The sequence below is a fragment of the Kibdelosporangium philippinense genome, from assembly GCF_021390435.2.
GTDB lineage: Bacteria > Actinomycetota > Actinomycetes > Mycobacteriales > Pseudonocardiaceae > Kibdelosporangium > Kibdelosporangium philippinense.
Map to the genome: position 1 here is coordinate 2,349,608 of NZ_JAJVCN010000001.1, position 230,686 is coordinate 2,580,293.

The 230,686-nt window shown below is 65.6% G+C and carries 214 protein-coding genes and 2 pseudogenes (1 of these 216 only partly in view); 121 read left to right on the forward strand and 95 right to left on the reverse strand.

Going from position 1 to position 230,686, the window contains the following annotated elements; genetic code table 11:
• Positions 1-18 precede the first annotated feature (18 nt).
• The 4 genes from LWC34_RS10780 to LWC34_RS10795 form a co-directional block, all read right to left on the reverse strand.
• A complete protein-coding gene (locus LWC34_RS10780; protein ID WP_233722595.1) occupies positions 19-870 on the reverse strand; it encodes an IS5 family transposase in 852 nt (283 codons plus the stop codon).
• A gap of 67 nt (positions 871-937) precedes the next feature.
• Positions 938-1,591, reverse strand: a complete 654-nt coding sequence (locus LWC34_RS10785) for a response regulator (RefSeq protein ID WP_233724849.1) — start codon at positions 1,589-1,591, stop codon at positions 938-940.
• Entirely contained in the window at positions 1,588-4,089 is a 2,502-nt protein-coding gene (locus tag LWC34_RS10790; protein WP_233724850.1) for a histidine kinase, read from the reverse strand. The genes LWC34_RS10785 and LWC34_RS10790 overlap by 4 nt, the downstream gene beginning before the upstream one ends.
• A gap of 4 nt (positions 4,090-4,093) precedes the next feature.
• Positions 4,094-4,321 (reverse strand): hypothetical protein, encoded by a 228-nt coding sequence (locus LWC34_RS10795; protein WP_233724851.1) that lies wholly within the window; start codon positions 4,319-4,321, stop codon positions 4,094-4,096.
• Positions 4,322-4,476: 155 nt separating this feature from the next.
• Between LWC34_RS10795 and LWC34_RS10800 the strand changes: the two genes are divergently transcribed.
• The 3 genes from LWC34_RS10800 to LWC34_RS10810 are packed head-to-tail and all read left to right on the forward strand — an operon-like array spanning position 4,477 to position 7,848.
• Entirely contained in the window at positions 4,477-5,802 is a 1,326-nt protein-coding gene (locus LWC34_RS10800; protein ID WP_233724852.1) for a cytochrome P450, read from the forward strand.
• A gap of 47 nt (positions 5,803-5,849) precedes the next feature.
• Positions 5,850-6,791: a polyprenyl synthetase family protein gene (locus LWC34_RS10805; protein ID WP_233726404.1), complete on the forward strand. Its 942-nt coding sequence runs from the start codon at positions 5,850-5,852 to the stop codon at positions 6,789-6,791.
• A gap of 10 nt (positions 6,792-6,801) precedes the next feature.
• On the forward strand, positions 6,802-7,848 hold the full coding sequence (locus tag LWC34_RS10810) for a terpene synthase family protein (protein WP_233724853.1): 1,047 nt from the start codon (positions 6,802-6,804) through the stop codon (positions 7,846-7,848).
• A gap of 53 nt (positions 7,849-7,901) precedes the next feature.
• On the opposite strand, the gene LWC34_RS10815 is transcribed toward LWC34_RS10810, so the two are convergent.
• The gene (locus LWC34_RS10815; RefSeq protein WP_233724854.1) at positions 7,902-8,501 is read right to left on the reverse strand and encodes a TetR/AcrR family transcriptional regulator; all 600 of its coding nucleotides are present in this window, start codon (positions 8,499-8,501) and stop codon (positions 7,902-7,904) included.
• A gap of 199 nt (positions 8,502-8,700) precedes the next feature.
• Between LWC34_RS10815 and LWC34_RS10820 the strand changes: the two genes are divergently transcribed.
• Positions 8,701-11,634 (forward strand): PQQ-dependent sugar dehydrogenase, encoded by a 2,934-nt coding sequence (locus LWC34_RS10820; RefSeq protein ID WP_250109440.1) that lies wholly within the window; start codon positions 8,701-8,703, stop codon positions 11,632-11,634.
• Between the two features lie 115 nt (positions 11,635-11,749).
• Here the strand turns inward: LWC34_RS10820 and LWC34_RS10825 are convergent, their stop codons facing one another.
• On the reverse strand, positions 11,750-12,322 hold the full coding sequence (locus LWC34_RS10825) for a TetR/AcrR family transcriptional regulator (protein ID WP_233724855.1): 573 nt from the start codon (positions 12,320-12,322) through the stop codon (positions 11,750-11,752).
• Positions 12,323-12,398: 76 nt separating this feature from the next.
• Between LWC34_RS10825 and LWC34_RS10830 the strand changes: the two genes are divergently transcribed.
• On the forward strand, positions 12,399-13,313 hold the full coding sequence (locus tag LWC34_RS10830; RefSeq protein ID WP_233724856.1) for an SDR family oxidoreductase: 915 nt from the start codon (positions 12,399-12,401) through the stop codon (positions 13,311-13,313).
• Here LWC34_RS10830 and LWC34_RS10835 read toward each other — a convergent pair.
• Complete coding sequence (locus LWC34_RS10835) at positions 13,304-14,260, reverse strand: helix-turn-helix transcriptional regulator (protein WP_233724857.1); 957 nt, start codon at positions 14,258-14,260, stop codon at positions 13,304-13,306. The two genes, LWC34_RS10830 and LWC34_RS10835, sit on opposite strands and share 10 nt — an antisense overlap.
• A gap of 49 nt (positions 14,261-14,309) precedes the next feature.
• On the opposite strand from LWC34_RS10835, the gene LWC34_RS10840 reads away from it, so the two are divergent.
• A complete protein-coding gene (locus LWC34_RS10840) occupies positions 14,310-14,528 on the forward strand; it encodes a hypothetical protein (protein WP_233724858.1) in 219 nt (72 codons plus the stop codon).
• A gap of 318 nt (positions 14,529-14,846) precedes the next feature.
• On the opposite strand, the gene LWC34_RS10845 is transcribed toward LWC34_RS10840, so the two are convergent.
• Positions 14,847-16,424: an IS1182 family transposase gene (locus tag LWC34_RS10845; RefSeq protein ID WP_233724859.1), complete on the reverse strand. Its 1,578-nt coding sequence runs from the start codon at positions 16,422-16,424 to the stop codon at positions 14,847-14,849.
• Positions 16,425-16,651: 227 nt separating this feature from the next.
• Here LWC34_RS10845 and LWC34_RS56780 point away from each other — a divergent pair, with 227 nt between their 5' ends.
• From LWC34_RS56780 to LWC34_RS10875, 6 genes are all read left to right on the forward strand, one after another.
• Complete coding sequence (locus LWC34_RS56780) at positions 16,652-16,996, forward strand: FAD-dependent monooxygenase (RefSeq protein ID WP_284051432.1); 345 nt, start codon at positions 16,652-16,654, stop codon at positions 16,994-16,996.
• A 99-nt stretch (positions 16,997-17,095) separates the two neighbouring features.
• On the forward strand, positions 17,096-18,325 hold the full coding sequence (locus tag LWC34_RS10855; protein ID WP_372496460.1) for a glutamate-cysteine ligase family protein: 1,230 nt from the start codon (positions 17,096-17,098) through the stop codon (positions 18,323-18,325).
• Positions 18,322-19,653 (forward strand): ergothioneine biosynthesis protein EgtB, encoded by a 1,332-nt coding sequence (gene egtB, locus LWC34_RS10860; RefSeq protein ID WP_372496461.1) that lies wholly within the window; start codon positions 18,322-18,324, stop codon positions 19,651-19,653. The genes LWC34_RS10855 and egtB overlap by 4 nt, the downstream gene beginning before the upstream one ends.
• Before the next feature lies 1 nt (position 19,654).
• Positions 19,655-20,443 carry an ergothioneine biosynthesis protein EgtC gene (gene egtC / locus LWC34_RS10865; RefSeq protein ID WP_233726407.1) on the forward strand — a complete coding sequence of 263 codons (789 nt, stop codon included), beginning with the start codon at positions 19,655-19,657 and terminating at the stop codon, positions 20,441-20,443.
• Positions 20,436-21,407: an L-histidine N(alpha)-methyltransferase gene (egtD, locus tag LWC34_RS10870; RefSeq protein WP_233724860.1), complete on the forward strand. Its 972-nt coding sequence runs from the start codon at positions 20,436-20,438 to the stop codon at positions 21,405-21,407. Before egtC ends, egtD begins: the two co-directional genes overlap by 8 nt.
• A gap of 55 nt (positions 21,408-21,462) precedes the next feature.
• A complete protein-coding gene (locus LWC34_RS10875) occupies positions 21,463-22,011 on the forward strand; it encodes a DUF3710 domain-containing protein (RefSeq protein ID WP_233724861.1) in 549 nt (182 codons plus the stop codon).
• Positions 22,012-22,049: 38 nt separating this feature from the next.
• Here the strand turns inward: LWC34_RS10875 and LWC34_RS10880 are convergent, their stop codons facing one another.
• Positions 22,050-22,979, reverse strand: coding sequence for a hypothetical protein (locus tag LWC34_RS10880; protein WP_233724862.1), 930 nt, complete (start codon positions 22,977-22,979; stop codon positions 22,050-22,052).
• 120 nt (positions 22,980-23,099) lie between these two features.
• On the opposite strand from LWC34_RS10880, the gene LWC34_RS10885 reads away from it, so the two are divergent.
• The 5 genes from LWC34_RS10885 (at position 23,100) to LWC34_RS10905 (ending at position 26,122) form a co-directional block, all read left to right on the forward strand.
• The gene (locus tag LWC34_RS10885) at positions 23,100-23,609 is read left to right on the forward strand and encodes an Lrp/AsnC family transcriptional regulator (RefSeq protein ID WP_233724863.1); all 510 of its coding nucleotides are present in this window, start codon (positions 23,100-23,102) and stop codon (positions 23,607-23,609) included.
• A 263-nt stretch (positions 23,610-23,872) separates the two neighbouring features.
• The gene (locus tag LWC34_RS10890; RefSeq protein ID WP_233724864.1) at positions 23,873-24,193 is read left to right on the forward strand and encodes an alpha/beta fold hydrolase; all 321 of its coding nucleotides are present in this window, start codon (positions 23,873-23,875) and stop codon (positions 24,191-24,193) included.
• Between the two features lie 54 nt (positions 24,194-24,247).
• A complete protein-coding gene (locus tag LWC34_RS10895; RefSeq protein ID WP_233724865.1) occupies positions 24,248-24,493 on the forward strand; it encodes an alpha/beta hydrolase in 246 nt (81 codons plus the stop codon).
• 69 nt (positions 24,494-24,562) lie between these two features.
• A complete protein-coding gene (locus tag LWC34_RS10900; protein ID WP_233724866.1) occupies positions 24,563-25,144 on the forward strand; it encodes a TetR/AcrR family transcriptional regulator in 582 nt (193 codons plus the stop codon).
• A gap of 66 nt (positions 25,145-25,210) precedes the next feature.
• Positions 25,211-26,122, forward strand: coding sequence for a DNA-3-methyladenine glycosylase family protein (locus LWC34_RS10905; protein ID WP_233724867.1), 912 nt, complete (start codon positions 25,211-25,213; stop codon positions 26,120-26,122).
• Between the two features lie 24 nt (positions 26,123-26,146).
• Here the strand turns inward: LWC34_RS10905 and LWC34_RS10910 are convergent, their stop codons facing one another.
• Together LWC34_RS10910 and LWC34_RS10915 are read right to left on the reverse strand one after the other, a co-directional pair.
• The gene (locus tag LWC34_RS10910; protein WP_233724868.1) at positions 26,147-26,608 is read right to left on the reverse strand and encodes a hypothetical protein; all 462 of its coding nucleotides are present in this window, start codon (positions 26,606-26,608) and stop codon (positions 26,147-26,149) included.
• Entirely contained in the window at positions 26,605-27,195 is a 591-nt protein-coding gene (locus LWC34_RS10915; RefSeq protein ID WP_233724869.1) for a TetR/AcrR family transcriptional regulator, read from the reverse strand. The genes LWC34_RS10910 and LWC34_RS10915 overlap by 4 nt, the downstream gene beginning before the upstream one ends.
• Before the next feature lie 49 nt (positions 27,196-27,244).
• Here LWC34_RS10915 and LWC34_RS10920 point away from each other — a divergent pair, with 49 nt between their 5' ends.
• Positions 27,245-27,865 carry an O-methyltransferase gene (locus LWC34_RS10920; protein WP_233724870.1) on the forward strand — a complete coding sequence of 207 codons (621 nt, stop codon included), beginning with the start codon at positions 27,245-27,247 and terminating at the stop codon, positions 27,863-27,865.
• Between the two features lie 142 nt (positions 27,866-28,007).
• On the opposite strand, the gene LWC34_RS10925 is transcribed toward LWC34_RS10920, so the two are convergent.
• Positions 28,008-30,824 carry an aconitate hydratase gene (locus LWC34_RS10925; protein ID WP_233724871.1) on the reverse strand — a complete coding sequence of 939 codons (2,817 nt, stop codon included), beginning with the start codon at positions 30,822-30,824 and terminating at the stop codon, positions 28,008-28,010.
• Positions 30,825-31,548: 724 nt separating this feature from the next.
• Positions 31,549-31,944, reverse strand: a complete 396-nt coding sequence (locus LWC34_RS10930; protein WP_233724872.1) for an LLM class oxidoreductase — start codon at positions 31,942-31,944, stop codon at positions 31,549-31,551.
• A 221-nt stretch (positions 31,945-32,165) separates the two neighbouring features.
• Between LWC34_RS10930 and LWC34_RS10935 the strand changes: the two genes are divergently transcribed.
• A complete protein-coding gene (locus tag LWC34_RS10935) occupies positions 32,166-33,434 on the forward strand; it encodes an IS110 family RNA-guided transposase (RefSeq protein WP_233723845.1) in 1,269 nt (422 codons plus the stop codon).
• 8 nt (positions 33,435-33,442) lie between these two features.
• On the opposite strand, the gene LWC34_RS10940 is transcribed toward LWC34_RS10935, so the two are convergent.
• The 3 genes from LWC34_RS10940 to LWC34_RS10950 form a co-directional block, all read right to left on the reverse strand.
• A complete protein-coding gene (locus LWC34_RS10940; protein WP_233724873.1) occupies positions 33,443-33,946 on the reverse strand; it encodes an LLM class flavin-dependent oxidoreductase in 504 nt (167 codons plus the stop codon).
• 74 nt (positions 33,947-34,020) lie between these two features.
• Positions 34,021-35,688 (reverse strand): flagellar basal body protein FliL, encoded by a 1,668-nt coding sequence (locus LWC34_RS10945; protein ID WP_233724874.1) that lies wholly within the window; start codon positions 35,686-35,688, stop codon positions 34,021-34,023.
• A 17-nt stretch (positions 35,689-35,705) separates the two neighbouring features.
• Complete coding sequence (locus LWC34_RS10950) at positions 35,706-36,158, reverse strand: hypothetical protein (RefSeq protein WP_233724875.1); 453 nt, start codon at positions 36,156-36,158, stop codon at positions 35,706-35,708.
• 195 nt (positions 36,159-36,353) lie between these two features.
• Here LWC34_RS10950 and LWC34_RS10955 point away from each other — a divergent pair, with 195 nt between their 5' ends.
• Both LWC34_RS10955 and LWC34_RS10960 read left to right on the forward strand, forming a co-directional pair.
• Positions 36,354-37,631, forward strand: a complete 1,278-nt coding sequence (locus tag LWC34_RS10955; protein WP_233726408.1) for an NlpC/P60 family protein — start codon at positions 36,354-36,356, stop codon at positions 37,629-37,631.
• Between the two features lie 78 nt (positions 37,632-37,709).
• The gene (locus LWC34_RS10960; protein ID WP_233724876.1) at positions 37,710-38,633 is read left to right on the forward strand and encodes a helix-turn-helix domain-containing protein; all 924 of its coding nucleotides are present in this window, start codon (positions 37,710-37,712) and stop codon (positions 38,631-38,633) included.
• Here the strand turns inward: LWC34_RS10960 and LWC34_RS10965 are convergent.
• Positions 38,623-39,063 (reverse strand): hypothetical protein, encoded by a 441-nt coding sequence (locus tag LWC34_RS10965; RefSeq protein ID WP_233724877.1) that lies wholly within the window; start codon positions 39,061-39,063, stop codon positions 38,623-38,625. The genes LWC34_RS10960 and LWC34_RS10965 overlap by 11 nt on opposite strands.
• A gap of 138 nt (positions 39,064-39,201) precedes the next feature.
• On the opposite strand from LWC34_RS10965, the gene LWC34_RS10970 reads away from it, so the two are divergent.
• On the forward strand, positions 39,202-39,996 hold the full coding sequence (locus tag LWC34_RS10970; RefSeq protein ID WP_233724878.1) for a hypothetical protein: 795 nt from the start codon (positions 39,202-39,204) through the stop codon (positions 39,994-39,996).
• Here LWC34_RS10970 and LWC34_RS10975 read toward each other — a convergent pair.
• The 3 genes from LWC34_RS10975 to LWC34_RS10985 all read right to left on the reverse strand — a co-directional run bounded on the left by LWC34_RS10975 (position 39,977) and on the right by LWC34_RS10985 (position 42,344).
• A complete protein-coding gene (locus LWC34_RS10975; protein WP_233724879.1) occupies positions 39,977-40,456 on the reverse strand; it encodes a hypothetical protein in 480 nt (159 codons plus the stop codon). The genes LWC34_RS10970 and LWC34_RS10975 overlap by 20 nt on opposite strands.
• On the reverse strand, positions 40,453-41,874 hold the full coding sequence (locus tag LWC34_RS10980; RefSeq protein WP_233724880.1) for a hypothetical protein: 1,422 nt from the start codon (positions 41,872-41,874) through the stop codon (positions 40,453-40,455). Before LWC34_RS10980 ends, LWC34_RS10975 begins: the two co-directional genes overlap by 4 nt.
• 254 nt (positions 41,875-42,128) lie before the next feature.
• Complete coding sequence (locus tag LWC34_RS10985) at positions 42,129-42,344, reverse strand: hypothetical protein (RefSeq protein WP_233724881.1); 216 nt, start codon at positions 42,342-42,344, stop codon at positions 42,129-42,131.
• Between the two features lie 309 nt (positions 42,345-42,653).
• On the opposite strand from LWC34_RS10985, the gene LWC34_RS10990 reads away from it, so the two are divergent.
• From LWC34_RS10990 to LWC34_RS11005, 4 genes are read left to right on the forward strand one after another with little or no spacing between them, the layout of a single operon-like run.
• On the forward strand, positions 42,654-43,712 hold the full coding sequence (locus LWC34_RS10990) for an AAA family ATPase (RefSeq protein ID WP_233724882.1): 1,059 nt from the start codon (positions 42,654-42,656) through the stop codon (positions 43,710-43,712).
• Positions 43,713-43,771: 59 nt separating this feature from the next.
• On the forward strand, positions 43,772-44,656 hold the full coding sequence (locus LWC34_RS10995) for a DUF58 domain-containing protein (RefSeq protein WP_235729267.1): 885 nt from the start codon (positions 43,772-43,774) through the stop codon (positions 44,654-44,656).
• Positions 44,656-45,648 (forward strand): VWA domain-containing protein, encoded by a 993-nt coding sequence (locus LWC34_RS11000; protein WP_372496462.1) that lies wholly within the window; start codon positions 44,656-44,658, stop codon positions 45,646-45,648. The genes LWC34_RS10995 and LWC34_RS11000 overlap by 1 nt, the downstream gene beginning before the upstream one ends.
• A 27-nt stretch (positions 45,649-45,675) precedes the next feature.
• Complete coding sequence (locus tag LWC34_RS11005) at positions 45,676-46,272, forward strand: DUF5655 domain-containing protein (protein ID WP_233724884.1); 597 nt, start codon at positions 45,676-45,678, stop codon at positions 46,270-46,272.
• A gap of 65 nt (positions 46,273-46,337) precedes the next feature.
• Here LWC34_RS11005 and LWC34_RS11010 read toward each other — a convergent pair whose 3' ends face one another.
• The 6 genes from LWC34_RS11010 to LWC34_RS11035 all read right to left on the reverse strand — a co-directional run bounded on the left by LWC34_RS11010 (position 46,338) and on the right by LWC34_RS11035 (position 52,072).
• Positions 46,338-46,613: a GlsB/YeaQ/YmgE family stress response membrane protein gene (locus LWC34_RS11010; RefSeq protein WP_233724885.1), complete on the reverse strand. Its 276-nt coding sequence runs from the start codon at positions 46,611-46,613 to the stop codon at positions 46,338-46,340.
• Between the two features lie 88 nt (positions 46,614-46,701).
• A complete protein-coding gene (locus LWC34_RS11015; protein WP_233724886.1) occupies positions 46,702-47,640 on the reverse strand; it encodes a TAXI family TRAP transporter solute-binding subunit in 939 nt (312 codons plus the stop codon).
• On the reverse strand, positions 47,637-48,992 hold the full coding sequence (locus tag LWC34_RS11020; protein WP_233724887.1) for a sensor histidine kinase: 1,356 nt from the start codon (positions 48,990-48,992) through the stop codon (positions 47,637-47,639). The genes LWC34_RS11015 and LWC34_RS11020 overlap by 4 nt, the downstream gene beginning before the upstream one ends.
• A gap of 1 nt (position 48,993) precedes the next feature.
• Positions 48,994-49,659 carry a response regulator transcription factor gene (locus tag LWC34_RS11025; protein ID WP_233724888.1) on the reverse strand — a complete coding sequence of 222 codons (666 nt, stop codon included), beginning with the start codon at positions 49,657-49,659 and terminating at the stop codon, positions 48,994-48,996.
• Positions 49,660-49,670: 11 nt separating this feature from the next.
• Positions 49,671-50,975: an MFS transporter gene (locus tag LWC34_RS11030; RefSeq protein WP_233724889.1), complete on the reverse strand. Its 1,305-nt coding sequence runs from the start codon at positions 50,973-50,975 to the stop codon at positions 49,671-49,673.
• An 86-nt stretch (positions 50,976-51,061) separates the two neighbouring features.
• Positions 51,062-52,072 carry a YncE family protein gene (locus LWC34_RS11035; protein WP_233724890.1) on the reverse strand — a complete coding sequence of 337 codons (1,011 nt, stop codon included), beginning with the start codon at positions 52,070-52,072 and terminating at the stop codon, positions 51,062-51,064.
• Positions 52,073-52,261: 189 nt separating this feature from the next.
• On the opposite strand from LWC34_RS11035, the gene LWC34_RS11040 reads away from it, so the two are divergent.
• Positions 52,262-52,600 (forward strand): ArsR/SmtB family transcription factor, encoded by a 339-nt coding sequence (locus LWC34_RS11040; protein ID WP_372496463.1) that lies wholly within the window; start codon positions 52,262-52,264, stop codon positions 52,598-52,600.
• 1 nt (position 52,601) lies between these two features.
• On the opposite strand, the gene LWC34_RS11045 is transcribed toward LWC34_RS11040, so the two are convergent.
• Positions 52,602-55,037 carry an FtsX-like permease family protein gene (locus tag LWC34_RS11045; RefSeq protein WP_233724891.1) on the reverse strand — a complete coding sequence of 812 codons (2,436 nt, stop codon included), beginning with the start codon at positions 55,035-55,037 and terminating at the stop codon, positions 52,602-52,604.
• A 201-nt stretch (positions 55,038-55,238) separates the two neighbouring features.
• Between LWC34_RS11045 and fabG the strand changes: the two genes are divergently transcribed.
• The 10 genes from fabG (at position 55,239) to LWC34_RS11095 (ending at position 66,512) form a co-directional block, all read left to right on the forward strand.
• Complete coding sequence (fabG, locus tag LWC34_RS11050) at positions 55,239-55,943, forward strand: 3-oxoacyl-[acyl-carrier-protein] reductase (protein ID WP_233724892.1); 705 nt, start codon at positions 55,239-55,241, stop codon at positions 55,941-55,943.
• Between the two features lie 103 nt (positions 55,944-56,046).
• Entirely contained in the window at positions 56,047-56,814 is a 768-nt protein-coding gene (gene fabI / locus LWC34_RS11055) for an enoyl-ACP reductase FabI (protein ID WP_233724893.1), read from the forward strand.
• Between the two features lie 21 nt (positions 56,815-56,835).
• Positions 56,836-58,407 (forward strand): Na+/H+ antiporter, encoded by a 1,572-nt coding sequence (locus LWC34_RS11060; RefSeq protein ID WP_233724894.1) that lies wholly within the window; start codon positions 56,836-56,838, stop codon positions 58,405-58,407.
• Between the two features lie 19 nt (positions 58,408-58,426).
• Positions 58,427-59,464 carry a ferrochelatase gene (locus tag LWC34_RS11065; protein WP_233724895.1) on the forward strand — a complete coding sequence of 346 codons (1,038 nt, stop codon included), beginning with the start codon at positions 58,427-58,429 and terminating at the stop codon, positions 59,462-59,464.
• A 183-nt stretch (positions 59,465-59,647) separates the two neighbouring features.
• Positions 59,648-60,910: an ROK family transcriptional regulator gene (locus LWC34_RS11070; RefSeq protein ID WP_233724896.1), complete on the forward strand. Its 1,263-nt coding sequence runs from the start codon at positions 59,648-59,650 to the stop codon at positions 60,908-60,910.
• A gap of 16 nt (positions 60,911-60,926) precedes the next feature.
• Positions 60,927-62,267 carry an extracellular solute-binding protein gene (locus LWC34_RS11075; protein WP_233724897.1) on the forward strand — a complete coding sequence of 447 codons (1,341 nt, stop codon included), beginning with the start codon at positions 60,927-60,929 and terminating at the stop codon, positions 62,265-62,267.
• Between the two features lie 7 nt (positions 62,268-62,274).
• A complete protein-coding gene (locus LWC34_RS11080) occupies positions 62,275-63,264 on the forward strand; it encodes a carbohydrate ABC transporter permease (protein ID WP_233724898.1) in 990 nt (329 codons plus the stop codon).
• Positions 63,261-64,148 (forward strand): carbohydrate ABC transporter permease, encoded by an 888-nt coding sequence (locus LWC34_RS11085; RefSeq protein ID WP_233724899.1) that lies wholly within the window; start codon positions 63,261-63,263, stop codon positions 64,146-64,148. The genes LWC34_RS11080 and LWC34_RS11085 overlap by 4 nt, the downstream gene beginning before the upstream one ends.
• Positions 64,149-64,152: 4 nt before the next feature.
• Positions 64,153-65,430 carry a 6-phospho-beta-glucosidase gene (locus LWC34_RS11090; RefSeq protein ID WP_233724900.1) on the forward strand — a complete coding sequence of 426 codons (1,278 nt, stop codon included), beginning with the start codon at positions 64,153-64,155 and terminating at the stop codon, positions 65,428-65,430.
• Positions 65,427-66,512 carry an N-acetylglucosamine kinase gene (locus LWC34_RS11095; protein WP_233724901.1) on the forward strand — a complete coding sequence of 362 codons (1,086 nt, stop codon included), beginning with the start codon at positions 65,427-65,429 and terminating at the stop codon, positions 66,510-66,512. The genes LWC34_RS11090 and LWC34_RS11095 overlap by 4 nt, the downstream gene beginning before the upstream one ends.
• Here LWC34_RS11095 and LWC34_RS11100 read toward each other — a convergent pair.
• Positions 66,402-67,196 (reverse strand): Rv1486c family protein, encoded by a 795-nt coding sequence (locus LWC34_RS11100; RefSeq protein ID WP_233724902.1) that lies wholly within the window; start codon positions 67,194-67,196, stop codon positions 66,402-66,404. The two genes, LWC34_RS11095 and LWC34_RS11100, sit on opposite strands and share 111 nt — an antisense overlap.
• A gap of 73 nt (positions 67,197-67,269) precedes the next feature.
• On the opposite strand from LWC34_RS11100, the gene LWC34_RS11105 reads away from it, so the two are divergent.
• Genes LWC34_RS11105 through LWC34_RS11115 form a run of 3 tightly spaced genes read left to right on the forward strand, consistent with a single transcriptional unit; the run spans position 67,270 to position 71,238 of the window.
• Positions 67,270-67,890 carry a TetR/AcrR family transcriptional regulator gene (locus tag LWC34_RS11105; protein WP_233724903.1) on the forward strand — a complete coding sequence of 207 codons (621 nt, stop codon included), beginning with the start codon at positions 67,270-67,272 and terminating at the stop codon, positions 67,888-67,890.
• A 10-nt stretch (positions 67,891-67,900) separates the two neighbouring features.
• Entirely contained in the window at positions 67,901-69,298 is a 1,398-nt protein-coding gene (locus tag LWC34_RS11110; protein WP_233724904.1) for a sigma 54-interacting transcriptional regulator, read from the forward strand.
• On the forward strand, positions 69,295-71,238 hold the full coding sequence (locus tag LWC34_RS11115) for a vWA domain-containing protein (protein WP_233724905.1): 1,944 nt from the start codon (positions 69,295-69,297) through the stop codon (positions 71,236-71,238). Before LWC34_RS11110 ends, LWC34_RS11115 begins: the two co-directional genes overlap by 4 nt.
• A 35-nt stretch (positions 71,239-71,273) precedes the next feature.
• On the opposite strand, the gene LWC34_RS11120 is transcribed toward LWC34_RS11115, so the two are convergent.
• Positions 71,274-71,522: a DUF2283 domain-containing protein gene (locus LWC34_RS11120; RefSeq protein ID WP_233724906.1), complete on the reverse strand. Its 249-nt coding sequence runs from the start codon at positions 71,520-71,522 to the stop codon at positions 71,274-71,276.
• A gap of 268 nt (positions 71,523-71,790) precedes the next feature.
• Between LWC34_RS11120 and LWC34_RS11125 the strand changes: the two genes are divergently transcribed.
• The 4 genes from LWC34_RS11125 to LWC34_RS11140 all read left to right on the forward strand — a co-directional run bounded on the left by LWC34_RS11125 (position 71,791) and on the right by LWC34_RS11140 (position 77,807).
• On the forward strand, positions 71,791-72,807 hold the full coding sequence (locus LWC34_RS11125) for an ABC transporter substrate-binding protein (RefSeq protein ID WP_233724907.1): 1,017 nt from the start codon (positions 71,791-71,793) through the stop codon (positions 72,805-72,807).
• On the forward strand, positions 72,808-74,337 hold the full coding sequence (locus LWC34_RS11130) for an ABC transporter permease (RefSeq protein ID WP_233724908.1): 1,530 nt from the start codon (positions 72,808-72,810) through the stop codon (positions 74,335-74,337).
• Between the two features lie 130 nt (positions 74,338-74,467).
• Positions 74,468-76,276: a Xaa-Pro dipeptidyl-peptidase gene (locus LWC34_RS11135; RefSeq protein WP_233724909.1), complete on the forward strand. Its 1,809-nt coding sequence runs from the start codon at positions 74,468-74,470 to the stop codon at positions 76,274-76,276.
• A gap of 262 nt (positions 76,277-76,538) precedes the next feature.
• A complete protein-coding gene (locus LWC34_RS11140; RefSeq protein WP_233724910.1) occupies positions 76,539-77,807 on the forward strand; it encodes a M20 metallopeptidase family protein in 1,269 nt (422 codons plus the stop codon).
• A 196-nt stretch (positions 77,808-78,003) separates the two neighbouring features.
• Here the strand turns inward: LWC34_RS11140 and LWC34_RS11145 are convergent, their stop codons facing one another.
• A complete protein-coding gene (locus LWC34_RS11145; RefSeq protein ID WP_233724911.1) occupies positions 78,004-78,474 on the reverse strand; it encodes a hypothetical protein in 471 nt (156 codons plus the stop codon).
• Between the two features lie 188 nt (positions 78,475-78,662).
• Positions 78,663-79,097, reverse strand: coding sequence for a nitroreductase family deazaflavin-dependent oxidoreductase (locus tag LWC34_RS11150; RefSeq protein ID WP_233724912.1), 435 nt, complete (start codon positions 79,095-79,097; stop codon positions 78,663-78,665).
• A 111-nt stretch (positions 79,098-79,208) separates the two neighbouring features.
• Between LWC34_RS11150 and LWC34_RS11155 the strand changes: the two genes are divergently transcribed.
• Together LWC34_RS11155 and LWC34_RS11160 are read left to right on the forward strand one after the other, a co-directional pair.
• Positions 79,209-79,880, forward strand: coding sequence for a TetR/AcrR family transcriptional regulator (locus LWC34_RS11155; RefSeq protein ID WP_233724913.1), 672 nt, complete (start codon positions 79,209-79,211; stop codon positions 79,878-79,880).
• 74 nt (positions 79,881-79,954) lie between these two features.
• A complete protein-coding gene (locus tag LWC34_RS11160; RefSeq protein WP_233724914.1) occupies positions 79,955-81,145 on the forward strand; it encodes a cytochrome P450 in 1,191 nt (396 codons plus the stop codon).
• Between the two features lie 215 nt (positions 81,146-81,360).
• Here LWC34_RS11160 and LWC34_RS11165 read toward each other — a convergent pair whose 3' ends face one another.
• A complete protein-coding gene (locus LWC34_RS11165; RefSeq protein ID WP_233724915.1) occupies positions 81,361-82,512 on the reverse strand; it encodes an LGFP repeat-containing protein in 1,152 nt (383 codons plus the stop codon).
• A 110-nt stretch (positions 82,513-82,622) separates the two neighbouring features.
• Between LWC34_RS11165 and LWC34_RS11170 the strand changes: the two genes are divergently transcribed.
• From LWC34_RS11170 to mshC, 4 genes are all read left to right on the forward strand, one after another.
• The gene (locus LWC34_RS11170) at positions 82,623-83,708 is read left to right on the forward strand and encodes a sensor histidine kinase (RefSeq protein WP_233724916.1); all 1,086 of its coding nucleotides are present in this window, start codon (positions 82,623-82,625) and stop codon (positions 83,706-83,708) included.
• A 53-nt stretch (positions 83,709-83,761) separates the two neighbouring features.
• Positions 83,762-84,358 (forward strand): response regulator transcription factor, encoded by a 597-nt coding sequence (locus tag LWC34_RS11175; RefSeq protein ID WP_233724917.1) that lies wholly within the window; start codon positions 83,762-83,764, stop codon positions 84,356-84,358.
• 112 nt (positions 84,359-84,470) lie between these two features.
• On the forward strand, positions 84,471-85,415 hold the full coding sequence (locus tag LWC34_RS11180) for a hypothetical protein (RefSeq protein ID WP_233724918.1): 945 nt from the start codon (positions 84,471-84,473) through the stop codon (positions 85,413-85,415).
• Positions 85,416-85,519: 104 nt separating this feature from the next.
• Positions 85,520-86,758, forward strand: coding sequence for a cysteine--1-D-myo-inosityl 2-amino-2-deoxy-alpha-D-glucopyranoside ligase (gene mshC, locus LWC34_RS11185; protein WP_233724919.1), 1,239 nt, complete (start codon positions 85,520-85,522; stop codon positions 86,756-86,758).
• Here the strand turns inward: mshC and LWC34_RS11190 are convergent.
• On the reverse strand, positions 86,702-87,577 hold the full coding sequence (locus LWC34_RS11190; protein WP_233724920.1) for a helix-turn-helix domain-containing protein: 876 nt from the start codon (positions 87,575-87,577) through the stop codon (positions 86,702-86,704). The two genes, mshC and LWC34_RS11190, sit on opposite strands and share 57 nt — an antisense overlap.
• 86 nt (positions 87,578-87,663) lie before the next feature.
• Here LWC34_RS11190 and LWC34_RS11195 point away from each other — a divergent pair, with 86 nt between their 5' ends.
• Together LWC34_RS11195 and LWC34_RS11200 are read left to right on the forward strand one after the other, a co-directional pair.
• Positions 87,664-88,683, forward strand: a complete 1,020-nt coding sequence (locus LWC34_RS11195; protein WP_233724921.1) for an aldo/keto reductase — start codon at positions 87,664-87,666, stop codon at positions 88,681-88,683.
• The gene (locus LWC34_RS11200; RefSeq protein WP_233724922.1) at positions 88,680-89,417 is read left to right on the forward strand and encodes an aldo/keto reductase; all 738 of its coding nucleotides are present in this window, start codon (positions 88,680-88,682) and stop codon (positions 89,415-89,417) included. The genes LWC34_RS11195 and LWC34_RS11200 overlap by 4 nt, the downstream gene beginning before the upstream one ends.
• Positions 89,418-89,458: 41 nt before the next feature.
• Here the strand turns inward: LWC34_RS11200 and hisG are convergent, their stop codons facing one another.
• The 3 genes from hisG to LWC34_RS11215 are packed head-to-tail and all read right to left on the reverse strand — an operon-like array spanning position 89,459 to position 91,298.
• Positions 89,459-90,304 carry an ATP phosphoribosyltransferase gene (gene hisG, locus LWC34_RS11205; protein WP_233724923.1) on the reverse strand — a complete coding sequence of 282 codons (846 nt, stop codon included), beginning with the start codon at positions 90,302-90,304 and terminating at the stop codon, positions 89,459-89,461.
• A 12-nt stretch (positions 90,305-90,316) separates the two neighbouring features.
• The gene (locus LWC34_RS11210) at positions 90,317-90,580 is read right to left on the reverse strand and encodes a phosphoribosyl-ATP diphosphatase (protein WP_233724924.1); all 264 of its coding nucleotides are present in this window, start codon (positions 90,578-90,580) and stop codon (positions 90,317-90,319) included.
• Between the two features lie 13 nt (positions 90,581-90,593).
• A complete protein-coding gene (locus tag LWC34_RS11215; protein ID WP_308200010.1) occupies positions 90,594-91,298 on the reverse strand; it encodes an HAD family hydrolase in 705 nt (234 codons plus the stop codon).
• Between the two features lie 205 nt (positions 91,299-91,503).
• Between LWC34_RS11215 and LWC34_RS11220 the strand changes: the two genes are divergently transcribed.
• Entirely contained in the window at positions 91,504-92,349 is an 846-nt protein-coding gene (locus LWC34_RS11220) for a PAC2 family protein (RefSeq protein WP_233726412.1), read from the forward strand.
• Here LWC34_RS11220 and LWC34_RS11225 read toward each other — a convergent pair.
• Genes LWC34_RS11225 through LWC34_RS11235 form a run of 3 tightly spaced genes read right to left on the reverse strand, consistent with a single transcriptional unit; the run spans position 92,346 to position 94,070 of the window.
• Positions 92,346-92,858 carry an alpha/beta fold hydrolase gene (locus LWC34_RS11225; protein WP_233724925.1) on the reverse strand — a complete coding sequence of 171 codons (513 nt, stop codon included), beginning with the start codon at positions 92,856-92,858 and terminating at the stop codon, positions 92,346-92,348. The two genes, LWC34_RS11220 and LWC34_RS11225, sit on opposite strands and share 4 nt — an antisense overlap.
• Positions 92,755-93,198 carry an alpha/beta fold hydrolase gene (locus LWC34_RS11230; RefSeq protein WP_233724926.1) on the reverse strand — a complete coding sequence of 148 codons (444 nt, stop codon included), beginning with the start codon at positions 93,196-93,198 and terminating at the stop codon, positions 92,755-92,757. The genes LWC34_RS11225 and LWC34_RS11230 overlap by 104 nt, the downstream gene beginning before the upstream one ends.
• 2 nt (positions 93,199-93,200) lie before the next feature.
• Positions 93,201-94,070: an alpha/beta fold hydrolase gene (locus LWC34_RS11235; RefSeq protein ID WP_233724927.1), complete on the reverse strand. Its 870-nt coding sequence runs from the start codon at positions 94,068-94,070 to the stop codon at positions 93,201-93,203.
• Between the two features lie 320 nt (positions 94,071-94,390).
• On the opposite strand from LWC34_RS11235, the gene LWC34_RS11240 reads away from it, so the two are divergent.
• The 4 genes from LWC34_RS11240 to LWC34_RS11255 all read left to right on the forward strand — a co-directional run bounded on the left by LWC34_RS11240 (position 94,391) and on the right by LWC34_RS11255 (position 98,028).
• A complete protein-coding gene (locus tag LWC34_RS11240; RefSeq protein ID WP_235728804.1) occupies positions 94,391-95,281 on the forward strand; it encodes a RecB family exonuclease in 891 nt (296 codons plus the stop codon).
• 116 nt (positions 95,282-95,397) lie between these two features.
• Positions 95,398-95,961: a TIGR03086 family metal-binding protein gene (locus LWC34_RS11245; protein WP_233724929.1), complete on the forward strand. Its 564-nt coding sequence runs from the start codon at positions 95,398-95,400 to the stop codon at positions 95,959-95,961.
• 45 nt (positions 95,962-96,006) lie between these two features.
• The gene (locus tag LWC34_RS11250; RefSeq protein WP_233724930.1) at positions 96,007-97,137 is read left to right on the forward strand and encodes a site-2 protease family protein; all 1,131 of its coding nucleotides are present in this window, start codon (positions 96,007-96,009) and stop codon (positions 97,135-97,137) included.
• Between the two features lie 63 nt (positions 97,138-97,200).
• A complete protein-coding gene (locus tag LWC34_RS11255) occupies positions 97,201-98,028 on the forward strand; it encodes a tRNA (adenine-N1)-methyltransferase (protein ID WP_233726413.1) in 828 nt (275 codons plus the stop codon).
• A gap of 58 nt (positions 98,029-98,086) precedes the next feature.
• On the opposite strand, the gene LWC34_RS11260 is transcribed toward LWC34_RS11255, so the two are convergent.
• The 4 genes from LWC34_RS11260 to LWC34_RS11275 form a co-directional block, all read right to left on the reverse strand.
• A complete protein-coding gene (locus LWC34_RS11260; RefSeq protein ID WP_233724931.1) occupies positions 98,087-98,578 on the reverse strand; it encodes an Rv0361 family membrane protein in 492 nt (163 codons plus the stop codon).
• A complete protein-coding gene (locus LWC34_RS11265; RefSeq protein ID WP_233724932.1) occupies positions 98,575-99,216 on the reverse strand; it encodes a flagellar basal body-associated FliL family protein in 642 nt (213 codons plus the stop codon). Before LWC34_RS11265 ends, LWC34_RS11260 begins: the two co-directional genes overlap by 4 nt.
• A gap of 34 nt (positions 99,217-99,250) precedes the next feature.
• A complete protein-coding gene (locus LWC34_RS11270; protein ID WP_233724933.1) occupies positions 99,251-99,733 on the reverse strand; it encodes a hypothetical protein in 483 nt (160 codons plus the stop codon).
• A 92-nt stretch (positions 99,734-99,825) separates the two neighbouring features.
• A complete protein-coding gene (locus tag LWC34_RS11275) occupies positions 99,826-100,572 on the reverse strand; it encodes a hypothetical protein (protein ID WP_233724934.1) in 747 nt (248 codons plus the stop codon).
• A 249-nt stretch (positions 100,573-100,821) separates the two neighbouring features.
• Here LWC34_RS11275 and arc point away from each other — a divergent pair, with 249 nt between their 5' ends.
• The 11 genes from arc (at position 100,822) to LWC34_RS56790 (ending at position 113,628) form a co-directional block, all read left to right on the forward strand.
• A complete protein-coding gene (gene arc, locus LWC34_RS11280) occupies positions 100,822-102,627 on the forward strand; it encodes a proteasome ATPase (protein WP_233724935.1) in 1,806 nt (601 codons plus the stop codon).
• A gap of 63 nt (positions 102,628-102,690) precedes the next feature.
• Positions 102,691-103,596, forward strand: a complete 906-nt coding sequence (locus tag LWC34_RS11285; protein WP_233724936.1) for an aldo/keto reductase — start codon at positions 102,691-102,693, stop codon at positions 103,594-103,596.
• A 107-nt stretch (positions 103,597-103,703) separates the two neighbouring features.
• Positions 103,704-104,594, forward strand: coding sequence for a hypothetical protein (locus LWC34_RS11290; protein ID WP_233724937.1), 891 nt, complete (start codon positions 103,704-103,706; stop codon positions 104,592-104,594).
• A 135-nt stretch (positions 104,595-104,729) separates the two neighbouring features.
• On the forward strand, positions 104,730-106,118 hold the full coding sequence (locus LWC34_RS11295; protein WP_233722400.1) for an IS1380 family transposase: 1,389 nt from the start codon (positions 104,730-104,732) through the stop codon (positions 106,116-106,118).
• A gap of 222 nt (positions 106,119-106,340) precedes the next feature.
• Positions 106,341-107,000 (forward strand): hypothetical protein, encoded by a 660-nt coding sequence (locus LWC34_RS11300; RefSeq protein WP_233724938.1) that lies wholly within the window; start codon positions 106,341-106,343, stop codon positions 106,998-107,000.
• A gap of 9 nt (positions 107,001-107,009) precedes the next feature.
• Entirely contained in the window at positions 107,010-108,518 is a 1,509-nt protein-coding gene (gene dop / locus LWC34_RS11305) for a depupylase/deamidase Dop (RefSeq protein WP_233724939.1), read from the forward strand.
• Positions 108,519-108,612: 94 nt separating this feature from the next.
• Positions 108,613-108,807, forward strand: coding sequence for a ubiquitin-like protein Pup (locus LWC34_RS11310; protein WP_033393337.1), 195 nt, complete (start codon positions 108,613-108,615; stop codon positions 108,805-108,807).
• Between the two features lie 54 nt (positions 108,808-108,861).
• Positions 108,862-109,716, forward strand: a complete 855-nt coding sequence (gene prcB, locus LWC34_RS11315) for a proteasome subunit beta (protein ID WP_233724940.1) — start codon at positions 108,862-108,864, stop codon at positions 109,714-109,716.
• A 36-nt stretch (positions 109,717-109,752) separates the two neighbouring features.
• Positions 109,753-110,508 carry a proteasome subunit alpha gene (prcA, locus tag LWC34_RS11320; protein ID WP_233724947.1) on the forward strand — a complete coding sequence of 252 codons (756 nt, stop codon included), beginning with the start codon at positions 109,753-109,755 and terminating at the stop codon, positions 110,506-110,508.
• 76 nt (positions 110,509-110,584) lie between these two features.
• Positions 110,585-112,735 (forward strand): FtsK/SpoIIIE domain-containing protein, encoded by a 2,151-nt coding sequence (locus tag LWC34_RS56785; protein WP_308200012.1) that lies wholly within the window; start codon positions 110,585-110,587, stop codon positions 112,733-112,735.
• Positions 112,699-113,628 (forward strand): FtsK/SpoIIIE domain-containing protein, encoded by a 930-nt coding sequence (locus LWC34_RS56790; RefSeq protein WP_284051433.1) that lies wholly within the window; start codon positions 112,699-112,701, stop codon positions 113,626-113,628. Before LWC34_RS56785 ends, LWC34_RS56790 begins: the two co-directional genes overlap by 37 nt.
• Here LWC34_RS56790 and LWC34_RS11330 read toward each other — a convergent pair.
• A complete protein-coding gene (locus tag LWC34_RS11330; protein ID WP_233724957.1) occupies positions 113,619-115,046 on the reverse strand; it encodes a bifunctional phosphatase PAP2/diacylglycerol kinase family protein in 1,428 nt (475 codons plus the stop codon). The genes LWC34_RS56790 and LWC34_RS11330 overlap by 10 nt on opposite strands.
• A 163-nt stretch (positions 115,047-115,209) precedes the next feature.
• Here LWC34_RS11330 and pafA point away from each other — a divergent pair, with 163 nt between their 5' ends.
• Together pafA and LWC34_RS11340 are read left to right on the forward strand one after the other, a co-directional pair.
• Positions 115,210-116,568, forward strand: a complete 1,359-nt coding sequence (pafA, locus tag LWC34_RS11335) for a Pup--protein ligase (RefSeq protein ID WP_233724966.1) — start codon at positions 115,210-115,212, stop codon at positions 116,566-116,568.
• Positions 116,569-116,742: 174 nt separating this feature from the next.
• The gene (locus LWC34_RS11340; protein ID WP_233724674.1) at positions 116,743-117,507 is read left to right on the forward strand and encodes a transposase family protein; all 765 of its coding nucleotides are present in this window, start codon (positions 116,743-116,745) and stop codon (positions 117,505-117,507) included.
• Positions 117,508-117,994: 487 nt separating this feature from the next.
• Here the strand turns inward: LWC34_RS11340 and LWC34_RS11345 are convergent, their stop codons facing one another.
• Complete coding sequence (locus tag LWC34_RS11345) at positions 117,995-118,195, reverse strand: hypothetical protein (RefSeq protein ID WP_233724967.1); 201 nt, start codon at positions 118,193-118,195, stop codon at positions 117,995-117,997.
• A gap of 143 nt (positions 118,196-118,338) precedes the next feature.
• On the opposite strand from LWC34_RS11345, the gene LWC34_RS11350 reads away from it, so the two are divergent.
• From LWC34_RS11350 to LWC34_RS11405, 12 genes are all read left to right on the forward strand, one after another.
• Positions 118,339-119,304 (forward strand): helix-turn-helix transcriptional regulator, encoded by a 966-nt coding sequence (locus tag LWC34_RS11350; RefSeq protein ID WP_233724973.1) that lies wholly within the window; start codon positions 118,339-118,341, stop codon positions 119,302-119,304.
• The gene (locus tag LWC34_RS11355; protein ID WP_233724975.1) at positions 119,301-120,260 is read left to right on the forward strand and encodes a helix-turn-helix transcriptional regulator; all 960 of its coding nucleotides are present in this window, start codon (positions 119,301-119,303) and stop codon (positions 120,258-120,260) included. Before LWC34_RS11350 ends, LWC34_RS11355 begins: the two co-directional genes overlap by 4 nt.
• An 18-nt stretch (positions 120,261-120,278) precedes the next feature.
• A complete protein-coding gene (locus LWC34_RS11360; RefSeq protein WP_233724977.1) occupies positions 120,279-120,506 on the forward strand; it encodes a bacteriophage holin in 228 nt (75 codons plus the stop codon).
• A 48-nt stretch (positions 120,507-120,554) separates the two neighbouring features.
• Entirely contained in the window at positions 120,555-120,917 is a 363-nt protein-coding gene (tatA, locus tag LWC34_RS11365) for a Sec-independent protein translocase subunit TatA (RefSeq protein ID WP_233724979.1), read from the forward strand.
• A gap of 94 nt (positions 120,918-121,011) precedes the next feature.
• Positions 121,012-121,914, forward strand: coding sequence for a twin-arginine translocase subunit TatC (gene tatC / locus LWC34_RS11370; RefSeq protein ID WP_235729280.1), 903 nt, complete (start codon positions 121,012-121,014; stop codon positions 121,912-121,914).
• On the forward strand, positions 121,915-122,808 hold the full coding sequence (locus LWC34_RS11375) for a diacylglycerol/lipid kinase family protein (RefSeq protein ID WP_233724993.1): 894 nt from the start codon (positions 121,915-121,917) through the stop codon (positions 122,806-122,808).
• Positions 122,809-122,853: 45 nt separating this feature from the next.
• Positions 122,854-125,604, forward strand: coding sequence for a DEAD/DEAH box helicase (locus tag LWC34_RS11380; protein WP_233725002.1), 2,751 nt, complete (start codon positions 122,854-122,856; stop codon positions 125,602-125,604).
• A 108-nt stretch (positions 125,605-125,712) separates the two neighbouring features.
• Positions 125,713-126,402, forward strand: coding sequence for a DUF4333 domain-containing protein (locus LWC34_RS11385; RefSeq protein WP_233725003.1), 690 nt, complete (start codon positions 125,713-125,715; stop codon positions 126,400-126,402).
• A gap of 45 nt (positions 126,403-126,447) precedes the next feature.
• The gene (locus LWC34_RS11390) at positions 126,448-127,662 is read left to right on the forward strand and encodes a GNAT family N-acetyltransferase (protein WP_233725005.1); all 1,215 of its coding nucleotides are present in this window, start codon (positions 126,448-126,450) and stop codon (positions 127,660-127,662) included.
• A gap of 142 nt (positions 127,663-127,804) precedes the next feature.
• Positions 127,805-128,599 carry an SAM-dependent methyltransferase gene (locus LWC34_RS11395; RefSeq protein WP_235729282.1) on the forward strand — a complete coding sequence of 265 codons (795 nt, stop codon included), beginning with the start codon at positions 127,805-127,807 and terminating at the stop codon, positions 128,597-128,599.
• Positions 128,600-128,662: 63 nt separating this feature from the next.
• Positions 128,663-129,268 (forward strand): RNA polymerase sigma factor, encoded by a 606-nt coding sequence (locus tag LWC34_RS11400; RefSeq protein ID WP_233725009.1) that lies wholly within the window; start codon positions 128,663-128,665, stop codon positions 129,266-129,268.
• Positions 129,268-129,705 carry a carboxypeptidase regulatory-like domain-containing protein gene (locus tag LWC34_RS11405; protein ID WP_233725011.1) on the forward strand — a complete coding sequence of 146 codons (438 nt, stop codon included), beginning with the start codon at positions 129,268-129,270 and terminating at the stop codon, positions 129,703-129,705. The genes LWC34_RS11400 and LWC34_RS11405 overlap by 1 nt, the downstream gene beginning before the upstream one ends.
• Before the next feature lie 158 nt (positions 129,706-129,863).
• Here the strand turns inward: LWC34_RS11405 and LWC34_RS11410 are convergent, their stop codons facing one another.
• The 4 genes from LWC34_RS11410 to LWC34_RS11425 are packed head-to-tail and all read right to left on the reverse strand — an operon-like array spanning position 129,864 to position 134,057.
• A complete protein-coding gene (locus tag LWC34_RS11410) occupies positions 129,864-131,420 on the reverse strand; it encodes a phytoene desaturase family protein (RefSeq protein WP_233725013.1) in 1,557 nt (518 codons plus the stop codon).
• A 47-nt stretch (positions 131,421-131,467) separates the two neighbouring features.
• Entirely contained in the window at positions 131,468-132,076 is a 609-nt protein-coding gene (locus tag LWC34_RS11415; protein WP_233725015.1) for a helix-turn-helix domain-containing protein, read from the reverse strand.
• A gap of 58 nt (positions 132,077-132,134) precedes the next feature.
• Positions 132,135-133,064, reverse strand: a complete 930-nt coding sequence (locus tag LWC34_RS11420) for a 5'-3' exonuclease (RefSeq protein ID WP_233725017.1) — start codon at positions 133,062-133,064, stop codon at positions 132,135-132,137.
• 9 nt (positions 133,065-133,073) lie between these two features.
• Positions 133,074-134,057 (reverse strand): LacI family DNA-binding transcriptional regulator, encoded by a 984-nt coding sequence (locus LWC34_RS11425; RefSeq protein ID WP_233725019.1) that lies wholly within the window; start codon positions 134,055-134,057, stop codon positions 133,074-133,076.
• Positions 134,058-134,327: 270 nt separating this feature from the next.
• On the opposite strand from LWC34_RS11425, the gene LWC34_RS11430 reads away from it, so the two are divergent.
• A complete protein-coding gene (locus LWC34_RS11430; protein WP_233725021.1) occupies positions 134,328-134,948 on the forward strand; it encodes a dihydrodipicolinate synthase family protein in 621 nt (206 codons plus the stop codon).
• Entirely contained in the window at positions 134,936-135,127 is a 192-nt protein-coding gene (locus LWC34_RS11435) for a hypothetical protein (RefSeq protein WP_233725023.1), read from the forward strand. Before LWC34_RS11430 ends, LWC34_RS11435 begins: the two co-directional genes overlap by 13 nt.
• A gap of 184 nt (positions 135,128-135,311) precedes the next feature.
• Here LWC34_RS11435 and araD read toward each other — a convergent pair whose 3' ends face one another.
• Positions 135,312-137,024 carry an L-arabinonate dehydratase gene (gene araD, locus LWC34_RS11440; RefSeq protein WP_233725025.1) on the reverse strand — a complete coding sequence of 571 codons (1,713 nt, stop codon included), beginning with the start codon at positions 137,022-137,024 and terminating at the stop codon, positions 135,312-135,314.
• Between the two features lie 124 nt (positions 137,025-137,148).
• Between araD and LWC34_RS11445 the strand changes: the two genes are divergently transcribed.
• From LWC34_RS11445 to LWC34_RS11460, 4 genes are all read left to right on the forward strand, one after another.
• Positions 137,149-138,387, forward strand: a complete 1,239-nt coding sequence (locus LWC34_RS11445) for an MFS transporter (RefSeq protein WP_233725027.1) — start codon at positions 137,149-137,151, stop codon at positions 138,385-138,387.
• 175 nt (positions 138,388-138,562) lie between these two features.
• The gene (locus tag LWC34_RS11450) at positions 138,563-139,699 is read left to right on the forward strand and encodes a M24 family metallopeptidase (RefSeq protein WP_233725029.1); all 1,137 of its coding nucleotides are present in this window, start codon (positions 138,563-138,565) and stop codon (positions 139,697-139,699) included.
• Positions 139,696-140,154 (forward strand): Lrp/AsnC family transcriptional regulator, encoded by a 459-nt coding sequence (locus tag LWC34_RS11455; protein WP_233725031.1) that lies wholly within the window; start codon positions 139,696-139,698, stop codon positions 140,152-140,154. Before LWC34_RS11450 ends, LWC34_RS11455 begins: the two co-directional genes overlap by 4 nt.
• 74 nt (positions 140,155-140,228) lie before the next feature.
• Positions 140,229-141,551: a nucleobase:cation symporter-2 family protein gene (locus LWC34_RS11460; RefSeq protein WP_233725032.1), complete on the forward strand. Its 1,323-nt coding sequence runs from the start codon at positions 140,229-140,231 to the stop codon at positions 141,549-141,551.
• 32 nt (positions 141,552-141,583) lie between these two features.
• On the opposite strand, the gene LWC34_RS11465 is transcribed toward LWC34_RS11460, so the two are convergent.
• Positions 141,584-142,651: a GDSL-type esterase/lipase family protein gene (locus LWC34_RS11465; protein ID WP_233725033.1), complete on the reverse strand. Its 1,068-nt coding sequence runs from the start codon at positions 142,649-142,651 to the stop codon at positions 141,584-141,586.
• Between the two features lie 56 nt (positions 142,652-142,707).
• Here LWC34_RS11465 and LWC34_RS11470 point away from each other — a divergent pair, with 56 nt between their 5' ends.
• Entirely contained in the window at positions 142,708-143,223 is a 516-nt protein-coding gene (locus LWC34_RS11470) for a GNAT family N-acetyltransferase (protein WP_233725034.1), read from the forward strand.
• Here the strand turns inward: LWC34_RS11470 and LWC34_RS11475 are convergent.
• Positions 143,195-144,337, reverse strand: a complete 1,143-nt coding sequence (locus LWC34_RS11475; protein WP_233725035.1) for a glycosyltransferase family A protein — start codon at positions 144,335-144,337, stop codon at positions 143,195-143,197. The genes LWC34_RS11470 and LWC34_RS11475 overlap by 29 nt on opposite strands.
• Positions 144,334-145,443, reverse strand: coding sequence for a helix-turn-helix domain-containing protein (locus tag LWC34_RS11480; protein ID WP_233725036.1), 1,110 nt, complete (start codon positions 145,441-145,443; stop codon positions 144,334-144,336). The genes LWC34_RS11475 and LWC34_RS11480 overlap by 4 nt, the downstream gene beginning before the upstream one ends.
• 269 nt (positions 145,444-145,712) lie before the next feature.
• Here LWC34_RS11480 and LWC34_RS11485 point away from each other — a divergent pair, with 269 nt between their 5' ends.
• On the forward strand, positions 145,713-146,339 hold the full coding sequence (locus LWC34_RS11485; protein WP_233725037.1) for a hypothetical protein: 627 nt from the start codon (positions 145,713-145,715) through the stop codon (positions 146,337-146,339).
• On the opposite strand, the gene LWC34_RS11490 is transcribed toward LWC34_RS11485, so the two are convergent.
• The 3 genes from LWC34_RS11490 to LWC34_RS11500 all read right to left on the reverse strand — a co-directional run bounded on the left by LWC34_RS11490 (position 146,318) and on the right by LWC34_RS11500 (position 149,182).
• The gene (locus LWC34_RS11490; RefSeq protein ID WP_233725038.1) at positions 146,318-147,085 is read right to left on the reverse strand and encodes a thioesterase II family protein; all 768 of its coding nucleotides are present in this window, start codon (positions 147,083-147,085) and stop codon (positions 146,318-146,320) included. The genes LWC34_RS11485 and LWC34_RS11490 overlap by 22 nt on opposite strands.
• Positions 147,082-147,801: a TetR/AcrR family transcriptional regulator gene (locus LWC34_RS11495; RefSeq protein ID WP_233725039.1), complete on the reverse strand. Its 720-nt coding sequence runs from the start codon at positions 147,799-147,801 to the stop codon at positions 147,082-147,084. The genes LWC34_RS11490 and LWC34_RS11495 overlap by 4 nt, the downstream gene beginning before the upstream one ends.
• Positions 147,802-147,865: 64 nt before the next feature.
• Positions 147,866-149,182: a peptide ABC transporter substrate-binding protein gene (locus LWC34_RS11500; RefSeq protein ID WP_233725040.1), complete on the reverse strand. Its 1,317-nt coding sequence runs from the start codon at positions 149,180-149,182 to the stop codon at positions 147,866-147,868.
• Between the two features lie 116 nt (positions 149,183-149,298).
• Between LWC34_RS11500 and LWC34_RS11505 the strand changes: the two genes are divergently transcribed.
• The 3 genes from LWC34_RS11505 to LWC34_RS11515 all read left to right on the forward strand — a co-directional run bounded on the left by LWC34_RS11505 (position 149,299) and on the right by LWC34_RS11515 (position 153,566).
• Positions 149,299-150,633, forward strand: a complete 1,335-nt coding sequence (locus tag LWC34_RS11505) for an LVIVD repeat-containing protein (RefSeq protein WP_233725041.1) — start codon at positions 149,299-149,301, stop codon at positions 150,631-150,633.
• A 712-nt stretch (positions 150,634-151,345) separates the two neighbouring features.
• Positions 151,346-153,199 carry a SpoIIE family protein phosphatase gene (locus tag LWC34_RS11510; RefSeq protein WP_233725042.1) on the forward strand — a complete coding sequence of 618 codons (1,854 nt, stop codon included), beginning with the start codon at positions 151,346-151,348 and terminating at the stop codon, positions 153,197-153,199.
• Between the two features lie 67 nt (positions 153,200-153,266).
• Positions 153,267-153,566, forward strand: coding sequence for an iron-sulfur cluster biosynthesis protein (locus LWC34_RS11515; RefSeq protein ID WP_233725044.1), 300 nt, complete (start codon positions 153,267-153,269; stop codon positions 153,564-153,566).
• A gap of 157 nt (positions 153,567-153,723) precedes the next feature.
• On the opposite strand, the gene LWC34_RS11520 is transcribed toward LWC34_RS11515, so the two are convergent.
• Complete coding sequence (locus LWC34_RS11520) at positions 153,724-154,725, reverse strand: acyltransferase family protein (protein ID WP_233725045.1); 1,002 nt, start codon at positions 154,723-154,725, stop codon at positions 153,724-153,726.
• A 49-nt stretch (positions 154,726-154,774) separates the two neighbouring features.
• Here LWC34_RS11520 and LWC34_RS11525 point away from each other — a divergent pair, with 49 nt between their 5' ends.
• The 3 genes from LWC34_RS11525 (at position 154,775) to LWC34_RS11535 (ending at position 158,014) form a co-directional block, all read left to right on the forward strand.
• Positions 154,775-155,221, forward strand: a complete 447-nt coding sequence (locus tag LWC34_RS11525) for a DUF1707 SHOCT-like domain-containing protein (RefSeq protein WP_233725046.1) — start codon at positions 154,775-154,777, stop codon at positions 155,219-155,221.
• A gap of 24 nt (positions 155,222-155,245) precedes the next feature.
• Positions 155,246-156,562, forward strand: coding sequence for a toll/interleukin-1 receptor domain-containing protein (locus LWC34_RS11530; protein ID WP_233725047.1), 1,317 nt, complete (start codon positions 155,246-155,248; stop codon positions 156,560-156,562).
• Positions 156,563-156,829: 267 nt separating this feature from the next.
• On the forward strand, positions 156,830-158,014 hold the full coding sequence (locus tag LWC34_RS11535) for an ISAs1 family transposase (protein ID WP_233722717.1): 1,185 nt from the start codon (positions 156,830-156,832) through the stop codon (positions 158,012-158,014).
• 122 nt (positions 158,015-158,136) lie between these two features.
• Here LWC34_RS11535 and LWC34_RS58765 read toward each other — a convergent pair.
• From LWC34_RS58765 to LWC34_RS11580, 10 genes and pseudogenes are all read right to left on the reverse strand, one after another.
• Positions 158,137-158,562, reverse strand: a pseudogene (locus tag LWC34_RS58765) (NosD domain-containing protein); the annotation flags it as partial.
• A gap of 5 nt (positions 158,563-158,567) precedes the next feature.
• Positions 158,568-159,224, reverse strand: a complete 657-nt coding sequence (locus LWC34_RS11540) for a transposase family protein (RefSeq protein WP_233725048.1) — start codon at positions 159,222-159,224, stop codon at positions 158,568-158,570.
• A complete protein-coding gene (locus LWC34_RS11545; RefSeq protein ID WP_233725049.1) occupies positions 159,200-161,710 on the reverse strand; it encodes a PKD domain-containing protein in 2,511 nt (836 codons plus the stop codon). Before LWC34_RS11545 ends, LWC34_RS11540 begins: the two co-directional genes overlap by 25 nt.
• 16 nt (positions 161,711-161,726) lie before the next feature.
• On the reverse strand, positions 161,727-164,381 hold the full coding sequence (locus tag LWC34_RS11550) for a PKD domain-containing protein (protein WP_233725050.1): 2,655 nt from the start codon (positions 164,379-164,381) through the stop codon (positions 161,727-161,729).
• 36 nt (positions 164,382-164,417) lie between these two features.
• A protein-coding gene (locus tag LWC34_RS11555; RefSeq protein ID WP_233723324.1) for an IS5 family transposase occupies positions 164,418-165,295 on the reverse strand; the annotation gives its coding sequence in 2 pieces (ribosomal slippage) (positions 164,418-164,954 and positions 164,957-165,295; 876 coding nt in all).
• 284 nt (positions 165,296-165,579) lie between these two features.
• A complete protein-coding gene (locus LWC34_RS11560; protein ID WP_233725051.1) occupies positions 165,580-167,712 on the reverse strand; it encodes a transglutaminase TgpA family protein in 2,133 nt (710 codons plus the stop codon).
• Positions 167,709-168,833: a DUF58 domain-containing protein gene (locus tag LWC34_RS57980; protein WP_233725052.1), complete on the reverse strand. Its 1,125-nt coding sequence runs from the start codon at positions 168,831-168,833 to the stop codon at positions 167,709-167,711. Before LWC34_RS57980 ends, LWC34_RS11560 begins: the two co-directional genes overlap by 4 nt.
• A gap of 6 nt (positions 168,834-168,839) precedes the next feature.
• Entirely contained in the window at positions 168,840-169,805 is a 966-nt protein-coding gene (locus LWC34_RS11570) for an AAA family ATPase (RefSeq protein WP_233725053.1), read from the reverse strand.
• A gap of 20 nt (positions 169,806-169,825) precedes the next feature.
• A complete protein-coding gene (locus tag LWC34_RS11575) occupies positions 169,826-171,121 on the reverse strand; it encodes a helix-turn-helix domain-containing protein (RefSeq protein ID WP_233725054.1) in 1,296 nt (431 codons plus the stop codon).
• 335 nt (positions 171,122-171,456) lie between these two features.
• Positions 171,457-171,987, reverse strand: coding sequence for a DUF4240 domain-containing protein (locus LWC34_RS11580; protein WP_233725055.1), 531 nt, complete (start codon positions 171,985-171,987; stop codon positions 171,457-171,459).
• 126 nt (positions 171,988-172,113) lie between these two features.
• Between LWC34_RS11580 and LWC34_RS11585 the strand changes: the two genes are divergently transcribed.
• The 3 genes from LWC34_RS11585 to LWC34_RS11595 are packed head-to-tail and all read left to right on the forward strand — an operon-like array spanning position 172,114 to position 173,798.
• The gene (locus tag LWC34_RS11585) at positions 172,114-172,908 is read left to right on the forward strand and encodes a helix-turn-helix domain-containing protein (RefSeq protein ID WP_233725056.1); all 795 of its coding nucleotides are present in this window, start codon (positions 172,114-172,116) and stop codon (positions 172,906-172,908) included.
• Complete coding sequence (locus LWC34_RS11590; RefSeq protein WP_233725057.1) at positions 172,905-173,258, forward strand: VOC family protein; 354 nt, start codon at positions 172,905-172,907, stop codon at positions 173,256-173,258. Before LWC34_RS11585 ends, LWC34_RS11590 begins: the two co-directional genes overlap by 4 nt.
• 12 nt (positions 173,259-173,270) lie before the next feature.
• Positions 173,271-173,798 (forward strand): methylated-DNA--[protein]-cysteine S-methyltransferase, encoded by a 528-nt coding sequence (locus LWC34_RS11595; protein ID WP_233725058.1) that lies wholly within the window; start codon positions 173,271-173,273, stop codon positions 173,796-173,798.
• Here LWC34_RS11595 and LWC34_RS11600 read toward each other — a convergent pair.
• Positions 173,740-174,987 carry a GGDEF domain-containing protein gene (locus tag LWC34_RS11600; protein ID WP_233725059.1) on the reverse strand — a complete coding sequence of 416 codons (1,248 nt, stop codon included), beginning with the start codon at positions 174,985-174,987 and terminating at the stop codon, positions 173,740-173,742. The genes LWC34_RS11595 and LWC34_RS11600 overlap by 59 nt on opposite strands.
• A 397-nt stretch (positions 174,988-175,384) precedes the next feature.
• Here LWC34_RS11600 and LWC34_RS11605 point away from each other — a divergent pair, with 397 nt between their 5' ends.
• Positions 175,385-178,165, forward strand: coding sequence for a carbohydrate-binding protein (locus LWC34_RS11605; RefSeq protein ID WP_233725060.1), 2,781 nt, complete (start codon positions 175,385-175,387; stop codon positions 178,163-178,165).
• A gap of 58 nt (positions 178,166-178,223) precedes the next feature.
• Positions 178,224-179,330, forward strand: a complete 1,107-nt coding sequence (locus LWC34_RS57985; protein WP_308200014.1) for a ThuA domain-containing protein — start codon at positions 178,224-178,226, stop codon at positions 179,328-179,330.
• Here the strand turns inward: LWC34_RS57985 and LWC34_RS11620 are convergent.
• Positions 179,294-181,369: an ATP-binding protein gene (locus LWC34_RS11620; protein WP_233725061.1), complete on the reverse strand. Its 2,076-nt coding sequence runs from the start codon at positions 181,367-181,369 to the stop codon at positions 179,294-179,296. The genes LWC34_RS57985 and LWC34_RS11620 overlap by 37 nt on opposite strands.
• A 107-nt stretch (positions 181,370-181,476) precedes the next feature.
• Between LWC34_RS11620 and LWC34_RS11625 the strand changes: the two genes are divergently transcribed.
• Entirely contained in the window at positions 181,477-182,622 is a 1,146-nt protein-coding gene (locus tag LWC34_RS11625; RefSeq protein ID WP_233725062.1) for a cytochrome P450, read from the forward strand.
• Positions 182,623-182,671: 49 nt separating this feature from the next.
• Here LWC34_RS11625 and LWC34_RS11630 read toward each other — a convergent pair whose 3' ends face one another.
• From LWC34_RS11630 to LWC34_RS11640, 3 genes are all read right to left on the reverse strand, one after another.
• A complete protein-coding gene (locus tag LWC34_RS11630; RefSeq protein ID WP_233725063.1) occupies positions 182,672-183,595 on the reverse strand; it encodes a trypsin-like serine peptidase in 924 nt (307 codons plus the stop codon).
• Positions 183,596-183,941: 346 nt separating this feature from the next.
• Positions 183,942-184,616: a FadR/GntR family transcriptional regulator gene (locus LWC34_RS11635; RefSeq protein ID WP_233725064.1), complete on the reverse strand. Its 675-nt coding sequence runs from the start codon at positions 184,614-184,616 to the stop codon at positions 183,942-183,944.
• A gap of 81 nt (positions 184,617-184,697) precedes the next feature.
• Positions 184,698-185,123 carry a hypothetical protein gene (locus tag LWC34_RS11640; protein ID WP_233725065.1) on the reverse strand — a complete coding sequence of 142 codons (426 nt, stop codon included), beginning with the start codon at positions 185,121-185,123 and terminating at the stop codon, positions 184,698-184,700.
• 77 nt (positions 185,124-185,200) lie between these two features.
• Between LWC34_RS11640 and LWC34_RS11645 the strand changes: the two genes are divergently transcribed.
• Together LWC34_RS11645 and LWC34_RS11650 are read left to right on the forward strand one after the other, a co-directional pair.
• On the forward strand, positions 185,201-186,169 hold the full coding sequence (locus tag LWC34_RS11645) for an LLM class flavin-dependent oxidoreductase (RefSeq protein ID WP_233725066.1): 969 nt from the start codon (positions 185,201-185,203) through the stop codon (positions 186,167-186,169).
• Positions 186,170-186,246: 77 nt separating this feature from the next.
• Positions 186,247-186,894, forward strand: coding sequence for a TetR/AcrR family transcriptional regulator (locus LWC34_RS11650; RefSeq protein ID WP_233725067.1), 648 nt, complete (start codon positions 186,247-186,249; stop codon positions 186,892-186,894).
• Here the strand turns inward: LWC34_RS11650 and LWC34_RS11655 are convergent.
• A pseudogene (locus LWC34_RS11655) lies at positions 186,869-188,507 on the reverse strand (ABC1 kinase family protein). The gene LWC34_RS11650 and the pseudogene LWC34_RS11655 overlap by 26 nt on opposite strands.
• A gap of 559 nt (positions 188,508-189,066) precedes the next feature.
• Here LWC34_RS11655 and LWC34_RS11660 point away from each other — a divergent pair.
• Positions 189,067-190,308 (forward strand): sensor histidine kinase, encoded by a 1,242-nt coding sequence (locus tag LWC34_RS11660; protein WP_233725068.1) that lies wholly within the window; start codon positions 189,067-189,069, stop codon positions 190,306-190,308.
• Positions 190,305-190,958, forward strand: a complete 654-nt coding sequence (locus tag LWC34_RS11665; RefSeq protein ID WP_233725069.1) for a response regulator transcription factor — start codon at positions 190,305-190,307, stop codon at positions 190,956-190,958. Before LWC34_RS11660 ends, LWC34_RS11665 begins: the two co-directional genes overlap by 4 nt.
• Here LWC34_RS11665 and LWC34_RS11670 read toward each other — a convergent pair.
• From LWC34_RS11670 to LWC34_RS11680, 3 genes are all read right to left on the reverse strand, one after another.
• Complete coding sequence (locus LWC34_RS11670; protein ID WP_233725070.1) at positions 190,955-192,394, reverse strand: aminotransferase-like domain-containing protein; 1,440 nt, start codon at positions 192,392-192,394, stop codon at positions 190,955-190,957. The two genes, LWC34_RS11665 and LWC34_RS11670, sit on opposite strands and share 4 nt — an antisense overlap.
• A 173-nt stretch (positions 192,395-192,567) precedes the next feature.
• Positions 192,568-194,250 carry an EAL domain-containing protein gene (locus LWC34_RS11675; RefSeq protein WP_233725071.1) on the reverse strand — a complete coding sequence of 561 codons (1,683 nt, stop codon included), beginning with the start codon at positions 194,248-194,250 and terminating at the stop codon, positions 192,568-192,570.
• A gap of 33 nt (positions 194,251-194,283) precedes the next feature.
• Complete coding sequence (locus LWC34_RS11680) at positions 194,284-195,378, reverse strand: lycopene cyclase family protein (RefSeq protein WP_233725072.1); 1,095 nt, start codon at positions 195,376-195,378, stop codon at positions 194,284-194,286.
• A gap of 63 nt (positions 195,379-195,441) precedes the next feature.
• On the opposite strand from LWC34_RS11680, the gene LWC34_RS11685 reads away from it, so the two are divergent.
• Positions 195,442-196,989 (forward strand): deoxyguanosinetriphosphate triphosphohydrolase family protein, encoded by a 1,548-nt coding sequence (locus LWC34_RS11685; protein WP_233725073.1) that lies wholly within the window; start codon positions 195,442-195,444, stop codon positions 196,987-196,989.
• On the opposite strand, the gene LWC34_RS11690 is transcribed toward LWC34_RS11685, so the two are convergent.
• On the reverse strand, positions 196,959-197,948 hold the full coding sequence (locus LWC34_RS11690; RefSeq protein WP_233725074.1) for an SMP-30/gluconolactonase/LRE family protein: 990 nt from the start codon (positions 197,946-197,948) through the stop codon (positions 196,959-196,961). The two genes, LWC34_RS11685 and LWC34_RS11690, sit on opposite strands and share 31 nt — an antisense overlap.
• Positions 197,949-198,202: 254 nt before the next feature.
• Here LWC34_RS11690 and LWC34_RS11695 point away from each other — a divergent pair, with 254 nt between their 5' ends.
• A complete protein-coding gene (locus LWC34_RS11695; RefSeq protein ID WP_372496465.1) occupies positions 198,203-200,959 on the forward strand; it encodes a S8 family serine peptidase in 2,757 nt (918 codons plus the stop codon).
• 44 nt (positions 200,960-201,003) lie between these two features.
• Here LWC34_RS11695 and LWC34_RS11700 read toward each other — a convergent pair whose 3' ends face one another.
• Positions 201,004-202,218, reverse strand: coding sequence for a low temperature requirement protein A (locus tag LWC34_RS11700; protein ID WP_233725075.1), 1,215 nt, complete (start codon positions 202,216-202,218; stop codon positions 201,004-201,006).
• 171 nt (positions 202,219-202,389) lie between these two features.
• On the opposite strand from LWC34_RS11700, the gene LWC34_RS11705 reads away from it, so the two are divergent.
• Together LWC34_RS11705 and LWC34_RS11710 are read left to right on the forward strand one after the other, a co-directional pair.
• On the forward strand, positions 202,390-204,018 hold the full coding sequence (locus LWC34_RS11705; protein WP_233725076.1) for an ABC-F family ATP-binding cassette domain-containing protein: 1,629 nt from the start codon (positions 202,390-202,392) through the stop codon (positions 204,016-204,018).
• Between the two features lie 172 nt (positions 204,019-204,190).
• Entirely contained in the window at positions 204,191-204,400 is a 210-nt protein-coding gene (locus LWC34_RS11710) for a helix-turn-helix domain-containing protein (protein ID WP_033391619.1), read from the forward strand.
• Between the two features lie 35 nt (positions 204,401-204,435).
• On the opposite strand, the gene LWC34_RS11715 is transcribed toward LWC34_RS11710, so the two are convergent.
• Positions 204,436-205,692, reverse strand: coding sequence for a hypothetical protein (locus tag LWC34_RS11715; RefSeq protein ID WP_233725077.1), 1,257 nt, complete (start codon positions 205,690-205,692; stop codon positions 204,436-204,438).
• A 73-nt stretch (positions 205,693-205,765) separates the two neighbouring features.
• On the opposite strand from LWC34_RS11715, the gene LWC34_RS11720 reads away from it, so the two are divergent.
• Positions 205,766-207,628, forward strand: coding sequence for an ABC transporter ATP-binding protein (locus LWC34_RS11720; protein ID WP_372496466.1), 1,863 nt, complete (start codon positions 205,766-205,768; stop codon positions 207,626-207,628).
• On the opposite strand, the gene LWC34_RS11725 is transcribed toward LWC34_RS11720, so the two are convergent.
• The 3 genes from LWC34_RS11725 to LWC34_RS11735 form a co-directional block, all read right to left on the reverse strand.
• Positions 207,593-208,309 carry a sugar isomerase domain-containing protein gene (locus LWC34_RS11725; RefSeq protein WP_233725078.1) on the reverse strand — a complete coding sequence of 239 codons (717 nt, stop codon included), beginning with the start codon at positions 208,307-208,309 and terminating at the stop codon, positions 207,593-207,595. The two genes, LWC34_RS11720 and LWC34_RS11725, sit on opposite strands and share 36 nt — an antisense overlap.
• A gap of 115 nt (positions 208,310-208,424) precedes the next feature.
• Positions 208,425-208,991 (reverse strand): nucleotidyltransferase family protein, encoded by a 567-nt coding sequence (locus LWC34_RS11730; RefSeq protein WP_233725079.1) that lies wholly within the window; start codon positions 208,989-208,991, stop codon positions 208,425-208,427.
• Positions 208,984-209,820: an alpha/beta fold hydrolase gene (locus LWC34_RS11735; RefSeq protein WP_233725080.1), complete on the reverse strand. Its 837-nt coding sequence runs from the start codon at positions 209,818-209,820 to the stop codon at positions 208,984-208,986. The genes LWC34_RS11730 and LWC34_RS11735 overlap by 8 nt, the downstream gene beginning before the upstream one ends.
• 18 nt (positions 209,821-209,838) lie before the next feature.
• On the opposite strand from LWC34_RS11735, the gene LWC34_RS11740 reads away from it, so the two are divergent.
• The 3 genes from LWC34_RS11740 to LWC34_RS11750 all read left to right on the forward strand — a co-directional run bounded on the left by LWC34_RS11740 (position 209,839) and on the right by LWC34_RS11750 (position 212,060).
• Positions 209,839-210,459: an alpha/beta hydrolase gene (locus LWC34_RS11740; protein WP_233725081.1), complete on the forward strand. Its 621-nt coding sequence runs from the start codon at positions 209,839-209,841 to the stop codon at positions 210,457-210,459.
• A gap of 100 nt (positions 210,460-210,559) precedes the next feature.
• Positions 210,560-211,738: an LCP family protein gene (locus tag LWC34_RS11745; RefSeq protein ID WP_233725082.1), complete on the forward strand. Its 1,179-nt coding sequence runs from the start codon at positions 210,560-210,562 to the stop codon at positions 211,736-211,738.
• A 1-nt stretch (position 211,739) separates the two neighbouring features.
• Positions 211,740-212,060, forward strand: coding sequence for a GNAT family N-acetyltransferase (locus LWC34_RS11750; protein WP_233725083.1), 321 nt, complete (start codon positions 211,740-211,742; stop codon positions 212,058-212,060).
• Positions 212,061-212,072: 12 nt separating this feature from the next.
• Here LWC34_RS11750 and LWC34_RS11755 read toward each other — a convergent pair whose 3' ends face one another.
• Both LWC34_RS11755 and LWC34_RS11760 read right to left on the reverse strand, forming a co-directional pair.
• Positions 212,073-212,429, reverse strand: coding sequence for an STAS domain-containing protein (locus tag LWC34_RS11755; protein ID WP_233725084.1), 357 nt, complete (start codon positions 212,427-212,429; stop codon positions 212,073-212,075).
• A 9-nt stretch (positions 212,430-212,438) separates the two neighbouring features.
• On the reverse strand, positions 212,439-212,975 hold the full coding sequence (locus LWC34_RS11760) for an ATP-binding protein (RefSeq protein ID WP_233725085.1): 537 nt from the start codon (positions 212,973-212,975) through the stop codon (positions 212,439-212,441).
• 93 nt (positions 212,976-213,068) lie between these two features.
• On the opposite strand from LWC34_RS11760, the gene LWC34_RS11765 reads away from it, so the two are divergent.
• Complete coding sequence (locus tag LWC34_RS11765; protein WP_233725086.1) at positions 213,069-213,938, forward strand: NAD(+)/NADH kinase; 870 nt, start codon at positions 213,069-213,071, stop codon at positions 213,936-213,938.
• A gap of 217 nt (positions 213,939-214,155) precedes the next feature.
• Positions 214,156-216,330 carry a pectate lyase-like domain-containing protein gene (locus LWC34_RS11770; protein WP_233725087.1) on the forward strand — a complete coding sequence of 725 codons (2,175 nt, stop codon included), beginning with the start codon at positions 214,156-214,158 and terminating at the stop codon, positions 216,328-216,330.
• Positions 216,331-216,382: 52 nt separating this feature from the next.
• Here LWC34_RS11770 and LWC34_RS11775 read toward each other — a convergent pair whose 3' ends face one another.
• The 5 genes from LWC34_RS11775 to LWC34_RS11795 are packed head-to-tail and all read right to left on the reverse strand — an operon-like array spanning position 216,383 to position 221,200.
• Positions 216,383-216,781, reverse strand: coding sequence for a ChaB family protein (locus LWC34_RS11775; protein WP_233725088.1), 399 nt, complete (start codon positions 216,779-216,781; stop codon positions 216,383-216,385).
• A gap of 2 nt (positions 216,782-216,783) precedes the next feature.
• Entirely contained in the window at positions 216,784-217,254 is a 471-nt protein-coding gene (locus tag LWC34_RS11780; RefSeq protein WP_233725089.1) for an SRPBCC family protein, read from the reverse strand.
• Between the two features lie 30 nt (positions 217,255-217,284).
• Positions 217,285-218,409: an acetate/propionate family kinase gene (locus tag LWC34_RS11785; RefSeq protein ID WP_233725090.1), complete on the reverse strand. Its 1,125-nt coding sequence runs from the start codon at positions 218,407-218,409 to the stop codon at positions 217,285-217,287.
• The gene (locus LWC34_RS11790) at positions 218,391-220,640 is read right to left on the reverse strand and encodes a phosphoketolase family protein (protein WP_233725091.1); all 2,250 of its coding nucleotides are present in this window, start codon (positions 220,638-220,640) and stop codon (positions 218,391-218,393) included. Before LWC34_RS11790 ends, LWC34_RS11785 begins: the two co-directional genes overlap by 19 nt.
• Positions 220,637-221,200 carry a type 1 glutamine amidotransferase domain-containing protein gene (locus LWC34_RS11795; protein ID WP_233725092.1) on the reverse strand — a complete coding sequence of 188 codons (564 nt, stop codon included), beginning with the start codon at positions 221,198-221,200 and terminating at the stop codon, positions 220,637-220,639. The genes LWC34_RS11790 and LWC34_RS11795 overlap by 4 nt, the downstream gene beginning before the upstream one ends.
• 80 nt (positions 221,201-221,280) lie before the next feature.
• Between LWC34_RS11795 and LWC34_RS11800 the strand changes: the two genes are divergently transcribed.
• Positions 221,281-221,598: a DUF6292 family protein gene (locus LWC34_RS11800; RefSeq protein WP_233725093.1), complete on the forward strand. Its 318-nt coding sequence runs from the start codon at positions 221,281-221,283 to the stop codon at positions 221,596-221,598.
• A 12-nt stretch (positions 221,599-221,610) separates the two neighbouring features.
• Entirely contained in the window at positions 221,611-222,111 is a 501-nt protein-coding gene (locus LWC34_RS11805) for a hypothetical protein (RefSeq protein ID WP_233725094.1), read from the forward strand.
• Here LWC34_RS11805 and LWC34_RS11810 read toward each other — a convergent pair.
• Positions 222,108-222,500, reverse strand: a complete 393-nt coding sequence (locus LWC34_RS11810) for an STAS domain-containing protein (RefSeq protein WP_233725095.1) — start codon at positions 222,498-222,500, stop codon at positions 222,108-222,110. The genes LWC34_RS11805 and LWC34_RS11810 overlap by 4 nt on opposite strands.
• Positions 222,501-222,708: 208 nt before the next feature.
• Between LWC34_RS11810 and LWC34_RS11815 the strand changes: the two genes are divergently transcribed.
• A complete protein-coding gene (locus tag LWC34_RS11815) occupies positions 222,709-223,182 on the forward strand; it encodes a DUF6328 family protein (protein WP_233725096.1) in 474 nt (157 codons plus the stop codon).
• Here the strand turns inward: LWC34_RS11815 and LWC34_RS11820 are convergent.
• A complete protein-coding gene (locus tag LWC34_RS11820) occupies positions 223,168-223,908 on the reverse strand; it encodes a GAF and ANTAR domain-containing protein (RefSeq protein WP_233725097.1) in 741 nt (246 codons plus the stop codon). The two genes, LWC34_RS11815 and LWC34_RS11820, sit on opposite strands and share 15 nt — an antisense overlap.
• A 66-nt stretch (positions 223,909-223,974) precedes the next feature.
• On the opposite strand from LWC34_RS11820, the gene LWC34_RS11825 reads away from it, so the two are divergent.
• Complete coding sequence (locus LWC34_RS11825) at positions 223,975-224,502, forward strand: hypothetical protein (protein WP_233725098.1); 528 nt, start codon at positions 223,975-223,977, stop codon at positions 224,500-224,502.
• On the opposite strand, the gene LWC34_RS11830 is transcribed toward LWC34_RS11825, so the two are convergent.
• Genes LWC34_RS11830 through LWC34_RS11840 form a run of 3 tightly spaced genes read right to left on the reverse strand, consistent with a single transcriptional unit; the run spans position 224,490 to position 228,568 of the window.
• Entirely contained in the window at positions 224,490-225,182 is a 693-nt protein-coding gene (locus LWC34_RS11830; RefSeq protein ID WP_233725099.1) for a DUF2306 domain-containing protein, read from the reverse strand. The two genes, LWC34_RS11825 and LWC34_RS11830, sit on opposite strands and share 13 nt — an antisense overlap.
• Before the next feature lie 45 nt (positions 225,183-225,227).
• Positions 225,228-228,227 (reverse strand): AfsR/SARP family transcriptional regulator, encoded by a 3,000-nt coding sequence (locus tag LWC34_RS11835; protein ID WP_233725100.1) that lies wholly within the window; start codon positions 228,225-228,227, stop codon positions 225,228-225,230.
• Positions 228,227-228,568 (reverse strand): winged helix-turn-helix transcriptional regulator, encoded by a 342-nt coding sequence (locus tag LWC34_RS11840; protein WP_308200016.1) that lies wholly within the window; start codon positions 228,566-228,568, stop codon positions 228,227-228,229. The genes LWC34_RS11835 and LWC34_RS11840 overlap by 1 nt, the downstream gene beginning before the upstream one ends.
• Positions 228,569-228,651: 83 nt before the next feature.
• On the opposite strand from LWC34_RS11840, the gene LWC34_RS11845 reads away from it, so the two are divergent.
• The gene (locus LWC34_RS11845) at positions 228,652-228,927 is read left to right on the forward strand and encodes an NAD(P)-binding domain-containing protein (RefSeq protein ID WP_233725101.1); all 276 of its coding nucleotides are present in this window, start codon (positions 228,652-228,654) and stop codon (positions 228,925-228,927) included.
• 727 nt (positions 228,928-229,654) lie between these two features.
• Here the strand turns inward: LWC34_RS11845 and LWC34_RS11855 are convergent.
• A protein-coding gene (locus LWC34_RS11855; RefSeq protein ID WP_233726418.1) for an IS701 family transposase crosses the window boundary here: on the reverse strand, positions 229,655-230,686 show its 3' portion. The gene runs 90 nt beyond the window's last position; 1,032 of the gene's 1,122 nt are visible here — the last part of the coding sequence; its start codon lies off the right edge, out of view; the stop codon is at positions 229,655-229,657.

Consider the following 230,686-nt stretch of genomic DNA (forward strand, 5'->3'; position numbering starts at 1 on the left):
ATACCGAAAGGTCTTTAGTTAGGCAAGAATGTCTGCTTTGGGTGGATCGTTTCGCCAGGTTTGGGTGGATTCCCCGGTCAGGGTGCGGCTCATTATGTTAGTCATCGCCCAGTGGACCATCGTGCGCGACCGCTGGGGCAGGGCTTCGTAGTCGCGCGCGAGTCGGCGGTGTTGCATCAGCCAGCCCAGACTGCGCTCCACTACCCACCGCCGGGGCAACACGTGGAATCCCTTGGCAGAAGGGCGTTTGACGACCTCAACCCGGATACCCCGCTGGGCTCCATGACGGATGACTGTGTTGTTGTAGCCACCGTCCACCCATGCCGCCGACACGGTCGGATGCGCAGCGGCGAGATGATCGAGAACCTGTTGCCCGCCAGCGGAATCCTGCACCGACGCCGCGGTCACGATTACCGCCAGCAGCAGGCCGAGCACATCGGTGGCGATGTGCCGTTTGCGGCCCTTGATCTTCTTGCCCGCGTCGATACCCTGACTGGATTCGCTGACATTGCAGGAGGTTTTCACGCTCTGCGAGTCGATGATCGCCGCCGTCGGGGCAGCAGCGCGGCCTTTCGCGACGCGGACTTGGTCACGCAACAGGTCATGCAGCGTTTCCGTTGTGCCATCGGCTTCCCACTTGGCGTAGTAGTCATAAACCGTCTTGCAGGGCGGGAAGTCGTGCGGCAGATACTCCCAGGCGATCCCGGTCCGGCACACGTACAGGATCGCGTTCACGATCTCCCGCAAGTCATGCACGCGCATCACGGTTCCCGGCCCACGCCGGGCAGCACGCCACGCCGTCAGCGTTGGCTCGATCAACGCCCAGCGAGCATCGGACAAGTCGCTGCGGTACGCACGCCGGGACCCCACAAGTTGATCAAGGTATCAGCCGTCACCCGACACAGACATATCGCCCCAACCAAGATCAGATGCCCTCTTAGGGTCCTGTGACCAGTCCCTCACGAACGGCCCACAACGCGGCCTGGGTACGGGACGTCAAGCCCAGTTTGGACAGTACGTTCGACACGTGCGTCCGCGCGGTTCGCTCGCTGATCATCAACGCGTCCGCGATGTCCCTATTGGACTGTCCTTTTGCGACAAGAATGAGAATTTCCCGCTCTCGTGGGGTAAGCGCGGTCGCTGTGCGGTGCGGCGAGACCAGAGACCGGGTGAGCGTCCTGGCGACGGCAGGATCGAGATGGACCTGGCCGCGCTTGGCGGCACGAACCGCCGCACCCACCTGGTCGGCCTCAGCGTCCTTCAGCAAGTAACCCGCCGCGCCGGCCTCCAAGGCCACGTGGACACGTTCGGCTTCGCTGAAGCTGGTCAACGCGACGACCTCGACCCCGGGATACCGCTGCTTGATCGCCTTGGTGGCCGCGATGCCGTCCAGACGCGGCATGAGCAGGTCCATCAGCACGACGTCCGGCAGATCGCCAGCGGCCGCGCAGATGGCGAGCTGGTCCAGAGCGGCTTGACCGTCGGCGGCTTCGCCTTGCACCTCGATGTCGTCGAGCATCTCGAAGAACGCGCGCATGCCACGCCGGACCACCGCGTGGTCGTCGACAAGGAAGACCCGGATCGGGCTCATCGTGCGCGCTCCTCCAGCTCAGCGTCGTCAGTCTTGGCAGCGTCCGGTACCACGAGCCGGACGGTGGTCGATCCCGTTGGACAGCTGTCGATCATCAACTGGCCGCCGATCCGGCGCATCCGTTCACGCATCCCGGTCAGCCCAAGCCCGGCGATGTGCGGCGCGGCCGGGTCGAAGCCCGTCCCGTCGTCGGCCACCTCGATCACCAGGTCGCCGTCGAGCGTCAGCCGGACCTCGATCCGGCTCGGGCTGGCGTGCTTCACGCAGTTGTGCATCGCTTCCTGCACCACGCGGAACAGCTCTTCTTCCCGGAAAGCACTGAGCGGCAGCCGTTCCTGCGGCGCGATGACCTCGACCCGCAGGTTCTCACGTACCGCGATCGCCGACGCGCCCTTGCGGATCGCGGACACCAGCCCTTCTTCGTGCAATGTGTCCGGACGCAGCTGGAACAACGCGCCGCGCATCTCGGCCAGCGCGCCTTGGGTGAGGTTTCGCAACTCGGCCAGGCCGCGCGTAACGGGACCGTTGGGGTCCGCGCCTTCCTTCTGCGCGGCCAGTTCGACCGCGCGGGTGTAGAGCGTCATCGAGAACAGTGCCTGGGAGACCGAGTCGTGCAGTTCACGGGCCAGCCGGTGGCGCTCCTCAAGCGTCGCGACCTGTGAGGCCTCGTCGATCATCTCCATCACCTCCTCGACGCCAAGCTGTTCCTCGCCAGCCACCGACGCGATCATGATCCGTGCCGAGGCGATGCCGATCGATCCGGCCAGTTCGGTCTCGGCCTGCCGGATCTGCTCGGGGTCCGCCTTGGCATTCGACGGTCCGTCGATTGTCCGGCCAAACCGCGCCAACAGGGAACGCAACTCGCCGATGGTCACCCCGGCGTACCAAGCCCGAGTCTCCACCGGATCGGCCAGCGCGTTGACGAACTGCACCGCTTGGGCGCGTTCGGCGACGTTCGGCCGCTGTATCAACGAAATGCAAACGTACGCACCGATGTTGACGAGCATGCTCCAGAACATGGCGTGGCTGACGCTGTCCATCCCGCTGATGCCGAACAACTGCTGCGGCCGCAGCGCGGAAATCCCGAACGGACCGTCACGCAGGAAGGCGCCAGGCAGCCACGACGGCAGCAGCAATGTGTACGCCCACACCATGAATCCGCCGACCAGCCCGACGAGCGCGCCGTCGCGTGTCCCGCCTTTCCAGAACAGCCCGCCGAGCACCGCAGGCGCGAACTGGGCCATCGCGGCGAACGAAACGAGGCCGATCGACACCAGCGCCGAACCCTCGCCTGCGAACCGGAAGGACGCGTACCCGAGCAGCATCACCAGCACGATGGTCGCCCGGCGCGCGAGCAAGATCAGTTTGCCGAGGTCGCGGCGCTGCACGAACTTCGGCGCGCCCCGCAGCAACGTGGGCATCACCAGCGAGTTCGAGACCATTGTGCTCAACGCGACCATCTCGACGATGATCATCCCGGTGGCCGCACTGAGCCCGCCGATGAACACCAACAGCGTCAACGCACCCTGCCCGGCGTCCATCGGCAGCGTCAGGACGTAGGTGTCCGGGTTCGCCGAAGGCCCAAGGCGTAGCAACCCGCCCGCCGCGATCGGCAGCACGAAAATGTTGATGACCAACAGGTACAACGGGAACAGCCACATCGCCCGCTTCAGGTGCCGCTCGTCGACGTTCTCCACCACGCCGACCTGCCACTGCCTCGGCAACAGCACGCTCGCCAACGCGGCCAGCACAATCAGCCACGCCCACGTCCCAGTCTCGGTACCCAGAGTGAACAATGTGGACAGATTTGCCTGCGCGGCTTGGCTGAACAGGTCGCCGAAGCCGCCGTAGAGGCCGAAAGTGACGAAGATGCCCGCTGCGACGAACGCGACCAGTTTGACCACCGACTCGAAGGCGATCGCCGCGACCATGCCCTCATGCCGCTCGGTGGCGTCCAGATGCCTTGTGCCGAACAGGATCGTGAATCCGGCCAGCAGCAGGGCCACGTACAGCGCGGTGTCCTGGAACATCGGCACGTGCCCGGTCGTCGGCTGGCCGCGGATGATCTCGAACGTCGCCGAGACCGCTTTGAGCTGCAGCGCGATGTACGGCACGATCCCGATCGCGGCGATCACCGTCACCAGGCCGCCGAGCACGCTGCTTTTGCCGTAGCGCGCGGAGATGAAGTCGGCCATCGAGGTGATCCGGTTGCGTTTGCTGATCCGGATGATCCGCCGCAACACCAGCCAGCCCAACGCCATCATCAGCGTCGGGCCGAGATACGTGGTCAGGAAGCCGAGTCCGTCGGTCGCCGCACGGCCGACACTGCCGTAATACGTCCACGAGGTGGCGAAAACCGCAAGGGATAACGCATACGTTGTGCCGGAGTTGATCACGCTGCGGCCCGCGTCGGCGCGCCGGTCACCGTAGAACGCCACCGCGAACAGAATGCCGAGGTAGGCGATCGAGGCCGTGACCACGACCCAGGTCTGCAACACCACGTCATCCTGACTTTCCGACAAGGACGGCGATCACGCCGATGATCACCGCCCACACCACGAACAGATACACCCAGATCACCGGAAGGCCGAAAATCTGCCCGCCGGTGTTGAAAGCGGAGAGCAACGGCGGCATCAACAGAACGAAACCGAATACCGCGACAACGGCCAGTCCGGTGGCCAGCCGCCCGCCGGTCACCGGGCGGGAAGGTCGCTTCTTGTCGCGTCGCATCTCCACCACCCAGTAATGGGAGAAAAGTCGCGAGCCGAGCCTAGAGCTCGGATGTCCACTTTGCGAGTGGATGTTGACACTTCTTGTGCGCGGGTTGTTCCGCGCGGCAGAACGACACATGGACCGGTTCATTCTCGCTGCCCACACTCGGTGCCATGACGGCCACAATGACCAGCCCATTCACGTTCGCCGAGGCAAAAGGCGCGCTTCCGGTCCTCGGGCACGTCGGCAAACTGCTGCGCGACCCCCGTAAGTTCCTGATGTCCTTGCCCGCACAGGGAGATCTCGTCCGGATCCGGCTTGGCACCAGCAAGGCCTACCTGGTCTGCAATGCCGAGCTGACCCATCAGGTCCTGGTCAACGACCGGGTCTTCGACAAGGGCGGGCCGTTCGTGGACCGGTTGCGCGAGTTCATCGGGGAAAGCGTGTCGACGTGTCCGCGTCACGAACACCGGCGCCAGCGGCGGTTGATGCAGCCCGCATTTCACCCGAATAGGCTCACCCACTACGCGGAGTTGATGAAAACGGAAACCGTCGTTGTCACCAATTCATGGCAACACGGTGAAGTACTCGATGTGTATGCCGCGATGCAGGCGATCACCACGAAGATCGCCGCCAGGACGATGTTCGCCGCGCCCGCGTCGGCCGCGTTGATCGAGGACGCTTATGACGCGCTGAACGAAATCATGACCGGCGCGGGCAAACGCATGCTCATCCCACCTCCGCTTGACAAGCTGCCAACCCGATCGAAACGCCGATACGACCGCGCGAGAAAACGGATCAGGGAGATCACCGACCAATTGATCACCGACTACCGCTCGGCCGGCGTCGATCACCAGGACCTGATGTCGATGCTGCTGGCGCTGGACGAGGATGGCGGCGCGCTGTCGGAGGAGGAGATCTCCAACCAGGTCGTCACCCTTTTCCTTGGTGGCGTGGAAACGGTGGCCTCCACATTGGGCTGGGCCTTGTGCGTGCTGGCGTTGCAGCCGGAGATCCAGGACAGGCTGCACGCGGAGGTCGACGCCATCGGGCCGTCGCCATCACTCGAGGATCTCGAGAACATGCCGTACGCCAAGGGAATCATCAGCGAGTCGCTGCGGATGTACCCGCCAGGCTGGCTGCTGACCCGGGAGACCACGAAGGACAGCACGCTCGGCGGCGTGGACATCCCGGCGGGCAGCACGATCATTTACAGCCCGTTCGTGCTGGGCAACCGTTCGGACCTGTTCGAGGATCCCGAGCGGTTCGACCCGGACCGGCACGCGAAACGACCGGCCAAGGGCTCGTTCGTGCCGTTCGGCGAGGGTCCGCGCAAGTGCATCGGCGACACGTTCACGATGGTCGAGGCGCCTTTGGTGCTCGCGATGATCGCGGCGAAGTGGCGAATCGAGCCGGTCGGCACGCAGATCAAGCCGCTTGAGCGGATGTCGCTGCTGCTCACGCCCCGCAACCTCAAGATCCGGCTGGTGGCGCGGTGACGACACAACTGTCCTCGGCCGCGGAAGTCCTGGCGTGGAGCCGGGAAATGACCGACCCGGCGTTGCGTGACTGCGTTTCGAAACTGCCGTCGTCCATGCGCCGGATCGCCGGATACCACTTCGGCTGGTGGGACTCCACCGGCGCGATCACTCCCGGCAATGGTGCCGGTAAGGCCGTTCGCCCAGCGCTGGCACTCCTCGCGGCGCAGGCGTCCGGCGGAGACCCCGCCGCGGCTGTGCCCGCCGCGGTGGGGGTCGAACTCGTGCACAACTTCTCGTTGCTGCACGACGATGTGATGGATCACGACCCGGTCCGGCGGCACCGGCCGACCGCGTGGACCGTGTTCGGCGTCGCGGACGCGATCCTGGCCGGTGACGCGATGCTGGCGTTGGCGATGTTGCACGTGTCGCACAACGCGGCCGCTGTTGAAGTGCTGAGCCGGTGCGTGATCGAGCTGTGTCAGGGCCAGTCCTGGGACGTGGAATTCGAGCAGCGCGACCGGGTTTCGCTGGCCGAGTGCTGCAAGATGGTGTCGTTCAAGACCGGGTCGCTGCTCGCGTCCGCGTGCACGCTCGGCGGGCTGCTTGGTGGCGGGGACAGCAGGCGGATCCGGCGGTTGCAGTCGTTTGGGCGTCACCTGGGTATGGCGTTCCAGCTCGTTGACGATCTGCTCGGGATCTGGGGCGATCCGGCGGTTACCGGGAAGCCTGTGCACGCGGATCTCGTGCGGCACAAGAAGTCCTTGCCGGTCGTCTTCGCATTGAATTCTGGAACGGCGGCAGGGGAGGAGCTTTTCGCGCTGTACCAAGGGGACTTCGATCCAGCCCATGCCGCTCGTCTGATTGAAGAGGCAGGCGGACGCGAGTGGGCGCGGGCGAAAGCCGATGAGGAAATGGACGCTGCGCTGAGCAACCTTCCTGGCTGCCAACAGGATGCCGCCGTCGCGCTGCACGAATTGGCCCGCATGATCACGTCCCGCGACCACTGAAGGGTTCACAATGGACATCGCTGAGACGACTGTGCTGTGGTGCCCGATGCCGCCAGGAATCCACCCTTCCTGGCGCCAGTGGGAACGCGACACCGTGGCGTGGATGGAAAGCTTCGACCTGGACGGCGAGCAGCGCGAAACGGGCAGGCTGCACAGTATTATCGCGGGCGAACTAGCCGGACGGACGATCCTGACCTCGGACGACCCACCCGGCGCGCAGTTCTCGACCGACAGCCTGATGTGGCTCTTCGCCTTCGACGACGCCTACTGTGACGAAGGCCGCTACAGCCACAGTCCGTCCACAATGGCCATGCTCGTCGCCGAGATGATCCGAATCGCCGAAACCGGCCGGACGACGTCGTCGAGCCCGCTCGCCCGTGCCCTGGCTGACCTGCGGCAACGTCTCGACACATTGACCGGCCCCGCGCCGACGGCCCGCTGGGTGCAGTCGATGAAGGGCTATTTGGGTTACCAGGTCTGGGAAGCCGCGTATCGCAGCACGAATACGATGCCGACCATTGACCAGTACGCGGTGGCGCGAATTCGCAACGGCAGTATGGAAGTCTGCGCGATGACCCTCGACATCGCGGAAGGAGATGAAGTCCCAGCCGACGAAATCGACCGGATGGACGTGCGAGCATTGATGGAAATGGCGTGCTCGCTGGTCGGCTGGGACAACGACATCGCTTCGTATTACAAGGAACACAAGCGCAGCGGCGACAAACTCAACCTTGTCGACGTCATCGCGCATCAGCGAGGTGTCAGCCCGAGTGAGGCTTTGCCTGAGGCTGTCGCATTCCGGGACGCTGTGCTGGATTTGTACTTGCGGCTGCGTGACCAGGTTGTTGCCGGGCCGGAGACAATGCGGTACATCAGCGGGCTTTCCGCGTGGATACGGGGAAATCTCGACTGGTCCGTGCACACTGCCCGATACCGCCGCCCGGATCGCCCGACCATCTCGGTCACGGACGACCCGGACTACGTCGTCGGCCCGTTCACGCCTCCACCGGGAATCGCCTGGTGGTGGGACCAACTGCGCACTTCCGTCGCAGCTTGAGCCTCGTGAGTGGTTATGCGCGTTAGAACGCGCATAACCACTCACGAGGTCCTTCAGTCGCTGATCTCCACGCTGCGGCGATGTCTGCGGACGCTTTCCTCGACCAGGTCGAGGACCGGTTCGAGGTCGTCAGCGGGCAAACCCATGGCCAGGTGGGAGACGAGGCCTTCGAGTACGAGCTCCAAGAATGCCGTCAGCACCTTCACGTCGACGTCGTCACGCAGGTTCCCGGCCTCACGCTGCCGCTGCAGACGCTGGCGGGTCGCCTCGGTCAACGCCTCCGAGCGCTCGGCCCAGCGGCCGCGGAACTCCGGGTCGGTCCGTAGCCTGCGGGATACCTCCAACCGGGTGCCCAGCCAGTCGCCGGGGTTCTCCGCTCCGGCTGGCGCGGCCAGCAGGTTACGCATCACCTGAACGAGACCTTGCTCGGCGACCACGTCGGCCATCCGGCGCGCTTCGTCCTCGGCCAACGCGAGGAACAGGGATTCTTTGTCCCTGAAGTGGTGGAAGATCGCGCCCCTTGACAGGCCGGTGGCTTCCTCGAGCCTGCGTACGGTGGCGCCTTCGTAGCCGAAACGCGCGAAACATGTCCTGGCGCCATCCAGAATCTGGCGGCGGCGGGCGTCGAGATGGTCCTGGCTGACCCGTGGCATCGAACAATCGTCCCACGTGATGGGCATTTATTGCAATCCGTACGTACGGATTGAGACCCCCTTGGCTATACAAAGAGTAACAGGGATTGACAGAGGGTCCGCCAAGGGTGTCTGATCCCCTCATAGATAGGAAAGTTTCTTATCTAATTCAGGAACTCCGCCGCAGTACCTCCGTTCGTCAACCCTGTAGGAGGCTTCAGTGGCACCCCGTTCCCGATGGCGTGGGACCTTGTCCTGTGTCGCGGCCGGCGTCACGGTGCTTGCGTTAGCGCCTGCCGCCAGCTCAGAAAGCTCTGCTGTCACCAAATACGAGGCCGAGAACGCGACAATCGCCCAAGGAGTCGTGGAATCCAACCACGCCGGGCATTCCGGCACCGGCTTTGTCAACTACGACAACGTCGCAGGCAGCAGTGTCGAGTTCACCGCTCAGGCAGCCACGGCTGGCAGCGCGACCCTGAAGTTCCGCTTCGCCAACGGAACCACGATCAACCGGCCCTTGGACATCGCCGTCAACGGCACGGTTGTCGCGGCTGGGGTGGCGTTCAACGGCACCGGCGCGTGGACCACGTGGCAGGACGTGACAGTCACCGCGCAGCTGGCAGCGGGCACCAACACGATCAAAGCGACGGCGACCACCGCAAACGGTGGCCCCAACCTGGACTACCTCGAAACAGACATTGCGACGCAGCAGCCTGGCAATGACTTCGAGGCCGAAGACGCGGCCATCGCCCAAGGCATCGTGGAGTCCAACCACGCCGGGTTCAGCGGCCGCGGCTTCGTCAACTACGACAACGTGACGGGCAGTCACGTCGAGTGGACAGTGAACGGCCCAGGCGCGGTCGACCTGATCTTCCGTTACGCCAACGGAACCACGATCAATCGGCCGATGGACATCGCGGTCAACGGGACGGTCGTCTCGGCAGGACTGGCGTTCAACGGCACCGGCGCGTGGACGACCTGGCAGACCGTAACCGTGAAGGCGACCCTGGCCGCAGGCGCGAACAAGATCCGCGCGTCGGCGACCACGGCGAACGGCGGACCCAATACGGACAAACTGACGGTCCAGAGCACGGACAACGAGGCTCCGACCGCGCCGCCGAACCTGCGCTCCACTGGCAAGACGGCCAAGACAACCTCGCTCGCCTGGGACGCGGCCACGGACAACGTGGGCGTCGCGGGCTATGACGTGTACCAGCATGGTCAGCTCATGAAGACCGTGGCGGGCAACGTCCTGGCGACCACGGTCGAGGGCCTGCAACCCGACACCGAGTACGACTGGACGGTCTTCGCCAAGGACGTCGCCGGAAACGTCTCGCAGGCAAGCAACAACGTGATCGTGCGGACCGACCCGGCCCCGCCGGACAACGAACCGCCGACAGTGCCCGGCAACCTGACCTCGCCACGTAAGACAGCGACCACTGTGGACTTGGCGTGGACCGCGTCCACCGACAACGAGAAAGTCACCGGTTACGACATTTTCACCGATGGCGCGCAGTCAGGTTCGGCAGACGGCACAGCGACCACGACAACCGTTGCTGGCCTGATCGCGGGCAAGGAGTACAAGTTCAAGATCCGGGCCCGTGACCTGGCAGGCAACGTCTCCGGGTTCAGCAACGAGATCGCGGTGACGCCGACGACCGGCGGCCCAACGGGCGTTCCGAACCCAGGCGCGGTCACGACCATCGCCAGCGGCGTGGATGTCGTGTGGGGCGTGGCATTCCTGCCGGACGGCTCGGCATTGTTCAGCGAGCGCAACACGTTCAACATCTACCGGATCGCCGAAGGCGGCACGAAGCAACTGGCGGGCAAGATCAGCCAGGCCGCTGGGACGGGCGGCGAAGGCGGCCTGCTCGGGCTGGAGATCTCGCCGACCTTCACCACCGATCACTGGGTGTACGTGTACCACACGGCAGCCAACGACAACCGGATCATCCGGATCAAGTACGAGAACGGCACGCTCGTGCAGAGCTCCTACCAGGTGCTCTTCTCCGGGATTGCCCGCAACAGGTTCCACAATGGTGGCAGGCTGAGGTTCGGTCCTGACGGCAAGCTCTACGCCTCGGTCGGTGACGCGCAGAACGGCAACAACGCGCAGAACAACAACTCGCCCAACGGAAAGATCCTGCGGCTCAACGCGGACGGCAGCATCCCGTCGGACAACCCGTTCGGCAACGCGGTGTGGAGCAAGGGGCATCGCAACCCGCAAGGCCTTGATTTCGACGCGCAAGGCAGGCTGTGGGCGGCCGAATTCGGTAACAGCAGCCAGGACGAGGTCAACCTGATCACCCGTGGCGGGAACTACGGCTGGCCCTCGTGCGAAGGCACTTCGGGAAGCTGCGGCGGTTTCATCCCGCCGAAGAAGACGTGGTCGACCAGTCAGGCGTCCCCAAGCGGCCTGACGATCATCAACGACCACGTGTTCGTCGCCACTACGGTCGGTCAGCGCGTCTACCGGATGCGCATCGACAGCAGCAGCAACCTCGTCGAGCAGCAAACGTACTTCCAGGGCACGTACAACCGCCTGCGGACCGTGGAAGTCGACCACGACGGCGACATCTGGCTGACCACGTCGACCGACAAGGACGGCACGGCGAACAACGACCGGATCCTGCACGTGGACATCCAGTATTCGGGCGGCGGCGGTGAGTTCGCGTTGACCAGTTCGGCCTTCGCCGACAACGCCATGATGCCCGCGAAGTACACCTGTGCGGGTGACGGAACGGCTGGCCAGGACCCTTCGCCACCGTTGGCGTGGTCAGCGGACGGGAGTGCGAAGAGCTACGCGATCGTGTTCTCGGACAGAGTGAACAACGGAAACAAACGGCACTGGATCATCTGGGACATCCCGACGAGCGCGCTTTCCCTGCCGGAGAATCTAGGCGCCGGATTCAACGTGCCAAATCAGGGTGGTGCCAAGCAAAAGGCCATGGGCAGTGGCGCGAACGCGCAGAAGTACTTCGGTCCATGTCCCGGCGGCAGCACGAATCCTTACACGTTCACGCTGTACGCGGTGAATGTGGCGACGCTTCCTGGCGTCACTTCGGCCAGTGGGCTTGATGTGATCCAGAACGCGATCGTCGCCAACAGCGGGGCCAACACTGTCCTTCGTGGACGGTCGAACGCCTCGACCTGAGACGCTCGGGTGGCCGGACCTTGGCGGCGATCCGGTCACCCGAGCACCCAGTTTTCGCCAGGCCCGGTCTCCGCGCGTCGCAGGGACCCATGCGAGCCGGGCCTGGCGAGTCCATTTAGGAGATTTCTCGTTCGTCCAGCAGTCCGTCCACAATGATCCTGGTGGCCCGTTGAATGTCCAACGCGGGCAACGGACGCGTCAACACCTCGGTGATCAGACCGTCCAAACAGGCCAGCAGAATCCGGGCGTGCCCTTCTGGGTCCGGCGATCCCAGCCGGTCAAGCCAACGCCCGCCAAGCTGCCAGTACCGCACCGACCAGCCAAGGATCTGGTCGGCGATCTCCGGGCGCCAGGCGGCCTCAAGGAAAATCGCCCGCCGGGCCAGCGTCAGCTCACGGGCCTGGTCGGTCATGTACAGCACCATGTCGGTCAGCCTGCGGGCGAAGGCCTCACGGTCGACCACGCCTTCGACCTTGCCGAGCAGGTCGGCCAGCAGGGACTGCTCGGTCTTCACCAGATGCCCGAGCACGCCCTGGATCAGCGCGTCGCGGGTGCGGAAGTGGTTGGACGTACTGCCTTTGGGCAGCTCGGCCGCGGTGTCGACGGACAGGTGGGTGAGCGCCCGTGGCCCGCCCCTCGCCAGCACGGACACGGCCCCGATCAGGATCTCGTTACGGCGCGTAGGCACCCGTGAATAGTACTGCATTTGTAGTTTTCGTAAACCATGTCAGCGGCTGTCAGGGTTCGTGTCCATCTTTGATCCCATGACGGATTTGAGTGGCAAGGTGGCACTGGTCGCGGGCGGGACCCGCGGTGCGAGCAGGGCGATCGCGGTGGAACTCGGCCGTGCGGGCGCTTTTGTGTACGTCACCGGCCGCAGCTCGGGCACGCAACGCTCCGAAGTGGACCGAGTGGAGACGATTGAGCAGACCGTCGAGCTGATCGAGCAGGCAGGCGGCAAGGGTGTGGCGATCAGGATCGACCATCTTGAGCGGGATCAGGTCGACGGGCTGGCCCACCGGATCGACCGCGAGCAGGGCAGGCTGGACATCCTGGTCGACGGCATCTGGGGCGGTGACGCGTACCTCGGCTGGGGCAAGTCGATCTGGGAGCAGCCGCTCAACGAGACCCTGCGGATGATCCGGCTGAGCATCGACGCGCATCTGATCACGAGCCACTACCTGTTCCCGTTGATCATCCGTAACCCGGGCGGTCTGGTCGTGGAGATGACGGACGGCACGGAGGAGTACAACGCGAACTACCGCGCGTACGGCTCGCTCGGTTTCTATCTGGCGAAGGCGACCTCGCACCCGTTGGTGAAGGGCGAAGCAGCCCAGACCAAGGAGTACGGCACGACGGTCGTAGCCGTCACGCCGGGTTGGATGCGGTCTGAGGCGATGCTCGACGCGTACGGCGTGACCGAGGACAACTGGCGTGACGCGACGAAGAAGGTGCCGTACTTCATCATCTCGGAGACGCCGACGTTCACCGGTCGCACGGTCGCGGCGCTGGCGGCGGATCCGGACAAGACACGGTTCTCTGGCCAGACCCTCAGCAGCGGACAGCTGGCGAAGATCTACGAGGTCGACGACATCGACGGCAGCAGGCCGGACTGCTGGCGATACATCGATGAGGTACAGGACCTCGGCAAGGACCCGGACCCGACCGGCTACCGGTGACGTTCCCACATCTGCCGTGCGGCGTCCGCGAACGCGGCCCGCACGGCGGCTGGCTCAAGGATTTCCACCTCTATACCTAGCGGCATCAGCTGTACCGCGGCGATGTCCGGGCGTTCAAGGCCGAGCACGACCTCGGTCCAGCCGTCCGGGCCTGGCTGTGTTCCGGCCAGCGCCTCGGCGGCTATGTCGGCGTCGAGGATCGTGGGCAGGCTGCGGACACCGGCTGGGCTGAGCCGGACGCGTACATCGGTCTCGTGCAGCGATCGTTCGAACTGGGCCGATGAATGCTGCCACCAGCTGGCCAGGTCGAAGTCGGTCGGCCGGTCGAAGCGCTCGTCGAGTTCCTCGACCGCCGCGATCCGGCTGACTCGGTACGTCCGGATGCTGCTGTCGACGCGCGCGACCAGGTACCAGACGCCCGCTTTGAGTACGAGCCCGAGCGGGTCGAGCACGCGTACGACCTTGCGTTCGCCGTAGGTGACGCGTACCTGGTGCTGCTCCCATACCGCGCGCGCGACGTCCGCGAGGTGCTCGGCTTCGTCCTCGCGCTTGAACCAACCCGGGGCGTCGAGGTGGAAACGTTGCGCGACGTGCTGCGCTTGGTCGCGTAGCGGGGCTGGCAGCGTTGCGGACACTTTGGCGTGTGCGGCGGATACGGCCGTGCCGAGGCCGAGTTCCGCGAGGGCGCGTGGCACGCCCATGGCGAAGATCGCCACGGCTTCCCGGGATGTCAGGCCGTCCAGTCTGGTGCGCCAGCCGTCGACCAGCCGCACGCCGCCATTGCGGCCAGCTTCCGTCCAGATTGGTACGCCGGTTGCCTGCAGCGCGGCGACGTCGCGGTGCATGGTCCGCTCCGACACCGCCAGTGCGTCGGCCAGTTCGGCGATGGTCGCGCTGCGCTTGCTCTGCAGGGTGAACAGCAGGGCAACCAGGCGTTCGGCTCGCATAGCCCAGATCATACTACGAGCCGAACTATGGGTGTAGTAGCCTCGGTTCATGGACATTGCCGTGTGCCGGCGACCGAACGGCGTTCGGCTTGCCCGGATTCGGCCACGGAACAGCGTTGTTCTGATTTCCCGCGGCGCGCTCACCAAGCTGTTGCACGATGCGCTATCGGACGGTGTGGTCGAGACCGGTGTTGAAGTGTCTGATGTAGACAATCTGACCGCGGTCCTGGTGGCGAAATTCTCGGCCGTGGTGCCAAGTTCGGTGTGACGGGGTGGAGGGCGGTCGGACGCGCCGGTCTGGTTGTCAGCTGGTTTGCGCTCTGCCGACGGGAATTTGCCGGACCTTCACCGGATATTCGGCGACTAGTGGTCACGATCGGAAGCCTGTCGGGGGTCTCGACGGCCCAGCTTCCCGCTAGGAGGCCGCTGAATTAGGGTGGTTTGCGGGTTGGTTGTCACCGAGTGATGGCAGGCGAGGACCTGGGCCTTGCTGATTCATGGGTGATGCTGGGCGTTCAGGGAGCCCAGGGCGGTTGCTCGACGAGGTTCACAATCCCCAAGACTGGGGGTTGGGCCGTGGTTTCCCTCAGGTAGCCAGGGTCCAAGCGCCCGCCGTATGGGTCAGGCCGCGACCGATGAGGTTGCGGAGGTTCAAGGCTGCGGTGCGGCGTTTGAGCCAGGCGTTGTTCTTGCCGGTGCCTAGATATCGGAGTTTGAGACGTCGGCCACCGCGGCTGGCGATCTGGGAGATGACCCGTTCCACGTTGGGGCGGAACGTCCTGTAGCTCTCGCGCAGTTCGGGCTTGTCCGCCCAGTCGCGTCGGGCTTGGCGCAGCAGGTCATCTCGTGGGTGCAGAACGATTTTACGGCCGGTCTTGGACGTGGTGCACTGTGCACGCAGTGAGCAGGCACGACAGAGAGCGCCAAAGGTGGCGACCCGGGTCCGGCTGATCGGGCGGGTGATGTCGTTGGGGCAGGTGACCGTGCCCGCTTGCTCGTCCACGGTGAAGTCGTCCACGGTGAAGTCGTCCACGGTGAATCCGCCCTCGACCGGAGCCCGCAGCGGCTTGGGCTTGATCACCGCCTCATGCCCGGCATCGTCGATCCCACCGCGTAGATCCCCTGTGCCATAGGCGGAATCGCCGTACCACGCGCGCTTGCCGTCCTCGGCGTCGAGGAACTCCTCGGCCACAGCGGGGTCGGAGTTCTCCGTGCCGGCGGCCGTGGTCACCTTCTCGTCGGTGACGATCCCGGTCTCGGGCTCGGCCGCCACGTGCGCCCGATACCCGTCCCGCCGGTTCTCCGGGGACTTGCGGGTATGCCGCGCATCCGGATCCACTGTGGACACCACCCGGTCCGGGGCGACCTTGCGGGCGATCCGCCACCGCCCATCAGTGCCGTCACTGCCCTCGGCGGGCTCGACATCCTGACCGGCGACCAACGCCAGCAACGCCAACGCGAACTCCGCGTCGCCTTCCAGTTCGGTATCGGCCAGCGCCGCCACCAGCGCGTTCGCATCGTTGACCAGCGCGGAGACCAGCGCGTCCCTGGCGGCCGGGTCGTCCCAGTCGATCCTCGGCTTGTCCGGCCGACTGTAGTCATGGCCGGTACACACCTTCGCGATCTGCCCCGCCGCGCCGGGCACCTGCCGATCCACCCGCCGGATCGCCGAGATCAGCTGGGTGATGGTGTCCTGGGTGGCGACCGCGTCGGCCAGGATCGTGGAATCCACCGCCCGCTTGCGGCGGCCACGCAGGATCCCGGTCTCCTCGACGACCGTGCGCACCGCGTCGTTGATCCGATGCGGCCGCCCCGAGGTGGCCAGTCGTTTGCGCCAGTACACCAGCGTCGAGGGGTCGAATCCCTTGTCGTCCAATGCCATCCCGGTCGCGACCTTCCACCGCAGGTCACACCGGGCCGCCTCAGCGGTCTCCCGATCCGAGAGATCATGCAGGGTCTGCAACACCAGGATGGAGGCCATCACCGACGCCGGGATCGAGGGCCGTCCCTTGCCCGAGGGGAACAGATCCTCGAACTCTCCATCGGGGAACAGATTCCGGCGATGCCCGGCCAGGAACGCGAACATGCTCCCCGCCGGGACCAGATGACCGACCAGCGCCTCCGCGTCCAGCAGCTCCCGATCACCACGCTCCACACCCTGCATGAAACGATTCTCCCAGCTCAAACCCACATCCTGGGGCGACACGCCGATTATTCAGCGGCCTCCTAGCCAGATTTTCCTCTGGGCAGCACCGACCAAAGGCGCCGGTACAACACCGGTACCGGCCCCTTCGTCCGGCACACTCAGCGAAAACCTGGATCCGCCGAATACCCCAACGACCTTCCGATCGCAACCACTAGTGTGATCCGGTTCCGCAAATCCTTGCGGCCATGGACGAATCGGACATCATCTGGCCCGACCTCTGTTGCGTGGCGCCACGTTTGCGCTCGTGCGTGCGGGATCGTGTTGCCCTGGTGGGTGATGCCGCTCACGCGATGACGCCCGACCTCGGTCAGGGCGCGTGTCAGGCGCTGGAGGACGGCGCCGTGCTCGGCCGTTGCCTTGCGACAATGACCGACACCGGCGAGGCGCTGCGACGCCACGATTCCTTGCGCCGCAAGGATTTCCAGCGAATTGCGGCCACCGTGCGGCGGGTCGGCCAGCTGACCATGCGGCCACGGCTGGTCTTTCCGCGTGACACGTTGCTCCGTACCGCCGATCTCGTGATGCGCTAAGTAATCGCGCCTGGTCCGCTGCCCGTCGTAAGTTCTTCGCAATGCTTTTGTCGTACCCCAGGGGTAGCGTCGTAGGCGATCCGATGAAGGAGCGCAAACGTGACCATACTGCGAGACACGCCCATCGATGGGCCGGAGTTTCGCCCGCTGCGAGAGCGGGTGGAAGCCGAGGCCTATGTCGCTTCCGTCTGTTTCAAGCACGGTCCACCGAGACTGACCGGCGTCGAGCTCGAATGGACAGTCCACTACGCCGATGATCCCCAACGCCAACTGAATGCCGAAGTGCTTCGCCAGGCACTAGGCGACCACGCGCCACGCACGTTGCGTTCCGACAGTCCCCAGATTTCTTTGCCAGGTGGCTCACCGCTCACCGCCGAGCCCGGCGGTCAGGTCGAGATCTCGGCTCAGCCGGAGGATTCCCTGACCACCCTGTACGCCACCGTCACGGCAGACACCGGATATTTGACCGGCCTGCTCGCGGCCCATGGCCTCGTTCTGGGCACGTCCGCGATCGATCCATATCGGACACCGCAGCGAATCCTCACCGTCCCGCGTTACGCGGCGATGGAGAAGGCGTTCGCTCCGCTGGGTACCGACGGCATCACGATGATGTGCAGCACCGCCGGATTCCAAGTGTGCGTGGATGCGGGAGAACGGCAGGATCATGCCGCGCGATGGACCGCCGCGCATGTGCTTGGCCCGCCGTTGAGCGCGCTGTTCGCCAATTCACCCCAGGTGCTCGGCCGAAGAACCGGCTGGGTGTCCAACAGATTGCGGGCTGTGCTGGGCACTGACCCGGTCCGGACGTATCCGAGCGATATCAACGGCGACCCGGCGACCAACTGGGCGCGTCGCGTACTGGAGACGCCGTTGTTATGCGTCCGTCGCGACGATGGCTGTTGGGACGCGCCGCCCGGTGTCACGTTCGCCGACTGGGTCATCGGACGAGCCGACCTCGGCCGTCCGGCGACTATCGCGGACCTGGAGTACCACATCTCCACCCTGTTCCCGCCTGTCCGGGCGCATGGCTATCTGGAGATCCGGTACATCGACGCGCAGGAAGGCGATCGATGGCTTGCTCCTGCCGCGTTGCTCGTCGCCCTGCTCAGCAAGGCCAACGAGGTCATCGACATCTGCATGCCGGTTGCGGACCGCTGGCTGACGGCGGCGCGTGACGGGCTGCGTGATCCTGCGCTCGCTCGTATCGCCGCGCGGGTCGCCGAGCTGGGAATCGGCGAGCTCGGCAGTACCGGGCTGACGCCTGACCTGGCGCAGCGGGTGACCAGCGATATCGAACGCAGGCTGCAGGACTGGAGGGACGAGGCATGACCGCGTTCACCGAGCTAGAGACGGAAAAGATGCGCGATCGGGTCGCGCGGCAGCTGGCCCGGTCGCGCGCCCGCAGTACCGCGCTCACCGACGCGGTGGACGAGCACGACCTGGTCCGTCAGCACTCGAAACTGATGTCCCCGCTGGTATGGGACTTCGCGCACATCGGCAACCAGGAGGAGCTGTGGCTCGTCCGGGACGTCGGCGGGCGTGAACCGGTCCGGCAAGACATCGATGACATGTACGACGCCTTCCAGAACGCGCGCGCCGACCGTCCCTCGCTGCCGTTGCTCTCGCCGACCGGGACCCGGTCGTACGTGCAGGAGGTCCGCGACAAGGTGATGGACGTGCTGGCCAGCACGCCGTTGGAAGGCCGCAAGCTGGTCGAGAACGCGTTCGCGTTCGGCATGATCGTGCAGCACGAGCAGCAGCACAACGAGACCATGCTGGCCACGCACCAGCTGCGAACCGGCGATCCGGTGCTGCACGCGCCGTTACCGCCCGCACCGGCAGGCCCGGTGATCAACCAGGAGATCCTGGTGCCAGCAGGCCCTTTCACCATGGGCACTTCCGTCGAGCCATGGGCGCTGGACAACGAGCGCCCGGCGCATCAGGTGCATGTGGACGCGTTCGTGATCGACAAGTACCCGGTCACCAACGGGATGTACCTGGAATTCATCACGTCTGGCGGTTATGACCAGCTGCGGTGGTGGAGTGAGGAAGGCTGGGCCTACCGGCAGAAAGCCAACCTGACCGCCCCACGGTTCTGGGTGCGGGACGGGGACCGCTGGCTACGTAACGGTTTCGGTGCGGTTGAGCCGATCGTGCTCGACGAACCCGTTGTGCACGTGTGCTTCTACGAAGCCGAGGCGTTCGCCGCGTGGGCAGGCAAGCGGTTGCCCACCGAGACGGAGTGGGAGAAGGCCGCGCGGTTCGACCCGGCGACCGGACGATCCCGCAGATACCCGTGGGGCGACGAGGATCCCGGTCCCGAGCACGCCAACCTCGGCCAGACGCACCTGCGTCCGGCCCGGATCGGTGCGTATCCGCAGGGCGAGTCGGCGTACGGGGTCGCGCAGATGATCGGTGACGTGTGGGAGTGGACGAGCAGCGATTTCCACGCCTACCCGGGGTTTGTGGCGTTCCCGTACCGCGAGTACTCCGAGGTGTTCTTCGGCCCGGACTACAAGATGCTGCGCGGTGGCTCGTTCGGCGCGGACGCGGCGGCCTGCCGTGGCACGTTCCGCAACTGGGACTACCCGATCCGCAGACAGATCTTCAGTGGCTTCCGGCTCGCACGAGATCCCCGGCCTGACGAAACGCGCTGACGTGTGCCGCCATCTGGGTTACCTCGGCCCCGCCGTGTCCGTGGCGAGCCTGGTCCTCGAGCCGCAGCACTCGTTGCTGCGGCAGAGCTGGGCGCCCGTGGACATGCGTGGCGGCGGCACCATCAACGCCGACGGTTTCGGTGTCGGGTGGTTCGTTGACGCCCATACCAGTGATGACCGTGCCACCGTGTATCGCCGTGCCAGTCCGATGTGGACCGACACTGCGTTGCCAGGGCTACTGGGGCCGGTGCAGGCCACCGGAGTGCTTGCGGCCGCGCGCTCAGCGACCGTTGGCATGCCGGTCATCGAGACCGCGGCCGCGCCCTTCACCGACGGCGAGTGGTTGTTCAGCCACAACGGAGTCGTGCGGGGCTGGCCGTCGTCGATCGCGTCATTGGCGGCGGGCTTGCCCGTCACAGATCTGATGACGCTCGACGCGCCGACTGACGCCGCTGTGCTGTGGGCGCTTGTCCGTGCCCGGTTGCGGGACGGACAGGATCCCGGCAAAGCCATCGCGGAAACTGTGATCGAGGTCGAGGAACTGGCGCCGGACTCCCGTCTCAACCTGATGCTCACCGACGGGCGGACGCTGGTCGCGACCGCCTGGTACCACTCGCTTTCGACGCTGGTCACCGACGACGCCGTCGTGATCGCGTCCGAACCGTGGGACAACGATCCACGGTGGACACCCGTCCCGGATCACCACATCGTCACGGCCACGGCAATCCCGTGGCCGCCTTCACTCGCCGTGCAGCCGCTCGGCGCCCGACCAAAGGGAAACCATGACTGAACCGGTGGTCGACGTCCATCTGGAAGCGGACCACGCCGCCCGCGCGCTCGCCTCCGACGCGCGGACCGGCCTGGCCGCTTCGCCGAAAACCCTGCCACCCAAATGGTTCTACGACGCCAGGGGCAGTGACCTGTTCGAGCAGATCACCCGCTTGCCCGAGTACTACCCGACCCGCGCGGAACGGGAGATCCTGGGCGACCGCGCCAGCGAGATCGCCGCGACCAGCAAGGCGCACACCCTCGTCGAACTCGGCTCAGGCTCGTCGGAGAAAACCCGCCTGCTGCTGGATGCCTTGCGCTCAGCCGGAACCCTGCGCCAGTTCGTGCCATTGGACGTGTCCCGCACAGCCTTGACGGACGCGGCAGCGGCGTGTGCCGTCGACTACCCAAGCCTGAAGGTGCATGGTGTGGTCGGTGACTTCACCGAGCATTTGGCTTTGCTGCCAGGCGAAGCGCCCCGAATGGTCGCCTTTCTCGGTGGCACGATCGGAAACCTGCTGCCCGAGGAACGAGCCAAGTTCCTCGGCTCCCTGCGTGACGTCCTCGAACCAGGGGAGTGGCTGCTACTGGGCACCGACCTGGTGAAGGACGCCGAAACCGTCCGTGTCGCCTACGACGACGCCGCCGGGGTCACGGCCGAGTTCAACCGCAACGTCCTGCACGTGCTCAACCGTGAACTCGGCGCCGACTTCGATGTCGACGCCTTCTCTCACATAGCGCTGTGGGATCCGGTGAACGAATGGATCGAGATGCGCCTGCGTGCCGAGAAAGCCATGCAGGTCACCGTGCCCGCGCTCGGCATGACGGTGTCCTTCGACGAAGGCGAGGAACTGCACACAGAGATCTCGGCCAAATTCCGCCGCGAAGGCATAGCGGCTGAGTTGGCCGACACCGGCTTCGAGCTAACCCGCTGGTGGACGGACACCGCAGGCCGATTCGGCCTGTCCCTGTCCCAAGCCGTCTGATTCGCCCGGGTGGATTGCGGGACAGCTCCCGCAATCCACCAGTAGGGTCAGCTGGGTGAAATGGTTCCGCCGTCGTGACCAGCGCAATCCGTCCGGGCCTTACGACGCCAGCGTCGCGCCGGACGACGGACTCCATCGAATTGACCTGGGATCCGTGCGCGTCCCGGTCGCCGACGGTGTCCAAATCCAACTCGAGATGAGCCCTGACCGCACGGAAGTCCGGGCCGTACACCTCCTGACCGACCTCGGCCAGTTCACAATCAGCGCTTTCGCCGCCCCACCTGCCAGCGGCTTGTGGCCGGAGATCAGCGCCGAACTCGTCAACGACATGCCACCGATGCACTCAGTCCGCACCGAACCCGGCGAATGGGGCCAAGAAGTCGTCGGCGAGATGGACGAGGCCGTCTTTCGAATCGTCGGCATCGACGGCCCAGGCTGGCTGCTACGCGGCGTTTCCGCAGCTCCACCCCGTTCGTCCGGCAAGGCCGCTGCCGCCCTCCGAGACACCCTACGCAGGACCATTGTCGTTCGTGGCCACGAGAACCTGCCGGTCCGCACCCCGCTTCCGATCACGCTCCCGGACGAAATAGCCCGAAACCTCTAGTGTCGTGTGATCCTGTTCCCTTTCGCCTTGCTGGGAGATCACATTGTTCCTGGTGGTGACGCCGGGACGTCGGAATACTGGTTGTCTTTCGGCGTTCCGGCCGGTGCCGCCAGGGACGATTTGAGCCCCAGCAAGGCCAAGGGAACAGGGTCACGCGGCACTAGCCGCCGCACAGCCCCCAAACACCGAATGACGGGGTCAGCGGCAGCCATCGCACCGAGCCCCAACGCAAACGCCACCCACGGCCCAGCCGGAACAAGCATCACGGACAAGACGATCACAAAGACGATGGTCCCGCTAGCCGACGCCAAAGTGCCCTGCATGAGCGCGGCAGCCGCATGACCTCCGTTGGCACGATGCACGGAAGGCGCCATAACAACCAGAAGCACCGGCAACGCCGACAAAGCACCCGCAAGAACAGGCCCAACCAGCGGCGCGATCGTCGCAAGGGTCAGCACCACCGTGCCTGATACAGCCATCCGGACCGGCAGATCCCATCGCGACACCCGTGGAGGCGGCGGCTGATCAGCGGAAGCCGCAGCCACCGACTTGGAGGCCATCGGCACCGAGGCATTGAACCCCTGTGACTTCAATACTGTTGCGCCGACCGCGGTTCCAATCGCGACCCCACTGAGCCACAAACTCTGCGTGACGGCGACAAGCATCTCCGCCGCGGCTCCACAGAGGACAGCAATCGCCACCGTCGACACCGGCCGCATTTTCCTTGCCAGGCAAGCATAAACAAGACAGAACGTAACAACCGTCAGTTGCCCCAACGCGGCACCATGGGCCGCGTCAGCGGCGACGAGCGGCCCATGTTCCAAGTAGAGCACCACCAGAAAAGGCGCTGTGGTCAAAGGAAGCCCGAGCAGACGGCCGCCGAACCGAGGGCCGAGCCGCTGCGCGGCGATCGAGGTGAGCAGGATCAACAAAGGAGCGAGGGTCGCTCTGAGCAGGAGAACCTCCATACCTTCGACTCAAACACCGATCACGCCGACATTGGCTCGGGATCAGCGGGACAAAACACCCACACGCCGAGATAATCTCGCCCAAACACACGTTTGGCCGAGATTTCCTAGAATGAGATCATGGACCGGATAGATCGGCATTTGCTGGCCGCATTGGTGAACGACGGCCGGGCCACCTACCAAGAGCTAGGTCGGCTGGTGCGACTCTCGGCCAACACCGTCGCCGACCGCGTGCGCAGGCTGCGCAAGGACGGCGTCATCCGCGGCTACCGCGCCGAACTCGATCTGGCCGTCCTCGGCCGCGGTCTGCAAATCCTCACCGACATCCGCCTGCGCGAGACGGTCGACCGGGCCGGATTCGAGCGCGGCCTGGTCAACGTGCCGCAGGTGATCGCCGCGATGCGGATGACCGGCGACTACGACTACCTGCTGCACGTGGTGTGCGCCAACGCCCTCGAACTTGAGCACATCGTCCATCGTCGACCGGCTCAAAGCCGAACTGGGCGTCCGCGAAGCACGCAGCCGCCTGCTGCTGCACGAGGTCCCGCTCGGCCAAGACCGAATCCTGGACGCCTGAACTGGCAGTTTGTCGCCTGTCGAGGAGGTACCGAGCAGCGGCGCCGACTGTGAGTCTGGCTGTCTCATGATCAAGGAGGGATGACGTTGGCCATCCGCTTCGCGTTTCTCGCGGGCATCATGGCCGCTGGTTCTGTCCTCGTGGCACCGGTGGCACCGGCGGCATCGGCACAACAACCGGCTGTTCAGTGGAGTACGTGCCCGGACGGGGCGCTCGACGACGTTCCAGATGAAGAAAAGCCCCTGTTCAGCTGCGCCACATACGCGGTGCCCCTTGATCACGACAGGCCACGCGGGAAACCATCTCGCTCGCGCTGATGCGTCGCGTGGCGGGAAACCAGGCCAAGCGCATCGGTTCGCTGTTCTTCAACCCGGGCGGCCCGGGCGGCAGCGGGTGGGACATGCCGACCGCGGGCAAATACGCGTTGCAGCCCGAGGTGCTCGAACGGTTCGACCTCCTCGGGTTCGACCCGCGTGGTGTCGGCCGAAGCACCCCGTTGCGCTGCTTCGAGACCGCCGAAGAGGCGAACGAGGTCTTGGGCCGCAGGTTTCGTGTCCCGGTGACCAAGCAGCAGATCGCTGGCCGACGCGTGGGAGCGCGAGTCGCCGACCTTCGCCAGGTTCCGGGCCTTCGATGAGCCGATGTTCTGTGCGACGTGGCCGGTCAAGCAGGCCGACCCGTACCGAGGGCTGTGCAACCGCGAGACCAAGAACCCGGTGCTGGTGATCGGCAACTACTACGACCGCTCACCCACTACGAGTTCTCCCAGCGAATGGCGCGCCAGCTCGGCAACGCCGTCCTGCTCAGCGTGGACGCGTTCGGCCACTGCATCCTCGGGCAGTCCCAGTGCGTCGACAAAGCCGCGGCGAGGTACTTGACCACGCTGGAAGTCCCGCAACCGGGGCAGGTCTGCCAACCGAACCTGCAACCGTTCTGATCAAACGGCCGGCACGTCTTTGGCGTGCCGGCCGCTGATCGTTACGCTGCTGGGTGCGGAGGTGGACCCGTGGTCGAGACAGTCAAACCACGCAGGCGCCAGGCTCGCGGCGAGCGGCGGATGGCGCAGTTGCTGAACGCGGCTGAGGAAGTCTTCGCAGCCGACGGATTCAACGCTGCGACAACCAATGCGATCGCGGCGGCGGCAGGCGTCTCACCAGGAACCCTGTACCAGTTCTTCCCGAACAAGGGCTCGATGGCGGCGGCGCTGGCCGATCGTTACGTCGACGTGCTCGCCGAAGTGCATGACCCGGAGGCGAAGGTCGTCGGTGTGCCGCTGGACGACGTGATCAACCGGATGGTCGATCCAGCGATCGAGATCGCCGAGCAGCACCGCGCGTTCGAGGCGATGTTCTGGGCGCAGCCGTGCGACAAGTTACGGGACTCGGTGACCGAGAACGTCGACCGTACGATCGCGACCCGGGTGCCGGAACTGGATCCGTCGCGGCGAAGACTGATCGCCACGGTCACGGTGAAGATCTTCGGAGCACTGCTGCCGTCGATCCTGGCCGCGTCGGGCCGGGAGCGCGCCGAGATGACCGGCGAGCTGAAAAGGGTGCTCCGAGCCTACCTGCTGGACGTCTCAGACTAGCCCTGACCAGGAAAAACCCCAAACTGTCGTACCCCTCTGGCACAGTGTCCGAGGAGGGGATGAGACATGGAAACAGACTGGCTGGACCTACCTTTCACCGGCCCGTTCGACCTGGCGGCGTCCGCACGGTTCATCGAAGGCTTCACCCCAAGCCAGTCCTTTGTGGACCAAGAAGGCCGACTGAGACTGGCCTTCCCGGCGTCGCCATCGTGGGAACCGGTAGCGGCACTGGTCAGACAGGCCGCGCCGAACGGCCCAGTGCAAGTCCGGCTGAACGCGGCCCCGGAGGACGTGCCCGCGGTGCTCTCGCACGTCCAGCGCATCCTGTCGCTGGACGTCGACGGCTCAGGTTTCGCCGATCTCGCATCACACGATCCAGTGATCCGCGAGGTGCAAGCACTGGCACCAGGTCTGCGACCAGTGCTGTTCCACTCGCCGTACGAGGCTGCGTGCTGGTCCATCATCAGCCAAAGGGTGCGGACAACCCAGGCGGCCGCGCTCAAGAACCAGATCGCGCGTAGGGTCGGTACCAAGGTCGCCGTGCCGGCCGGGCGAAACGAACTGCCGGGGATACAGCTCGACACGTTCCCGGCCCCACGGCGACTCCTGTCACTGGACAGAATCCCGCTCCTGCCCGAAGTCAAAAGCACCCGCCTGCGGGCAACAGCGGAAGCAGCCCTAGCAGGGGACCTCGACGCGGCCAAACTCCGAGCCATGCCCGCAGACGAAGCACTCCGCCACTTGGCAACCCTGCCAGGCATCGGCCCCTTCTCAGCGCAGCTGATCCTGTTACGTGGCGCGGGCCATCCAGACGTCTTCGCCACCGCGGAACCGCGGTTACACCAAGCGATCACCGCCGCCTATGGGCTGCGACGTCCGTCTGTCAACGATCTTGCCCAGGTGGCAGACGGCTGGCGGCCATATCGGACGTGGGTATCAGTGCTGTTCCGTGCCCAAGGTGATCTCGCCCGGTTGTAGGCGCGTACCGCCGGGCTTCGGCGGTCAGATGTGCGCGCGGATCTGGCGGACCGGGTGGCCGAGAGCAGCGGCGAACTCGGCCATTTCCTCTGTGGTGAACTCCTCGCGTTCGGACCCGCCGATCATGCACTCGATCTGGAACCGGGCGTAGCCACAAGGCCAGTCGTAGTGCAGGGCGTCCAACGTTGTCGCCATGCCGCAGCAAGGCACGGTCACGGCCAGCGTGTCGAACCCTGCGTGCTTGCGTTCGAGCAGATCGTTGTACCACCAGAAGTCGATGTCGCCATCACAGGAAGGGCAGGTGATGCGAACGAGGTTCTCACCAGAGGTGATGGCCATGATCGGCGAGTACCAGCACGCCTCGATCTCGGCCCTGTCATCGTCCGCGAAGAATCGCTCAGCGAGCGCGATGGCGCGTTCAGCCGCGGGCTTGTCCGGCTGCCACCGTGGTTCGGTGGGGATCACCGACAGGATGTTGGCGCTCATCGGCGCATCATGGCGAGGAAGTCTCGGATGAGGCTGTCGGTGAACTCGCGCGTGATGGGTTCGCCGGTGACCAGCACGCGGTAGTAAATCGGGCCGACGAGCTGGTCGATCGCTGAGTCGAGGTCAAGCTCGGCGGGCAGTTCGCTGCGGGCGATGGCACGTTCGAGCAAGCTGCGGTCCCTGGCGCGCAAGGGAAGTACGCACTCGTCGCGGAATCGCGTGGCCATTGCTGGATCGTGCTGGGCTTGGCCAGCCAGCGCGCGCAAGACGGCGCCTTGGTCGGTCTCGGTGAGGAAGGTGGCGAGCATCGGCAGGTAAGCGGCTAGGTCGTCGGTGAGTGAGCCGAGGTCGGGTGGGGTCAGTTCTTCGTTCATGTCGGCTACGAAGGCGTCGAGCAGGATGTCGATCTTCGATGGCCACCAGCGGTAGATCGTCTGCTTCGCCACGCCTGCCCGCGCGGCGATGCCTTCGACTGTCACCCCGGCGAAGCCGCGCTCCACCAGGATGTCGTCCGCGGCTTCCAGTACGGCCTGGCGGGCTTGTTCGCTTCGGCCATGGCGGTTGCCGTGGTGCCGCGTGTTCGTCACACGCGCAACACTACTAGCCTAGACGAGACGTTGCGTCTAGGCTGGCCAAATGACTCTGGCGAAGGTTCAACCGATACTCGATCGGCTCTTCGCGGCCGCCACCAAAGATGCGTGGCCGCAGTCGTACCCCGCCGATCCGCAGGGGCACGCCGACGCGCTCGCGGATATCTACATGCCCATCTCGGCTGATGGTGGCAAGCTGCTGTATTCGCTGATACGCGCCGCGCGGCCGGAAACCGTTGTGGAATTTGGGACTTCATTCGGGATATCCACCATTTACCTGGCTGCCGCGGTCGCCGACAACGGCACTGGGCACGTGTACGGCAGCGAGATGAATGCCTCGAAGCTCGCCGCCGCCCAAGCGAATCTCAACGAGGCCGGGCTGGCTGACCACGTCACGATCCTGCCGGGAGACGCACGCGAATCACTCGCCGGGATCGCCGGGCCGATTGGTGTTGTGCTGCTGGACGGATGGAAGGACCTCTGCCTGCCTGTCCTGAAGCTGCTTGAGCCCAAACTCTCGCCAGGCGCGCTCGTGGTCGGCGACGACGTGAGCTTTGCGACGATGGCCACCTATCTCGACTATGTCCGTGACCCGGCCAATGGCTATGTCAGCGTGGAATTCCCGGTCGAGGACGGGATGGAAATCAGCTGCTACACCGGCGTCTGATCAAACTGGGCACCGCCGAGCGGGGACTCGACGGTGCGCACCAAGTCTCCGCGAGGGGCGCAAGGCGAGCGCAACAACCGGCCGCTGAATGCCAAACACCGCCGGGCCGACCAAGCGCCCCGGCGGTGTTAGCGCAGAACAATCAGGAACGGACCATCTTGCGCAGCACGTACTGCATGATGCCGCCGTTGCGGTAGTAGTCCGCCTCGCCCGGCGTGTCGATGCGCACGACCGCGTCGAACTCGACCTTCGAGCCGTCCGCCTTGGTTGCTGTGACCTTCACCGTGCGCGGGGTTTCGCCGTCGTTCAGCTTGGTGACGCCGCTGAAGTCGAACGTCTCCGTGCCGTCAAGGCCCAGCGACGACACCGACTCGCCATCCGGGAACTGCAGCGGCAGCACGCCCATACCGATCAGGTTCGACCGGTGGATGCGCTCGAACGACTCCGCGATGACCGCGCGCACACCAAGCAGCGACGTACCCTTCGCAGCCCAGTCACGCGACGAACCCGAGCCGTATTCCTTGCCCGCCAACACAACCAGCGGCACGCCAGCTTCGGCGTACGCGACCGACGCGTCGTAGATCGTGGTCTGCGGGGCGCCGTCGGCGAGGAAGTTGCGGGTGAAGCCGCCCTGCACGTCGTCCAGCAGCAGGTTGCGCAGCCGGATGTTCGCGAAGGTGCCGCGGATCATCACCTCGTGGTTGCCGCGACGGGAACCGTAGGAGTTGAAGTCCTTACGCTCCACGCCGTGCTCGGTGAGGTACTTGCCCGCAGGCGAGTCCGTCTTGATCGCACCGGCAGGCGAGATGTGGTCGGTGGTGACCGAGTCACCCAGCAACGCGAGCACGCGCGCGCCGTCGATGTCGGTGACCGGCGACGGGTCGTTCTTCATGCCCTCGAAGTACGGAGGCTTGCGCACGTACGTCGAGTCCTCGGCCCACTCGAAGGTGTTGCCGGTCGGCGTCGGCAGCGAACGCCAGCGCTCGTCGCCCGCGAACACGTCGGCGTAGTCGTTGGTGAACATCTCCGATGAGATCGAGGACGCGACCACGTCCTGGACCTCCTGCGGCGACGGCCAGATGTCCGCGAGGTACACCGGCTTGCCGTCCGAGCCGGTGCCGATCGGCTCGTTCACGATGTCCAGGTCCATCGACCCGGCCAGTGCGTACGCGACCACCAGCGGCGGGCTGGCCAGGTAGTTCATCTTGATGTCCGGGTTGATCCGGCCCTCGAAGTTCCGGTTTCCGGACAGCACCGACACCAGCGCGAGGTCGGCGTCCTGCGCCGCCTGGGAGATTTCCTCCTGCAGCGGGCCGGAGTTGCCGATGCACGTGGTGCAGCCGTAACCGACCAGGTGGAAGCCCAGCTTCTCCAGGTACGGCAGCAGACCCGCGCGCTCGTAGTAGTCCATGACCACCTTCGAGCCCGGCGCCAGAGTCGTCTTCACCCACGGCTTGCGCTCGAGGCCCTTCTCGACGGCCTTCTTCGCCAGCAGCGCGGCGCCGATCATGACCGACGGGTTCGAGGTGTTGGTGCAGGACGTGATCGCGGCGATCGCGACGGCGCCGTGGTCGAGCTCGAAGGTGTTGCCGTCCACGGTGACCGTGGTCGGCGTCGACGGACGGCCCTCGCTGCCCTCAGCGGCGGAGTGCGCGACGCGCGGCTTGCCGTCGCCGTTCTCGCCTTCGTGCACCGCGATCGGGTCGCTGGCCGGGAAGGTCTCGTCGATCGCCTCGTCCACAGTGGAGCTTGAGGTCTCCTCGGTGTGCGAGACGTAGTTGCCAAGCGCGCCACGGAAAGCGGGCTTCGCCTCGGCCAGCACGATCCGGTCCTGCGGGCGCTTCGGGCCGGCGATCGACGGGACCACAGTGGACAGATCGAGCTCGAGCGTCTCGGAGTAGTTGGCCTCGACCGACGGGTCGTGCCACATGCCCTGCTCTTTGGCGTACGCCTCGACCAGCGCGAGCTGCTGCTCGGACCGGCCGGTCAGCCGCAGGTAGTCGACGGTCTCCGCGTCGATCGGGAAGATCGCGCAGGTCGAGCCGAACTCCGGGCTCATGTTGCCGATCGTGGCACGGTTGGCCAGCGGCACAGCGCCGACGCCGGTGCCGTAGAACTCGACGAACTTGCCGACCACACCGTGCTTGCGCAGCATCTCGGTGATGGTCAGCACCAGGTCGGTCGCGGTGGCGCCGGCGGGCAGCTCACCGTGCAGCTTGAAGCCGACGACGCGCGGGATCAGCATCGACACGGGCTGGCCGAGCATGGCCGCCTCGGCCTCGATGCCGCCGACGCCCCAGCCGAGCACGCCGATGCCGTTGACCATCGTGGTGTGGCTGTCGGTGCCGACCAGCGTGTCCGGGTAGGCCTGGCCGCCGCGGGTCATCACGACGCGCGCCAGGTGCTCGATGTTGACCTGGTGCACGATGCCGGTGCCCGGCGGGACGACCTTGAACTCGGAGAACGCGGTCTGACCCCAGCGCAGGAACTGGTAACGCTCCTTGTTGCGCTCGTACTCGAGGTCGACGTTCTTCTCGAACGCGTCGGGGCGGCCGAAGATGTCGGCGATCACCGAGTGGTCGATCACCAGCTCGGCCGGGGCCAGCGGGTTGACCTTGTCCGGGTCGCCGCCGAGCTGGGTCACCGCCTCGCGCATGGTCGCCAGGTCGACGATGCAGGGCACGCCGGTGAAGTCCTGCATGACCACGCGGGCAGGGGTGAACTGGATCTCGGTGGCGGGCTCGGCGCTCGGGTCCCATCCAGCGAGGGCACGGACGTGGTCAGCGGTGATGTTCGCGCCGTCCTCGGTCCTCAGCAGGTTTTCCAGCAGGATTTTCAAGCTGTACGGCAGGCGCTCGGCGCCGTCGACCGCGTTCAGCCGGAACACCTCGTAAGAGGCGTCACCGACCGTCAACGTGCCGCGGGCACCGAAGCTGTCCTTGCTCGTAGGTGCAGTCACGTCCAACTCCATCTCGCGCGCCGGTGTGCGGGTGGCAGCAAAAGTCAGTTCGGGTTAGGCCGAGTCTCGCGCATCCCAGCTGGACTCGCAGACCCCGGGCCCATCCTTGCGCTTAACAGTACGCTTGTCCTGTATTCGACGGCAAGGCGGGGTGGAGAGACATGATTCACCATGTCCAGGTGGCGTGTCCGGCAGGGAGTGAAGATCGACTCCAGGCGTTCTATCACGGCGTGCTCGGCTGGACCGGACTGGAGAAGCCTCCGCTGCTCGCGGCGCGCGGCGGATGCTGGTTCGCGGTCCCTGGCGGGGGAGAGCTGCACGTAGGCGTCGAAGCGGACTTCCGCCCAGCTCGCAAAGCCCAACCGCCGTGTCCACCTTTCCAGCACACCGTGTCGCACGTTCCAGAACACCGTGTCCACCTTTCCAGCACACCGTGTCCACCGTTGCGGAACACCGTGTCCACCGTTGCGGAACACCGTGTCCACCGTTGCGGCATGCCGTGTTGACCATTCCGGCACTGTGAAATCGCGGGGAGGCCGCTGTGCGCTGGGCGACGCGATAGCGGTGAGGTCGGGATTTCATGGCGCGGGAATTTGGTATGTCGACCTGGAAATTCCGGCCGAATGCGGCATCGCGGGTGCCGAAGTGGGTATTTCGGTGTGTCGGAAAGGTGGACACACACTTCAGCAACGGTGGACACGGTGTGCTGGAACGGTGGACACGGCTAGGGGATGGCGTCGGCTAGGAGTTCGCATTGTTTGAGCCAGTCGCCGCCCGAGATGCCGAAGACCATGTGCTGGGCGCCTGCGGCTTCGTAGGCGGCGAGACGCTCGGCGACGCGTTCGCGGCAGCCGGTGATGGGGATGGTCGTGGCGCGTTCTATGGGCATGCCGTACGCCTGACTGATGCTCATGGCGATCTCGGTGCGGGTGTCGTCGGTGCCGAGGCGTCCGGTGGCGCCGATTGCGACGGTGCGGCCGGACAGTTGCTTCGCGCCTTTGGCGACCTCCTCTGACGTGATGAGCGAAGGGAACCAACCGTCGCCGTAGCGGACGGTTCGTTCGATGGCAGCTGGCGAGGCGTTGCCGATCCAAAACGGCGGCCGGGTTACTGCGGGCATTAGTCAGTCTGTCCTCTGGTGAAGACGCCCGTTGAGGGGTGAAAATCGGTGTTGGCTGCCCGCTGACGTCGTTGTCTCTATGGTCTGTGAAGGCCGTGCGTTAGTCGGACGCTGGGAGCCCTTGGTGGGCCCTTGATTGTTGCTTCGAGCACGCGGATCAGATTCGTTGTTGCCTGGGCTCCCGCGGGTAGCCGCCCCGCCGGACGCTCGGGGAGAGGCCGATGTTGGAGCAGACACAGGACAACGAGGAGATCATCGCGCGGGTGGCCGCGTTGGATATCGGTAAGGCCGAGGTGATGTGTTGTGTCCGGGTGCCCGATGAGGCGCGTCCGGGTAAGCGGCTGCAGGAGGTCCGGCCGTACTCGACGATGACCCGGTCGTTGCTGGTGCTGGCTGATCGGCTGGCCGGGCTGGGCGTGACCCGGGTGGTCATGGAGTCCACATCGGACTATTGGAAGCCGGTGTTCTACCTGTTGGAGGCGCACGGGTTCGAGACCTGGCTGGTCAACGCCCGCGATGTCAAGCATCTGCCCGGCCGGCCGAAGACGGATCGATTGGACGCGGTGTGGTTGTGCAAGGTCGCCGAACGGCAGATGATCCGGCCCAGTTTTGTCCCGCCGTCACCGATCCGCCGGCTACGGGATCTGACCCGGTATCGGCGTGACCTGGTCGAGGTCTGCACCGCGGAGAAGCAGCGGGTGGAAAAGCTCCTGGAAGATGCCCAGATCAAGCTCTCGGTGGTGGTCTCGGACATCTTCGGGGTGTCCGGCCGGGCCATGCTGGCCGCGCTGGTCGCCGGGCAGCGGGACCCGAAGGTACTCGCGCAGCTGGCCCGCACCTCGATGCGGCGCAAGATCGGCAGGCTGGAAGAGGCGTTCACCGGGTTTTTCACCGATCATCACGCGTTCCTGTTGTCGACCATGCTGGCCCGGGTGGATGCCGGGATCGCTGACGTCGCCCGAGTGGATGCCGCGATCGAGGAGTTGATCGCCCCTTTCGCCACAGCGGTCGACCAGCTTGATGAGATCACCGGCGTCGGGCGCACCGCCGCCCAGGTAGCCATCGCCGAGATCGGGCTGGACATGGCACGCTTCCCAACTCCGGGCCACCTGTGTTCCTGGGCCAAGTTCGCTCCCGGGGTGTCGGAGTCGGCCGGCAAGAAGAAAGGCAAAGCTGCCACCGGGCACGGCAACCCTTACCTGGCCCGAATCCTGGGCGAGGCCGCAGTGTCCGCCAGCAGGACCAACACTTTTCTCGGCGAACGCTACCGGCGCATCGCTCGCCGCAGTGGCGCCAAGAAGGCCATCGTCGCGGTCGGCCGTTCCATTCTCGTGATCATGTGGCACCTGTTATCCGACCCCAACGCCCGGTTCCGTGACCTCGGCGCCGACTACTTCGTCCAGCACACCAACACTCAACGCAAGGTCCGCAACCACATCAGCCAACTGGCCGCTCTGGGCTATCGCGTCACCCTCGAACCCGCGGCCTGACAACCCAACTACCAACCCGGCTCCGCTGCGCTACGCCGGGTGCCTTCGGCCTGCCCACTCACCATCGATTTTCGGATCAGTTCGACACCGAGTTCGCGTTCGCCTGCGAGGAGGCGGGGAAGTAGGCGTAAGGCGGTGTCTGTGCGCTGACCTCGCTGTGCGAACGGCACTCCTGCGGCCGCCCATTGTTTTGCGCCGCCGCCTGATCCGATGCCCAGGATCAGGCGGCCTTGGGACACGTACTGCAGGCTGGCGATCTGCTTCGCGGCCCATGCCAGTGGCCGGATCGCGGGTACGAACACGCTCGCGCCGACCTTGATACGGCGCGTTGAGGTCGCGGCGACGGTCAGGGCGACGGTGCAGTCGAGAGTTGGCGCGCCGACGGCCAAGTGGTCGCCGTGCCACACGCTCGCGAGGCCGACGTCCTCCGCGTGCCGGGCCGCGGCGGCGAGGTCCAGGTTTTCTGCTCGCTGTACCGCCACCGACGGCAGTACGACTCCGATTTCCAGCATTACGCCAGTGTTGAACCTCAAGACTGCTTGAAGTCAATAGGCGAAGGGCCCCGCGCAAACGCGGGGCCCCATTCTCACTTGATGCCCTTGAGCAGTGCCTCGATGTCTCCCGGCTGCAAGCCGCGGAGCATCTGCAGGCCCAGTTCGAAGAAGCTACGGCCTGGGCTGACGTACCACTTGCCGTCGACCTCGGTCGCGATCACGCCGACGCCGTCCTTGAACACGCTCTCGACCACGTGCGTGATGGCCGTGACCGCTGCGGGCGGCATGCCGCTCTGGCTGATCTGCGTCGCCGCGTCGGCCGCGCAGGCGCGCTGCGTCTTGCCTTCGCCGGTGGTCTCGTAGCAGTCGCCCTGGCGGACGATGCGGTACTGCTCGCCCCTGACGGTCAGGTCGATCTCCTTGACCGTCACCTTCGTGCCGCCGGTCGCGTCCTTGGTGTCGACCTCGAACTTGTTGATCTTCGCGCCGGTCGGTTCCGGTGTGCCGATCGCCGCGAGCAGTGCCGGGCCCGCGTCGTGCAGCGCGCCCATCTCGTCCGGCGGGGTCAGTTCGATCAGCCGCTGGATGTTCGCGTCGACGATCGCGTTGGCGAACTGCTTCACCGCTTCCGACGGGCTGCTCGCGCCGTTGGCAGGCACCCCGGTCGCAGGCCACTTCTGCTTGCCGACCAGCAGTGCGTAGTCCGCGATCGTGTAGAAGAGGCTCGGGAACCACTCGCCGTCGACCTTGACCGTCGCGATCCGGACCGGCTCGCCCATCTGCTTGACGGCCTTGCCGATGTCGATCTTCTGGGTCCGCGCGCCCGTGTCGATGCCGTTCGGGAAGGCCTGTTCGAGGAACTTCTCGTTCAGCGGAAGGTCGCGCATGTCGGAGTTGATCTCCAACTGCCCCTCGACCAGCATGTTGATCTCGAGGTGCTCGTTGATCTTCTGCTTGCGGGCCTCGTCGAACTTCAGCCCGGTCGCCTTCAGGCCGCTGATCTTGTTCGGGTCGGCGTCCTGCTTGTAGATGCCAAGCCGCTTGAGCTCGTTGGTCGCCTGCGTGTTGGCGTCACGCATCAGCGCGGCCTCGCCGGGCGGCAGCACGGTGAACAGGCCGGCGACGTCACCCGCGTTGATCTTGTCGACCAGGTTCTGCGCGGCCGCGGCGGGCGTCGGCGCGCCCTCGGCGACGCTGTCGCTCTCCCGGATGGCCAGGAAGTACACCAGTCCACCGGCGACAAGCGCGACGACGGCGACGAGAACGCCAACGATCATGCCGGTCTTCTTTTTCTGCGGCGGCTGGTGTGGCATGCCGTATTCAGGCTGGCCGTAGCCCTGCTGGTCCCAGCCTTGCTGCGGATAACCGGGTTGCCCCGGGTAGCCCTGCTGCGGCTGACCTTGCTGTGGGTAGCCACCCTGCTGCGGGTAGCCAGGCTGCTGCTGGTCCGGTTGGCCCGGCTGCGGATAACCAGGCTGACCCTGCTGCGGGTAGCCGGGCTGACCTTGCTGGTAGTCCGGTTGGCCCCAGCCTTGCTGTGGCTGACCGGGTTGACCTGGCTGTGGATAGCCGGGCTGGCCTTGCGGCTGATAGCCGGGTTGTTGTTGCTGCTGGTCCGGTTGGCCCCAGCCTTGCTGCGGCTGGCCTGGCTGGCCGTAGTTCTGCTGGGGATATCCCTGCTGCTGAGGGTAGCCGCCAGGCTGCGGTGGCTGGTTCGGATCGTTCGGCTGCCACTGGCCGCCGGAAGGCGGGTAGGTCACAGGTCCCCTCCAGAAGATCAATTGTGCTGTTTCACCCGGTTTCGCGTGACGAGCACGATCACCGCCCCGAGCAGCGCCAGCACGGCCCCAACCAGTGTCACGACTGGTCCAGTGCTCGCGATGCCGATCAGGCCGTCCTTGTCATCCCCTTGGACGGCAGCAGCCCCCGAGATCGTTCCCATCAACGCCGCCAAAATGACTGCCAGCACCGCAGCCGTCCGGCGTAGTCGGAGAGCGTACAGCGCGATCGCGATCGCCACCGCCGGAATAACGCCGAACCAGATGTCGAATAGGACACGAAGTTGCGGGACCATGTCCAGCGCGCCCAGATGTCGCAGTATGCCGAGGGATTGGTAGCTCGAGTAGTACGTCGTGCCCGAGCGAACCCAGGCGAGAAACGTGCCGAGCACGATGAGTGTCAGGCCGGTCGCTGCCACGGTCGCCCCGATCCGGGGCAGTGATGTCCGCACGCGGGGAATCGTGCCAAAGTCCACCGCGATATCCCCCTTTCGGGTCGAATTCGCACGTCAAGGCTGTCCAAAGAGGATTTTGTGATGCACGGTGACTAAGTTGTCACTGTTACGGCAAGTATCTGCTGTGACGAAAGTGGTGAGTGAGAAGGAGGCGCCGTGCGGGTCCGTCGAGCGGCCATCCCGATCCTGGTGATGCTCGCGTTCGCCGTGCCAGCACCGGCGTTCGCCGTCCCGCCACCGCCGCCGAAGCCGAGCGACCAGGAACTGCAGGACAGCAAGGCGAACAGGGACGCCAAGGCGGGCAAGGTCGGCGAGCTGACCAGCAAACTCGCCGACGCCGAGTCGAAACTGGTCGACCTGCAGGCCGCGGTCGAGGTCAAGATGGAAGACGCCAACAAGGCGCTCGTCGACCTGGACACCGCGAGAGACGTCGCCGTCAAGGCCCGCGCCGATGCCGCCGCGGCGAAGCAGGAAGCCGACGCGGCGAGCGCGGCGATTGACAAGGTACGTAAGGACGTCGACGACTTCGCCGCCGCGAGTTTCCGGCAGGGCAGCACAGTCGGTTCCATGACGGCGTTCTTCGGCGCGTCCAGCCCGAAGGATTTGCTTGACCGGGCGGCATTTCTCAACGCGGTGAGCGGAAGCCAGCTCGACGCCCTCGACCGGATGCAACGCGCGAGAGTCGAACAGGCCAATAAGGACTCACGAGCACGCGCGGCGCTGAATCTGGCTAACGAGAAGCAAGGCGAGGCGGAAACCGCCAAACGAGCCGCCGACCAAGCGACCGCGATCGCCGAGCAGGCGCGCCGTGACCAAGCGGGCGAAGCCGCGCAGCTCGAAGCATTCCGTGAGCAGACCGAGCAGGAACTCGCTGACGCGCAAGCGAAAGTCGGCGGTCTCGAATCGCAGTTGCAGCGCTACCAAGAGTGGCAGCGGGCAAAGCAGCGTGAGGACGAGGAACGCGCCAAGGCCGCGGCCGCCGCGGCCCAGCGCCCTGGGGCCGGTGGGAGGCCCAGTCGCCCAGCGCCCGGTCGTCCGCAGATCACCGGCGGCGGGGTGGCGCTCGTCATCGCACGGGCCATCTCGCAGTTGGGCGTTCCGTACGCGTGGGGCGGCGGCAACGCCAACGGCCCGACGCGCGGCATTCGTGACGGCGGCGTCGCGGACTCGTTCGGCGACTACGCGAAGGTCGGCTTCGACTGCTCCGGCCTGATGATCTACGCGTACGCCGGGGTGGGGATCAGACTGCCGCACTACAGCGGCTACCAGGCCAAGGCGGGCAGGCAGTTGCCGTTGTCCCAGATGGCACCTGGCGACATGTTGTTCTGGGCGACCGGCGGCCGGATTCACCACGTGGCGATGTACATCGGCAACGGGCAGATGGTCGAGGCGCCGTATTCAGGGTCTCGCGTGCGCATCACATCAGTCAGGTACGGCGGCCTCGTGCCGTACGTGACCAGGCTTATCTAACCTTCACCGCTGACCTGCCGTGGGATCGTGAGCTATTCGGCTTGAGGTTCCACTCGGTGGAAGGTGCAGGTTGGCGGCATGAACAACGGCACGGATCGCTTCACGATCGGGCAGCTCGCCCGGCGGACCGGGCTGCGGTCGCGCACGATCCGCTTCTGGTCCGACCAGGGTGTGATCCCGCCCGTAGCCCGGTCCGCTGGCGGGTACCGGCTCTACGACGCGGCGGCGATCCAGCGGCTCGACCTGGTGCGCACGCTTCGTGAGCTCGGACTCGGCCTTGACGAAGTGCGGCAGGTCCTCGACCGGCAGTCCTCGCTGGCCAATGTCGCGGAAACGCACATCAGGGCGATCGACGCCGAGATGCGGGCGCTGCGGCTGAGCCGTGCCGTACTGCGCGCGGTCGTGAACCGCGGCTGCACCACAAAGGAGATCGCACTGATGCACAAGCTGGCCCAATTGTCAGCGCGGGAACGCCAGCAGATCATCGACGACTTCGTCCGCGAGACCTTCGCCGGAGTCGACAACGAGGACGCGATGGCCGTGGCCGACCTGATGCGGGAAATGCCACCGGAGCTGCCCGACGATCCCACCGCTGAGCAGGTGGACGCGTGGGTGGAACTGGCCGAACTGGTCGGGGACGAAGGTTTCCAGCACACGATCCGGCAACTGGTCCTCAGTGGTGCGCGGGATTACCGGATCGACTTCGGGCTCACGATTCGCCCCGTCGTGATCGAGCACGCGGGCGGCGCGATCAAGGCTGGCGTTGGCCCCGAATCAGGCGAAGGTCGGGAGGTGCTCGACCGCATCGTGCCAAGGGACCTGCCAGGGGACGAGGTGGCGACGCTGCTCGACTGGGTGGAAAGGGTGGCCAAGCCGGAGCTTGAACGGTATTGGGAGCTGCTGAACTTGATCAACGGATACTCGCCGGGCGAGCCCGGTGTGCCCGCGTTCCACTGGCTCGCGGCTGCTCTGCGGGCGCATCGCTGCGCTGTCAGCCGGTAGTCCAGAAGTACTCGCGGCGAGCCTCTTCCCAGTCCTGCGGGTCGTCATGCAGTTCTGGGTACCGCGACAGTGCCTCGGCGATGTCGTCGTGGCCATGCTCGGTCAGGTAGGCCAGCGTGGCCGCGGCGCCAGCGCCGAGCATGTTCTGCACGTCGAACCCGCATCCCGTGTCGAAGTCGATGTGCTTGGCGCGCCACATCATCGGCACGTCGCTCGGATCGCCGACCAGGTAGAGCAGGAAGGCGGACCAGTACAGATTCTCGAAGTAGTCGCCGTCGAAGTCGCTGTCGACGCTCCATGCCTTGCTACGGGCTTCGAACTCGGCGTGGAAGATCTGCCGGATCAGCGCGTGCTGCCGCTCAGCGGTGTCGGGGGCGATCGCAGCCAGCAATTCTGCCCGGCCTGCTTGCGTATCGATGGGGCCAGCCACGGCTGAATTCTCCTCTGAGTAGACCTACGCAAGATTCCCACAGCCGCTTACCGCGAAGATGCCCGTGTGACGCTTGAGCAGACCATCCGCCGGTGTGCGGTTGCCGCCGCTGTCGGTGCTGGCCTCGGACTTGTGTACGTGGGCGTGCTTGCCCTGATCGCGCCGGGCGCCCGGGTCGCCAGCTTGGCTCGGCTCGGCTGGCTCATCATCCTGGCGCCGCTGACGTTGGCGGTCTGTGTGTTCCTGGCCTGGCCGATTTTGCAGAAGGCGAAGGTCGTGCAGGCCTGGCAGGTGGCGCTGGTTGGACCGGTGGCGGTCTGGGCGTGCTGGCAGTTTCTCGGCGCCGCGGAATTCTCGATGCAGTTCAGTCCAGTGGTTGCCGCGGCAGCCGGTTACGCCGTAGCGGCGCTGGTCACCGCGCCCACCTTGAAAATCTGGGGGCGGGTGGTCGTCGTGGCCGCTGTCGCCGCGCTCTTTCCGCTCGGGACCCTGGTGACCGACATACACATCGCCGACCGGAAGGCGGACGAACTCCGTCGCTATGAGCATCCGCTCTTCGCGCCGGACGTGCCGGACCATCGCGTCGCCGCCGCCAGCGCGGGATCCGGGGAGTTCGTTTACCGCCTGCAACCGCGGTTGGCGGATGAGGACCCGCGCAATGAGATCCAGGCGCACCAACGTCTGGTGCCCGCCGATTTCAATCCACCCGCCCACTGTGCCTTGGACGGACGGATGGAACCCGAGCCGTGCACGCTGCTCGCCCCGGAGGTTTGGCGGATCTCCCGGGGCGAGTACCTCGTTTACCTGGCGCGCAAGGGTGATCAGGTGGTCGAGTTCAGGCGCGGCGATCTCGTACCGGAGAAGGACCTGCTCGCCGCCGCCACCAGCCTCCGGGAAGTCCCGCTCGAGCACTTCACGGACAGGTCACCTTGATCGTCTGCGCGGGTGCGGTGATCCCGGCCGTGTGCGTCCCATGCGTGCAGGACAACGGGAACCCGACCGGGATCACGCCGCCTGCGTTGCGGTTGAAGGAGATCACGCCGTCCGGTGTCGTGAACCCGATGCCACGGGCGAAAGACCGGGTGTCACGAGCGACGATCTGGCCGTCCAGCCACAGCGACACGGTCGCAGCGGGCAGGTACCCGGCACCGCCCGAGTTCACCACGGTTGCCGAGACCGACGTCGGAGTGCCCTTGAGATCGGTGATCTGGGCATTGATCGGCGACGTCATCCGGGCATAGTTCAACCGGTGGTCCTTGACGGCTCGCTCGTAAGACAACCCCTGGGAATCAGGGACCTGCCAAGTGATGTCGAGCCCCACCGGCCCCGAAAGACCAGTGAGCACGATCTGCGAGCCGGACACCGAGGCTTGCCCCGAGCCGACGACCTTCACCCGGGAAACGCTCGCGCCCTCAGGCACCCGAACGACAACTGGCACGGCACCGAGGACCGCGACGGCGGCACGACGTACCCAGCAGCGCCGCCACCATGAGAAGTCAACGAGAAAGAGACGCGGCCGAAGTCGGTCTCGCCGGAGAACGCGACCCGCCGACCCGCCTTGGCCCAGTCGTTGTTCCAGGTGTTGGCCAGGTAGAGCCGTCCGTCGTGGCCTTCGTACGCCACCATGTCACGCAGCAGCGACAGGTACTTCCCAGCGAACTCGTTGTGCGGCTGAGTGTGCCCGTCGGCGGACCAGTCCCAGCGTTGGGCGGCGTTCATGCCCTCGGTGGCAGAGTGTGTCGCGGATGTGTGGACCAGCAGGTTGTAGAGGCCTTTGAGGGTAGTGGCCTGCTCGCCTCGTCGGATGTTGGTTTCGAGGATCGACATCGGCGTGTACGAGTGCAGCAGTCCTTCGAGCCCGTTCATCGGGTACGTGAAGACGCCCTCGAAAGTCTTCTCCCGCCAGCTCGCCAGGCTCTTGGTCACCCATTCCTCGTCGGGATCGAACACGCCGGTCGGGGAAACGACTTCGAGGTTGCCCCAGTCGAGGCCATAGGTTTTGCCGTACCACCCGGTGCGGATCGCGCGTCCGGCGAGGCCTTCGATCGTCGGCGTGATCCAGCCGACCTGGTCGACGGCAGGCTTCAGCTTCGCGCGCAGGATTGCCTCGTACTCGTCGGCCCGCTTGGTCCAGAGATCGGCGGCGGCGGTGTCTCCGGCAGCGCGGGCGATGGCGGCGCCGCCGCGTTCACCGGCGATGTTCCACAGGTCATAGGTGAGGACGTGACCGGCGACGCCTTCGTTGTCCTCCATTGAGGACTCTGGGAACAGGCCGCCGGAGACGGGCCATGCTGCCTGGTGCTGATTCCATTCCCAGGCCATGGCTTTGTGGACAGCGGGCAGTACTTCCCGCGCGAGAGCCGTGTCGCCGGTGCGTTTGAGGTAGTTGCCGAACATGGCGAGCGCCTGCCCGTTGCCGTCCATCTCGCCTTCTTTGGAGATGAACTGGCCCGCGTCGTTCTGCCACATCAGCATGTCGCGCGTGCACTGCCGGGCAAGGTCGGGGAAACCGGCGCCGAGCATGCCGTCGATGTCGAACGCGGCGTCACGCAGGTAGTACTTGTCGTAGACGGTCGGGTTGCGGTCCCAGAAACAGTGTCCGCCAACGAGATCGGTGGAGATCAGCGACTGGACGATCGCTGCCTTGTAGGTGTCGATGAGCTTGTTCTCGACGCCGTCCAGCGGCAGCGTGATGTCGGTTCCGGCACGCAAAGTCTTGCGCCAGAAGGCTTCTGTCGCGGCACGGGTGGTGTTGTGGTCAGCGCGCGTGATCTTGGCCAGGTCGCTCGATCGCGCTACCCGGTACGGCATTTTGAACTGGATCGACTTGGTCGCGCCGGGCGCCAGAGATACCGACCAGCCGAGGCGGTTGCCGTCACGCGCCGGGTTGTCGCTTGCGGTGAGCAGGAGCTTTCCGTCGCCGCCGAGGCTGCCTGTGCGCGCGTCCCAGACGGGTGATTGGGGCCAGGACGGGCCTGGTTGAGGCTGGTCCTGGTCGATGCCGTCGGGGATCAGGGTCGCGCCGAGCTTGGCTGTGGCCGCGTCGCGGGTCGTGTTGGTGAGGTTTACCTGCGCTGTGCGTACGGCACCTTTGTGACGCCGTCGACCTTCGCGGAGAAGAAGCTGATCGTGTGCTTGACGCCGTCGCGTTCGAAGGTCTCGGACAGGATCGGCAGCCAGCCGTCCTGCCACGTTTTCACCCGCTGGTTGACCGCCTGGCCATCGCCGGTGTCGAGCCGTAGCGGTAACCAGTCGAACGGCTCGTCGTCACGGTCGTTCACGGGAGGCAGCGAGCGTTGTACCGGCTATAACAACTGTGAAGATCACGGCGAGCGCGCGGGCAAGCATGGTGTCTCACCTCGTATCGGTCCAACCATCGGATGTCTCGAACGTGTGAGTAACATAATCGAAACGCTCCGTGATTGAAGAGGCCGTTTTTGGTTGAACGGGAGTCGGTGATTGGTTAAGACCTCCGATGTCGGCGTCGGGTAGTGCCGATCGTGCCGCCGAAATCGTCTTCACAGAGGTCATACCGCTGATCGGATTCGATAGGACCCGGTGGATGACCGTGTCTTGTTGGAGGTTGGCCCGTGACGGAACCCGAGGCTGGGACGAGCACCCCGGCCACTGACGCGCAGCTGCTCGAACGCACCGTGTTCGAGGTCAAGCGGGTGATCGTCGGGCAGGACCGGCTGGTCGAGCGGATGCTGGTCGGGTTGCTGGCCAAGGGGCACCTGCTGCTGGAAGGTGTGCCCGGTGTCGCCAAGACGCTGGCGGTCGAGACGTTCGCGCGCGTTGTCGGCGGGTCGTTCTCCCGTGTGCAGTTCACGCCCGACCTGGTGCCCGCGGACATCCTCGGCACCCGGATCTACCGGCAGGGCTCGGAATCCTTCGACGTCGAGCTCGGCCCGGTGGTGGCGAACTTCGTGCTCGCCGACGAGATCAACCGCGCACCGGCCAAGGTGCAGTCGGCGATGCTCGAGGTGATGGCCGAGCGGCACGTGTCCATCGGCGGCAAAACCTTCCCGATGCCGGACCCGTTCCTGGTGCTGGCCACGCAGAACCCGATCGAGAACGAGGGCGTGTACCCGCTGCCCGAGGCGCAGCGCGACCGGTTCCTCTTCAAGATCATCGTCGAGTACCCGACGGCCGAGGAAGAGCGCGAGATCGTCTACCGGATGGGTGTCGAGGCGCCCCAGCCGCATCAGGTGCTCTCGCCCGCCGAGCTGACGCGCTTGCAGGGCGTGGCGTCGAAGGTGTTCGTGCACCACGCGCTCGTTGACTACGTCGTACGGCTTGTTCTCGCGACGCGTACTCCCGCCGAGCACGGTCTGACGGACGTCGCCGGTTGGGTTGCATACGGCGCCTCGCCGCGTGCCAGCCTCGGCATTGTCGCCGCCGCTCGTGCGCTCGCGTTGGTGCGTGGGCGTGACTACGTGCTGCCGCAGGATGTTGTGGACGTCGTGCCGGACGTGCTTCGCCACAGGCTCGTGCTGTCGTACGACGCGTTGGCTGACGGTGTCCCGCTCGACCACATCATCACGCGTGTCTTGCAGACCGTGCCGTTGCCGCAGGTGTCGGCGCGGCCCCAGCAGGCCCCGCCGCCGCAGGCGCACCACGCACCGGCGGGCGTGGCGCCCCGGCCGTGAGCGAGAAGGAAACCAGCGAGCGTCCCACGTGGACGCCGCCGATCCTGCGCGGCGACCGGATGGAAGCCGGGCTACGCTTGCTCGAACTCGACGTCCGGCGCCGGTTGGACGGCCTCTTGCAGGGCAATCACCTTGGTCTGGTGCCCGGCCCGGGCACCGAGCCGGGGGAGGCGCGGCCTTATCAGCCCGGTGACGACGTGCGCCGGATGGACTGGGCTGTCACGGCTCGTACGACCGTGCCGCACATCAGGGAGACGGTCGCGGACCGTGAGCTGGAAACGTGGCTCGCGATCGACCTCTCGCCCAGCCTCGACTTCGGTACGGCCGCGTGCGAGAAGCGTGACCTCGTCGTCGCGGCCACGGCCGCGGTCGCGCATCTGACCCGTGGCGGCGGTAACCGCATCGGCGCGGTCATCTCGACGGGCAAGGACACGGTTCGCGTGCCCGCGCGTGGTGGCCTCGCGTACGCGCGTGGCTTGATTCGTAAGGTCGCAGAGACACCGAGCGCGCCTGAGGGCACGGCCGGTGACTTGGCCACATTGATTGAGCAACTGCGCCGTCCGCCGCGCAGGCGCGGGCTGGCCGTGGTGATTTCCGACTTCCTCGGGGACGTGGACTGGCAGCGGGCGTTGCGTGGGCTTTCGGCCCGGCACGACCTGATCGCCATCGAGGTCCTCGACCCGCGCGACATCGACCTGCCCGAGGTGGGCACGGTCGTGCTGTCCGACCCGGAAACCGGCCGCCAGCGCGAGGTGCACGCCACGCCGCTGTTGCGCCGGGAGTTCGCGGCCGCGGCCGCGCAACACCGTGCCGATGTCGCGGCGGCCATTCGCCGCGCCGGTGCGGGGCATTTGGTTCTACGTACGGATTCCGACTGGGTGGCGGACACGGTGCGGTTTGTGGTGGCCCGCAAACGTGGCTGGTCCGGAGGAGGTGCTGCCTGATGTTTGGCTTGAGCTTCGGCAGGTTCGCCGACGCGTGGTGGTTCTTGCTGCTGATCGCGGTCGCCGGGCTGGTTGTTGGTTACGTGTTGCTGCAGCGCAGGCGGCGCCGTAACACGATGCGGTTCACCAACCTCGCGCTGCTGGAGAAGGTCGCGCCCAAGCGGGCACGCAAAAGCAGGCATGTGCCGATCGCGTTCTTGCTGGCAGCGTTGACGTTGTTCACGATCGCGCTCGCTGGCCCGACGGCAGAGGCGCGCGTGCCACGTAACCGCGCGACCGTGATGCTCGTGATCGACGTGTCGTTGTCGATGGAGTCCACGGACGTCAAACCAAACCGCCTGGAAGCCGCGCAAGCCGCGGCGAAGTCGTTCGCGAGCGGCCTGACGCCAGGCATCAACCTCGGCCTGATCTCGTTCGCCGGGACAGCGACCGTGCTGGTGTCGCCGACGACGTCACGCCAGGGCGTGGTGAAGGCGATCGACACGTTGCGGCTGGCCCAGTCGACCGCGACCGGCGAGGCGATCTTCTCGGCGTTGCAGTCGATCGAGAGCTTCTCGCAGGTCGTCGGTGGTCAGGAAGGACCGCCACCGGCACGCATCGTGTTGATGAGTGATGGCAAGCAGACGATCCCGACCGACAACCAGGACGACCCGCGCGGCATGTTCACCGCGGCGCGCGCGGCTGCCGACGTGAAGATCCCGGTCTCGACGATCTCGTTCGGCACGAGCGACGGCACCGTCGACATCGACGGAAGGCGCACGCCGGTCCCGGTCGACGACGACTCGCTCGAACAGGTGGCGAAGCTGTCCGGCGGGGAGTTCTACAAGGCAGCGACCGCCGACGAGCTGCGCAAGGTGTACGACACTTTGGGTGAACAAATCGGATATGAGATCAAAGATGCCGATGCCAGTCGGCCATGGTTGATACTGGGCACCATCGCGGCGATAACCGCCGCCGGTAGCGCGCTGTTCATCGGGCAGCGCCTGCCGTAACCGAGCGCGGTGTCCGGAGGGCCTGGCATGGTCGACGCGAAGGACTGGCGGGAGATGCACGAGTGGTCCGCCCAGTTGCTGAAGCGTCAGACCGGCCATAGTGTCGACGACTGGAACATCCGGATCAAGGAAACCGGCATCACCTCGCGCGACGAGCTGCAGCAGTGGCTCAAGACCCGCAACATCAACGGCTACGCACAGCAGCTGTTGATCATGGAACGGTTCGGCTATCCGGAGTTTCTGCTCAAGACGGCGGAAGAGCTGGTCGACGAGCAGTTCGCTGACCGGGAACACCTCCGGCCGGTGTTCAACGAGGTGATCGAGGCAGGCGTCGGCATCGCACACCAAGGGCTGGTCGAGGTGCAGGCGCGCAAGACGTTCGTGACGCTGCGGACCAAGCGGCGGAAGTTCGCGATGGTCAAGCCGACCACGAAGAACCGCGTCGACCTCGGGCTGCGGATCGTGGATTTGTCCGGTGGGCACCAACGGTTCGCCGCCCGGTTGCAGTCGGCGCGGTTGCTGCGTGACGACTCGATGACCCACCGGATCCCACTGTCCTCTGTGGAGGAAGTGGACGACGAAGTCTGCTACTGGCTGGCAGTGGCCTTCGAACAAAACACCTAGTAAAACCTCGTGAGTGGTTAGCCGCGTTCTAACCCGCGTAACCACTCACGAGGGTTGACCAGTGGTTATCTGTTCACGCCGCGCCTGCCCATCGCACCCGATACCAGGCCGACCAGGATGATGGCGGCGCCGAGCTGGAACAACAGCTCGATCCAGTCGATTCCCGCGGTGTCCCGGACGCCGAACCAGCCGGCGATCAGGCTGCCGAGGAACGCGGCGATGATACCGACCACAATGGTCAGCCAGATCGGGATGTTCTGCTTGCCAGGCATGATCAACCTGGCCAGCGCACCGATGATCAGGCCGATCACGATCGCGCCGATGATCGATTCAATGGTCATCGCACACTCCTTTGAGTGCAGGGTGGTGAACCACTTCCTCCTACGGTCCCAGGGGTCCCCAACTTCGGCATCTTGAAACGACAAACCGTTATCCATGCAGGTCGCGGTACATATCAGCGGCCCCGGGGTGCAACGGGACACCGGCGGTGGCGATCAACGTCCGCGCGTCGAGGAACTGAGTACCGAGCGCCTGCTGGGGAACGAGCTCAGCAGCCCTCCTGACCAGCACGGATACGACGGCGCCCGCGACATCGTCGGGCAAGGAGGGCGAGCAGACCAATAGGTTGGCCACACCGATCGTGCGGATATCCCGCACATGGTGGTACGCACCGGAAGGTACGAGGACGGTCTCGTATACCGGACCGTGTCCTTCTCGTAGCTTTGGCGCGACCCCGTCGAGCGGCAATAACAGGATTCCGATTCGCGCGTCCAGATCGGCTAGTGCGGGCGTGGGGACGCCCCCGGACCACAGCAGGGCGTCGATCCGGCCTTGGGTCAGGCTGGCGATGGCTTCGGCGAGGGGCAGTCTTTCGATGTTCGGCCGGACATTCGCTGCCTCGATCAGGCGCTCGCCGAACAATGCTGCGCCAGAGCCTTCGGCGCCAAGGGATACGGCTCGGCCGTTCAGGTCGGCGATGGTTCGGACCGGGCCGTCTGCTCGGACTACGAGTTGCATGTAGTTCTCGTAGACTCGGCCAAGGGCGCGCAGGGGGACTTGTGTCGTGAATGGACGGTTCCCGGCTGTGGCGGTTTGGGCTGTGTCGGCTAGAACGAGGGCAAGGTCGGCGTGGTTGGCTTGGAGCATGTCCACATTGGCCTGGCTGGCTTGGGTGGTCAGGGCTGTACATTGCAGCTGTGGCTCGGCTTCGGTGATCTGTGCGGCAAGGAGTTTGGCGAAGGCCAGGTAGAAGCCGCCTTCTTCGCCTGCCGCGATGGTCAGGGTCCGCTGTGGACCGGAGTAGCCGGTGCTGCAGCCAGTCAGGGTGGCAAGGCTGGCGAGCAACAGTGACCGCCGGGTGATGGTCATGGCGACTCCACTGGCAGCGTGACTCTGACTGTCAGCCCATGGGGTTTCGTTGCTTCCAGCGACATCTTGCCTTCGCGGGCGGTGACCAGGCGTTCGGCGATGGCCAAGCCCAGTCCGGTGCCGCCGGTGCTTGCTTGGCTGGAGCGCCAGAACCTTTGCGTAGCCTTCGTGAGGTCCTCTGGGGGTAGGCCGGGGCCGTTGTCGGACACCGTGATCGTGCCGTCCGTACAGCTGAGGCCGATCCTGGAGCCGGCGCCTGCGTACTTGACAGCGTTGTCCAGCAGTACATCCAGGACTTGGCCGAGCTCTGCGTCCGGCGTGGCCACGATGAAATGCTCCACAGTAGACAATTCAAGGTCCACCGAAGCATGGTCCGCAGCTGCGTGCCATGCGTCGTACCGTTCCACGAGCACTGTCGCGGCGTCGCACGTGTCCTCTGAGGTCTGCGGGTCGACATTCTCCGCAGTTGCTAGCGCGAGCAGGCCGTCGAGCAACGACTCCATCCGTTCGACCTCGGCCACGCACCCGTTATAGGTTCGCAAACCATCTGGTTTTACTTGTCCGGCAAGGGAATCTACGCGCAGTCGGAGCGCGGCCATCGGGTTGCGCATCTGGTGTGACGCGTCCGCAACGAGTCTGCGTTGCTGGTCGGCTGCTTCGGCAACCGCGTCGGACATCTTGTTGAACGACGATCCCAACGCTCGCAACTCACGCGGCCCGGCGCTGGCGGGCACGTGTGTGCGTTGTTCACCCGCGGCCAACGAGAGTACGCCTCGTTCCAACTGTGCCAACGGCCGTAGCACCCACCGCGATACAACCAACGCCAGCAGTACGAACAACAACGCGGCCGCAAACGCGCCTACGACAATGAGCAGCCAGTCGTGTGCGACATCCGACGCGGCCGCTGTCACCGACGCGCGCATCACGACCGCGCCCGCAACCCGCGTACCGGCGCCAACCGGGCGGGCCAGAACAAGCGCGTCCGACGACCAAGGGCGGAGTTGTAGGGGAGAGGGCCCGGGTTGGTTGCGTAGAGCGCCGTCGATCAACGGCAGGACGTCCTCCGCGCGCAGACCGCCTGTCGCCACAACTTGCCGTTTGCGCGCGTCGACCACGAGCACGGGTTCGCCGTAGAGATCGGTGTACGCGCGGATTTCGTTGGCCAGTTGGTTCGTATCACCCGTGTCATCGGCCTGCTGTGCCAACACGGCAAACCGGTCAAGCTCCGCGGTCCGTGAGATCAACAGTTCCTGCGTGCGCGACGCGGCCGTGCTGCCCAACAGTGGCCATGCGAAGCCCGCGACCGCAGCCGCGGACAACAGGAGCAGCACCACGAGCAGGCGTGTCCGCATGTCATTCACCGAGCCGGTATCCGAAGCCTCTGATCGTGGTGAGTAGTCCTGGCCGCTTCAGCTTCCCGCGTAGCTGGGTCATGTGCACGTCCAACGACCGCGAGATCGCCAGGTACGCGTCGCCCCAGACCTCGTCCATCAGTTGCTGGCGGCTGACCGCGGTGCCCAGCCTGCGGGCGAGCACCGCGAGCAGCTCGAATTCCTTGGTGGTCAGGGAGATCTCGTCGCCACCGGCACGGACTCGGCGGGCGGCCATGTCGATCTCCACATCGGACACCTGGACCACGTGCGTCAACGCAGTCAGAGAAGACCGTACTGCCGCTCGCTGGGTGATGGTGTCCATGCGCGCGAGCAACTCGGCCAGCCGTACGGGTTTGACCACGTAGTCATCTGCGCCTAGCCGTAAGCCGCGTACGACTGAGCGTTCGTCTCCGCGGGCGGTGAGGACGAGGACTGGCACGTCCGCGACTTTGCGGAGCATGCGCAGTACCTCCAGCCCGTCGGTGTCTGGCAGGCCTAGGTCGAGCAGGACCAGGTCTGCTTCGTGGTGGCGGGTGAGCGCGTCGGCGCCGCGGCGGACCCTTGTCGGTAGGTGCCCACGGGCCGCTAGCGCTTCGGCCAGCGCGTCGCCGACACCGTCGTCATCTTCGACGAGCAACACCCGCACGGCATTCGTCCTTACGTGGTCTTCTCCAACTCGGACGACTTGGAGGTCTCCCGCATTGTCCAGTACACGATCAGCGAAATCAGCACGCACGCCGAGACGTACCAGTAGAACACCGATTCGTGCCCCGCTTTCTTCAACGCCAGTCCGATGGATTCGGCGGTGCCGCCGAAGATCGCAACGGTCAGCGCGTACGGCAGGCCAACGCCCAGCGCCCTGATCTTGGTCGGGAACAGTTCTGCTTTCACGATCGCGTTGATCGATGTGTACCCGGTGACGATCGACAAGCCCACCATCATCAGCAGAAATGCCACGATCGGGTTCTTTGTGCCGGACAGAATGGACAACAGCGGCACCGTCGCGACCACGCCGCCGATGCCGAAGAACAACAGCAGCGGCCGTCGCCCGATCCGGTCGGACAACCGCCCGGCGAGTGGCTGGATACCCATGAAAATGAACAGCGCGATGAAGTTGATCCAGGTGACCGTGCCCTTGTCGATGTGGCTCGTGTTCACCATGAAGTTCTTCAGATATGTGCTGTATGTGTAGAACGCGACCGTGCCGCCGAGGGTGAGGCCGACGACGATCAGGCATTCCCTGGGATATTGCAGCAGGACGCGGATCGTGCCGCGTTCGCGGGACTTGGTCTTCTCCTGCTGGTAGCTCTCGGATTCGTCCATCCCGCGGCGCAGCCACATCACCACGATCGCGCCGACCGCGCCGACGGCGAACGCGATCCGCCAGCCCCACGAGGTCAGCTGGTCTTCGGTGAGCACCTGCTGCAGCACGATCTGCAGGCCGAGCGCGACGAGCTGGCCCGAAATCAGCGTGACGTACTGGAAGCTCGAGTAGAAGCCACGCTTGCGCGGAGTGGCCACTTCGGACAGATACGTCGCCGAAGTGGCGTACTCACCGCCGACCGAAAGTCCTTGCAGCAACCGGGCGATCAGCAGAATGACCGGCGCGGCCACACCGATCGAGCTGTATCCGGGCGTAACCGTGATCAGCAACGACCCCAGCGCCATCATCACCACGCTGAGCGTGAGCGCGTTGCGTCGCCCGAACTGGTCGGCGAACCGCCCGAGCAGGTAGCCTCCGATGGGCCGCATCAGGAAGCCGACCGCGAAGATGCCCGCGGTGTTCAGCAGCTGCGCGGTCTGGTCACCTGACGGGAAGAACGCGCTGGCGAAGTAGATGCTGAACGCGGTGTAGGCGTACCAGTCGTACCACTCAATGAGATTGCCGATGGACCCTCGGACAACATTTCCGATGACCCGGCGTTCATTGACCGGTTTCGCTTGCTGGCTGGCAGTCGCCATCCGGACCTCCTCGTCACGTGACCCGCCTCACCGTCGGCTGCGGACCCCGTGCGGGGCAATGCGTGAACGCCAGACCTAACATTCGCTTAGGACGATATGAGCACGGACGAGTCCGGCTGGCGCAGGGTGTCGAACGTGCCGACGATCTTGCGCTGGTCCAGGTCGAGGATGGCGACTTTCTGAGTATCCAACAGGGACACGTAGGCGATCGGTTTCGTCGGGTGGAACGAGGCCGCGGACGGTTGACCGGGCACCGAGATCGTCCAGATGGGCCGGAACCTGGTGCTGATCAAGGAAATCGTCTTGTTCGCCAAGTCTGTCACCAGCAGTTGGTCGTCCGAGACGGTGTACACGCGCAGCGGGTCGCCCGGGACTTTCATCTCGTCACGGACACGCATGGTGCGCGCGTCGACGGCCACGACCGCGGGGGTACGACGGGCGCCGACGAAGAGGGTTCGTTCGTCGGCGCTCAGGGTGGAGCTCTCAGGTAGTTGGCCAGGCGTGACGAGGACTGGCGCGATGGCGGCGTCGTATGGGCGGACCATGCTCACGGTGTGCGAGAGCAGCCCGGTGACGTAGGCGCGTTCTCCGTTGCGGGTAATGGAAAACAGGTGCGTCTTGATGCCGCCGGTGTTGACTGCGCGGGACGGGCCGGTGATCGGTTGGTCGAAGCCGATGAGGGTCGCTTTTTCTTCGCTCAGAACGTAAAGCCGGTCCTGTTCGTCCATGCCGACACCGTGGATTCGGTTGAACGGCGCGATTTCGATGGTTCGGACGAGGCTTCGGGCGCGCAGGTCGACGACGAAGACCGCCGAGGCGCCGGGGCCGACCACCGAGGAGAACTCCACGCCGTAGTGGCCGACGTACGCGAATTTGCGGGCACGGTCGGCCACGAGCTCGTGGGGGTAGTCGCCGAGCACGATGTCCGACAGGCGTTTGCCCGAGCCTGCTTCGAAGAAGGCCAGCCGCCGGTCGCCTTTCTCCACGACGGCCAGGACGTCGCCGCTGGCAGGGGCTTGCATGGCCATCGGGAGGGGCAGGCCTGCCACTCCCGCGAGTTTGATCGCGTTGCGCCGGGTGATCCGGTGGTCAGTCATCCACTGGCTCCTTGAGCAGGTCGTCCGACATTTCCCGTCAACGCGGACAGTCCAGCCCCGGTGGCCGGTCAAGGTCAAGATGTACGGCGATGTTCGATAGGTATCGAACAAGACGGGTTGCGCACCAGACAGTGCGACTGGGCGAGTTCACGCCGCGCTCGTGCTCACGTGGGTTTGTAACCTTCAGGTGTGAGCCGCGCGAACGTCCATCCGGATGCCGACGAGATGCGACTGACCGACGTGATGTCGGCACTGAGCGATCCGATTCGGGTGGGGATCGTGCGCGTGCTGGCCGACGGCAACGAGCAAGCGTGGGGTGATTTGCGTGTGCCCGTCGGCAAATCCACGCTGAGCCATCACCTCAAAGTGCTGAGAGCCGCTGGCATCACCCGCACCAGGGAAGAGGGCACGCGCTGCTTCGTCCGTCTCCGTGGCGATGACATGGACGAACGTTTCCCAGGACTTTTGCTGTCAGTACTCCAAGCCGCCGAGCGCGACGACGTCGGCTCGGCGGTTCGAGTGGAGTGAGTTACTGCACGGCGACGGTGTCCACGGGACGAGCCCGTAGCGCGATCCATGCCGGGATCATCGACGCGATCATCGTCAGCAGCCCGACCGCCGCGGAAACCACCAGATAGATCCAAACCGGACCGTACGGTACAACCGAATCCGTAGTGGCCAAACTGAACGGCACCAACGTCCCCGCCGACACGATCGTGCCGAGGATCAGGCCCGCGAGGGTGATCGCCGCGCCTTCCACACCGACCATTCGCAGCACCTGGCCACGGCGGGCGCCGGAGAGCCGCAGCAGGCCGAATTCCCTTCGCCGGTCGGCGGTTTCCACCACCAGCGTGTTGATCACCGAGATCGCCGTGTACAGGACGATCATTCCGGCGATCAGGTAGTTGATCACCGCCTGGGTTTCCAGGTCGGCCGCGTAGGCCTCAGTCAGCGTCGACCGGTCAGTGAGGTGGTCGCCAGGGAACCGGGCAGCCACGGCCGCGGTGTCACCGGAGACCATGATCTGGCTGGCCACGCCCGCGGAGGTGTGCTTGGCGAGCGTGGTCGCAGGTAGCAGGGCTATCTCGTATCCCTGACGCGGTTGGATCACCGCGGCGAGTGTCACCCGGCTGGTCTGGCCGTCGCCGAAGCGCATGGTGAGCTTGTCGCCGACGCGAAGCCCCATCGAGGACGCATGGTCCGCAGGCAAAGCGACGGTGTCACCGGACAAGTCCGTCAACTTTCCCGATACGACCGGCATCGCGGTCAGTGAAGCCCCCGAAGCCGTGATGCCTTGCAGTTCAAGGCCGTCGTCGCCCAACTCGGGATCGTACGGGCTCTCGACGAATCCCTTGCTGGTCACCCATTCCGACGCCGCCGTCACACCAGGCAGGGACCGGACCGTGTTGACGACATCGGGGGAGAAGCCGCCGTTTCCGGAGACCAGCACCGCGTCGGCACGCAGGTCCTGGGTGTACGCACGCTGCGCGGACTCAGCCGAGGTCGTCTGGGTGTAGATCTGCGCCAGGGCGAAACCCGACGCGAGCATCACCGGCGCGACCACCGAGGCGAGCTTGACGGCACGGACACGCGTGTTGTTGGCCGCCAGCGAGCCGGGGACCTTCGTCAACGCCCGGATCGGCAGGCGCAGCAACGCCATCACGGCCTTGGTCGCACCGGGAGCGAACAGCGTGATCCCGACCGCCCAGAACACCACGGCCGGGCCTGCGGTGGACGCGGCCGTCGGGCCGGAATTCACTGCGACCGACACGATGCCAAGAGCCAGGCCACCGGCGCACGCGATGCTGCCCATGATCAGCCGGGTCCTGGTGAACCACGTGCGCTGGATCGCGGCCTCGGCCAGCGCCTCGGTCGGCCGGGTGCGGCCCGCGCGGCGCGAACCGGCCAGCGCCGCGATCACTCCGGCGAGCAGTGCCGTGGCCACACCGATGATCGACGGGATCCAGCCCTGGTGGAACTGGACGACCGGGCTGGCCACGCCGTTCGCGGCCAGTCGGTCGAACAGGAACTTGCCGATCAGCGCGCCGGGGAACCAGGCCGCGAGGGTCGCGAGCACCGACACCGCCAGCGCTTCGGCGAAGATCATCCGGCGGACCTGGCCCGGCGTGGTCCCGACCGCCCGCAGCAACGCGATCTCCCGCTTGCGCTGCTGCACCGACACACTGAACGTGCTGGCCACGACCAACATGGACACCATCACCGCGAGCCCGCCGAACACGGCGGCCAGCGTGATCAGCATTTCGTTCTGCTGCTCGACCTTCGCGTGCTCGGCCACGCCACGCTCGTCGCCGGTCAGCACAGTCACCGGCTCCCCGAGGGCTTCTTGCAGGTCCACGGCCGGAGTGCCGACGATCCCGAGTGCCAGCAACCGGCCGAACCGCTGCGCGTCGGTGTCGGCGAAGTAGAGGACTGACTGGTTGGACGTGCCCGACACGGTGAATGGCGTGATCTTGCCGCGGATCGAGATGTCCACTTGGGAGCCGACCGGTGCGGTCGACATAGGCACGACAACCTGGCCTGTCTGTGGCGCCGTGTCGGTCAGCCCGGCGAGTGCGGCCGACGACCAGTTGTGGCCAGTTGTCGACGACCCGGCCATCGAGATCGGGAACGCGACATCCGGCACGACCCGGGTGACTCCTGGAACGGTCGACGCCTTCGCGACGAGCGACGCGTCGAGGGGAACGTCCTCGGTCAGCGTCGAGTACTCGTAGTTGTTGTCGCCGTCCTCGTCGGGCAGCTCGTCGGTGGCCAGACGAATGGATTTGTTGGCGATGATCACCGCGTCCGCCTGCGCGAGCCGCTGCGCCGGGATCGCGGTCCGGATGCCGGTCTCCATCAGGCCGCCACAGGCCATCACGATCGCCGCGCCGAAGAACAACGCGATGAAAGTGGCGACGAATCCGCCCTTGCGGTAACGCAGTGTTCGTATCGTCAGGCGCAGCATGATCGGTCCGTCCCCAAATTCGCAGCCAATTGTTTGTGGCTCGACGCTATTGCTGCGGACGGTGCCCAACCCATGGTGCGGAGCCGTCGATTCGCGGTGGGGTAAGCCCCACCACAAGTGCCGGACCGGATGGGTCGGACCAGCTAGTAGGCCGCTAGCCTGTGGCGCGAGCAAGCGTCGGGGCGTCTCAAGGAGTTGAGGGTGGCACGGTCGGTTTTGGTCACAGGTGGTAACCGCGGGATCGGTCTGGCGATCGCCAGGGCATTCGCGGACCAGGGCGACAATGTCGCGGTCACGCACCGCGGCTCGGAAACGCCGGAGGGATTGCTCGGCGTCAAATGCGACGTGACCGACGCCGAACAGGTCGACGCCGCGTTCACCGAAATCGAGGAGAAGCAGGGCCCGGTCGAGATCCTGGTGTCCAACGCCGGCATCACCGACGACACGCTGCTGCTGCGGATGTCCGAGGAGCAGTTCAGCCGCGTCCTGGACGCGAACCTGACCGGGGCGTTCCGCGTCACCAAGCGCGCCACCCGTGGCATGCTGCGCAAGCGCTGGGGGCGCTTGATCTACATCTCGTCGGTCGTCGGCCTGACCGGCAGCGCGGGCCAGGCGAACTATGCGGCGAGCAAGGCAGGTCTGGTCGGCTTCTCCCGCTCGCTCGCGCGTGAGCTGGGCAGCCGCAACATCACGTCGAACGTGATCACGCCGGGTTTCGTGGCCACCGAGATGACCGCCGTGTTGCCGGAAGAGCGCAAGCAGGAGATCCTCGGCCAGGTTCCGCTGGGCCGGTACGCCGACACCTCGGAGATCGCGTCGGCTGTCACGTTCCTCGCGTCGGACTCGGCCGCGTACATCACCGGTGCGGTGCTGCCGGTCGACGGCGGCCTCGGCATGGGCCACTGAGAAATCGCAAGGGAGATAACTTCGTGAGTCGAGCTTGCGAGCGAACAATTCAATACAGCGTCGACCGGGCGGTCGCGTGACGAGCGTTAGCGAGGAAGAGACAATGTCTGGACTGCTCGAAGGCAAGCGGCTGCTGATCACGGGCGTGATCACGGACGCCTCCATCGCGTTCCACGTGGCCCGTATCGCGCAGGAGCAGGGCGCCGAGGTGGTGCTCACCGGGTTCGGCAGGCTCAGCCTGGTCGAGCGGATCGCCAAGCGGCTGCCGAAGCCAGCGCCGGTGATCGAGCTGGACGTGACCAACACCGAACACCTGGACTCGTTGGCTGGCAAGGTTTCCGAGCACGTCGACGGCCTCGACGGCGTGGTCCACTCGATCGGGTTCGCGCCCGCGTCCTGCCTTGGCAACCCGTTCCTCGAGGCGCCGTGGGAGGACGTGTCCACGGCCGTGCACGTGTCGACGTACTCCTTCATGTCGCTGGCCAAGGCCGTGCTGCCGCTGCTGGCCGAGGGTTCTTCGGTCGTCGGCATGGACTTCGACGCCCGCCAGGCGTGGCCCGCCTACAACTGGATGGGTGTGGCCAAGGCCGGTTTGGAGTCAGTGACCCGCTACCTGGCCCGTGAGCTCGGTCCGCAGCACGTCCGGGTGAACCTGGTCGCCGCTGGCCCGGTCCGCACGATGGCCGCCAAGTCGATCCCTGGCTTCAAGGACCTTGAGGACCAGTGGGCCGTGCGCGCGCCGCTCGGCTGGAAGGTCGACGACCCCGAGCCGGTCGGCAAGTCGGTTTGCGCGTTGTTGTCAGATTGGTTGCCCGCCACGACTGGCTCAATGGTCATGGTTGACGGAGGATTCCACGCTGTTGGGATGTGATCGTTTCGCCCGGGAGGACGCATGTTAGGCCTCGAACTTGTCGTCATCCTGGGCATCACAGTTCTGACGTGCAGTGTCGCGGCGCGGCGGCTTCGGATCGCCGCGCCGGTGCTGCTGCTGGCCGTCGGTGCGGTGCTCGGCTTCATCCCGATGCTGCGTGAGGTTGAGCTGCCGTCCGAAGTGATGCTGCTGCTCTTCCTGCCCGCGTTGCTGTACTGGGAGAGCCTGACCACCTCGCTGCGGGAGATCCGGCGCTACGCCCGCGTGGTTTTGCTGACGAGCACGCTCCTGGTGATCGCCACGGCCGCCGGTGTGGCCGCTGTGGCGCACGCGCTGGGAATGCAATGGGGCCCAGCATGGGTCCTAGGTGCCGCGCTCGCGCCAACGGACGCCACTGTGGTCAGTGTGTTCGCGCGCGGGTTGCCGTCGCGCAGCATGAACCTGCTGCGCGCGGAAAGCTTGATCAACGACGGCACCGCGCTGGTGATCTTCGGTGTCGCGGTGAGCATCACCGCGGGCGGCGAGACGTTCAGTTTCGGCAACGTGTCCTGGCTGTTCGTGCTGTCGTTCGGCGGTGGCGCGCTGGCTGGGGTGATCACGGCGTGGCTCGCGGTCCAGGTGCGCAAGCGACTGGACAACCCGTTGCACGAGAACACCTTGAGCGTGCTCACGCCGTTCGTCGCGTTCCTGCTCGCCGAAGTCGTGCACGCTTCCGGTGTGCTCGCGGTTGTCGTGTGTGGACTGATTCTCAGTCAGGTCGGGCCGCGGCTGATCCATGCCGACACCCGTACCCAGAACTCGGCTTTCTGGAGCCTGTCGACGTTCCTGCTCAACGGTTCGCTGTTCGTGCTCGTCGGTCTGCAGGCCAACGCGGCCGCGCGTGACCTCACCTCGACCGGTGTCTGGCGCGGGCTTGCCTTGGTCGGCTTGATATCCGTCGCCGTGATCGGCGTCCGGATGCTGTGGCTGTTCACCACGCCGTACATCATCAGGGCAATCGATCGACGTCCACAGCAACGTGAGCTGAGAGCCGACCCCAAGTCGCGGCTGATCAACTCGTTGTGCGGATTCCGTGGCGCGGTGTCGATGGCCGCGGCCCTCGCTGTGCCGGAAGGCATGGCAGGTCGTGACCTGATCATCTTTGTCACGGCAGGCGTGATCACGCTCACGCTCGTCGTGCAGGCGCTGTTGTTGCCGCCCGTGGTGCGTTGGGCGAACCTGCCGCCGGACACCCAGTTCGACGAGGAACGCGCGATGGCCATCCTGGCGTCGGCTGAGGCAGCGTACGAGGCGATGCCCAAGCTGGCCGCTGAGCTCGGCACCGATCCGTTGATCATCGAACGAGCCCGCCGCGAGTCCGAGAAACGCCTGAAACTGCTGCGCCAGGGCAACGCCGAAGACGACGAAGAGCACCCGTACCAGCGGTTGGAAAACGACTACCAGGCACTGCGGCTCGCGTTGATCGCGCACAAACGCTCGACCATCGTGCGGTTGCGCGACGAGCGCAGGATCGACGACGCCGTCCTGCGGCACATCCAGACCCAGCTCGACCTTGAGGAGATCAGGCTGTCCCGGCGTGAAGCCGCCGAATGACAAGGGGCAGGATGGGGCAGTGAGTTTCGACGCGCTGCTGTGGCTGTCGTTCGGCGGACCGGAAGGACCTGCCGACGTCCGGCCATTCCTGGAGAACGTGACGCGAGGCCGAGGCGTGCCGCCGGAGCGGCTCGACGAGGTGGAGAAGCACTACCAGCACTTCGGCGGGGTCTCGCCGATCAACCGGCTCAACCGTGAGGCGATCGCCGCGGTCGAGGCCGAGCTGGCCGGGCAGGGCGTGCGGCTGCCGGTGTACTTCGGCAACCGCAACTGGCACCCAATGGCTGAGGACACGCTCGGCAAGATGCTCGCCGACGGCGTCCAGCGCGTCCTGGTCTTCCCGACCAGCGCCTACGGCGGTTACTCGGCATGCCGTCAGTACGACGAGGACATCGCACGGGTCAGGGAAGCTGTCGGTCCGAACGCGCCGGAACTGGTGAAGCTGCGCCAGTTCTTCGATCATCCGTTGTTCATCGAGTCCTTCGCCGACGCCGTCCGTGCGTCCTTGGCGACATTGCCCGACGGCGCTCGGCTCGTGTTCACCGCGCACTCGGTCCCGGTCTCGGCCGACAAGGCTGCGGGTCCGCCTTCGGAAGGCGGCGGCCGGTACTCCAAGCAGGTCGCCGAAGCGTCCCGGCTTGTCGCCGAGGCCGTCGGGGTCGCGGAGTACGACGTGGTCTGGCAGTCGCGGTCTGGACCACCGCAGATTCCGTGGCTGGACCCGGACATCGTGGACCACATCGAGGCATTGCATGGGCAAGGTGTCACGGCGGTCGCGGTGTGCCCGATCGGGTTCGTCAGCGATCACCTCGAAGTGATCTGGGACCTGGACAACGAAGCCGCCGAGAAGGCGGGGGAGTTGGGGATGGCGTTCGCCCGCGTGGCCACGCCCAACAGCGACCCACGCTTCGCGCGACTCGTGGTCGAGCTGATCCGTGAACACACCGATGGCGTCGAGCCTCGCAAGCTGTCGGCCTTCCCAGCCGCTGGCTGCACGATCAACGGCGCCCCCTGCGCACCGCTGTGCTGCGAACCCGCCAAACGCCCGGCTCGCTGACTGTCCCCGCAGGTAGACCCTCGTGAGTGGTTAGACGGGTTCTAACCCGTCTAACCACTCACGAGGGTCTTTTGACGTTTCGCTCCGGTTACTGCTCTTGACCGCTCCTTGCTCGGTGACTACCGTCACCACAAATCGTCTGGGAAGTTACCAGATTAATTTGACCCTAAACCGGGAGCCGAGTTGAGAGCCGGGAGTCCGCGGCTACTGCGCGAGATCAACGATCGCGCGGCCATCGACGCGCTGCTGCGCGACGGCCCGCTGACGCGATCCGAGCTGGAGTACGCGATCGGCCTCTCCAAGCCGGCCACCGCGCAGTTGCTTGCCCGCCTTGAAGAAGAGGGCGTCGTGGTGCGCGAAGGCCTGCGTGGTGGCGGCCGTGGCCCGCGCGCCCAGCTGTGGGCGGTGAAGGGTGCGGTCGCGCACGTCGCGGCGATCGACCTGACGCCGCGCGGTGTCGACATCGCCATCGCCGACATCTCCGGGGCGGTGCTGACCGAACACCGGCAGGCCGTTCCGCCACGAGGAACGTCCGACGAGGTGCTCAGCAACTTCCGGCAGGCCACCGTCGCCGCGTGCGCGGCCGCTGGCTTGACGCTCAAGGACTTGCGGCACGTCGTGGTCGGCACGCCAGGCGCGATCAACCCGCGCACCGGGCACCTGTGGTTCGCGCCGCACCTGCCCGGCTGGGAAGGCTTCGACATGCCCGGCCGGATCGGCGCCGAACTCGGCGTCCCGGTCACCATCGAGAACGACGTGAACCTGGTCGCGCTCGAAGAGATGATCGCCGGGCAGGCGACCGCGGTACGCAGCTTCGTGATGGTCTGGCTCGACCACGGAATCGGTGGCGCGATCGTGGTCGACCGCAAACTGTTGCGTGGCGCGACCGGTGGTGCGGGCGAGATCGACTGGATGCACGTGCCCGACCGTGCCGCCGCCGACACCGGGATTCCCGCGACGGGAACGAGGTTCGGTGATCTGGTCAGCTCACCGAACGTGGTGAAGCTCGCCAGGGCGTACGGGATCGCCGCGCGCAATGGCTGGACGGCCGTGAGCAAGGCGGTCGCCCAAATAGATGAGAAAGAGACTTCCGAACAGCAGCAAGGGAAACAGTTCCTGACCGACCTGGCACGCCGGGTCGCCACCGGAGTAGCCAGCGTGGTCAGTGTGGTGGACCCGGAACTGGTACTGCTGTGCGGAAAGACCGGCTTGGCTGGCGGGGAGATGCTGTGCCGGTTGATCAGCACTGAGTTGCGGAACATGGTCGTGCCCCGCACTCCGGTGGCGTACAGCGCGCTCGCCGGCAATGCCGTGCGGGCGGGCGCGTTGCACTCCGCCCTCGCCGTAGTCCGTGAGCAGGTTTTCGGGCTGACCGGCGACATAACCGAACCATCTCGCCGGCTGGACGCCAGTGGCGATGGCAACGGCGTCCGAACAAGTTTCTAGGTCCCCAGGAGGGCAAATGCGCAAGGCCCCCATTCGGGTGGTGCTCGCTTCGGTGGCATTACTCGTCGCGTCGTGTTCCGGTGCGGCAGGCGGTGGTGGTGGCGGCGGGGAGATCGGAGCCGCTCCGGCGGCGGACGCGAACCTGACGCTCGTGGTGTACAGCAAGTTCACCGACCGGGAGGAGAAAGCGGTCACCGCGGCCCTCCAGTCGTTCACCAAGAAGTTCCCGAACATCAAGATCGACCACCGGGGCAACCAGGACGACGACAAGCTGACCCAGTCGATCCAGAGCGGCTCGCCGCCCGACGTGGCGATCTCGTTCTTCTCCGACAACCTCGGCAACTGGTGCCACAGCGGCGCTTTCCAGGATCTCAACCCGTACATCCAGCGGGACAAGGTCGACCTGAACGTCATCCCCAAGCAGGTCCGCGACTACACCGCGTACAACGGCAAGCAGTGCTCGATGCCGTTCCTGGCCGACGTGTACGGCTTCTACTACAACAAGGACATGCTCACCGCGGCTGGCATCTCCGGCCCGCCGAAGACCACGGCCGAGCTGCTCGACTACGCCAAGCGCACCACCAAGTTCGCGGCCGACGGCTCGATCGAGGTGGCTGGCTTCATCCCGTCGATGCCGTTCTACGCCAACGAGGCGCAGATCTGGGCGCCGATGTGGGGCGCGACGTACCTTTCCGGCCCCGACGGCAAGTCCGCGATGGCGTCGAGTCCTCAGTGGAAGGAGCTGTTCGACTTCCAGAAGCAGCTCGTCGACTTCTACGGCAAGGACAAGCTCGAGCGGTTCAAGGCTGGTCTCGGTGACCAGTACTCGCCGGACAACGCCTTCCACAAGAAGAAGCTCGCGATGATGTTCGACGGTGAGTACCGCAACGCGTTTCTCGCCGACACCGCGCCGGACGTGAACTACGGCACCGCGCCGCCGCCCGTGTCCGCGAGCCGCACTTCGCAGTACGGCGGCGGGTACTCCACCGGCACGATCATCGGCATGCCGAAGGGCGTCAAGAACCCTGGTGCGTCGTGGGAACTGATCAAGCACGTCACGCTGGACACCGACACCCTCGTCGAGCTGTCCAACCAGATCAAGAACCTGCCGAGTACGACGGACTCGCTCTCCTCGCCGAACCTGAAGGTCAACGAGCAGTTCAAGACCTTCCTCGACATGTACGGCAGCGGCAAGCTGCAGTCCAACCCGGCATCGCCGGTCAACGCGGCGGCCATCAAGGCCGTCAACGACTTCGCATCACGGTGGATCGCCGGTCAGGAGCCCGACCTGGCCGCTGGTCTCGCGAAGGTCGACGCGCAGATCAACGACGAGCTGGCCCAGAAGTTGGGCAAGTAGCAGCGAGATGACTGCCACTCTGCGTCATCCGGACACGGACTCGGCGCCAGCCCCCGCACGGGGGCTGGACCGGGTCCGGTCCCGCCGCCGATGGGTCCTGGTCGGGTTCCTCGGTCCCGCGGCGGTCGGATTCCTGATCTTCTTCGGCTACCCGCTGATCGCGACGCTCTACTTCTCGTTCACCCGGTACGACCTGATCAACCCTCCACAGTGGATCGGGTTCGACAACTACGTCCGGATGTTCACCACCGAGCCGTTGGTCGGTACCGCCGCGTACAACACGCTGTGGCTGGTGATCGTGCTGACGGTGTGCCGGGTGATCTTCGCCCTCGGTGTGGCGTCGGTGATCTCCCGGCTCAAGCGCGGGCTCGGGTTGATCCGGACACTGTGTTATCTGCCCGCGCTCGCCCCGCCTGCCGCGGCGACGCTGGTGTTCGTGTTCGTGTTCAACCCGGAATTCGGTCCGGTGAACCGGTTCCTGCGCTGGCTCGGTCTCGAAGGTCCACTGTGGTTCAGCGACCCGGCGCTGTCCAAGCCGTCGCTGACCCTGTTGGTGCTGTGGGGATCCGGCGAGCTGATGATCATCATTCTGGCCGCGTTGCTCGACGTGCCACAGGAACAGTACGAGTCGGCCTCTTTGGACGGTGCCGGTCCGGCGCGCCGGTTCTGGCACATCACGCTGCCGAACATCTCGCCGGTGCTGCTGTTCGGCATCGTCAACTCGATGATCTTCGCCTTGCAGTTCTTCACACAGGCGGTCGTCGCCGGGTCGGCGGCGTCCAACCAGTCCGATGTGGCCGGTAGTACGCAGTACATCGGCGCGCCGCAGAACACCACGCTGACCTATCCGATCTGGTTGTACGTCCAAGGCTTCCGGTACGCCAACATGGGTTACGCCGCGGCGATGGCGGTACTGCTGTTCATCGTCTCAGCCGCGTTCACGGTGATCCTGGTGCGGCAGTTGCGCAAGGCCTCGCACGTTGAGGAGGCGGCATGACCGCGACACTGGAGCGACCACGTACCGGTGGGTCGCCGGTCATCCAGCAGCGCCAGCGAGCCTGGCGGGCGATGCTGTTCTGGATCGCCACGCACAGCGTGGGTCTGGCGCTTGGCATCATGTTCACGCTGCCGGTGATCCTGGTGCTGCTGACCTCGTTCATGGCCAGTGACCAGGCGATGACCTCAAGCTTCTGGCCGGAGTCCTGGCACTTCGAGAACTTCGGCGAGGTGTTCGAGCGGGCACCGATGCTGACCTACATGATCAACAGCTTGGTGTACTCGCTGTTGGCCGTGCTCGGCATCCTCGTCTCGGCCGTGCCGGCGGCCTACGCGCTGGCCAAGCTGAAGTGGCGCGGCCAGACGTGGGCGTTCATGCTGGTCGTCGTCGCGATGATGCTGCCGCCGCAGGTGACCATCGTGCCGCTGTTCGATCTGTGGGTGCGGATGGGCCTCACCGGCACGCTCGTCCCGCTGATCGTGCCGTACTTCCTGTTCGACGCGTTCAGCATCTTCCTGCTGCGCCAGTTCTTCCTGACCATCCCGAAGGACTATCTGGACGCGGCGAGGATCGACGGCTGCAACGAGTTCAGGGTGCTGACCAGAGTGGTCATACCCATGGCAAAGCCCGGCATCGCCGCCGCGGCGATGTTCTGTTTCCTGTTCACCTGGAACGACTACTTCGGACCGTTGCTCTACACGGCCGAGAACCGGGACAGCTGGACGTTGTCGTTGGCCATTGCGTCCTTCAGGGGGATGCACCACGTGGAGTGGAACCTCACGATGGCCGCGACCGTTCTGACGATGGCGCCGGCGATCGTGCTGTTCGTGTTCGCGCAGAAGTCGTTCGTCAAGGGGATCACGTTCACGGGAGTGAAGGGTTGACGCGATGAGACTGACCGTTGTGGGTGGCGGGTCCACTTACACGCCGGAGCTGGTCGACGGCATAGCCGGGCGGCGAGCGAGTCTGGACGTCGACGAGATCGTGCTTGTCGACCCGGACACCCACCGGTTGCGCGTCGTCGGCGATTTCTGCCAGCGACTGCTTGAGCACGCGGGCCATCCGGCCAAGGTGCTCACCACGTCCAGCCTCGAGCAGGGTGCCGAAGGTGCTTCGGCGGTGCTGCTGCAGCTGCGGGTCGGTGGGCAGAAAGCCAGGCGGTCCGATGAGACCTTTCCGCATGCCTGTGGGTGTATCGGTCAAGAGACGACCGGGGCCGGTGGCCTCGCCAAGGCGCTGCGCACCGTCCCGGTCGTGCTCGACATCGCCGAGCGGGTCCGGCGCGTGGCCGGTGAGGACACGTGGATCGTGAACTTCACCAACCCGGTCGGCATTGTGACCAGGGCGCTGATCCAGGCTGGGCACCGTGCTGTCGGGCTGTGCAACGTGGCGATCGGCCTGCAGCGCAAGTTCGCCAAGCTGTTCAATGTGGACACTGATGCCGTCCGGCTCGACCACATCGGACTCAACCACCTGACGTGGGAGCGTGGCGTGCACGTGACCACGGCGGACGGCACGGTCGACCGGCTGCCCGATCTGCTCGGTGAGTTCGGCGACGAGGTCGCGGCCGAGCTCGGCGCACCGGTCGACTGGATGCGCCGGATGAACGCGATCCCGTCCTATTACCTGAAGTACTACTACGCGCATGACGAAGTCCTGGCTGACCAGTTGGAGAACCCACCTCGGGCCGACGTCGTCATCGAGGTGGAGAACGAGTTGCTCAAGCAGTACGCCGACCCGAGCGTGGTGACCAAGCCGGAGAGCTTGGCCAAGCGCGGCGGTGCCTTCTACTCCGAGGCTGCCGTGCAGCTGGTGCACGCGCTGACCGGCGGCGGGCAACCGGAAGAGCACGTCGTCAACGTGCGGAACAACGGGGCCATGCCGTTCCTGCCCGACGACGCCGTGATCGAGGTTCCGGCCATTGTGGACGGTGCAGGTGCCGTGCCGCTGCCGATCAAGCCGGTCGAACCCCGGTTCTCCGGGCTGATCTCGCACGTGACCGCCTACGAGTACCTGGCGCTGGAGGCAGCGCTGCACGGCGGCCGTGACCGGGTGGCCGACGCGTTGCTCGCGCATCCGTTGATCGGCCAGTACAAGTTCGCCGACCGGCTGGCCGACGACCTGATCGCCGCCAACCGTGCTGATCTCCCATGGACTAACGAATGAGCGGGCAGGACGCTGTCGTCATCGCGATCGATGGTGGCGGCAGCAAAACCGACGTGATGCTGGTGGACGCATCGGGCACGATCCTCGGCCGAACCCGAGGCCCCGGTGCGTCGCCACAGACCGTCGGCATGGAAAAAGGCCTAGGGGTCTTCGAAGAGCTCGTGATCGACGTGGTCAAGCAGGCAGGCCTGCCGCTCACCCGGCCGTACGGCACGCACCTCGCGGCCTACCTGGCCGGTGCGGATCTCCCGATCGAGGAAGAGGACCTGTCGCGTGAGCTGACCGCGCGCGGCTGGTCATCCTCCACTGTGGTCGGCAACGACACGTTCGCCTTGCTGCGCGCGGGAACCACGGACGGTGTCGGTGTCGCGGTGGTGTGTGGCGCTGGCATCAACTGTGTCGGTGTGGCCGAAGACGGTCGCGTGCACCGGTTCCCGGCGCTGGGCAAGATCTCCGGCGACTGGGGTGGCGGATACCAGCTCGGCTCGGAGGCGTTGTGGTGGGCGGTGCGCGCGGCAGACGGCCGTGGCCCGCGGACCGCGCTGCTTCCCGCTGTGGTCAGCCACTTCGGCGCCAAGGACGTCTTCGAAGTGGTGGAACGGCTGCATTTCGAGAGCCTGCACCGGGACGTGATCCACGAGCTGTCCCCGGTGCTGTTCCAGGTCGCGGCAACCGGTGACGAGGTCGCCAATGGCGTGGTCAAGCAGCTGACCGACGAGGTCAGCTGCCTGGCGGTCACGACGATGCGCAAGCTCGACATGACCGGCGAGGCGCCAGTGATCGTTCTTGGCGGTGGCGTGATGACGGGCGTTTCGCGGGATGTCATCGATGTCATCGAGCGCCAATGCGTCGAAGCCGCGCCTCGGGCCGAGGTCAGGGTCGTCGACATCGCCCCGGTTGTCGGCGCGGCACTGCTCGGCCTCGACGCGATCGGGGCGTCCACCACCGCCAAGGCGCGGCTGCGGATGAGCTCAGTGCCGTCCAGCGTGGTCGGAGAGAACCCGGACAGCCTCGTCAACGGCAGCGCACCGGGCGAGCCGGACAGCGTCGGAAAGCGGGCGGAGAGCTTCGGAGCGTCGTAGCGCCGCGGAGGACGACAACGCACCGCCGGGGTCGTCCTCCGCAGCCACCTCGAGGATCGCGGAGACCTCGGCGGCGCGCTGCAGAACACGCAACGCCTTCTGCGGCATGCCAACTGGCCAACGGGCCCGCGCGCTGGCCGCGACGCGTTCCTTGATCTCGTGCCGCACGCCGGGCCGGTTGCTCGTCAGGTCGAGCGAGGCCAACGTGCCCGCGGCCTCACGCATCGCGGTCGAGAGGTTGTGGTCGGCCTCGCCCAACGGCGTGTGCTCCGCGGGCGTGGGCGTCGGCAGGTCGTACACGGTCCATCGGATCACGCCGTCGGCCACGTTCTCCGGCACGATCCCGACGCCAGCGTCAGGCACAACGACCGCCTGACCGGCGTCAACGGCCGCGCTGGCCAGCCTGGTCGATCCGCCAAGCCCACGGACATCGCCCGGTACCGGGATCACCAGGTGCGCGGTCGTGGCACCCGCCTTGCGCAGTGCGGCAAGCAGCGCGGCCATCTGGCCAGCGCGCTCGTCTTTGGCGGGCAGTTCCAGCGCTGTGGCGGTTCCTTCATCGTCCGCGACGACCTCGTGCAGCTCAGCCCAGACAGCGAGGGCGTCGAGCGTGTCGTCGGGCGCTGCGGCTCCGTGCAACCAGGCGGAGCCCCACACAGCGAACGTGGCGCTTGGGAATGGCACGCGGGAAGTGTATTGCGTGCTCATTCACTCGAACGCAGCAGGTAAACTGGACCGCGTAGTCCATACGAAGAGGTTGACCCCCAAGGGTGCCGCGACCCGGCAACGGATCATCGAGGGCACGTCGGTCGAGGTTCGTGAGCGTGGTGCGGCGGCGACCACGCTCGATGACGTGTGCGCGCGGACATCGACGAGTAAGAGCCAGATTTTCCACTACTTTCCCGGCGGGAAAGAGGAGTTGCTGCTCGCGGTCGCCGCCTATGAGGCCGACCGGGTGCTGGCCGATCAGGAGCCGTATCTGAGCTCGCTGACCTCGTGGGAAGCCTGGCAGAACTGGCGTGACCTGGTGGTGCGGCGTTATCGCAAGCTGGGCGTGCACTGCCCGCTCGGGGTGCTGATCACCGAGTTGGGACGCAAGACTCCGGCCGCGCAGGCGTTGACCGGTCAGTTGCTTGAGCGCTGGCAGGGCCAGCTGCGCGCCGGGGTGACGGCGATGCAGACGGCCGGGCAGATCTCGCCGTCGCTGGACGCCGACCGGATCGCCGCGTGGCTGATCACCGCTGTCCAGGGCGGCGTGGCGGTGCTGTTGTCGACTGGGAAAAGTGACCATCTCGAAGCGGCATTGGATACATCACTCGCCCTGCTGCGCGCGAAGCCGGAGCTACTCCACGTTGGCGCTTCGCAAGATCCGACGTAGCGTCAATGAGGTGAATCGTGGAAATCTGCCACGTACAGTCGGCGAGCTGAAGGCCGCCGGTCATCAGCAGCGTGGCGTGAAAACCGAGATCAGGGACAACTTGCTGGCCATCCTCCGGGCCGGCGGCGATCCCTGGCCGGGAATTGTCGGGTTTGACCGTACTGTCCTGCCGCAGCTGGAGCGTGCACTCCTCGCTGGGCACGACATCGTATTGCTGGGTGAGCGCGGCCAGGGTAAAACCCGCCTCCTGCGGACACTTGTCGGGCTGTTGGACGAGTGGACGCCCGTGATCGACGGCTCGGAACTGGGCGAGCACCCGTACGAGCCGATCACCGCCGAGTCCAGGCGCAAGGCCGCCGAGCTTGGCGATGATCTGCCAGTGTCCTGGCGGCACCGGTCCGAGCGGTACGCCGAGAAACTGGCCACTCCGGACACGTCCGTCGGTGACCTGATCGGTGACGTCGACCCGGTGAAGGTCGCACAGGGCCGCAGCCTCGGCGACCCCGAGACTATCCACTTTGGACTCGTTCCTCGGTCGCATCGCGGCATCATCGCGGTCAACGAGCTGCCGGACCTGGCCGAGCGGATCCAGGTCGGCCTGCTCAACGTGATGGAAGAGCGCGACATTCAGATCCGCGGCTACACCATGCGGCTGCCATTGGACGTCCTGCTCGTGGCCACGGCCAACCCTGAGGACTACACCAACCGCGGCCGGATCATCACGCCGCTCAAGGACCGGTTCGGAGCGGAAGTGCGCACGCACTACCCGTTGGACGTGGACGACGAGATCGACCTGGTCCGCCAGGAATCCCAGTTGGTCGCCGAAGTGCCGGACCCACTGATCGAGGTCGTTGCCCGGTTTGTCCGCAACCTCCGCGAATCCGCGGCCATTGACCAGCGTTCAGGCGTGTCGGCCCGGTTTGCCGTGGCCGCGGCGGAAACCCTGGCGGCGGCGGCATTGCGGCGGGCGGCGCTGACCAATGAGGACGAGCCGGTCGCGCGGCCGATCGACCTCGACGCGATCCCTGACGTGTTGCGCGGCAAGCTCGAGTTCGAGGCCGGTGAAGAGGGCAGGGAAGTCGAGCACCTCGTGCACCTGCTGCGGATGGCGACCGCGGAGACGGCTCGGTACGCGTTCGCTGGGCTCGACCTGAGCCCACTGGAGGACGCGATCGGCGAAGGCCGGATCGTGACGACAGGTGAGCGTGTTCCGGCGACTGATGTGCTGAATGCCTTGCCGGAATTGCCTGTTCTGCACGAAGTCGCGGAGCGTGTGGGTGTGAAGCCGACGGACTCCGCTGGCCGCATCGCCTCTGCGGTTGAGCTGGCGTTGGAGGCCTTGTACCTGTCACGCAGGCTGGCCAAGGACGCCGATGCTGAGGACGGCACGGCGGTGTACGGGATATGACACGGTTCGCGTACCTGCCGTGGAATGACGGTCCGGATCCACTGGCGCCACCAGTGGATCTGCGGGCCGCGCTCGACCAGATCGGCCGGGACGTGATGGAAGGCTCGTCGCCCCGGGCCGCACTGGAAGAGCTGCTGCGCCAAGGAGTTCGCGGTACCCGTGGCCTCGACGAGATGACCCGGCGCCTGTGGCAGGAGCGAGCCCGCTTGCAACGCAGGCATCGGCTCGACGGCACATTGCAGGAAGTCCAGCGTCTGTTGCAGGAGGCGCTGGAGGCTGAGCGCAGGCACCTGTTCCCGGATCCGTCGGACGACGCGCGGTTCCGTGAAGCCCAGTTGGACGCGTTGCCGTCGGGAACCGCGGCGCAGGTACAGGAACTGGCGAACTACGACTGGCAGTCCCAGCAAGGCAGGGAGAACTACCAGAAGATCCAGGACATGCTCGGCCAAGAGCTGATGGAGTCCCGGTTCCGTGGCATGAAGCAGGCGTTGCAGGACGCCACACCCGAGGATGTCGAGCGGGTCCGGGAAATGATGTCGGACCTCAACGACCTGCTGGCTTCGCACGCCCGTGGCGATGCGAACACCCAGCAGCAGTTCGAGGAATTCATGCGCAAGCATGGCGAGTTCTTCCCGGAGAACCCGCGTAACGTCGATGAACTCATCGACGCGCTGGCCGCACGGGCCGCGGCGGCGCAGCGCATGATGAACTCGATGTCCGCCGAGCAACGGGCCGAACTGGGTTCGTTGATCCAGCAGGCCTTCGGCGATCCCCGGCTGGCCAGCGAGATCAGCAAGCTGGACGCGCACCTGCAGTCCTTGCGGCCAGGGGAGGACTGGAACTCCAGTGCCCGCTTCCGTGGCAAGGATCCGTTCGGGATGGGCGACGGCGTGCAGGCGATGCAGGACATGGCCGAGATGGACGCGTTGGCCGAGCAGTTGGGCCAGGCCTATCCCGGTGCGCGCCTTGAGGACATCGACCTTGAGGCGCTGGAACGCCAGCTCGGCCCGGAGTCCGCTGTGGACGCTCGACGACTGTCCGAACTGGAGCGTGCGCTGCGCGACCAAGGGCTGATCGAACGGGCCGCGGATGGATCGTTGCGGTTGTCTCCCAAGGCAATGCGTCGCCTGGGCGAGACGGCGTTGAAGGACGTCGTCAACTCGCTGTCGTCAAGGCGTGGTGAACGGGACACTGCTCGTGCTGGTGCCGCCGGTGAACCGACGGGCTCGTCCCGTCCGTGGGAATTCGGTGACACAGAGCCGTGGGAAGTGTCCAGGACTGTGCGTAACGCGGTGCTGCGGACCGCGGGTTCGGGCGGAACGGTCACATTGGACGTCAAGGACGTCGAGGTGATCGAGACCGAGCAACGGGCTCGTGCCGCGGTGGCATTGTGCGTGGACACGTCGTGGTCCATGGTCCAGGACGGTCGATGGCTGCCGATGAAGCGGACCGCGTTGGCGCTGCACCATTTGGTGAAGACGCGGTTCCGTAGTGACGCGCTTGAGCTGATCACCTTCGGCCGGTACGCCACCAAGGTGGACATGGCCGAGTTGACCGCGTTGGAAGGCGTGTGGGAGCAGGGGACCAACCTGCACCATGCGCTTCTGCTGGCCGGGCGGCATATTCGGCGCCATCCGGATGCGCAGCCGGTGGTGATCGTGGTGACCGATGGCGAGCCGACGGCCCATCTGGAGCCGGACGGGGATGCGGAGTTCAACTATCCGCCACTGCCTCGGACGCTGCGGTTGACCTTGGCTGAAGTGGACAAACTGGCTCGGCTTGGCGCTTCGGTCTCGGTGTTCATGTTGGGTGAGGACGAGCGGTTGAAGGCGTTCGTCGACGTCATGGCCCGGCGTAGCGGTGGCCGGGTGGTCGCACCGGATCTGGACGGTCTTGGGGCGGCAGTGGTGAGTGATTATTTGCGGAACAGGCAGCGATAGTTCTGGTGGCCACCTTCGGTAGGTGGCCACCTCGCCTATTCCGGCGTTCGCAGGAGTTCCAGCAGGCCTTCCGGCAGACAGGCCGATGCCCCCAGGATCTCGATCCCGTGCACCTTCCGGCCGTCTTCGACGTCGAGGATCATGTCCGAGCCCGGACCGCTCCACACGAACGGCTGCCGGAGCGATGCCCTGACCGCATGTCTCTCGTCAACGGGCGACAGGTAGATGTACGCCGCGTCCACCTCGGCGTCATAGGTGATCTTCAGGGTGCCAACCACGTGCATCGGCGCAGCCTGCCACGCGGTGGGTGATTACCCGAATTGATAACTTCCCGGCATGACGATCACCACAATGTGCCTCACGCTGGGTGATGCCTAATTGTGACATTCGGTGGACCCAACCCCTGAATGGCTCAGTATTGGTTGCTGACCTGCTGATCCATTCGGACTATTCGCATGTTTTTTTCTGGGGCGGAAGCGATCCAACTGGCCAAGATCGACCCCGATCGGCCTAGCATGAGCCGCCTCACAGGTCGGATCTTCGGAGGATCGAATGTTTACGGCACGTGCGCGCAGGGGGCTCCGTCTCGCCGCGGCGGCTGTGGCCACCCTGCTTTTCGCCGCCGGGTGCGGCATCCTGGACGGCTCGTCCGACAAACCGTCCACTTCGACCGGTCAGGTCGAGAAGCCCACAGTACGGATCGGGATCATCGCGTCAGTCGACGACGCACCGGTCAAGGTCGCCGAGAAGCTCGGTTTCTTCGCGGCGGAAGGACTCAATGCCGAGGTCAAGCTGTTCCAGTCGGCCGCGCAGACCATGCCGGCGCTCAACGGCGGCGACCTCGACTTCAGCTTGATGAACTACGTGACCTACTTCCAGGCCGCGTCGTCAAAGGCCCTCGACGCGAAGATCGTCGCCGACGCTTACCAGGGCACCAGCGACGCGCTGGTGATGCTGGCGCGCCCCGGCGTGACCATCGCGTCCGCCAAGGACTTCGAGGGCAAGAAGGTCAGCGTGCACCAGCCGCCGGGCAACATCGCGGACCTGTTGTTCCGCAGCACGTTGCGCGACAACGGCGCTGACCCGAGCAAGGTGACCTACGTGCCGGTGCCGTTCCCGAACATCCCGAACGCGCTGAAGACCGGCCAGATCGACGCGGGCATCGCGATCGAGCCGTTCATGACGCAGGCGGAGAAGGAAACCGGCGCGCAGCGTGTGCTCAAGGTGATCTCCGGGCCGACCCAGGACATGCCGCTGAGCGGCTACGTCTCGCCGACGAAGTTCGCGCAGGACAACCCGAAGACCGTCGCGGCTTTCCAGCGTGCGATGGCCAAGGCACAGCAGGCAGCCGGCGACCGCGGGAAGCTCGCCGAAGTCATGCTCGACCTGACCGGTGTCGACAAGGCCACCGTGCCGCTGCTCAACCTCGGCGTGTTCCCGACTTCGCTGGACGCCACGCGGTTGCAGCGGGTCGTCACGCTGATGGAGAGTTACCCCGACCTGTCCAAGCTGACGCAGAAGATCGACGCCAGCACCTACATGTACGCCCCGACGCCAGCGGGCAGCTGAGTGCGGCTGATTCGTTCCTTGATCGGGCTGGTCGGCTTCCTGGTCCTGTGGGAGGCCGCCAGCCGGTTCATTGTCGACGCGGATCTGATCCCACCGCCGTCCGAAGTCCTGGTGCGGTGCCTGACTCTGGTCAATGAGGCTCGGTTTCTTGCCGACGTCGCTTCGACGGCGTTGTCGTGGCTGATCGCGTTGTGCCTTGCGATCGTGATCGCTGTCCCCATTGGACTCGTGATCGGCCGGATTCCCTTGGTACGCACGGCAACCATGCCGATGATCGAGTTCATGCGGCCGTTGCCTGGCGTCGCGTTGATCCCGTTGATCACAGTGGTGCTCGGTGTCGGCGCGCAGACCAAGATCACGCTGGCCACGTTCGCCGCGGTCTGGCCGATCCTGTTCAACACCAGCTATGCCGTCGCCGAAGTGGACCGGAACATGCTCGAAACCGCCCGTGCGTTCAGGACCTCCCGTCGCCGGATGTTGTCAGCGGTGATCGTGCCGAGTGCGGCACCGTTCATCCTGACCGGTGTGCGGCTGTCCGCGTCGATCGCCTTGATTGCCGTGGTGGCAACCGAGTTCATCTTCGGCGGCAGCATTGGCGTCGGCCAGTTTGTCTTTGTCCACGGCCTCAGCGCTGGCCGCATGGACACAGTGCTTGCGGTGACAGTGCTCGCGGGCCTGTTCGGGTTGCTGATCAACGCTTCGCTCGCCGGTGTGCAACGCCGTTGGCTGGGGTGGCCCACGTCGGGAGCGTCGGGCGATGCCACCGGTTCCCGTCGGCGCTGGACGCTTGTGTTGAGTTGTGCGGCCGTGGCCGCTGTTTTGGTTATCTGGCAAGCGATTGCCAGTGCGGCTGCCGATCCGTATTTCCCGCCGCCATCGCAGATCGCTTCTCGTGCGGGCGATCTCTGGTTCGCGCCCGCGCTGCTGACCGGTGATATCCTGCCCAGCCTTGGCCTGCTACTCGGTGGCTGGCTGATTGCTTCGGTCTTGGGGATCATCGCGGGCATCGCGCTTGGTCGTGCTGGCACGGCGATGGACTATGTCGGCGCGCTGTTGGCGTTCGCCCGGTCCGTGCCGCCGCCGTTGCTGGTCCCGGTGTTCATGGTGATGTTCTCGCTTGGCCCGCAGACCGAGCTGGTCACCATTGTCTCTGGCGCGACCTGGCCGGTCCTGCTCAACGCCGTGGATGGCGCCCGGTCCGTTGATGCGACGAAAACCGATACCGCGCGGGCATTCCGGATCACTCAGGCCTCGTGGATCTTCGGTGTGGTGTTGCCCGCTGCCGCGCCCAAGATCTTCGCGGGTCTTCGGCTGAGCCTGTCGATCGCGTTGATCCTGATGGTGTTGTCCGAACTTGTCGGTACGAGTAGCGGAATCGGCTACCAGCTGAACAATGCACAGGGATATGCCGATCTGGCTGGCATGTGGGCGTGGATCGTGCTGATCGGCGCACTGGGTTTCCTGCTCAACCGGTTGCTGCTGGTCGTGCAGCGGCGCAGCCTCGCATGGCATGGCGGCCAATTCGGCTGAGGGATGAGGCCCTGCGCTTGTCAAGCGGCGCAACGGGTGTTCCGGTGATCGGAATTCACCGGACAACTGTGAATGAATCGGTCCTTTCGGCCGTGGCAGCTCGACGGCCTTGGTCGGTTCGCTCAAAGTCATGGGACGACTACGAATCGCGGTCACCGCTGCCTTAGGAACGATTCTGGTCTCGACGGTCATGCCTGTGCCCGCTGCCGCACAGGACATCGAAGAGACCACGCCGAAATACTCGTATCAGAACGCCATCCGTGAGGATGTGTTCGTCGAAGCGCCGATGGACAGCGACAAGGACGGCAAGAACGACCGGATCGCGATCCAGCTGATCAGGCCGAAGGAGACCGATACCGGGCTGAAGACGCCCGTGGTGATGGAACCGAGCCCGTACTATCGCGCGCCCGGCACCCTCGCCGAGCAGCCATACGGATTCCGCGGCTGGTACGACGAGTTCTTCGTACCGCGCGGGTACACCGTGATCGAGGCCGAAATGCAAGGCACCAGCCGGTCCGGCGGCTGCCCCACGACCGGTGACGCTGAGGACACGCAGTCCATGAAGTCGGTAGTGGACTGGTTGAACGGGCGGGCGAAAGGCTTCTATGCCAGCGGGTCTGAGGCGGTGGCATCGTGGAGCACCGGAGCGGTCGGCATGGTCGGCGTCTCGTACAACGGGACCCTGCCCAACGCCGTCGCCGCGACGGGTGTCGAGGGGCTGAAGACGATCGTGCCCATCGCGGCGATCTCCAGCTGGTACGACTACACGCGCGACGCGGGCATCGGCTACCAGGGTGCGTGGGGCAGCAGGTATCCGGAGTACCTGGCCAACTACGTCGCCAGCGCTGCCTCGAAGCAACGGTGTGCCGCGTTCATCAAGTCGTTGGGTGACAACGCGAACGACGACAGCTGGGACTACACGCCGTTCTGGGCCGAGCGTGACTACAAGCCCAGTGTGGACAAGGTGAAGGCGTCGGTTCTCCTCGTGCACGGCATGGAGGACTGGAACGTCAAGCTGCGTCACGGTGTCGCGTGGTGGAACCTGCTGCAGCAGCGCAACATCCCGCGCAAGATCTGGCTGCACCGCAGCGCCCACATCGACCCGGTCAGCGCTCGCGCGGACGAGTGGAAGCGCGTGATGCACCGTTGGATGGACCACTGGCTGTTCGGCATGAACAACGGGATCATGGACGAGCCGATGGCCGACATCCAGCGCCCGAACGGAGCCTGGGAAACCCACCGCAGCTGGCCGGACGCAGCGGCCCGCAACGTGCGGCTGAACTTCGGCCCGGCCGCATCGGGTGTCGCGGGCACGTTGCAGGCAACGCGCCCGGCAGCGTCGACCCAGACCTTCACCGACAGCAAAACCCAGTCCGAGACGACGGCGATGGCCGATTACACGGTCGCGGGGCCGAACCGGCTTGTCTACGTGACGCCGGCGCTGACCCAGGCGGCCCGGATGTCGGGTACGCCGAAGGTGAACGTGACCGTCCGGTCGAACACCGCGAGTGCGCCACTCACAGCGCTTCTGGTGGACTACGGTCCAGGCACGGCATTCAGCGTGCAGGACATGTCACCGGAAGAACTGATCAACATGGAATGTTCGCTGACTGATATCGATCAGAAGACCGGTTGCGCGGCGCCTTATCAGTCACGTGCCGCGGCAGTTACGGCCACAGTGATCACGCGTGGCGCGATCGACCTGAAGAACCGTTCGTCGCTGTCTTCCGGGACTCCGCTTGTGCCGGGCCAGACGTACACGGCTTCTTGGAAGCTGCACGGCAAGGACTACGTCGTCCCCGCCGGGCACCGGATCGGTCTCGTGCTGATGGGCAATGACCGGACGTACATCTCGGTCGACCAGGCCGCGGGTGCGCTGACAGTGTCGCTTGACGGCAGCAGCCTCGACATCCCCGTTGTGGGCGGCCGAGTCAGCTGAAGGTAAGGAGAACCGGCCCTTGGTTGCCAGGGGCCGGGTTCCTTGTCGATGATGGTGCCCACTAGCGGCGAGTGGGCATCTGCGGGAGTCGCTTGCTGCTCCGACCCTAGCGGTCTGTTCGGGGTAGACATAACACCACACTCGAGAAGCGGGCTGGCCTCAGTGCGGTCCTGCTGATGATCGCTCCAGAATCGTATCGACTGGGGCTCGTCATTCCTGATGGTGACGAGATCCGTTGGCAGTCGTTACCACTGGAGGATTCGTGTCGAACTCAGAAGACCGTGGCATCAGTCGTCGCGTGATGCTCGGCGGAGCCGCGGCTTTGGCGGGAGCCGGGCTGGTGCGCACGCCGGTAGCGTTCGCAGACAACGCTCCGGCACCATTGAATGTGGAGGCCGTGGCGTCCCAGTTGGACAGTGGTTTGATCGCGTTACGTCGTGATATCCGCTGCCACCCCGAGGTTGCAGGCCAGGAACGGCGCACAGCCGGATTGGTGGCGCAGCGGCTTCGCTCGGCTGGTCTCGCCGTGACAACGGGTGTTGGCGGGCATGGGGTCGTGGGGGTTCTCAAGGGTGCTCGCCCCGGCCGGACGGTTGCGTATCGGGCCGATATGGACGCCGTACCGCCGGACGCGCAAATACCGGGCGGCTTGGATGCAGCCCATGTGTGCGGACACGACATCCATACCACCGTTGGCGTTGGTGTCGCGGAGGTTTTGGCGAGGCTGCGCGACCGAATGGCAGGCACCGTCGTGTTCATCTTCCAGCCTGCCGAGGAGTCACTGGCCGGTGCTGCCGCGATGCTCGCCGATGGTGTTCTCCGCGCGACTCGTCCGTCAGAGATTCATGCCATGCATTGTGCCGGGTTCTCAGTCGGCAAGTTCGCTGTCACGCCGGGGTTTGGGATGCCGGGCTTGGACCGCGGCACCATCACCCTCACAGGCTCCGATGCGATGGGTCAGGCGCAGCGGCTCGCCAGAGAGATCAGCGAACTGGGCACGGTGTCGTTCCCCAGCACGCCCGAGGACCTCGAACGGGTCACGGCAGAGATCCAAATACCGAACGGACCACTGGCCCAGTTCATTTTCATGAGGACCAACGTGCCCGACGGCCAAGCCGCGGTGTCTGTGTCCTACCGCTGCTGGCCCGAGTCGCGGTACCGCGACGTCCGTGCGGACATCCGCCGCCTGGCCCAGTCATACAACGGGGCGACAGTGTCCTTTCCCGACGACCCGTTCCCCGCCATGCACTGTCCTGAACGGGAAGGCCGTGCCATTAGACAGTACTTGCGACAAGCATTCGGCCACGACAATGTCGCGACACTGCACGCCGCGATCCCGTTCAACGGCGAGGATTTCGCGCTGTTCCTTGACCAGATTCCTGGCACCTATACCTTTCTTGGCGTTCGTGCACCCGGAGCGGCCATCGAAACCAGCTATCCGCACTTCGGCACCTTCACTCCGGACGAGCGGGCCATCGGCTACGGCGTCCGCGCGATGGCTGGCTGGCTCGCCAGCCGCATCCGCCCTTGAACCGTCACCGATAACGGATCCCGCCGCCGATGAGCACCTACCTGGGTGGGGCTTGGGGCGTGGCCCGGACATGCGCTGGTTCGGAAGAAGCTGGGTTGGGCGTGGGTGAGTCGGACAACAAGCCGGGTTGGCTGAGGGCATGGCTTCGGCATCCGCTGATTCGGGCATGGGCTGGGTTGGGGTTGTCCGGCGGGTGCTATGCCTGTCCGTTGTTGCGCATCAGGATGGCTGCCGTTCGTTGGAACTCGGCCGCTCTGGCCGGGACTTTGCCTTGTCGCAACGAGTACCACGACAAGGACGACAGGGTTAGGTTCTCTGCTCCGTTCTTGCCCACCAGCAGGACTGTCTTCGATGGAAGGATTGATGGCCCCTCGCCGATGGTGACTTCGTCGATGTCGGTCCAGGGCATCCGTTGGACCGTCCAGAACAGGCCATGCTCTTCGACGTGTTCCGCCCGCACTACGACCCGGGACTGGCGGGAGGAGCGGATCATCAGGACTCCGCCTACACCCATCGCCCCGACAGCGATCAGGTCGCCTGTGGCACTTGGACCTGCGACGAAGCCAGACATCCCGACCAACACGAGCAGTATGCCTTGGGCGAGGATCAACCAGCGCCATGGTGACCGAAGTACGTGGGGGAGTTCGAGAGCGGGTTTATCGGTCATGTCCGCAGTCGCCTTCGCGCTGCCAGTGAATACCCGCCGACGATGTGTCTATGGGCGCGCAGGTGAACTTCAGGTCCGATGTGGCCGGAACATCGGCGAGTGTCACCAAGCCGCTGCGGGTGATCTGCGGGGATGGGTTGGCAGGCAACGTTCTCCTTTGCCCGGCCGCAGGTTATGCGGTCGGATCGTCAGCGTAGGCGGAAGACGGGGAAGTCGGGGGCGATTTCGCGCAGTCTTTCGTCGCTGGACTCCGCCGTCACGTTTTCGAAGAAGCGGCCTACTTCCCATGCCCACTTCTTTAAGTACAGCCGGAGGATCTCGGGTTTTTCGTCGTCTGGGATCTCGACTGCTTGGAATGGTTCTACTTTGCGGCCGAGGCGTAGTTCTCCGCCGCCGGCTGCGCGCATGTTGCGGACCCACTGGGTGTGGCCGCGGGGTGCGACCAGGTAGCGCTCTCCGTTATATGTCAACGGGTTCACAGGCACCGTTCGCCATTCACCGCTCTTTCGGCCGCGTACGGCCAGGACTCGGCTGCCTGCCAGGCTGATGCCTATCTGGGTGAGGAACTTGGCGACCGGGTTGAAGATCTTGTCGGCGCCTGAGGGCTTGATGTTGCGGACCATTCTGCACTCCTGATGTGAGCGGTGCTCTCTGATGTGATCAGTGAACACTCTTGGCGCCTGGATGTCAAGAGCGGTGCTCTCGGTACTGTGCAGTGCTCTACACTGAGACCTATGAATGCTGCGAGGACTGCGCGGGATCGGGCAAGGGCGGAGTTGACTCAGGAGATCAAGAACGAGGCGCGTAGGCAGTTGGCCATCGATGGCGCGCAGAAGCTGTCCTTGCGGTCTGTCGCGCGTGCGCTGGGGATGGTGTCGTCGGCCCTCTATCGGTACTTCCCGAGCAGGGATGAGCTGCTGACGGCGTTGATCATCGACGCGTACAACGCGGTTGGGGATGCGGCCGAGGGGGGAAAGGTGGGCCAGACGCCACGGGAAAGGTGGACAGCCGCGTGTCAGGCGATCCGGGCGTGGGCGCGGGCGAATCCGCATGAGTACGCCCTGATCTACGGCTCGCCCATCCCGGGATATGTGGCGCCGGCGGATACGGTCGCCGCCGCGGCCCGAGTTCCGTTGACGTTACTCAGCATTCTTGGCGAAGCCGAGTTGAAGCCCGCGTTCGAGAGCGCTCCGCTGACCAACGGGTTGGCTGGTCAATTGGCGGCGATCGAGCTCGACGTGGACTTGCCGTTGGAGACGGTCAATCGCGCCATCGTCGTATGGAGTCAGCTGTTCGGGATGCTCAGTTTCGAGCTGTTCGGCCAGTTCGTCGGCAGTGTTGACCCGACGGATGAGTTCTTCGCGCACGCGACCGGGCAGATGGCGGACTTCGTCGGCCTGCCGTGAGATGGCAGCAATCGGTGACTTCTTGACGCTTCCTTAACTTCACAACTTTGTGAATCTCGTGTAGTCATTGAAGCATGACCACCGAAAGCATTCAGGGCCTGCCGACCCAGCGCCCGAATCCGCTTGACCCGCCCGAAGAGATCGGCGCCCTGCGCGCGCAAGACTCGATGGTGCGGATGACGTTCCCTGACGGTCATCTCGGCTGGCTGGCGACCGGGCACCACGCGGTCCGCTCGATACTGGCCAACCCGGCGTTCAGCAACCGGATCGACCTGACCCACCCGATCATCCCGGCGAAGCGGCTGACCAGCCAGTCCATCAAGGACTTCCCGATGCCGCCTGGCATGTTCAACCGGATGGACGACCCAGAGCACGGCCGGATCCGGCGCATGCTCACCGGCCAGTTCACCGTGCGCCGGATGAAGCAGCTCGAACCGCGGATCGAGCAGATCGTCAACGAGCACCTCGACGCGATCATCAGCGCCGGACCGCCGGTCGACCTGGTTCCCACGTACACATTGCCGGTCCCGTCACTGGTGATCTGCGAACTGCTTGGCGTCCCATACGACCGGCGCGGCCAGTTCCAAGGCGACGCGTCCACCTTGCTGAATCTCGAATCCGGCGCCGAAGACGCGATGGCCGCATGGGTATCGATCAACAACCTGCTCAGTGATGTCATCAACGAGAAGCGCTCCACGCCCGGTGACGACCTGCTGAGCGGCCTGATCGCGGAAGACGAACTGACCCACGAAGAACTCGTTACCATCGGCATGGTCCTGCTCATCGCGGGCCACGAGACAACCGCGAACATGCTCGGCCTCGGCACGTACACGATCCTGCAGAAACCCGGTCGCGCCGAAGCGCTGCTGGCCGACCCGGCCGGAGCCGTCGAGGAACTGCTGCGCTACCTCTCGATCATCCACTTTGGACCAGTACGGACCGCGCTCGAGGACGTGGAAATCGAAGGGCACCAGATCAAAGCGGGCGAGGCGGTCGCGATGTCGGTTCCGGGCGCCAACCGGGACCCGGAGAAGTTCCACGATCCCGACGAGCTGGACCTGACCAGGCACGCGCAGGGGCATATGAGCTTCGGCCACGGCATCCACCAGTGCCTCGGCCAGCAGCTGGCCCGGATCGAGATGCGGATCGGCTTCGCGGCGTTGCTGCGCCGCGTGCCCACGCTCAGGCTGGCCGGTGAGGTGCGGTTCCGTGACCGGATGACCATCTACGGCGTGTTCAACCTGCCCGTGACCTGGGATGTATGAAGATCGTCATCATTACCGTCGGCTCGCGTGACGCTGCGGAGGCGGCACGCGCTGAGTCCACCAGTGTCCTCGCGATGATCACATCCAGCCCATTCTTGGATGAGGGTGCTCTGCCATCGCCCTCGCTGCAGGCCGGTCGCCCATAAGGTCCCCATAAGGTCCCCACAAGGTCACTGTGAGGCAGACCAGAATGGTCGGATGGATCTCGGAACACGTCACTTCGGTGGAGTGAGGACGTATGGTGCGGCCGGAGTGCAGATCGAGCGGCGCAGGAAGCGTTTGTCGCAGGCTTGGACGTTCACGATGTAGGCGGCGGCGGGGTCGGCATCGTCTATTGTGTACTCATTGCCTGCCACTTCGACACTCGGCACGTCGATCTGGCTCAGCGTCTGCCAGCTGACGTTGTACGCGTCGGCGATTGCCCAGTGCCAGGCCAGATGGATCTTCGTGCCGTCCCGTTCGGCACGGACCAGGCATGGGCGGTCGTATCCGGAACACGGGCCGCCCGCGACCTGCGTGGGCTGAAAGCCGTTGCCTGGCACGGCGACCGGTGGTGTGTCCGCGGTCTTGCTGATGTGTCCGCGTTCGAAGTTCACGTAGTGGACGTCCCTATCGGCCAGGATCGTGCTGGTCGGCTCGCCCAGTGTCTGCCAGTTGGCTTGCCACACCGCGAAGAAGTCCGGCGGTGCGAGGAAATCGCCGACTGTCGCGGTGATGGTGAAGAAGCCCGTGGTGGTTTGTTCGTACGCCTGTCCGCCCGCTGTCAGACCGGTCTGCCCGGTCGGGCAGCCGAGTCTGCCCGACTTGCCTTCATGCCTGATCCAGGATTCCCGGATGCGCGCGTCTTTCGGCACCGACGGGCAGCCGAAGACCGCCTCGTGGTTGGCCCTCGCGGTATGGACGATGACGGCGACCGAGGTCGTCATCGCGACGAAAGCCAGCAACAGCAGGACAATCGGCACCCAACGCGGGTTGGCACGTGGGTTGGCCTCGGCCGGTTCCACGCGGATGATCAGGCGTGCGGTGCTTGTCTGCCGTGACGCCCAGAGCGCCGCCAGCGGAGCGATGGTCAGGACGGCGGTGCTGATCGCGTAGTCGGCCTGGAACTCGACGGCCACGCTCGCCGTCGCGGCCACACCGCCGACGCCGAAACCGCTGATCACGATGGCTCTGGCGATGCGCCACCACCATGGTGAGTCCAGCATCTGGCCCGCCCAGAGCCGGGCATCGGACCAGACACCCGGATCGGGGTGCGCACGACCGGCCGCGGCCAGCCGGACCACTTCCCGGCGCTGCCGGAAACCCAGTTGCCACCAAGCGATCTGGGTTCCGGCGATCTCAGCGAGACGACGTTCGGGTGCGGGCACCCGGCCGAGTGTAGGCTCGATCCGCGGGGGAGGGATTGGCCATTTCGACACGAGAACATCCGGCGCCGATGTTGCTTGTCCTGGTATTCCGATGGTGCGCGTTCGCATGGATGGCGATCGTCGCGGCCATCGGCGGCCAGGTACGCGAGCAGGCAGCCACACTTGCCGTGGCCGCATTGGTACTGACGTTGGGCTGGACGGCGTGGCTGACGCTCGCGGCCGTGCGCCGGTCGGATCTGGTTCTCGCCATCGACCTCGCACTGGCCGTCGCGCTCGTGCTCGCCGGTGGACTTTTCCATCCAGTACAGCATGTTCTGACAAACCATCCGTCGGTGACGGGCGCGTATCCGATGGCAGCGGTCGCGGCATGGGCCGTGGTACGGCGAGTCAGCGGTGGCGTGCTCGCCGGAGGGATTGTCGCTGCCGTCTTGCCGTTCGCCTACGAGTTGAATCGCGCGTCGGTCGCAGAGCTGTCCTTCTCGCAAACCCTGGCCATGACCGCGTCCGGTCTGTCCTATGTGCTCGTCGGGGCGGCAGTGGGGACCGCGTCCACGCAGTTCGACCGGCTGGCGCAAGCGTTGGCGCGCAGCAGTTCGGAGGCGGCACGGTTGGCCGAGGGGGAACGGCTGGCCGCGCGAATACACGATGATGTGCTGCAACACCTGGCTTTACTGCAGCGCAAAGGACTGGACCTGGCGTCCCGCGGTGACGTGCGGCCGGGGGAGGTGCGCGCGTTGATGGCTGAGGTTCGCGCACAGGAGAAAGCGTTGCGTGACTTGGTTGTTCCTGGTGCGCTGGTCGCGCCACCAGGTTCGGCTTCGCTGACGGCTTTCTTGGAACAACTGCCAGGTTCGTACGGCGATCTGGAGGTGCTGGTGCTGGCGAGTGGGCCGGTAGTCATGCCGGAGATAGAGACAGCCGAGGTCGTCGCGGCGGTCAAAGAGGCGCTGACCAACGTGGTCAAACACGCGAAGGCCACTCAGGCATGGGTTTCCGTGTTCGATGAGGATCCGGGCACGACCGTGTTCGTGCGGGACAACGGCGTCGGGTTCACCTTCGTGGAGGACGCCGCCATGGCGGCCGGGCGGTTGGGGCTGTTGGTGAGCGTCCGAGCCAGGATTGAGCGGATCGGCGGCACGGTCGCGATCAACGGCCGTCCTGGCCGAGGGGCCGAGATCGAGCTGCGGCTGCCCTGATCGGTGCCCGGAAGGGCGCCTGCCCGCGTGTTCGCCTCGGCAAGCTGGAGATCATGCGGGTACTCATTGTCGACGACCATCCGTTGACCAGGAACGGAGTACGGGCCGGGCTGGATGGCGGCCTGATGCAAGTGTTCGAGGCCGGTGACGTCGATGCGGCGTCGCGCAGCCTGGCAGTGGATCGGCCGCACGTGGTGCTTGTGGATCTGAGGTTGGGTGCCTTGGACGGTATCGACTTCATCCAACACGTTGTGGACTGTTGTCCAGATGTGCGCATTCTCGTGCTGTCGCAGGCTTCGCTTGTCGAGGTCGTGCGCGCGATCCGAGCGGGCGCGCACGGTTACGTCAGCAAGGCCGCGCCGACTGCTGAGCTTCGTCGTGCTGTCGCGGCTGTGCTGGACGGTCCTGTCGTGCCACCGGAGTTGGCTGTCCAGCTGGTCAAGGAGTTCCATGAGGGACCAGGATTGTCGCCACGGGAACGTGAGGTGCTCAGGATCCTGGCCCGTGGTTATGACAACCAGGAGATCGCCGCAGAGCTGGCGATCTCGGTGCGGACGGTGAACCGGCACCTGGAGTCCATCAGGGACAAGCTCGGCACCCGGCGCCGGTCGGAGCTGATCCGCATCGCCCGCGCCCGGCTCACTGGGTGAGGTCACCCATCGTCGGGTGAGCTTTATTGGGCATTTTCCCGGTCGGTGTTCATCACGATCATTGAAAGGGTTGCACCTCCTGAAATGATTCCGACGGGAACGGAGATTGTTGATGAAAATTGGAAGAAGGGCGCTGATCGCGGCGGTTGCCGTGCTGAGCGTCGCCGGTTCGGTCCCGGCCGCCGCGATGGCGCAAGCATCGGGTTCGGTCGCTGGTGACACGTGGTACGGCGCCAAACGCAACGAGTTCCGCGACGCCTCCGGCAAGGTCGTCATCTCGGTGTACAGCCTGCGGGCGAGCAACGCCCAGCAGGTCTGGCGTGACCAGATCATCCAGCCAGAGGACGCGGGCATGCTCGCGATCGGTGGCGGTGTCATCGGGGCGAACACCGGGGCAGGTGCGATGGTGACAGCCTCGTATCCGACGACAGATTTTTCCGGCTGGAAGGTGAGCACAAAGGACCATTACACCGCGTCCCCGCATTATATGGAGGCCTATGTCATCGGTATGAGAATTGAGGGGATGAGTACCGAGGAATTGCGGAGCAAACTGTACTTCGACAAGAAGACATCCAGCTGGGGGTCGCATCCGGAAGCCTCCGCGGGACTCGATGGGCGCACGCATGCTCTGCTGGGCGGCGGCTTCAACGTGCGATACAACGGTGCGGGAGTCTTGGCCACTGCCTCGTTCCCGACTGGCGCGAGCTCATGGAAGGCCAGGGCCAAGGATCACATCACCGCGGACTGGGGACAGATCGAGACCTATGCCGTCGGTATCGAACGGAACCTGCCAGTCGGCCGGGTAGAGGCCCAGTTGCCGGGCATCGCGTCCGGAACGCAGTCGCAGCACCCCGCAGCGACGGCGTCGGTGACTCCGGGTTTCGTGCTGACCGGCGGTGGCGCTGAGGCGAAGTACGGCAATGGGTGGGGCAGCATGCTCTGGCAGTTGCAGCCGGCCAGTGGAGTCACGCAGAACTTCACCGCCAGCTCCAAGGATCACCTCCACGTGAGTCCCGCGACGATCGACGTGTACGCGTTGGGTATCAAGATCGTGTGAGCTGGCACAGCGCTGGAGCCGGGCTCTTCCGGCTTCAGCGCTGTGATCCTCCCAACCTATGAGCGGCCAGCTCGTATGCGTGGAGGCCTATTAACCTGACTGACATGCAGACATGGGCGACGACACCGGTTCCACGCGTGGCAGGGACGCCACGGCCACTGCGGCTCTACGACACCGCCGCCGGTGAGGTGCGGCCCACCGCGCCCGGCAAGACAGCCGGGCTGTACGTCTGTGGAATCACCCCGTACGACGCGACCCACCTTGGTCACGCCGCCACCTACCTCGCGTTCGACCTGATCCACCGGATCTGGCTGGACAACGGGCACGAGGTCAACTACGTCCAGAACGTCACCGACATCGACGACCCGTTGCTGGAGCGGGCCGAGCGGGATCAGGACGACTGGGTTGTTCTCGGTATGCGGGAAACCGCACTGTTCCGTGAGGACATGGTCGCTCTGCGTGTTCTGCCGCCGCGTTCCTACATCGGTGCCGTCGAGTCGATCCCCGAGATTGTCGAGGCGATCAGCAAACTGCTGGCGGCGGGGCACGCCTACCGCGTCGAGGACTCCGAGTACCCGGACATCTACTTCGACCACAAAGCCACCGGACGGTTCGGTTACGAGTCGCGCTACGACGAGGCGACCATGCTCGAACTGTTCGCTGAGCGCGGCGGTGACCCCGAGCGGCCTGGTAAACGGCATCCGTTGGACGCTCTGTTGTGGCGGATGGCGCGGCCTGGTGAGCCGTCGTGGGACAGCGAGGTTGGCGCGGGACGGCCTGGTTGGCACGTCGAGTGTTCCGTCATCGCGTTGAACCGGCTGGGGACTGCCTTCGACGTCCAGGGTGGCGGGTCGGATTTGATCTTCCCGCACCACGAGAACAGTGCTGCCCACGCCGAGGCGCTCAGCAGCGAGTTCCCGTTCGCCCGGCACTATGTGCACGCTGGCATGATCGGCTTGGACGGGGAGAAGATGTCCAAGTCCCGTGGGAACCTCGTCTTCGTGTCGCGGCTGCGGGCTGACCGGGTCGACCCAGGCGCCGTGCGGCTGGCTTTGCTCGCCGGGCATTACCGGGAGGACCGGGCGTGGACCGCGGATCTGCTGGCTCAGGGGGAGCGGCGGCTGGGGCGGTGGCGGGACGCGGCGCTGCTGGAGACCGGTCCGGATGCCACGGACACCATCGCGCGGTTGCGTGACCACCTGTCCAACGACCTGGACACGCCGAACGCGCTGCGCGCGGTGGACGCGTGGGCCGACGAGGCGCTCGCGGGCCGCGGAAACGACTCGTCAGCTCCCGTGCAGTTCCGCGACGCCGTCGACGCTCTGCTTGGCGTCGACATTTGATGCTGCCCAACTCGCCAGCAGCCGCAGTTTCTGCTCTGACGGCGAGCCTGGCTCGACCGTGTGCATGGCGAGCATGATGTCTGGTTCGTCGCGCGGGATCATGGATTCGTAGAACACCGTGATCTCGCCGACGACCGGGTGATGCAGGGTCTTCGACCCATACCCGTGCCGGAACACGTCGTGATCGGCCCACCAGCGCCGGAAGTCCGCGTCCCGGACCGACAGTTCGCCGACCAGTTTGGCCAGTTCAGGGTCGTGCGGGTGCTGTCCGGCGTAGAACTGCAGGCCAGCGACGGAGTTGCGCGCGCCGTCTTCCCAGTCGACGTAGACCTCGCGCGCGGCCGGGTTGAGGAACAGATACCGCAGCATGTTGCGCTCGTGCGGCGGCGCTGCGTCGAAGTCCTTGTACAGCGCCTTGGCCAGCATGTTCGACGCCAGGACGTCCATCCGGCGGCCGAGCAGCATCGCCGGGATGTCCGCCATCGACTCCACCGCCAGCCGCAGCCCTTGTCGGACCCGTTGTGGCGGCATAGGGCGTGTTCTGCGCGTAGGTTTGGCCACTGTGTACAAATAGGTGCGCTCGGTTTCGTTCAGCAGCAACGCCCGCGCCAACGCGTCCAGCACTGACTCGGAGACGTTCACACTGCGGCCGCGTTCCAACCGCACGTAGTAGTCCACGCTCACTCCGGCGAGGTGCGCGACTTCCTCACGGCGCAGGCCGGGAACCCGGCGGGTACCTGGCAGATTGGGCAGGCCGACTTCCTCCGGCCTGATCTTGGCCCGGCGCGAGGTCAGGAACTCCCGGAGTTCGGTGTTCATCCTTCAAGCCTATTCGCGACGCACCGCTCGTGCGGGGTACTGGCAGACCCTGTCACGACCAGCGTGACCCGGGTTGTGTTGATGCCATGAAACACAGAGTTCTGGGTGGGACCGGGATCTCGGTGAGCGAGTTCGCTCTTGGCGCGATGACTTTCGGTGAATTCGCCAATGCCGATCACGACGAGTCGGTCCGGATGATCCACACCGCGTTGGACGCGGGCATCAACTTCATCGACACGGCGGACTTCTACTCCCAAGGTGAGTCCGAGCAGATCGTCGGCAAGGCGTTGAAGGGCCGTCGTGACGACGTGGTGGTCGCGACGAAGTTCTTCTTCCCGATGGGTGATGAGCCGAACCACCGTGGCGGTTCGGCGCGGTGGATCAAGCGTGCGGTCGAGGACAGCCTGCGCCGCCTGGACATGGACTACATTGACCTGTACCAGATGCACCGGCCGGACCCGTACACCGACATCGAAGAATCGTTGTCGGCACTGACGGATCTGGTGCGTGACGGCAAGGTCCGGTCGATCGGCTCCTCGACTTTCCCCGCAGAAAAGATCGTCGAAGCCCAGTGGGCCGCGGAAAAGCGCGGCTACCAACGGTTCCGTGCCGAGCAGCCGCCGTACTCGATCCTGACGCGTGGCATCGAACGGGACGTGCTGCCCACCGCCCAGAAATACGGCATGGGCGTGCTGACCTGGAGCCCGCTGATGGGTGGCTGGCTGTCTGGCCGCGTCACGCCCGCCGGAGCGACTGGCCAGCGCGCACAGCTGGTCGGGGACATCTACGACATGTCCGACCCGGCGAACCAGGCCAAGCTCGCCGCGGTCGAGCAGCTGTCCAAACTGGCGGATGATTCCGGGATGTCGTTGCCGCACTTGGCAATCGCGTTCGTGCTTGCGCACCCAGCGGTCACCTCGGTGATCATCGGCGCGAGCAAACCACAGCACCTGACTGACCTGCTGGCCGGTGCGGACATCCGGCTCAGCGAGGACATCCTCGACAAGATCGACGAGATCGTCGCGCCGGGCACCAACCTCAGACAGGGCGACACGTACTACACGCCGCCAGCCATCGCCGACAAGCGCCTGCGGAGAACGGCATGAAGTACCGAGTCCTTGGCACGACCGGCATCACCGTCAGCGAATTCGCTTTCGGCGCGATGATGCTCGGCCTGTATCAGATGCACCGGCCCGATCCGCACACCGACATCGACGACTCACTGGCCGCACTGTCCGATTTGGTCAGTGCGGGCAAGGTCAGGGTGATCGGCTCGTCGAGCTTCCCGGCCAGCGAGATCGTGGAAGCCCAATGGGTGGCCGACAAACGCGGTCACCAGCGGTTCCGCACCGAGCAGCCGCCGTACTCGCTGCTCACGCGCGGGATCGAGGCCGACATCCTGCCGACCGTGCGGCGCCACGGGATGGGCGTGCTGACCTGGAGCCCGCTGGCGGGCGGCTGGCTGTCCGGCCGGGCCGACCCGGCTGCGACGAGCGAGGTCCGTGCCCAGTGGGGTGGCATGTTCGACCGGTCCGACCCAGCGAACCAGGCCAAGCTGGTCGCGGTCGAACAACTGTCCAACGTGGCCGCCGAAGCCGGGATTTCGTTGCCGAACCTGGCGATCGCGTTCGTACTGTCGCACCCGGCGGTCACTTCGGTGATCATCGGCCCGAGCAAGCCGCATCACCTGGCTGACCTGCTCGCGGGCGCGGAGATCCGGCTCAGCGAGGACGTTCTCGACCAGATCGACGAGATCGTCCCGCCGGGTACGAACGTTCGGCAGGGCGACGTGTTGTCCACGACGGCAGCCATCGTGGACAAGCGCCTGCGTCGTTTCTGAGTGGTAGCGCGGTGGCCGTGACCGGCCACCGCGCGATTGGTTTACAGGCGGCAGGAGCGGATGTCCGAGGCCAGGATGGCCTTGGCACCGATCGCGGCGAGCTCGTCCATGATCGGGTTGGCACGCTTGCGCGGAACCATCGCCCGCACGGCGACCCAGTCGGGATTGGCCAGCGGCGCCACCGTCGGCGACTCCAGACCGGGCGTGACCTCGAGTGCGTTGTCCAGCAAGGTTTTCGGGCAGTCGTAGTCCAGCATCATGTACTGCTGCGCGAAAACCACACCTTGCAGGCGCGCGGTCAGCTGCTCTGCCTCCGGCGACGCGGTCGTTCCCGCCCGGATGACCAGCACCGCCTCGGACACGCAGATCGGCTCGCCGAACGCGACCAGGTTGTGCTGCCGCAACGTCCGGCCGGAGCCGACGACGTCCGCGATCGCGTCGGCAAGGCCGAGCTGGACCGAGATCTCCACGGCACCGTCAAGCCGGATGACGTCCGCCTTGATGCCGTGCTTCTCCAGGTCGTCACGGACCAGCCGAGGGTAGGCGGTGGCCAGACGCTTGCCGTCCAGGTCGGCCATCGTCCACTCGCGGCCTGCCGGAGCGGCGTAGCGGAAGGTCGAGCCGCCGAAACCGAGGCCAAGCCGCTCGACCACCGGCGCGCCCGACTCCTGCGCCAGGTCACGGCCGGTGATGCCGAGGTCGAGATCACCGGAGCCGACGTACGCGGCCACGTCCTTCGGCCGCAGGAAGAAGAATTCCACCTCGTTGGCCGAGTCGAGCACGGTGAGGTCGCGCTGCTCACCCCGCTGCCGGTACCCGGCCTCGGTCAGCATCTCCGACGCGGCCGCGGCCAGCGCCCCCTTGTTGGGTACGGCGACACGCAACATGGCAAAGACTCCTCAGAGATAGCGGTAGATGTCGTCGAGGGACAGTCCGCGCCCGATCATCAGCACCTGGACGCGGTAGAGCAGCTGGGAGACCTCCTCAGCCAGATGCTCGTCGTCCTCATGCTCGGCGGCCAGCCACACCTCACCGGCCTCTTCCAGCACCTTCTTGCCCTGCGCGTGCACACCCGCATCCAGCGCCGCCACGGTGCCCGAGCCGTCAGGCCGGGTCCGCGCGCGCTCACTGAGCTCGGCGAACAGTTCGTCGAACGTCTTCACACCGAGAATCTTTTCATCCCAGCTGGACAGCACTCAAAGCGCCGAGGGTGAACGCGTCGACACCAACGAGCGAATTCCGCACGGTCCACCGCTCGCCCGGCTCGATCGGCACCTCCGCGGGAACGACCAGGACAGTGCAGCCCGCGGCCACCGCCGACTGCATCCCCAGTGGCGAGTCCTCGATCGCGACGCACCTATCAGCGGGAACGCCCAGCAGGTCGGCGGCCATCAGGTACGGCGTCGGGTCCGGCTTGTTACGCCCGCCGACCTCGTCGCCGCAGATCGTCGCGGCGAAGAAAGTACGCCCGATCGAGTCGAGCGCGACCTCGGTGAGCGCACGCTCAGTCGATGTGACCAACGCCATCGGCACGTTGTGGTCACGCAGCGACGCCAGCACCTCCCGTGCACCTGGCCGCCACGGCAAGTTCACCCGGAACAGTTCCATCGTTCGCTCGGTCAGCCAGGTCGCCGCCTTGTCCATCGCGGCGCGGTCCTGCTCGAGGTCAAGCGACGCGAAGATCTCAAGCATGGTGTTGTCCATGTTCGAGCCGACGACCGCGTCCCTGGTCTGCTGCGACAGCGTCCCGCCGAGCTGTTCGGCCAGCTCGTGCAGGCCGACGTCCCAGAGCTTCTCCGAGTCGATCAGCGTCCCGTCCATGTCCCACAGCACGGCCTCAGGCACGCGTGTCAACGAGTCCCCCTTCGTGTAGTCCTTCACGATTCGGTGAATGTGGCAGGCACACCCGTTGCGCCATCCGCGACCGCGACACGCGCAACGAGGGCGTCAAGCAGCGCAGATGGCACATCAACAGGGTACGTAGCGCGGGTGTGGTCCAACTGCCCTCTCGGGGTCGTAGGCTTGGCAAGTGACCGATCACGACCCGCAGAGCACCGCCGGCACCCCAGCGCTCGTCGAGCCAGTCATGGTGTGCGCCTTCGAAGGATGGAATGACGCGGGCGACGCGGCGAGTACGGCGATCGAGCATCTCCAACTTACCTGGGACGCGTCCCCGCTCGCGGACATCGACCCGGACGATTACTACGACTTCCAGGTGACCAGGCCGACCGTCAAGCTGGTCGACGGCGTCACCCGGCGCGTGGAGTGGCCGACGACCAGGCTGTCCACCTGTCGTCCGCCTGGCTCGTCCCGCGACATCGTCCTCGTCCACGGCATCGAACCGAACATGCGCTGGCGTAAGTTCTGCGCGGAGCTGCTGGAACACATCGAGCGCCTCGGCGTGACCACGGTGGTCACCCTCGGCTCGATGCTGGCCGACACGCCCCACACCCGCCCTGTCCCGGTGACCGGGACGGCGTACGACGCGGCTTCAGCAGCCCGCTTCGGCCTTGAGCGGTCCCGCTACCAGGGTCCGACCGGCATCGTCGGGGTTCTGCAGGACGTGTGCGTACAGGCTGGGATTCCGGCGATCTCGCTGTGGGCCGCGGTGCCGCACTACGTGTCGCAGCCGCCGTCACCCAAGGCGACGCTCGCGCTGCTGCACCGCGTCGAGGAGGTCCTTGACGTGGAAGTCCCGCTCGGCGCCCTGCCGGAGCAGGCCGACGAGTGGCAGCGGACGGTCAGCGAGATGGCCGAGGAGGACGAGGACGTGAGCAACTACGTCCGCGCCCTTGAGGAGCGCGGCGACGCGGCCATCACCCTCAACGAGACCAGCGGCGACGTCATCGCCGCGGAGTTCGAGCGCTACCTGCGCCGTCGTCGCCACGGCGGCCCTGGACGCGGCCCGCGCTCCCAGGAAGGGCCCAGCTAAAGGGTTTTCACCAGTTCGTCGAGCCCGGTCGGGATTACCTTGCCGGTCACCGACATATGGCCGTCGTCGGGTTCCAGATGGGCCACGGCGTTCGGCACGTGCGCGGCCAGCCACTCGCCGTGCGTGAGCGGGACGTTCGTGTCCAGCGCGCCCTGCCAGATGAACGTGGGCACGGCTATGCCCGACAGCTCGAAACCCCATGGCTGCGTGAACGCCAGATAGTCATCGGTGTAACCGTCGATGCCGGTGCTCAGGCCTTCGGCGAAGCACTCGGCGAAATCGCGGGTGAGCTCGTCGGTCATCACCGCCTTGTCGACCGGCGGCATCATCCCGACCAGGGCATTCGGGCCGGTGGCTGCCATGGCGGCCGCCGCCGAGGCTTCGTTGAGCGGGCGGATACCGGCCTCACCATGCGCCGCGGTGGTTTTGAACTTGTTTTCGTTCGACGCCACCATGTTCTTGAAAAAGCCCGGGATGCCGAAAGGCGCGAGGCTGGCGATCGACAGCACGCCCGTCACCCGATCCCGCAGCAACGCGCCACAGGCCAGCGCGTGCGGCCCGCCGCCTGAACCAGCCCATCATCAGGCAGCGCGGCTCGGCAAGGTGATCAAGGATGCCCTCGACGTCCCCGGCGGCAGAGGCGACGGTCCGGCCTGGTTGCCGCGTCGAGCGGCCCCAGCCGGGACGGGAGAACGTGACCAGGCGCAGGCCATGCTCGTGCGCGGTCCGTTGCAGGACGCTGATCTGGACACACGACCCTGGAGTGCGGTGGTGCAACACCAGGGGAGTGCCGTTCTCCGGCCCGGTCACCAGCACATCCAGCTGGCGCCCGTCAGGTAGGTCGATCAAGGTCATAGCGTCTTGACCAATTCGTCGATCCCCGTGGTGAACGCTTTGTCCATGATGGACAGATGGCCGTCGCCGGTTTCCAGGTGCGCGACGGCATTCGGGACGTTCGCGACGAGCCACTGGCCATGGGCGAACGGGACCATCAGGTCTTCGCTGCCCTGGTAGACGAACGTGGGCACGGTGATGCTCGCCAGCTCGAAGCCCCACGGTTTGACGAACGCCAGGTCATCGTCCAGCCAACCGTCCACACTGCTGCCGAGCGCTTCAGCGAAGTTCGCCGCGATGTCATTGACGAGCTCGCCGGTCAACGCCGCCTCGTCGGGGGCAGACAGCAGACCCGCGAAGCCCGCGGCGATCATGTCCGGATCGTTGGCCGCCATCGACGGCGCCGCTTCCTCCAAGGCAGGACGCAGTACGGCTTCGCCTTTCTCGGCGAGCGAGAACTCCTCGATGTTCGGCTCACCCATCCCGGCGAGGAAGTCCAGATCCGGCTGTCCCGCTGGGGCGATTCCGGCGACAATCAGCGCGCCCGTCACCCGATCGGGCAGAAGTGCGGCACACGCCAGCGCGTGCGGCCCGCCGCCCGACCACCCGGCGACCACGCATCTCGGTGCCTCGAGGTGGTCGAGGATCGCGGCCACGTCCGGCGCCGCCGCTGCGACGTCCCGGCCTAGCTGCCTCGTGGACTTGCCGTACCCGGCGCGCGAGAACGTCACCAGCCGCAGGCCACGCTCGTGCACGTTGCGTTTGACGTAGCTCAATGGGACGACAGCACTCGGCGTGCCGTGGTTGAACACCAGCGGAATCCCGTCTTCGGGTCCACTGACCAGCACATCGAGTACGCGCCCGTCCGGCAGCTCGAGAATCGTCACGCTGTCACTGTGCCCCGCGATCGCCGGTTCCGCAGCGCTAGCACCAGCTGAGACGACTTGTTGCCATGGGGCTTGGCCGAACCTGATACCCACGGCTTTGTCGCGCCGGTCGTTTACGCACCGCAACACGCCCGACGCCGCCCCAACCACCGCGGTGAGCAGGTACTGAGCGGTGTCGGCTGTGTGGGGCGGGGTGGACCTGCGGTTGGGGGTGGGCGGCCCCGCAGGGGGGCGGAATGTAAACAGTCTGGCTTTGGCGACAAAGCCCGTCCTCGCGGAGCGAGGACTATTCAGAACTGTCAGACCCCTCGCCTACTGTTTTGGGCGTGACGGTGCCTGAGGAAGCGGTCCCATCGGACGTGACGACCGAGGTACGGCGGCGCCCTGCGTTGTCGCCTTCTCGTGCCAGTGACTTCAAGCAATGCCCGTTGCTGTACAGATTCCGTGCCGTCGACCGGCTGCCCGAGATCCCGACCAAGGCCCAGGTCCGCGGCACGGTCGTGCACGCGGTCCTCGAGCAGCTCTACGCACTGCCCGCCGCCGAGCGTGTGCCAGCGACCGCGCACCGGCTGCTGCAGCCGGCGTGGGCCAAGCTCAGCGAAGAAGCCCCTGAACTTGCCGGGCAGCTGTTCGGCGAAGGCGACAGCCTGGACGACTGGCTGGCCTCAGCGGGCGAGATGATCGACGGGTACTTCACCCTGGAAGACCCGCGCAGGCTCGAACCCGAGGCGTGTGAGCTGCTGGTTGAATCCGAGCTGCCGTCCGGTGTGCTGCTCAGGGGCTATATCGACCGGCTTGACGTGGCGCCGACCGGCGAGATCCGGGTGGTCGACTACAAGACCGGCGCGGCGCCTCGGGAAATCGGCGAGGCCAAGGCGCTGTTCCAGATGAAGTTCTACGCGCTGGTGCTGTGGCGGCTGCGCGGGGTCGTGCCAAGGCAGTTGCGCCTGATGTACCTGTCCGACCGGCAGTCCTTGGCGTACACCCCGGACGAGGCCGAGCTCAAGCGGTTCGAACGAACCCTTGAAGCGATCTGGGACGCGGTCATGCGCGCGGCGAAGACCGGCGACTTCCGGCCGAACAAGAGCAAGCTCTGCGACTACTGCGACCACAAGGCGTTCTGCCCGGAGTTCGGCGGCACACCGCCGGAGTACCCGGGCTGGCCCGAACCGGACTCGGGCACGGAGACCGTGCTCGACCGCACGGACTGAGCCCAGGTGGGACCTCGTGAGTGGTTATGCGGGTTAGAACCCGCATAACCACTCACGAGGTGGCGTTGGGGGCGGGTTGGCGATGAGTTTTGGCGTGAAAAGGAGTCTTACTATGTGTGACTTCACCACTGATCGGCGGGGCTGAGCTGCTTGAGCGGGCCGTCGGGTACACGCTCGGCAGTCTGCTGCTCATCAAACCCGAACTGCTCGGCCGTCCGACGCCCTGCCGTGCGTGGCATCTCAAGGCGTTGCTGCGGCACATGAACGACTCGCTCGCCGCGCTGCACGAGGCTGTCGACAGTGGACACGTCGGACTTCAGGCGGCGACCGGCGATCCGGCGGCTGATCTTGTCGCTGAGCTCAAGGACCGCGCCTGCCACCTGATCGGGGCGTGGACCGCTACGCAACGATCCACGGTGTCGATCGCCGACCGGCAGCTCACCGGTGCGATCGTCAGCTGCGCGGGCGCTGTCGAGATCACCATGCACGGTTGGGACGTGGCCAAGGCGTGCGGTGCCGAGCGTCCCGTGCCCAACGGACTGGCTCATGACCTGCTGGAACTTGCCGAGCTGTTCGTGACAGAGCACGACCGGCCAGGCCGGTTCGCCGCGCCCGTGCCGATCAGCAAGGACGCGTCACCCACTGACCGATTGGTCGCATTCTTAGGCCGTATCCCGTAGCGCGGCACACGACAGTTCAACATCAGGCCCCTTAGGCTCGACACCATGACCACGATCCGCAGGAGCGGCCGCGTCGCTGGAGGCGATGGCGGGTTGCTGCTGTTCCGGATCTCGGGTGTCCCGGTGTTGCTGGCGCCGTCGTGGTGGCTTGGTTCGCTGGCCATCGTGCTGCTGTACACGCCGCTGGTGGACCGGTTGCTGCCCGGCGTCAGCGATGGCACGGCCCTGCTGCTGGCGTCGGCCTTCGCGGTTCTGCTCGGTGCGTCCGTGCTCGCCCACGAACTCGGCCATTGCGTGGTCGCGTTGCAATTCGGCCTGCCAGTGAGACGAGTCCGTCTCTTCCTGCTCGGCGGGATCTCGGAAGTCGCTCGAACACCCCGCAAGCCTGCGCATGAAGGGCTCGTGGCCGCCGCTGGTCCTGGCGTGTCCATCGTGCTCGCTGCCTTGTTCGGAATGGCTTTGCTGGTCGGCCCGGACGAAGGCGCGATCTGGGTCCTGTTGCTCGAATGCACGGCCGCGAACCTCGTGGTCGCCGTGTTCAACCTCCTGCCAGGGCTGCCGTTGGACGGCGGCCGGATGCTGCGCGCGGGAATCTGGGCGATGACCGGGCGCCGATCGAGTGGCACGCTCGCGGCCGCCATCGGTGGCGGACTCGTCGCGGCCGCCCTGCTGGTCTGGGCAGTGATCGGGATCGCCGAGGACAGCCCGGACAAGTGGCTGCGGCTCGGCGTGTGCGTGCTGACGGCGTGGTTCGTGATCGCGGGTGCGGCAGGGGAGTTCTCCGCCGAACAACGCCGGACGTGGCCAGAGGGCTTGCGGCTGGCCGACCTCGTGCAGCCGGTTCTTCAGCTTCCGGCGGAGAGCCCGGTCGCGGACGCGCTCGGCGCCTCAGCGGGCCGGGGCGTGGTTCTTGTTCGTGCGGACGGTATCGCGGCCGGGTTGCTCGACCGGGACGCGGCGGAGCGGCTGGCCAGTCAGTCGCCGTTGTCCCCGGCGGAACACGCGGCCGAGCCGATCCGTCCGGAAATGGTCCTGCTCGACTCCGAGTCGGGTGAGGAGATCATCGAACGCGTCGCCGAGACGGCCGCGTGGCAGTTCCTCGTCCTCGACGAGGAGGGCCGCCCGTCGGGTGTGCTGCGCCGCGAAGACCTCAAAGCAGCCCTGCGTAACGCCTGATCCAGGCGGGATGCCACGATATGTGGCCAGACGGGTCACGAGGGAGTAGTGCGCGAGGTGTCGGTGAGCAGGGCGAGCGGCCCGTTCCGTAAAGGTGATCGGGTACAACTGACCGACCCGAAAGGCCGGCACTACACGCTGGTGCTCGAAGAAGGCGGCCAGTACCACACCCATCGCGGCGCGCTGGCGCACGACGATCTGATCGGCGCCCCCGAAGGTTCGGTGGTGACGTCGGTCGGCGGCACGTCATTCCTGGCACTGCGCCCATTGCTGCCGGACTACGTGCTGTCCATGCCCCGCGGCGCACAGGTGATCTACCCCAAGGACGCGGCTCAGATCGTCATGTGGGGAGACATCTTCCCAGGTGCACGCGTCCTGGAGGCAGGCGCCGGATCGGGTGCGCTGACATGTTCACTGCTGCGCGCGGTGGGGGACACCGGCAGCGTGACGTCCTATGAGGTCCGTGACGACCACGCCGATCACGCGCGGCGCAACGTAACCCAGTTCTTCGGTGAGCAGCCCGCGAACTGGACGTTGAACGTCGCCGATCTGGCCACGCACACCGGCGAAGTGGACCGGGTAGTGCTGGACATGTTGGCCCCGTGGGAAATGCTTGACGTGGTCAAGGAGAACCTTATCCCCGGCGGGGTTTTGGTGGTTTACGTCGCGACAGTGACGCAGCTGTCCCGGGTCACCGAAGCCTTGCGAGAACAGCAATGCTGGACCGAGCCGCAGTCGTGGGAGACGCTGCACCGGCCTTGGCACGTCGTCGGGCTCGCGGTTCGCCCCGACCACCGGATGATCGCGCACACCGCGTTCCTGCTCACCGCCCGCCGGTTGGCTGACGGTGTTGTGGCGCCCAGGGTTCAGCGGCGGTCAGGCAAGCACTGAAGCAAGGTAGGTCGTGAGTGGTTTCGCCGGTTCTAACCGGCCGAAACACTCACGACCATCAAAGGCCGCAGACCCGCCAGTCTCCGTCCTGCACAACCAGAGTGAACTGCTCGTCCGCGTTCTCGTCGGGCACGCCGGGAGAGGTGACGTGCGTACCCATGGTGAACGTGCCCCGGTCACCGTCGGTCTTGACGTCCTTGACCGTCAACGTGAACTGAGGCATGCCAGGAACCGGATTTTGCTTCTCGGAGAACGCGTCCCGAAGGTTCTGCATGTTCTCCGTGCACACCAACGGTTCGAACTCGTCCGCTTCGACGTCACGGCCCGAGGAGTTCAGGCCACGCTGGTAAAGCGCCGCGAACTCTCTGGCCACTGTGGTCGGTTCGTCGTCCGAACCGCTGCCGCCGGTCAGCAGGAGAATGCCGCCGACCGTCACACCGGCGACAAGGACCGTCGCACCGGCGACCAAGATCACTCCGTTGCGGCGCTTGGTTTCCTCGGTCCGCCCCAGTTGGGTCATCTTCGCCGCGCGCGGTCTCTTCTGGATCATTGCGCTGGGGTTTCCGAAGTGGACGGTACCGTCGTCGACGGTTCGGTCGGGAAATCGGTGGGCTGTGGCAGCGTGGTGCTCGGCTTCGGCCGGAATGTCACACCGCAGACCTTCCACCCGGTTTCTTCTTTCACCAGCGCGTAATCCTGGTCGGCGCGGACGTTGTCCGTCCCGCCCACCAGCGTCGCGCGGCCTTTGGTGCCTTCGATCCGGATGTCTTTCACCGTGATCGACAGGTGCGAGGACGGGGTCGGCCCGTAGGACTTCGCCAGGTCCTTGACTTCGCGGTCTCGCCATTCCTGGTCGAGCGCCTGCTGTTCTTCGGCGCAGATCACCGCTTGGACGTCCGCCTGAGACAACGAGAATGAGCCTTCGTTGCGGCCTTTTTCCAGCAATACCGCGAACTTCTCGACGACTTGGCGCGCAGCCGCCTTCTCTTGCTGCAGTGCGATGTCCGCCGGGTTTGGCCGGGAAGCCACGATCGCGAGCGCGACACCACCACCGGCAAGCACGACCACGGCCAGCCCGATGGCGATGATCAAGCGGATCCGGCTTGCTTTCGACGTCGGCGGGCTGATGGTCTCGGTCGCTGGCTCCTCTGGAGACTTGTCGGCCTCAGGTTTCTCGGGCTCGGCCATGCACACACCGTATCCGGCGGTTGTGAAATGGGCGTCACCCGACCCCGCCGATCCGCGGCGAGTCAAGCCCGCACAAGGTCCACTCGTCGGCACTGAGCTGAAGACGCATCGTGCCGTCCTGGCTCACCCCGTCGAACTGGACGGTGAATGTCGCGGTGTAGCCGTCCGGGAATTTGCTCAGTGCCCCCAGTTCGAACGTGATCGGCTTGGCGCGCGTGTCCGCCGGGGCCGCGGGGTCCAAGTGTGGAACGGCTTTCATCAGCTCACGGCGCCCTGTTGATTTTCCCTGCGCGCATGTGAGCTCGATCACACCGTCGATGTCTTTGGCGTTCAACCGATCGATGACGGCCCGCGCGACGCTTTCGGGCGATGTCGGGCCCTTGCCCGCGGCCGCCGGGCGCGCGGGCGGCGACGGGTCTGAATGAGTGAGGACGAAGTACGCCAGCGTTCCGGCTCCGCCCAGCACCATGCCCGTGATGACCATCGCCGTGGTCCGGCGTCTGGCGGGCTCGCGCACGCAGCCACACTAGTACTCACTGAACTGGCGAAAGCCCGGACCGTGGTGGCGGTCCGGGCCTCCGCCAGTTGGTCAGTCAGATCGACGCTTGGTCAGTTGCCCATCTGTGGTTCCTTGATGTCGGAGACACACCAGCCGCTGCCGTTCTTCTGCAACGTGAACTCGGTGTTCAGCGAGACGTTCACGCCCTGCACCGAGATGTCGAACTTCAGCTTGCCGGTTGCCGTGTCGCCGTTCTCGACCGGTGGCTCGGCGATCGCCAGCTTGAAGTCGATGCCGCCAGCCTTCAACTGGTCGAGAACCTCTTTGCCGCCTCCGGCATCCGGGTTGCAGGAGACCTTCTTTGCCGCCTCGACGTCCTTGTTGTTTATCGCCGCGACCATAGCGTCGGCCGTCGCGCTCGCCGAGCCGGAGCCCCCAGAACCCCCCAGTACGAAGATCAGCGTCACCACAACACCGATCACCACGACCGCGGCCCCAGCCAGGATCCACGGCAACGGGCTCTTCTTCTTGGGCCCAGGGAACCCGGGTTGGCCGGGCTGTACGAACTGGCCGGGCTGCTGGTAGCCGCCCTGCTGCTGCGCATACGGGTTGTTCGGGTCGTAACCGGGCTGCCCGGGCTGCGGGCCCGAGGGTGGGTAGTAGCCACCTGGCTGCGCAGGCGTGGGCCCGGACGGCGGGAAGTTCCCGCCTGGTTGTTGCTGCGGATAGCCACCTTGCTGTGGGTATCCACCCGGCTGCTGCGGGTAGCCGCCGCCAGGCTGCTGGCCATATCCCGGCTGCTGGCCGTAACCGGGCTGGTCGCCGAATCCGCCCGGCTGCTGCGGCGGTTGAGACATTACGTTCTCCTAGCTGTGGCGATCGTGTACATGTCATGTTTCAACGGCGCTCGCCCGGGCGCCATCGGACTAGTACTGGACGCACCGTAGCCGGTGTGAGGTTCCCTACTACACCGGGATGGAGCATCCAATCCCTCCGAGCGGGGGTTTCTTGACCATGACGCGCCGATCTCGACATCTGGATGAGCTCCTAATGTCAGTGATCACCGGTACCGTATGGGGTACGTAGTTCGGGAGGAGGTGCCGACCATGCAGCACGACCGTCCCGGCAGTCGGCCTGAGGAGGCCGACGACCACAGCGCCGATGAAGGCGCGGGCCGTGAGACTAGTCAGTCCGCGCAGATCCGATTCCTCGAAGAGGAAATCGCACTGCTGCGCCGCAAGTTGACGGAATCGCCTCGCCATGTGCGTCTGCTCGAACAGAGGCTCGCCGAAGCATCTGAACGAGTCGGACAACTCACAGAGCGCAACACCAAGCTGGTGGACACGCTGCGCGAGGCCCGAAGCCAGTTGCTGGCGTTGCGGGAGGAGGTGGATCGGCTAGCGCAGCCGCCGAGCGGCTATGGCGTGTATCTCGCCGGTCATGAGGACGGCACGGTGGATGTCTTCACCGCTGGCCGTCGGATGCGGGTGGCGGTTTCGCCAGCCGTCGAGATCGACACGCTCAAGCGCGGCCAATCAGTGCGTCTCAACGAGGCACTGACCGTTGTGGAGGGTGGCACGTTCGAGCAGACCGGTGAGGTCTGCACGTTGCGTGAACTGCTCGCCGCCGGATCCGATGGTGCCTCGTTGCGGGCACTTGTGGTCGGACATGCCGATGAGGAGAGGGTGGTGTGGCTGGCCGATCCGCTGGCTGACTCACCACTCAAGCCAGGTGATTCTCTCCTGGTCGACACCAAGTCCGGGTACGCGTACGAGCGCGTGCCCAAGGCAGAGGTCGAGGATCTCGTGCTCGAGGAGGTGCCGGACGTCGACTACGCCGACATCGGTGGCCTCTTCCGGCAGATCGAGCAGATCCGTGACGCGGTTGAACTGCCCTTCCTGCACGCCGAGCTGTACCGGGAATACGAGCTGCGCCCGCCAAAGGGCGTGCTGCTCTACGGTCCGCCCGGCTGCGGTAAGACGCTCATCGCCAAGGCCGTGGCCAACTCGTTGGCCAAGAAGGTCGCGGCGGCGCGCGGCGAAGGCCACAGTGAAGCCAAGTCGTACTTCCTCAACATCAAGGGTCCCGAGCTGCTCAACAAGTTCGTGGGCGAGACCGAGCGGCACATCCGGCTGATCTTCCAGCGTGCGCGGGAGAAGGCCTCGGAAGGCACCCCGGTGATCGTGTTCTTCGACGAGATGGACTCGATCTTCCGTACCCGCGGCAGCGGTGTGTCCTCCGATGTGGAGACGACCATCGTCCCGCAGCTGCTCAGCGAGATCGACGGTGTCGAAGGTCTCGAGAACGTGATCGTGATCGGCGCGTCCAACCGTGAGGACATGATCGACCCGGCGATCCTTCGCCCGGGCCGGTTGGACGTCAAGATCAAGATCGAGCGTCCGGACGCCGAGGCGGCCAAGGACATCTTCTCGAAGTACCTGACCACCACGTTGCCGATCCACACCGACGACCTCGACGAGTTCGCCGGGGACCGCCGGGCGTGCCTGGACGCGATGATCCAGCACACCGTGGAGCGGATGTACGAGGAGAGCGAGGACAACCGGTTCCTCGAGGTCACGTACGCCAACGGTGACAAGGAAGTCCTATACTTCCGCGACTTCAACTCCGGCGCGATGATCCAGAACATCGTCGACCGGGCGAAGAAGGCCGCGATCAAGTCGGTGCTGGAGACCAAGCAGCCCGGCCTGCGCGTGCAGCACCTGCTGGACGCGATCGTGGACGAGTTCGCGGAGAACGAGGACCTGCCGAACACCACCAACCCGGACGACTGGGCGAGGATCTCCGGCAAGAAGGGCGAGCGGATCGTCTACATCCGCACGCTGGTCACCGGAAAGAACCAGGAGTCCGGCCGGGCGATCGACACGGCCACCAACACCGGCCAGTACCTGTAAACCCGGCAAGACAGGCGAGCGCCGCGACCAGTTCGGTCGCGGCGCTCGTTTACGTTGGTGTCCATGCGTATCGCACTGGGTATGGCGGCACTTGGACGGCCCGCGTACATCAACCTCGGCCGCGACACGGCGTTGCCTGCCGACCGCACGCCCGAGGCGATGCGGGAGGCCAGTTTCGCGGTCCTGGATGCCGCGTACGCGGCCGGAATCCGGTGGGTCGATGCAGCGAGGTCATACGGCCGTGCCGAGGAGTTCGTGGCCGCGTGGCTGGCCGAACGCGACGTTGCGGACGTGACTGTCTCCAGTAAATGGGGATACGAGTACACAGCGGACTGGCGTGCGGACGCGACCGTGCACGAAGTGAAGGAACATTCCCTCGCCCGGTTCGATCGCCAGTGGGCGGAAACCCAAGCCCTGCTGGAAGTGGCCCTGTACCAAGTGCATTCGCTGACCGCCGACAGCCCGTTGTTCGCGGACAAGGACTTGCAGTTCCAGATGTCGGAAATCGGCGTTCCTGTCGGGTTCTCCACGAGCGGACCGGCGCAGGCCGACACGATCCGGCGCGCCTTCGACATCGAAGTCAGCGGCAGGCGGCTGTTCTCAGCGGTCCAGTCCACTTGGAACTTGCTGGAGACCTCCGCGGGACCGGCACTGGCTGAGGCGCACGAGGCGGGCGCGCGCGTGATGCTCAAGGAGGTCATGGCCAACGGCAGACTGGCGATGCAGCCGCCTGGCCCGGTCGCGGACATCGCCATCCGGCACGGCGTCGGCCCTGACGCGGTCGCGATGGCCGCCGCGCTGGCCCAGCCGTGGGCAGATCTGGTGCTCAGCGGCGCCGCGAGCGTCCCTCAGCTGTACGCCAACCTGATGCCGGTCGAGTTGGACGTCGTGGACCACGAGCTGCTGCGTGATCTCGCCGAGCCGCCGCAGGAGTACTGGAAACACCGTTCGGCGCTGTCCTGGAACTGATCAGGGCCTGCCTGACCTCGAATCAGGCAGTGTGGCACGCCATGAGTGTGCTGGTTCTCTCCGGGAACTGACCGCATCATCACCGGGACGCCGTTAGCATTCCGCCCGTGCGAAGAAGTGGGGCACTGCTCGGGGCGTTGTGCCTGTTGGGTGGGTGTGCGCAAGCAGACGAGAGTCCGGTACCAGCGGATTTCCAGCAGATCATCAGAGACATCTCCGGTGTCGCCGACCCGGATTTCGCCGGTTCGACCTGCGCCACGCAGGCGCCGGACCGGCGGGAGGGCTACCGGTACACGGCCGAGTTGACCGTGCAGGGGACGGGGGAACAGGTCCGCAAGGCCGCGATCGAGCGCGGCTGGCAGCCGTACCGCACCAAGGACCGCGAGGAGTTGCTGGTCGGGAAGTCCCAGGCGACGATCATCGTCGGGTTCGCCGAGGACGGCAAGAACACCAAGGTCTCCGCGGTGATGGAGTCCAACTGTGTGTCCGGCCCGGAGAACCCGCTGGTCCAGGAGCTGCGGACGGCCGACCCCGACCTGCAGCCGACGCAGAAGCAACGGCTCGCCGCTGCCTACCAACTCGTGCGCACCGCGGGCGTCACCATCGGCCCGCTGCTCGACCCTGGGCACGTGGATCCGGAGGAGATCCCGTGGCCGCCGCCGGTGCCCGACTACTTTCCCCGGGTCAACCTCGAGGGCTGCGTGGTCAACGACCGTGGCGCGTTGGGTGCGCGCTGGTTGGCCGACTACGTCGTCGACGGGTTCATCACCGACACGACCGACGTGAAAACGGGGGAGCAACGGGTCGTCGCGGCGCTCGGTGACCAGTGGAAGATCTCCGAACGCAAGGACGACGTGATCACGTTCGAGCGATCGGCCGGTGCGGTGCCCGGGATGCTTTCCCTGCGGATCACGCAGCAGAGCGGCCAGCGCGGGGTGCCTGGTCTGCATCTCAAGGGCCAGTTGAGCACGGGGTGCGTGCCACCGACGATCACCTGACCGGGCCCCACTAAGCCTGAATCCACTGATGAGTGGGTGTTCGGGGCGGCGTGTTACAAGTGAAAGTGCCTTCTGACCTGTGATAATACGAGTTACTGAGGCTCGATTATCACCCGGGGATGGAAGGCACTTTCAGTGAAATTATCGCACAGGTGGTCGCGGGCGGCGGTGCGGTTCGATGAGGAGAATCTCGTGTCCTGCGCCGGGATCGTGCCGGTGATGGCGCTGGCCGAGCGGGCGGGCATGTCGGAACTGGTAGCGCAGAAGGTAGAGATCACGAACGCTCCGATCCCGTCGACTGGGGCCAGCCCGGCAGGCAAGGTCGCCTCGATCGTCGCGGGGATGCTCGCGGGCGCGGACTGTATCGATGACCTGGACGTGATCCGCCACGGCGGGATGAAACGTCTGTTCACCGGGGTGTACGCGCCCTCGACGCTGGGATCGTTTCTGCGCTCGTTCACCCACGGCCATGCGCTGCAACTGGCCGCGGTGCTGCGCGCGATGCTGGTGTCGCTGGCGGCGAAGACCCCGGTGCTGGCCGGGGCGGATCAGATGACCTTTGTGGACATCGACTCGCTGCTGCGCCGCGTGTACGGCACCCAGAAACGAGGTGCGCGGTTCGGGCCGGCCAAAGTCGGTGGCTACCAATTGTTGCTGCGAGGGCTCTCGCCGCTGGTGGTCACGATCTCCACCCGGCTGGCCGCACCCCTCGTCGCCGCGATCCGTCTGCGGGCAGGCAACGCCGGTTCCGCGCGGGGCGCGGCGAGGTTACTGACCCAAGCCCTGAACACTGCGAAAGCCGCCGGGGCACGCGCGGGACGGATCCTGGTCCGCGGCGATTCCGCCTACTACGCCGGCACAGTGGTCAGTGCCGCACGCCGCGCCGGGGCGATGTTCTCGATCACCGTGGCGACCAACCCGTCAATCCAGGCCGCCATCACGGCGATCGCCGAGGACGCGTGGGTCGCGGTGCGCTACCCGGGTTCGGTGGAAGATCCCGATACCGGCGAGCTGATCTCTGACGCCGAGGTCGCCGAGACCGGCTATACCGCCTTCGCCGGAACCCGCCACGTCATCACCGCCCGGCTGGTGGTACGCCGGGTGAAGGACAAGAACTCCGAGAACGCCCTGTTCCCGATCTGGCGTTACCACGCGTTCTTCACCAACACCGAACTATCCACAGTAGACGCTGATCTCGCCCACCGGCAGCACGCGATCGTCGAAACGACCTTCGCCGACCTCATCGACGGCCCGCTGGCGCATCTGCCATCGGGGCAGTTCGACGCCAACGCCGCGTGGGTCGTCTGCACCGCCCTCGCCCACAACCTGCTGCGCGCCGCAGGCAGCCTCACCAGCACCTTCCACGCCAAAGCCCGCGGCGCGACACTGCGCAAACACCTCGTCTGCGTCCCAGCCCGCCTTGCCCGCCCTCAAGGCCGCCCGGTCCTGCACCTACCCGAGCACTGGCCCTGGGCCGAGGCTTTCACCACCCTGCACACCGCCGCCAGCCCACCCGCCGCCTGACCTTTTCTTCACCACCCGCCCGCCAGGGCCCGACCGGAGACCTCCCGTGGACACGCTGGACAAGCCAGCCGTTTCACCATGCCCACCACCAAAACCCAAGATCCACACATGACCAGAACACCCCGGAAGATCAACACAAGGTCTATCGGTGGATTCAGGCTAAGGTCTGGGCGCGGGGCCTAGACCAAGATCGAATTCAAGGGGTCGACACAGTTGCGTCGTGTGCACGTACTCGCTGGCGTCGGTGCGGCGCTGTTGGTTGCGAGCTGCTCGAACCGGCCGAACGACCTGCGGGACAACCGCTACTACCAGGATCCGGAACCCACGCAGACGAGCACGTCGTCGTCCGCTGTGGTCATGCCTCCGCAACCGGCGGCCGTCCCGCCGCCGGTCAAGGGTGCAGCCCCAAAGCTTGACCTTGTCGCGATGACGGCCGAGGACCTCGCCGAGGAAGGTGTCCAACCGACGGGCAGCCCGACACGGACCGTCCAGACGACGCTGCCGGACTGCCAGGCGCCGCTCGGAAAGGCCACATCGGCGTACCAGACCGCGTGGTCCTACCCGAGCGGATCGACCGTCCGGCAGTACTTGGCGCAGTACGAGGAAAATGCCGAGGAAATCGTTACCGCGGCTCGTGCGAAGCTCAACTGCGGCAAGTACACGGCCAGCGGTGCTGAGGTCCGCGTGAGCGCTCCCGCGGTCGCGGATGGGCAGGTCAGCTGGTGTGCCACGAGCACACGGCAGTCCTCGTGCACCACGCTCGAAGCCGACGGCCCGGTGCTGTCGGTCGTGGTCGTCACGGCCGCCACAGAGGCCAAGGCCAAGCCCGCGGTGACACGAATCGCACCACTCGCTGCGACGGCCCTGGCACGCAACTCATAGGCTGGGGCCATGCGGCGGATCATGGGTACCGAGGTCGAGTACGGCATTGCCGTACCTGGCGACGCGACAGCCAATCCCGTACTGACATCGACCCAGGTCGTGCTTGCCTACGCGGCGGCAGCAGACATACCGCGGGCCCGTCGGGCTCGCTGGGACTACGAGGTGGAGTCGCCGCTGCGTGACGCGCGCGGTTTCGACCTCGGCGCGCCCAGCATGGCCCCGTCGGACCCGGACGTCGAGGACCTCGGCGCAGCGAACGTCATCCTCACCAACGGCGCGCGGCTGTACGTCGACCACGCACACCCCGAGTACTCCGCACCCGAGGTCACCAACGCGCGTGACGCGGTGATCTGGGACAAGGCGGGCGAGCGGGTGATGGAGGAGGCGGCGCTCAAGGCCGCGACCGTCCCTGGCCAGCCTCGGCTTCAGCTGTACAAGAACAACGTCGACGGCAAGGGCGCGAGCTACGGCACGCACGAGAACTACCTGATGAACCGGAGCACGCCGTTCACATCGGTGATCTCCGGGCTGACCCCGTTCTTCGTGTCCCGCCAGGTGATCTGCGGTTCCGGCCGGGTCGGCATCGGCGTCGCGGGCGAGGAAGCCGGGTTCCAGCTGTCCCAGCGCTCGGACTACATCGAGGTCGAGGTCGGCCTGGAGACCACGCTCAAGCGCGGCATCATCAACACCCGCGACGAGCCGCACGCCGACGCCGACAAATACCGACGGCTGCACGTCATCATCGGCGACGCCAACCTCGCCGAATACTCCACCTACCTCAAGGTCGGCACGGCCGCGCTGGTCATCGACATGATCGAGTCCGGCATCCGGTTCGACCACCTCAAGCTGGCCGACCCGGTCCGCGCGGTGCACAACCTCAGCCACGACCCGACCCTCAAGACCACGGTCGAGCTGTCCAACGGCCGCAAGTACACCGGGTTGGACATCCAGGCCGCGTACATGGAGATGGCCGCCCACCACATCGACAAGACCGACCAGGACTCGGTGACCCGGCACGTGCTGCAGACCTGGGCGGAGATCATCGACGCGCTGCGCCGTGACCCGATGGAGTGCGCCGACCGGCTGGACTGGCCCGCCAAACTGCGGCTGATGGAGGGCTACCGGTCCCGCGACAACCTGCAGTGGTCATCGCCTCGGCTGTCGCTGATCGACCTGCAGTACTCCGACGTCCGGCTGGACAAGGGACTCTACAACCGCCTTGTCGCCCGTGGCTCGATGAAACGGCTGGTCACCGAGGAGGAGGTTCAGGCGGCCATCACCGAGCCGCCGAGCGACACGCGCGCCTACTTCCGTGGCCGCTGCCTGGAGAAGTACCCGACCTCGATCGCCGCCGCATCGTGGGATTCGGTGATCTTCGATCTTGGCCGCGAATCGCTGGTCCGGATCCCGACTCTCGAGCCGCTTCGTGGGACAAAAGCGCACGTCGGAGCCCTGTTGGAGGCCGCTGACACGGCCGAGGAACTCGTCGACGCGCTCACCGGAGCGCCGCGCGGGTGAGTTCACCTGTGGAGAAACACCCGTGAACCTGTGGGACACATGTCGGTCCCCCTGGGTAATGTTCATGTAGGCCAGTCGAAAACCGGGAGGCCAGATGTCCCAGGAAAAGGTCCAGCGCCAGGGTGGCGGCGACAACGACGACGATGCCGTCGACGGTGCGCCCGCCGGTCAGGAGCGCAGGGAGAAGCTCGGCGAGGACGTTGACACGATCCTCGACGAGATCGACGACGTGCTCGAGGAGAACGCGGAGGACTTCGTCCGCGCCTACGTGCAAAAGGGCGGCGAGTAACTCACGCCTCCCTCCGCCGGTAAGCAGGAACCAGCAGAGCGACGAAAGCAGGGCATGGACCACACCTTCTCCCGCCTTGGGGCGGGCACCGGGCTACCGGCTGCCTATCTCTCGGCCGCGTCATTGTCATTCAGCGACTTCCTGCGTTCGCAGGCGCCCGAGCTGCTTCCGGGCGCCCGCGCGGCGGAACTGAACAATCAAGGTGCTCTCTCGGAGGTCCCGCACGGCACGACGATCGTCGCGGTGACCTACGCCGGTGGCGTGCTGCTCGCGGGTGACCGGCGTGCGACGTCGGGCAACCTGATCGCTCAGCGCGACATGGAGAAGGTGTACCCCACCGACGAGTACTCGGCTGTGGGTATCGCCGGCACCGCGGGTCTCGCGGTCGAGATGGTCCGCCTGTACACAGTGGAACTCGCGTACTACGAGAAGATCGAGGGCGTGCCGCTGTCCCTGGACGGTAAGGCGAACAAGCTCGCCACGACGGTCCGCGAGAACCTCACCATGGCGATGAACGGCTTGGCAGTGGTGCCGTTGTTCGTCGGTTACGACGTCGACGCGGACTCGCCGCGTGGCCGGATCGTGTCCTACGACGTGGTCGGCGGCCGTTATGAGGAGCGGGCAGGCTTCCACGCGGTCGGCTCGGGCTCGTTGTTCGCCCGTTCGGCGCTCAAGAAGCTCTACGACCCGGAAGGCGCGCAGGCCGACGCGGTCCGGTGGGCAGTCGAGGCGCTGTACGACGCGGCCGACGACGACAGCGCGACCGGCGGTCCGGACCTGTCGCGGCGGATCTTCCCGTCGATCATCACCATCACCGGAGCGGAGGGCGCGGTGCGCCTGTCCGAAGAAGAAACGAGTGCGGTGGCCGAGGCGGTCGTCGCCGACCGCAGCCAACGACCGCGTGGCTAACGTGTCCCGTCCGCACCAGATCCAGGAGCCACTGCTGTGAGTATGCCGCTGTTCGCCTCGCCCGAGCAGTTGATGCGGGAGAAGTCCGAGATCGCCCGCAAGGGCATCGCGCGAGGTCGCAGTGTCGTCGTGCTGAAGTACGCCGGTGGTGTGCTGTTCGTCGCGGAGATCCCGGCGAAGAGCACCCTGCGCAAGGTGTCCGAGCTCTACGACCGCATCGGGTTCGCCGCCGCGGGCCGCTACAGCGAGTTCGAAGGCCTGCGCCGTGGCGGCATCAGGCACGCCGAGCTGTGGGGCTTCGCGTACGACCGCAGGGACGTCTCGGCGCGCCAGCTCGCGAACGTCTACGCCCAGTCGCTCGGCGCGATCTTCACCGAGCAGCTCAAGCCCTACGAGGTGGAGCTCTGCGTCGCCGAGGTCGGTGTCACGGCCGAGCAGGACCAGATGTTCCGCCTCACCTACGACGGTTCGATCGTCGACGAGTCGCGGTTCATGGTCATGGGCGGCAACGTCGACCCGATCGTGACCGCGTTGAAGGAGACCTACAGCGAGGGCATGGAGCTCCCAGCCGCCATCGACGTGGCTGTCCGCGCGCTGAGCAAGTCGAGCAGCAACAGCGCCAACAACGGCGACGGTGGGTTGCTCGCGTCGGAGAACCTCGAAGTCGCAGTGCTCGACCGGGCGCGGCCGCGGCGTGCGTTCCGCCGGATCTCCGGCGAGGCGTTGACCGCGCTGCTGCCCAAGGCTGAGGAGAAGCCAGCCGAGGAAGAGCCGCCAGCGGAAGACAAGTAAGAACCAGAAGCACCACATCCGGGCCCGGGAGCAGGCTGCTCTCGGGCCCGGATGTCGTTCAGGGGGAGGAAGCGGCGTGGCAGGCCGTCGAGTCGCGGTGCTGATCGCGACCACCGAGCACATCGATGAAAGTCTGCGCGGCGGCGGGGTGGCCGTCGCGGATTGCATCAAGTTGCGGGATGTGTTGATCAACCCGGACTTGGGCGGGTTCGACGAAGTGTGTCTCGTGGTGAACGAGTCCAAGTCGGGGATCGAGCGCGAACTGGAACGCGCGCTGAAGGGCTGCGGCCCCAAGGACATAGTGCTGCTGCTGGTGTCCGGGCGTGCGGTGTGGAGCGAAGGCCAGCTGTTCTTCGCCACGGTCGGCACGGACGCGGCGTTGCCGTACTCGACGGCCATCCCAGCCATGGTGCTCAAGCACCTGCTTGCTCAATGCCCGGCGGCGAGCAAGCTTGTCCTGGTGGACTGCGGCATCGGAGCCGAACCGAAGCTCAACGAATACCTTGGCGACGGTGTGTTCCTGCTGTCCGCGACGGAGAAACTCACCGCGACGCTTGCCCAAGGCATTGCCTCCGGCGAAGCGGATTTGCACGAAGATGGCGAGATAGACACAGGCATCCTCTCCCCGCTGTTCCGGCGCGCATTGCCAGACGAGGCCTGGCAGATGCGGATGGCCGGGCACAAGGGTGTCCTGATCGCGAAGGCGCCCGTTCGCAATGCCACTCAGCTGACCGGCGATGAGGTTGCCACGCCGGAGGTTCAGCCCGAGTTGCTGGCACTGCTGGGTTTCCCCGACGGGAACCTGGACGTCGAACAGGCGTGGCAGCAACGGACACCGAACGACATGCTCCGCGTGCCGATCGGCGTCGACGAGAACGGGCAGCCGGTTCTGCTGGACATCAAGACAAGTCCGTACGGCGGGATGGGCCCGCACGGCTTGTTCATCGGTGCCAGTGATGTGATGCGGGCGGATTTCCTGCAGACGCTGGTCGGGGGACTGGCAGCCACGCATTCGTCGGACACGGTCAACTTCGCCCTGCTGGATTTCAGCGGCGACAACACCATGGCACCACTCGGGGGTCTGCCGCACGTGTCCACATTGCTCACCGGCGGCGACACCATGTCCATCGGCAGGCTCAAGGACGCGCTGGCAGGTGAGGCCAACCGGCGCAAGGAACTGTTGTACGCGGGCAGGTTCAGGAGCGTATGGGACTACCAGGAAGCCCGCAGGCAAGGAGTACTGGTCAGCGGGGAGCCGCTCGATCCCTTGCCCGCCTTGATGATCGTGATCGATGGGTTCGCTGAGCTGATCGCAGAACACCCGGACTTCCAGGACATGGTCCTGACGCTGGCACGGCTGGGCAAGGTGCTCCAGATTCACCTGCTGCTGTCGTCCGCGCAGTTCCGTGACAGCGACATACGCTGGCTGGACCCGTTCATGGCGTATCGGATCGCGATGCGGACGCAGACCGCGTCGGATTCCCGTGCGGTATTCGGAAGGCCGGACGCGATAGACCTGCCGTACATGACCGGGGCCGCGATTCTGCGGTTCGGCGCCGACACGACGGTCCGATTCACCACGGCCACCGCGTCCAGGTCAGCGAAACCAGGCGCTGCGCCGGTGTTTGAAGACATGACGCGGCAGATGCTGAGCCATGGTCCGCCCGCCCACCAGCTGTGGCTGCCTCCGCTTGAGCGATCGGAACCGCTGGATGTTCTGCTGCCGCCGTTGCACGACAACGAAGAACGCGGTCTGTGCCCGGCGGACACGCCGTGGATCGGTCAGCTGAAGACGCCGATCGGCTTGGTGGACAAGCCTCTCGAACAACGCCGAGATCTTTTGTGGGCGGATTTCTCCGGCACGGCAGGGCATGCGGTGATCGTCGGCGGTCCGCAATCGGGAAAATCCACGCTGCTGAAGACATTGCTGATGTCCATGGCGTTGACGCACACGCCGAAAGAGGCGGAGTTCTACTGCCTCGACTTCGGCGGTGCGCTCGTGTCGATCCGGGAGCTGCCGAATGTCGCGGCGGTGGCGGCGGGGTCCGATCGGGAGCTCATCGGCGAGATCATCGAGCTGCTGACGTCGTTGATCAACGACCGCAAGAACAAGGTCCCCGACACCGCCGCGCCCCATCTGTTCCTGGTCGCGGACGGTGACCAGGGCGATTCGACTGGCAGATCGAGGAATTGGCCACCCGCGGCCTCGAATACGGCGTGCACGTGATCGTCACCGCGAACCAATGGGCCGATATCCGCAAGGAATTCCGGCAGATCCTTGGCGTCCGGTTCGAGTTGCGGCTGGCCGATCCGGCCAGCTCCGAAGTCGATCCCCGGGTCGCGGCGCATGTCCCCGAGCGGCCCGGCTTTGGCGTGACGAGTGAGAAGCTGCAGTTCCTGGCTGGCTTGCCACGGATCGACGGATCACCGGACAGCGGGGATCTCGAGCAGGCCACCAGGGCGGCGGCCGTCAAGATCCTGCACTCGCGGCGCACGGCGGTGCCGGACAACGAGGTCGTCCGGCGGATGAAGCGGATCCGGATCGGCGGTGGCGATCACGGCCTGCTTGACCTCCAGTTGTACAAGCACCTGCTGGTGCTTGGCGATTCCGTTGGCAAGACCAACGTGCTGCGCTCCGTGCTGCGTGGCATCACCCAGCGGTACACCGAGAACGAAGCGCTCATCATGCTCGTCGACTACCGCCGTGGCCTTTCTGAGTTCGCCGGAGTTCCGCACCTGCTGCGACACGCGGCGATCCCGAGCGACCTGGTCGCGTGTGTCAAGGAAACAGGCGACTCGCTTCGCAAGCGCTTCCACACCGACTGGGCAGGGCCCGAACTGTTCGTGGTCGTCGACGACTACGACCTGGTGGTCACTCGCGAAAGCAACCCGTTGCTGCCGTTGCGGGAATTCCTCGCGCATCACTATGTCGGCCTGCACATGGTTGTGGCGAGCAGGTCCGGCGGCCTTCCGCGGGACCCGCTCATCCGCTGGCTGAAGGAAACGGGCAGCCCCGGCGTGCTGTTGAACGCGAACAACCGGCCAGGGCAAGCCACGATCGTCCGGCCTGGATCCGGTCAGCAGCCCGTTCAGCTGACCTGGAACGAGGCTCAGCGGTAGACGCTCAGCGCGGCTGGCTGGGCACTGAACCGGAACCTGGTGCCCAGCGGGCCGACTTCGCCGTCGGTGGCGATCCTGATCGGCCTGCCGTACACCTTCACGTCCAGCTCGGCCACCTCAAGGTGCCGGTAGGTCTTGCTGCGGTGCAACGCGCCAAGCACGGCGCCGAACACGAACCGGAGCCGTGAGAACGGGACGTCGGCACGGATGTAGCGGACGTCCATCAAGCCCTTGTCCAGCTCAGACCGAGTCGTGGGCGCGAAGCCTTTCGGCCGGTACGACCCGTTGCCGACGAACACCATCCAGACCATGTGGCGTTCTTTGTTGATGGTCACGTGCAGCGGCGCGGACTTCGCCAGCACGCGAACCAGCGCGATGGCACCGGCAGGCCACTTGCCCCAGCGGCGGGTCAGTTTTTCGCGGAGCCGCACCATGTCCGGGTAGCCGCCGAGGCTCGCCGTGTTGAGAAACCAGCGTGGCGGGTGGTCGTCGACGTCGACGTGGCTGAGGTCGACGCGTGCGCCGTCGCCGATGGCCAAGGCGTCGGCCACACTCTGAATTCCGTCAATCCCGACATCGCGGGCGAAATGGTTCAAGGTTCCCGCTGGAACGAGCACCAACGGCAGGTGACGTTCGGCGGCGACCGCCGACACCGCGGCCACGGTGCCGTCGCCGCCCGCGACGCCGAGCGCCTTCGGCGGGACTTCGGCTTCGTCGATCGTCTTGTGCAGGTACTCGATGAGGTTGTCGCCCTCGGGGTGCACGACCGTCGCCTTCGGCCAGCACGACAGGACCTCTTCGGTCGAATCGCTGCCGTCGACGCCCGATCCAGGGTTCACCAGGACGAGAACGCCCTCGCCGTTCTCGATGGCCGGTAACGACGAGTGCGGGTGCGCGCTCGCGGGCTCGTCCGCGCCGAGTGGCCACCAGCGGCGGGTGGCGAGACCAGCGGCGACGCCGATGGCAGCACCCGCGGCCACGTCCGTCGGCCAGTGCACGCCGGTGTGGACGCGTGAATATGCGACCGCTGCCGCCAACGGCAGGATCGCAACCCCGAGAACTGGGCTTTCCATCGTCAACGCGGTCGTGAACGCCATCGCCGACGCCGAATGCCCCGACGGGAACGACGAGGAGGTCGGCCGCTTGGTCAGCCGCCGGTATGTGGGCAACAACTCAGCGGCAGGTCTGCGCCGGGGAAACAGTTGCTTGCCGATCAGGTTCGCGCTGAAGCTCGCGAAGCCGATCGCGACCACTCCCCGTAACGCCGCCCGGCGTGTCTTGCCTTTCCGCAAGGCGAGCGCGCCGGCCACGCTGAACCACAACACGCCGTGGTTCGCCGATTTGGTCAGACTTTTCAGCGCACGATCGACCGTCGTCTCAGGCAACTCGGCACTGCGGCGGACGAGCTGTTTGTCCATCTGACTTGCGTCACGCAGCGATCTTCGGACACGTCGGAACACATCTGAGACGTTAGCGACAGAGCCAGGTGAGCGCTGATCGGATGTCTCATTTCGGGTAGTTGACCTATGTCTCCCCGAACGGCGCACGGTAGTCGGCGCCAACACCGCCTAGGCTGAAGGGATGCAGCGGCGGATCTTCGGCATCGAAACCGAGTTCGGTGTGACCTGCACCTTTCACGGGCAGCGCAGGCTGAGCCCCGACGAGGTGGCCAGGTACCTGTTCCGGCGGGTCGTGTCGTGGGGGCGTTCATCGAACGTCTTCCTGCGCAACGGCTCGCGCCTCTACCTGGACGTCGGGTCGCATCCGGAGTACGCCACGGCCGAGTGCGACGACCTGGTGCAGCTGGTCACGCACGACAAGGCCGGCGAGCGGATCCTGGAGGATCTGCTGGTCGACGCCGAACGTCGGCTTGCCGACGAAGGCATCGGCGGTGACATCTTCCTGTTCAAGAACAACACCGACTCAGCGGGCAACTCGTACGGCTGCCACGAGAACTACTGCGTCACCCGCGTGGGCGAGTTCTCCAGGATCGCCGACGTGCTGCTGCCCTTCCTGGTCACGCGCCAGCTGATCTGCGGCGCGGGCAAGGTACTGCAGACCCCGCGCGGCGCCGTGTACTGCCTGTCCCAGCGAGCGGAACACATCTGGGAAGGCGTCTCGAGCGCGACCACCAGGTCACGGCCGATCATCAACACCCGCGACGAGCCGCACGCGGACGCGGAGCGCTACCGCAGGCTGCACGTGATCGTCGGCGACTCCAACATGGCCGAGCCGACCACGCTGCTCAAGGTCGGCAGCGCCAACCTGGTGCTGGAGATGATCGAGGAGGGCGTGCAGTTCCGCGACTTCAGCCTCGACAACCCGATCCGTGCCATCCGCGAGATCAGCCACGACCTCACCGGACGCCGTCTGGTCCGGCTGGCAGGCGGCCGTGAGGCATCGGCGCTGGACATCCAGCGCGAGTACTACAACAAGGCGGTCGAGCACGTCGCCCGCAAGGACAAGAACCCGACAGTGGACCGCGTGATCGAACTGTGGGGCCGGACCCTCGACGCGGTCGAGGACGAAGACCTCAGCCGGATCGACCGTGAGATCGACTGGGCGATCAAGCATCGGCTGGTCGAGCGCTACCAGGCCAAACACAACCTGGAACTCTCCAGCGCCAGGGTGGCCCAGCTGGACCTGGCGTACCACGACATCAGGCGCGGCCGAGGCATCTTCGACCTGCTCCAGCGTAAGGACCTGGTGACGCGGGTGACCGACGACGGCGAGATCGAAGCAGCCAAGGACACCCCACCCCAGACCACAAGGGCGAAACTACGCGGCGACTTCATCGCGGCGGCCCAAGAAGCAGGCCGAGACTTCACTGTGGACTGGGTGCACCTGAAACTCAACGACCAAGCCCAGCGAACAGTCCTCTGCAAAGACCCTTTCCGAGCAGTGGACGAGCGAGTCGAAAGGCTGATCGCCTCCCTCTAAGAGGCCGTGTCCACCTTTCCGGCACACCGTGTCCACCTTTCCGGCACACCGTGTCCACCTTTCCGGCACACCGTGAGCGTTATTCTGGCGACTTGATCACCTCAAAATAGGACAACGACCCCAGGCAAGTAAGATCGTTTTCCTCTCGCAGAAGACAACTTACAGGCGGGGTCGTTGCGTTATCAGTCTACTACAGGGCTTGCTGCTGACCAGATCCAGGAGCTTGTCGCGCGCATCTGGCAGATCATCCAATGCCATGAGAACCAAGCGTGGCCTCCGACCGTGGGACTGTATCGCGCTGTCGTGATCACTTTGGTGTACGTCCGACAGAATCTGAACCAGGCGGCCGTGGGCGATCTGTTCGGCGTCAGTCAGTCGACCGTATCGCGGATCTATCGAGGCATTCTCCCATTGATTGGGCAGGCCCTGTGCCTGCACATTCCAAACCTCAAGGAGGCCATCCGCGGCCGGCTCGTCCTGGTCGACGGAACCGATGTCCCGACCGGCAACCGTGCTGGTCACGAAGACAACTTCTCCGGCAAGCGGCGCCGCGCGGGGCTGAACATCCAGGTCGCCGCCGATACGGAGGGAGGCCTGCTGGGAATATCCGCCCCTCTGCCTGGCTCGATGCATGACCGGAAAGCGTTCGCCGAGTGTGACTGGGAAGATCTTCTGGCCGAGACCTCAGTCATCGGTGACCCTGCCTATCAGGGCACTCACACGATTACGCCTCGCAAAAAGCCAAAGGGCGGCGAGCTCTCGGCTGGCGACAAGGTGAACAATAAATTCATCTCCTCACTTCGATCCGCCGTCGAGCGATGTATCGCGCATATCAAGAACTGGAAGATGATTGCGACCGGCTATCGAGGACGCCTTTCCGAGCTCCCCAACATCATCCGGATCATCACATCGCTCGAGTTCTATCGACTCGGCTGGTAACCCTCATGAATAACGCTCCGTGTCCACCGTTCCGGCACACTGAAATGTCCATACCGGCACCCCGAAATCCCCGCCAGACACCTCGGCCGGGGATTTCGGCATGCGGGCGCGGGGGATTTCGCTGCGGTCATGTCACCGCGGTCATGTCCCCGTGCCGGAAAGTGCATTTCGGTGTGTCGCAAAGGTGGACACGCCGCTCGACGGACTCGGCGAGCCATTTTCTCCCTGGCCCATCTAGGTCTTGGCTACCCGAGTTTGGCTCGCCTCGGTCTTGGCCACCTCGATCCGGCACACCCCTGAGGTCCCACACACCTCGAGTCCGGCGCACCTCGGTCCAGCCTTCCGATAGCCGGACTTCGGCGTTGATCAGCGAGGCCCAGCCCCCTACCGCCGGGACCCGGCGGGGATTTCAGTGTGCCGGAAAGTGCATTTCGGTGTTCCGGAATGGTGGACACGGCATGCAGGAACGGTGGACACGCTGGGGGGGTTAGCGGCGGGGGGCGGCGTAGTGGGCGCGTTGGCGGCGGCCTGAGGGCCTGCGGGTGCCTTCGGGTATGTAGTGGGATCTCATGGCCACGCAGGTCGACTCCGGCCTCGGCACGTGTTCGACCTCTGGGTACTTGCGGGCGTTGCGCCGGGTGGCGGCGAACGCGATGAGGCCGAGCACGAGCACGAGACAGATCCACACGCGCAGTAGCCTGGAGCAGAGCGGCTCGTTTCGCGCTGGATGCCACCCGAACGTGTCACGAGTCCGCGCCAACGGTCCGTTCGCGCGGACTGGTTGGCGCGTTGGGTGTCAGGCGTTGTTCGGGTGGCGTTAAGGTCGTCCCCGTGTCCATCGCCCGTGCGGAGCGCCTGGTGAACCTGGTGCTCTGCTTGTTGTCCACCCGGCAGTTCCTCTCGGCTGACCGGATTCGCGCGATCGTGCCCGGATACAACGACGCGCCGAACACCGAAGCCTTCTCCCGCATGTTCGAACGGGACAAGACCGAGCTGCGGGAACTGGGGATCCCGCTGGAAACCGGGCGCAGTACCGGGTTCGACGCGGTCGACGGGTACCGCATCGCGCGCCGGGACTACGAACTCGGCGACATCGACCTCGAACCCGACGAAGCCGCGGCCGTCGCGCTCGCTTCAAGGTTGTGGGACTCGCCGGAACTCACCGGCGCCGCGCACGGCGCGATCATCAAGCTCCGGGCCGCCGGTGTGGACGTTGACCAGTCGTCGCCCGCGATCGTCGAGCCGAAGGTGCGTACGGCCGAGCCCGCGTTCAGCCCCTTGCTCGCCGCGGTTCAGGAAGGCAAAGCCGTCACGTTCTCTTACCGCCGCCCCAATCCGGCGGAACTCAAGATCCGGACCATCGAGCCGTGGGGAGTGGTGTCCTGGCGGGGACGTTGGTACGTCGTCGGCCACGACCGGGACCGCAACGCACCGCGCTGTTTCCGGGTGTCGCGCATTGTCGGCGATGTCGAGCTCGTCGGGGAAGCCGGTGCGGTACACCGGCCCGACAACATCAACCTGCTGGACTTCGTTGCCACGACGGGAAGCGAGCCGAGTCCTACCGCGACGGCCAAGGTATGGGTCGCCAAGGGCCGGGCCGCTGGCGTCCGGCGGCGCGCGAAAGTCCTTGGCAGCCGCGAGGTCGGTGGCGTCAGTGGTGACGATGTCGAGCTGGAGCTGAGGTTTCCCGAGTCGGCGGCGTCGTGGCTGGCCGGGTTCGGCCCCGATGTGCTTGTCCTCGAACCGGAAGTACTGCGCAAGTCGGTGTACGAGCGGCTGCTGGAGGCGGCGAAATGAGCGATCGGCTGCCCAGGCTGCTCGCGCTGGTGCCGTACCTGCTTGCCAGACCGGGCATCAAGGTCGTGGACGCGGCAGCGGACTTCGACGTGTCCGAGAAGCAGCTGCGCAAGGACCTCGAGCTGCTGTGGATGTGCGGGCTGCCCGGTTACGGCCCCGGCGACCTGATCGACCTGTCCTTCGAAGGCGACACGATCACGGTCGCGTTCGACGCGGGCATGAGCCGCCCGCTGCGACTGACGGGTGCCGAGGCGACCGCGTTGCTCGTGGCGCTGCGGGCCTTGGGGGAGACGCCGGGAGTGGACGGTGAAGCCGTCCGGCGTGCGGTTGCCAAGATCGAAGCGGCCGCTGGCCTGGCCCAGCCTGCCGGAGTGGTGGTCGGCCTCGGGGTCAGGGAAGCCGAGGACACCAAGGAAGTCCGGCGAATCGTACAAAGCGCGCTGACCGCACAGAAGGCCTTGCGGATCACGTACTACACCGCGTCCAAGGACGAGATCACCGAGCGGACGATCGACCCGATGCGGCTGCTGATCGTCGAGGGCCGCTCGTACCTCGAAGCCTGGTGTCGCAGGGCCGACGCCGTGCGGCTGTTCCGGCTCGACCGGATCGACGAGGTCACCCAGCTCGCCGAGCCCGCCTCGCCGCCGCCGTACGCCGAACCGACTGACGTCTCCAGTGGCTTGTTCACGCCACAGCCCGATCAGCTGGTCGCGACCTTGGTGCTGGAGCCGGACACCCGGTGGATCTCCGAGTACTACCCGGTCGAAAGCATGGAGGAACTGGAAGGCGGCCGGGTCAGGGTCCGGATGCGGTACTCCGACCGGGCCTGGATGGTGCGCCTGCTGCTTGGTCAGGGCGGCGAGGTGCACGTCGAGTCCCCGCCGGATCTGGCCGACCAACTGAGGACACGTGCCCGTCAGGCACTTGAACTGGCCAGCAACCTGGCGTCAACCTGAGCCCGATACGCTTCCGCCGTGCAATACATACCGGCCGTTGTGCTTGGGGCCATCGGCCTGGTGATCCTGGCCCTGGTGCTGCTGAAGCTCGCCAAGGCCGCACGCAGGTTCGCGGTGACGCGTGGTCACGTGAACGCCGAAGTGGGCGCCTCGTTGGGCATGCTCAAGGCCCGGAAGGCCGCATTGCGTATCGCTGTCCGTGACCGTTTCCGGCGCACGGAGATCGATAAGTCCACGCAAGCGTGATGACAGGTAACATGCAACTGAGTTGGGCGACGCGTCAGGAGGAGTCCCGTGGGTAACCTCGGACCTACCGAGTTGATCATCATCGCGGTGGTGATCATCCTGCTCTTCGGAGCCAAGAAGATGCCGGACATGGCCAGGTCGCTTGGCCGGTCGATGCGCATCATCAAGGCCGAGACCAAGGGCATGAAGCAGGACGACCAGGACGCCACGCAGGCGACGACCACGGCGACTGCCGCGACCCCGGCGCCGGCCGCGCCCGCGCAACTGCCGGAGGCCAAGCCAGCCGCGCCTGCCGCTCCCGCGGCGGCACAGTCGGACGTCGAGAAGATGCAGAAGCAGATCGACGACCTGCAGGCGCAGCTGAAGACCAACGGCCAGGCCGCTCCCACCCAGGCACCCAAGAACGCCTGAACAACTGAGAGAGACGGTTCGCACGGTGGCGCGTGATCCGCACCGCCGGGAGTCGCGGCGGACTCGAAGCCGCAGGCAGAATCCCGACGGCACGATGAGCCTGAGAGATCACCTCTACGACCTCAGGCACCGGTTGACCCTTGCCATCGCGTTCCTCGCGGTGGGCGCCATCTTCGGCTACTTCTGGTGGGCGTGGGAGATCTGGCCGAACGGCTCGCTCTCCAAGATCATGCTCGAGCCGTACTGCAGCCTGCCGCCGAACACCCGGCCACCGGGTCCGTGCACCTTGCTGCAGACCACGCCGTTCGAGGGATTCCTTGTCCGCTTGAAGGTGGGTCTCGGTGCGGGTGCCGTGCTGACCAGCCCGCTGTGGCTGTATCAGATCTGGGCGTTCATCGCGCCGGGCCTGTACAACAAGGAACGCAAGTTCGCCAGGCGGTTCGTGCTGTTCGCGTCGGTGCTGTTCGTCGCGGGCGCGTTCCTGGCCTACTACGTCGTCCCGCAGGGCCTCGAGGTGGTCGTCGGCTTCGGTGGCGAGGTCTTCACCACCTTCTTCAAGGCTGACGAGTACTTCTCGTTCATCCTGGTGATGCTGCTGATCTTCGGCGTGAGCTTCGAACTGCCGCTGGTGATCGTCATGCTCAACCAGACTGGGGTGCTGCCGTACGAGAAGCTCAAGCGCTGGCGCCGCGGCTTCTTCTTCGGCCTGTTCGTCTTCGCCGCGGTCGCCACGCCTGGCACCGACCCGTTCTCGATGCTCGCCCTTGCCATCGCGATGGTGCTGTTGTTCGAGGTCGCGGTGCAGATCGCCAGGGTGCACGACAAGCGCAAGGCCAAGCTCGAAGCGGGCGGCGAAGAGGATTACTCGACGCTCGACGACGACGAGGTGTCGACGTTGAACCTCGACAACACTCGCGCGGAGGATGAGCAGCCGAGCCCGACTCCGGCCTCACCGCCAGACCGGCCCAAGTCCTCTGGCTACGACGACGTGACGTAAATGCTGGCCGCTCTTGTCGTCTGCTCAGCATCGGGGCTGGGCACCGCGTCCCGTGTCGCTGGAACAGTCTCGGCGACACTGCGCGAGCATGTCGATGAGCTTGACCAACACGTCCCGGCTTCGGCTGACGAAACCGTCGCTGTCCTGCGACGGCTCGTCGCCGAAGGGGCCGAGGCAGTCGTGATCCTTGGCGGTGACGGTGCCGCGCACGCCGGAGTCCAGGCCTGCGCGGGCACCTCGACCGCGCTCGCGATCGTTCCCGCAGGTACGGGCAACGACCTGGCACGCGCGCTGGACCTGCCCAAGGACCCGATCGAAGCCGCCGCCCAGGTGGGCGCAGCGCTCGCCGAGGGCCGGAAACGCAGTGTCGACCTGGGCAAAGTCGAGGGCGGCGCCTGGTTCGCGACCGTGTTGTGCGCGGGCTTCGACTCGGCGGTGAACGAGCGCGTCAACCGGATGCGCTGGCCACGCGGTCCGCGCCGCTACGACGTCGCGATCGTCGCCGAACTGGCCGCGTTGAAGTCGTCAAGGCTGGTCGTGCGGACCGAATCGGAGACCCTGGAACTGGACGCGAACTCGGTCGCGATCGGCAACACCCCGTACTACGGCGGTGGAATCCCGGTCTGCCCGAACGCCGATCCGTCCGACGGCTGGTTCGACGTGACCGTCGTCGGCAAGGCGCATCGCCGTGACCTGGTCCGGATCTTGCCGAGCCTGCGGACCGGCTCGCACGTCGATCATCCGGCGGTCACCACGCTGCGGGCGAAGTCGATCAAGATTGACACGGATGGCGGTTGGATCGGGTACGCCGACGGGGAACGCATCCGCGAACTGCCGCTCGAGGTCACCTGCGTGCCCGGTGCCCTGAGTGTTGTCGCAGGTCAACACGCTTGAGCAATAGATGCGACGGTAGCGCTGACTATTCGTTACTGTAGTGATGTGGCCGCACGCCCTTCGCGTACGCCGGCTGAGGCTTTTCAGGCGGCCAAGCGCCGCACCGAAAGCCCCGAGCTGGCCGAATTCACTTCCGTGCTCTCCTTTGAGCTCGATCCCTTCCAGGTCCAGGCGTGCGAGGCGCTCGAAGCCGGGCATGGTGTGCTCGTCTGTGCCCCGACCGGCGCGGGCAAGACCGTTGTCGGCGAGTTCGCCGTGCATATGGCGCTGGCCGAGGGCCGCAAGTGCTTCTACACAACGCCGATCAAGGCGCTGTCGAACCAGAAGCACTCGGACCTCGTCGCCCGGTATGGCGCTGGCAAAGTCGGTCTGCTGACCGGCGACACGTCGGTCAACGGCGACGCGCCGATCGTCGTGATGACGACCGAAGTCCTGCGCAACATGCTCTACGCGGGCTCGAACGCGCTCAAAGGCCTGCAGTACGTCGTCATGGACGAGGTGCACTACCTCGCCGACCGGTTCCGTGGCGCGGTGTGGGAGGAAGTCATCCTGCACCTGCCGGAGCACGTCCGGCTGGTCAGCCTGTCCGCGACCGTCAGCAACGCCGAGGAGTTCGGCGAATGGCTGGTCGAGGTGCGCGGCGACACCACAGTCGTGGTCGACGAGCATCGCCCGGTTCCGTTGTGGCAGCACATGATGGTCGGCCCGCGGATGATGGACCTGTTCGAGGGCGAGGACCCGCAGGGCGAGCTGCGGATCAACTCGCAGCTGGTGCGCCGGATCGAAGAGACCACGCGGATGCACGCGTGGCAGCCGGCCGGCCGGGGCAAACGGCGCCCGCCGATCAACCGGACCCGGTTCAAGCCGCCGTCACGCATCGACATGACCCAACGGCTGGACGCTGCCGGGCTGCTGCCCGCGATCGTGTTCGTGTTCAGCCGCGCGGGATGCGACGCGGCCGTCATGCAATGCGCGCGTTCCGGCGTGCGGCTCAACGGCGAGGCTGAGGTCACCGAGATCCGCCGGATCGTCAACGCACGCACCCGTGACCTGCCCGAAGGTGACCTTGGCGTGCTCGGGTACTGGGAGTGGCGCGACGCTTTGGAGCGCGGATTCGCCAGTCACCACGCCGGTCTGCTGCCCGCGTTCAAGGAGACGGTCGAGGAGCTGTTCGTCCGTGGCCTTGTCAAGGTCGTGTTCGCTACCGAGACCCTTGCGCTGGGCATCAACATGCCCGCGCGCACGGTCGTGCTCGAACGGCTCGTGAAATACAACGGCGAGGCGCATGTCGACCTGACGGCGGGGGAGTACACGCAGCTCACCGGCCGTGCGGGCCGTCGCGGTATCGACATCGAGGGCCACGCGGTGGTCCTGTGGCAGCCGGGCGTGGACCCCAAGCAGGTCGCCGGGCTCGCGTCGACCCGGACTTATCCCCTCAAATCGTCGTTCAAGCCCGGCTACAACATGGCGGTCAATCTGGTCGCCCGGCTCGGTTCGGAGGCCGCACGCGGCCTGCTGGAGCAGTCTTTCGCCCAGTTCCAGGCCGACCGCTCGGTGGTCGGCGTGTCACGGCGGATCGACCGTAACCGGGAGGCGCTCGAGGGCTACGCCGAGTCGATGAACTGTCACCTCGGCGACTTCACCGAGTACGCCGAGCTGCGCCGCAAGCTCACTGACCGGGAGAAGTCCCTGGCCAGGCAGAACTCGTCGGCTCGCCGGGCGGAGGCGGCCGCGTCGCTTGAACGGCTGCGCAAGGGCGATGTGATCGCGGTGCCCAGTGGGCGGCGGTCCGGGCTGGCGATCGTGATCGACCCGGGTCTCGACCCGATGGGCGAGCCACGGCCGCTGGTGATCACCGAGGACCGGTGGGCCGGACGGCTGTCGGTCGCCGATTTCCCGCATCCGGTCGAGTCGCTCGGCCGCGTGCGGCTGCCCAAACAGGTCGACATCCGTTCCCCGAGGTCTCGGCGTGATCTCGCGTCTACCCTGCGCAGCACGGGAATCAGCGCGCCGACCCGTGGCAAGCGCCGGTCAGGACCGGACGACGACGCGGACATCGCGGCGTTGCGCAGGGCGCTGCGCGCGCACCCGTGTCATGGTTGCCAGGACAGGGAAAGCCACGCGCGCTGGGCCGAGCGGTACTACCGGCTGAAGGCGGAAAACCAGCAGCTGGAACAGAAAGTGGCTGCCACAACGCACTCGCTCGCGCGTAACTTCGACCGGATCCGCAAGCTGCTCACCGAGCGGGAGTACTTGGCGGGCAACGGTCATGAGGAAGTCACCGCGCACGGCCGCAGACTGGCCCGGCTCTACGGCGAATCCGACCTGTTGGCCGCGGAATGCCTGCGGCACGGCGTCTGGGAAGGCCTCACCCCCGCTGAGCTCGCCGCGGTCGTGTCCGCGCTGGTCTTCGAGGCGCGCCGGGACTCGCCGTTCGAGGCCAGGGTGCCGCAGGGCCCGGTGACCGAGGCGCTGGCGCACACCGCGCAGCTGTGGGCTGGGCTCAACGAGGACGAGCGGCGGCACAAGCTGGAGCGCACGCGTCAGCCGGACGCCGGGTTCGCGTGGCCGGTGTATCGCTGGGCGCGCGGCGAGTCGTTGGAGCGGGTGCTGACCGCGTCGGAATCGGCTGGCTCGGAGCTCACGGCTGGCGACTTCGTGCGTTGGTGCCGTCAGGTCATTGACTTGCTTGACCAGATCAAGGACGTGGCAGGCGGCGATTCCGACCTCAGCGCGACCGCCGCGCAGGCCGTGTCGGACATCCGGCGTGGCGTCGTGGCCGCAGGGACGACATGACGTGGGTTGGCCACGGCTCGGACAAGCTTGCCGGGTCGAGTGGGGAAATCACCACAACCTGTGGTTGGATCGCGCCGAATGGCTGCATAAGGACACCGGAGGCAAAGCATGAGCAGCCCGTACGGGCCCGGCGGGAACGATCCGCAGCAGTGGGGGCAGCAACCTCAGCAACCCTACGGCCCACCGTCGGGCGGCTTCCCGGCCCAACAGCCAGGGGGATACCCCCAGCAGCCGGGCCAGCCGCAGTACGGTGGCTACCCCCAGCAGCAACCAACGGCGCCGTATGGCCAGCCGCAGGAGCAGTCGCCCTACGGCCCACCGCCGCAGGACCCTGGTAGCGCTGGGTTCCCAGCGCAACCGCAACAGCCGTACGGTCAGCCGCAACAGCAGCAGTACCCCGGTTACGGCCAGCAGCCGCAGCAGCCTTACGGCGGTTACGGCCAGCAGCCGCAGTACCCAGGGCAGGAGCCGCCGAAGAAGAAGTCCGGCGCGATGCTGTGGGTGATCGTCGGCGTGGTGGTGCTCGTGGTGGCCGCGGTCGGTGTGCTCGGGTTCGTGACGCCAGGCTTCTTCATGACGAAGGTCCTGGACAAGAACGCGGTCCAGAATGGTGTCGTGAAGATCCTCGGCGAGCGCTACGGCGACACGGCGACCGACGTGGTCTGCCCGGCGGACCAGGAGGTCAAGGTCGGCAACACGTTCGACTGCACCTTGAAGGTCGACGGCGACGACCGCAAGGTCACGATCACGATCAAGTCCGAGGACAAGGCTGAGTACGAAGTCAGCCAGCCGAAGTAAAAATCGGTCGAGCAAGCGAAGTCGGCCATGACATCATGCGGTGTCATGGCCGACTTCGCTGTTCGGGTACTGACTGAGGACACCGAGCGCCGGGCAGTGCATTCGTTGCTACGCGTGGCACTGCACTCGCCACCGATGTCCGATTCGGACTGGGAAACGGTCCGGCCGACCTACGGCCCGAAGCGGTTCTTCGGCGCGTTCGATGGCGACGTGGCTGTCGGTTCTTCGTACGTCTACGACACCGCGGTGGCCGTACCGGGCGGAAACGTCGTGCCGATAGGCGGTCTCGCGCGTGTGGGTGTCCGCGCGGATTACCGCAGGCGAGGCGTGATGACCGAGCTGATGCGCTTCCAGCTCGCCGACTCCAAGGCCAATGGGCACGTACTGTCCACATTGCACGCTAGCGAAGCTGCGATCTACGGCCGGTTCGGCTACGGCATGGGCACCCGTTCGAGGGAAATTCGTCTGAACCGGCCACGGGTGCGCGCGGGCGTGCCGCGATCAGGGCACGTGCGCATGCTCAGTTCAGCCGAGGCGATCGACCAAATCGCGCCGCTGTACTCGAGAATTGGCCTGTACCGCACGGGAATGATGACCCGGACCCGGGATTGGTGGTCTGTCATTGTCGAGGCCCCGATGCGTACCGACCAGCCGTACTTGGCCGCCGTGCACTCCGGCCCGGACGGCGACGACGGATACGTGCTCTACAAGGCGAAGGACAACTCCGACGACGCCTCCAACGATTATGGTGCCACACTGGAGGTTTGGGACCTGATCGGCGCGAATCAAGCGGCACGCAACGATTTGTGGCGCTTCCTGATGGAAATCGACCTGGTCATGCGGATCGACGCGTACGCGCGGCCGGTGGACGAACCGGTCGAGCTGCTGCTGGAGAACCCGCGTTCGTGCGTCACCCGCAACATCGATGACGAAAGCTGGGTTCGTCTCATCGATGTCCAAGCAGCATTGGCGGCACGGACGTATGGCGACGCTGATCCCGTTGCGGTGGAAGTGAACGACGCCTTCATGCCGGAAAATTCGGGGACATACCTGATTTCCCGTGACGGCGTCACGCGGGGTACCGAGCAGGCCCAGCTGACGCTCGATGTGGACACGCTGGGAATGCTGTACTTCGGCGCGTGGAAGCCGACGGACCTCGCCACCAGCGGCCGGATCAAGGTGTTTGACGCGGATGCGCTGGCCAGAGCGGACCGGCTGTTCGAGGCCGATTCGATCCCGTGGTGCGGCACGCACTTCTGATTCCTTGCCGCGATTTCTACGCTCACGTAGCGCGATCGTGTTAATCCCAACTCTGGTTGGTTTCAACTCACCGATACGCCGCTACCCTCACACCTGAGGAGAAGTCGACGAGCAGGGGTGAGGTTTCGGCGTGACCGACGCGATGACCGAATGGGTACCGACCGGCATTGACGAGGAAGTGCCGAGCGCGGCACGCGTCTACGACTACCTGCTCGGCGGCGGGCACAACTTCAGCGCTGACCGCGCGCTCGCCGAGAACCTGCTGAAAGTGCTGCCAGCCCGCGATATGGCCAGGCTGAACAGGCAATACCTCGACCGGGTCGTGCGCTACCTGATCGGCGAGGGGATCACCCAGTTCCTCGATCTCGGCTCGGGTATTCCGACCGTGGGCAACGTGCACGAAGTGGCGCAGAAGCTCAACCCGGACGCGCGGGTGGTCTACGTCGACAACGAGTCGGTCGCTGTCGCGCACAGCGAGCTGATGCTGCGCGACAACCCCAACGCCGCCGCGATCGAGGCGGACATGCGTGAACCCGAGGTCATCTTCAGCAACGACCACGTCCAGCGTTTGATCGACTTCTCGCAGCCGGTCGGCCTGTTGATGGTCGGTGTCGTGCAGTTCGTCCCGGACGTCGACGACCCATGGGCGATCGCGGACCGGTTCCGTGCCGAGCTCGCGCCAGGCAGCTACTTCGCGCTGTCCGCGTTCACCTGGGACAACGCGCCGGAAGGCATGCGTAAGGCGATCGAGGTGTTCAAGAACAGCCGCGACCCGATCTTCCCCCGTACCCACGAGGAGATCATGCGCATGTTCGGCGACTTCACCCTGGTGGAGCCCGGCCTGGTCTACACCCCGCAGTGGCGTCCCGACCGGACGAGCGACGTCGCCGACGCGACCCGCTCGAACCTCTACGCAGGTGTCGCCCGCAAGTCGTGAGTCCTTGACAATGCCCGCCCACTAAGGTCGATTGGGGTAGTTGGACAGCAGAGGGGCGGAGTGGTGACCAGCGTACGAACCACCGGCGAGGATCCTCCGTGGGAAGGCTTGCAAGGCGCAGAACGGTACGCGGCGTGTATGCGCGCCGCGAGAACCGGTAACAGCGTCGCGCGGGCAACCCTGGTCACGGACCTCACGCCGTTGGTCTGGCATGTCGCACGAGGCAACGGTCTTGACCGCGCCCTCGCCGAGGACGTCGTGCAGACCGTCTGGCTTGCGCTGTTCAGCCACCTCGACTCGTTGGCCGAGCCAAAAGCCCTGGCCAGCTGGCTGATCACGACAACCCGCCGCGAAGCCCAACGAGTGCGTAGCGGGAAGGGTGCTCACGACCTGCCGCTCACCGACGAGATGGCCGAGCACCTGCCAAGCACCCAACCGCAGCCAGAGGACGAGGCGCTGCGCATGGATCGCGACACCCGGCTGTGGCGGGCGTTCAGCGGCCTGCCGGAGAAATGCCAGGAGCTGCTGAGGCTGACCGTGCTGTCCGGCCGTAGCGAATACCGCATGGTCGCTGAGGTCATGCAGATGAGGCGTGGCAGCATCGGCCCAACAAGGGGACGGTGCCTGACGACGCTCCGCGAGCTCCTAGCGGCCGAAGGAGGCGGGTGATGACGAACGACGAGGCCTTGCTCGCGGCACTGGACCAGGCGCTGGACGACTTCGACCCACCACCACCCGGGCTGATCGAACGCGTGCAGTTCGCCATCGAGTTGGAAGACCTCGACGTCGAAGTCGCCCGTTGGGAGCGCGCGGACCCGTTGGCCGGCGTTCGTGGGGAGAACAGCCAACGGACCATCACGTTCACCGTCGACGACCTGATGGTGATGATCAACCTGACGCCCGGCGGCGACAACAACCAGATCGACGGCTGGCTGGTCCCTCCCGGGCAGCACTCAGTCGAGGTACGCGTAGCCGGTCACGGTTCACACGAGACCACAGCCGACGAGGACGGCCGGTTCGTGCTCGACCGCGTGCCATGTGGCACAACCCAGATCGTCATCCATTTCGACGACCGCACAGTCATCACCCCAACCGTCATCCTCTAACCGCGCCGTGTCCACCGTTCCGGCACACCGTGTCCACCGTTCCGACACCATGAGTTGTCCATTGCGGCACAACGAAATGACTGCGGTGGGCGGGTGCAGGGGATTTCACTGTGTCGGAACGTGTATTTCGGTGTGCCGGAATGGTGGACACGCTGGTTTTAGGCGAGCAAATTCTGGGCGAAGGCGCGTCCGGAGGAACCGCTGACTCCGGCGCCTGGCCAAGTCGAGGCGCCGATTTGGTACAGGCCGGGCACAGCGGTCGCATATCCGCCGCGATGTGCGGGGATCGGTCGTTGCATGAAGTTCTGGGACAGGGCGCCATGTCCGGCCGTGTGGTCGCCGGGGCCGCAGCTTGGGTTCAGCCTGGCCAGGTCCGCCGGGCTCAACACATGTCGTCCCACGATCAGCTCTTCGAGACCCTTGAAGTGCCTGCCTGCCTCAGCAATGATCCGGTCGGCGTAGTGCTCGGCGACCGACGACGTCCACTGGCCCGAGGTTGTGATCTCCCCGGCGGCATCGCCGATCGGGGCAAGCGGGGTCTCCAGGACTTGGAGCCGAACGACGGCTTGGCCCGCAGGCGCCCGAGTGGCGTCAACCGCGGTCGCCTCATGCCACGAGATCGACGGATGCGCCGCCAGGTACCCGGTGTCGGCCTGGTGCACGGAGTCGAGCAGGTGCGCGACGCTCCGGCCGAGGTTGATGCCGCCGCCCTCATCCAGCCGCGAGTCCAGGAACTGAGGGCGTTCGGACAACGCCAGGTTGATCTGGAAGCAGCCGCGACGGTACCCGTAGCGCTTGGCCTGTTGGCGGACCGCGATGTTCACACCGTCGGCTTCCCGCAGCAGATGCCCATACAGCTGGTCCGGGGTCGTACTCGCGGCGACAACAGAACCAGTGACAACCTCGCCATCCAACGTACGGACGCCAACGGCACGCCCGTCCTTGGTCAGCACGGCGTCCACGGATACGCCTGTTCTAATCACGCCGCCGTGCTCACGAACCAACGCGGTGAGAGCAGAAGCCAGTTTGCCACTGCCGCCCACAGGTTGCGGGTTGCCTTGAGGAAGCACCGCGGCCAAGAAAGCGGCCCACAACGCGCCGCCCGCGTCGTACGGGCTGATGCTCATGTGCAGGAGCCACGGCAGCAGAGCCATGCGCAGTTCCTCGGACGTGAACCGTTCGGTGATGAGGTCGTAGCCGTTGCCAGTGAACAACGTGGAGAACGGCAACGCGGGCGTCGTGTCGTTCTGCAGTCGCTCGAGGACGGGCGCTGCGGGGGTCAGATCCGCGCCCATCAACGGCAGCACTGCTTCGATGTGCCCGGATACGTCACCCAGGAGCGCGTGCCATGCCGCGTACTCGCCCAGCCGGTCCAGTTCCTCGTTCAGCACCGCTGGATCGGTTGCGATGACCGCCGTACGACCATCCGAAAGGGACGAACCGGTGCTTACTCCACCTTGGACGTACCGCAGACCGTGCCGCGAAAGATCCGGGCCGAGCTCGGCGAAGACGGGGCCGCCCGCGAAGAAGGGATGCAGCGCGGAGAACGTGTCGTGCACGAAACCGGGCAGCGTCAGCTCTTCGCTGCGTACGAAACCACCGGGCACGTCGGCCTGTTCCAGCAGGCACACGCTGCGTCCGGCCTTGGCGAGGTACGCCGCCGCGACGAGCGCGTTGTGGCCCGCGCCGACAAAAACCACATCGAAGTTGCTCATAGTCGCACGCTATGCGCGCTGCCGACTGTCGGCGACCTGAAGTTCGGTCAGTGGACTATTCCCGCGACCGTCGCCGCGACAGCTCGGGTCGCCTGGGTCTGGAAGGGAGCGGGCCGGGCGCCATGTGCATGGCTGGTGATCACGGCCATTCCATTGCCGGGCAACAGGATCGGCACTGACACGCATGTGATGCCCGAGGAGAGTGTTCCCGCGTCCACAGTGAGCAGTCCGGTGCGGTGGGCGCGGTCCTGTGCCGTGTCTGGCCACACGGGACTGCCCGGCTTCACGCTGAATCCCAGGGGTTCTCGGGCGTCCATGAAGTCCAGGACAACCGGCGGCCCACCGATTTGGACACTCAATGCCACGCCGACGCCGGTCCGCGAGGCGAGTTCGGCCAACGGCCGCCACGCGACTGTCCTGAGCCGACGTTCCACCTGCCAACCGCCGCCGAAGTCGAGCAGGCTGGCACCAATCCGGTAGCGCGTGCCGTCTCGCCGGACCGCACCGACCGCGACGAGCTGCTGCAGCAGCCGGTGCACCGTCGGCCGGGGGATCCCAGTCGCTTCGGCGAGGTCCATCAGTCGTGCCGGTTCCAACGCCTTGATCTCATCGAGCAGCTCGAACGCTGCCTCGATGACGCCACGACCATCGCTCATACTCAAGGATCACCCGGCGGTCGGGCGATTGCCCGCTTTGCCGCCGAAGAGTGCCCGACTACTTCCCGAGGGCCGCGACCAGCCGGTCGACCGACGCGCCCAGGTTCCAGCGCTTCTTCAGCGACATGACCCGGTCGAGGTCGACGGGTGTGGCAGGCAGCTTGTCGTCCCGGTCAAGCACGACCGGAGCGTCCACAGCGACCGCGACCACTGTCGGCGCGGCAGCGAGGTACTCGGCTGACGCCATCAGATTCGCCTGCGCGCGCTTGGGGATGCGCTTGTCCGCGGCCTGCGCGCCAGCGATCAGCTCTTGCAGTGAACCGAATTCACGGATCAGCTTGGCCGCGGTCTTCTCGCCGATTCCCGGCACACCGGGCAAACCGTCCGACGGGTCGCCACGCAACACGGCCATGTCCGCGTATCGCGGGCCAGTGTCCTCTGTGGGCAGATCGTATTTCTCGGCCAGTTCGGCCGGGCCGATCACGACGGCCTTGTTCCAGCCGCTGCCGACATACCAGACCGTGGCCGGCGTGGGGGAGTACCGCACGACCTGGAACATGTCGCGGTCGCCGGTGATCACCTCGACCGGGTCGACGGCCTCGCGGTGGGTCAGCGCCCCGATCACGTCGTCGGCCTCGTAGCCTGCCGCCTCCGCCGTGCACAGGCCGACCGCGTCGAGCAGGTCGAGGATGATCGGGACCTGCGGGGACAGCAGGTCGGGCACTTCCTCTTCGAGCCCGTCGCCTTCCTCGGCCACGCGGTGCGCCTTGTACGTCGGCAACGCCTCGACCCGGAACGCCGGTCGCCAGTCCGCGTCAAGGCACGCCACGAGGCGCGACGGCTGACGGTCGGTGATGATGCGCGCGATCGTGTCGGCGAAGCCGCGCACGGCGTTCACCGCTGTGCCGTCGGGCGCCCGCATCGAGTCGGGCAGGGCGTAGAACGCGCGGAAGTACAAGCTGGCGGAGTCGAGCAACGCGAGGGTCACGCGTGCACCTTATGCCGGGGGCGGCGAAGTTGTGGCGCGGACGATGAGTTGCGTGTCGAGATCGACCTGGCGCACCTCCGCGGCCTCGGAAGTCAACCCTTCGAGCAGCAGGTCGACCGCGACCGTTCCGGCAGGCACCAGCGGCATGGCCACAGTGGTCAGCGGCGGCGAGCACAGCTCGGCGAACATCAGGTCGTCAAAGCCTGTCAGGCTGATGTCGTCCGGCACGCTGACACCGCGGTCACGCAGCCGCGCGAGCACACCGAGAGCCATGATGTCGTTGTACGCCATGATCGCGGTCGGTTTCGCCGCCAAGGCCAAGTCGCACGCCTGCAGGCCGCCTTCGTAGCGCGGCGGGAACGGCCCGAGCTCGATCAGCTCCACGCCGTGCTGCTGGATCGCCAGCCGCAGCCCACGCCTGCGCTCCTTGTTGGACCACGACGTCCGCGGCCCGTTGAGGTACACGAGCTTGCGGTGCCCCAGCGCGACAAGGTGGTCGACGATCTGGCGCATGCCCGAGGCACTGTTCATCAACGCGGCGGGCACGCCACGTAGCCGCCGGTTCAGCATTACCAGTGACGTGATGCCCGCGGCCTCGTGCAGCGGAGTGTCGTCGATGCCGGGGGAGCACACGATCACGCCGTCGACCTGTTTGGCCATCGCGCGGACCAGTTGCTCCTCGGTCGTCCGGTCCTCGTCGCTGTCCGCGACGAACACGGCGTAGTCGGACTGCCGGGCGCGCGCCTGCACGCCCTTGAGCACACCGGTGAAGAACGGGTTGTTCAGGTCTGGCACAACGATGCCAAGGTTGCCGGTCCGACCCGTGATCAGGCCACGGGCCGCGCGGTTAGGCTGGTAACCGAGCTGGGACGCGGCGTTCAGGACACGGTCGCGCGTCGCCGGACGGACCAGATCGGGCGAGGACAACGCACGCGAGACTGTGGCAACGGAAACCTGTGCTTCCCGTGCGACGTCGCGGATGGTAACCGCCACCGGGCACACCTCCACTCGTCGCTTTCGCTGAATCCTACCGGCCGATGTAACGCGGGACCGGTACCGGGGCATCGGCGCGGCGGTTCCGACGTGCGGCGCGTTGACCTCCTGGCCTCGCTGATGGAAACATGACGAAAACGTTTACATCCTTTTGTCCTTGAAGGGAAGAGGCATGGACGCGCTTCGCTCGGTAGTGTTGATCAACGCGACACCGTTCGACGCCGCCGGAGCGGTGGACACGCACGACTCGCCCGCGTCCTCGACCATGCCGTGACAGCGGGAATCGCGGCGGTCACCCCGAACGGAAACACCAGTGAGTTCTATTCACTGAACCCTGACGAGCTGAACACCGCGCTCGCCGTCACGGTCGAAACGGTCCAAGGCCGCGCCCTCGTGATCGCCGGAGTCGGCCACGAACTCGACCGTGCGATCCGGATGGCGAAAGCGGCAGAGGCCGCGGGTGCCGAGGCGATCATGGTGCACCAACCGGTCCACCCGTACATGACCGAAGACGGTTGGGTCGAGTACCACCGCGCGATTGCCGATGCCGTGCCGTCGTTGGGCGTGGTGTGCTACCTGCGTAGCCCGCACATCGGTGCTTCGGCCGTGCACAAACTGGCGGTGGAGTGCCCGAACCTCACTGGCGTGAAGTATGCGGTCCCAGACGCGATCGCCTTCGCCGACATCGTTGCTCAGACAGCGTTTGGTGGTGCGAAGCGGTTGGTTTGGGTCTGTGGCTTGGCGGAGTCGTGGGCGCCGTTCTTCTGGGTCGCGGGCGCGGAGGGTTTCACGACCGGGCTCGGCAACGTCGCCCCGGAGTTGTCGCTGCAGTTGTTCGACCACCTCGACGCCGCCAACCGGGGCCCGGCGATGCAGTTGTGGCGCAGCTGAAGCCGTTCGAAGACCTGCGGGCCCGGCACGGCAACGCGTACAACGTGTCCGCGGTCAAGGAAGCGTTGGCACAGCTGGACATGTGCCGCCGGGACGTCCGGCCACCGATCAGCGAACTGCCCGAGGCCGAACGCGCCGAGGTCGGCAAGATCCTGCGCGACTGGGGAATCGGCAGCTAGAAGCTCGTGAGTGGTTAGCCGTGTTCTAACACCGATAACCACTCACGAGGAGGTGATCAGCGAAGCTCTACCACCAAGTCGATCGAGGTGGTGAGCGGCCCGCCGTGCCCCCCGGTGCGGCGGACCGCTCGTCCCGACATGAACACTATCGGCGGGGTGGCCGCGGCGCCCAGCGTAGATCTACTCAAGTCGCGTCGGGTTCGGGCGTCTCGCCTGGTGCGGCCAGGAAATCGAAGTCGCAGCCCTCGTCGGCCTGGGTGATGTGCTTGGCGTGCAAGGCGGCGTACCCGCGCGGAAAACGATCCGGCGGCGGTGTCCACGACGCGCGCCGACGGGCCAGTTCCTCGTCGGAGACCTCAAGCCGGAGCTCCCGGCCGGGCACGTCCAAGGTGATCATGTCGCCGTTACGGACCAGCGCGAGCGGACCGCCGACGTGTGACTCGGGAGCCACGTGCAGGACGCACGTGCCGAAGCTCGTCCCGCTCATCCGGGCATCAGAGATCCGGACCATATCCCGAACCCCTTGCCGCAGCAGGCTTTGCGGTATCGGCAGCATGCCGTGCTCCGGCATTCCCGGCCCGCCGAGCGGCCCGGCGCCGCGCAGCACGAGCACCGAGGCCGCTGTCACGGCAACGGTGTCGATGGTCCGCTGCATCTCGGCGTACGAGTCGAACACGACTGCGGGACCGGTGTGCTGGAGCAAGGATGGGTCCGCGGCGATGGGCTTGATCACCGCGCCGGAGGGCGCGAGGTTGCCGTGCAGGACCGCGAGACCGCCTTCCGACGCCAGCGGGTTGTCCACCGGGCGAATCACTTCGGCGTCGAACACCGACACCCCGGCAAGGGAATCCGCCAGTGTTCCGCCTGAGGCCACCGGACGCGACACATGCAGCCACGGCTTCAACTGCGCCAACAGGGCACGCAGGCCGCCCGCGTAGTAGAAGTCCTCCATCAGGAACCGGCCGCCCGGTTGGATGTCCGCGAGCACCGGCACCGGCCGGTCGAAGTCCGAAAGTGACAGTTGGACGCCCGCGCGCCGGGCCATCGCGACCAGGTGGATGACGGCGTTTGTCGATCCGCCAAGCCCGAGCACGGTCACCACCGCGTCCGAAAAGGCCTCGGCTGTCAGGATTTTCGCCGGTGTCAGGTCTTCCCACACCATGTCCACGATCCGGGCGCCACTGGCGGCGGCCATTCGGGAGTGTGCCGAGTCGACGGCCGGAATGGACGCCGCTCCTGGCAGTGTCATACCAAGGGTCTCGGCCACGGATGTCATCGTGGACGCTGTTCCCATTGTCATGCAGTGGCCGGGGGAGCGGGCCAGGCCTTCCTCCAATTCGGCCAGCTGCGAGTCGTCCATCGTGCCCACGCGCTTGTCGTCCCACGCCCGCCACATGTCGCTGCCGCTGCCCAGAGTCTTTCCCCGCCAATGCCCGCGCAACATCGGGCCGGCCGGGACGAAGATCGACGGGATCCCGGCCGAGGTCGCGCCCATCAGCAACGCCGGTGTGGTTTTGTCGCACCCTCCCATCAGTACGGCGCCGTCGACCGGGTACGAGCGAAGGAGTTCTTCCGCTTCCATCGCCAGGAGGTTGCGGTAGAGCATCGCGGTCGGCTTCTGGAACGTCTCGCCACAGAGCGCACTCGCGGGTAGCTCGATCGGGTAACCACCGGCCTGCCAGACTCCACGTTTGACCGCTTCGGCTCGCTCGCGCAGATGTAGGTGGCACGGGTTGATCTCGCTCCAGGTGTTCAGAATCCCGATGACGGGCTTGCCCATGTGCTCGTCCGCGCCGATCCCGAGTTGCCGGGTTCTGGTGCGGTGGCTGAACGAACGCAGCCCTTCGCCGCCATACCAACGCGTGCTGCGCAGCTGTTCGGGCGACTTGCGTGGCATCCGCACCTCCAGGTCGAACTGTAAACCTTTTCAGATTTCCTGAAACACATAGTTGCATGACGAACGACCATTGCCGAAGCGATGCGGCCGTGGTGTTGTTGTGCGTTGGTCGTGAAGGAGGGAAATGAGACGGCGCCTGCCGCTAGTTGCCTTGCTTGGCGCGTTCGGAATCTCGCACGCCGGATCGGTCATGACGTTGCTCGCGATTCCGTGGTTCGTGTTGCAGACCACGGGAAGCGGCATCCAGACCGGCGTGGTGACGGCGGCGGAGACGGTCGGCCTTCTCGCGTCGTCCATATTGTCCGGTCCAGTCATCGACCGGATCGGCGCACGCGGCATCAGCGTGCTCGCGGACCTCGCCGCCGTCGTTGCGGTAGGTGCAATCCCGTTTGCTGACGCCACTATCGGGTTATCACTACCACTACTGACTGTCCTAGCCGGACTGGCCGGGTTGACGAGGGCGCCAGGCGACACCGCCAAACGAGTGCTCTTGCCGGGCGCGATCTCGTTGGCGCGCACCACACTTGAAAGAGGTTCAGGTTCTGCTGACGCGATGATCCGGATCGGCCGGACCCTCGGCGCGCCACTGGCCGGCACGTTGATCATGATGATCGGCGCGCCCGGCGTGCTGCTGCTCGACGCGGCCACGTTCCTGCTCGCCGCGCTGCTGACCGGCCTGTGTGTCCGAGTCCGTGAGGAAGCCATGCTGACCGAACCCGGCGGGTACTTCGGCTGGCTGGCCACAGGTCTACGGTACGTCCGCCGCGACCGGCTGATCTTGGCGATGATCAGCACGGTCGCGATGATGAACGCGCTCGACGCGGGCCTGAACGCGGTCCTGCAGCCAGCCTTCGCGCACGCGGTGAACAGCAGCGTGCTGCTCGGCGAGCTGATGGGCGTGTTCGGTCTGGGGGCCGCGACGGGCAGCGTCATCTACGGATGGTGGGGCGCGCGCTGGGGCAGGTGGAACACGTTCGCGCTCTGCGCGCTGTTCGCCGGGGCGCCGAGGTTCCTGATGCTGTGGATGGAACCGTCCGTGCCACTGCTGCTGTTCGGGTTCTTCGCGTGCGGGCTCGCCGCGGGCAGCCTGAACCCCGTCCTGGTCACGGTTGAACTCGACCGAATCCCGCCACACCTTCGGGCCCGCGTGCTCGGCGCGGGCGAGGCGGGTGTGCTCGCGATGATGCCGACCGGTGCCTTGGTCGCGGGCGTCCTGCTGGACGGGATCGGTCTCGAAGCGACGTTGCTGACGTTCGCGGCCGTGTACGGGGTGACGACGTTGTGCCCGGTGGCGTTCCGCGTGTGGCGACAGATGGACGATCACCGGCTCCCAGCCCCCACACCACAACCCGTGGCGGTCTAGTGCCCTACCCGGGAAGGTTCACCGAGCCCCTCGACGGCCCAGCTTCCCGCTGACCGCACCGGTGAAAGGCCCAAGTACACCCGGTACGTGGACCTTCCCCCGGCACGCCCAGCGAAAACCTGGAACCGCCGATGAGCCCAGCAACCTCCCCGGGCAGGGCACTAGGCTTTGGGCCATGTCGTCGACCGCCGCACCTGTGCCCGCACCTGAGATACTCCGCAACCGACTAGAGCGCGCCGCCGCGGCGGCGGAAAAGGCGGGTTTTGACGCCCTGTTCGTGACGCCAGGCTCCGACCTGCGCTACCTGATCGGCGCGGTCGGCGGGTCGTTCGAGCGGCTGACCTGCCTGGTGCTGCCGGTGTCAGGCAAACCGACGCTGATCGTGCCGAAGCTCGAACTGCCAGGTTACGAGGCCGTCCTTGTCGACGAGCTCGGCGTGCAAGCCGCGACCTGGGTGGACGGCGAGAACCCGGCCGCGATCGCCGCTGGCCTGCTCAAATCGCCCAAGCGCGTCGCGGTCAGCGACTTCACCCCCGCGCTGCACGTGCTCGGCCTGCGTGACGCGCTGGCTGGCGTCGAGCAACAGCTGGCTGGGCCGGTCATCCGTGAGCTGCGGATGCGCAAGGACGCCAGCGAGATCGACTCCCTGCGCCAGGCGGGCGCCGCGATCGACCGCGTGCACGCCAGGATGGGCGAGTTCCTGCGCGCGGGCCGTACCGAGAACGAGGTGGCTGCCGACATCGCCGCCGCGATCCTCGAAGAGGGCCACGCGGTCGCCGAGTTCGTGATCGTCGGCTCCGGCCCGAACGGCGCCAGCCCGCACCACGGCGCCTCCGACCGCGTGATCGAGCAGGGTGACGTGGTCGTGATCGACATCGGCGGCCCGATCGCCGAGGGCTACAACTCCGACTCGACCCGCACGTACGCCATCGGCACCCCGCGTGACGAGGACGTCGCCAAGACCTACGCCGTCCTGCAGCAGGCCCAGCAGGCCGCTGTGGACGCTGTCCGGCCCGGCGTGACCGCGCAGGACATCGACCGCGCGGCCCGCAAGGTGATCGAGGACGCGGGCTTCGGCGAGTACTTCATCCACCGCACGGGCCACGGCATCGGCCTGGACGTGCACGAGGAGCCGTACATCGTCGAAGGCAACGAGCTGGTGCTCGAGCCGGGTATCGCCTTCAGCGTCGAGCCGGGCATCTACCAGTCCGGCCGCTGGGGTGCGCGGATCGAGGACATCGTGGTGTGCACCGAGGACGGCGTCGAGTCGCTGAACAACCGTCCGCACGAATTGGTGGTGCTCGGCGAGTGACGACCCCCAACCAGCTGGAGCCGCTCGACCAGGCGATCGTGCGTGAGCTGTCCGCCGACGGCCGCTGCAGCTTCACCGACCTCGCCGAACGCGTGGGCCTGAGCGTCTCGGCCGTGCACCAGCGCGTGCGACGGCTCGAGCAGCGTGGCGTGATCCGTGGGTACACCGCGCGGCTGGACACCGACTCGATCGGCCTGCCGCTGACGGCGTTGATCTCACTGACGCCGATCGACCCGGCAGCGCCGGACGACTATCCACAACGGCTCGCGCACATCTCGGCGATCGAATCGTGTTATTCGGTCGCGGGGGACGAATCGTACGTGCTACTCGTCCGGGTCGCCTCGCCAGCCGGACTCGAGGACCTGCTGCGCCAGGTGCGTGAGGCCGCGAAAGTGTCCACACGCACCACAGTGGTCCTCTCGACACCGTACGAGGGCCGACCACCGGCCCTTTAGGGCGAGACGAAGCAACAGGGCGTTAACCACACTGGCAATTCCCCAACAGGGGTCTGTGCTGGGAGGATGCGCCGGTGTCGGTTACCAAACGTTCTACGCACCCTGTGGACCAGGTGCTGCCCGCCGGACAGATGGGCGCACTGGGTCTGCAGCACGTGCTGGCGATGTACGCGGGCGCGGTGGCCGTCCCGCTGATCGTCGGCAGCGCGCTCGGCATGTCTAAAGCGGACATCGGCTACCTGATCAACGCGGATCTGCTCATCTCGGGCGTGTCCACGCTGATCCAGTGCCTCGGGTTCTGGCGCTTCGGCGTCCGGTTGCCGTTGATGCAGGGCTGCACCTTCGCGGCGGTCACGCCGATGGTGTTCATCGGCAAGACCGACGGGATCACGGCGATCTACGGCGCGGTGATCGTGTCCGGGCTGCTGATGATCCTGCTGTCGCCGTTGTGGGGCAAGCTGTTGCGGTTCTTCCCGCCGCTGGTGACCGGGACCGTGATCACGGTGATCGGACTCGCGTTGATCCCGGTGTCGGTGAACTGGGCGGCCGGGGGAGTGGGATCGCCTTCGTTCGGTGCTCCGCAGAACCTCGCGCTCGCGCTTGGCGTGTTGCTTCTTGTGCTTGTGGTGCAACGGTTCGCGCCGCCCGCGCTGAGCCGGATCTCGGTGCTCGTCGGCATCGTGCTCGGCACGCTCATCGCGATCCCGTTCGACTTCACCGACTTCTCAGGGGTTTCCGACGCGCCGATCTTCGGCATCAGCACGCCGTTCCACTTCGGACTGCCGACGTTCAACGTCGCCGCGATCGTCGCGATGATCGTGGTCATGCTGGTCACGATGACCGAGACGACCGGTGACATCCTTGCCGTCGGCGAGATGACCGGACGTCCGGTCGACGGCAGGCGACTGGCCGACGGCCTGCGGGCCGACGGACTGTCCACTGTGCTCGGTGGCGTGTTCAACACGTTCCCGTACACGGCTTTCGGCCAGAACGCCGGTCTGGTCGGGCTGACCAGGGTGTACAGCAGGTTCGTCGTCGCGGTGGGTGGCGGGATCCTGGTGATCCTCGGTCTTTTCCCGATCCTTGGCGAGATCGTCGCCCGGGTTCCGGCGCCGGTGCTCGGTGGTGCGGGCATCGTGATGTTCGGGACGGTCGCCGCCATCGGCATCAAGATGCTGGCCAAGGTCGCGTTCGACAACAACGGCAACCTGATGGTCGTCGCGGTGTCGCTCGGCGTCGGGCTCGTCCCGACCGCCGTGCCGACCATCTACGAGGACTTCCCCAACTGGTTCCGCACGATCATGGAGTCGGGCATCAGCGCTGGCGCGCTGTCCGCGGTCGTACTGAACCTGCTGTTCAACCATTTCAAGGGAAAGCGAGTCGAGGGTAGGTCGTGAGTGGTTATACGTGTTCTAACCCTGCTAACCACTCACGAGGGGATTGTGGGGGCGGCGTGCAGGTTGCCGTCCGGGCCTGCGAGGCAGCTTGCCGACCGGGCACTGGTGATCAGGAACTCGCCGAGGCACCGGCCGATCTGCTCGTAGCCGGTGGCATTGGGGTGGAACGACTCCTGCAACGCGTGCGTGGCGCGGTCCTGCTCACGCAGGTCCGTCCACTGCACGGCCAAGCGGCGGAACCATTCCTGGTTCTGGTCGGTCGACGAACACGCCTCACGGCCTCTACCGGCGCGCGAAAGATCCAGGAACCGCGCGCCACCATCCTGCGCGGCCTTGCGTAGACCGGTGGTCAGCACCGGAACCGCGGTGTCACGAACCCACTCCAGATCCTCTGTCCTAAATGGACACCCGGACAGGTCCTGCAGGCTGTGCAGGACATCGGGGGCGATCGGCGAGGCGTACGACTGCAGCACCAACTGGTAGTCGCCGTCCTGATAACCCGCGCCCGCCATCACTTTCTTGATGTCGGTGAGGACCTTGGTCACCTTCGGGACCATCGCGTCGATCCGGCGCTGCCAGTCCTGGCCGAGCGAAACCCCGCATGCCGGTTTGCCCGTGTCGAACCACGCCTCGACACACCCGTTGAGCGAGTTGGCGAACGACGGATCATCGTTCGCGCCGACCGCGACCGACACCGCGACCACCCGCTGCTGACGTGCGATCACCGCGAGCCTGGCGGCCTGCGACGGCTCGGTGTACTGCTTCGCGTCGCCGAGGCCCACCTGTGCGCTCGACGCGCCCGAGCACGCCAGGCTGATCGTCGCCGCGATGTCCGGCATGCCGGTTTTGTGGATCGACGCGTTGCGTGACCTGTGACACCAGTCACCATTCTCGCCGTTCGTGCCCGGCTCGTAGTCACCGGCGCCTTCACCTGAGATCGTGCTGTCGCCCAACGCGACCAACACCCGCGGCACGTTCTCCGGCGGCCGTAACCCCGGTTCAGGAGGTTGCTGCTGGTCCCCGCCCACGACGAAAACCGTGATCAGACCGACCGCGAGCAGACCCGCGAGAGCCATGAGGTGCCAGCGCCACTTTCGCATTACTGGTAATCCTAGAGCGATATCCACATGTGGTCGCCCACGCGGGAGGGGAGCCTATGAGGAGCGACGTCGAGATCAGGTCGGCGACCGACACCGACTTAGCCGTGCTGATCAGCACGTTCGGCGACGAGGACTTCTTCGTCGACCGGCTGGCTCGTCAGCACGGCGGCCGAGGCATCCTGTTGACGGCATGGCTGCACGACAAACCCGTCGGCGACGTGTACCTCTGGCTGGAACAAGCCGACGAGCCGGAAGTACGCGAGCACCTGCCCGGCGTGCCGTTGCTCAACCACGTCGAGGTCCATCCGGAACACCGCAACAGAACCGTCGGCACTCAGCTGGTCAGCACGGCGGAAAAGCTTCTGGCGCAACAAGGGTACGAGCAGGTCGCGCTGGCCGTCCGGATCGACAATCTCGACGCGCACCGGCTGTACCTGCGGCTCGGCTACGAGACGTGGCCGCATCCGCCGGTCGTGTGCATGTACGAGGTCAGGCTGGCGGACGGCTCCCGCAAACGCTGCCCGGAAACCTGCTACATGATGGTCAAGCCGCTCCGCGATAACAGTGCATGAGACCGATGTCGGCGAGTAGCTTCTCCAGACCGCCCCGGTGGTACCGGTGCTGCACCTGTGCCACGTGCTTCTGCCAGATCCGGCGATCGGCACGCCAGGCTTCCAGGTACCGCACGCAGAACTCCGGTTCGATCAACGCGTTGCGCCCTCGTGCCGCCTTCAGCGCGGTGATCATCCGGCTGCGCTCCGCCTCGAACATGTCCGCGTCCATCGCCATTTCGAGGACTTCGTCGATGAACGCCCGGCGTTTGCGCAGGAAGTGCCGCCAGTACGCCTCGGTGGCGCCGGTCAGGTCCTTGCCGTTGGTCAACAGGCTGAACAGCCCTTCGGCCAGCGTGTCTCCGAATTCCTCCGACCGGGCCCGTTCGCCGTCCCGGTAGGGGTCGTACGGCTGCTGCTTGACCTGGCCGGTCATCGCCGACGGCCGCAACCCGTTGTCACCGAGGAGGAAGAACCAGTCCTCGTTGTACACGTTGGGAAAGAACGAGTCGTACGACCGCTGGCCGATCGCCAGCGCGCCGCCGCCGATGAACGTGTCCTGCGCCCCGCCAGAATCCCGGAAGGCGTGGCACACAACCGAATTGTCCCAGAACCCGCCGATCGACAGTCCGACACCGTGGTAGTCGTCGAGCAGACCGGCGGCCTCGTTGAGGTCCTCGACCCTCGGCACACTGATGTCGTCGTCGAGAAACAGGATCCGGTCGTATTTGGCTACCAGGGCGAGTAACAACCCGAGGTTGCGTTTCGTGCTGGTGTCGGTGTGCCGGTCGAACCTGGTGCCGCGCAGGATCGCCGAACTGTGGAAGGCCGGCAGCAGCCGCTTGGCCAGCCCGAGCCTTGGCAGGTCGACCGCGAGGATCTCGGTGCCGATGTCCCGTGCCAGCCGGAAAGCAGCCTCGGCCGACGCGCGTTTGCTGCACAACACGACAAGGATGCAGCCTTGTGCCCGCGCCAGTTCCATCGCGGTGCGCAGATAGCCGACCGTCCGTGCGGTCGGCACGATGATCGCGTTGATCTCGGCTGGCCTGGCGATCACGCCGTCGGTGACGAGTTTGCGGTGCGAGGAGACGTGGTTGGTGGTCTCGGCGACCGGCCCTGGCGGGGTGGCGTTCATGCCATGCTCTCCACCCACTCGTGCACCCGCGTTTCCGGCTGAGTCCAGTCAGGAGTCACCACGTTTCCGCTCACCACGGACACCGTGGTGAGGATGCTGAACGCCTCGGCGTCCTTGAAGTGCTGCGCCAGGAACGCGCTGTTGCGGTCCCGGAATCTCGCGTCGGTCAACGCCCGCACCACGCCGTACGTGCCCCGGCCGAACATGCCGTTGCAGATGGTGACCGTTCGCATGGCGTTGAACGGATTGGGCCCCCGGTAGAAGTGTCCGATGTCCTGCACGAGATGACCACCCTCGTCCAACCGCGGTGCGAAGAGTGTGCGCTCGCCGTTCTCGTGCACCTCGAAGCCACCGATGGCGTTCTCCTCGGCCCTTGCCACCTGCAGCACAGGCACTTCGAGCCGGTAGAGCAGATCGCGGGTGACCGAGTTCCAGTCGACCCCGCCGAGCAGCACCAGATGCGAGGTGTAGTCGTCCTCGGAGAGTTCCGGCGCTGTCTTGAAATGCACTTGTGTGGCCGGGTTGACCGCACGGATGTGACCGTACAACTCGATCAATGCGTCGAGATCGGCATATGTATAGAGCGCCACGTAATCCGGGCTGTTCGGATTGGTGTAGTCGAACCCGCTGACCATGTCCGACGGCAGTTGCGCGCAGACGATCGTCACGATGTTCTCTTCGCCGAAATGCCAGAAGCCGGACACTGGCGACACCGGGCCGGTCATCGCGGCAGCCGGACCCGTCGCTTGTTCGCGCAGCAGCAGCAGTTCGTTGCGCAACGCGTCCCGGTTGGCCCGTTCCTCGTCGGTGAGCTGGCTCGGCGCCAGCAGACGGAACGGATTGGACTCAACCGACCGCATCGTCGCGAAGAAGGTCGCGTACGCCTCAAGCCGCTTGGCCGGGGGGACCACCGGCTTGGTCTGGCTCTCCCACGACGAGATCAGCGAGATGCTCAGCGGCCTGCGTCCACCGAACGCCTCGGCCAGCTGATGCTGGGTGATACCGAGTCCCGGCCAGTGTTCCTCACGCAGCGACCGCAGACGGCGGGCGAGCGCGCGGTGAGGGTCGTCGGCGTACACGGGAGTTGGCCTTTCAGTGAACTTCACTTAAGCACTGATCGGGGGATTGTACAACCAGGACGCTCACACCTGTGAACCCCTATGTGTCACAAGAAGAACCCAGGTAGTGGCGGATATTGTGCATCACCAGTACAAGCCTTACGCTGAAGCTTAGCAAAGTCGAGCCAACTTTACTGAAGTTTCTGAAATTCAGTAGGGCACAAGTTGGTCTCGACGGCACACCTTCGCAGGCAGGGACGGAGGACACCAGGAGACACGCCGACCGGCGTTGTTCAACGAACCGGAAGGGGGTCGTCATGACGAACTCATTATCGCCACCAACCCCGGTGCTACCCCGTCATCGGGCCATCGTCGCCGTGGACATCGAGAACTCGACCACGAGGACGAACAAGGCGCGCGCGTCCCTGCGCAACGCCATGTACGAGCTGCTCGATGAAGCACTGCTGATCAGCGGCATCAAGGAGCAGTACCGCGATGTGATCGACCGGGGAGACGGTGCGTTCATCCTGATCCACCCGGTCGACGACGCACCGAAGACGGTTTTGCTGACCACGGTCATCCCGACACTGGCTGAGCTGCTCGCGCAGTACGAACCCGAGCGGCCCGACCACCGGATGCGGCTGCGTGCCGCGGTGCACGCCGGGGAAGTGCACTACGACAACCGCGGCTGGTACGGCGAGGACCTCGACGTCACCGCCCGGCTGCTGGACGCGCCGGAGCTCAAACTCAGACTCAAGCAGACCAGGGCACGGCTGATCCTGGTCGTATCGCAGGACATCTACCGCTCGGTCGTCCGGCACGGTTACGACGGCATCGACGACACTTCGTACCAGCAGCTCGTGCAGGTCAAGATCGGCAGGCGCCGGCAGCGCGGGTGGGTGCAGATTCCCGGCGTGACCGGCTACACGGGCCTGACGGCCTGACTGGCCTGGATGTGCTCGCCCAGTATGTGTTGTCTCAGTGCGGCGATCACGTCCTTGGCGTGGGTGTCGATGTAGAAGTGGTCGCCATCGAACACCCGGAACTCGAACCCGCCGGTGGTGTGCTCAGCCCACGCGCGGGACTCGTCGAGGCTCACTTTCGGGTCGGCGTCGCCGACGAACGCGAAGACGGGGGTCGACAGCTTCGGGCCTGGGGTCCAGCGATACGTCTCGGCGGCGAGGTAGTCGCCACGGATGGCAGGCAGCGCCATGGCGAGGATGTCCGGATCGTCCAGCAGGTGCGAACCTGCCCCGCCGAGCAGTTTCAGCTCGGCGACCAGGCCCGCGTCGTCCAGCAGGTGGGTGCGGTCGTCCCGGTTGCGGCTGGGTGCGCGCCTGCCGGAAGCGAACAGCGCGGTCGGCCGCACACCTGTGTCTTCGAGCCTGCGTGTCAGCTCGTACCCAACCGACGCGCCCATGCTGTGGCCGAAAATGGTGATCGGCTTGTCGGTGAACGGCCGCAGCGCCTCGAACACGCCGTCGGCGATCAGCTGGCACGACTCAAGGCACGGTTCGTGCCGCCGGTCCTGCCTGCCGGGGTACTGGATGGCAAGCACGTCCACCTTGGCTGCCAGCGCCTTGGCCACCTGCAGGAAGTAGCTGGCCGATCCGCCCGCGTGCGCCAGGCAGACCAGCCGGGTTGCCGCGTCCGGCGCCGGAACGAAACGTCGGATCCACGGATCGGTCATCGCTGGTCATCCCATTCTCTCAAGCGCCAAAGCCGCTGCTCCATCCCGTCGAGGCAGCGTTGCACGGCGTACTGGAAGAGGTCGGTGTAGAAGCAGGCGACGCGCTCGGGGTCACCGGCGATGGCGGTGACGAAGTCGCCGACCGCGGCGAGGCCTGGCAGGTCGGCCCGGTCGCGAAACGCCTGGTACTGCTCGGCGTGCGTGCTGCGCATGGCGGCGATCCGGCGCTGATCGTCCTCCAACGCGATGTACTGGCACGCCGTGGTCATAACCACGTTGTACGCCAAGACGCTGTCGTCGCCGAATCCGGCTTCCAGCAACAACCTGACGCCCGCGTCGATGATCGGCCCGCCGCACGACGCGGGCGGACCGTGCATGGCCAGGCGGTACGCCACACCGGGATAGCGGCGCAGCACTTCGCGGTGATCGTCAAGCAGCAGCCCGAACCACTCGCGCCACGGCAACGTCTCCGGCGGGACGGTCAGCTCGCGGACCACGTGATCGAGCACGAGGCTGACGACCGCTTCCCGGTCGCCGACGTGGTGGTAGATCACCGCCGGCGAGGCCGCGATCTTGGCCGCGAGCTGCCGTAACGTCCAGTTGTCCAGTCCAGTGTCCGCGGTCAGCGCGACGGCCTGCGTCACGATCTGCTCGACCGTGACCGCGGGCAGCCCGGCGCCATGGCGCGAGCGTGCTCGCTGCTGCGGAATCCCCATAGTCGCGACAGTAGCGTTTCCGGCTGCTCGGGCTCGTCGAAATGGGCAGACTTAGGGGGTTCTCTCACAGTGTGATCACGGTCAGGTCGATGTCGTGTGCCGTGTTCGCGGTCACGTCACGAACCCGTTCGGCCCACACGGCATGGCCGTGCTTTGTCCACAGTGGAGCGACCGGGAGTTCGCGGAGGATCTCGTTTTCCGCAAGGCGGTAGTTCTCGGCCTGGACAGCGGGATCGGCGGCGGCCGCGGCCGCGTCGACGAACTGCTGGACCGACGGGATGTTCAGGTCCTTGAACACCGCGTGCGGACTGTCCAGCTCGAAATCCAGTTGCCGCACGGAGACCGCGGGTCCGGAGCCGGTTGGCAGCGCGAGGTTGGCGCTGACCTGGTCGATGACCGCCTTCAGTTGTGCGGGTTCGCCTTCAGTGAAGTTCACGCCGCTGAGGCCCGACTGGGTACGCAGGGTTTTCGCGGTGGCAGCGTCGAAATTGCACGCACGGCACACGCCGGACGTTTCACCTGGCGCGATCGCGGGCGCGTACAACCTTGCCGCTGGGTCGAACTGGTCGTCGAGCGGGCCTTCGGTGACCGCCTTGCGGTTGATGGACAACGCGATCGCGTACCGCGCGGCGGGATCGGCGACCTCCGGGCCGAACACGACATAGCTGGCACTCGGCTTGGGCCAGATGACGTGGCGGGCGGCGAAATCCTGGTGCATGGCGTGGTGCCGGTTGCCGGGGAAGTCGACGGCGACGTCCAGTTTGCCCGCTTTGACCTCGTCGAACGCTTGTGTGAGGTCGCCGTAGACCTTGAGGTCGACCGTCCGCGCCTTGGCGCCGATCGGGTTGATCCGGACTAGACGGCCGCCTTTGCCGTTGTCCCAGGGGCCATCGAGCCGGAACGGGCCGTTGCCGTCGAGTTCCTTGCCTTCGCGCACCGGCAATGCCCGTGTGGACGCGAGGAATGCGGGCACGTAGCTGGCGGGGGACTTTGTGGTCAGCCGGATGGTCAGCTCGTCGGCCGGTTCGATTTTCTCGACCGGGATCGGCAGCTGTTTCCACGCGTCCACATAGGATTTGGCGGTCACCGGGGCGCCATCGTGGTACTTGCCGGGCCGCAGCTTGACGGTCCAGGTGATCTGGTCGGGGGAGCTGCTCACCGACTCCGCGGCCCTCAAGGTGACTTTGCCGGTAGCGGGGTCGTAGTCGACAAGCGGCGTGTACAGCGCGTTGCTGATCATGCGGTCCGCCGCGGGTCCGTTCGCAGGCTGGCCGATACCGACCGTGAGCAAACCAGGCTCGGGCTGCGGAGCGGGGGCCGGAGTGCTGCTACAGCCCGTGATCGTCAGGACGACCGCGAGCAGGATCATGGTGACGCGCATGCGCAAGTCCTAGCAGATAAGGCCCTGCAGCAACGACTAACGGCCGTTGTGTCTGCTTTGGTAAGTCCCCTAGCGTGACCGGGGTGCGAAGTCGGTTTTTCGGTTCTGCAGTCGCAATGTCCGTGGTAGCGCTGACGTTCGTCAGTACAGTGCCCGCTCAAGCTTGCGGTGACGAGGTTTTCGGCAACCCGTCCAGCGCCGCACACGCCGGCCATAGTGGCCCCAAAGCCGAGGGGGTGACCGCGACCAGCGCGGTCAAGAACGTTGAACAAGTGGCCAACCTGCCAGACGCGGCCGGAGCCACCTCGGTCCGGTTCCTGAAGTACGGCCACAAGGACGTGCTGTTCGTCTCCGGCACGTTCGGCCTGAAGTCCTACGACGTGGACAATCCACGCAAGCCGAAACTGCTCGGCGAAGTGAAACTGCCAGGCTTCTGGCAAGGTGAAGACACCGAGGTCGACGAGAAACGCAAGCTCGTCTTCCTCGCCCGCGACCCACGCGCCTACGGCGGCACCACCCAGACCGGTGAGTCCGGCATCTACACGGTCGACGCCAAGCGCCCGGACAAACTGGAGATCATCAGCTACGTGAAGGTCCCAGCGGGCCACACGACCAGCTGCGTGAACGACTGCCGATACGTCTGGACCGGCGGCCCGGCGAAAGCCAACGACCAACCCGCCGACTGGGGCGGCCGCCCAATCTGGGTGACGGACATGAAGGACCCGCGTAACCCAAAGGTCTTCCCGCAGCCGATCGACCTGTACCGCAACGATGGCAAGACCGACTATGCGCACGACGTCCAGGTGGACGCCATGGGCATCGCGTGGTCGTCGGGGCGTGGCGGCGTTCGTGGCTACTGGACCGATGGCTGGCACCGTGACCCGACAATGGGCAAGGTCCGCAAGGCCACAGCGCTGAACCCGGTGCCTTACGCCGGTGGCGGCATCTCGGAGCTGGCGGCGCCGTCGAAGTTCATGCACAACAGCTACCGGCCGGTTGGCTGGCGTGCCAAGGATGGCGGCGACCACTCGCGGTGGAGCGACTTGATCTACGCGACCGAGGAGTCCTTCCTCGACGGATGCGCTGGCGACGGCATCCTGGTGATCGCGTCGCTGAAGGGCTCTTACGGCGGCGAAGGCTGGCGGTCGACGCCGGACAAGCCGTTCCGCCTCAAGACCATCGGCAGCTGGAGCGTCGCCGGGCAGGAAGGCAGCGATCCGGCCAGCGGTGACTGCTCGGCGCACTATTTCGATGTTGAGGGCAAGATCCTCGTGCAATCGTTCTACGCCCAGGGCACGCGGTTCCTTGACATCAGCGACCCGACCAACCCCCGGCAGATCGCGTACCACCGTCCGGGCGATGGCCGCTCTTGGTACCCCGCGTGGCACAAGGGCTTGGTCTATGTGGCCGACAACACCCGTGGCATCGACATCCTGAAGCTCACGCGCTGAATCCAACGCCCAAGTGCGCGCCCCATGAAACATTGGCAGCTGCCGATGTTTCATGGGGCGCGTCGGCTACCAGCCAAGCGCGTCGGTCAGTGGCCGGTTCTAGTGTCCATTGTGGACATCAAAACCGCCTCGATAGTCACGTGCCCCACACGCCCCACCTGTTACCTCGGTTTATGCCGTGAAGACATCCCTCGCGGCGTCTAACTCCGCAAAACAGCCCCTCACAGCGGGCGGGCTGGCAACGCCCGACCCCGCCTCTCGTACCCGGCGAGCAGGCAACGGCCGAAAGATGTCGTACCCCTGCGGTAGCGTAAAAATCAGGGGTCCCCCTGGGGAATTGCTGTTGCGGTCGGGGCTGCCGTCGCACGGTGTTGGGTGTGGCCCAAAGTAGGGCGCTCGTACCCGACCCCCGTTGGGCGTGCGCCTGCGCAGCTAGATGTCGTACCCCTGCGGTAGCGTGAAATCAAGGGCGCCCCTGGTGACGGTTTTTGTCGCCTCGAGTCGGCTCAGGGGTGGCTCGAGGCGACTCGGGCATTGGGTTGGGGCGACTCGGGCGATGAGGGCGTTGGCTCGGGGTTGCCAGGGTTGGCTCTGGTCGGCTCGGATGCGCGGGCCAACAGGTTGGGGATCCGCAGGTTTAAGCCTTCGCGATCCCGGGTAGCCCCTTCCGGGGCGTGGGCATCTCGCCCAGGCAAGAGGGAGTGAGCCGCTCGTGGGACGTGCGATCGGGGGCGATCCGGCTGACGTGGCCCGAGCCTTCGAGCATCTGCCAGCCGTGGTCTGGATGCTTGAAGGTCCAGAGCACATCGTGGTCGCCGCCAACCGGGCCGCGAGGGCGAGTGTCGGAGATCTCGACCTGATCGGGATGCCGATCAGGCTGGCTGGCAAGTCGTTGCCGGGAACCCGGCTGCTGGACATGCTCGACGAGGTCTACCGCGAGGGCCGGACCCTCTCGGTCCAAGAACCGGACGCGCTGGTGACCGTGCGACCGGTGATCGACGCCTACGACGTGGTGACCGGCCTCGTGGCACAGGCCGTGGTGACTGCCGATCAACCACCGCCGTTCAGGCGTGACGAACACGAGGTCGCCCTCGACCTCCAGCTCGCGGTGCTGCCCCATGGTCTGCCGGTTCTGCCGGAGATCAGCATGGCGGCCGCCTACCTCCCGGCTGGCGCGAACGATGCGGCGGGTGGGGACTGGTTCGAGGTGGTGCCGATGCCGGGCCGCAGACTCGGGCTCATTGTCGGTGACGTTGTCGGGCACGGGCCGCGGGCGTCGGCGATCATGGGCCAACTGCGAGCGATCGTTGCGGAGCGGATGCTCCTCGGCAGCGATCTCCGAAACGTCGTCAACGCGCTGGACACGTTCGCCCGAAGCGCGCCGGAGGCGCGTGGCACTACTGTCTGCGTGGCGATCCTGAACAGGCAAACCGGGTCGTTGGAGTACTGCACGCGTGGTCACCCGCCGCCTCTTGTAGTCAGCGCGAACGGCGACACGAGGGTCCTGCCGCAGCCGAGCGGGCCGCCGTTGGCCTTCGGTGACGGCGACTTCATGTTCGCCGAGGATGTGTTGTGGCCGGGCGAGACGATCCTGCTTTACTCGGACGGCGCGGTGGAACGGCCGGGGCGCACGATGGTCGACGGGATCGGCGAGCTGGCCGCGTGTTCTGCCCAGGTTGTGCGGTTCAACGGGACCGGTCAGCGCTTGCTGTCCGACCGGATCTGCCAGGGCGGCATGCAGTTGATCGAACGCAGCCACGCGCCGCACGACGACGCGAGCCTGCTGGCGGTGACGGTGCTGCTGCCGTTCGTCGAGCCGCTGATGATGTCTGTGCCCGCCATCCCGGAGAAACTGACCGAGGTTCGGCGTGAGCTCGGCAAATGGCTCGCCGATCTGCGGCTGATGGAAGATGACCTCGTCGCGGTGGAACTGAGCGTGATCGAGGCCGTCACCAACAGCATCGAACACGCGTACGCCGAACCGGGTGGAACCGTGCAGATCGAAGCGGCGCTCGACGAGATCGGTCGCCTGCATATCCAGGTCGCGGATACCGGTGCGTGGAAGAAACCCGACGACGAACCGGGTTTCCGCGGTCGTGGCATGCTGATGATGCGCGAATCCATGGATGAGATGCGTTTGTCCACCACATCAAAGGGAACAGTGGTGGAGATGTCCAAAACCGTGCGACGGCCGGTACGAACCGGCGCGACCCGTGTGGCGCCCGCGCGCGATGGAGAAGCTGAAGAACTGCACATCGAGTCGATGAGCGCACCGGACTCCTTGTGGCTCACGGTTTCCGGGGCACTCGACGGTAGTTCGGCCGCGCGGCTGCGAAGCGCGTTGCTGGAAGCCGCGCGTGGCGGAAGTCGTTTGCCGATCACACTTGTGCTCGACGACGTGACCGCTCTCGGCAGCGCTGGTCTAAGAGTCCTGACTGAACAAGGCAGGCGGTTGGGTGACGCGGGCAGGTTGCTTCGCGTTGTCGCTTCGCCGAACAGCCCGGCCGGGAACGTGTTGTCGATCAGCGGCGTCGACATGTTGCTCGATGTGCGGTCACATGCTTGATCTGCGGGTTCGCGCGGTACCCCATAGGTTGGACATGCGAGAAAACCCAACCCAGAAGGAGCGGATAATGCTCGCAGTTACGGATGCCGCTGCCCAGGCCATTGGTGCCTTGACCAGTCAGAACGGTCAGCAGGAAGCCGAGGGCGGGCTCCGGTTCAGTTTGCAGTCCAATGATGACGCGGGCGCCCAGCTTGCGCTCGCGGTGACCAAACAGCCGGAGCAGGGCGACCAGGTCGTCACCACCGACAGCGGCGCGAACGTGTATCTCGAACGCGGGGCAGCCGAGTTCCTTGACGACAAGGTGCTCGACATCCAACGCAACAACGACGGCGAGGTCGCCTTCGCCCTTGCGCCTCAAGGAGTGTAGAGAGTGAAGGTCGGGCTGAAGGCGGGCGTGGCGGTCGCCTTCAGCCCGGCCACTTGGGTGCCCCTCATCGCACACGTTTGCACCGGCTCTAGATCAAGATATGACCCCGGTCCCGGCACGGCCATGACGAATATGACCTAGGTATGGCGAAGAACCCCTAGTGGTTGCTCGCAGCGGAACTCGTCTGTCCTAAACGGACCTTCCGGAACACCAGGACCCACGCCACCAGCGCGATGGCGAAGGCTGGCAGCCACATCGCCCTGGCCAACAGCCACGTGGGATGATCCGGCGAGGCGTGCAGACCAGGCACGATACCGAATGCGTTGAGTGGCAAAATGATCGTCAGCAAGGCACTTTGATGTAGCAAGAACAGTGCCAGTGCGTGCCGGTTGATCCAATTGGTTATGCGCCACCGTATTGGCCTGGCGAGCAGCAACGCCAGCCCGATCTGCGCTGCCGCCAAAGCCAACGCGGCGAGGGAGGGCGGTGCGAGGTTCGAACGCGGCTCGCCCGTGCCACCGACCGCGCTGACCGGGAACCCGGCAAACGTCACAAGTAAGAAGTACGCGACCGCTCCCGTTGTCAGCAAAGGCAAACCCCACTTCGGACGCAGGCCGACGCGTGCCATCACCATGCCCGCTTGCCAAGGCGCCCACCACACGGCCAAGACGTTGATCTCGCTGAGACTCAGCTCCCCAGTCACGGAAAGCGCGACCGGGAAGAAAATCGCCCACGCGCCAAGCTGTTCGTCCAACCATCGGAACACCGGCGTGAGCGCCTGTAGGACCACGTAAACACCCAGAAACCACAATGGACTGACAACCAGGTGGATGACGGAACTGGCAGTCGCGCGCGGCATCGTGCTGGCAGCGATGACCAACCCCCACACCAGCAAGACAATGGCGACCGGAATGGCGAGCCTGCGAACCTTGTGCCATAAGCCTGTTTTGGAACGGGCGGCGGCAAACCCACCGGCGAAGAAGAAAAGCCCTAGTGTCTGCAACAACCAGCTCACCGGAGCGAGATCCGGCATCCACCGCAACGGACTCTGCACGGTCAACCCGTCCGGCCCGGCGACCAGAGCGGTCACCAGCCAATGACCCGCGATCACCCCGACAACGGCGACAGCGCGAATCAGATCGACCGCCGGGTCTCTCATGCCCAGATTGTGACTCAGTAGCCCGGCGATCCGCTTTTAGAATGCGGCCATGGGCGAGGGCACCATCCGGATCAGCGATGCGGAACGTGAAGAAGCCGTCACAAAACTAGGCGAGCACATGACCACGGGCCGCTTGGACCTGTCCGAGTACGAAGAGCGCTGTGGCCAGGCGGCAGCGGCCCGGACGAGGGCGGACCTGGAAGCACTGTTCGAGGACCTGCCCGCACCCCACCCGGACCTGAGCTCGGCGACCCGCCCAGTGGACCTGGTCAAGAAGACCGGGCAGCTGGTCAGCAGGTCCAGCAAGGTTGAAACCCCGGCGACCGCCGCGCTCGACGCGATCGCCGAAGTGGCGTTCGTAGTGGGGATCCCGGCGGCAATCCTGCTGACGATCTTCCTGGGCATGTGGTGGCTGTTCATCCCGGTCGGCGCGGTCCTCGTGATAGCGGGCAGCGCCAGCGACGCGGCGAAGAAGCGCGCCGAATCCGCTGAGTGAGCGCGAGCTGTAGAGTTCGGTGACATGGGTGGCGTCTTCGTCAACTATCGCACCGGAGACGGGGACTGGGCAGCAGCGCTGATCGCGCGGGAGCTGGCGGCGAAGTTCGGGCAGGAGAACGTCTTCTACGCGAGCAAGTCGATCCAGGTCGGCGAGGACTTCACGTCGCGAATCCTGCAGGGCCTGCGACAGTGCAAAATCCTGCTCGTGGTGATCGGTCAGCAATGGCTGACCAAAACCGACCGCCAAGGCCTCCGCCGCCTTGACAACCCGGAAGACTGGGTACGCAGGGAGATAATCGAGGCCTTCACCTGCGGCCTGCGCGTGATCCCGGTGTTCCTCGACAGCACAGAGGTCATCAGCGAGCGCGACCTGCCCGGCGAGCTGGCGTCCCTGGCCCGCTGCCAGTACCTGCGGCTGCACCACCGCAATGACGATCGTGACGTCGCCCGGCTCCTCGACGAAGTCGGGACCATTCTCGACGGTGCCGTGCCTGTAGTTCCGTGGTTGAAACAGGCTTTGGTCGATCCTGGCCAGGCCGGTGCGATTCGTGAGGCGTTCGAGACCGCGGTGACCAAGGCCGTTGACGCGGTGGCTGGTTCCCGGTACCCGGTCGTCGACCTGCCGGACGAGGAAATCCCGGCAGCGCTTGAGGAACGCCTGGTGTCCTATGCGCATTCCATTGCGCCGCTGCTCAAATTGGTGGTCGCCGGTATCGTTTTCGGGGACTCCGAGCGGTGGCCGGTCGCGTTGACTCGCTTGCTCAACCGGCCGGTCAAGCGGTCGACGCGGTTTCATGAGCCGTGGGGTGCTGCGGCGGGATATCCGGCACTGCTGCTGCTGTACGGGATCGGCGTGGCCGCGATGTCCGCAGGCCGCGATGACATTGTTTATCGGGCGCTCATGGAGGTCGAGGTGAAGTCCACAGGAGACACCGCGCTTCGCGCCTTGGCGCTACGGCACGTCGTCGACCCGAGGATCGCGGCCGCTTTCCCCGATGCACAAGGGCTGCCGCATCGGTACGCCTTGAGCCACCACTTGCGGTTGGCACTGCGACCGGCTTTCGACGACCTGTTGGGCGATCGGGATTATGCGGCCGCGTTCGAGCAGTACGAGTACCTGCGGAGCCTGCTCGAACTGCACTACACGGCGTTCTCGTCGTTGGGGGAGTTCGCGTTCTACCTGGCGGAGAACCGGACTGCCGTCCACGAGCGTATGAAGGCACTGATTGTCGCTGATTCCGCGCTGTTGAACTCGGGCGCGTTCGGTGGTGCGATGGCCAACGTGACTGCGGCGCGACAGGAGCTTGAGTCGGCTGTCCACGGCAGATACAGCCGGTGAAGGACTACTCAGGCGTGCACTCGATGCCCGCGCACCCCAGTTGATCGCGGGAAGACGTGTTTCCGGCGGCGGTAACCTCCATCGCACTTATGCCGTAGCCGTAGTTATCCCGCGAATGGTTGTTCAAGACCCAGGGCTAAAGCAAAGTCGGTTGATCTTGGGAGTGGTGGGGCGGGGTGAGGTTTTCCCTGGTGGGTAAGGAGATGCGGCCCTTCGATGGGACGATGTGAGTTCTCACGCTCTTGATCGTCTGTCGAAAGGCCGCTGGTGTCAGTGTCGCATGCCGTCTGCGTACCCGTCGATGCGTCGGTCATGATGGGCTCGGCTGAGCTAGCCGACTTGGTCGCGTTGCTGGGCAAGGTCGCCGATCCCCGTAAACGCCGGGGGATTCGGCATCACATCGCCACGGTGCTGGCCGTGACGGTGCTGGCGGTATTGGCGGGGGCGAAGAACTACCGGGAGGCCGGTGACCGGGCCGAGGACTTGCCGCAGGAGTTGCTGGAGCTGGTCGGGGCGCGGCGGAGCGTCCTATCGGGACGGCGTGTGGCGCCGAGCGCGGACACGATCCGCCGGGTGGTCGAGTCGGTGGACGCCGAGGCCGCCGACAGGCTGGTGTGCCACTGGCTGGCTGATCGAGCGATGGCCCTGGCCGGCGACGACGGCTGTGCTGGCTTCGACGGGGTGGCCATCGACGGCAAGGCCGTGCGTAATTCCGGTGGTGTGCGCCTGTTCTCGGCGATGCGTCACGGCCAGGCGGTGGTCATCTCGCAGATCCGGGTCCCCGACGAGACGACCGAGACCACGCAGGTCAAGTCGTTGCTCACGGGTATGGATCTGGCGGGTGCGGTGGTCACGGCCGATGCCGCGCACACCCAGCGCGACACCGCGCGGCACCTGGTGTCCGACAAGCAGGCGGACTACGTGCTTGCTGTCAAAGGCAACCAGCCGACCCTGTTGGCCCAGGTCCAAGCCCTGCTGCCGCCTGCTGCCCCAGGGTCGGAGGACCATGTGGACGACGAGCGCAGCCACGGGCGGATCACCCGCCGGGCCATCTGGGCGACCGTCGCCGAGGGCGTCGATTTCCCTCATGCCGCCCAGGTCTTCCGCATCCGCCGGGACGTGTTCAACCTCGCCGGGCAACGCGTCCACAAAGAGATCGCATACGGCGTGACCAGCCTGAACACCGAGCGAGCGTCCGCTCGGGACATTGGTGGCCTGGTACGGGGTCAGTGGGGCATCGAGAACAAAATCCACTGGGTCCGCGACGTCGTGTTCGCTGAGGACCACCAGCACGCCTACACCGGCAACGGTGCTCACGCCATGGCCATGCTCCGCAATCTGGCCATCGGCCTGATCCGCCTGGCTGGACTCACCGAGATCAAACGCACCCTGGAATGGATCGCCGCCGACCGCATGAGAATCCTCCCGCTCCTGGCCGCATCTACCCCCTGAACAGCAACAACGACTTTGCTATTGCCCTGGTTCAAGACCCTGATCTCTGGGGTGAATCGCGCCTTGACGATGAGCCCGCCATGCGGCCACTTAGACGCGGGGTCCTTGTCGGAGTAGCCATTTCCCGCAAACAAGTTCTCTGTGATCTCGTGCGAAGTCGAGGTAGCGATTTCGAGTCCGATATCACTGTTTTCGAGGAACCTGTTTCGTGTTATCAGTCCGGTTGTCCACGATGCGCTCAGCCCGGTGCCTATGCCGGAAAATTCATTGTTCGAGATGTTCAGTTCAGCGTTCATGATGCTTGTAATGCTCCGACCCGATCTGTCATTCTCGGGTGGGATGACGATGTTGTTCGTCATTGTCACGAACAGTGCTCCCCCGGATCCGAACGGGAGGACTCGTCGGTTGTCCTTCAGGGTGAGCGTGTGACATAGGGTGCCTATTGTGACCGAATCGACGTCGCTGCTCTCGATGGTGAGCATCGAGTCTTGGCTGTCGCCGATCGGATTGGAGCATTGGATGAGCCACAGTTTCAGAGCGTTATTCATGAGGGTTACCAGCCGAGTCGATAGAACTCGAGCGATGTGATGATCCGGATGATGTTGGGGAGCTCGGAAAGGCGTCCTCGATAGCCGGTCGCAATCATCTTCCAGTTCTTGATATGCGCGATACATCGCTCGACGGCGGATCGAAGTGAGGAGATGAATTTATTGTTCACCTTGTCGCCAGCCGAGAGCTCGCCGCCCTTTGGCTTTTTGCGAGGCGTAATCGTGTGAGTGCCCTGATAGGCAGGGTCACCGATGACTGAGGTCTCGGCCAGAAGATCTTCCCAGTCACACTCGGCGAACGCTTTCCGGTCATGCATCGAGCCAGGCAGAGGGGCGGATATTCCCAGCAGGCCTCCCTCCGTATCGGCGGCGACCTGGATGTTCAGCCCCGCGCGGCGCCGCTTGCCGGAGAAGTTGTCTTCGTGACCAGCACGGTTGCCGGTCGGGACATCGGTTCCGTCGACCAGGACGAGCCGGCCGCGGATGGCCTCCTTGAGGTTTGGAATGTGCAGGCACAGGGCCTGCCCAATCAATGGGAGAATGCCTCGATAGATCCGCGATACGGTCGACTGACTGACGCCGAACAGATCGCCCACGGCCGCCTGGTTCAGATTCTGTCGGACGTACACCAAAGTGATCACGACAGCGCGATACAGTCCCACGGTCGGAGGCCACGCTTGGTTCTCATGGCATTGGATGATCTGCCAGATGCGCGCGACAAGCTCCTGGATCTGGTCAGCAGCAAGCCCTGTAGTAGACTGATAACGCAACGACCCCGCCTGTAAGTTGTCTTCTGTGAGAGGAAAACGATCTTACTTGCCTGGGGTCGTTGTCCTATTTTGAGGTGATCAAGTCGCCAGAATAACGCTCTCAGTGTGCTCTTCGATATTGAGCATTTACTTCTTCGGGTGCACACCGCTTCAGGGCGATCCGAATTATTTTGTGCGTCGTTCGAAAGAGTGGAGTCGGTGATGGTCGCTTCGGAGTTGTCGTGGAACTTGAAAGAAGTCCTGCCGCTCAGGTGTGCGCCTGAAATTTGAACATTGCGGGCGTTGATTCCGTAGACATCTCCGGCGACTTCTGTGTCGACTCTGTTTTCGGCTGAAGACATCACATTCATGGCCGAGAGCGTCACCCCGGACACGTCGGTCATGCCGACACCGGTCTTGAACCGGGTGATGGTGCCGTTCTTGACAGTCGTGTTCTGAATTGTCCGTGAGCCGCCGATTTTGATTCCGGTACTGGTTTCACCGGGATCATCCGTGCTGAGGGTATGACCGCGGAGGTCGAACGTGACGTTGTCAGCCGCGATGGTTACCCCGTCACCAGGGCACACGAGATCGCTCCGAAGCATCGCGCTGGCAGTCAGGACATCGCCACACCGCGCGGCAGGCGGCTCCGGCGCGACTATCAGCGGCCTGGAGCGCTGATCACGACCAGACCCCGCCGACACAGCCAAGGCGACCTCGTACCCACCCGGACCTGTGAACGCGTGCTGGAAGTCGTGCAAACGTGAAGAAGCCACCACAGCGCCCTCAGGACCACGGATGATCCACTCCCATTGGCCGGACTGGTCCCCGCTGACGTTCGCGCTGAACCGCACGGCCTCGCCGACCTGCGGAGTCGCGGGATCGACGCTGATCGAATCGATGCGCGGCGGTGTGCCCGCTGGCTCGATCACGACCGTGGCCGTGACGATCTGGGCCGGAAGCCCGAAGACCATCGTTGGTGCCACGCTGACCTGGAACTGGCCGGGACTACTCCACTTGTGGCGGACGCTGAGCCCGGTCGCGTCGTCGCTGCCGTCACCGAAGTCCCATCGCGCGGTGGCGACGCCGATCGTGCTTCGAGCGACGACATCGAGGGTGAACTCGTCGCCTACCAGCCCTCGGCTGCCGGGTTTGACGACAATGTCCGCCATCGGCGCTCCGACCGGAGGCTGCGTCTGGTCGAGCCGCCCCGGACCTTTCACTGGCGGAACAGAGTCAGGACTTCCTGGGCGTTTGGTGGGCGGGGCCTGCCGAACGGTGTTGGGACTCTCAAGGCCAACTTGGTTGGGTCCGGCATCCGGCTTGGTCGGGTTGTACTTCGAGATGCCGTGGACGGTGCCATCCAGGTCAAGCACACCGGCCTGGTCGCTGTCCGGGTCGTTGTAGAACACGACACCATCGCGGTTCTGCAGCTCGAACCGGACCGGACCAGGAAACAGCTGGCGTTCAATGGCATGCATCGTGGCCAGGTTGACGATCCACACCCGGCCGGTCGAATAGTCGGGCACGATCGCGTGATCGCCAACCTCCACCGCGGCGCCGAGATCAGCCTTCCCGGAGCCCAGCGGAACGGGATCCTTGCACGCAGCCCCGAACGTGCACACCATGAGCAAGCCGCGGGTGGGGATGGTGATCAAGACCTGGCGTTGACGCGTGGAGCCTGCCATCAACACCGTGTCGTCCGGCCGTACATCGGCGTGGACCGATTCGATAGCCGAACCCGAAGAGGAATCGAGCAGCGCCACCCCACCGGTCGACAAGTCAAGCAGCACCGGATGACCATCGGTCACGGCAATCCGTGCAGGTCCGTTGCGATCAATGGAATGCCTGGTACCACCGGCAAACCAGGCCAGGTCGCCGGTGCGCTGGTCGAGCACCCACAGCCGACCCTCACCGTCCACTACCGCGTCCTCGGGCGACACCTTGGTGGCCAGCGAATGCGCCGGGCCTTGGGGCGCCAGGGTGACGGGGTCCAATGGCGACAGTAGTCCGCGGTCCGAGTCGAGGACGTAAAGAGTGTGAGGCGTCGGGAAAAGCATGGAACCCAACGGTTTCGACGCAGGCGACGCCTCCAGTGTCGCGCCGTCGACCCTGACAATCGATCCGTCCCAACGGTTCAAGGCGTAAGCGGTCGAACCCAGTTGCGCGGCAAACAGAGGTGTTCCGGCGGCCGCGACGGGCACCTTCGCGGCGACCTCCGCCGACGCGCCGTCCAACAATGTCATCTGACCGACCTTGTTGGACGCCAGCCACGCGGCGCCCCCATGCAGTCGCACGCTGGGCGCGTGATTCGCCTTGTCCGCCCCAGCCACCACGACACCTGCGACGCATGTCACGACCGACAACGTCAGGGCCCAGGCGCGTTTGGCCCGGATCATGAGGAGGCCCTAGGGATCATTGGCTGCACGCGACACCTACACAGTAGCTAGGGTCTGCGGGGAGAGATTTGTTTCCGCCGCCGTCTGTCGTTGTTTCCGGCAGCGTGCAGTACGCGTAATGGTAGAGCCGCTCGACGCTGTTGCCGGATATGGTCACCGGACGCCTGGCGAGCCCTCTGCTCGGGGCGACCTCTGCGACGAGTCCACCGGCGTTCGTGAACTGAAGCATGTCGGGATCCACGCCATAGCCATTTTGGAAGAACGTGTTCTTGGAGATCTCCAGGTGGCCGTCGCCTTCATGGAACTGCAGTCCGGCCTGTGTGTTGTCGATGAAGCTGTTCTCTGTCACCGCACCTCGTCCATTGTGGATGTCGAGGCCGATGGACATCTTCGTGAAGGTGTTTCCCTTGATGAACAGCGTGCCTTGCGCGTGAACTTCGAGCGGCTTCGCATGGGAGTGTGACATGGTGTTGCCGAGCATTTGTAAGGTCTGCTGCGCGACGATCTGCTCGATGTGCCCGCGGTTGTTGACCAGCGTGAGATGTGCGCAGCCGTATCCCGCGTCATGGAGATCGACCGTGCTGTCACGGATCTCGATCGATGTGCTCGTGGAAAGATCGTTGCAATGAACGGTCTCCTGCAAAACCGTGCTGTTGGTTATCGAGCAGGAACTGTCGAGTTGGCACGTCGATCGGCCGGTTGGCTTGTCGTTCACCCTCGGCTCGCCCTTGCCTATCGTCGAGCCGGATATGGCGACCTGGGAGTGGTCCTCGAAGTCAAATCCGATGAACCCTTCCATTCTGGTGCCGGTGATCGTCACGGACCGTGCTCGCTGACCAGCGATGTCCGATCCTGTCGCTGGGACGATTCCATCGACAGCAGACGTTTCTGTGACCATTCCGGTGATCTGGACCGAGGCCGCGTCGGTCAGTTCGATGGGTTTGTTGAACTGGGTGACTTTGCCATTCTTGATGGCGACGTTCTTGATCGTGCCCTGCTTGGCCACCTTGATGCCGATGCTGTTTGGGTTGAAGCTCTCGGCGGTGAGAAGGTGGCCGCGGAGATCAAGGGTGACGTTGTCGGCGGCGATGGTCAGCGCGACTTCGTCCGCGCAGACCAGGTCGCTCGTCAGCACAGCGTTCGTGGTCAGCACGTCGCCGCACCGCGCGGCACGAGGTTCGGGCGCGACAGTGAACGTCCGGGACTGCGCGACGCGAAGAGCACCCGCCATCACGACGAGCGTGACGTTGTAGGTTCCCACTGTCGCGAAGGTGTGCTGGAACTCGCGCTGGCGGGAAGAAGCAACCACGCTGCCCCCGGCACGCTGGACAGTCCATTCCCAGCGATCTGACTGGCCGGAGACGTCCGCACTGAATCGAACCGGCTCGCCAACTTGAGGAGCACCAGGGGAAATGGTGATCGAATCGATCCGGGGCGGCGCGTCGACGGACTCGATGAGCACCGTGGCGGTGGCGACTCTCGCGGGCAGGCCGATGGCCAGCATCGGCGCGACTTCGACCCGGAACTCGCCAGGACGATCCCACTTGTGCCGCACGCTCAGCCCAGTCGCCTCGCTGCCGTCGCCGAACGTCCACCGCGCGGTTGCGATGCCGATCGTGCTCCGTGCGACGACCTCCAGCTCGAATTCCTGCCCGACCACACCCTTGGTGCCGGGTCTGACGACGATGTCCGCCATCGGCGCACCCACCACCGGAGGCTGCGTGTTTTCAAGCCTCCCAGTCCCGTTCACCGGTGGCAGGGCATCCGCAGGCCCTGAGCGTGGGGTCGGCGGTGACGGCCGAGAGGTCTTCGGGCTCTCGAAGGCAACTTGGTTCGCGCCAGCATCGGGCTTGGTGGGGTTGTACTTCGAGACAGCGCGCTGGGTGCCGTCGAGGTTGAGCACGCCTGCCTGATCGCCATCCGGGTCGTTGTAGAACACGATCCCGTCGCGGTTGAGCAACTCGAAGCGGACCGGACCGGGGAACAGCTGTGGTTCGACGACCACACGCATCGTGGCGAGGTTGACGATCCACACCCGCCCGGTGGAATAGTCGGGCACGACCGCGTGGTTGCTGACCTCCACAGCCGCTCCTAGATCGGCTTTGCCTGAGCCCAGCGGAACTGGAGCCGCGCACCCGGTCCCGAACGTGCACGTCACGAGCAGACCGCGCGAGGCGATCGTGATCAGGATCCGTCGCTCACCCGGTGAACCGGCGACCGCCACCGTGTCCCCCGGCCGGACGTCGGCACGGATCGATTCGAGGGGCGAACCTGTTGCAGGGTCGAGAAGTGTGGCTTCGCGTGTGGACAGATCCACAAGTACGGGATGACCGTCAGCCACCGCGAGGCGCGCGGGCCCGGTGCGCTCGATGGAATGCTTCTCGTGCGCGGTGAACCAGGCCAGGTCGCCGGAGTGCTGGTCGAGAAGCCAGAGGCGGCCGTCACGATCAACGATCGCGTTCTCGGGCGAGACGTCGGTTGCCACGGAATGTGCTTGGCCTTGCGGTGCCAAGGTGACCGGGTCGAGCGGGGTGAGCAGTCCGCGGTCCGCATCGAGGACGTACAGGGTCTTGGGTGTGGGAAAAAGCCTGGAGCCCATTGGTTTGGACGGCTGCGAGGGTTGGAGCGTGGCGCCGTCCACTCGCACGATGGAGCCGTCGAGCCGGTTCAAGGCGTAACCGGTTGGGCCTAGGGTCTGTTTCGAAAGTCATGGGAGCCACTCGTTGATCGCTGCGATGGTGACCGTGGTTTCGTAGCGAACGGCGAGCTTGTCGTATCTGGTGGCGACGGCTCGGTTTCGTTTGAGACGGTTGATCCCGCACTCGACAGCGTGCCGTTGCTTGTAGATCTCCTTGTCGAATGCGGGTGGTCGTCCTCCGTGTGAGCCCTTGTTCTTGCGGTTGCGGACCTGGTCGGCCTTGTCCGGGATGGTGCAGCGGATACCGCGCCTGCGCAGGTAGGCGCGGTTGGCGCGGGACCCGTAGGCTTTGTCGCCGAGCACCCGATTCGGGCGGCAGCGCGGCCGACCGCGATCCCGCCGGGGTACCCGGATACGGTCGAGCACCACCTGAAACTGGGGCGAGTCACCTCGCTGGCCAGCGGTGATCACGATTGATAAGGGCTTTTGTCCCTGCTCGACCGCCAGGTGAGTCTTGGTCGTCAACCCGCCTCGGGAGCGCCCCAGCCCGTGATCGGCCGGTTCGACCTCGACCCCGCCCGGAGACTCCTTCTGGAGATCCCCTTTTGACGCGCACCAGCCGCGTGCTGGTGCGCACGAGCCACCGTGGAGTCCACGCTGACATCCCAGGTGATCAGGCCCGCAGCGTCCGCGTCCGCCTGCAACGCGACCAGAATCCTCTTCCACGTGCCATCCCGTTGCCACCGCCGGAACAAGCCATACACCGTCTCCCACGGGCCGTAACGCTCCGGCAGATCCCGCCACGGCACACCGGTTCGAACCCGAAACCGGATCCCGTCAATAAGCTTCCGCTTCGCATGCTTCGGCGGCCTGCCAGGCTTCTTGCCCCTGGGCAGCAAGGGTTCCAGCTTCGCCCACTGCTCGTTGGTCAGATCACCACGCCCCACGAATCAAGATCATCTCAAACCTTGATCAACTTGTGAAACAGGCCCTAGTTGGGCGGCTAGGATTGGAGTTCTGGGTGGGGCGACGGGTACTTTGGCGGCGACTTCGGCTGACGCGCCGTCGAATAGGGTCATCTGGCCGACCTTGTTGGACGCCAGCCAGGCCGTGCCGCCGTGCAGTCGCACGCTGGGCGCGTGGTTCGCCTTGTCCGCCCCCGCCACCACGACACCTGCAACGCATGTCGCGACCGATAACGCGAGTGCCCACGCGCGTTTGGCTGGGACCATCACGAAGCCCCCAGCTCTCTCAAATTCCGTCGAGTCGCCCGGGCGTCACGCCAACTGGCCACCAACGGCCGCGGGCTGAGTCGGGCGCGCAGCGAGCGTGGGGACAGGCGCGGGCTGAGGCTTTGACGCAGTTGCTTTTCCAGTTGCCACGCCTGGACGACGTCAGTGTTGGTCACGTGGTCCGGTGCGAACACGGCTGCCGTCGCCAACGGCGCCAACGTTCCCACTGCCTGAACCCGTGGCCCGAGCATGGTTTGGCCGCGTTCGGCTGCTTCGGTGAAGGTCGCGGACACCTCGAATGCGGCGCCATATTCGGTCAGCCGGTCGCTGACTTCGTCCCATGCGCCGAGTACGCGGGTGGAATTGCTGGGTGCTTTCCTTCTACGCCAACGGCGACGGGCTTTCTCCGCGACGATCAGGGCGATCACCAACAGTAGGAGGGAAACGCTGCTCACGGCGACGATCGCGGTCGCCTGCAGGACTCCGCCCCAGCCGGAACCCGGTTGTCCTGCTGGATCTGGCAATGGGCCTTCGGCAGGTGGAGCCGCGAGAGGTGGGTTCGGTGGCGGGGGACCGGCGACCGGCCCGTCGTTCTGCGCGCGGGGCTCGTTCGGTTTGCTGGTGGTGTCGGTGGGTTCGAACGGGACCCAGCCGTGGCCTTCGAAGGACACCTCGGCCCAAGCATGCGCCTCACGCGTGGTCACGGAACCGTTCTCCGGCACCCGATAGCCGACCGCGACCCGGCTGGGAAAGCCCAAAGCCCGTGCCAGCACAGCGAAGGCGGCAGCGTGTTGCTCGGCGTAGCTTCCGGCTTCACGAGGGTCCGTGGCGGTCAGGATTCTGGTCAGCGCGCCGTACGAATGCCCAGGCAGGGCATCGATGTTGTACGGCAAGCGGCGCAGGTATGTCTCGATCGCGACGAGCTTCGCGTACGGCGTCTGGGCGCCAAGGGTGAGCTGCCGGGCCAGGGCTCGCAGTTGCGGTGGCAGGCTGTTGGGCACGGGCGGGGCCGCGCTGGGCTGGGCGGTGTTCAGGCGTTCGTCATCGCGCGGGCTGATGGTGCCTGCGATGGTGTAGCGCAGGCCTTTGGGGGAGGCTTCGGTTGTCGCCAGCACGCCCGAGGCTTCGCTGAAGCCGATCTTGGTGATGTCGTCCACGGTCAGATCGAGCCTGGTCGGCTGGCCGACGACGGGCAGGAACGGGCCCTTCAGGTTGTCGATCTGGATCTGCGCGGTGACCGTCGGACCGCTGGCCGGTGTCAGATGACGGCCTGCCACCACGAACTGGTCCGAGGATTTCCACCATGTACCGTCGTAGTCGTTCAACGCGGCGATGCGGAGGCGGTCGACGCCTGGATCCGCCTGCACGGTGAACAGCTGGCGCGGCGGTTGTTGGCGGAGCTGGCTTTTCAGCTCGGCCAAGGGCGTCAGGGTGTCCGCGATCGTGACGGGCGCCTGGTGCAGATCGCGCGGGTCGAATCGTTGTTCTGCCTGGCCGAGTGGCGTGAGCTGGCCGATGGCGATGCTCAGGCCTGCCACCGCCACAACGACCGGAACGCCGTATCGCAGCGCGCTTTGGTTGGCACGCAGCAATATCAGCGACAGCACACCGGCGAGGAATACCGCGGTGGCGATGATTTGGGTGCCGGGCCGGTCGCCGACGAACAGCAACGCGATGGCGAACGCGGCCAGTGGCGGTCCTGCTGGCGCGAGGGTGGATTGGGTACGCGTGGCCAGCGCTGCCCCGGTGAACGAAGCGATCCACGCGATCAGCACCGGCGTGATCAGCAAGTCACCGCGCACGTCGACCGGCAAGCCGACCGTGAGCATCCGAGCCCAGCCGCCGACCACGCCCCAGAACAACTCGGTCATAGTCGCGCGGCTGGGCGATCCATACTCGACCGTGTCACCGAAAACGCCGTAGATCGCCAGAAGGATGAACCCGAGGGCCGCGAAAGCCATCCTCCGGCCCATCGACCAGCGGCGGATCACGGCGAACACGGCGCCGCCGATGGACGCGATGACCAACGGCAGCAGGTATTCGCTGGAGGCGAAAAACCGGCCGTAGACAAGGCTGGCGCCCAGTGTGGCCACCGCGCACGCGGCAGCCTCGGCGTATGCCTGGCGATTCACCTCGGCACCAACTGGTTCCAGATCGCCGCGAAGCGCTCGCTGGAAGTCGCGTCCGCGGCAATGACACCGGGCGGCGCGGAGACCGGCGACTGTCCGATTTGGATCAGGCTCACGGTGAGAAAGTGTTGCCGCAGCGAGGCGAGCAGGTCGAGGTCATCAGGAGTTGCCCGCCCCGTGATCACAGCGAGAGCAGACCCTTCATTGACAGCAAGGGCATCGTGGACGATCTCCGGCAGCGCCGACAGACCTGGGTCCTCGGCCGAGCTCCGCACGCTTGCCAGCGTGTCCAGTGCCTGGATCTCCGTGCTGGCCGACTCGTTCGGGGCGTGAGTGACCCGAAGGTCGATCGGGAAACCAGCTCTGCTTGCCGCCACGCACAATGAGGCAGCCACCCGGACGGCGTCTTCGAATCCCTCGCTCGCACCGGTATCGAGCACGATCAGGTGGCGCGGCTCGTCGGGAACCACGTTGTGCCGCACGACGAGCGTCCCGGTCCTTGCTGTCGACTTCCAGTCGATCAATCGCCAGTCGTCGCCGGGAGAGTAGTCACGCAGGCTGTGGAAAGCCATGCCGCCCAATGGCGATCGGGCCGAAGTGGACCCTTCGGCGTCCCGCGGCCCGCCGATCGGCACAGGCGCGACATCGTGCACCTTGGGGTGTACATAAAGGACGGACTGACTCCCGGCCTTGCGTCCGATGTGGAGCAACCGAAGGGGATCCGAGTGGCCGATGGTGAGTCCGGAGATCGAGTAACGGCCGCGGCGAGTGGTCGGCAGGGGATACGTTGTCTCGTAACTGGTTCCGGCGGCGAGACTGCGTAACGGCACGCTCGTGCTTTTGCCCGCGATCGTTTCGGTCACCACAAGGGGAGGGCTACGGCGTGGGCCCGTGTTGGTCAACGTCAGCACCGCGCGGGCGGGGCTTCCCTCGGACACGCGCTGCGGCCGGATCTCACGGACCGCCGTGATCCGCGGCCGCCACAGCATCCACGTCGCGGCCACCACCAAGGCGATGAATCCGGCCAAGCCGATCATGAGTAGCTCGGGATAGTTCGCCACCGCACCGGCCGCCACCAGAACCACCGCGCAGATCGCCACCATCGCGCCAGTCCGTGTGAACACGGTGACTCACCTACGTTTCGACGCACGGGGAACCGGCGCGCTCGCGAGGATGTCCTCGACGATCGCCTCGCCCGTCTGCTTCTGGATCTTGGCTTCCGGGGTCAGCAGGAGCCGGTGGTTCAGCACGGGGACCGCGACGGCTTTCACATCGTCGGCTGTCGCGAATGGACGTCCCATCGAGATCGCGTACGCCTGGGCCGCCGCGGCGAGCGCGATGCTGCCGCGCGGGCTCACGCCGAGTTTGACGTCCGGGTGGTTGCGAGTCGCCCTGGTGATGGTGGCGATGTAGCGCTGTAGTTCGTCCGACAGGTGCAGCTCCTGCACCGCGTTGATCATCAGCCGCAGGTCGTCGAGTTCCATCACGGACTTGAGTTCCTCCGGCACGCGCCTGGCCACGCCGTCGGCGATGATCGCCATCTCGTCGTCCACGTTTTCCGGGTAGCCGATAGAGATCCGCATCATGAACCGGTCGAGTTGGGCCTCCGGCAACGAGAACGTGCCGTGGTGCTCGATCGGGTTCTGGGTGGCGATGCACAGGAACGGCTCGGGGACCGGCCGGGCTCGTCCGTCCACAGTGACCTGGCGTTCGGCCATCACTTCGAGCAGCGCCGACTGGGTCTTCGGCGAGGCGCGGTTGATCTCGTCGGCGACAAGGATGTTGGTGAACACCGGGCCCTGGCGGAACTCGAAGCGGGCACTCGCTTGGTCGAACACCTGCACGCCGGTGACGTCGGAAGGCAGCAGGTCGGGGGTGAACTGGATGCGCTTGACCGTCGTCGCCGCGACTGACCGAGCGATTGCTTTGGCCAGGGATGTCTTGGCGACCCCTGGCACGTCCTCGATCAGCAAATGGCCTTGCGCGAGCAGGCACACCACGGCGTACCGGACGACCTCCGACTTGCCACGGATGAAATCGTCGATGTTGCGGCACAGCTCGTTGAACTGCCGTTGGAATATGGCCTCGTCCGCCACCCGTCCACCTACTGCTTTCTTCAGAATGCCGGTGCGTGCAGCGCGGTGGTCAACCGTGGCTGCAGGTCACGAACCGACGAATGCGATGGCCAGCGGGCGAGCGTGCGACCGATCCGGCGCAAATCGAACCGGACAGTGGCCGAGTCGACCAACTCGGCACTGTCGAGGACGTTGTGGGTCAGCGAGCAGGCGTGGTCGATATCGCCGGCCGCGGCATGGGAGAGGGCGAGCCTGGCGCCGAACCGGGCGTGCGCGCGTCGCGACGAGACTGGCAGCCTGGCGATCTCGTCGGCGAGGATCTCAGCGGCTTCGGCCGGGCGCCCGAGGTCGTACATGCACCAGCCGGTCACCATCGGCGCCATGTTGGACACCACGGTCGTGCCGAGGACCATGCCGTCCGCCGAGCTGACCACGGTCTCCAGCAGCTGCTTCGCGCGGTCCAGCGTGTTACGGCAAAGCCTGTCGTCGCCAGCCAACGCGTGCCCTTGGGCTTCACGCAGCGCGGCGAGGCCACGGATGCGCACAGGGGTTTTGGGGTCAGCCTGGGCTTGGCGGGACAGCTCCACGGTCTGTTTGGCGTCGTCCCGGTACAGCGCGATCAGGGCGTTGCGGACCAGGCTGTGCGCCGCGAGATCGAGGTCTCCAGCGGCGTTGGCCATTTCCACAGCGGACTGCGTCCACCACAGGGTGGCCCGGTCGTTGCCCGCTTCCTGGGTCATCCAGCCGACGTATTCCGCGTACCGCGAGGCCAGCTGGAGGAACTGCACGCGCATGGGGGACCGCGTGGCCTTCGCCAGCCCGCGCAGCGTGTGGGTCTGGGCGATGAGGGCGGGCAGGACCAGCGCGGGGCTCGTGGTCTGGCCGATCAAGCGGTGCTGTTCGAAGATCTTCTGGTAGCCGGCGATCGTCGTTTCCTGCTGCGCGGCGGCCGATGCGTGTCGCTCGGTGAGACCGAACGCCAGCAACGCCGTGCCGGAGTCCACAGTGTCACGGCCGGTGACCGGATTGAACCAGCTCGAGCCGTTGGATTCGAGGTTCAGCATCCAGCCGTCACCGGCCCACGACTCCTGCCAGCCATCGGCGTCGGCCGATGCTGGGCCGCGGTGCTCCACCAGCGCCACCAGTTCGCCGCCAGCGTCGAGGGCCGCGTCGCAGCGGCGGGCCAGGTCGGTCCCGGCTGGCTTGACGCCCGTCTCGATCTTGCTGAGGTAGCCCTTGCTGTAGTGGACGCGCTTGGCGAGTTCTGACAGCGACACCCCGGCGGCAAGGCGAATTCGCCGCAGTTCTTCCGCGAACAGCCTGGCTCGATCGTCCATGCAACCCCCAGACGTTGCCTGTTTCCCATCGCCTCGGTCGACGGGAAACCCCTCCCCGGCGCGAACCGCGTTGTCACATGCTTGCTGAGCACCGCGGCAATCGGAGATTACCACGAGTGACAAGTGGTCTTTCTGTGCTGAACCGGCCATATTTCCGCTGGTACCAGGTGTCCGCCCGGCACGGAGGACACCCGGCACCAGCTCGATGAATCGGGTTCGACGTCGCCGGAATTGCACGAAGAAAAGCGCGGGAACGCTCCCGAAGTCATCGGCGAATATGGCGGTGGCACATGCCTGATCAATTCACACGGCGCTACATAGTCACTACACGCTGCCTATCGGTAAAGCTCGGCGAGCTTGGGTAGCCTGCGCTTGAGTTCCTCGGTGTCGTCGAAGTCGAAGTCCCATGAATCGTCCGTGTCCGAGTAGTTGATCGTGTAGTCGCTGGAGATCTCCTCGCCAGCGGCCTGCTGATAGGCGCTGGAGGCGATGGAAAGCGCGCCTTCGCCTTCGAGCTCCATGCCATGCTCGGCGGCTTCACGGACGACGGGCAGATCGGCAAGTGAGTCCGGGTCGGCGACAGCGCGATCGAACGCGTCCTGGCCTTGCAGGATCAGCCACCCGCGGAAGTAGTCGAAGCCGTCGTCTGAGCAGCCGCCGTTGATCATGTACGCGGCCGCCCACAGCGGACTGCCGTACGACTTCGACATCAAGTCCCAGAAGACCTGCTCGGCGGCCACGATGTCGGCCGGTGGTCGGGCAGCCAGTAGGTCGCTTGCCGTGGCGGCGATCTCGTCGTGGTCGGCGTCTGGTCCGGCCTGGTCGCGGGCGTTGGCGATGAGCTGCCAGAACTGAGTTGTGTCCATGGCGGCGCAGCATGCCAGCGGCCACCGACAATAAGGCTGCCTATCGGTAAAGCCCGGCGAGCTTGGGCAGCCCGCGCCAGTGGCCACCGACAAAAATTGTCGGACCCCCGGTCTAGCGTTCTTTCTATGCGGACGACCACATCGCTGGCACGGCGGCCCGGGTTCGGGATCGACGTCGTGACCTGCGTCGACGACCACACCGGGTGGTCGAAGCCGGAGCCGAGGGCAGGCTTCGGCTTCGTGCTGGCCCGGCGTGGCCGCTTCCGCTGGTCCTCGCGTGGCCGAGAGGTCCATGTCGACCCGACGGTCGGGTACGTGACTGTTCCTGGGGCAGAGGAACGGTTCGCGCATCCGGCGGGCGGGGATGTCTGTACATCTGTGGCGGTGGCTCCGGAGCTTTGGCGGGGCGCGGCTGGGCCTGCCTTGTACGTCGATGCCAGGGTGGATGTGGCGCATCGGCGGCTGTTGGCGGCTCTACGCAGTGGGGACGTTGACTACGCGGTGGCCGAGGAGTTTCTGGGATTGCTGATGGCTGCGGGGAGAGCGCAGCCGCCACCCGGGGACCGCGCTTTGGTCGCGGCCGCCCGGGAAGCGATTCTGGCCGAGGATCCGGGTGGGCTGCTTCCGCTTGCCTGCGAACTCGGGGTGTCGCCGTATCGGCTGAGCCGGGCGTTTCCACGTGAGCTCGGGGTTTCCGTGACGCAGTACCGCAATCGGGTCAGGGTGTCCAAGGCGCTCGACCGGATCGCTGAGGGGGAGCGGGACCTCGCTGGGCTCGCGGCCGATTTGGGATTCGCCGATCAGGCGCATCTGTCGCGTGTGGTCAAGGCACAGGTCGGCCGGACGCCAGGTGCCTTGCGTCTACTGCTGCAAGAATCTTCAAGACCTGGCCAGGCGCGCGGCCGAGACTTTCCGCCATGAACAACACGTTGACGACCGTCGTGATCGACAGTGCCGCGCCGTTGGCACTGGCCAAGTTCTACCAAGCCGTCACCGGGTGGGAGCTGACGTCCGGCACGGACGACTTCGCCGCGCTCGGCGGCGGGCCGGTCGGGCTGGCCTTCCAGTTCGTACCCGGCTACCAGGCAGGCGGGTGGCCAGACGCGGGCAAGCATGTCCACCTCGACTTCGAAGTGGACGATGTGGCCGTGGCCATCAAGGAACTCGAACACCTCGGTGCGACCAAACCCGAGTTCCAGCCGGGCGGCGATGACTGGACCGTGCTGCAGGACCCGGAGGGACATGCGTTCTGTCTGGTGCCACGCGGATAGGAAAGGACCTGTATGACTGCTGACGTAGCCGTTGGCTCGCTGGAGACTCCGGTGGGGCGGCTGCACGTGGCCGTGACCGACGTCGGGCTGGTCGACGTGAGCTGGGTCGGGACCCGGGTCGCCCTGCCCGCCGTCGACGACCCCGCGAGAACGAAGCCGGTGCTGGACAAGCTGGCTGAGTACTTCCGCGGTGAGCGCAGGCAGTTCGACATCGAGATCGACTGGCGGCTGACTTCGGGCGTGCAACGCGACGTGCTGGAGACCTTGTACTCCACTGTGGAGTTCGGGGACTCGGTCACGTACGGCGAACTCGCGGTCCGAAGCGGCGACCGGGTGCCCGCGCGCGGGATCGGGTCGATCATGGGGGCGAATCCCGTTCCGATCGTGGTTCCCTGCCACCGGGTCGTCGCCAGCGACGGCCTCGGTGGCTACAGCGGGGGAACGGGACGCGACGGCCTCGAGGTCAAGCAGTGGCTGCTGATCATGGAGGGAGCGTTGCCACCCACGCTCGGCTGGGATCCGGACCGTCTGGTTCTCTGACCGCGGCGTGGACCTGGTTGCGACCGTGCTTCTTGGCCCGGTACATGGCGTGGTCGGCGGCGGCGAGCACGTCGTCGAGCACACCGCCTGAAGCGTGCATGGCGACGCCAACCGACACCGAGACGCCCCGCATGACCGCGCCGGAATGCGTGACTTCCAACCGGGTCACGGCTTGCCGGATCCGTTCGGCGATGCTCAGCGCGTGACTGTGGGACGTCGTGGGCAGCAGCACGACGAACTCCTCGCCGCCGAACCGGCCGACGAGGTCGTACTTGCGCACCTCGCGGGAGATGGTGGACGCGACCGCGCGCAGCACGGCGTCCCCGGCGAGATGGCCGTACGTGTCGTTGATCCGTTTGAAGAAATCCACGTCGATCATCAGCACGCCGGATGGCTGCTCGGCCCGCGCGAGTTCGGCGCTCGCGCGGCGCTGCCACTCGCCAACGGTCAGCACGCCGGTCTTGGCGTCGTGACCGGACATCAGGTGCAGCTTCGTGCCGAGTTCGCCGCGCGGCAGCATCACGACCGGCAGCAGGATCAGCCCGATCATGGCCGGGTGCTCGATCAGCAGCACCGCCGCGACTCCGCCGAGGCACAAGGTCGTGGCTTCGAGCAGGTTCTCCGGCCATGTACCCGTCAGCGACAAAATGCTCCGAGACGGGTTGTGCAACCGGAACCCGATCACCACGAGGACAAGGTTGACTAGCATGAAGGCCGCGCCGCTGAGCACGACAGTCAGTAATCCCAGCGGCAGCAACAAGATGCTCTGCGCGGCGACGACGGACAACACAACGGTCGCAGTGGAACAAACAACTCGGTACAGCCGGACGGCCGGTACTTCTCGCCAGATCCGTAGCCATAGATGGGCGTACATCAGCACAGCCAACGCGCACGCCACGCTGAGCGGCAACAGCAGCGCCCCGGCGAAGAGCCAGACTGACGTCATATTCACGTGCGGGTTGCTGGTGAAGAACCGGCGCATCCGTTCTACCTGCGCCGACAGTTCTGCTTGAGTCACGGCCGCGGCCAGCACGGCCGCGAACCAGACCCAGTCCTGACCCGTCACGGCACGGCCTGGCAAGATCACCGGCAACACGACGGACGCGAGTTCGAGCGTGAGGTAGTACGGCATGACCCCGCTCGGTGCGGTGAGCAACCGAGCACCATTGGAAATCCGCGCGGTATCCACTGTTTCCTCCCCCAAAAAAGTGGATGACTTCCGAGCGTAGCCATCCGGCCACGCTCTGAACAGGCGATTCCGCCTACCGGCTGATGCCAACCGGACCGCACCGGCGCAATTCGTTTAGTATATGAACTATTTAAAGTCCTGTGTGTACAACGGAAACCTGGCGTTGACATGAGCTGACGGCCACGTCACACTCAGGCCCGGGAGAGCGCTCCCTCACTTGGATACCGGACCACGCCCGCCGCCAGCGCTGGCCGGATCCGCCCGTGCCCACCCCCTGCCCGCACGGGCCGATCTCGGAAGGAGAACCGTGAAATCCGGTTACTCTGATACTTTCGCGCGCCCTAAACGGCTGTTCGCAGCCGGTTTATTGGTCGCAGCCACCGTTACCGTAGGGCCGATGGCTGACCTCAGCCAGGCCGCGCCCCCGGTCAATCCCGCGGACTACCAGCAGATCACGCTGGCCAAGGGTGAGCCGGAAATGGGCGAACCGATGTCCATGACGGTGTTGCCCGACCGCACAGTTCTGCACACCGCGAGAAATGGCACGGTCCGGGCCACCGACGCGGCAGGCAACACCAGGGTCATCGGCACTATCCCGGTCTACAGCCACGACGAAGAAGGCATGCAGGGCATCGCCGCCGACCCGGGCTTTGCCACCAACCGGTTCGTCTACATCTTCTTCGCACCACCGCTGTCCACGCCCGCCGGCGACGCACCGCTGGGCGGCACAGCCGCCGACTTCGCCCGGTTCAACGGCGTCAACCGGCTCGCGCGCTATACGCTCAACAGCGACAACACCATCAACATGGCCAGCGCGCGCACCATTCTCGAAGTGCCAACCAGTCGCGGCCTGTGCTGCCACGTCGGCGGTGACATCGACTTCGACGCGGCCGGAAACCTGTACCTGACGACCGGTGACGACTCGAACCCGTTCGTCGACGGGTACGCCCCGCTGGACGACCGCCCGAGCCGCAACCCGGCGGTCGACTCGCAGCGCAGCGCCGCGAACTCGAACGACCTGCGCGGCAAACTGTTGCGTATCAAGGTCAATGCCGACGGCAGCTACTCGATCCCGACCGGCAACATGTTCCCGCCGGGCACCGCCAACACGCGGCCAGAGATCTACGCCATGGGCTTCCGCAACCCGTTCCGGATGAACGTGGACAAGGCGACCGGCATCGTCTACCTCGGCGACTACGGTCCTGACGCGGGCACCACGAACAACCGTGGCCCGAGCGGCCAGGTCGAGTTCAACCGGGTCACCAGCCCTGGCTTCTACGGCTGGCCCTACTGCACCGGCAGCAACACCGCCGCCGAGACGTACGGGCAGTACAACTACGACACCGGTGCCGTGGGCGCGAAATACAACTGTGGCGCCCCGGTGAACAACTCACGCAACAACACCGGCATCAAGAACCTTCCTGCCGCCAAGCCCGCGTGGATCAAGTACGCCGGTGACAGCGGTTCGCCGCCCGAGTTCGGCGGCGGCTCCGAGTCGCCGATGGGCGCCCCGGTGTACCGCTTCGACCCGAACCTGCAGTCCTCGGTGAAGTTCCCGCAGTCGTTGGACGGACACGTGTTCGCCACCGAGTTCGGCCGCCGCTGGATCAAGGACATCGAGGTGCTCTCGAACGGCAACCGCGGCACGATCCAACCGTTCCCGTGGTCCGGCACGCAGATCATGGACGCGCAGTTCGGCCCGGACGGCGCACTGTACATTTTGGACTACGGCACCGGCTGGTTCCAGGGTGACGCGAACTCGGCCGTCTACCGCATCGAGTACCGCCCATCGGGCCAACGGCCACCGGTCGCCACGGCCAGCGCCAACCGGACATCCGGCGCGGCACCACTGGCAGTGAACTTCTCGTCGGCCGGGTCGTCCGATCCGGACGGTGGACCGCTGACCTACCGCTGGACATTCGGTGACGGCGCGACGTCAACAGCCGCGAACCCGTCGCACACCTACACCGCGAACGGGACGTACACGGCGCAAGTCACCGTAACGGACAACCAGAGTCTGACGGCCAACGCGAGCGTGATCATCAACGTCGGCAACACCGCGCCGACAGTGACAGTCGAGCTGCCAGCACACGGCCAGGTGTTCAACTTCGGTGACACCGTTCCGTTCCGCATCAGCGTCACCGACCCTGAAGACGGCACCGCGATCGACTGCAACCGCGTCAAGATGACCTACATCCTCGGTCACGACAGCCACGGTCACGCGATCACTTCGCAAAACGGTTGTACCGGCAGCATTGCGACGCCGTTGGACGGCGAGCACGACACGTCCGCGAACCTCTTCGGTGTCTGGGACGCGGAGTACACCGACAACGGTGCGGGCGGCCAGCCGCCGATCACCACGCACACCCAGGCGGTGACTCAGCCGCGGACCCGCCAGGCCGAGCACTTCAAGACCATGCAGGGCGTCGGCATCATCGACAAGCCCGCGGCCAACGGTGGCAAGACCATCGGCAATATCGAGAACGGTGACTGGGTGTCGTTCGATCCCTATGTGCTGCAGGGGATTCCGAACTTCACCGCGCGGGTGTCCTCCGGCGGTGCCGGTGGTCAGCTGCAGGTGCGGGCGAACTCGCAGACCGGCCCCCTGCTCGGCACGGCGACCGTGACGAACACCGGTGGCTGGGAGACCTTCGTCAACGTGACCGCGAACCTGTCGAACGCGCCTGCCGGGACGACGAAGTTGTTCCTGGTGTTCACCGGTGGTGCCGGTGCGTTGTTCGATGTGGACCAGTTCACGCTCGGCGGGTCCGCGCCACCGCAGCCGGTTCTGTTGTCCGGTGGCAGGCCTGCCACCGCGTCCTCTTCGGAGAGTGCGACCTATGGGCCGGGCAACGTCACCGATGGCAGCGCGACCTCACGCTGGTCGTCGCTGTTCGCCGACCCGCAGTGGATCTACATCGACCTCGGGCAGACCCGATCGGTCTCCAGGGTCCGGCTGAACTGGGAGGCCGCGTTCGGTCGCGCCTACCGGATCGAGACCTCCGCGACAGCGGGCACCAACGACTGGAACCCGGTGTACAGCACCACGGCCAGTGACGGTGGGATCGACGACGTCAGCTTCACCGCGACGAACGCGCGCTATGTCCGGGTTTTCGGCACCGCCCGTGCCACGGCGTGGGGCTACTCCTTGTGGGAAATGGAGGTTTACGGTGCGTAGCACACTGCGCAGGGCCGGTTCGGCGTTAGCCCTTGCACTGACGCTTATGGTTTCTCTTGTGACAGGTGTCAGCCAGGCGGCCGACCCGCCATACCGGATCATGGTCTTCTCCAAGACGGCCGGGTTCCGGCACGACGCGATTCCGGCCGGAATCCAGGCACTGCGGGAACTGGGCAGTGCCAACAGCTTCACCGTCGACGCGACCGAGGACGCCGCGCGCTTCACCACGGCGAACCTCGCGCAGTACAAGGTCGTTGTGTTCCTCAACACGACCGGTGACGTGCTGAACGCGACTCAGCAGACCGCGTTCGAGCAGTACATCGCCGGTGGCGGTGGCTATGTCGGTGTCCACGCGGCAGCGGACACCGAATACGGCTGGGCTTGGTACGGAGACCTGGTGGGTGCGTACTTCCACTCACATCCGCAGATCCAGCAGGTGACCGTGCGCGTGGACGATCGTGTCCACCCATCCACGGCGCACCTGCCTGCGGCCTGGATCCGTACCGACGAGCTGTACAACTACCGCACGAACCCGCGCAGTGGCGCCAAGGTTCTCGCGCGGCTGGACGAATCCACCTACAGCGGCGGCAACATGGGCGCCGACCACCCGATTGTCTGGTGCAAGAACGTTGGCAACGGTCGCTCTTGGTATTCAGGTCTAGGCCACACGCAGCAGTCGTACACCGAAGCTAACTTCCGCACCATGTTGCTCGGCGGAATCCGTTGGGTAGCGGGAATGGTTCCGGGTGATTGTGGCCCGACCAACGAGCCAGGGCCGACGCTGCTGTCGCGTGGCCGTCCGACCACAGCGTCCTCTTCGGAGAACGCGACTTACGGGCCGGCCAACGCGGTGGACGGGAACACCGGCACCCGCTGGTCCTCGCAGTTTTCGGATCCACAGTGGATCTCGGTCGACCTCGGCCAGGTTCGCTCGGTGTCCCGTGTCCGGTTGCAGTGGGAGGCCGCTTATGGCCGTGCGTACCGGATCGAGACATCGGAGAACAACAGCACGTGGTCCACTGCGAACACTCAGACCGCCAGTGATGGTGGCGTGGACGACATCACGTTCACCGCGGCGAATGCGCGCTATGTCCGGGTCTTCGGCACTGCCAGGGCCACGGCGTGGGGCTATTCGTTGTTCGAGTTCGACGTATACGGCACCTGATCCAGCGCTGAGGCGACCATCTTCTGCCAGTACGGATCGCCGATGACGCCGGTAGTCCAGCGCATGGACTGTGCTTGGTCATAGAGCTGAAGGGCTCGCTCGTGGTCGCCCCGCATGACGGCGGCCACGGCGAGCCCTTCAGTCGCGTAAGGCAAGTTGTGCGGATATTTCGAACTCGTCGCGAGCACTTCGTTGAAGGCCTGTTCCGCCGCGACGATTTCATTGCGTCGCAACAAGATCGCGCCGAGCACGTTGAGCACCTCGGCGGTCCGGGTCCGTGAACCGAATTCCCGGCTGATGGCAAGGCTTTCACTGGCCAGCGTGAGAGGCCGGTCGTTGTCGCCGTCCAGCAGATACGACCAGGCCAGGTGAATGAGGCAGGTCGCGGTCGCCTGTGGTTCGTCGAGCTCGCGAACCATCTGCACGCACGCGATCCGGTTCGCCAGCGCGAGATCGAGCTCGCCTGCCATCTGTTGCACACAGCCGAGCGTGGTCAGGCAGTTGGTGGGTATCGCTGGGTCGCCGAGTTTCCGTGCGATGGCAACGCTTTGCTCGGCCTGCGCAAGCGCCTCGGGGAAGTCGCCTTGGAATCCGGCGAACCAGGCAAGCCGATCCATTGCCGTGCAACGGTATTTGTCTGAGCCGTATGGCAACGCGTCTCGCAGGAGCTTGCGGGCATCGGCGATGAACCCGAGATTCGCTTCGGCTATGGCCAGCCCGATCGCCACGGTCAGATGCTCCATAGTGGACTTTGTCCACGTGCGGGCGACGCGCCAGCTCTCGATCTGGATGGTGGTTTTCCGGTGTATCGCAGGCGGAACGGTCATCGGCCTTGTCACGAACGCCGAAACCAGTTCAGTGAGCCACGCGGTCAAGGCCGCGTGTGCGACTCTGTCCTCTTTGGACTCAGTCAGCCTTCGCATGGCGTACAAACGGATCGACTCCAGTAGCCGGAACCGCTGGCTGTCCATCGGCGTGAGCAAGGATTTGGCCTGTAGCCGGGAAATCATGGTCAGTGCCGCGTCAGTGTCGGTCGCGCACACCGCGGCGGCCGCGTCCAGATCGAACCCGCCGGTGAAGATAGACAACCGCCGCAGCGCGCATTGTTCGCTCGGAGCAAGCAACTGATAGCTCCAGTCGATCGCCTCCCACAGACTGCGTTGCCGGTTGGGCCGGGCCCGTCCGCCCAGCACAAGCAGGTCGAACCGGCTGTCGAGCCGAGCGCAGATCTCGCTGACCGGCAGTACCGGCACCCATTTCGCGGCCAGTTCGATCGCCAGCGGCATGCCGTCAAGCCGGGAACACAATGCCGCGACGGCCTGCGTTTCGGTCGCGGGCAACCGGAAATCCGGCACCATTTCCTTGGCGCGTTCCACGAAAAGGCGCACGGATTCTGTGCGCCGCAACGCATTCACCGAATCATCATGGCCTGTCGCCAATCCGTCGATCCGGACGGTTACCTCACCGGTGATTCGCAGCGCTTCACGGCTCGTGGCCAGGATTCGCATGCTGGGGCAGCGTGACAACAACGTATCCGCGAGTTTCGCGCACGATTCCAGCACGTGTTCGCAATTGTCCAGCACCACAAGGACTCGCATGGTCCGCAGCGTCGAGACGATCGTCTCCAGGGTCGACTCGTCGCTGTGCTCGACCAGACCTGCCGCGGTCGCCACGGTCTGCTCGATCAGGTGCTCGTCGGTCACCGAGCCCAGCTCCACCAACAGAACACGGTCGGTGTCCGTGCGGTCGACGCGGCTCGCGGCCGCGACCGCCAGCCGCGTCTTTCCCGCGCCCGCGCTGCCGGTCAACGTGATCAACCGGTGCTTGCGGCGCAGTCTGTCCACTGTGATCAGTTCCTGCTGACGCCCGATGAAGCTGTCCCGTTCAGCGGGAAGGTTGCTGACGATCCGGTCGGCGGGTTTGGCCATGGCCTGCACCATCCGCTGCCGGTAGGCACGCTGACGGCACGCGTTGGAGCAGTACGCGCGCGTTGCCTGCTCCGGCAGCGCGTTCTGGCACATCGCGCACCGGGCACTCACCGCAATCGAACGTAACAGCTCGGATGTTCCCGGACCAGAACGCGTTACGGCTCGTTACGCCGTGCTTTACCGGCGCCGCTACAGACCGTCACGCTGGAGGAATGCGCGTGTCCACTGACCGAGAGGTGCGGTCGTACCCGTTCGGCAGATGCCAGGGTCTCGAACTGGACCCGATTTACGACCACATCCGCGAGAACGAGCCGTTATGCCGCGTCCGGCTGCCGTATGGGGGAGAGGCCTGGCTGGTCACGCGGCACGAGGACGTCCGGACTGTGCTGGTCGACACCCGCTTCAGCCGCGCCGCCGGAGCCGGTCGTGATGAACCCCGCGTAACGCCCCATGTTCAACCGAGGGGCATGCTCGACATGGATCCACCCGATCTCACGCGGCTACGCAAGCTGGTCGCGGGCACGTTCACCGCTCGCCGGGTCGAGCGCCTGCGGACACGTGCGGTGGTCATCGCGAACGACCTGATCGACCAGATGGTCTTGGGTGAATTGGTCTCGGAGTTCGCGGCACAGCTGCCGATGATCATGATCTGCGAGCTGCTCGGTGTCCCGGTGACCGACCGGCCAGAGTTCACCGGCTGGGCATCGACCTTCCTGACCGGCAGTAACCCCGAACCGCTGATGGCGTACATGGCCGGGTTGGTCACGGAACGCCGCGCGCGGCCGACCAATGACTTGCTCGGCGCGCTGGTCGAGGCGCGGGACGGCTACGGCAAGCTGACCGAGCACGAGTTGCTGTTCCTGGCGGCGGGACTGCTCGCGGCCGGGTTCGAGACGACCGCCAACCAGATCGGCAACGCGGTCTACATGATGCTCACGCACCTCGGCCAGTTGGTGCCAACTTCGCAGGTCTCGTCCGCGGTCGAGGAAGTGATGCGGTTTGTTCCGTTGACCGCCACAGTAAATACTCCGCGATGGGCGGTCGATGACGTGGAATTGTCCGGTGGTACGGTTGTCAAAGGTGAGGCCGTGTACGCCGACAGGTCGGCCGCGAACCGGGATCCGAGAGTTTTTCGTGACCCGCACGGGTTCGACGTGTCCCGGTCACCGAATCCGCATATTGGCTTCGGACATGGCATCCATCACTGCCTGGGCGCGCAGTTGGCCCGGCTGGAACTACAAGTGGCCCTCTCGGCGTTGAGGGGGAGGTTGCCCGAGTTGCGACTCGGAGTGGCAGAGGACACCCTGACTTGGCGCACCGGTGGAGCCCTTCGCGGGCTCGTTGCGTTGCCGGTCGTCTATTGACCTCTGCCGGCCCCTCGTGGCAGGGACGAGGGGCCGGCAGGGCTTTTACCTAACTGGCCTGGACAGAGTTGTAGAGGTTCTGGGCGTCGGCGCCGAAGTAAGGGCCGAACATCCAGTTGGGGAAGAAGTTGTACTTGAAGCTGTTCACCGAGTTGAGTGTGCCGGTTCCGGTCGCCTCGCTGAACGACAGGAACCACGGACCGCCACTCGAACCGCCGGTCTGGTTACAGGTCATCCCGATTCCCCGTGACAGCAGGAAATCGTTGAACACCCGGCCACTGCAGTAGATCAGCTTCGACCCGTCGTACGGCGCCGCGGCCGAATAGCCGAACGCGTACATGTTCTGGCCCCGCGCCTGGTTGAACGCGATACCTTGGGCCCCAACAACATCCGACAGGCTCTGACCGTTGAGCGGGTTCACGACGGCCGCGCCGATGTCGAAGTTAATGTCCTCGCTGGCCACCCATTGCGGGGTGGCGTGCGTGCTCTTCGCGGTCCACGTGCCGTAGGGCGCGTTTCCGTTGTTGTACGCGGGAACGAACACCCAGTTGGTGTGGAACACGCCTTCCAGCTTCACGCAGTGCCCAGCCGTGATCACCGTGCTCTTGTTGGCACTGGTCACCGAGTTGCCGCTGCACGAGGCCGTCCGGCCCTGGTAAGTGAAGAACACGCGGCCCGCGGTTTGCACGACCGCGCCGCCGCCGGTCCACGCCGCGCCACCGTTCGGAATGGACTGTGGGATGAGAGTGGGTAAGCCACTCGCCACGTTCTTCACAGCACTGCGGGTGATGGAAATCAGATCCAGTGGCTTCGCGGAACGCATCCGTTCAGGCGTCCAGAACGCCGTTACGGCCCTCGCTGCGTCCGTTGTCGTTGCCGCTAGATGTGTAGTCGCGCTCTTCGCCTGTGCGGCGGGTGTGACGAACGCGGCCACTGCCAATCCGGTCACGGCTAAGACGAGTACTCGTTTCATGCCGGCTCTTTTCCGGGTGAGGAGCAGGGGTACTCGAAAGTAACTCGCGATTCACCCGGAGACCAGCCTGGAACGGTTCAGCTCCTGACCGGAGGCTGACGGTTCGACTCCTGGCAGGAGGCTCAGACCCCGCACGTGCCTTCCGGACGAGGCCCCCGCACGCCTTCCGAGGAACAGGTGCGGGACGCCCTGAACGCCTGACCCGTAGGGGAGGTCCGCGAGTGCCTTCCGGACCAGGCTCCGCGCGTGCCTTCCAAACTCGGCAACGAACGGCGCCGCCAGCCAGTTCCAGCGCTCCCCCAATGGTGTCATCAGGTCCCGCGCGTACACGGAGAGTGGGAGGCCGTTAGCCCAGGTCCCGTAGCCACTGCTCCACGCCAGCCACATGCACCGTCGCCCACGAGCGTGCCAGCTCCGGCTGGCGTGCCTCAAGCGCGGTCACGATCGCGCGATGTTCGGCGACCGTCCGGTCGACCGCGCCACCTTGCGAGATGCCGCGCCAGATCCGGACCCGGACCGTGGGGCCTGCCAGCGTGTCCATCAGCTGGGCCAGGTAGTTGTTGCCTGCCGCGGCCACGATCCGGCGGTGGAACTGCAGGTCGTACTCCACCAGTTCCTCGACCGATCCGGCTTGCTCGGTGGCGTCACAGAGCTTGCGCAGTTCCTCGATGTCCTCTTCGCTGACCGACAACGCCGCAGTCGCGGTGGCCGCTGGTTCGAGAATCCTGCGGACTTCGAGCATCTCCAGCACCGACTCTTCGCTGCGGTGCAGATCCAGCACGAACGACAGCGCGCCGAGCAGCTCGCCCGCCCGCAGGCTGGACACGTACGTGCCGTCGCCCTGGCGTACGTCGAGCACCCGGACCAGGGACAATGCCCGCACGGCTTCGCGCAGGGAGTTACGCGACAGCCCGAGGCGGTCGGCAAGGTCGGCTTCCCGCGGCAGCCGGTCGCCCGGCTTCAGCTCGCCTGACATGATCATTTCCCGGACCCGCAGGATCGCGTCGTCGGTTACCGCCACGCCTTACCCCTCGTATAGACATCGGATGTCTTGCCGTCCAGTATGCGCTATGCCGGAGAAATCCGCGCACAAGCACACCGGTCAGTCTCCGGAAGCACCCCAGAAAACGACCTCGTGCGGCTGGCCGTCCTCGTAGAGCACCGCGTACCGGCCGTGCCAGCGCTCCACGTGGTACGAATCGGTCTTGCGGTATCGCATGAAGTCGGCGTGGTCCGGCGTGTCGGTGCCGAATTCCTCGCGAACCTCCTGCGGTGACATGGCCGTGATCACGCCGACCTCCACTGATTCGCCGATCGCGTGCATGTCCAGGATGGAGTGGGTGCCGACTTCCCAGAACTCTTCGTCCTCTTTGAGCTCGGCCAGCTCAGCCAGCGTTTCGAAATCCCCGACATCGTGCACGTCTTCGAGGTAGTCGCGTTCGGTCAGCACTCGCTGCTGTGTCTCGGTGAACGCACGAGACACATCCGGCTGATATGGCGCGAAGTTGTACCACTCCGATGCCCCCACGACCGCTCCTTCACTCGGTAGGGAGCAGACCTTACTGGCCCTTATCGACACCCTCGCATCGGCCGGACACTTGGTCCATGAGATTCGGTGTTTTTCTCCTTGCCGGTCGTTTTCCCGGGCAATCCGATCGCGACGCGCTGCGGCGCGCCTCGGACGCCGTCGTATGGGCGGAGCAGGCGGGCTTCGACGACGTGTGGATCGCCGAGCACCACTTCATGTCCTACGGGGTCTGTCCATCGGCGATCACGTTCGCGGCGCATGCGCTGGGGCGCACCGAAAGGATCACGGTCGGCACGGCAGTCACCGTACTGTCCACAACCCACCCGGTGATGCTGGCCGAGCAGGTGACCATGCTCGACCAGATGTCCGGCGGGCGACTGCACCTCGGGGTTGGGCGTGGCGGGCCGTGGCGTGATCTCGAGGTCTTCGGCACCGGCCTCGACCGGTGGGAGAACGGCTTCGCCGAAAGCCTCGACTTGCTGATCGACTGCCTGACCGAATCGCAGGTCAAAAGCACCGGCCGGTTCGAGTTCCGCGAGGTGCCGATGGTTCCGAAACCCGTACAGCGGCCCAGGCTGACGGTCGCATGCACCTCGCCAGGGACCATCGAGGTTGCCGCGGCGCGCGACTTGCCGATGTTGCTGGGCATGGATCTGGATGACAGTGGGAAAGCCACCATGATCGAGCTTTATCGGCAAGCCGGTGGCGAGTCGACCGAGCACATCGGAGCGGTGCTTGCCCACGTCGCCGACACTCGCGAACAAGCCGCCGACGAGCTCAGAACACTGATGCCGCAATGGCTTGAGCCGGGGCTGAAGGGTTACGTCGCAGTGGACGACCGGCCGCGTAAACCCCATGATCCGCACAAGTACACCGAGCACCTGGTCGGGATCAGTCCGATCGGTACAGCCGCGGAGTGTCTAGCTGCCTTGCGGGGCAACACTTCTGGTGTCGAGCACTACATCCTGATGGTGGACGGGTGCGGCGACCCTCAGCGTACCCGTCGCACAATTGAGCGGATCGGCCACTTGACCAGGGGCGTCTGAGCCAATCTTGGCGTCTCTCTGCCGAGCGCAGGTTGGAACCGGAGCGTTTTGTTCCGCATGTGGCTAAGGTCAGGTTCATGTCCAGGCATGCTGAGGCCGAACGCAATGACCACGCCCTGCTCAAGGCGGCACGAGAAGTTCTCGCCGCCGACGGGGTGCATGCCTCCGTCGCGGCGATCGCGGCGCGAGCGGGAGTCGGCATCGGCAGCCTGTACCGCCGCTACCGGTCAAAGGACGAACTGTTCCAGCGCCTGATCGAGATCGCGCTCGACCAGTGGAGCGAACTGTCCTCGCAGGCTCTGGCCTGCGAGGACCCGTGGGACGGGCTCGTGCACTACGTCACCAGCTCGGCCGGGATGGGCACGCTGGCGCCGCTTGCCGGGATGGTCACCATCACCGACACGATGGTCAAGCAGCACGCCCGCTCCAACGAGGCCTTCGACCAGCTGATCGCCAACGCGCACGAAGCGGGCGTGCTGCGCGCCGATGTCACCGCGATCGACGTGCTGCTGATCATCGAACAGCTCGGCAAGTGTCCACTGATCGAACAGCTCCAGCAGCAAGGCCGGGAAGATCTGATCGAGGCGGCACGCAACGCGGAGCAGCGCGTTGTCGCGATCGCGCTGGCTGGGCTGCGCCCGAGTGATCAACCGCTGCCCGGCGAGCCGCCGAGCATGGACCTGTTCGCGCAACGCTGGGCTAGCGTTGATTTAGGAAAATCATGAACAACAGCCGCAGTCCAATCAGGATACTGACCACCAGCAGGTTGTAGCCCATCACTTGGTACAGCGTGACATCCTCGATCAAGCGCGGACCGCCGGTCGTCCCGAGCAGCAGCACCGACATGATTCCCGTTGTCGCGCCGATGAAAGCCAGCAGTCCTTGATGGACGATGTTGTTGACCAGCTGGCGGTCGCGTTCGTCGGCGAACAGCCGGACGTTGACCGACAGCCTGCCTTCCTCAAGCGCGCCACCGATCCGGTCGATCCGGCGGGGGAGCCTGCGTAGCACCGGCAGCAGGGTCAGCAGTTCCTCGGTCGCTGTTTTCCTCAGTGAGGCCGGATCCATCTTCTCACTGAGCCGAACTCCTGCGTATGCACGGGATTCGACGACGATGTTGAACCCTGGCGCCAGCCCGGCGAGGGTTCCCTCCATTGTGGCCAGTGCGCGGAAGACCGCCGCGATCTCCGGCGGGACGCTCAGGCCGTACGTTGTGACCAGGCGGAACAGGTCGCTGAACATCTCGACGTCCGGTGCCGTGCCGCCGGCGAAGTGCCGTGCGATGAACTGACCAAGCGCTCGTTCGAGTTTGATCTCGTCGATGTCGTCCGGCCGGTAGATGATCTCAAGGAGCCCGTCGCGCAGGGCCGCGGGGTCAGCGCGATCGATGGCTAGCAGGAGGTTCTGCAGTCCGGTCCGCAGCGATCCGTCGAGCCTGCCGACCGATCCGAAGTCCAGCAGGCCGAGCGTGCCGTCTTCAAGCAGCATCACGTTGCCGGGGTGCGGGTCGGCGTGGAAGACGCCGTTGCGCATTACTTGGCGTAGCAAGCAGTGCAGCAGCGACCGGGCGAGATCGGTCCGGTCGAGCCCGCGCGCGTCGATCTCCGCGCCTGCCGATCCGAGGGGCGTACCGACGAGCCGGTCCATGATGAGCACGCGTGGTGGCTCGATGGACTTTGGGTACGCGGACCGTCGTATCGGCCGCGACGGCTTGGATGTTCTTGGCTTCGACCCGGAAGTCCAGTTCTTCCAACAGGTTCTTGGCGAACCCGTCGGCAAGGGCGAGTACACCGAGGCGCTCGGCCCACTTCGTGCGTTCTTCGAGGGTCCTGGCCAGGCGGTACATGATGTCCAGGTCGCGCTCGACGATTGCCTGGATGCCTGGCCTTTGCACCTTCACGACCGCGTCCGTGCCGTCGATCAGCTTCGCCCGGTAGACCTGCGCGACGGACGCGCTGGCCAGGGGAGTCGTGTCGATCTCGGCGAAGACCTCGTCCGTAGGGCATAGTTCGTCGGTCAGTACCTTGTCGATTTCTTCGCGGGGTGCGGGGGAAACCTGGTCTTGCAGCCTGCTCAGCTCGTGGATGAATTCGGGCGGGAGCAGGTCCGCGCGCGTCGACAGGACTTGGCCGAGTTTGACGAACGTGACCCCGGCTTCCTCAAGGGCTTGGCGGAGCCTCCTGGCCAGTTGGGCTCGCTTGATCGGATCGCTGGTCCTCAGCTTGCCGCGAAATGCCGGGCCGAAGCCGTGCTTGAGGGCCACCCGGGTGATCTTCGAGTAGCGCCGGGCCCGACTGATCCGGCCGGGGATGGACCTGAGCCCGCCGACGAACCACATCCCCGTCCCGCTCGGTTTCGTCACTTCGAACACGAACAGGATCGCGACCGCGACCAGCAGCGTCCCGCCGAAGATCGGGATGATGAACAGCAGCGCGATCTGCTCTTTGCCCGGGCCGACCACGGGTGTCTGCTGGCCGATCAGCCCCGCGACACTCCACGCCACCGCGGCCGCGATCAATGCACGGATGATGCCGACCCGGACCCCGAGCACCTTCCTCGCCCCGCCACCAAGATCCACGCCACCAGCCCGAACCCGATCGCCCCGACAATGCCGAGCAGCACATACCCCATAACCGGAACCCAACCAGACGAACGCCGTGTCCACCGTTCCCGCACACCGTGTCCACCGTTGCTGAAGAGCGTGTCCACCGTTCCGACACACCGTGTCCACCGTTGCTGAAGAGCGTGTCCACCGTTCCGACACACCGTGTCGACCATTCCCGCATGGCGTGTTGACCGCTCCGGCATGCCGTGTCCACCCGGAATTCCCGCTCAGGTCTCGCACCTTCCCTCCGGGGAGTGAGCCTCCGCCCTTCCCGGCATGTGAAGATCGAGCTGTGGCGGGAGTGTTCAGTGCTGTGTTCGGGCCGGTCGGCCGGAAGCTGACGTATCGGCGCTGGACCTACCTTGTGCTCGGCGCGACCCTGATCGTCCCCTTCACCCTGGCGGCTTTCGTCGCCGTACCCCCTGTCCTGCGCCTGCTTCTCCCGATCGACACGGCCGAACAACCTCTGGTCGTCGTGGTCACGATGACCGTCGCGATCCTGGCCTGGGCGGCTGGGACGTCATTCATCCCGGCCGTGCGGGTGGTCGAGGGCACGGCGGCACGTGAGCTGCTGGGCGCCGGGGTGCCGGTGCAGGCGTCGATGCGGGCGAACAACCTGGAAGCACGCTGGAAGACGTGCCAGTGGTTCCTGATCCACATCATCATCGGCACCGCGATCGGCGGGTTCACGCTCTACGTCCCCATCGCGCTGCTTCAGTCATTCGTAGCGCCTTTCACCGGTGAATGGCTGCTGATCGGCAACGCGCACCTGCGCGTGCCCACAGGGTGGCAGTCGGCGTGGATCCCAGTGGCCGCGATCGTCAGCACGATTGTCCTCGTGCACGTGGTGAACATGGCCGGAGTGGGCCTGACCCGGCTTTCGCAGGTGCTGCTCGGCCCGACACCCGCGGACCACCTCGCGCAACTCAAGCACCGCGCCGAGCAACTGGCCGAAAGAAACCGGCTGGCCAGGGAACTACATGACTCCGTCGGGCACGCCCTGAGCGTCGTGACCATCCAAGCCACCGCCGCGGGCCGAGTGCTGGAGAACGACCCGCAGTTCGCCAAGCGGGCCCTGTCGGCGATCGAGGAGGCAGCACGTGACGCGCTCGCCGACCTCGACCACGTCCTCGGCCTGCTCAGGGAGGACGCGCCGGGCACGCATCCGCAGCACACCCTGGCGGACCTCGACGACCTTCTCGGGACCATGCGGCTGGCCGGGGTCACGGTCGACACCGAAATCACCGGGGACCTGCCTGGCCTACCGTTCGTGGTGTCCACCGAGGCCTACCGGATCGTGCAGGAATGCCTGACGAACGCGTTGAAGCACGCGGGCAAGGTCACGGTCACCTTGATGGTCAAGGCAAATCATGACGCGCTCGAAGTCGAGGTGGCCAATCCGATGACCGGCCAGCCACGACACGGCGGTCGCGGCATCGCGGGCATGCGGGAACGGGCAACCGTCCTTCGTGGACAGATCGAGGCTGGGCCGGACAACGGTTTCTGGCGGGTGAAGGCGAGGATTCCGCTATGACTGTCAACGTTCTCCTTGTCGACGACGAGGAGCTGATCAGGGCTGGCCTTCGGGTGATCATCGACGCCGAGCCCGACCTCGCCGTGGTCGGTGAGGCCGAGGACGGCGCCGATGTGCTGCCGTTGGTCACGAGGTTGGCGCCGGATGTCGTGCTGATGGACGTCCGGATGCCCGCTGTCGATGGGATTCAGGCCACACGGCACATCATCGATCGGGTGCCGGACGCGCCGAAGATCATCGTCGTGACGACGTTCGAGAACGACGACTACGTCTACGACGCGCTTCGCGCTGGGGCCAACGGGTTTCTGCTCAAGCGGGCGAGGCCTGCTGAGATCGTGCGGGCGATCCGGGTTGTCGTCGCGGGGGATTCTTTGCTGTTCCCGGAAAAGATCCGCTTGCTCGCCGGGCAACGGGGTGTGGGACCCGATCGGTCAGGCCTGCGGGAGGCAGGCCTGACCGATCGGGAGGCAGAGGTGCTCCGGCTGATGGCAACCGGTCTGTCCAATGTGGAAATATCCGAGCAGTTGTTCGTCAGTGTGCAGACGGTGAAAACGCACGTGGGCAACGTCCTGGCCAAGTTGCACGCCAGGGACCGCACCCAGGCCGTGATCACCGCCTACGAATCCGGCTTCGTCACACCTGCCAGCTAACGCCTTGCTTCCGCCCATGCCCGGGTCAGGCGGTTCACCAGTTCCGTCAGCACGTCATCCGGGAACGCGAACGGGAACCGGATGAAATTGTCATGCGCACCGGACGGATCCGTTGCCGCGCCTGGCACAACCTCGACTCCGTGCCGTAGCGCGACTTGCGCGAAAATCCGGGCGTCGGTGTTCGGCAGCTCGATCCACAACGCGGATCCGCCATCCGGTGTACGCCAACGCCATTCGGGCAGGTTCTGGGTCAGCAGCTCACGGACCCGGCCGAGCCGGTCCCGTAGCTCGCCGATCCGTGCGCCTGCCAGCTCCGGCAGTTGCGGCAGCAGCCGCGCGGCCAGCGCCTGGTCAAGGATCGGGCTGCCGAGATCCGCGAGCGCCTTGTGCCGTGCAAGACGTTCCGCTGTCTCAACCGATGCCCGTACCCAGCCGATTCGCAGGCCTGCCCAGACCGACTTGGCGAGCGAGCCGATCGTGAGCACTTCCGCGTTGGTGCCTGCGAAAGCGCCGATCGGCGGCGGAGCGCCATCTGCGGCGCCGACGGTGTACGCGTGGTCCTCGACGACCGGCACGGCGTACCGCGCGGCCAGTTCCACGATCCGACGGCGGCGGCTCGTGGACATGAGCACGCCGGTCGGGTTGTGGTACGTCGGCATGACATACAACAGGTCCGGCTGGTGCTCGGCCATCACGCGGCCAAGCTGATCGGCCTTGATGCCCTCGTTGTCCAGTTCCACCCCGACCAAGCGGACCCCGGTCGCGCGGAACACGTCGAGACAGCCAGGCCAGCTCGGCGTTTCCACGACCGCGGTCCAGCCGCGCCGCAGGTACATCTGGGTGATCAACCCGATCGCCTGCTGCGCGCCGGTCGTGATCACGACTTGCTTGGGTTCGGTGGGCATCCCGGTCGCTGTCAGGTGTCCGGCGACCGCCGAACGCAGCTCGGGTAGGCCAGCTGGGTGATACCCCGATCCGTTGAGCAGCGCGGGCAAATCCGCGTGCACCAGATCGAGCAACGCCCCGCGCAAGTGCGCCGCGCCCGGGTCGTACGCCCTGGCCAGCGAGATGATCTCGCCTGCCGCTTCGTTGGTGCGATTGATGATCGGTGTCGCCCGGCCGAACACCCGCCCTTCCACACTCGGCCGGAAACCCGGCGGACGGACGACCCGCGTCCCACTGCCTCGTCTGCTGTCGACAAGGCCGATCGAGCGCAGTTCGTCGTACGCCGACACCACGGTCGCGCGGCTCACGGCAAGAGCTCGCGCCAGATCACGCTCGGACGGTAACCGCTCACCGGCATGCAGATCACCTGCGTGGATGGCCTTGCGTACAGCCTCAGCCAACCGCCGGTACAGCGGAGCCCGCCCGGCTGACGTGCTCGTCCAGTCGCCGAGAACCTCGACGAGATCGGAGCCGTCGGTCAAACGGTCCATTGCTCCCCCTGAATGGCCCGCGATCCAGGCCAAAACTCCCTCTACTCGTGCCAACCTTTTCCACACTGATCGGTTTTCTGGTGGGTTCGTTAGCACCTGACGAGAAGAGTTCTCGTGAGTGGTTAGCCGGGTTAGAACACGGCTAACCACTCACGAGGGGTGACCTGGGGGTTTCAGGCGACGGGCTGCTGGGCCTGCCCGCGCGCGGCCCGGCCACGCAGCACGTCGACCCGGTCGGTTCCGGGGCGGCCGAGCACCCAGCTGGAGCCCGCGACGGCCTTCGCCTGCTTCTTGAGCGGCGCCAGCAACGCGGACACCTCGCGGTAGGAGGAAACACTGTTCACGCCACAGATCAGCGAAGCCAGCGAGACCGTGACCGGCATACCCTCGGCGGACCATTCGTTGTCCAGCAGCATCCCGGCGAGCGACGAGATCTCGTCGAGGTCCGTGACCAGCAGGAAGTCGTCCCCGCCGACGTGACCGACCAGGACGTTCGGCATGCTCGCCGACGCCTCGGTGATGGTCCGGCCGAACGTCCGGATCAGGTCGTCGCCCGCGGCGAAACCCAGTGAGTCGTTGACGGTCTTGAACGCGTCCACGTCCAGCCAGGCGATGACGAACATCTGGCCGTTGGAGATCCGCCGGTCGACCTCGCGGGCCACGGCGTCCGTGCCAGGCAGCCTGGTCAGGGGGTTGAGCGCGGCGGCCTGCTCGACCTTCATGTCCGCGACGCCACGGATCACCTCGGTCGCCCGGACCACGCCGACACACCGGCCGCCTTCATCGGTGACCACCACGTCGTCACCGGTGCGTTCCCAGTCGGTGTCGCCGACGAGTTCGAGCAACTCCATGCCGGTCGCCTCGCGGTCGATCACCAATGGCTTGTCCGCGTGCCGCGCGGCCGCGCGTTTGGCGTGCAGCGCGTGCCCATACGGCCCGGCGACGATCAGCAGGAACCGGCTGCGGTCGATCGACCACTGCGGGCGCCACGACTCGTCGACCAACACGAGGCCGTTGACGTCCGGACGCTCGGCGAGCGTGGCACGTACTTCCTCGGCGGTCGCGGTGACCGGCAGCATCAACGCGGGGTGCATGTAGTCGGTGACCTTCGGCGGCTTCACGGCCGTGACGCGTCGTTCCGCGGCCTCGGCTAGCGCCTGCGTACGCTTCGGGTCGTCGATCGACGCGGCGAGGTACTCGCCCTGCGCGGCGCGTACGCCGAGCCGGCTCAACGTGACGAGCTGGTTGTCGTTGGTCACGTTCACCGCCGCGACCCTGGCGTCGGTACGGGACGCGAGGCGCACGACCGAATCGAGCATCGCGGCGGCGACCGGGTCCTCGGGGTTCACCAGGATCTTGGAGTGGATCTTGAACATGTCCGGTGCGGCCTCGGCCAGCAGCGCCAGCGGCGCGTCGCCGTCGCCGATGCCGTCAAGTGCGATCCGGAACCCCTCGGCGCGCAGCTTGGCGATGCCCGCGAGCAGGTCGACCCGGCGGGCCTGGCAGAAGGGTGGTCCGATCTCCAGTACGACGTCTCGGCTGTGGCGGCCTGCGTGCCGCAGCACGGGCAGCAGATAGTGCAGCAGGTCGTCGGTGCGCGCCGCCGTCGAAGCCAGGATGTTCACGTGCAGCGGGATCGCCGGATCCTGCTCCTCGGCGGCCAGCAGGGCATGCCCGGCCAGCGCGATGTCGGTCTGGGTCAGCTGCCCGGCCCGGCTTGCCGCCTTGAACAGGCCATGGATGTTGCCGCTTGCTGGTAGGGGCAGCGCCTCCAGGGCGATCACTCGGCCAGTACGCGTACTGAGCAACGGCTGGAACGCGAAGCTCACGTCTTGAGTCGCGGACACGGGTCTCATACTGCCGAATGAGTTCACGTTTCGGCGATTTCGTCACCCATTGTTCATGTGGCGGGCGCGGACAATCACCGATTTGGCGCATACCAGACGCACCCGGCCGGAAGCGCGGCGAAAGATTCGGAGCATCGCGGCTACCGTCGCGCCCGGATCGTCCCGTCCGGACAGATATCCACGTTGTGCGTCGGGTGGTAGGTCAAAAAATAACTCGAAGAATCGCCGGGTCTCGGCTGCCGACAACGACAGCAATGTTTCCAGGCCGCAGTGTCTGAGGAAATGTACGAACCGGGCGCGCCACGGCCACACCGCTGGCCACGGGTCCTCACCAGCGGCGATCGCGGCCGCGATACGTGGCGCCAACCGGAATGCCTCACCGACGCTGTAACCGGCCGCCGGATGGACGAACCCGGCGGCGGCGCCGAACGGCAGTACCGGTTCGCGTTTCGGTTTCGGCACATCGAGTGGGAAACGCACACGCTCGACGTCCGGCGTGTCGATCTTTATCCCATAGGGTTCGAGGCGTTCTCTGAGGGCCTCGCGAAGGGTCCGGAAATCCATCGCCGGGCGCCGCGCCAAAGCGGTCTCTTCAAGCAGGACTTTGCCGTGGCCGAGTGGCATCGCGTAGAGGAACGTGTTGTGTGCGCCGCGCCAGTCCATGAAAATCGCCTCGCCCGGCGCGACAATCGGCGCGGCGACTTCCTCGGGCACGATCACGCCGTACGCGGTCTGTTCGGCCGTGCCACCGCGTGAACCCATTGCGTTGACAACGGTTTTGGCGGTGAACGTGCGACCGTCGGCCAGTTCGAGTCCCTTGTGGTCAGTTTTCACGACACGGCCGGTGATGACAGTGACGTTCTTGGTGAGCGCGGCCATCAGCCGGTCGTTGTTCAGAATCGCGTAACGACGCGCGATGACATGAGCTTTGTTGGTATAGGCCCGGATCACTTTCGGCTCAGCGGCGGTGACATCGGGTGGCAGCATCGCCAGCTCGTCACCCCACAGGCCGTAGGTGGCAGGCCAGGTCCGCAGTGGATTCGGTGCCACGATCGCGGTATCGAGCCCAAGCCGGGCACAGTGCGCGGCGAGCGCCCACCCCGACGGCCCGGCGCCCGCGATCATGACATCGGGCATATCCCGATTGGACCATGGCCGTGTTTCCCGCTTGGCCGGGGGATGTCCAAGTACTGTGCTGCCATGAGTGATCCGAGGGAGGAACGGCGTTCGCACGGAGCGCCCCCGGTGGCGTTCGACCTGGCAGCGAGCGAATTCCGGGTGGACAGGGACCGGATCGCGGGCTCACCCTTCTTCGCCCGGCTCGGCGGCGTGACCCAGGTGGTCAGTGCCAGCGGCTCGGGACTGTTGCACAACAGGCTGACCCACAGCGTGAAAGTCGCACAGGTGGCACGCGCGATCGCCGAACGCCTGGCCGCGGAGTACCCATCGCTGATCGACGCGCTCGGCGGCTGCGACGCCGACGTGGTGGAAGCGGCGGCGTTGGCCCACGACCTCGGGCACCCGCCGTTCGGACACCTGGGCGAGCAAGTGCTTGACCGGCTAGCGAGACATCGTTTCGCGCTGGCGGACGGGTTCGAAGGCAACGCGCAGTCCTTCCGGATCGTCACGACGACCGATGTCGGCGGCCCCTCGGCGGTCGGACTGGATCTGACCGCGGCGGTACGGGCGGCGATGCTGAAGTACCCGTGGACCCGCCTGCATCACCCGGAACCGCATCCCCGGTTCATGTCCGAGCCTCCTCGTGGCGCGTCCGAACCGTCCGACGCGCCGGGCACAGGGTCGGGGAAATTCTCCGCTTACGTGACCGAGCTGGACGACCTTGAGCAGGCAAGGGCGCCGTTCGAGGGCCGGTTGGCCGACTGGCAGCAGACCGTCGAGGCGTCCGTTATGGACACTGCCGACGACATCGCGTACGCGATCCACGACATCACGGACTTCCACCGGATCGGGGTGCTGCAGCACGCGCCCGTCTCGGCTGAGCTCGGCCAGTGGCAGTCGAATGCGGCGACCTTGGCGTGGCTGTCCGATGAGGAGGTACGGCGCCAGGAACGGATGCCCGGGCGGTCGTTGGAGTTGCTGCGCCGACGGATGCACGAGAAGGACTCGTGGATCGTCAGCGATGAAGCTTTCCATGCGGCAGTGGCCCGGGTTCGGTCCGAATTGGTCGATGAGTTGCTGTCCACTCCGTTCGACGGGTCGGTCGAGGCTGAACAAGCGGTAGCTCGGTTCTCCATGCGGTGGACGTCACGGCTGGTCGAGGAGATGTCCGTTGTGGACAATCCGTCGACCCGGTCAGGGCATGTGCTGCTTGGCGGGGAGCAGTGGCACGAGGTGCAGGTGCTGAAGTTCCTGCACCGGAAGTTCGTGCTTCTCCGGCCGGATCTGGCGCTGCACCAACGTGGCCAGGCCCGGCTGATCACGAACTTGGTCGAGGCGTTGGATCAGTGGCTCGGGGACCGGTTCGAGGCTGATCGACTGCCTCGGCGGTTGCACGATCTGGTCGAATTGGCCGTCACGGAGTATGAAGCCTTGGCACGTTCCGAGCCTGCCGTTTTGGTTGGCGCGACCGGGGAAGCGCCGCAGGGGCGGGACGCTGTGCACGCCTTGGCGCGGGGGCGGGCCGTGATCGACTTCGTGTCCTCGTTGACGGACAAGCAGGCGGTGTCGTTGATGGATGCCTTGTCCGGCCGGAGCGCTCAGCCTTGGTCTGATGCCTTCGTGCTGTAGTCCAACCTGCGCAGGCGGAACTCGTCTGACTTGGTGCCGCTCAACAACAAGTCCAACCGGCCCGTGAGTACATAGGTGCCACAACGACTGCGGGCCATGGTCGTCGGTGCCGGGTCAGGCCAGGCTTTTGTGGAGCTCACGGTCGCAGTACGCCAGCCGTCCTTGGAATTCAGCCTCAGCAGACGGTTGGCGCTGGTGTTGTCGATGCCGTCGAGGGTGTTGGCTCCGGTGAGCAGCAGTCCGTCGAGGGCGCCGATGGGCTCGTTCACCGTCACCTGGGCGAGGTTCGCCGGGTCACGCAAGGGAATCCGCCACAAGCTCCGTCCGGACGAATGCGCGACCAACAGGAAACCGCTGGGATGCCAGACGATTCCGTTCGCGCCATTGCCCGAACCGGCGGGCATCAACCGGTCGTCGTGAACCAAGATCGACGGCGAGCCATAGGTTGGCACCCGGTAAATAGCTCCACTCCGGGAATCGGTGACGTACGCGGTGCCATCGGGCGCCACAGCAACGTCGTTGCCGAAGTGCGCCCGCTGGGGATCGAGGGCTCCAAGGTCGACGTACCTGATCTGCCTGCCGGAGCGAAGATCGTAGAAGCCCAGACCGGCCGTCTTGTTGATGGTGTCAGGCGTGGAGCGGTCGCCTCTGCCGATGTCACCGTTCACCGCGAGCACCGTGCCACGGTCCACCGCGATGCCCATGGTCGTGATGAGCTTCGGGTCGTTGACGAGCGTGCGGGCCGATCCGTCCGGTTGGACCGTGGAAACCGTGCCGTGCGTGACCGATCCGACGAGGAACCTGTCGTTTCGGTGGTCGTAGGCAACGCCTTCGGGATGCAGAGTTGGCCCGTTGCCAAGAATGAAATCGGGGCACGGTCGAGCCGCGGACGCGGGCACCGGGATCGCGGCAACCGTGATGAGTGCGAGCACAACCGACCGCCACACGCGTCGTCTCATGTGAGCAACGTAGCGATGAGGCAAACCTTGGCCTACCGACGAAGGTTAGGTGCTTTCGTTCCGTGACCGTTTGTGGCAACGGAGTCACTCATACGGCTGCTGTTAGAAGAGTGTTGCGAGACATAACGTCTGCGGATCCGGGTCTGACTCGGTCCGTCCGCGTGTGTCGGGGCACGCGTTGGAATGCTGGGAGGGGACTAGTGCGTGCGCCCATTCGGCCGAATCGAAGATTCTTGGCCGCCTCACTGGGAGTTGTGCTTTCGCTGAGCATCGTCTCGCCTGCCGCCGCTTGGCCGGATCAGGCGGGCAAAGCCGCCGCCGACAACGCTGGCAAGCAGATTTCCGCCTTGCAGGACCTGAAACGCTCGCAAACCGCCGTCGAATCCAAGCTGGACACCTCACTCGTCATCGCCAAGCGTGGCACCGAAGCCGCTGGGCGCGGCATGCGGGCCGCGCTGCCCGCGCTGCAGACCGGGATCACGTCCGACCGGGTCACTGTGGACATCCGGGGCACGGCGTCCGCCGACCTTCTCGACCACCTGCGTAAGGTCGGCGCGGGCATCCGCACCGTTTCCGAGCGCTATCGCTCGGTCCGGGCCGAGGTTCCGATCAGTGCCATGGAGAGCATCGCGGCGCGCTCGGACGTCAAGTTCGTCGAGCCAGCCGTCGGCGCGATGACGGCACGTGAACTCTCCGGCAAACCCAAGCAGAAGCCAAGCAAGGACGAGAAGGCACGGCAGATCGCCGAACGCACTCGCCAAGCAATGGCGATCAAGGCTGAGCCCGCGGTCAGTGAGGGCGACCGCGCGCACAACGCCGACCGGGCGCGCCAGCAGTTCGGCGTCACGGGCGTCGGCGTGAAGATCTGCGCGCTGTCCGACGGCATCGACTCGCTGCAGGTGTCCCAAGCCGCTGGGGAACTGCCTGCTGTCGACGTGCTGCCCGGCGAGGCAGGCGACGGCGACGAGGGCACGGCGATGCTGGAGATCATCCACGATCTCGTGCCGAACGCACAGCTCGGCTTCGCCACCGCGTTCCGCTCCGACGCCAGTTTCGCCGACAACATCCGGAAACTCCGGTTCGAGGCCAAGTGCGACATCATCGTCGACGACGTCATCTACTTCAAGGAAACGGTCTTCCAGGACTGGATCATCGCCCAGGCCGTCAATGATGTCACCGCGGCCGGTGCGCTTTACTTCTCCAGCGCGGGCAACGAAGGCAACGTCGTCGACGGCACGGCCGCGCACTGGGAAGGCGACTTCGTCGACTCCGGCCAGTCGATCGGCAAGTGGGCAGGCACCGCGCACAACTTCGCTGGCAGCAACGGAGTTCAGATCTACCAGCCGATCTCCGACGCTTCGTCGGCCGCGGTCCCGGTCCTGCTGAACTGGTCCGACCCGATCGGCGCGTCGAACAACGACTATGACCTTTTCCTGTTGGACAGCAACGGAAACGTCATCACCGCGAGCCAGAACTACCAGACCGGTACGCAGGACGCCTACGAGCGCGTGAACACACCAGGCGCAGGCGGACGCGGCCTGAGGCTGGCCATCGTGAAGTTCCGCGGTGAGAACCGGTACCTCTCCCTCTCGGCATTGCGTAGCCGGTTCAAGGACACCGCCGGTGTGCTGACCGGATACAACACGCCCGGCGAGATCTTCGGTCACGCGGCCGCCAAGGACGCCTTCGCGGTCGCGGCGGCCCCTGCTGCCAAGCCGTTCGGGCGCCCACTTGAGCCCGGCGACCCGCCCAACCCGACCGGACCGTTCCCCGGCGCGTTCGAGCCGACCTCCAAGGTTGAACGGTTCACCTCCGACGGTCCACGGCGGATCATCTACAACGCCGACGGCACATCGATCACGCCAGGCAACGTCTCCGCGACCGGCGGCGAACTGCGCAATAAGCCTGACCTCACCGCGGCCGACGGCGTAACCACCACGGTGCCGGGCTTCGAGACCTTCTACGGCACCTCGGCCGCGGCCCCGCACGCGGCGGCCATCGCCGGGCTTGTGTTGTCCGGCAACCCGGGGATCACTCCTGCGGAGGTCCGGGAAGCGTTGACCACCACGAGCGTCGACATCGAGCAAGGCGGGTTCGACAACCGCTCAGGTCCAGGGATCCTGTTGGCTGACAGGGTTTTGGGTTACACGGGCGCCAGCCCGAGGCCGCTGGCCGAGCCGCAGACGCCGACCGTGCGTGCCAACGATGGTGGCAACTACATCGACCCGGGTGACACCGGGACCGTGACGTTGCCGGTGGCCAACCGTGGTGACGGTCTGGCGGCGTCGACCAGTGTCGTGCTGACCTCGCCGACCGCGGGTGTGACGATCACGCCGCGCTCGAGGTACTACGGCTCGATCGACAAGGGCCAGACCGCGGTCAACAACTTCACGTTGACCGTTCCGGCCAACCACCCGCTTGGCACCCCGGTTCTACTGGATGCCAGGGTGACCTTCTCCGGCGTGCACTCACCGACGACGGCCCGCTTCCCCGTGAAGATCGGCCAACCGTCCACTGTGGTGCATGACTTCGCGTACACCGGTGCGCCACTGGCGATTCCGGACAACGACCCGACCGGTGTCACCGCGCCGATCCAGGTCTCCGGCATCGGCCCGGCCAGCCGTGTCACGGTGTCCATCGACGGCACCGAGTGCACCGCCACCGAGGGCGCCACCACTGTCGGGCTCGACCACACCTACGTTGGCGACCTCGTCGGTACGTTGCGCTCGCCGACCGGAGCGACGGCAACGTTGTTCTCCGGCAACGGCTCTAGTGGCAACAACATGTGCAAGGTCGTCTTCGACGACACGGCGGCGAAGTCGTTCCGCGACGCGCTCGACATCAACGCGCCGTACTCCGGTAGCTGGCGGCCGATCCAGCAACTGGAGGGAATCATCGGCTCGGCCGACGGCACGTGGACGTTGCACGTCCGCGACGCCGCCGGACGGGACGTCGGCTCGCTGCGTGCGGTCTCACTGCACGTGTCGGGCTACGTGACCTCGGGTAGCTGAAAGAGCTCGTGAGTGGTTATCAGGGCTAGAACCCTGATAACCACTCACGAGGGTTCGGCGTGCCGAATCTCTTCGCGAAGGTCGTGGTACTTGAACCATTCGTAGATGATCAGGGCCAGTAGCAATGCCGTGAGCAGGCCGAGGCTGGCCAGCGCGGGTAGGTAGGACATCAACGGCGCCACGGCAAGCAGCACGACGCCGAGGATCACCCGCTGCACCTTGAAGTTACGCGTCGTGCGCCAGCCGACCGCCACATAGGCGAACATGAACAGCGCCACGCCGCCGTACATCGCCCACAGCGCAGGGCCGTACAGCGGATCCGTCAGGGTGTGGCCGTCCTCGCCACCCACGTAGTTGAGGACCTTCTTCAACCCCAGCGCCAGCATCACGATGCCGATCAGCAACGGCAGGTGCAGGTACGTGAAGGCGATCTGGCCCATCCGGACCCGCTCGTTGCCGCGCGCCTCGGCCAGTGCCTGCTCGGCGGCAAGCACATGGGTGTCGAAGTACGACCACCACAGCGCCGAAGCGATCGCCAGGCCGAGCATGGCCGCCAGGATGATGGGCCACGAAATGGCCAGATGCGTGACACCGACACCGATCGCGACGATCGACTCACCCAGCGCGATCATGATGATCAGCCCATAGCGCTCAGTGAAGTGCTTCGCGGAGGACAGCCGCCAGCCCTTCGTGCCGATCAGCATCGTGCCGCCGTAGTCGGCGACCACGGCTGCCGCCCAGACCGCGATCTGGGCCGCGCCGGTCAGCTGCGAGGCGACCGCCAGCAGCGTCGTTCCAGCGACCATGGACGGTACGAACCGGACGAGCTGTGCGCGTAGTTCGGCATCGTCGTTCGCGGCGATCCAGAACAGCCAGATGTGCACCACCCGCACCGCCAGGTAGCAGAACGCGAGCACCAGCGGGCCGTCGAGGCCACCGGAAATGTCCTGGAAGGCCTCAGGGATGGCCAGGGCGAGCAGGAACATCGCCGCCATCGCGGTGAGCATCGCCATGCGGGCGAGTCCCTCGTCCGCCTTGACCAAGTTGGACAGCCAGGAGTACCCGATCCACGACCACCAGATCACGCTGAGCAGCAGCGCGCCGCGCAGCAGCGCATCCCACTTCACGGGTGACTCCGCCATCAGGGCCGTGACCTGCGTCAACGCGAACACGAAGACCAGGTCGAAGAACAGTTCGAGGTTGGTGGCGCTCGCCCGCTCGCTGACACGCTCCATCCTGGAGCGCAACGGCTTGTTCATGGCCGGAATAGTGACACGAAGACCGCGGCCGCGGCCAAAGAAGTCCACTGTGGACCAACGTAAGTCGCTGGATCCGAGGGTCCATCGTGGGCCGGGAAAACCTTTAGCGCGGGTCTGTAAACTTGTCACGGTGGTCGCCACCGCGTGCCACTCGTCTATGGAGCCTGACTGGTGATCACTGCAATCGATCTCGAGCTGCGTGCTGGCTCGCGCATCCTGCTGTCGGAAACGACCCTTCGTGTCCAGCAGGGCGACCGAATCGGCCTTGTCGGCCGCAACGGCGCGGGCAAGACCACTTCGCTGCGTGTGCTGGCCGGTGAGGGCCAGCCGTACGGCGGCGCGGTGCGGCGCACCAGCGAAGTCGGCTACCTGCCACAGGACCCTCGCGAAGGTGATCTTTCGGTCACCGCGAAGGACCGCGTGCTCTCCGCGCGTGGCCTCGACCAGTTGCTGCGCGAGATGGAGAAGGCACAGTCGGCCATGGCCGAGCTGGTCGACGAGAAGGCGCGCGAAGCGGCCGTCGTGAAGTACGGCAGGCTCGAAGAGCGGTTCGCCGCCCTCGGCGGGTACGCGGCCGAAAGCGAGGCCGCGCGGATCTGCAGCAACCTCGGTCTGCCCGACCGGGTGCTCGCGCAGCCGCTGAGCACGCTGTCGGGTGGCCAGCGCCGCCGTGTCGAGCTGTCCAGGATCCTGTTCGCCGCATCCGATGCGGGCGCTGGCGGCAAGTCGAGCACGATCTTGCTGCTGGACGAGCCGACCAACCACCTGGACGCCGACTCGATCACCTGGCTGCGCAACTTCCTCAAATCGCACGACGGTGGCCTTGTGGTGATCAGCCACGATGTAGAACTTCTCGACGCCGTCGTGAACAAGGTCTGGTTCCTCGACGCCAACCGCGGCGAGCTCGATCTGTACAACATGGGCTGGAAGAAGTACCTCGAAGCCCGTGCCACGGACGAGAAACGCCGCCGCCGTGAGCGTGCCAACGCGGAGAAGAAGGCAGGCGCCTTGATGGCGCAGGCCGACAAGATGCGTGCCAAGGCCACGAAGGCAGTCGCCGCGCAGAACATGGCCAAGCGGGCGGAGAAGTTGCTCGCCGGTCTTGAGGACGAGCGGCAGGCCGACAAGGTCGCCAGGATCACGTTCCCCGATCCCGCGCCCTGCGGCCGGACGCCGCTGACCGCGGAGGATCTGAGCAAGAGCTACGGCTCGCTTGAGATCTTCACCGGTGTGGACCTCGCGATCGACCGTGGTTCCAAGGTGGTCGTGCTCGGCCTCAACGGCGCGGGCAAGACAACGTTGTTGCGGCTGCTCGGCGGGATGGAACCGGCCGACACCGGGACTGTCCTACCCGGACACGGGTTGCGCCTTGGCTACTACGCGCAGGAACACGAGACGCTCGATCACGAGGCCAGCGTGTGGCAGAACATCAGGCACGCCGCGCCGGACACGCCTGAACAGCAACTTCGTACGCTGCTGGGCACTTTCCTGTTCCGTGGCGAGCAGTTGGACCAGCCAGCCGGGACGTTGTCCGGCGGCGAGAAGACCCGGCTCGCGCTGGCCGGGCTGGTCTCCAGTGCGGCCAACGTGTTGCTGCTCGACGAACCGACCAACAACCTCGATCCGGCCAGCCGCGAACAGGTTCTGGACGCGCTGCGCCGTTACTCCGGCGCGGTCGTGCTCGTCACGCACGACCCCGGCGCGGTCGAGGCGCTGGAGCCCGAGCGCGTGATCCTCCTGCCGGACGGCACCGAGGACCATTGGTCGGCAGACTATCTTGAGTTGGTCCAGTTGGCCTGAATCCCGCACGGATGCGCCTCGATCATCGGTGATCCACTCGGATGGAGTAGTGCGAGTGGGCGACTTCATGATGATTTTTCCAACTCGCCTGGCGTTCCGCGCTTCCGTGTTCGATCATTGCGGGCGCAGGGGTCGTATGTGACCCTAGTTACTCGCTACGGAAGGCGGAGACGTGGCTGACCTCAAGAAAGGCGCGCGCATTACTGGCAGTACGCGCGACAAGCTGGCCGCTGATCTGAAGAAGAAGTACGAAAAGGGCGCGAGCATCCGCGCTTTGGCGGAGTCGACGGGCCGCTCGTACGGATTTGTGCACCGGGTTCTGTCGGAGTCCGGTGTGCAGCTGCGCGGTCGTGGTGGTGCTACGCGTACCAAGAAGAAGTAGCGACTGTCTGGTTGTTCTCCCAGCACACTCGTGTTTTACCTGGCCGGGATCGAATGCTGATCCCGTGGTTGTGCCGACCGGGACGCGGCCCGTTCGGCGACCGCGAACGTCATCGCGGCCGCCCACAGGACGAGTGGGTACACCAGGTAGCCCCAACGACTGGCTGGCACCATCAGGATCGCGGCGCCGAGGCCGATCGCGGCCTTGAGCATCGCGGCCGAGCCGGTCGCGGGTGGGTGTACGAACAGCCAGATGGTCAGCGCCAACGCGGTGAGCCCGAGCAGGACGAGTGCGACCACGTGTCCCACTTGGCCGGTGCTCGCGATCAAATGGCCAGGCAACGGGCTTGCCGCGGGTGAGGTGATCATGCCGGTCCCGGATGGGAACTTGATCACGTGTTCGACGAACGCTCCTGGGTGGACGATCAACACCGGGATGTTCAGCAGCGCGGTGACCCCGATGATCGCGGTGCCGAACCGGAGCAAAGACGTGCCGCCGGCCCTGGTGGTGACCACGTAGAAGAGGATCACCACCACGGCCGGCAGTGCGCTGAGCTTCATGCTCACCACCACTGCCAGAACGACGCCGCACCACACCGTTTTGCCACGCGCGGCCAGCGCGCCGGACAGGATGATCAGCCCGATGATCGCCAGGTCCGGCCCGGCGACGGCGAAGGTCAGCGCGGTGAGCGGGCTGACGATGGCCAGGTGTGCCGCTCTGACCGGCGGTTTCGGCCAGCCGAGCAGCTTGAGCGAGAGCGCGATGGTGGCGATCGTGGCCAGCGCGAACATGATCCGCGCGTCGGTGAGCGCGCCGCCGAGCAGCGCCCGTGGGATGCCGAAAATGGCCATCGCCGGGCCATAAGGCGTGTAGTCGTTGACTTCCGGCGGCCGCGGCAGGGCCGCGATGTCCACGTACGGCGTGCCCGTGTCGAACAGCAGCTGAGCTGATCGTTCGATCACCCAGACTTCCGGCTGCGCGGCCCAGGAAAACGGTGTGATCAGCCAGTCCGTACCGGTCAGCCTGCGGAAGATCAACATGATCAACGGCGCGACCATGCCGACACAGCCGACGACAGCGACCGGAACCCACCGGGAACGCAGCCAACCGCTTCCTGTGCTGGTCAACAGGTAGATCGCGTGGGCGGCACCGAACAGATAGGCCACCGAGGCGAAGTTGCCCCAGATCTTGTAGCCGTAGAACTCCGAACCGATGGCGGTCGGGATGGCGAATGCGGCGCAGCCAAGGTAGATGGCGACGTCCAGCTTGAGATCCCTGCCCCGATCGCCCACAGCGAAAACTCTACCGAGCGGGAAGTGACAGCCGTTCACGGGTGTTGGTGTGTGCGAAAGTGAGGTCGCTTGCGTGGACGGAAGCTGGAACCTGATGATGGGGGCGGCGCGCAGTGCGAGCGCGCCAAAAGGAGTTCGGAAAGGGACAATACGGCGGGTCCTCCGTTTTGCGAAACCGCATCGGAAGCTGCTCATTGCGTTTCTGATACTCACTGTCGCATCGGCAGTGCTGGCAGTAACCACGCCATTGCTCGCCGGGCGTGTGGTCGACGCGATTGTCAGCGGCAAGGACGCCAGTTTGGCGATTTGGCTCGCTGTTCTGATTGCGGCACTCGCGATCCTCGACGCGGGGCTTGGATTGGTGGAACGCTGGCAGTCCGCACGAATCGGGGAAGGTCTCATCTTCGATCTGCGCCGCGCGGTTTTCCAGCATGTGCAGCTGATGCCGGTGGCGTTCTTCACAAGGACAAGAACGGGCGCTCTGGTCAGCAGGCTGAATAACGATGTTATGGGTGCGCAGCGCGCATTCACGTCGACTCTCTCCGGTCTTGTCGCCAACGTGATTCAGCTCGTGCTTTCGCTCGGCGTGATGATGACACTGTCGTGGCAGGTCACGGCGTTGGCGCTGATCCTGCTGCCGGTGTTCGTGCTGCCCGCCCGCCGGGTCGGTCGCAGGCTCGCTGACCTGCAGCGTGAGGCGTCCGGCCTGAACGCGGCGATGACAACGCAGATGACCGAGCGCTTTTCCGCGCCAGGCGCGACTTTGGTGAAGCTATTCGGCAGGCCGAAAGCGGAAGCGGAAGAATTCGGGACAAAAGCTGGCCGAGTTCGGGACATCGGCGTGAAGAACGCAATGGCCACTCGGTGGTTCATGACCAGCCTGACGTTGGTCTCGGCGCTGGCCCAAGCACTCGTGTACGGCCTGGGCGGCTGGTTGGCGATCCGCGGAGAGCTCGCGCCTGGCACGGTCGTGGCGCTGGCGTTGCTGCTGACCCGGCTGTACTCGCCACTGACGGCGTTGGCGAACGTGCGGGTGGACGTGATGACCGCGCTGGTGTCGTTCGAGCGGGTCTTCGAGGTCCTCGACCTGCCGCCGATGATCAAGGAGAAGCCGGACGCGCGATCGGTGCCGGCCGGTGGCGTCTCGGTGGAACTGACGGACGTGAAGTTCGGCTACCCGGCGGCATCGAAGGTTTCGCTGGCGTCACTGGAGGACGTCGCCGCGCTTGACGCTCGTGGCGGCCAGGAAGTGTTGCACGGCATCAGTTTCCGTGCCGAGCCCGGTCAGATGGTCGCATTGGTCGGCTCTTCCGGCGCTGGCAAGTCGACGATCGCGTCCTTGGTGCCGCGACTGTACGACGTGGACAGTGGATCGGTTCAACTGTCCGATGTGGACGTCCGAGATCTGTCGTTCGACGCGATCAGGGACACGGTCGGTGTCGTGACACAGGATGGACATTTGTTCCACGACACCATTCGGGCGAACGTCGCCTACGCCCGCCCGGACGCTTCGGACGAAGAGATCCTGTCCGCGTTGACTCGGGCCCGGCTGTCCGAGCTGATCGCGTCACTGCCCGAAGGCCTGGACACCGTTGTCGGTGAACGGGGTTACCGGTTGTCCGGCGGCGAGCGGCAGCGGCTGACGATCGCCCGGTTGTTGCTGGCCAACCAGCGCGTGGTGATTCTCGACGAGGCCACCGCGCACCTGGACTCGGAATCCGAGGCCGCGGTGCAGGAGGCGCTCGTGCACGCGCTGGAAGGCCGGACAGCGATCGTGATCGCGCACCGGTTGTCCACGATCCGCGCGGCCGACCAGATCCTCGTGATCGAGGGCGGTCAGATCGTCGAACGTGGCACGCACGACGAGTTGCTCAGCCGCGACGGCCGGTACGCCGCGTTGTCACAGCTGGGGAACGCGAGGTCCGTAAAGGTCTAGGTAGCGCTGGTTGGCCTCGTCACCGCCGGGCACGTTGGAACTGCGCCACAACGGGATCTCCACGCCCGCCTCGGCCGCCTTGTCGACAAGGCGGGCAAGGATCTCGGCCCAGAGGAACGCATTGGCCACAGTGGACAGTGCGGCGGTGACCGGCGCCTCCGGCGGGTAGCTGGAGTCACCGGGAAGAACCAGCGTGTCGAGCACGATCGAGGCGTTCTCGGCCAGCGTGGTGTCCGCCCGGCGGGGCGCGACCGCGTTGGCTGGGCTCGAGGTGACGGCCACGACCGGCATGTCGGCGTTCTGCGCGGCGATCGCGAGCTCAACCGGGTAAGGGTTGACGCCAGAGGTGGAGAAGACGACGAGAACGTCATTGCCGGACAGTTCGACCTTGCTGAAGACCTCGTCGGCAAGCCCGGTGAGCCGCTCGGCACTGGTCGAGGCCCGGCCGCCGTGCAGCGGCTGGATGTCCGGGTGGTACAGCGGATACACGCAGGCCAAGCCACCCGCGCGGTAGAAAGTCTCGGCGACTGCCGCGAGCGAGTGCCCCGCCCCGCCGGTCAGCACCAGACCCCCTGCGCGGATGCTGCCGAGGAACAGTTCGGCGACATTGTTCAACGCGTCGGCGTTGTGCTTCTCCACCTGAGTCAGGTGTTCCCTGACCAGGTTGCCGAATTCGGCCATGCTCGCGGTACCTCCTCGTCGACCTCGCAATGGTCTATACCACTGCGGAAGGCCCGTCAAGAGTCCCAGCTCAGCCCTCGTGAGTGTTTTCGCCGGTTAGAACCGGCGAAAACACTCACGAGGGCTGAGCTGGGGGAAGCTGGTTCGGGTGGTCTACATCGGAACCATCCGAGACGTCCTCGCAAGGGATGAGGTCTGGCTTGTGCCTGCGTAGATACTCCCTGGCTCCGGCATCACCGGTGGCCAGCTCGTACACCCCGTCCCAATGGTCTCGGCCGATCAGGACCGGGTGGCCGGGTTCGCCGTGGTAGCTCGCCCGCAGCAGCGCCCGCGGTGTCGCCAGCGCTCGGAGCCGCTGGATCGCCTCCGCACGAATCCCTGGCGTGTCCACCGGAAGGACGATCACGGCATCCCCGATGATGGCCTTGAGGCCGACGCGAAGTGACGACCCCATGCCCTGTTGCCAATCCGGATTGTCAACAGCCTTGAGGTCCGGCAATTCCGCCCGGACGACCGCCGCGTCGGCCCCCAGCACCGCGAGCACAGGGGAGCAGCCGCCGTCTTCCAGGACCTGCACGGCCCGCTCCACGAACAGCTGGCCCTGGAACCGAACACGAGCCTTGGGCATGCCGTAGCGGCGGCCCGCGCCCGCCGCCAGGACCAAACCCGCGACCTCAGCCATGCTCGGACAAGTGCTCGAGCAGCAACCGGCTCAGCCCTTCGTCGGCCTGCTCCGGCAGCCAGTGTGAAATGTCCTGGAACATCTCGAAACGGTACGGCCCCTCCACCCACGCGTGCGTGGAAAGTGCTGCCGTTGAACCGAATGCGACGTCCTCGGTACCCCAGACGTACATCGTCGGGACCTTCACCTTGCCGGTCTGGCCGCTGTACTTCATGCCTCGGTACCAGTTCAGCGCGGCGATCAGCGCGCCCGGCTCGGAGAACCGCTCCACGTATTCACGGACGTGCTCACGCGGGACCAGGTTTTCGTAGACCTGTCGCAATGCCGCCGCGTCGTTGGCCAGCAGGTGCTTCGACGCGCCTTGGACGTTCTGCAAGGCGGGAACGTAGGAGCTGCGCTGCTGCTGGTCTTCGTCCTCTCGCATCGCCAGTGCGTACGCGCCCGGGTGCGGGGTGGAGACCGCGGTCAGGGTCCGGACCCGGTCGGGATATTCGGCCGCCGCGTGCCACGCGACGTTGCCGCCCCAGTCGTGGCCGACAAGGTCGAATGTCGTCCAGCCGACGGCGTCCGCGATTCGTAGCACGTCACCGGCCAGGTCTTCGATGCTGTAATCCGACGGCTGCTCCGGGCGGACGTCGGGGGAGTAGCCGCGCTGGTCGGGCGCGATCGCCCGGTAGCCCGCCGCCGACAGCGTCGCCAGCTGGTGCTCCCATACCGTGGACGCCTCAGGGAAGCCGTGCAGCAGCAGCACGCCACGGGCGTCTTCAGGGCCTGCGGCCAGCGCGTCGAACCGGCCTATGTCTGTGCTGATCCCGATGTGCTCGATCACGATATTAGTGTTGCAAACGTGCCCCTACCCCATCTGAGTCAGCTCGGTTCCCGCACGCCGCGGGCGGTCGCGCTCGTTCTGCATGGCGGCCGCGAGTTCGGGCAGGAGCCAGTGCCGCGCTTCGCCCTCGCGTATCTGCGGATGGTCCCGTTCGCGCGCAACCTCGCTGGTCTGCCGGATCTGGCTGTGTTTTTGTTGCGTTACCGCGTTCGCGGGTGGAACGCGCCCGTGTTGGACCCAGTTCAGGATGCGCGGTGGGCGCTGGCGCAGATACACAGTAGGTTTCCCGGGGTTCCGATCGTCCTCGTTGGTCACTCAATGGGTGGCCGGGTCGCGTTCCGCGTCGCCGACGATCCCGCTGTGACCGCTGTCTGCGGCCTGGCTCCGTGGTGCGAACCAACTGATCCGGTTCAGCAACTGGCCGGTCGTGCGGTCCTGATCGGGCACGGCGAACAGGACCGTGTTACGAATCCGCGTTCGTCGAAGGACTATGCGCGCCGGGCCGCCCAGGTGACCGATCGGGTCGATCTGCGGTTGGTCGACGGTGAGACGCATGCCTTGCTGCGTAAGCCGCACGTATGGCGTGACCTGGTACGGGAGTTCGCTCTTGATCAACTCGCGCACTCTCGCGAGGGGTGAACGGCCGACTCCGTAGGGTATGAGGAGCAACCTCGGCCTGCGGTCTCACGTCCTTGTGAGCATCCTTGAAATGGTCGGGGGACTGAATATGAGGACGAGGATGACTCACGGGCAGCCGTACGGTTCGAGGGACGGTCAGACCCGCGCCTACCCGGTTCCGGGGCAGGCGCCGCCGCAGTATGACCAGCGCGGCGACTACCGGCAGGACCAGAGAGGCGACTACCGGCAGCCGCAAGGTGGATACCGGCAACCGCCGCCGCCCTACGAGCCACCCGGTCAGCAGGCACCGCCACCAGGCGGCCGTCCGCCACGCCGCAAGCGCAAGGTCGGCAAGATCCTGCTGATCATCCTGCTGGCGATCGTCGTGCTGATCGCGGCGACGTGGATCTACATGGAGTCGTCCATCAAGCGGGTTGCCGCGCTGAGCGACTACTCCGGCCGCCCGGCCGCGGGCGCTGGCACGAACTGGCTGATTGTCGGCTCGGACAGCCGCGCCGGTCTGGACGCTGAGGACCAGGAGCGTCTGTCCACCGGCGACGCGAAGGGGCAGCGCACGGACACCATGCTGCTGCTGCACCTGCCGGACAACGACCAGAAGCCGACCTTGGTCAGCATGCTGCGTGACTCCTATGTGGACATCCCGGGCAAAGGCAAGAACAAGCTGAACGCCGCGTACGCGCTCGGTGGCCCGGCTCTGCTGGCGCAGACCATCGAGAAGAACACGAATCTCAGGCTCGATCACTACATCGAGATCGGCTTCGGCGGCTTCGCCAGCCTCGTCGACGCGGTCGGCGGCGTGGAGATGTGCCTCGACAAGCCAATCAAGGACCCCCTCGCCGGTATCGACCTCCCGGCTGGCTGCCAGGAGCTCGACGGCGCCAACGCTTTGGGCTACGTGCGAACCCGCGCGACGCCCCGTGCCGACATCGACCGCGTGGTCCGGCAGCGCCAGTTCATCGGCGCGTTGATGGACAAGGTTGCCAGCCCCGGGACGCTGCTCAACCCGTTCCGGATGGTTCCGTTGCTGGCCGACGCGCCGGACGCGATCACCCTCGGGGAGGGCGACCACCTGCACAACCTGCCCAGCCTCGCCTTCGCCATCGCGGGCGCGAGCAGTGGTTCGACGGTGAGCACGAGCGTGCCCATCGGCGGCTCTCGGAGCGTCGCCAAGATCGGCTCGGTGATCCTGTGGGACCAGAACAAGACCAAGACCCTGTTCGACGCGCTGCGCAACGACACTGCCGTTCCATCGAGCGTGATCACGCTGCCGGGAAGCTGACGTGCTGAAAACCGATCGCCTGGCCATCCGGGCGTTCCAGGCGGACGACGCGGCGGCTTTCGCCGCGTACCGCTCGGACCCCGAGGTGGCCAGGTATCAGTCCTGGGATACGCCGCTTCTTCTCCAGGAGGCCGCCGCTGAGGTTGCTGGACATGCGTCCGGTGATCCCTCTGGGACCGGCTGGTATCAGTGGGCCGTCGCTCGCGATGGCTTGCTCATCGGGGATGTCGGCGTGAACATGCACGAGAACCGGATGCAGGCCGAGATAGGGAACATGCTGGTCAGACCTCGTGAGTGGTTAGTAGCGTTAGAACACGCATAACCACTCACGAGGCTAGGCCAGCGCGTTCTCCAGATCCGGATACACCGGAAGCATTTCCTGCACACCCGCGATCTCGATGGACCGCAGGACCGGACGGCCGTCGGCCACCAGTCTGACCTGGACGCCCTCCTGCTCGCCGCGCTGGTGGGCGTCCAGCAGCACGGCGAGCCCGGCGGACCCGAAGAACGTCACGTCGGACAGGTCGACAACCAGCCTGCCGGGTGCCGACTCGATCGCCTGGTCACACTCCTCCGCCAGCATTGGCGCGGTGCTCATGTCGATCTCGCCGGCCACGTGCAGCACGACCGCGGGCCCCGCGACCCGCCGGTCGACCCGCAACGGGTCGTCTGATGTCGAACCTTTGCTCACCTGGGTGTTCTACCGCAGCCCATGCGGGCCGCTGCCCGGGGGTGGTTCAGAGCGGTTCAGCTTGGACAGCAGCCGCTCGAAGAACTCGTCGTCCACGTCCGCCTGCTCCGGTTCGGCTGGTCCCGCGCTGGCCGGTGGCTTACGCCGTTCCCGGCGCGGCAGTGGCACCGCCGAGGCCTTCATACCCGTCGGCAGGCCGAGCTCGCACCACATCAGGTTCCCGCCGCCCTGCAGCGACATGGACCCCGTCTTGCGGCCTTCGAGCGTCTCCGGCACGACCGGGGGCAGCAGCATCGCGTCCTCGACTTCGATCACCAGGGCATCGCCGTGCAGTCGTAACCGCAATGTGATGAATCCGGGCACTTTCGAGTCGTTCTGCTGTACCACGGCATGCACCAGCTCGCAGGCCACGTGGCTTGCTTCGTCCTGTAGTTGCCGCAGCGACCACTCGGTGAGTGCGAACCTGACGAACATGTCCGCGCAGTTCACCGCCGTCGGTAACGCGACCAATCGCAGGTCATCGACCTGCGTCGTCTGCGGGTTCACCCTGCTGCCTCCTCGCGCGCGTCACCCGAACGGCCGTATCTTGCCAACATAAGCTCGCGTTGCGGTAGCCAGGGTTATCCAATTCTTGCCGAGGTGATCGGTTTGATCCGCGCCATTGGTCTTGTCCTGCATCCTCGCCGGGACTGCGTCCCGGTGATCGAGACGATCACGGAGTGGGCCAGAGCCCGGCAGACCGACGTGTTCGGTCTGGCCAGTGAGGTCGTCAGGGCCAACGGTCTTGTCAAACCGGTGACCGAGGACGAACTGCACGAGCGGGCGGATCTTATCGTCAGCCTCGGCGGCGACGGCACCATGCTGCGCGCGTTCCGGATCGGCAACCGGATCCCGGTGCTCGGTGTGAATCTCGGCAGGCTCGGCTTCCTCGCCGAAGTGGACGTTCCGGAGCTTGGCAGCGCGCTGAACGCCATCGACGACCACCGGTTCACCGTGGAGACCCGGTCTGGCCTGTGCGCGACGATGGGGGAGCAGGACATTGTCGCGTTCAACGACATCGCACTGGTCAGGGTGCCCGGTTTCGGGATGACCGAGGTGATGTTGCACGTGGAGGGACATCCGTTCGTCGAATACGCGGCCGACGCGGTCGTTGTGGCCACGCCGACGGGTTCGACAGCGTACAACTTCGCCGCGGGCGGCCCAATCGTGTCGCCACGTGCCGAAGGCCTGTTGGTCACGCCCGCCGCGCCGCATTCGGCTTTCAACCGCGCATTGTTCCTCTCCACGAGCGAGAAGCTGGCGCTCGAGGTGATGGATGCAAGCGGTGAGGTGGCACTGGAAGCAGACGGCCGACTGATGGGCAAGGTACAGCCGGGCACGATGATCGACCTGACCGCACTTCCCGGTGCCGCGCGCGTTGTCCGGCTCGGCCGAACGACCTTCTACCAGCGGACTCAGCGTAAGTTCCGGCTGATCGGATCGGCCCGCTCGGACGATTTCCTTTGTTGAGCGAGCCTTTGTTTACGCCTTTTATTTAGAGTCATTGACACGATTGGTTCAACCACTTAGAGTCCCTGCTCACGCGGAGTGAAGGCTCCGCTACCCCTGCTTTTTCTCGGACAACTCCTCTGACCCTGCATGCCGCATCGATGCGGCAGATGGAGGAACCATCGTGTTCTCGGGTGAGGTCCTGCGCAGACGCAGGACCAAGATCATCACCTTTGCAATGACAGTTGTCAGCCTCGTCGCCGCGTACCTCACGGTGATCACGGTGGTCGCCCCGCGGGAAGCGAGTGCGGCGATCGATCCGGCCCAGTGGTACACGGCAACCAGCGTCAACAGCGGCAAGTGTGTCGACGCACGCGCCGCGGGTACCGCGAACGGCACCGCCGTGCAGCAGTACGCCTGCAACAGCACCGGCTCGCAGCAGTGGCAGTTCCAGCCGACCGGCGACGGCTACTACCGGGTCAACTCCCGCAACCTCACCTCGCAGGTGTGGGACGTGGCCGATGTGTCCACTGCGGACGGTGGCCTGATCCACCTGTGGACCTACGGCGGCGGCAACAACCAGCAATGGCAAGCTGTCGAGGAAGCGGGCGGCGCGTACCACTTCGTGTCAAGGCACAGCGGAAAGTGCATCGACGTGCCGGGCGCGTCGACCGCCGACGGCCAGCAGTTGCAGCAGTACACCTGCAACAACACCGCAGCACAGTCCTTCACGCTCACCCCGGTGGGCAGTGAGCCACCTCCGGGAGGCGACATCGATCTCGGCCCGAACACATACGTCTTCGACCCGTCGATGTCCGCTGCGGCCATTCAGAGCAGGCTGGACTCCGTGTTCCGCCAGCAGGAGCGCGCGCAGTTCGGGCAGAACCGGGTCGCACTGCTGTTCAAGCCCGGCAACTACAACGTCAACGCGAACATCGGCTTCTTCACCCAGATCGCCGGTCTCGGGTTCACGCCGGACGCGGTGAACATCAACGGCTCGGTGCACGTCGAAGCCGACTGGTTCGGCGGCAACGCGACCCAGAACTTCTGGCGCTCGGCGGAAAACCTGTCGGTCACGCCGAACGGCGGCACGGACCGCTGGGCAGTGTCCCAGGCGGCGCCGTACCGGCGTATGCACGTGCGCGGCAACCTGTTGCTCGACGACGGCGGATGGTCCAGTGGTGGCTGGATGTCCGACACGCTGATCGACGGCCAGGTCCGCTCCGGCTCGCAGCAGCAGTGGATCACGCGTAACTCCCGCTTCGGCGGCGGCTGGACGGGCTCGAACTGGAACATGGTGTTCGTCGGCGTGGAGAACGCGCCAGCGGGCAACTTCCCGAACCCGCCGTACACCCGGGTCGCGCAGACGCCGCTCGTGCGGGAGAAGCCGTTCCTGTACATCGACAACGCGGGCCAGTACCAGGTCTTCGTGCCTGGCCTGCGGCAGAACACCAGCGGTATCACCTGGCAGGGCCAGCAGCAGGGCCAGTCGCTGCCGATCGAGCAGTTCTTCGTGGTCAAGCCGGGCCACACCGCCCAGCAGATCAACGCCGAACTGGCGGCTGGCAAGAACCTGCTGTTCACGCCGGGCGTCTACCGGGTCAACGAGACCATCAGGGTGACCCGTCCCGACACCGTGGTGCTCGGGCTCGGCCTGGCGACCCTGGTGCCGGAGAACGGCATTCTGGCCATGCAGGTGGCCGATGTGGACGGTGTGAAGGTCGCGGGCATCATGTTCGACGCCAACGTGACCAACTCGAACCTGCTGATGGAGGTCGGGCCGCAGGGCTCGAACGCCAGCCACGCGGCGAACCCGACGTCACTGCACGACGTGTTCTTCCGGGTCGGCGGGCCATGGGTCGGCAAGGCGACGAACAGCCTGACCATCAACAGCCACAACGTGATCGGCGACCATACGTGGATCTGGCGAGCTGACCACGCCGAGAACGGCGTGCCGACCGGCTGGTATCAGAACACGGGCCGAAACGGCCTGATCGTCAACGGCAACAACGTGACGTTCTACGGCCTGTTCGTCGAGCACTACCAGCAGTACAACGTGATCTGGAACGGCCAGGGCGGCAGGGTCTACTTCTTCCAGAACGAACTGCCCTACGACCCGCCCAGCCAGGGCGAGTACATGAACGGCTCAACGAGGGGCTGGGCCGCGTACAAGGTGGCCGACCATGTGACCAGCCATGAAGCGTGGGGCCTTGGGGCGTACGTGTTCTTCAACGTCAACCGCAGCGTGGTCGCGGAGCGGGCGTTCGAAGTGCCGAACAACCCGAATGTGCGGTTCCACAACCTCGTCGGCGTCTCGCTCGGCGGTGGCATCGGCACGATCAACCGGTTGATCAACAACACCGCGGGCCCGGTCAACACCGGCAACCCGGTGAACGTCATCAACTACCCGTAATAGTGGGAGAGAAAGGCGCGCCTGCAGCCACCCTGCAGGCGCGCCTTTTCCTTTACGAACGGGCTTGGGCGGTGGCTCGGTCGTTGGCCTTCTGGATGGCCGTTGCGAGCTGTTTCTTGCTCATCCGCGAACGCCCTGGGATTTCAAGGCGTTTAGCCAGGTCGTAAAGATGTGACTTGCTGGCGTTGAGGTCCACGCCGCCAGCGCTCTGCCCTTCCCGCTCGCCGTAGCTGCCTGCGGCCTGCGGGTCGGACGGGCCCTTCTCCTTCTTGGGTTCCCAGTGGTCGCCGACCTTCTCGAAGGAGTGCTTCAGCGCCGCGAAGGCCGTACGGCGTGGCCGTTCACCCTCGCCGTACGTCTCCAGAGCCGAGTCATACGTCTTCACCCATGTCGCCTGTGCCTTCTCAGAAGACCGGCGCACGGTACTCGGCATAACCTCCCGGCCTGGCATGACTACTCGCCAGCTTGCGGTGAACGGCTCACATCGCCACGCCAGCCGCCAGTCTCCCGGCCGCGGCCTTCGATGAACTCCTTGAACCGCTCGAGGTCGCCCTTGACCTTGCGGTCGATCACGCCGAGTCCGGCACCGAGTTTCTCGGTGAAGTTCTCCGGGTCGTATTCCATCTGTACGTTCACGCGGGTGGTCTCGTTGTCAAGGCGGTGAAATGTCACCACACCGCCCTGCTGCTGCCCGCCAACAGCCTGCCACGCGACCCGCTCGTCCGGGTGCTGCTCGGTGATCTGCGCGTCGAATTCCCTGCGTACGCCGCCAATACTGGTTTCCCAGTGGGTCATCGTGTCGGTCACCTGCACGATACGGTCGACGCCGTCCATGAAGTACGGGAACGACTCGAACTGCGTCCACTGGTTGTACGCGGTGGAAACCGGAACACGCACGTCGATCGATTGCTGAATGGTCGTCACTTCCGGTGCCTTTCAGTCGTTTTTCCCTTCCTACCGTTGACTACCCGCTCGCCGGGCGTTCACACGCACGGTTCGTGCGGTTTCCCGCGCGATTTGGAGCTCCTCCCGTGGCTCGATCGCCAGCACCGGCACTGGAGCGAACCTGGAGGACAGAACCGCGTCCGTGGTGGGATTTCCCTCAGGGAGAGTGGCGGGAACTCCTATCCGGGTGAGGTTGCGGCAGATCGCTTCACGTACTTCCGGCTGATCCCAACCGATTTCACCGGTGAACACCAACGCGTCGATCCGAGGCAGGTGCACGGACATCGCGGCCAGCGCCTGACTGACGCGCAATGTGAAAACATCCAGTGCGAGCTTGGCTTTGCCGTCACCGTGCACGAGTTCCCTTGTGTCACCGGAACTTTCCGACAGGCCGAGCAGTCCAGACTGGTGGTACAACTCCTCGCGCACCTGCTCGAGCGGCATCCGTTCCAGCAGCCACAGCAGCATGCCGGGGTCGACACTGCCGGACCGGGTGCTCATCGGCACGCCTTCCAACGGAGTGAACCCCATCGAAGTATCCACACTGGACCCGTCACGCACCGCGCAGACCGAACACCCGCCGCCGAGATGGGCCAGCAGCAGGTTCACCGAATCGGCCGGGCAGTTGAGCAACGAGGCCGCGCGAGTCGTGGCCCAGGCATACGACAGGCCATGAAAGCCATACCGGCGGATGCCGAAACGCTCCCGCCAGTACGACGGAACCGGGTAAGTGGCTGCGACTTCCGGCAGGTTCGCGTGAAAAGCTGTGTCCGGGCACAGGACATGCGGCACATCCGGCAGGCGATCACACGCCGCACTGAGGATTTCCAACGTCACCGGGACGTGCTGAGGAGCGAGATCGGCTACGGCTCGGGCGTGGTCGATAGCGGCGGCATCGACCACAGTCGGCGTGCGCAGGTGTGGGCCACCGTGCACCAGGCGATGTCCGACGGCTGAAATCCCGGTGTCACCGAGCAGGTCGTCCAATGCGGACGCTGCGGACTTGGCGTCAGGCACCGAGTTGCTGGTTTCGGACGTGAGGACTTCGTCGGTCACCGGGTCGATCAAATGTAGTTTCAGGCTGTGCGAGCCCGGGTTGACAGTGAGCACCACTGTCACGCTGACCACCGCCATTCACTTATTTCAGGTGGATCGACACCGTTCTTCCGTGCCGTCTCAAGGACCGCGTCACGTTTGGCGATGAGCGACTCCGCGATGGGTGCGCCTTTGATGCGCCATGCGCGTCGCACCGCGTCGGCAGCGAGGTCGTAGCGGCTCATGGTGTTGCTGACCAAGAGATCGAATGGCGTTGTCGTCGTGCCTTCCTCTTGATAGCCGTGCACATGGAAACGTTCCGGTGTGCGACGGCCGTGCAACACCTCGTGAACAGCCGACGGGTAGCCGTGGAATGCCATCACGACAGGCATTTCCAGGCCGAAGCAGCGAGTGAACGCGTCGATGTCCAACCCGTGCGGGTGTCGATCGGGCGGCGCCAGCGACAGCAGATCCACGATGTTGACCATTCGGAGGCGCATATCCGGCGCGTGTTCACGAAGCAGCGCAACCGCAGCCAGCGTTTCCACGGTTGGCACGGTTCCGGCGGCCGCCAGCACGACTTCAGGCCGCGGGTCGTCCGCCGCCCATTCCCAGACACCTGAGCCCGCACGGCAATGGGCCTCGGCAGTGTCGAAATCAAGCCACTGTGGATACTCCTGCTTGCTCGCCACGACCAGGTTGATCCGGCCGGTCCCGGCAAGGCAGTGCCGCATGGTGTGCAGCAGGGTGTTGGCGTCCGGCGGCAGGTAGACCCGAGCAACGGAAGCCTTCTTGGTCAGGATGTTGTTGATGAATCCCGGGCCTTGGTGGCTGTAGCCGTTGTGCTCCTGGCGCCATCCTTCGCTGGTGAGCAGATAATTCAAGCTGGCGACCGGTTTCCGCCACGGCACTTCGGCCGACATCTTGAGGAACTTGGCGTACTGGTTCACCATCGAGTCCACAATGGCCGCGAACGCCTCGTAGCACGGGAACAGCCCGTGCCGCCCGGTCAGCAGATAGCCTTGCAGCAAGCCTTGGCAGATGTGCTCGGACAGCACCTCGACAACCCGGCCGCAAGGGCCGACGTGTTCGGCGTAACCCGGTATCGGCCAGGTGAACGCACGGTCGGTCACGTCGAGCACGGCGCCGAGTTTGTTGGATTCCAGTTCATCCGGGCAGACGATCCGGAAATCCCGGCGATCCTCGGTCGCGGTGAACAACTCCGCCAGCCACGAGCCGAGAACCTCGTTGGCGCTTGCGACACAACCGGCCTCGGTCTGGAATTTCGCCAGCGGTGGCATGGGCAGGTCACGCCGCAACGCGCCGCCATTCGCCTGCGGCACCCGGCCAATCCGCAGGTCTTCCTGTGGCAAGACCGAAAGCAGGTCGTCGAAAGGCCGCCCGCGCTCGTCGAACAGCTCCTCCGGCCGGTACGAACGCAACCAGGATTCCAGCAGCGGCACCTGATCCTGATCCAGCGGCACTTGGTGCGCGTGGAACGTCCCGGCCAGCGGCGTTCCGTGTTCGTCGTACTCCGGCAGGCCCCACCCCTTCGGGGAACGCACGATCAGCATCGGCCGTGTCTCGGCCATCGCCTGGTCCAACGCCTGCGCCAACATCAGATCGGGATCCGCGGCACGCTGGACGTCGACGATCGTCGGCGACCAACCCGCGCCAAGGAAGTACGAGATCAGTTCCTCGTCACTCATCACGCCGTACACGGTCGGCGAGGAGATCTTGTACCCGTTGAGGTGCAGGATCGGCAGGACCGTCCCGTCGGTGTACGGATTGAGGAACTTGTTGGCGTGCCAGGAAGCCGCGGTCGGCCCAGTCTCGGCTTCACCGTCGCCGATGATGCACGCCGCCAACAATCCAGGGTCGTCCAGCGCCGCCCCGGCCGCCGTGGACAACGCGTACCCCAGCTCACCGCCTTCGTGGATCACACCAGGGACTTCCGGCGACAGGTGACTGGGAAACCCGCCTGGCCAGGAGAAACGCTTGATCAGCTCGGTCATTCCGGCCTCGTCGAGCGACAGGGACGGATCGTAGAGCTGATGTGTGCCTTCCAGCCACAGGTTCGCGTGCACAGCCGGGGCGCCATGGCCAGGCCCGGTCACCAGCAGGGTGCGTCGACCCGTGCGGGCGACCAGGCCGTTCAACCCGTTGTAGATATAGGTGATTCCGGGACACGTGCCCCAATGCCCAAGCAGACGTGGCTTGATGTGCTCAGACTTGAGCGGTTCCCGCAACAAGACGTTGTCGCGCAGGTAAATCATGCACGCGGCGAGATAGTCGCTCGCGCGCCGGTAGCGCTCGGCCGCGGTGCTCACGTCGTTGCGTGCTGCCGTCCCTCCGCGAACTGGGTGACGACTTCCTTGCAGAACACGGGCAGGTCATCAGGGTTGCGGCTGGAGGTGATGTTGCCGTCGACCACGACTTCCTGGTCCACCACCCGGCCGCCCGCGTTGCGGATGTCGGTCCGCACGCTCGGCCATGACGTGAGCGTCCGGCCGCGAACCACGTCAGCCTCGACAAGAGTCCACGGACCGTGACATATCACACCTACCGGTTTTCCCGACTCCACGAACGATTTGACGAACGCCACAGCGGAGGCGTCCATCCGCAGCTTGTCTGGATTCGTGGTCCCGCCGGGCAAAAGCAGCGCGTCGTAGTCGTCGACGGAGACGGCGGACACCTGCTTGTCCACCGGGAAGGTGTCAGCCTTCTCCACGTCGTGGTTCATTGCCTGGATGGCACCCCCTTTGATGGACAGCAACTCAGCCGTCGCCCCGGCCTCGCGCACCGCCTTAACCGGCTCAGTGAGCTCTACCTGCTCGACACCGTCGGCGGCAAGGACCGCGACCCTACGTCCATTCAGTTCAGCACTCATGGTTTCCGACTACCCGCGCATGCGTGACGTAACACGTGGGACGAGGTTTGACGGACGGTTCATCCGTCCATCCTTGGACTGTGATCGATGACCTCAAGGACTATCTCGCGGCGGTGACGGCGCAGCTCGGCGTCGGACTGGAATCCTGCTGCTGGGGCGCGGAAGTGCCGGCATGGGCTTATGTCGCTCTCGACTGGCGGCTGGCGGGCCGGGATGTCGCACTGCTCTGGGACGCGCGCACCGGCTGGTCGATCGCCACCGAACCGGATATCGGCTGCGACCTGGATGTCGTTGCCCGGCTGGGTAGTGAGGTGATTCCACAACCCGCCGCCGTGGCCGATTTCGTGACCACGGTGTGGGCTGAGATCACGCGACAGCCTGCCGTGGCAATGACCTGACGGAGGGGACCGATGAGCGAGCGCAATCCGCGTCTGCTGGCCAGGCACTTGATCGGCGCGATGCGTGGCGGTGACGACGAGGGCATCGTGCTGGAGATGGCAAGACTGACCGCTGACCGGGCGAATGGCGGCCGGGAGTCACATTTGGTCGCCTGCGAGCTGATCGTGGCGTTGTCCCAGATGATGCTCACCGCGGCGGGCCCGGTCGAGGCTCCCGGTGAGCGCACGTACGGACTTGAGCTGACTGGAGACGACAACAGGCAGCTGGACATCGACCGGACCAGCCCGCCGATCAGGGCAGCGGTGCGCGCGTTGCTCGCGCAGCTGAACGAACGCTCGGAGGACGCACTGTTCCAAGTGGACCTCGCGTTGCGGGACGCTGAATTCAAGGTGACCATGGAGGTGATCGTGCACGTTCTGCTGTGGACGATCGGGATGATCGAGTGGTGCGACGAGCACGACGTGGCAAGGCCGCGTTGGCTTGGCGACCTTGCCTCAGTCCGGCCAGATTAGTTGGTGACGGCGTCCAGCGCCGCAGGCACGGTGCCGAAGATCGGCAAGAGCGTCAACAGGCCGGTGATCTCAAGCGGGCGGGTGACGGTCTGCCGTGCGGCAACGACCGCCCACTTCAGCTTCTGGTCTTCCATCTGCTGGCGCAGGTCGACAAGGACAGCCAAGCCAGCGGAGGAAAGGAAGTCGACGCCGTCGAGGTCCACAACGAACTTGTTGCGCTGAGCTACTTGTTCCTGAACTGCTTTCTGAAACACCGGAGCCGTTGCCAGGTCGACATCGCCGAGCACTCGCATCAAGGGGACGCCGCGTGGGTGCGGCTGTACGTCGACGGTGAGCAACTTACTCGGTTGAGTTGTTCCACCGCCCGAGAGTGGGTTCTGAATGCTCACGGGGTTCCTTCCGGTTGTGCAACACGTCAGCGCGGCTGTGTGTTCAACCGTGGCGATGCGTCAACCATATGGGAGCTCGCGAGCGCGGCACAACCTGACGAGAAAAGTGGTTACAACTGGGCGGCGGCGGGTAACCATACGTCCGCTGGCCCGCGTTTGCCCAGGTGAAGGGGGATTACCCCGGCTGGAGACAGGGTACACCTATCGGGTGAGCGAGGCCGAGGAATCAGACCAGGAAAGATTAGCCAGGAATCTGGCGGAGCTGCTGCAAGAGCTCCGGGTGGCGCAGGCGGGGGTGCAGATTCTCTTCGGCTTCCTGCTGTCCATCGCCTTCACCGAGCGGTACGCGGAAGCCGACGACTACGTCCGGACAACGCATTTCGTCACCGTGCTGTTCGCTACGGCGGCAACCGCTCTGCTGACCGCGCCGGCGTCATGGCACAGAGTGTTGTTCCGGACTGGCAATCGTGAGCGAATCATCAACGTTGCCAACAAACTTGCCGTCGCCGGACTGATTTGTCTCGCCGTCGCCGTCACCGGAACCGTTCTGCTGATTGGGGAAGTCGTGCTAGGCGGCTGGGGTGCGGTGGTTGTCGGCGTGCTGACCGCGATCGGGTTCAGCACGCTGTGGCTCATCATTCCGTGGCGGGAACGGGTGAACGGCAAGTCATCTTCGGAGTGAGGCCAGCAGTTCCCTTGCCACCATGACGAGTTTCGTGTTGGTGTGCTGAGATTGGCTGACCAGACGGTCGAAAGCCTCGTCGGCGGTGATCCCGTGCACCGCCATCAGCACGCCCTTGGCCTGTTCGATCTCGGCACGCGAGGCCATCGCCGCACGCATGTTCTCGGCCAGGTTACGCATCTTGACGTACCGGCTCGCGTTGCTGATGGTGGCCGCGGCGGTGTTGGTGACGAGCTTGAGTAGTGCCTCGTCCAAGCGGTCGAAGGAATCCTCGGCGAAGCCATAGACATTCAACGCGCCGATGAGCTCGGTGTCCGGGCCCGCGAGGGCAAGCGGCGTGGAGAGATAAGCCCGCACACCAAACCGCGCGGCATCCGCGGCGAACTGCGGCCAACGGGAGAACGCCTCCTCGCCAGCGATCAGTACCGGCTCCCGGATCCTCGCCGCCTCGAGACAAGGGCCATCACCGGCCGCGTACTGGTTCTCGTCCACTATGACCGCCCAGTCGTGTGAGGTCGCGGCGGTTTCCGGCTTGAGTCCGGAGTGGACAGTCACGCTCACCGCATCCGCGCCACTGACCACCTTCAACGCGGCGTCCACCAGCCGCTGAAGCGCCGCGTGGAGCGGCTCCTCGGCCGCGAGGGCGGTCCAGAGCAGCTCAAGGTCCTCCAACGCGTCGGTCGCCTCGTCCACCCGCTTGGCCTCGGGAACTTCGTTGGTGGTCACCGCACATGTATACCGCGTGTCGGGACCCTTCAACCTGGGTAATCGGGTGGAGGAAGGGAGTATGCCGTGTCGGAGACGATTGTCCGCCAAGGCCCATCGAGTCCGGGGTCGACGGTGCTTGTGCTCGACCCGTCCGGCGCCGCCAGTCACGGCGAGTTGCCTGCCACCTGGCGTGAACTCGCCAACAGGTGGACGGTGGTCTGGTGCCGCCTGCCCGCCGATGACTCAGCGTGGCAACTGGCGGAATACATGCAAGACGTGCAAGGCCTCGTGGACATCGTCGCATCGGGGCCAGCGGCCGCGGCGGCGATGGCGCTTGGTGACAGGCATCACGAGGTGATCCGGTCGGTGCTGCTGGTTGACCCGGCGGCAGGCGAGACACCGGTGGATCCGGCGACGGCGAAAGTTGCCGATGAGCTGTGGCTGCGCCGGGAGGCCGAGCATGTCGACGCGTTGGCTGAACATGGCGTGCAGGTCCGGGTGATCGCCCACAGTTTCGAGGGCGATCGGGACCGGCGCGACCCGCCGTTGCCGCTCGGCCATCCGGACGTGGTGAAGGTATTGCGCGCGCAACTGGTGAGTCAGTCGGCTTGAGCGGCAACCGGGGTTCTCTTCCTGGCCTTTCGCTTTGCCACTTCGTCCCGCTGTAGCCACCATTCGGCGATCAACAATGGAATCACCCAGCCGAGCCATGTCGTCGAGCCCGCGATCGAATACGTCATCAGCTCGTCGTCACCGTGGAACGTGGTCTCCAGCTGTGGCAACAACCAGATCGTGAACACAACGCCCCAGATCCGATTGGTGATGATCGACATGGTCAGCGCGAAGCTCCGGATCATCCACTTCCGGTGATCGACGAACAGCCGCCGACGCGCCGCCCGATAGCCGTTGTACGTGAAGATCAGCCACAGTGGCGCCATAATCATGCTGCTGGCGAACGCGGCCGGGCCGAAGGGTGTGATCGCGGCGATCGCGAACGCGCTCACCCCGGCGGGCAGCACGCCGCCGAAAACGTAGATCCGCCCGGCGAGCCGGTGGACGTGCGGGTAGCGTGCCCGAAACCACGGCCACACCTGCAGCACGCACGTCAGCATCGCGATCGACGCGAAGATCACGTGCATCACCAGCAACGGGTAATGCCAGCTGAACTCCGGTTGCTGGACGCGGGCTTGCGCGCGGTCCCCGGTCAAATACGGCGGCAGCGAGAACGCGATGAAAGCGATGGCGACGAAGCCGAGGGGTACGACCCAAGGCCTCCTGAGCACATTTGTCATGGCTTGTTCCTCCCGGCCATGACACTGACGCAGCCCGCTTACCGGTCACGCACCAAGCGCTGACCGCCGCGCACCGACCAACGTGAGCGCCTCCTCCTGCGCCATGCCCGCACCCCGCGCGAAGGCCTCAGCGAACTCATCCCCGCTGGTCAACGCCTTGGCCTCGGCAGCGACTCGGGCGATCTCCGGATCACCGGCCAACGGCATCCCCTGGATCGCGGTCCCTGCCCCGAGCAGCAACGCGGCCAGCCAGCCGTCGCCTGAGCGCACAGCCAAACCCGCGAGCCCAGCCGCCGCCAAGGCCACGAACGGCAGCGCACGGTTGGCCATGGCGGCCGAGATAGCCTCGTCGTAACGGGACCGGGCAGCCGCGAAGTCGCCATTGAGTTCGTCCAGCCGGGCCAATGCGATCAACGCGCGTGCCCGATACTCCCGGATGCCGAACGGCCCGGCCGAGCACTTGGTCAAGGCGAGTTCCTGCAGCCTGCGAGCCTCGGCAAGATCACCCTGGAACCGGGCGATCTCGCCAAGCCCGGAATAAGCCCAGGCCAGGTGGTCGGGCGTGCCATTGCGGCGGGCCAGCGTCAACGCCTGCTCGAAATCGGCACGGGCGTCATCGAGCTCACCATGCCGGGCCAGATTCTCCGCGCGACGGCATAGCAGCGACGTCATGTCATCGATCGAGCCAAGCTGACTGACGACCTCCATGGCCTCGGTGACGGCATCGACGAACCCTTGCCGATCACCTCGGCCGCCTGCGATGTTCGCGATCGCGTCCAGCGCGAGCACGATACCGAACCGGTCGCCAAGCTCACGGAAACCGGCGAGCGCGCGATGCAGTTTCCCTTCGCCCGCACTGATTTCACCGTCGAAGATGTGCAGCAAAGCGGCACCGAGCGCGGCAAAGGACTCCGCCCAGAGATCCTGGTCGAGCAACGGGCGAACCGGTTCACCTTTGGGCGGCCCGGTCGCGGTGGCCCACAGGAACGCGCTGTGTGGACGCCTGAGCGGTCCACGCGGTGTGGTCATGAATTCTTCGGCGTGTTTGAGGTGGTCCTGCCATTCGGGCGCGCCAAGCTGTCCCCACGCGGCCTGCAGCACGCACGCCACGTACTCCTCATCCAGCTCTTCCGGCGGGTGCGTGCCGATCCGGCCGAGCAGTTCCATCGCCAACGGCGCGGCTTGACTACGTAGACCCCGCAGATACCAGTACAGCGAGAACGCGCCGAACATGCGCAACGCCAACGTTGTGTCGTTGGCGACCGCCCATCGCAGCGCTGCTTGGAGGTTTCCGTTGTCCGCGTCCAGCCGGTTCAGCCATTCGAGCTGCTCGGCACGGCGCAGATGCGTGTTCGCGGTCTCCGCCAGGTCGTAGAAGTACTTGGCGTGCAAGGCGTCCCGTGAATCTGTGCGGTGTTCGGCACAGAACGCACGGATGGTTTCCAGCATCCGGTAGCGGCCGCCTGCGTTCTCCACCAACGACTTGTCCACCAAGCCCGCCAACAGTTCCGCGGTCTCAGGCACCTGGCAGACCTGCTCGGCGGCCGACAACGTCGCGCCGCCCGTGAACACCGTCAACCGTGTCGCAAGCAATTGCTCGTTTGGTTCAAGCAGATCCCAGCTCCACTCGACCGCGGCTCTGAGGGTGCGGTGCCGGGGCGCCGCGGTGCGATCTCCCCGGGACAGCAAGGAGAATCGGTCGTTCAAACGGTCCGCGATGTCGTCGAGCGCCATCGCACGGAGCCTCGCCGCGGCCAGTTCGATCGCCAGCGGCATCCCATCAAGCGAAGTGCAGATCTGCTCGACGGTTTCGGCGTTCTCTTCAGTGATCCGGAAGTCGGGGGAGACGGCCGCGGCCCGATCGGCGAACAACCTCATCGCAACGTTCGCGGGCAAGGTCGGCAGTGGGCACAGGTGCTCGCCCGTGATGCCGAGCGCTTCCCGGCTTGTGGCCAGGATTCTGAGGTCTGGGCACGCGTTGAGCAACCGGTGGGTGATCGTGGCAGCATCGGCGATCACGTGCTCGCAGTTGTCCATGATCAGCAGGATGTGCCGGTTTTCGAACGCGGCAATGACCCGGTTGACCGGATCCTGGCCGGAGGACGTGAACAATCCTGCGTCCCGCACGCCCGTGGCCGCCAGGATGGCTTGCGGGATATCGGTTCCGTGCGTTGTGAGGTCGACGAAACACGTCTCTCTGGTTTGCTGTGCCGCGATTTCGATGGCCAGCCGGGTCTTGCCCGCGCCACCCGGTCCGGTGATGGTGACCAGCCTGGCGGCGCTGAGCAGACCAGCGATCCGGCTCAGTTCGGTTGTCCGGCCGACGAAACTGGTCAACTGCGCGGGCACGTTCGCGCTCGGCCGGTGTTCGCCTTTCAGCACTGCCAAATGGATCGCGGACAATTCGGCGGACGGGTCGGCACCCAGTTCTTCGGCGAGCGTGCGGCGCGTGTTCTCGAATTCGGTGAGCGCTTCGGCCTGACGCCCTGCGGCGTGCAACGCGAGCATCAACTGGCCACGCAGGCGTTCCCGCAACGGGTTTCGCTCGATAACGGCTCTGATTTCGGGGATTACCGCATTGTGCTCGCCGAGTTTCAGCTGGGCGTCGAAGAGGTCTTCAGTCGTGGCCAGCTTGAGCTCTTCCAGCCGTGCGGCCGCCGCTTCGTTCGCGGTCACGGGCCCGCGCCACAGGTTCAGCGCTTCCCTTAGCGTCGCGGGGTCTTTGGTGGCCGCGCCTTCTTTGGCCAGGCGCTCGAATTGGTGCACGTCAACGTATTGCGGGTCGACCGCGATCCGGTACCCGCCAGGATGGAATTCGATGGGAAAGCTGCGCCTCAATCTGGAAACCTGCGACTGCAACGCGCTCGTCGCCCCGCTTGGCGGTTCGTCGCCGTACAGTCCGCCAAGCAAACGCTCGACCGTCACCACGCGCCCAGCGTCAAGCAGGAGCAATGCGAGCAGCGCCCGCTGCCTCGGCCCGCCGACCGGGAGGGATTCTCCTTGTGCTGTAAAGGCTTCGACGGCCCCCAGGATGCCGAACCGCACTAGTCGCCCCGACCCAGCGACTCGATCGTGGCCATGTTCTGCTCGCCCCACTCGCCGAGCGGGATCATCGCCTTGATCAGCGACTGGCCCAAATCGGTCAGCGAGTACTCGACCCTGGGCGGAACCTGGTGGTACAGCTCGCGATGGACCAGCCCGCACGCCTCGAGTTCACGCAACTGCAGGATGAGCACGCGTTCGGACATGTCGTCGACCTGGCGGCGCAGCTGGCCGAACCGTTGTGGCCCATCGGTCAGCTCCCAGAGGATCAGCGCCTTCCACTTGCCGCCCATCACATCGAGCGCCGCGTCCAGCCCGCACGTGTACGTGCGCCGTTTGAGCACCCGGACCCCCTTACAAAAATGTCAGTACCCGGCAAAATTGTAGGTACTTGATGGAATGTCTGTAAAGCGGTGAAGATCGACGCATGGAGCCAGTCACTGTTATCGGCCTTGGCTTGATGGGCAAGGCATTGGCCGAAGCGTTCCGCGAAGCAGGCCACCCGACAACGGCATGGAATCGCACCGCGGGCAAAGCTGTATATCAAGTCGCGTCCGTTTCCGAAGCCGTTTCAGCAAGCCAGCTCGTGATCGCCTGTCTGACCACGTACGAAGCAACCATGTCCGCGCTGGCACCAGCTGACCTGTCCGGTCGCACACTGATCACCTTGAACACAGGAGACCCAGCCGGGCAATGCCACTGACTTAAGCATTCTGGCTGGTGACAAGCGGCGCAGGGTCGATTGACGGTGGCATTGATGTCCATAATGGACGATTGATCGTCACATTAGTCTCACTTACCCCGCGCGTTACTCCTGTTACCCCGGCTGGTGCCGTGAAGGCCACCTTCGCGGCATCCAACGCACCACAAGTTCCCCTCACGGACCATGGCGGGCCTGAATGAGGGCCACTGTGGACAGTCTCGTCCATCGGTGGCGCGGGTACGCCTTGCTTGCGGGCCGGGCCACTCGCGTTTCGCACCTCTAAAGATCAACCTCGCGCCGACGCCTGCAGGCCACCTCTGAAGTGCGAGGACTCTCTTAAGTCAGTGGCATTGACCCAGCCGGAGCCCGCGAAATGGCCGCCTGGGCGAAAGAGCGTGGAGCCTTGTTCCTTGACGGAGCCGTGAAAAATGTCCCATCTGCCGTCGGCGCCCCAGAAACATTGTTGTACTACAGCGGTCCACGAGAGATCTTCGACCAATATCTCCCGGTATTGCGAGTTCTCGGCGGCGACACGGTCTATCTAGTACGACAGCAGCACAGTGTTATGCTTGTTGATATTTGCGGTGTTGTCGCTGGTAGTGGCTGTGACGGGCGCGGGTTTGGTGGCGTCGGCGCCAGGTAGACCAGTGCTGGATGTGTGCTCGGGGATGTACTGGACGGGTGAGGGTGGCCCAGAGTCGTCGGATTTCGTTGCAGGATAACGGGATCAGCCGATCAGGATCGGTTCTGGCGCCCCCTTTTCCGGCGCCGGATGGGGCGGTGGTGGGGTGCGGATGCGTTCAGCGTGGGCGGTCACGGCCAGGAACGCCGCGGCGAGCATGGCCAGGGTGATGTGCCGGTACCACGCGATGTACTTGCGGACTTGATAATGGTCCAGCCCGGTCTCGTTCTTGGCGAACTGGAACGTTTCCTCCACCGCCCAACGGGATCCGGCCACGCGCACCAGTTCCGCGAGTGGCACCGGACCGGCGGTGTGGCAGACGTAGTAGGCCAGATCGGTCGGATCGCTGATCGAGCGACGCACCAGCAGCTGATGCCGCTCGCCGGGACCGGGATCGATCAGCAGCCAGTCATACAAGCGGTGGCCCTTGCTGCCCCGCCCGGCCGAGAGCCGCTGCCAGCCCCGCGCCGGTGCCCGGCCGGCCAGCACGTCCGCGCGCGCCGGCCCGGTCGGCGTGGTCACCTGGTAATCGCAGGACACCGCCAGCACGTAGTTCACCGCCTGCTCGGCCAGCCAGTCGCGCAGGGCCGGGTTGTCGCCGTAGAGCTCGTCCGCGGTGAACCAGCCCACCGTGACCCCGGCCTCCAGCAGCCGGGCGAGCATCCGGCGGGCCAGCTCGGGTTTGGTCGCGAACTCGACCTCGTCGCCGATCCCGGCCTCGCGACAGCGATCCCGGTCGGCACACCAGGACTTCTGCGGCAGGTAGAGCTCCCGGTCGATCAACGCCCGGCCATGCCGGGAGACATAGGTCAGAAACACGCCGACCTGACAGTTGTCGATCTTGCCCGAGGTGCCGGTGTACTGGCGTTGCACACCCGCGGATTTGGTGCCCTTCTTGATGAATCCGGTCTCGTCGCCGACGAACACCCCACTCGGGTCATCCAGATGCGCCAGCACGTAGCCACGCACATCGTCGCGCACCGCCTCGGCGTCCCAGCGGTAGAAGTTCAGCAGGCGCTGCATGCCGTCCGGGCTGCTGTCCCCGGCGAGCTCCGCCAACGACCAGGAGTTCTTGCG

Excerpts from the sequence above, each read along its gene's own strand:
- dop (WP_233724939.1), top strand. The coding sequence starts at position 107,010 with ATGCGGCGGATCATGGGTACCGAGGTCGAGTACGGCATTGCCGTACCT.
- LWC34_RS11010 (WP_233724885.1), bottom strand. The coding sequence starts at position 46,613 with ATGACCATTGAATCGATCATCGGCGCGATCGTGATCGGCCTGATCATC.
- LWC34_RS10890 (WP_233724864.1), top strand. The coding sequence starts at position 23,873 with ATGCGTCGCGTGGCGGGAAACCAGGCCAAGCGCATCGGTTCGCTGTTC.
- LWC34_RS11525 (WP_233725046.1), top strand. The coding sequence starts at position 154,775 with ATGGGCGAGGGCACCATCCGGATCAGCGATGCGGAACGTGAAGAAGCC.
- LWC34_RS10910 (WP_233724868.1), bottom strand. The coding sequence starts at position 26,608 with ATGAGCGCCAACATCCTGTCGGTGATCCCCACCGAACCACGGTGGCAG.
- LWC34_RS11590 (WP_233725057.1), top strand. The coding sequence starts at position 172,905 with ATGAACAACACGTTGACGACCGTCGTGATCGACAGTGCCGCGCCGTTG.
- egtB (WP_372496461.1), top strand. The coding sequence starts at position 18,322 with ATGACCGCGTTCACCGAGCTAGAGACGGAAAAGATGCGCGATCGGGTC.
- LWC34_RS11175 (WP_233724917.1), top strand. The coding sequence starts at position 83,762 with ATGCGGGTACTCATTGTCGACGACCATCCGTTGACCAGGAACGGAGTA.
- LWC34_RS11285 (WP_233724936.1), top strand. The coding sequence starts at position 102,691 with ATGCGTATCGCACTGGGTATGGCGGCACTTGGACGGCCCGCGTACATC.
- LWC34_RS10795 (WP_233724851.1), bottom strand. The coding sequence starts at position 4,321 with ATGCGACGCGACAAGAAGCGACCTTCCCGCCCGGTGACCGGCGGGCGG.
- LWC34_RS10785 (WP_233724849.1), bottom strand. The coding sequence starts at position 1,591 with ATGAGCCCGATCCGGGTCTTCCTTGTCGACGACCACGCGGTGGTCCGG.
- LWC34_RS11505 (WP_233725041.1), top strand. The coding sequence starts at position 149,299 with ATGTCCGTGGTAGCGCTGACGTTCGTCAGTACAGTGCCCGCTCAAGCT.
- LWC34_RS11085 (WP_233724899.1), top strand. The coding sequence starts at position 63,261 with ATGACCGCGACACTGGAGCGACCACGTACCGGTGGGTCGCCGGTCATC.
- LWC34_RS11785 (WP_233725090.1), bottom strand. The coding sequence starts at position 218,409 with ATGGCGGTGGTCAGCGTGACAGTGGTGCTCACTGTCAACCCGGGCTCG.
- LWC34_RS10805 (WP_233726404.1), top strand. The coding sequence starts at position 5,850 with ATGACCGACCCGGCGTTGCGTGACTGCGTTTCGAAACTGCCGTCGTCC.
- LWC34_RS10935 (WP_233723845.1), top strand. The coding sequence starts at position 32,166 with ATGTTGGAGCAGACACAGGACAACGAGGAGATCATCGCGCGGGTGGCC.
- LWC34_RS11630 (WP_233725063.1), bottom strand. The coding sequence starts at position 183,595 with ATGAAACGAGTACTCGTCTTAGCCGTGACCGGATTGGCAGTGGCCGCG.
- LWC34_RS11005 (WP_233724884.1), top strand. The coding sequence starts at position 45,676 with ATGGTCGACGCGAAGGACTGGCGGGAGATGCACGAGTGGTCCGCCCAG.
- LWC34_RS11685 (WP_233725073.1), top strand. The coding sequence starts at position 195,442 with ATGAGTGATCCGAGGGAGGAACGGCGTTCGCACGGAGCGCCCCCGGTG.
- LWC34_RS11145 (WP_233724911.1), bottom strand. The coding sequence starts at position 78,474 with ATGACCGATAAACCCGCTCTCGAACTCCCCCACGTACTTCGGTCACCA.
- LWC34_RS11390 (WP_233725005.1), top strand. The coding sequence starts at position 126,448 with ATGGCCGACTTCGCTGTTCGGGTACTGACTGAGGACACCGAGCGCCGG.
- LWC34_RS11155 (WP_233724913.1), top strand. The coding sequence starts at position 79,209 with ATGAATGCTGCGAGGACTGCGCGGGATCGGGCAAGGGCGGAGTTGACT.
- LWC34_RS11125 (WP_233724907.1), top strand. The coding sequence starts at position 71,791 with ATGTTTACGGCACGTGCGCGCAGGGGGCTCCGTCTCGCCGCGGCGGCT.
- LWC34_RS11115 (WP_233724905.1), top strand. The coding sequence starts at position 69,295 with ATGACACGGTTCGCGTACCTGCCGTGGAATGACGGTCCGGATCCACTG.
- LWC34_RS11830 (WP_233725099.1), bottom strand. The coding sequence starts at position 225,182 with ATGACAAATGTGCTCAGGAGGCCTTGGGTCGTACCCCTCGGCTTCGTC.
- LWC34_RS11450 (WP_233725029.1), top strand. The coding sequence starts at position 138,563 with ATGTCGTCGACCGCCGCACCTGTGCCCGCACCTGAGATACTCCGCAAC.
- LWC34_RS11095 (WP_233724901.1), top strand. The coding sequence starts at position 65,427 with ATGAGCGGGCAGGACGCTGTCGTCATCGCGATCGATGGTGGCGGCAGC.
- LWC34_RS11090 (WP_233724900.1), top strand. The coding sequence starts at position 64,153 with ATGAGACTGACCGTTGTGGGTGGCGGGTCCACTTACACGCCGGAGCTG.
- LWC34_RS10980 (WP_233724880.1), bottom strand. The coding sequence starts at position 41,874 with ATGCCGTACCGGGTAGCGCGATCGAGCGACCTGGCCAAGATCACGCGC.
- LWC34_RS10930 (WP_233724872.1), bottom strand. The coding sequence starts at position 31,944 with ATGCCCGCAGTAACCCGGCCGCCGTTTTGGATCGGCAACGCCTCGCCA.
- LWC34_RS11545 (WP_233725049.1), bottom strand. The coding sequence starts at position 161,710 with ATGATCCGGGCCAAACGCGCCTGGGCCCTGACGTTGTCGGTCGTGACA.
- LWC34_RS11030 (WP_233724889.1), bottom strand. The coding sequence starts at position 50,975 with ATGGCGACTGCCAGCCAGCAAGCGAAACCGGTCAATGAACGCCGGGTC.
- LWC34_RS11405 (WP_233725011.1), top strand. The coding sequence starts at position 129,268 with ATGACGAACGACGAGGCCTTGCTCGCGGCACTGGACCAGGCGCTGGAC.
- fabI (WP_233724893.1), top strand. The coding sequence starts at position 56,047 with ATGTCTGGACTGCTCGAAGGCAAGCGGCTGCTGATCACGGGCGTGATC.
- LWC34_RS11485 (WP_233725037.1), top strand. The coding sequence starts at position 145,713 with ATGACGAACTCATTATCGCCACCAACCCCGGTGCTACCCCGTCATCGG.
- LWC34_RS11805 (WP_233725094.1), top strand. The coding sequence starts at position 221,611 with ATGAGCGAGCGCAATCCGCGTCTGCTGGCCAGGCACTTGATCGGCGCG.
- LWC34_RS11170 (WP_233724916.1), top strand. The coding sequence starts at position 82,623 with ATGGCGATCGTCGCGGCCATCGGCGGCCAGGTACGCGAGCAGGCAGCC.
- LWC34_RS10800 (WP_233724852.1), top strand. The coding sequence starts at position 4,477 with ATGACGGCCACAATGACCAGCCCATTCACGTTCGCCGAGGCAAAAGGC.
- LWC34_RS10955 (WP_233726408.1), top strand. The coding sequence starts at position 36,354 with ATGCTCGCGTTCGCCGTGCCAGCACCGGCGTTCGCCGTCCCGCCACCG.
- LWC34_RS10885 (WP_233724863.1), top strand. The coding sequence starts at position 23,100 with ATGGACCGGATAGATCGGCATTTGCTGGCCGCATTGGTGAACGACGGC.
- LWC34_RS11745 (WP_233725082.1), top strand. The coding sequence starts at position 210,560 with ATGACTCACGGGCAGCCGTACGGTTCGAGGGACGGTCAGACCCGCGCC.
- LWC34_RS11310 (WP_033393337.1), top strand. The coding sequence starts at position 108,613 with ATGTCCCAGGAAAAGGTCCAGCGCCAGGGTGGCGGCGACAACGACGAC.
- LWC34_RS11605 (WP_233725060.1), top strand. The coding sequence starts at position 175,385 with ATGGCTGACCTCAGCCAGGCCGCGCCCCCGGTCAATCCCGCGGACTAC.
- LWC34_RS11795 (WP_233725092.1), bottom strand. The coding sequence starts at position 221,200 with ATGAGTGCTGAACTGAATGGACGTAGGGTCGCGGTCCTTGCCGCCGAC.
- araD (WP_233725025.1), bottom strand. The coding sequence starts at position 137,024 with ATGCCACGCAAGTCGCCCGAACAGCTGCGCAGCACGCGTTGGTATGGC.
- LWC34_RS11700 (WP_233725075.1), bottom strand. The coding sequence starts at position 202,218 with ATGAACAAGCCGTTGCGCTCCAGGATGGAGCGTGTCAGCGAGCGGGCG.
- LWC34_RS11650 (WP_233725067.1), top strand. The coding sequence starts at position 186,247 with ATGTCCAGGCATGCTGAGGCCGAACGCAATGACCACGCCCTGCTCAAG.
- LWC34_RS10905 (WP_233724867.1), top strand. The coding sequence starts at position 25,211 with ATGGAAACAGACTGGCTGGACCTACCTTTCACCGGCCCGTTCGACCTG.
- LWC34_RS11575 (WP_233725054.1), bottom strand. The coding sequence starts at position 171,121 with ATGGACGATCGAGCCAGGCTGTTCGCGGAAGAACTGCGGCGAATTCGC.
- LWC34_RS11475 (WP_233725035.1), bottom strand. The coding sequence starts at position 144,337 with ATGAACGCCACCCCGCCAGGGCCGGTCGCCGAGACCACCAACCACGTC.
- LWC34_RS11020 (WP_233724887.1), bottom strand. The coding sequence starts at position 48,992 with ATGCGGACACGCCTGCTCGTGGTGCTGCTCCTGTTGTCCGCGGCTGCG.
- LWC34_RS11195 (WP_233724921.1), top strand. The coding sequence starts at position 87,664 with ATGAAACACAGAGTTCTGGGTGGGACCGGGATCTCGGTGAGCGAGTTC.
- LWC34_RS10815 (WP_233724854.1), bottom strand. The coding sequence starts at position 8,501 with ATGCCACGGGTCAGCCAGGACCATCTCGACGCCCGCCGCCGCCAGATT.
- LWC34_RS11000 (WP_372496462.1), top strand. The coding sequence starts at position 44,656 with ATGTTTGGCTTGAGCTTCGGCAGGTTCGCCGACGCGTGGTGGTTCTTG.
- LWC34_RS11330 (WP_233724957.1), bottom strand. The coding sequence starts at position 115,046 with ATGGACAAACAGCTCGTCCGCCGCAGTGCCGAGTTGCCTGAGACGACG.
- LWC34_RS11500 (WP_233725040.1), bottom strand. The coding sequence starts at position 149,182 with ATGCGCGTCACCATGATCCTGCTCGCGGTCGTCCTGACGATCACGGGC.
- LWC34_RS11200 (WP_233724922.1), top strand. The coding sequence starts at position 88,680 with ATGAAGTACCGAGTCCTTGGCACGACCGGCATCACCGTCAGCGAATTC.
- LWC34_RS11845 (WP_233725101.1), top strand. The coding sequence starts at position 228,652 with ATGGAGCCAGTCACTGTTATCGGCCTTGGCTTGATGGGCAAGGCATTG.
- LWC34_RS11060 (WP_233724894.1), top strand. The coding sequence starts at position 56,836 with ATGTTAGGCCTCGAACTTGTCGTCATCCTGGGCATCACAGTTCTGACG.
- LWC34_RS11445 (WP_233725027.1), top strand. The coding sequence starts at position 137,149 with ATGAGACGGCGCCTGCCGCTAGTTGCCTTGCTTGGCGCGTTCGGAATC.
- prcB (WP_233724940.1), top strand. The coding sequence starts at position 108,862 with ATGGACCACACCTTCTCCCGCCTTGGGGCGGGCACCGGGCTACCGGCT.
- LWC34_RS11495 (WP_233725039.1), bottom strand. The coding sequence starts at position 147,801 with ATGGGGATTCCGCAGCAGCGAGCACGCTCGCGCCATGGCGCCGGGCTG.
- LWC34_RS11160 (WP_233724914.1), top strand. The coding sequence starts at position 79,955 with ATGACCACCGAAAGCATTCAGGGCCTGCCGACCCAGCGCCCGAATCCG.
- LWC34_RS11395 (WP_235729282.1), top strand. The coding sequence starts at position 127,805 with ATGACCGAATGGGTACCGACCGGCATTGACGAGGAAGTGCCGAGCGCG.
- LWC34_RS11385 (WP_233725003.1), top strand. The coding sequence starts at position 125,713 with ATGAGCAGCCCGTACGGGCCCGGCGGGAACGATCCGCAGCAGTGGGGG.
- LWC34_RS11075 (WP_233724897.1), top strand. The coding sequence starts at position 60,927 with ATGCGCAAGGCCCCCATTCGGGTGGTGCTCGCTTCGGTGGCATTACTC.
- LWC34_RS11180 (WP_233724918.1), top strand. The coding sequence starts at position 84,471 with ATGAAAATTGGAAGAAGGGCGCTGATCGCGGCGGTTGCCGTGCTGAGC.
- LWC34_RS11680 (WP_233725072.1), bottom strand. The coding sequence starts at position 195,378 with ATGCCCGATGTCATGATCGCGGGCGCCGGGCCGTCGGGGTGGGCGCTC.
- LWC34_RS10840 (WP_233724858.1), top strand. The coding sequence starts at position 14,310 with ATGGACATTGCCGTGTGCCGGCGACCGAACGGCGTTCGGCTTGCCCGG.
- egtD (WP_233724860.1), top strand. The coding sequence starts at position 20,436 with ATGACTGAACCGGTGGTCGACGTCCATCTGGAAGCGGACCACGCCGCC.
- LWC34_RS11410 (WP_233725013.1), bottom strand. The coding sequence starts at position 131,420 with ATGAGCAACTTCGATGTGGTTTTTGTCGGCGCGGGCCACAACGCGCTC.
- LWC34_RS11465 (WP_233725033.1), bottom strand. The coding sequence starts at position 142,651 with ATGCGAAAGTGGCGCTGGCACCTCATGGCTCTCGCGGGTCTGCTCGCG.
- LWC34_RS11150 (WP_233724912.1), bottom strand. The coding sequence starts at position 79,097 with ATGGTCCGCAACATCAAGCCCTCAGGCGCCGACAAGATCTTCAACCCG.
- LWC34_RS11275 (WP_233724934.1), bottom strand. The coding sequence starts at position 100,572 with ATGTCTCAACCGCCGCAGCAGCCGGGCGGATTCGGCGACCAGCCCGGT.
- LWC34_RS11190 (WP_233724920.1), bottom strand. The coding sequence starts at position 87,577 with ATGAACACCGAACTCCGGGAGTTCCTGACCTCGCGCCGGGCCAAGATC.
- LWC34_RS11120 (WP_233724906.1), bottom strand. The coding sequence starts at position 71,522 with ATGCACGTGGTTGGCACCCTGAAGATCACCTATGACGCCGAGGTGGAC.
- LWC34_RS11035 (WP_233724890.1), bottom strand. The coding sequence starts at position 52,072 with ATGACTGACCACCGGATCACCCGGCGCAACGCGATCAAACTCGCGGGA.
- LWC34_RS11250 (WP_233724930.1), top strand. The coding sequence starts at position 96,007 with ATGACCACGATCCGCAGGAGCGGCCGCGTCGCTGGAGGCGATGGCGGG.
- LWC34_RS10880 (WP_233724862.1), bottom strand. The coding sequence starts at position 22,979 with ATGGAGGTTCTCCTGCTCAGAGCGACCCTCGCTCCTTTGTTGATCCTG.
- LWC34_RS11725 (WP_233725078.1), bottom strand. The coding sequence starts at position 208,309 with ATGGCCGAATTCGGCAACCTGGTCAGGGAACACCTGACTCAGGTGGAG.
- LWC34_RS11015 (WP_233724886.1), bottom strand. The coding sequence starts at position 47,640 with ATGACCATCACCCGGCGGTCACTGTTGCTCGCCAGCCTTGCCACCCTG.
- LWC34_RS11770 (WP_233725087.1), top strand. The coding sequence starts at position 214,156 with ATGACAGTTGTCAGCCTCGTCGCCGCGTACCTCACGGTGATCACGGTG.
- LWC34_RS56780 (WP_284051432.1), top strand. The coding sequence starts at position 16,652 with ATGGACGAATCGGACATCATCTGGCCCGACCTCTGTTGCGTGGCGCCA.
- LWC34_RS11515 (WP_233725044.1), top strand. The coding sequence starts at position 153,267 with ATGCTCGCAGTTACGGATGCCGCTGCCCAGGCCATTGGTGCCTTGACC.
- LWC34_RS11665 (WP_233725069.1), top strand. The coding sequence starts at position 190,305 with ATGACTGTCAACGTTCTCCTTGTCGACGACGAGGAGCTGATCAGGGCT.
- LWC34_RS11690 (WP_233725074.1), bottom strand. The coding sequence starts at position 197,948 with ATGAGACGACGCGTGTGGCGGTCGGTTGTGCTCGCACTCATCACGGTT.
- LWC34_RS11355 (WP_233724975.1), top strand. The coding sequence starts at position 119,301 with ATGAGCGATCGGCTGCCCAGGCTGCTCGCGCTGGTGCCGTACCTGCTT.
- LWC34_RS11775 (WP_233725088.1), bottom strand. The coding sequence starts at position 216,781 with ATGCCAGGCCGGGAGGTTATGCCGAGTACCGTGCGCCGGTCTTCTGAG.
- arc (WP_233724935.1), top strand. The coding sequence starts at position 100,822 with ATGCAGCACGACCGTCCCGGCAGTCGGCCTGAGGAGGCCGACGACCAC.
- LWC34_RS10845 (WP_233724859.1), bottom strand. The coding sequence starts at position 16,424 with ATGCAGGGTGTGGAGCGTGGTGATCGGGAGCTGCTGGACGCGGAGGCG.
- LWC34_RS11730 (WP_233725079.1), bottom strand. The coding sequence starts at position 208,991 with ATGGCTGAGGTCGCGGGTTTGGTCCTGGCGGCGGGCGCGGGCCGCCGC.
- LWC34_RS11670 (WP_233725070.1), bottom strand. The coding sequence starts at position 192,394 with ATGGACCGTTTGACCGACGGCTCCGATCTCGTCGAGGTTCTCGGCGAC.
- tatC (WP_235729280.1), top strand. The coding sequence starts at position 121,012 with ATGAGCCTGAGAGATCACCTCTACGACCTCAGGCACCGGTTGACCCTT.
- LWC34_RS11220 (WP_233726412.1), top strand. The coding sequence starts at position 91,504 with ATGGTGTGCGCCTTCGAAGGATGGAATGACGCGGGCGACGCGGCGAGT.
- LWC34_RS11675 (WP_233725071.1), bottom strand. The coding sequence starts at position 194,250 with ATGAGACCCGTGTCCGCGACTCAAGACGTGAGCTTCGCGTTCCAGCCG.
- LWC34_RS11135 (WP_233724909.1), top strand. The coding sequence starts at position 74,468 with ATGGGACGACTACGAATCGCGGTCACCGCTGCCTTAGGAACGATTCTG.
- LWC34_RS11580 (WP_233725055.1), bottom strand. The coding sequence starts at position 171,987 with ATGGACACAACTCAGTTCTGGCAGCTCATCGCCAACGCCCGCGACCAG.
- LWC34_RS11470 (WP_233725034.1), top strand. The coding sequence starts at position 142,708 with ATGAGGAGCGACGTCGAGATCAGGTCGGCGACCGACACCGACTTAGCC.
- LWC34_RS11530 (WP_233725047.1), top strand. The coding sequence starts at position 155,246 with ATGGGTGGCGTCTTCGTCAACTATCGCACCGGAGACGGGGACTGGGCA.
- LWC34_RS10810 (WP_233724853.1), top strand. The coding sequence starts at position 6,802 with ATGGACATCGCTGAGACGACTGTGCTGTGGTGCCCGATGCCGCCAGGA.
- LWC34_RS11415 (WP_233725015.1), bottom strand. The coding sequence starts at position 132,076 with ATGAGCGATGGTCGTGGCGTCATCGAGGCAGCGTTCGAGCTGCTCGAT.
- LWC34_RS11490 (WP_233725038.1), bottom strand. The coding sequence starts at position 147,085 with ATGACCGATCCGTGGATCCGACGTTTCGTTCCGGCGCCGGACGCGGCA.
- LWC34_RS10920 (WP_233724870.1), top strand. The coding sequence starts at position 27,245 with ATGACTCTGGCGAAGGTTCAACCGATACTCGATCGGCTCTTCGCGGCC.
- LWC34_RS10835 (WP_233724857.1), bottom strand. The coding sequence starts at position 14,260 with ATGCGAGCCGAACGCCTGGTTGCCCTGCTGTTCACCCTGCAGAGCAAG.
- LWC34_RS11265 (WP_233724932.1), bottom strand. The coding sequence starts at position 99,216 with ATGGCCGAGCCCGAGAAACCTGAGGCCGACAAGTCTCCAGAGGAGCCA.
- LWC34_RS11595 (WP_233725058.1), top strand. The coding sequence starts at position 173,271 with ATGACTGCTGACGTAGCCGTTGGCTCGCTGGAGACTCCGGTGGGGCGG.
- hisG (WP_233724923.1), bottom strand. The coding sequence starts at position 90,304 with ATGTTGCGTGTCGCCGTACCCAACAAGGGGGCGCTGGCCGCGGCCGCG.
- mshC (WP_233724919.1), top strand. The coding sequence starts at position 85,520 with ATGCAGACATGGGCGACGACACCGGTTCCACGCGTGGCAGGGACGCCA.
- LWC34_RS11645 (WP_233725066.1), top strand. The coding sequence starts at position 185,201 with ATGAGATTCGGTGTTTTTCTCCTTGCCGGTCGTTTTCCCGGGCAATCC.
- LWC34_RS10960 (WP_233724876.1), top strand. The coding sequence starts at position 37,710 with ATGAACAACGGCACGGATCGCTTCACGATCGGGCAGCTCGCCCGGCGG.
- LWC34_RS11080 (WP_233724898.1), top strand. The coding sequence starts at position 62,275 with ATGACTGCCACTCTGCGTCATCCGGACACGGACTCGGCGCCAGCCCCC.
- pafA (WP_233724966.1), top strand. The coding sequence starts at position 115,210 with ATGCAGCGGCGGATCTTCGGCATCGAAACCGAGTTCGGTGTGACCTGC.
- LWC34_RS11585 (WP_233725056.1), top strand. The coding sequence starts at position 172,114 with ATGCGGACGACCACATCGCTGGCACGGCGGCCCGGGTTCGGGATCGAC.
- LWC34_RS11375 (WP_233724993.1), top strand. The coding sequence starts at position 121,915 with ATGCTGGCCGCTCTTGTCGTCTGCTCAGCATCGGGGCTGGGCACCGCG.
- LWC34_RS10995 (WP_235729267.1), top strand. The coding sequence starts at position 43,772 with ATGGAAGCCGGGCTACGCTTGCTCGAACTCGACGTCCGGCGCCGGTTG.
- LWC34_RS11520 (WP_233725045.1), bottom strand. The coding sequence starts at position 154,725 with ATGAGAGACCCGGCGGTCGATCTGATTCGCGCTGTCGCCGTTGTCGGG.
- LWC34_RS10830 (WP_233724856.1), top strand. The coding sequence starts at position 12,399 with ATGACGGATTTGAGTGGCAAGGTGGCACTGGTCGCGGGCGGGACCCGC.
- LWC34_RS11045 (WP_233724891.1), bottom strand. The coding sequence starts at position 55,037 with ATGCTGCGCCTGACGATACGAACACTGCGTTACCGCAAGGGCGGATTC.
- LWC34_RS11260 (WP_233724931.1), bottom strand. The coding sequence starts at position 98,578 with ATGATCCAGAAGAGACCGCGCGCGGCGAAGATGACCCAACTGGGGCGG.
- LWC34_RS10940 (WP_233724873.1), bottom strand. The coding sequence starts at position 33,946 with ATGCTGGAAATCGGAGTCGTACTGCCGTCGGTGGCGGTACAGCGAGCA.